This window comes from Streptomyces sp. TOM-9, assembly GCF_056858595.1.
In genome coordinates this window covers 619,608-846,624 of record NZ_JBXEQB010000001.1, presented here as the reverse complement: position 1 = coordinate 846,624, position 227,017 = coordinate 619,608, and the positions used below count along the sequence as shown (strand labels likewise).

The following is a 227,017-nucleotide window of genomic DNA, read 5'->3' as shown; positions in this document are numbered from 1 at the left end:
ACCCCGCGGCCCGTCAGGGCGCCGGCGTGCGCAACTCGACGTCGTCGGGCCCGAGCGGCCGGCCGTCGGCGTCGTGCATCCCCAGCGGGGCCACCGGGCGACCGGTCGCCCGGTCCACGAGGGTGGTCCGCTCCTCCGCAGGCTCGAAGAGGTTGGCCTCGCCCCACTGGCGCAGGGCGAGCAGCACGAGCCGCAGACCCTTGCCCTCCTCGGTGAGTTCGTACTCCCGGTACGGGCTCCCGTCCGAGGCGGGCACCGTGCGCAGCACCCCGTGCTCCACCAGCTTGGTGAGGCGGCTGCTCAGGATGTTCTTGGCGCAGCCCAGGCTGCGGTGGAAGTCGTTGAACCGGCGCACCCCGTTGAGCGCGTCCCTGACGATCAGCAGCGACCACCAGTCGCCGACGACGCCCAGGGTCCGCGCGACCGGACACGGTCCGTCACTGAAGTCCTTCTTCTGCATCGCCCTCTCCCGGTTTCGACTTTAAACCGAGAGGTCGGGCGGGGCAAACACCGCACCGGGGGCACCGCTACTCGGGCCGTGCCGGGACGTAGAAGACGGTCGTGGCGGTGACCGCGGCGGCCACGGTGTCCTCGGGCGCACCCGAGGCGGCGTACGCAGTGCCCCAGGCCCGGCTGCTGCGGGTCATGAAGTCCCGGGCCTCGTCGGAGAACTGCCATTCCTCCGCTTTCTCCGGCCCGATGCCGCCGCCGGCCAGGTACAGCGCGAGCCCCAGCAGCCCCAGGTCCCAGCCGACGCCGACCGCACCCGGCCCGAACTGGTCCCACATGCCCGGCGGCACCACGGCCGTGTGCTCCAGTTCCAGGACCGTACGCTCCGAGTCCTTCGCGATCAGCCGCACCTCCACCTCGCTGAACCCGGGCGCCCCGCCCATGACCCAGCCGACCCGGAGCAGCTCCGGCGGCTCGCAGCGCAGGATCTCCCCGCCGGCGTTGCCCTGCAGCTGGTACCGGCCGCCGAGCCGCAGATCGCCGGTGACCGGCAGGAACCAGCGCCCGATGCGCTCCGCGGTGGTGCAGGCGTCCCACACGTCCTCGACCGGGGACTCGTACGTACGGCGCAGCAGCACCGTGCGCGCCTCCTCGCCGGAGACCTCCCGGCTGCCGGTCGCGCGGTGGATGGCGTTGATCTCGTCGACGATGTTCATGCGGTGTCTTCCCGTTCCTTCCCGGGGTCCCGGGCCTGTCCCGTTCCCGGTCGCTGTTGTTCCGGTGCCAGGCGGCGTTCCCGGCGCCCCCGGGCGAGCTCGGTGCCGAGTGCGTCCAGCCGCTGCTCCCAGAAGCCGCGGAAGCGCTCCAGCCATGCGTCGACCTCGCGCAGCGGCGCGGCCTGGACGGCGTAGAGCCTCCGGGTCCCCTCGGCGCGCACGGTGGCGAAGCCGTTCTCCCGCAGGACCCTCAGGTGCTGGGACACGGCGGGCTGTGAGATGCCGAACTCCCCGCTGATGACCTCGGTGATCGCACCGGACGGCTGTTCCCCGGAGGCGAGGAGCTCCAGGATGCGGCGCCGCACCGGATCCCCGAGTACGTCGAATGCGTGCACGTCCGTCACTATGACAGCAGCTGCTTATATAAGCAAGGGCTTAGATTGATTGCCGGTATGGACGCTTGTGAGGGGAATCTCCGTTTCCTCCCTCTGGGCCCCTGAGCGGCCACGACGCACCCTGACGCGCGACTCACCCCACAGGAGGAGGGACATGCCGGGCATAGGGGTGGCTTCAGGGACGTTCCCTGACGCGGGCAGCAGTGCCCACGGCGTAGGACTGGAAGGGTCCGCCCACCACGGGCCGCGTTTCCGAAGGAGTGATGACCATGCGCCGCATCCGCGTCCAGCGACCGAAGAAGCCGGCGCCGTCGCGCCCTCCGATCGACCTGCGGACACCGTCCGGAAAGCCCCTCCCGTACTGACACCCACCCCCGACGCACACCGTGCACGTCCAGAAGGGTCGCCCGAGATGAGCGACACGTCCCACCGGCCGGGGAACACCGTCCCGGCGTTCCGCCCGGTCTTCGCCTACGTGGTGAGGCGGCTGCGCTACCTCGCCGAGGGCTTCCGCCGCGTGGCCCTGGCCGGGTGACGGCGCCGGCGGACACCGCCGCGCCCCTGGTGCCCGGGGGCGCGGTGGGCCGCTGCAGGGTCCCCCTGACGGCCCACGCGGAGCGCTGTTGCGCGTCGGCGCCGACCGGGTGACCCTTGACGTGATTCGGGTGCACCGGGACGCGAGGTGGCCATGGTCGAGCCAGCGGTGACGATCCGGCAGGACGGCGACGGTTACGTGGTCACCTGTCCGGGAACCGACGCGGTCGGGCGCGGGCCGACGGAGACCCAGGCGTGGACCGACTTCTGGGCCGCCCTGCACGCCGACTGGAAACCCCCGGAGGAACTCAGGGCGGGTCCCGGCGAGGACCACGTCAGGGGCCTGCGGGTCCTGCGGCTCTTCCGCTGACGCCCGTCAGGGTGCCCGGCCGGACCACACCGGCTCGACGCGTGCCCACTCCCGCTCCCACGCCCTCAGCCGCCCGCGCAGCACGAGGGCGCCCACGGCATGGTGCACGCCCCAGGCCACGGCCGACCACAGCAGGAAGCACGTGACGCCCAGCACCAGGCCCGCGCCCCGTGCTCCTGCCGTACTGCGGGGTTCCGGCGCCGGCGAGCCCCGGTCGTCCACCCAGATCCGTACCGGCTCGCCCGCCTCGACGGGCCGCCCCACCGGGACCCGTCCGGTGTGCGGACGGCCGTGCGGGTACTCCCAGCCGGCGCTCACCGGCGGTAACGACCGCATGCCGTGCTCATGGAAGACCGGCCCCGTCGAGGTCAGCGCGGTGCCCTCCACGAGGTGCCGGTGGCCCCGTTCGGCCAGGGCCTGCGCGCGCTCCGCCCGGTGCACGGCGAACCCCGCGCAGGCCGAGACGAGTACGGCGAGCACCATCAGCGCGGAGGCGGCCAGCCGCGGAAGGGTGTGCGCGCACGGGCGGCACCGGGACGGCAGCACGGCAGGACAGGCGCAGAGCAACATGGGACCCCCCTCGGACGAGGCGCGCGGCCCGGCCTCGACCGGACTGCCGACATGCTGCACCCACGGGGCCACCGCCCGCCGGGAATTCGTCCCCTGGCCGCCGACTAGTCGGCGACCGCGGGCGACGCCGCCCGCGGACCGGGGACCCGGTGCGGCGTACGGCCCGCCGCGGGTGCCGGCCGGGACAGGACCACCACGCCCCGCCCCGCCGCCACCGCTCCCGCCAGGGCCACCGCCAGGCCCACTGAGCCGCCCCGGAAACCCTCACCGAGCAGCAGGACACCGACGCACCCCGCGACCAGGGGGTTCGCCAGCGTGACCGCGGCCAGCGCGACGCCCAGCCCACCCCGGTACGCCTCCTGCGACCACAGCATCCCCGCGATCGCCAGGACACCGGTGCAGCCGGCCGCCACCAGGAGCATCGGGTCGGCGACGGCCGCTCCGAGCCCGCTTGCGGCCAGGTGCACCGCCAGGCCCTGGGTCAGGCACGAGGCGATCCCGAACGCCGCGCCCGCCGCCGTCGCGAAGCGCAGCGCGCGCACCACGGAGCCGTCGGCCCCCCACGGCACCCGGGTCAGCGCCAGCGCCGCCGCCGCCGTGATCGCGGCCAGCAGGACCAACTCGGCACCACCCAGTGCCCGTTCCGTACCGGGCGGCGCCGTGGACAGCAGAAGGGCCACCAGTCCCAGGACGGTCAGCCCGGCCCCGCCCCACTCGCGGGGCCGCACGCGGCGCCGGCCGGGGGCCGCGTGCAGCGGCAGCGCCAGTACGAGGGTCAGCGCGCCCAGTGCCTGGACCACGGTCAGCGACCCGTACCGCAGGGCGACCGCGTGCAGTCCCGCCCCGGCCGCCTGGAGCACCAGCGCCAGCGTCCACAGGCCGCCCGTCGGCTTCCGCCCGGCGGCGGCCGTACGCTCCTGGGCGACCGCCGCCGTGGCGTAGCAGACCGCCGACAGCAGGGCCGCCGCCAGGGACAGCACGCCGGGGTTCATGCGAGCGCCCTCCGAACGGGCATGGGGCTCCTCCTGGTGTGCGGGGGTGGTGGCGCGGGCCTCCAGCACATCGTGTGCGCCGCCCCCGGGGCATCAGGGTCCACCCCGAGCCGCCCCCGAACCTTGTCGGCGACGTCAGGCGCAGACCGTGCCGGCGGGCGGCAACTGGCCCCGGGTCAGGTAGCCGTCGACGGCGTCGTCGACGCAGCCGACCGACCTGAGGTAGGCGGTGTGCCCGTCGCCGTCGTAGGTGAGGAGCCGGCCCGAGGAGAGCAGGCGGGCCAGGGTCCGTGCTTCGGAGTAGGGGGTCGCCGGGTCGCGGGTGGTGCCGACGACCAGGATCGGCGCGGCGCCGGACGCGGTGAGGGCACCGGCCGGCTGGTCCGCGGGGACCGGCCAGTGGGCGCAGGTCGACAGCTGGTCCGCGAAGTACGTGCCGAAGCGGGGCGAGGCGCGGACGAACGCGGGGAACGCCGCGCGTGCCTGCGCGGGCGTGGCCCGTGGTCCCAGGGTGCCGCTGAGGCAGCTGATCGCGACGTACGCGTCACCGCTGAAACCGGAGTCGTCGAAGGCCCCGCCGAGTTCCTGCACGGTGGTGGTGCCCCCGGAGCGCACCTCGCCGAGCGCGGCGCGCAGCTTCTCCCACGCGGGCGCCATGAGCGCCGTGGTGACCGCGCTGATGAGGGCGTCGCCGTCGACCACGACGTCCTTGCCCTGCCGCAACGGGCGCCGGTCGAGGGCCTCGACCAGAGCGTCCAGGGTGCGGCCTGCCCCGTCGGCGGAGAGACCGACGGGGCAGGCCGGGCGGGCGGCGCAGTCGGCGGCGAAGGAGTCCCAGGCGATCTGGTAGCCCCGGGCCTGGCCCAGGAGGCTGTGGACGCCGTCGAGCGTGGGGTCGACGGCGCCGTCCAGCACCATGCGGCCCACGTGGGACGGGAAGAGGCCGGCGTAGCTCGCACCGAGGTAGGAGCCGTAGGAGAAGCCGAGGTAGTGCAGCCGCTCGTCGTCGAGCAGGGCGCGCAGGAGTTCCATGTCCCGGGCCGAGTCGAGCGTGCCGACGTGCGGCAGCAGACGCCCCGCGCCGCGCTCGCACGCGGCGGCGGTGTCGCGTGCCGCTTCGTCGGCCGCGGCGAAGTCCGGCGTGTCGGCGCCGGGCAGGCCCCGCACCCCCGCAGGGGTGCCGGCCGTGCCGGTACCGCAGTGCACCGGGGTGCTGTCGCCGACCCCGCGTGGGTCGACCGCGACCAGGTCGTAGGCGGCCCGTACGGCCGGTGAGAAGGCCCCGGCGTAGGACCAGAGCGAGGTGATCGCGGGTTCGCCGGGGCCGCCGGGGTTGAACAGCAGCGACCCGATGCGCTGGGCGGCGGTCCCGGTGGACTGCTTGCGGGTGGCGGACAGACGGATGTCGCCCGCCGACGGACGGGTGTAGTCCAGCGGGGCCCGCAGGGTGGCGCACTCGAACGACGGCTCGTCCGCGCAGGGTTTCCAGTCGAGCTTCTGCCGGTAGTAGCCGGCCAGTGCGGGAGGAACGGTTGCGGCGGCGGTGCCCGGCGGCCCCGCGGGGCCTTGGCCCGCGCTCCACCCCGGCGGACCGGCCGTGCAGGCGGTCAGCAGGAGTGCGCAGGCCCAGAGCGCGACGAGCGCCACGTGGTGGAGCCCGCGCCGGGGTCCGGGGGATATGGGGCCGGTGGTCCGGGCTGCCTTCATCGCCACGTCTCTCCTTCACCTTCCGGTGCGTGATCAGTGCACCACGCAGCGTGTCCGGCGGGAGCGTTCGCGTACGCCGGTGGAGTGAACCGCGGCGGGTGGGCCCGGGCCGTGACGGGGGCGGCAACGTACGGCGGCGGACAGCAGGCCGCCCCGGGCCCGTGTGCGGGCCCGGGGCGGAGTGCCGTGCTGTCGTGCGCGGGGGGTGTCGGGGCGGTCAGGCCTCGCCGCCCTGCGGGCGACGCCGGCGCAGGAGGAACACGCCGCCCGCCGCCGCGGCGGCGAGGAGGGAGGCGCCGGTGAGGCTCTCGGCGGTGTTCATGCCGGTCGAACCGCCGAAGCCGGTGTCGGGCGCACCGCCGTTGTTGTCGTTGTCGTTGTCGTTGTCATTGCCGTAGTCATTGTCGTTGTCACGGTCGTTGTCGCGGTCGTGGCCGTGGTGACGCTTCTTGTAGCACTTGCGGTCGTGGTCGCGGCCCCGGTCACCGTAGCCACCCCGGTCCCCGTAACCGCCGCGCCCGTTGTCGTCGTCACCGCGGTCGTCACCGCGGTCGTCACCCCGGCCGCCGTGGCCGCCCCGGCCGCCCCACGAGCACTTGTCGCGGTCGTGGCCACGGCCGTAGTTGCCGTAGTCGTCCTCGTAGTCGTCCCCGTACTCATCGTCGTCGTCGTAATTGGTGTTGTTGTTGTGGTTGGTGTTGTTGTTCGTGTTCGTGTTCGTGTTGGTGCCGTTGTTGTCCGTGGTGGTTCCGCCGTCGCGGTCACCCTCCGTGCTGGTCGTGGCCGGAACGGTGAGGGTGCCGACGCTGCCCTGGTCGGACTTCGGGCCGATCATGCAGCTGACGGTGATGGTGTACGTGTTGGCCGGCGCGTCCTCGGGGATCGTGAACGTGCCGGTCAGGGGGCCGCCCGGGGTCGCCGCGCTGAGGGACAGGGCGTTGCGCAGCAGGCCGGACGGGAAGGCGTTGGCGTTCACCATCGCGCCGGGCGCCTGGCAAACCTCCGAGTTGGCGGTGACGGTGACGGAGCGTCCGTTCTGGGCGACGTTGACGTCGACCACGGCGAAGGCCTGCGAGTTCGGAAGGATGACGGCCGCAGCGGTCATCGTCGCCATCGCCAGGATGCGAGCACCACGCATGGAGCTGAACCTCCTTGTGGACGGGGCAGGCGGGATGTGGCCCCCGGCACGACTGCCAGCGCGTCCTCGAGACCTATATGGCGATCATCCGCAGCCGCTCCGCACCCCGAGACCGGCGGAGGGGTAGGGCCGAATGGGGTGGGGCCGTGCCGCCGCCCGGGACGTTTCTGCAGGTCAGGGGTGGTGTGGTGGCCCGAATAAGAAAAATGTGAAGAGATGTCCAACTGGGTGACGGAGTATCAGCTAATCTTGCGTCAGCAGGGTGGCGGAGCTTCGGGTCGTCCGAGGCCGCTCAGGCTGACGGACCATCAATGTGCTTTGCCGTGCCCTGGCATGGCTGCGGGGCGAGCTCCGCTCAGGCCCGGACGGCCCGTCAGACTCCGTGTTCGGTAACGGGATTGGGCCGTCCGTGATCAGAACCGGATGCGGGCCGCGACGGGCAGGTGGTCACTTCCGGTCGCGGGCAGGGTCCGTACCTCCGAGACCGTCGCGGACCGCGCCAGGACCTGGTCGATCCGGGCCAGCGGGAACCGCCCCGGCCAGCTGAACGCCAGCCCCGATTCCGGGGCGTCCAGCCGCGAGGTGAGCGGGGCGAGCCCGCGGTCCTCGACCGTGCCGTTGAGGTCCCCGAGCAGGACCACCCGGTCCAGCCGCTCGGCCGCGATCTCGGCGCCGAGGAGGGCCGCGCTCTCGTCCCGCCTGCCGGAACCGAACCCGGACCGGCCGAGGCGGAGCGAGGGCAGGTGGGCCACGTACACCGCGACGTCCCCCTGCGGCATCCGGGCGGTCGCCCGCAGGCCCCGGTCCCAGTCCTCGCCGAGGTCCGCGGGCCGGATGTCGATCCTGCGCCCGTCCACCAGCGGATACCGGGACCACAGCCCGACCGTGCCGAAGCGCACGTGATGGGGGTACGCCGCGTCCAGGACGGCGCCGAAGTCCGGCAGCAGGGACGGTGTCAGCTCCTGGAGTGCGATCAAGTCCGGTTCCGCCGCGATCAGTTGCTCGGCGGTACCCGCCGGATCCGCGTTCTCGTCACTGACGTTGTGCTGCACCGCGACGAGGTCGTACCCGGCCCCGCCGCGCGGACCCAGCGGATCACCGAAGACCGCGAGCCAGGCCACCAGCGGTACCAGGAGCGCGCACAGGGCGACTCCGGAGCGCCGCAACAGGGCCGCGCACAGCAGCAACGGGACGCCCAGCCCCAGCCAGGGCAGGAACGTCTCCAGCAGGCTCCCCCACCGGCCGGGGCCGTTCGGCACCGAGGCGTGGCACACGAGGAGCAGCGCCAGCAGGAGTGGAAGCGCCACCAGGAGCGCGTCCCACCGCCGCGGGCCGCGCCATCCGCGGCCGTTCCCTGCCGCGTCCATCCGCCCGTGATCCGCCCGCTCGTGAACCGTCCGCCTCAGTGATCGCACGCAGCAACGACGCCGGCCCGCGTGATCCGGTTCCCGTGGCATCCGGTGAAGGGGCCGGCACACCCCCGCTACGCCGTCTCCCTCTCGTCCTCCACGACCCGGAACTCCGCCGGCCCCAGCGTGAGCACGCCGTCGCTCAGCGGCGTGCACCGCACCCCGCCCTTGCCGCGCAGCGCGCGCTGGGCCCCCGGACCGATGACGACGTCCATCCAGGCGCAGGGCCGGGCGGGGCGCCGCACCGCGAACAGGACGGGCCCCGCCCCGGTGTCCAGGGACACGGTCGTGCCCACGTACGCGTCGATGTCGACGCCGCGGAGCAGCACGTTGCGGCGGGTGTGCCGCAGGTCGGTCTCCGGAGCGATGTCCAGCGGCAGGCTCTCCGCCGCCATGAGGGTGACGGCGGCGTTCCGATGGGCCGGCCGCGCGTAGTAGCGGTCCCCCACGAGCCCGAGTCCGCTCCGCACCTCGGCGCTCCGCACGAGCTCCCCGTCCGGCGCCGGCGTCGGCCCCTCCGACGGCCGCCCCGTGTACCGGTGCGCGGGCGACACCAGCAATTGCACGACCTCGACCTGCTGAGACATGCGGCCAGCCTAATTCGCCGACCGCCGTGCCCGGCGCCGGCGCCTCAGGGCTTTCCGAGACGACGCCGGTCCCACTCCGCCCGGGACATCGCGATGGGGCGGGGGAGCGGCGCGCCGTCGACGTACAGGTCCACGTGCTCGTTGTAGAACGCGACCATCCCCGCGACGGGGGCGCACGCCACCGTGGGGAAGTCGTACGCCCAGGCGATGTCCTTGTGGGTGGCGACGTCACCGTCGAACGACCAGTAGCCGCTCGTCGTGCCCTTGTACGGGCAGCGCGTGACCGTGTCGGAGGGACGCAGCCGGGTCCAGTCGACGTGCACGCGCTCGACGTAGTAGCGGGTCGGCAGGCCGGTCTCGAACAGGGTCACCGCGTGCGGCGCGTCGGCGAGGACGGTGCCGTCGACCTCCACCCGCACGCTGCTGGAGGAGCGCAGGGCGTCCACGCGGGTGTAGGGGCTGCGCGGGTGGACGAAGACCTGCTCGTCCTCCTCGTACCAGGCGTCGAGGGCCTCCCAGCGGAAGCGCGCGGTCCCCAGCAGCCGGTCCGGGGAGCCCTCGTCCCAGACCCAGGCCGCGCCCTCGCGGACCTCGGAACCGACGTGCAGCGAGTGGCGGCGTGCCGGGCCGGGGCCCAGCCGTCCGGCCCGGCCGTCGTCGGTGAGCACCCCCTCGGTCAGGTCCTTGACCGGGATGCTGTACTGCGGATAGCCGGGCCACTCCCACACGTACACGGCACGCCGGGTGTCGAGGACGGTACGGCCCCCGACCAGCGCCCGGATGCGCCGTGGTACGGGTTCGACGTGGCCGACCGGGACGATCAGGCCCGGATGGTTCACGCTCTCGTCCGCCATCGGTGATCACCTCGGTCCGTTCACGGATTCCGTACGCCCAGCTTCTCCGGCGTCCGCGTGATCGGCCACCCCGGCGGTGCCCGGGGCACGCCGCCGTCTCAGCCGAACACCACCGACCACGGCCGCGGCGGCCCGTCCGGCGCCGCCGCCGGGCCTGCGCCGCGCTCGTCGGCCACCGCACCGTGCCGCGCCAGCACGCGCGCGGCGAGGGCCGCGAAGCGCGGGGCCGCGGGGTGGGCGGAGGGGCCCGCGGGCCAGGCACCGCCGATCCGGCGGGCGAGGGGGCGTCCGGACAGCGGCCGCCAGGCCACGCGTGGCTCCCTGCGGGCGGCCGCGCCCTGGTCGAAGGCGATGCCGCCACCCGCCGCGACGAGGGCGAGCAGGAACTCGGGGCTCGAGGCGTGCCGGACGCCACCGGGGACGAAGCCCGCCGCGCGGCAGCCCGCCAGCAGCCGGTCGTACCAGCCGGGAGCCTCGTCGCGCGGGAACACCACGAGGTCCTGGCCGGACAGATCGGCGAGGGACACCTGCGGACCGCGGGCCACCGGTGAGGCACGGGGGAGTACGACTCCCAGGTCGAAGGCGACCTCCTGACCGAGCCGCAGTCCGGCCGCCTCCACCGGGCGGTGGACGAGGCCGACGTCGAGGCCGCCCGCACCGAGGAGCCTGCACTGCTCCGCGGTGGTCGCCTCCCGCAGATCGACCGCCAGACCCGGGGCGTGCTCCGTGCACGCGGCGAGCAGCGCGGAGACCACCGCCGCCGTGGTGCCGGTGGGCACGGCCGCCCGCAGGGTGCCCAGGCCCCCGTCGGCGGCACGCCGCGCCAGGGCCCGCAGGCGGTCCTCACGGGCCAGGAGTTCCCTCGCCTCCTCCAGCAGCACCGTCCCCGCCGAGGTCAGCGCGGTACGGCGCCGCGACCGGTCGAACAGCTCCGCGCCGAGTTCCCGCTCCAGCGCGCGCACCGCCTGGCTGACCGGCGGCTGTGCCGTGCCCAGCCGCTCGGCGGCGCGGCCGAAGTGCAGTTCCTCCGCGACGGCGACGAAGATACGCAGGTGGCGCAAGAGATCCACGATCAAGAACCCTACGCGAGGAGGCTGTTGATGGTCGAGGAGGACATCCGGGAGGTGTTCGCGGCGGCGGGCGCCGAAGTGCTGCTGCACGCCGTACCGGTCGGTGCGGGAGCCGGCGGTACGGCCGAGGTCGCCGTCGGCGCGGACGAGCCCGTCGTCCTCGCGTCGGTCGTGAAGATCCTCCTGGTGCTGGAGTTCGCCCGCCAGGTGGCCGCCGGCCAGCTCGACCCGCGTGAGCGCGTGCGGGTCACCGCGGCCGACCGGCTCGGCGGCTGGGGCACGGCGGGATGCGCCGACGACGTCGAGCTCTCGCTCCGCGATCTCGCCCACTTCGCGATGTCGGTCAGCGACAACACCGCGGCGGACCTGCTGCTGGCCCGGATCGGACTGGACACCGTACGGCTCCTCACCGAGGAGCTCGGGCTCACCGGCATCCGGCTCGTGGGCGGCCCCCGGGACGTGCTGGAGTCGATGCTCGCCGACGTCGGGGCCGGCACCGAGGCGGAGTTCGCGGCCCGTTGGCCCGCCCTGCCGGAGGACCGGAAGCGACGGCTGGCGGTCCTGGACCCCACGCGGACCAACGCCGGCACGCCCCGGGAGGTCACCCGGCTGCTCGGGCTCATCTGGCGGGACGAGGCCGGCCCGCCGCAGGCCTGCGCCTGGGTCCGGGAGCTGATGGGCCGGCAGGTCTTCCGGCACCGGATGGTCTCCGGCTTCCCCGGCGAGGTGACGGTGGCCGCCAAGACCGGCACCCTGCCCGGCCTGCACCTGGAGGCGGGGGTCGTCGGCCACCCGGACGGCGGGCGCTACGCGGTCGCCGTCTTCGCCCGCACCCACGAACTGACCGCGGTGCGCCCCGCGGTGGACTCCGCGATCGGCGCCGCCGCCCGGATCGCGGTGGACTTCCTGCGGGCCGACCGCCGTTGACCTGCACTCATAACGGATCGCGTATCAGGCGTGCGGAATTCCGGTCTTGGACGCGGGCGACTCGGCCTTGATCTCCTGAGGCCATGAGCGACGACAGGGACGTACGAGACGTGAAGAGGTTCGGACGGCGCACGATGCTGCGGGGCGCCGCGCTGTCAGCGGCCACCCCGCTGCTGCCGGGCACGGTGCCCACGGCGGCAGCGGCAGCAGCGGCGGCACCCGCGGCCCGGCGCGGGGCCCCGGACGCCGGCGCGGTGACCTTCCGCTGGCTGGGCACCGCGGGCTGGCGCATCGACGTCTCCGGCCGGACCGTGCTCTTCGACCCTTACGTCACACGGTTCTCCACCGGGCTCTTCGCCGGTGCCTTCGACCCCGCCACCCGGCTGCGGACCGACGAGACCGCGGTCCGGGAGCGCGTCGGCCACCCCGAACTCGTCCTCGTCAGCCACTCGCACTGGGACCACCTCGCCGACGTGCCGTACATCGCCGCCTCCACCGGCGCCCGGGTCGTCGGCACGGAGACCACGTACCACCTGCTGGTCGCGCTCGGCGTCGACCCGGCGCGGATCTCGGTGGTGAAGGGCGGGGAAGTGTTGGACTTCGACGGCATCGTGGTGGAGGTCGTCGCGAGCCTGCACAGCCGCAACAAGGGGTACTCCTACTTCGCCCCCGGCAGGCACGTCGCACCGCCCCGGGCCCGCCCGGAGACCATCGCCGACCTTCCCGAGGGCGACACCCTCGCCTTCCAGGTCACGGCAGGTGTCGAGGGGCCCTCGGCGTTCCTGATGGGCGCCAGTGACTTCAGCGAGCGCGCGGCCCGGGGACTGCGCCCGGACCTGGCCATGGTCGCCGTACCGACCAGCGCCTCGACGCACCAGTACGTCCCCCGGTTGCTGCGGGCGCTCGGCGACCCCGGCGTCGTCGTGCCCGTGCACTGGGACGACTTCGAGCGGCCGCTTGACCTGGAGCCGAGGCCCGACCCGTCGGCGGACGTCGGGGCCTTCACCGCGCAGGTCCGCCGTGAGTCGCCTGCGACGCGCGTCGTCGTCCCCGACTACCGCACCCTCTACGGCGCGGACATGCGGCCGGTCCCCTGACGGCCGGTTCCCGGCCGCCGTGCGGGGCCGGTCAGGCCCCCACGGTGCCGTCGACACCCTCGCGGAGGAAGTCCGCGTGCCCGTTGTGACGGCCGTACTCCAGGAGCACATGCACCATGACCATCCGCAGGGAGACGTCCTCGCCCCAGCGCGGCTGGTGCCCGGTCAGGTCCAGGGACCCGGCCGCCTCCTCGATCCGGCGGGAGTTCTCCACCTCGGCCTCCCAGGCCGTGAAGGCCTCGGCGCGGGTGGACGCGCTCGCGTCGTAGGCCGCCTGGAAGTCGATCCTGTCGGACCAGACCATGGGCGCGTCGTTGTCCTCGAACACCCGGCGGAACCAGGCGCGTTCCACCTCCGCCATGTGCCGGACGAGCCCGAGCAGCGAGAGCGTGGACGGAGGCATCGACTGCTGCCGCAGCTCCTCGTCCGTGAGCCCCCGGCACTTCATGGCCAGCGTGGCCCGGTGGTAGTCGAGGAACGCCCGGAGCGTCTCGCGCTCCCCGCCGAGCAGTGGCGGGCCCACGCGGTCGTCGTCGGTCATTGGATGCTCACTTCCTGAGTCGCGGTACAATTGAAGAGTTCTTCAATTGGCGAATCTTTACAGAAGGTACGGGTGGTCCGGGTGCAGGTTCCGCTCTACCAGGCCAAGGCGGAGTTCTTCCGCATGCTCGGGCACCCCGTGCGCATCCGCGTCCTGGAACTCCTGCAGGACGGGCCCAAGCCGGTGCGGGACCTCCTCAACGCCATGGAGATCGAGCCCTCCAGCCTCTCCCAGCAGCTCGCCGTACTGCGCCGCTCCGGCATCGTGACCGCCACGCGCACCGGCTCCACCGTGGTGTACGAGCTGGCGGGCGGCGACGTGGCGGAACTGCTCCGGGCTGCCCGCAGGATCCTCACGGAGCTGCTGACCGGGCAGCAGGACCTGCTGGCCGAGCTGAAGCAGACCGAGGAAGGCTCCGCGGTCCGTACGCCCGGCCCGCCCGGGAAGACCGGTGACGCCGCGTGAGCGCCGGGACCGGCTCCGGTAGGGACACGGGCGGCGAGAAGTACAAGCAGCGGGCGGTGCTCCTGCGCGTCCTCGTCTACGTCTTCGTCACCCACTTCATCGCCGGTTTCATCACCCTGCTGTTCTACCTGGGCAAGCACGCTCCCAAGTGAGGGGCCCACGGGTTCACTCCGTGCGCAGCGGCAGGGTGACCCATATGCCCTTGCCGCCGGTGCCGGGATCGGGGAGCACCGTGGCCGTGCCCCCGCATTCGGCGGTGACCTCGGCGACCATGGCCAGTCCGCCGCCGGTCGCGGCGGCCCGGAGCAGGTCCGGCCGGTGGGGATGCAGGTCGTACACGGCGAGGGCGAGCACCCCGCCGCCCGTCGCGTAGACGACGTCCAGGCTGGGGGAGACCCCGGCGGCGTGCCGGACGCTGTTCGCGACGAGTTCGCCGAGGATCAGCAGGGCCCGGCCCAGCACGGTGTCGCCCGGGCCGACGCCCCAGGAGGTGTAGACGTACTCGCCCGTCCTGCGGGCCACGGTCACGGACAGGGGCGCCGTCGGGAGGGTCAGCACATGGCGGCGGTGCAGCATGGCGCGAGCGGTCACCGGGTGCCGGGCCGGCCGTCGTCACCGGTACGGGCACCGGCGCCCGCGGGGCCGCCGAGCCGGTGCCCCTGGAGCGTGAGGGGGCCGTTCATGCGGTACGCGGGGCTCAACCGGCGGCCTCCCCGCGCAGCACACCGGCCCGGTGCAACCGGGCGCGGGCCGCGCGGACGGCCTCCGGGGCAGTGGCGTGCACCAGGTCCGCGTCCCGCAGCGCGTCCAGCACGCCCAGCGCGTCCAGCGCGTGCCGCTGTCCTGGCCGGAGGCCGGACGCCAGCACCGTGATGCCTCGGCGGTTCAGCCGGTCGATGACGTCCTTGAGGACCAGGGCGCCGGTGGCGTCGATGTGGGTGACACGGGAGAGCCGCAGGATGACCACCGACACGTCGGCGACCTCGGTGAGTTCGAGCAGGGAACGGTGGGCGGCGGCGAAGAACAGGGGCCCGTCGATGCGGAAGGCCACGATGTGCTCGGCGAGCAGGGCGTGTTCCCCGGCGCCGTGCCCCTCCGGCGGGCCCTCGTGCAGCGGCACCCGATCCAGCCGGACCTGCCGCGCCACCGCGCGCAGCGCCAGGGCCCCCGCCACCACCAGCCCGATGACGACCGCGTACGTCAGGTCCAGGGCCAGCGTCGCGGCCGCGGTCAGCAACAGGACCGCGCCGTCGGCGCGGGTGGCCCGGGCCATCGCCCGCAGCGATCCGACCTCGACCATCCGGATCGCGGTGGCGAGCAGCACGCCTGCGAGCGCCGCGAGCGGGATGCTCCCCACCAGCTGAGCGGCGACGAAGACGATCAGCGCCAGGACGGCGGCGTGGGTCAGCGCGGCCAGCCGCGAGCCCGCTCCGGTACGGACGTTGACGGCCGTGCGGGCGATCGCCGCCGTGGCCGGCACCCCGCCGAACAGCGGGACGACCAGGTTCGCGAGGCCCTGGCCGAACAATTCCCGGTCCGGGTCGTGGCGCTGTCCGCGCGTCATCCCGTCCGCGACGGTCGCCGACAGCAGCGACTCCAGGGCGGCCAGGGCCGCGACCGCCAGGGCGGGCGCCAGCAGAGAGGGGAGCGCGGCCGGGTCGAGGAACCCCAGGGAGGGCGCGGGCAGTCCGGACGGCAGGTGGCCGATGCGCGCCACCGGAAGGTCCGCGGCCTCGGCGGCGATCGTGACCACGACGACGGCCGGCAACGAGAACGGCACGCGCGGGCGCCACCGGGCACCCGCCAAGATGCCGCCGGCCACCGCCACCGAGAGCGCGAGGGCCGCCCAGTGGGGGTGGGCCAGGAACTCGCGTACGGCCCGCAGGGCCACGGCCGCGGCCCTCTCGCCGTCCGGCGTGGGCACCCCGAGGGCCGCGGGCACCTGCTGCAGCCCGATCACACACGCGATCCCGAGGGTGAAGCCCTCCACCACGGGCGCCGGCACGTAGCGCATGTACCGGCCGGCGCGCAGCAGGGCCAGCCCGATGAGCAGCGCACCGGCCATCAGACCCACGGTCAGGACCCCGCCGGGCCCGTACCGGGCGACGATGGGGACCAGCACCACGGTCATCGCCCCGGTCGGGCCGGAGACCTGCACGTTCGATCCGCCGAACAGCGCGGCCACCGCCCCCGCCACCACGGCCGTGGCCAGTCCGGCCTCCGCACCGAGCCCTGAGGAGACGCCGAACGCCAGCGCGAGCGGCAGGGCCACCACCGCCACGGTCAATCCGGCGAGTAGGTCGCGACGGGGCTGCCGCCGCATCGCCGTCAGATCGCCCCGCGTGGGCAGCAACGCGCGTACGGGGTCCCACATCCGCCCTGCCAGCCCAGTCACCGTGCGAAGACACCGGCCCCGTCGTCCCTCGCCCCGGCCGGTTGCCGGGGACGGCCCGCAGCCGTGCCCCGTGTTTCCCGTGACGACACAGCGGGATCATCATGTAGCGAATTGAAGATTTTTGCAATTTGTGGATCCGGTAGGTCGCGGGACCCTCCGATGGCGGTGGCGGTCGGACGGGGGCGTAAATGGACCGTTAGGTCAAGAATCCGTATCATCGACGCCATGGCGCGTCCCAGGAGCTTCGACGAGCGGCAGGTGCTGCGGGCTGCCCGAGAGGTGTTCTGGGCCCGTGGCTACGCCGCGACGTCCCTGGAGGCCCTGACGAGTGCCACGGGGCTGGGAAAGGGCAGTCTGTACGGGGCGTTCGGCGACAAACGGCAGCTCTTCCTGCGGGTCCTGGACGACTACCGCGCCGAGCAGCTCGACGGGGTCCGGGAAGCGCTGGGCGGACCCGGCAGGGCGCTCGCACGGCTGACCCGTCTGCTCGAGGGCGCGGCGGCGGGCTACGGGGCCGACCTGCAACGGCGCGGTTGCTTCCTGGTCAACAGCACCTCCGAACTGCACGGCCGGGATCCGGACGTGGTCGAACGTTCCCGCACGACCTACCAGGAGGTCGAGGGCCTCCTCGCCGCGTGCGTGAAGGAGGCGCAGCGCGAGGGAGACCTGGATCCGGGGGCCGATCCGCAGGAGCTCGGCCGGCTGCTGCTGGCCGTCCTGCAGGGGATGGAGTTCCTCGCCAAGACCCGCATGGACGCGTCGGGGCTGCTGCAGATCGGCCGGGCGGCGCTGGCCCGCCTCCCGCGTCCCTGACCGGCGCGGTATCATAACGGTCGTTACAGATCGCGGGGCAGGAGGCCACCATGGCGGGAGGACGGCCGCGCGCCTTCGACGTCGACGAGGTGCTGGACCGGGCGCTCGAGGTGTTCTGGCGCCAAGGCTACGAAGGCACCGGGATCTCCGACCTGACCCGGGCCATGGGCATCAACCCGCCGAGCCTGTACGGCGCCTTCGGCAACAAGGAGGAGCTGTTCAAGCGGGTCCTCGACCACTACGCCGACGGCCCTGCCCGTTACATCCGCGAGGCGTTCGCCGAGCCCGACGCGCGCCGCGTCGTCGAGCGGCTGCTGCACGGCGCCGCGGACGCCACGACCCGGCCCGACTGTCCTCCGGGCTGCCTCACCGTGCAGGGAGGCCTCGCATCGTCGCCCGGGTCGGAGACCGTGCGCGCCGAACTCACCGCGCGCCGGGCGTCCGGCGAGGCGGCGCTCCGGCTGCGCCTGGAGAAGGCGCGGGCGGACGGGGAACTTCCCGCCGACGCCGATCCGGCCGATCTCGCCCGCTACTTCATCACGGTGTACCAGGGCGTCGCCGTGCAGGCCGCGGGCGGCGCGACCCGTGAGGAACTGCACCGGGTCGTCGATCTCGCGTTGGGCGCCTGGCCCGCGGAGCCGGCGGCCGGCTGACATTGCCGAAGGGGAGGTCCGCGGGCGTGAGCGCCGACAGCGGGCCGACCAACCCCGTGGTCATCCGGCGCTGTCGCGGCGACCTGCGCGGGGCCGGACCCGTCGAGTCCCGACGCGGCGCGGGGGCGGGCGGGAGCCTCGTGCGCGAACTCGCCCCCACCGCCATCGCCGACGTGCTCCGCCACACGCACTGGTTCAGCGGGCGAGGGCGGCGAGTTCCCGCCACTGCGGCAGCGGGACGGCGGAGTCCGCGGTGACGACGTGGAGGCAGACGTGATCGGCGCCGGCCTGGTGATGGGCGCGGACGCGGGCGCCGATGGCCTCGGTGTCGCCCCAGGCCACGACGGCGTCGATGAGCCGGTCGCTGCCGCCTCCGGCCAGGTCGTCCTCGGTGAAGCCCTGGCGGAGCAGGCTGCGGGCGTAGTGGTCCATGGCGAGGAACGCCCCGAGGAAGTCCCGGGCGGCGGCGCGGGCCCTGGCAGGGTCGCGCTCCGGCACGACCGCCTGATAGGGCGCCAGGAGGGGGCCGGGTCCGAGCAGTTCCCTGGCCGCCGCAGAGTGCTCGGGGGTGACCATGAACGGGTGCACACCCGCGGTGCGTCGTCCCGCGAGCCGGACCATCTTCGGCCCCAGCGCGGCCATGACGCGCTCCCCGGCCGGTACGGGGGCCGGGGCTCCGTCGAGCTCGTCCAGGTAGGCGTCCATGTCCGACAGGGGCCGGTAGGGGCGCCCCGCGCCGCGTGCGGCTGCCGCGTCGCTGACGCCGAGGCCGAGGAGGAGCCGGCGGTCGTACCGCTGCTGCAGCCGCGCGTGTCCCGCCGCCATCTCCGCCGCCCGGTGGCGCCAGATGCTGAGCACTCCGACCGCGACGCGCGCGGTGCGGGTGGCGCGGAGCAGCCGTTCGGAGTCGCCGAGGATGTCGCCGCCGCCGAGTCCCGGGATCCACAGGGCACCCCAGCCCATCGCGTCGAGTTCGGCTGCGGCGTCCTCGATCGCTCCCGGATCGGCCGTGCGCAGCTCGATGCTCCAGATCCCTGTCCGTCCCATGTCCATCGCGTGTGTCCCGTCTGTGCTGGTGGTACCGGTACGTACGGCTGTCACCGAGGCCTCCCCGCCGTGGACGGGGAGGCCTCGGCGGCGGTCAGACCTGGTTGGTGCCGCCGTCGACGAAGAGTTCGATGCCGGTGATGAAGCTGCTCTCGTCGGAGGCGAGGAAGACGGCCGCGGCGGCGACCTCCTCGGGCCGGCCCATCCGGCCGAGCGGGATCTGGCCTTCGAGGTAGCCCTTGAGCTGTGCCCTCTGCTCGGCGTCGGCTGCGAGGCCGTCGATGCCGGGTGTGTCGATCGTGCCGGGGCTGATGGAGTTGACCCGGATCGAGCGGCCCCTGAGCTCGTTGGCCCAGGTCCGGGCGAAGGAGCGCACCGCCGCCTTGGACGCCCCGTAGACGCCGAACGCCTCGTTGCCGACCGAGCCCGCGGTGGAGCCGGTCAGGATGACCGAGGCACCGTCGTTGAGCAGCGGCAGCGCCTTCTGCACGGTGAAGAGCAGGCCCTTGACGTTGGTCGCGAAGATCTCGTCGAAGTGCTGCTCGGTGACCTGCTCCAGGGTGGAGAAGCTGCCGCCGCCCGCATTGGCGAGGAGCACGTCGATGCGCCGCCCCTGCTGGGCGACGGCGGCGTAGAGCCGGTCGAGACCGGCCAGGTCGGAGACGTCGCTGTGGACACCGGTGGCGCGGGGTCCGATCTCCGCCACGGCGGCGTCGAGCGCGTCCTTGCGGCGGCCGGTGACGAACACGTGCGCGCCCTCGGCGGCGAACCGCCGAGCGGTGGCCAGGCCGATGCCGCTGGTGCCGCCCGTGACGATGGCGGTCCTGCCGTCAAGCTGTCCCATGGTGTTGCTCCGAATCGCAGTGAGTGATCGCCAAAGCCCCTGTCGTAACAAGATATGTTACGTATTGGCGCAGGGGATTCCCTCCGGTATTCGCCGTGCCCCGTTCGGGGTGCCGCGAGGAGGGGTGGCGGGCTGGTGAGTTATGTAGTGGTCGATATGAAACTAGGCCGACCTGCGGGGGGTGTCAAGCGCCCCTTCTGGCGATATGGACCGCACGGTACGGAATCATTGATGTGTACCACACGGTCCATAACCGGCGGGGCAGGGGAGGAGCGGGCTCACACCTGCTGCTGGCCGCCGTCGACGAAGAGCTCCACCCCGGTGACGAAGGTGCTCTCGTCGGAGGCCAGGAAGGCGACCACGTCGGCGACCTCCTCGGGCCGTCCCATGCGGCCGAGCGGCACCGTGCCGACCAGGGTGTCCAGCAGGCGGCGGTTCTGCTCGGGGTCGGGGGCCAGGCTGTTGACCCCCGGGGTCTCGACCGGTCCCGGGCTCAGGGTGTTCACCCGGATGGCGCGGCCCTTGAGCTCGTTGGCCCAGGTCCTGGCGAAGGAGCGCACGGCGGCCTTGGAGGCGCTGTAGACGGTGAACCCCTCCGGGCCGCCGCTGCCCGCCGTCGATCCGGTGAGGATGACCGAGGCGCCGTCGTTGAGGAGCGGCAGCGCCTTCTGGACGGTGAAGAGCACGCCCTTCACGTTCGCCCCGAAGGTGGCGTCGAAGTCCTGCTCCGTCACGTCCTCCAGGCGGGCCAGCCTGCCGCCGCCCGCGTTGGCGAAGAGGACGTCGATGCGCCGTCCCGCGGCCTCGACCTGGGCGAACAGCCGGTCCAGGTCGGCGGGGACGGCAACGTCACCGCGCACACCGGTGGCCCTTTCCGAGCCGATCGCGGCGACCGCGCCGCGCAGTTCCGGCTCCCGGCGGCCGGTGAGGAAGACGTACGCGCCCTCCGCGGCAAGGCGCTCGGCGGCGGCCAGCCCGATGCCGCTGGTCCCACCGGTGACCACCGCGGTCTTCCCGTCGAAACGCCCCATCGCCGGCCTCCAGCGTCGCCCGTGATCAGTATCCGGCGGCCCGGCCGCCGCCGCACGGCGGGTGCGGGCGCCCGGGTGCCGGCGCCCGGGTGAGTCCGCGGGGCGTACGCGACGAGCGTGTCAGGGCCGTACGAAGCGGCCGTTCCTCCGGAACCGGGACCACACCGGGCACTTCGGCGCCCTCTGCCCGCCCTCCGGCTTCGCATCTGTGCAACTGCGCGTACTCCCCCCGGTTTTCGTCTTGTCACCCGGGTGTGATCACCACGAGGGTGCAGGGCGAGCCGCGGGCGCGAAGGTGCGCCGTGCATCCGATGTCCCACTACCGAGCCCGGGTCACTCCGGGCTGCCGGAGGCATTCGTCCATGTCAACACGCATACGGCCCAGACCGGTTCACCGATCCGGCCGCACCGGCCTGTCCGTCCTGCTCGCCGCCGCCGTCGCCCTGGGCGTCACCGGCCTGACCGGCCCCGCCCACGCCGCCGACCCCACCACCGGCACCGGCACCGGCACCGGGGCGGTGCCCGCGCCGCAGCCGGCCACCGACACCCCCGCCCTCGTCGACGGCCTCACCGACACGGCCGACGCCTCCGTCCCCGCCGCCACCGCCGCCCGCACCCACCTGGCCGGCCACCGGGACCGCTACCGCATCCCCGCCCCCGACCGCGACCTGACCACCGACGCCGTCACCACCGACGCCGACGGCACCGAGACCGTCCGCCTGGGCCAGAAGTACCGCGGCATCCCCGTCCTGGGCGCCCAGTACGTCGTCCGCATGAACCACAAGGACGGCAAACGCACCGTCACCGGCACCTCCGGCTCCTACTTCACCGCCCTCGACCTCGACACCACGCAACCCACCCTCCCCGCCCCCACCGCCGTGCAGGGCGCGGTGCGTCAGGTGCGCGCGGAGCTGGCGAAGGGCGGATACCGTCCCGCGCACGCCAAGAGCGCCAAGGACGACCTGACCGGCACCGACCGCGGGCTGACCGTGCTCCCCACCGGCAAGGGCGTGCTCGCCCGCCACGTCACCGTGCGCGGCACCGACCCGGCCACCGGCGCCCCGGTGGTCCAGGAGGTCTACGTCGACGCCGCCACCGGCGTCGCGGTCTTCGAGTACGGCGGCCTGCCCACGTTCGCCCCGACCGGCTCCGCCGGCGGCGCCACGCACCGCAGCGGCACCTCGATGCGGGGCGGCGCACCCGCGGCGGCGACCGGGTCGACGGGCGTCACCGGCAGCGGCGTCCTGCTCAGCGGCACCACCGTGCCGCTGAACCTCACCAAGGACGCCGGCACCGGTCAGTACCTGCTGCGCGACACCGCGCACATGGCCGACAGCAAGAGCCACAACGTCATCCAGACCTGGGACGCCTCCAGCGTCTGGTACCAGGACGTGTCGGGCCAGTGGCCGGAGAGCGTCGTGCCCTTCGCGATGCCGACCACGAAGGCGCCGCAGGAGATGACCGACAGCGGCGCGGTGGACGCCCACTGGGCGGCCGGTAAGGTGTACGAGTTCTACCGCGGCACCTTCCGGCGCGACAGCCTCGACGGCAAGGGCATGGCCATCAACTCCCTGGTCGGCGTCACGGACTTCGGCTCGCCGTTCGTCAACGCGTTCTGGGACCACACCAAGATGGTGTACGGCACCGGTGACGACGAGTACCGCTCCCTCGCCTCCGACCTGGACGTCGTCGGCCACGAGATGACGCACGGCGTGGTCGAGCACACCGCCGACCTCGTCTACGCCGGTCAGTCCGGCGCCATGAACGAGGCCATCGCCGACTACTTCGGCAACGTCATCGACGTCACCGTCAACCGCACCTCCATGACCGACCCCGAGGCCGGCCTCATCGGCGGCGACCTCTGCCGGACCCGGGCGCCGAAGGACTGCGCCTTCCGCGACCTCAACGACGGCGCCACCACGAAGGGCTTCCTCGGGCTGCCCCTCGGCTCGTCCTACGACAACGGCGGAGTGCACGTCAACTCCACGATCTTCAGCGGCTCGCTGTGGGACATCCGCGAGAGCCTCGGCGGCGAACTCGCCGACAGAATCGTCTACAAGGCCCTCACCTCCTACATCACCCCCCTCGACGGCTTCGACGAGGGCCGTGACGCGGTCATCGCCGCCGCCAAGTCGCTGCACGTCAAGGGCGACCGCCTGGCCAAGGTGAAGAAGGCCTTCGACGCCCACGGCATCGTCCCCGGCTGGGAGCAGGACCTGGGCCTCGACAGCGACGTGCTGATGGGCCGGCTCGGCACCCTGATGCAGTACGTCGGCACCGGCAACAGCCCCAGCGCCCACGGCGACTGGTGGGCCGCCCCCAAGTCCAGCGCCGACGGCACCGAGCCGTACGCCGTGTGGACCGGCCGCACCGACGGCAAGGGCAAGCCCCGCCGGATCTCCCCGGTCGACGGACGCTCCCACCTCAGCCCGGTCACCGACGGCAAGCGCGTGGTGTGGGTGGCGGTCGGCGACGTCCCCGGCGACGACCCCTGGCTGCACACCTACGACGTCCTGTCCGCGCCCGTGGGCGGCGGCGCCGTCACGACGCTGTACAGCACCACCTCGGAGATCAGCGGCCTGAGCGTGGACGGCGACACGGTCGCCTGGTCCCGCCGTGACGAGGCGACCTCGCTGCAGCGGGTCCTGTACCTGAAGGGCGGCGACACCACGCCGCGTCAGGTGCCGCTCGGCCGGGACTACAACCAGGCGGTCGAGCCCGCCGTCAAGGACGGGCGCATCGCGTACATCCACGACGGCATGTTCGACGGCACCTACGGAGTCGTCGTGGAGGTCTTCGACACCCGGACCGGGAAGACCGCCACCCTTGGCGCGCCCTCGCAGCCGGAGTGGATCAGCACGCCGGTGATCACCGCTGCCGGGGTGTACTGGCTGATCGACACCGACTACACCGACGACGACTTCACCACCCTGCGCCGGGCGTCCGTCGACGGTTCCACCGTCACCGACGTCATCGCGGAGAAGGGCCCGCGCCCCGTCCGGGCGTTCGGCCTCACGGCGTCGGACACCGCGGTCACGCTGACCGTGTACGCCTCGTTCTCACAGGTCTTCGACGACTACAACGACTCGCTGGCCAAGCTCCACCAGTTCACCCCGCAGGGCACCCCGCTCGGCCGGGTCTCCTGCAGCAAGGGCCAGCAGTCGAACGCCGCCGCAGGCACCGGCAGCCGCGTCCTGTGGATGGACACCACCACCACGGACACCGACCTGGTGACCCGGGCCCGCCCCGCGGGCACCTGCCGCTGAGCGGCCGCGACACCGCACCACCCCGACGGGGGCCAGGACCGGCACACGCCGGACCGGGCCCCCGCCGGCCTTTCCGCGAGGCGTACGATCATCACGCGGGGCGCGGACGTACAGGGGTGGCAGGCTGCATGGATGTCTCATCGGGCGGTCCTTGGGCGGGGACGGGGCTGGGCCCCCTGGGCGGCCGGGTCCTGGAGTACTTGGTGAGCCATCCCTCGGCGGACGCCGCCGCGGTGGCCGAGGCGGTCGGCACGTCCGCCGACGAGGCCGAGCGGACGCTGCGGGGCCTCGAGGACGAACTCCTGGTCATCCGCATCCCCGGTGGGTCCCCGCGCTGGAAGGCCGGCCCGCCGCGCTCCTCACTGGGTTCCCTGCTCGCCCGCAGGCGGAGCGAACTGGCCCGTACCGAGCTGTTCATGGAGCAGCTCGACGAGCTCTACCGCTCCGTCGCGCACCCCGGCGCGCCGAACCTGGTGGAGGTCCTGGAGCACGGCGACGAGGTCGCGGCCCGTTACGCGTACCTGCTGAAGGGCAGCAGGAGCGAGGTGCTGCACCTGGCCAAGCCGCCCTACGTGACCGGCACCGAGGACGACTCGGGCCACCGGGACCCGGACCGTACCGCCGTCGCCCCGGGCGTACGGCTGCGGTCGGTGTACGAGGCCGACGGCTTCACCGACGAGGTGTCCCTGGAGACCGCGCTGCGCGGCACCGCGGTGGGCGGTGAGTTCCGCCTCGGTACCCGGCTCCCCGTCAAGCTGGCGCTCTTCGACCGGACCGCCGCCCTCCTCCCGCTCCAGGGCGACCGGCCCTCGGCGGGATCGCTGGTGGTGCACTCCCCGGCCCTGATCGAGGTGTGCGTCGCGCTCTTCGAGGGCATCTGGGAACGCGCGACACCGGTCTCACTGGAGAGCCGCCAGGACTGGCCCGTCGCGCGCCGCGAGCGGGAGACCGTGGAGACCGACGAACGGACCCGGGAGATCCTCCACCTCATGGCCACGGGGATGAAGGACGACGCCATCGCCAGGGTGCTGGGCGTGAGCCGGCGGACGGTGCAGAAGCACGTCAGTGAGGCGGGCACCGCCCTCGGCGCCCGGACGAGGTTCCAGATCGCGCTCCTCGCCCATGAACGCGGCTGGCTGGACGGCTGAGCCGGCCGCCCGCGGCCCCGCCCGGCCGTTTGGCCTGCGCTATACGCGGTGTTTGCCGATATAAAACGTTCAATCACTATATACGGCACATACGGGTGCAAACCTGGAGTGTATGCGTACTTCGGAGCTGTCGAATCCGTATGGCGCGACCGGCGCACGACCGACCGCGGGCGAGATCGTGGACCGGCCCTGGCACATGCTGATCGGCGGGGAGGCGACCGACGCGGCCTCGGGCCAGACCCTGGACGTGGTCAATCCCGCGGACGAGACGGTGGTGACCCGGATACCCCTCGGCGGCGTCACGGACGTCGACGACGCGGTGGAGGCGGCCCGTACGGCGGCGCCCGCGTGGGGGGCCACCTCCGTGACGGAACGGGCGCGGGTGCTGGTCGCCCTCGCGGAAGCGATCGAGGAGCACGGCGAGGAACTGGCCTGGATCGACACCATCGACAACGGCAGCCCGGTCGCGGTCATGCGGGGCGACTTCCGCGTCGCCGCCGCCCAGCTGCGCTACTTCGCCGGACTCGCCCTCCAACTGCGCGGCGAGACCGTCCCCATGGCCGACCACGACGCGCTCGACTACACGCTGCGTGACCCCTTCGGCGTCGTCGGGCGGATCATCCCGTGGAACCATCCCCTGATGTTCGCGGCCGCCCGCATCGCCGCACCACTCCTCGCAGGCAACACCGTCGTCCTGAAGCCCGCCGAGGCGACCTCGCTGTCCGCGCTGCGGCTGGGCGAACTGGCCGCCGGCCTCGTACCGCCCGGGGTCCTGAACATCGTGCCGGGCCTGGGCTCCATGGCGGGCGAACGGCTGGTGACCCACCCCGACGTCCCGCGCATCGCGTTCACCGGCTCGTCCACCACCGGACGCCGCGTCCAGGCACGTGCGGCGAGCGCCGCGGTCAAGACGGTCACCCTCGAACTGGGCGGCAAGAACCCGCTGGTCGTCTTCGCCGACGCCGATGTGCACGCGGCCGTGGACGGCGCGATGGCGGGCATGAACTTCACCTGGCAGGGCCAGAGCTGCGGCTCCACGTCACGCCTGCTGGTCCACCGCTCCCTGTACGAGCGCGTCGTCAAGGAAGTGGGCAGGCGCATGGACGCCATGCGCCTCGGCGACCCGGCCGACCCCACCACGGACATCGGCCCCCTGGTCTCCGAGGAGCACTACCGCAAGGTGACCTCCTACATCCGGGCGGGACTGTCCGACCCCGCCCTCCGCCTCGTCGCGGGCGGCAGCGCCCCGCACCGGCCCGGCTACTACGTACGGCCCACCCTCTTCGCGGCCCACGCCGGCCCCTCCGGGCCGCTGTTCCGGGAGGAGATCTTCGGGCCGGTGCTGGTGGCGGCGCCCTTCGACGCGTACGACCAGGCGATCGCCGAGGCCAACGCACTGCCGTACGGCCTGACCGCCAGCGTCTGGACCACCGACCTGCACACCGCCATGGCCGCGGCCCGCGACCTGCGCGCCGGCTACGTGTGGATCAACGCCAGCTCCGCGCACATCCCCGGGACCGCTTTCGGCGGGGTGAAGAACTCGGGCGTCGGCCGGGAGGAGGGCATCGAGGAGCTGGAGTCCTACACCCAGCCGAAGAACGTCTACGTGCGGTTCTGAGTCCGCTCCGCACCACCGGGCCGGACGGCCCTCCTCGCCCACCCTGACCCCCGCTGCGGCCGGCCACGCCCGCTCGGGGGTCGCCGCTGCTCCGAGCCCCGCCGACCGCGCCGACGTGCCACGTCACCCCCGTCACCCGTTCGGCCGGGCGGCGTCAAAGTGGCGTCAAGCCGCTCCGGGGCCGCGTCAGGAACCCGCTAACGAAGCTCGTCGGGGGCACTGCGGGGCGCTTCGCTACGTACACCGGTTTTTCACCGGCGCCGCGGGCCCGACCGGGTACGCGGCATCGTCCCCACACGACTTCCGGGGTGTCTCCGCATGCCAGATGTGGCCTTCATCGTCCTCACCGTCGCTGTCTTCGCCGTGCTCGGCCTCGTGGCCAAGGGGGCGGAGCGGCTGTGAGCATCGAAAACGTCGTCGGACTCGTCGTCGCCGTGGCCCTGGTCGGTTACCTGGTGCTGGCACTGATCTACCCGGAGAAGTTCTAGTGAACGACACCCTCGCGGGCTGGCTCCAGATCCTCGCGCTGGTCGGCGCGCTGGCCCTGACCTACCGGCCGCTGGGCGACTACATGGCCCACACCCTCACCTCCGCCAAGCACCTGCGCGTCGAGCGCTTCGCGTACCGGCTCGGCGGGGTCGACGGTGACGCGGACCAGAAGTGGTCCGTCTACCTGCGGAGCGTGCTGGCCTTCTCGGCCGTCTCCGTCCTCTTCCTCTACGGCTTCATGCGGCTGCAGAACCACCTGCTGCTGTCCATAGGCATGCCCGCCGTGACGCCCGGCGTGTCCTTCAACACGGCCGCCTCCTTCGTCACCAACACCAACTGGCAGTCCTACTCCGGTGAGTCCACGATGGGCCACCTGGTGCAGATGTCCGGTCTCGCGGTGCAGAACTTCGTGTCGGCCGCCGTCGGCGTCGCAGTCGTGGCCGCCCTGATCCGGGGCTTCACCCGCAAGAAGACCGACCGCATCGGCAACTTCTGGGTGGACCTCACCAGGATCGTCGTCCGTGTGCTGCTGCCGATCGCCTTCGTGATGGCGATCGTGCTGGTGGCCGGTGGCGCCATCCAGAACTTCCACGGCGTGGAGTCGATCTCCACCCTCGTCGGCGACCACCAGAGCCTCACCGGTGGCCCGGTCGCCTCCCAGGAGGCCATCAAGGAGCTGGGCACCAACGGCGGCGGCTTCTACAACGCCAACTCCGCCCACCCCTTCGAGAGCCCCAACCCCTTCACCAACTGGCTGGAGATCTACCTCCTGCTGGTGATCGCCACCTCCCTGCCGCGCACCTTCGGCCGCATGGTCGGCGACAACCGCCAGGGCTACGCGATCATCGCCGTGATGGGCGTGATCTGGGCCGCATCGGTCGCCGTCATCACGGTGAACGAGCTGCACAGCGTGAGCAGCCAGGCCGGCCACGTGGCGGGCGGCATGATGGAGGGCAAGGAGCAGCGGTTCGGTGTGTGGGGGTCGGCGCTGTTCGCGGCGTCGACGACGCTCACCTCCACGGGCGCCGTCAACTCCTTCCACGATTCGTACTCGCCCATCGGCGGCGGGATGACGATCTTCAACATGATGCTCGGTGAGATCGCCCCCGGTGGTACCGGCTCCGGCCTCTACGGCATCCTCATCCTGGCGATCATCGCGGTCTTCGTGGCCGGTCTGATGGTCGGCCGCACCCCGGAGTACCTGGGCAAGAAGCTCGGCGGCCGGGAGATGAAGTTCGCCTCCCTCTACATCCTCACCACCCCGGCGATCGTCCTGATCGGTGCCGGCCTCGCCATGGCGATGCCGGGTCAGCGCGCGGGCATGCTCAACTCCGGTGCGCACGGTTTCTCCGAGGTGCTGTACGCCTTCACCTCGGCCGCCAACAACAACGGCTCGGCCTTCGCGGGCCTGACCGTCAACACCGACTGGTACAACACCGCGCTCGGCCTGGCCATGCTGTTCGGCCGCTTCCTGCCGATCGTGTTCGTCCTGGCGCTGGCCGGCTCCCTGGCCCGGCAGCAGCCGGTGCCGGCCACGGCGGGCACGCTGCCCACGCACCGGCCGCAGTTCGTCGGCCTGCTGACGGCCGTGATCCTGATCGTCGTCGGCCTCACCTACTTCCCGGCCCTGGCGCTGGGTCCGCTCGCGGAAGGTCTGTCCTGATGTCCCTGACCACCCTCGAACCCCCCGCGTCGCCGGGGGGCACCCCGACCGGGCCGCAGCAGCCGCACCGGGTCTCCGGCGGCATGATGGACCCGAAGCAGCTCCTCACCTCGCTGCCGGACGCGGTCAAGAAGCTCGACCCCCGGGTCATGATCAAGAACCCCGTCATGTTCGTGGTCGAGGTCGGCGCGGTCCTGACCACCCTCTCGGCGATCAAGGACCCCAGCGTCTTCGCCTGGGTCATCACCGTGTGGCTCTGGCTGACCGTGATCTTCGCCAACCTCTCCGAGGCCGTCGCAGAGGGCCGCGGCAAGGCGCAGGCCGAGACCCTGCGGCGGACGAAGACCCACACCGTCGCCCGTCGGCTGATCGACTGGCGGCCTGGGGCCACCTCGCTCCGTGAGGAGGAGGCCCCGGCCTCCGGCCTGAAGCTGGGCGACCACGTCGTCGTCGAGGCCGGGCAGATCATCCCCGGTGACGGCGATGTCGTCGAAGGCGTCGCGTCGGTCGACGAGTCGGCGATCACCGGTGAGTCGGCCCCGGTCATCCGGGAGTCCGGTGGTGACCGCAGCGCGGTCACGGGCGGCACGAAGGTGCTGTCGGACCGGATCGTCGTCCGCATCACCTCCAAGCCCGGTGAGACCTTCATCGACCGGATGATCGCCCTGGTGGAGGGCGCGGCCCGGCAGAAGACGCCCAACGAGATCGCGCTGAACATCCTGCTGGCCTCGCTGACCATCGTCTTCCTGCTCGCGGTCGTCACCCTGCAGCCGTTCGCGATCTACGCGGGCGCCGAGCAGAGCATCGTCATCCTCGCGGCGCTCGTCGTCGCGCTCATCCCGACGACGATCGGCGGCCTTCTGTCGGCGATCGGCATCGCCGGCATGGACCGCCTGGTGCAGCGCAACGTGCTCGCCATGTCCGGCCGGGCCGTCGAGGCCGCCGGCGACGTGAACACCCTGTTGCTCGACAAGACCGGCACCATCACGCTCGGCAACCGCCAGGCGTCGGAGTTCCTGCCGGTCAAGGGCAACACGGCCGCCGAACTGGCCGACGCGGCGCAGCTGTCGTCGCTGGCCGACGAGACGCCCGAGGGCCGTTCCGTCGTCGTCCTGGCGAAGGAGAAGTACGGCCTGCGCGAGCGGCACGAGGGCGAACTCGGGCACGCCGAGTTCGTGCCCTTCACCGCGCAGACCCGGATGTCCGGCGTGAACGTCGACGGCCGCCAGGTCCGCAAGGGCGCCGCGTCCGCGGTGACCGCGTGGGTCGCCGAGAACGGCGGCCGGGCCGGCGAGGAGGTGCAGTCCCTGGTCGACCGCATATCGCAGTCGGGCGGTACGCCGCTCGTCGTGGCGGTCAAGGAGGACGGCGCGGCCCGTGTGCTGGGTGTCATCCACCTGAAGGACGTGGTCAAGGAGGGCATGCGGGAGCGGTTCGACGAGCTGCGGCGGATGGGCATCCGCACGGTGATGATCACCGGTGACAACCCGCTGACGGCCAAGGCGATCGCGGACGAGGCGGGGGTCGACGACTTCCTGGCCGAGGCGACGCCGGAGGACAAGATGGCGCTGATCAAGCGGGAGCAGGCGGGCGGCAAGCTCGTCGCGATGACCGGTGACGGCACCAACGACGCCCCGGCGCTGGCCCAGGCCGACGTGGGCGTGGCCATGAACACCGGCACCTCGGCCGCCAAGGAGGCCGGGAACATGGTGGACCTGGACTCCAACCCCACCAAGCTGATCGAGATCGTGGAGATCGGCAAGCAGCTGCTCATCACCCGCGGCGCGCTGACCACCTTCTCCATCGCCAACGACGTGGCGAAGTACTTCGCGATCATCCCCGCGATGTTCGCGATCGCGTACCCGGGCCTGGACAAGCTCAACATCATGCAGCTGCACAGCCCGCAGTCGGCGATCGCCTCGGCGATCATCTTCAACGCCCTGATCATCGTCGTGCTGATCCCGCTCGCCCTGCGCGGCGTGCGCTACCGGCCGTCGTCGGCCTCCGCGCTGCTGACCCGCAACATCTGGGTCTACGGCCTGGGCGGTCTCGTGCTGCCGTTCGTCGGCATCAAGGCGATCGACCTGATCATCCAGTTCATCCCCGGCCTCAGCTGACAGAAGAAGGCAACCCATCATGTTCGGCTCCCTGCCCACCGTGGTCCGCAACCACGTGGCCGCCCTGCGGATGCTGCTGGTGTTCACGGTGCTCCTGGGCATCGCGTACCCGCTGGCCGTCACCGGCGTCGCCCAGGCGGCGTTCTCCGACCAGGCCAACGGCTCCAGGATCACCCAGGACGGCAAGACCGTCGGTTCCAGCCTCATCGGCCAGAACTTCACCCTCCCGAAGAAGGACCCGAACGACGCCGACGAGGTCGCCCAGCCGGACCCGAAGTGGTTCCAGCCGCGACCCGGTGGCTACGATCCGCTGGTCACCGGCGCCTCCAACCTCGGCCCGAACGACGAGGACCTGGTGAAGACCATCAAGGAACGCCGGGCCGCGGTCGCCGAGTTCGACGGCGTCGCCCCCGAGGACGTGCCGGTCGACGCCGTCACGGCCTCCGGCTCCGGCCTCGACCCGCACATCTCGCCCGAGTACGCCCGCGAGCAGGTCGAGCGGGTCGCCCAGGCCCGCGGCCTGGACGCCGCCGCCGTGCGCAAGCTGGTGGAGGACCACGTCCAGGGCCGGACCCTCGGCTTCCTCGGCGCGGAGCGCGTCAACGTGGTGGAACTCAACCAGGCGCTCACCGAGCTGAAGTGACGTCCTGTCACCGTCGAACCGCCCGTACCACGCCGCCCGGCGGCGCAGGGATCACCTGCGCCGCCGGGCGGCGTGACACCCGCACAAGGAAGGACTCCCGGTGACGCAGCCAGTCGTCCCGGCCCCGGCCGGCACTCCCCACGGACGGCCCGGCAGACTCAAGGTCTTCCTCGGGGCGGCCCCCGGAGTCGGGAAGACCTACCGCATGCTGGACGAGGCGCGCCGCCGGGGCGCCCGGGGCACCGACGTCGTCGTGGGGTACGTCGAGTGCCACAAGCGGCCGCTCACGGAGGAGATGCTCGACGGTCTGGAGATCGTGCCCCGCGCGGAACGCGAGTACCGGGGCACCGTCTTCACCGAGATGGACCTCGACGCCGTCCTCGCCCGCGCACCGCAGGTGGCACTCGTCGACGAGATGGCCCACACCAACATCCCCGGCGGCCGCCACGCCAAGCGCTGGCAGGACATCGAGGTGCTCCTCAGGGCGGGCATCGACGTGATCACCGCCGTCAACATCCAGCACCTGGAGTCGCTCAACGACGTCGTCGAGAAGATCACCGGCGTGCCGCAGCGGGAGACCGTCCCGGACGAGGTCGTCCGCCGCGCCGACCAGATCGAGCTCGTCGACATGCCCGCCGAGGCACTGCGCCGCCGGATGGCCCACGGCAACGTCTACGCCCCGGAGAAGGTCGACGCGGCCCTGTCGAACTACTTCCGCGTCGGCAACCTGACCGCGCTGCGCGAACTCGCCCTGCTCTGGGTCGCCGGACGCGTGGACGAGGCGCTGCAGAAGTACCGCTCCGAGCACGGCATCGGACGCGTCTGGGAGATCCGGGAGCGCGTGGTGGTCGCCGTGACCGGCGGCCCGGAGGGCGGGACCCTCATCCGCCGCGCCGCCCGGATCGCCGCCCGGTCCGCCGGTGGCGACCTGCTCGCCGTACACATCGTGCGCAGCGACGGACTGGCCGACGCCTCGCCCGCCGCGCTGGCCAAACAGCGGGCCCTGGTGGAGAGCCTCGGCGGCACCTTCCATTCCGTCGTCGGCGACCACGTCCCCGATGCCCTGCTGGACTTCGCGCGGGCCGAGAGCGCCACCCAGCTGGTGATGGGCACCAGCCGGCGCGGGCGACTCTCGCAGTTCCTCACCGGGCGCGGGGTCGGCGAGACCATCGTGGAACGCTCCGGCGACATCGACGTCCACATGGTCACCCACGAGCGCGCGGGACGTGGCCGCCTCCTGCCCGCCACCGGCAGCTCGCTGCCCACGGCGCGGAAGGTGGCGGGCCCCGTCGCGGGATTCGTCCTGCCCGCCCTGCTCACCGCGGTGCTCGCCAACAGCCGGGGCCACCTGAACCTCACCAGCGAGGCGCTGCTCTTCCTGCTGACCGTGGTCGGCGTCGCCTGCATCGGCGGCGTCGTCTCCGCGCTGCTCGCGTCCCTGACCGCGTCCCTGCTGCTGAACTACTACTTCATACCGCCCATCGGCCGGTTCACCATCGGCGAGACCAACAACATGCTGGCGCTGGCCGTGTTCGCGCTCGTCGCCGTGACCGTCGCGACGATCGTGGACCGCTCGCTGCGGCTGTCCAGACGCGCGGCCAACGCCACCGCCGAGGCCGAGACGCTGTCCTCCCTCGCCGGGAGCATCCTGCGCGGCGACCAGGCCGTCGAGGCCTTGCTGCACCGTACGCGGGAGGCCTTCGGCATGGAGTCGGCCGAGCTCGTGCACGGCTCCGACGGCGGGGCGGCGCCGGTGGACGATCCCGCGGACGGCGTGGTGGCCGTGCCCGTCGGACCGGACGACGTCCTCGTCCTGCGCGGCCGCCGCCTGGCGGCCTCGGAGCGGCGTGTGCTCATCGCCTTCGCCGGGCACGTGGCCTCCGCGCTGGAACGGGCCCGGCTGGCCGAGGCCGCCGCGGAGGTGGAGCCCGTCAGGGCGGCCGACCGCATGCGGACGGCGCTGCTCGCGGCGGTCAGCCACGACCTGCGCACCCCGCTGGCCGGCGCCTGGGCGGCCGTCAGCTCGCTGCGCAGCCGGGAGGTCGAGTTCTCCGCCGAGGACCAGGAGGAACTGCTGGCCACCGCGGAGGTGTCCCTGGACCGGCTCAACCGGCTGGTGGACAACCTCCTCGACATGAGCCGGCTGCAGGCCGGCGCGCTCAGCCTCGCCCTCGAGCCCGCCTCCGTGGCCGAAGCGGCCTCGCTCGCCCTCGACAGCCTGGCCGAGAGCGCGGTCCCCGTCACCACCCGGGGTCTGGCGGACGTACCGTTCGCGCTGGCCGACCCGCCGCTCCTGGAACGTGTCATCGCCAACCTGGTGACCAACGCCCAGCGGTACGCCCCGGAAGGCACCGCGGTCCTGGTCAGCGCCAGCGCCCTCGGCCCGCGCATCGAGCTGCGCGTCGCGGACCGCGGACCCGGCCTCCGGCCCGCCGACCGGGAAAGAGTCTTCGAACCCTTCCAGCGGCTCGGCGACACCGACAACACCACCGGCCTCGGCCTCGGGCTCGCCCTCTCGCGCGGCCTGACCGAGGCCATGGGCGGCACCCTCACCCCCGAGGACACCCCTGGCGGAGGTCTCACCATGGTCCTGTCCCTGCCCACCGCCGGCGGTCCGGCCGACGTGCCCGCCGCCCCCGTCGGCGGGGAGGAGGCGTTGACATGAGGCGCGTCCTGATCGTCGACGACGAACCGCAGATCCTGAAGGCGCTGGACATCAACCTGACGGCACGTCACTACGCCGTCGCCACCGCCCCCGACGGCACCACGGCACTGCTGCTGGTGTCCCGGCAGCCACCCGACGCCCTCATCCTCGACCTCGGCCTGCCCGACATGTCCGGCACCGACATCATCCATGGCGTGCGCGCCTGGAGCCCGCTGCCCATCATCGTGCTGTCCGGGCGGACCGGGCCGGCCGACAAGGTCGAGGCGCTGGACGCGGGGGCCGACGACTTCGTCACCAAGCCGTTCTCCATGGACGAGCTGGCGGCCCGGCTGCGCGCCGTGCTGCGCCGCCCGCCCGTCCTGGAGGAGCCGGAGACGGTCACCATCGCGGACTACCGCGTCGACCTGGGCGCGTTCACCGTCGAGCGCCGCTCCGGCAAGGGCGTGGCCCCGCGGCTCACGCCCACCGAGTGGCGGCTGCTCGCCCCGCTGCTGCGCAATCCCGGGCGCCTGATCACCGGGCGCCAGCTGCTGCGCGACGTATGGGGCCCCGGCAACGAGAAGCGCACCAACTACCTGCGGGTCTACCTGGCCACCCTCCGGCACAAGCTGGAGCCGGACCCCGCCCACCCGCGCCACCTGATCACCGTGCCGGGCATGGGCTACCGCTTCGAGCCCTGAGCGGACGCACCGCACCCCGCCCGGTGGGGGCCCACCGGGCGGGGTGCGTTCGTCGTCCGCCCGCGACGCCCGCGTCGGAGCGGGCCGGGCCGGCGGTCAACGTGCCTCGACGGCGGGCGTGATCCCGCCCGGGCGACCCGCTCCCGCGGGCCGCCCGACGCCGTAGTGGACGTACTCACCGAACAGCCGGAAACCCGCCGTCCAGGCCAGCCGCCGGCTGGGCCGGTTACCGCGCGAGCACGTCCAGCTGGGTGTGTGACCGCGGGCCGCGACGTCGCCGCACAGGCCCGAGAGGCAAGCGAGCGCCAGCCCCTCGCGGCGGTGGCCGCGCAGCGTGACGACCGCGAGGTCCTCGTACACGCCGCCGAGGAAGTACGTACACGCCAGCGAGACCAGGCGGCCCGAGCGGAACGCCCCCCACGCGTGGCCCGACGCGGCGAGCCCGTGCGCACCGCCCCAACTGCGGGTGATCCAGCCGGCGTCGTCGCCCGCGCCGGCCACGGCCGCTCCGTCACCCGGCGCCAGCCTGCGCACCACCACGTCCCGCGGCGGCAGCCTCCGCGGCACCGGCCGCGACTGCACCCAGATCATCCGCTCCCAGGGCACGATCCGGTCGAACGCCGCCCCCAGGACCGGCAGGAAGCGCGTACGCGCCAGGACGTAGCCGTCGTGTCCCAGGGCGGCGAGCGCGTCCGGGTCGACGTACCGGGGATCGCCCTCCAGCAGCACGTGGTCCGCGCACGCCACCGCGACCGCGCGGGGGCCGACCGCGCGGTCCGCCCACCACTGCCCGTTGCCGGTCGCCCTCACGTGCTCCGCGAGAGCCACGGGCCCGGGCACCCCGGAGGGGAACCACCCGTCCAGGGAGGGGACTTCGATCACCGGTGACCACACCTTCCGCGTACGCCGTGGTACGTGCTGCGAAACGGACGGCGGTGCGGACCGGGGTCGTCGACCCTGCGGTCCGCACCGCCGTGAGGACATCAGCCCTGGCCGGGCTTGTTGCCGTGACCGGCGCCCTTCTTGCGCCTGGCCCTCTTCTTGCGGGCACGCTTCGACATGGTGGTCCTCCCTTCAGGCGGTGACGAGCAGGTCGGCGACCTTGCACAGACGGCGCACCGTGCGGTCCTCGACCGCGGTCCGGGCGGCCGGGGCGAGCGCGGCCCGGTCGTAATAGGCGCCCGGGACGAGTTCGGTCTCCGGGTCGCACAGCCGGGCCACCCGCGCGGCGCCCTCGGCGGCGGGCTCGCCCTCGTGCGCGTACAGCGGCAGCAGGCGCGTCTCGCACACCCCGGGGTGCACGCTGACGGCCGTGACGCCGGCGGGCGCGGCCGCCCGGGCGAAGACGGTGAGGGCCAGCTGCGACTGGGCGTACGCCGCGTGCCGCGAGTAGCGGCGGGAACGGGTCAGGTCGCTCCACGCCAGGGAGGCCGACCGGTGCGTCGCGGACGACACGTTGACCACCCGGGCGCCGGGGCGCGCCGTCAGCGGACCCGCCAGCTCACGGGTGAGCAGGTAGGCCGCCAGGAAGTTCACCTGGAAGGAGATCTCGTGGCCGTCGGCCGTGAGGGTGTGGCGCTCCGGCGCGACGACCGCGGCGTTGTTGACGAGGACGTCCAGCGCGGGATGCAGGCCCCGCACGGTGGCCGCCAGGTGGCGGACCTCGGAGAGCCGGGTGAAGTCGGCCACCGCCAGGCGCAGCCGGACGCGTTCGGTGCCGACCGCCACCAGCCGCTCCACCGCGTGGTGCGCCGACTCCGTGTCGCGACCGTGGACGATGACCGTGCAGCCCCGCTCGGCGAGCAGCCGGGCGGTCTCCCACCCGATGCCGGACGTCGCCCCGGTGACCAGGGCGGTGCGCGGGGGGACGACGGGGACGAAGGACGCAGACATGGACCACTCCGTGGATCGGTACGCCACATCGCGCCGGACACGGGGGTGACGGCGCTCGCGTACGGGGAACAGGGGCGGCCGCCCGGGGCGGCCACGGGACACCGGTGCCCTCAGGACACCGGCGGGAGGACAGCGCGCGGTACCGGAGGCACCCGATGGGGTGGCCGGTCGTCATGGCGCGGACCGCTGTTCACGCTCCCCATCCAATGCCGCGGCGGATCCGCGGACAAGGACCGGCGGCGATTCCTGACGACGCCCTGACGCCCGCCCCGCCCGCCCGCCGTGGCGGCGTCACCGGCGGGCGTACGGGCACGTCAACGCCGCGTCAGAATCGCCCTCCCGTACCGCAAAGGACCTGTCAGGAGCGTGCCGCGGTCCTCCCGGCGACGGTGTGCTGGTGACCGTCCACCGGTGAACAGACCAGCAGAAGGCACCCCCGAGCATGCAGCCCCTGGCTCCCTCGACCGACCGCACCCCGGCCCCGCCCACGCAGCCGCCCGTACGCCCCCGTGGCAGGCGCAAGGTGTCCGCCGGCCTGCTGGATCCCCGCCTGCTCCTGGAGGCCTTGCCCGAGGCGCTGCGCAAACTCGACCCCCGCCGCATGGTGCGCAACCCGGTCCTGTTCGTCGTCGAGACCGGCGCCGCGCTGACCACCGCCTCGGCGGTCGTGCACCCGAGCGTCTTCGCCTGGGTGATCAGCGCCTGGCTCTGGCTCACCGTCGTCTTCGCCAACCTGGCGGAGGCCGTGGCCGAGGGCCGCGGCAAGGCCCAGGCCGAGTCGCTGCGCCGCACCAGGACCGACACCGTCGCCCGACGGCTGACCGGCTGGCGCCCCTACGGCCGTGACCACACCGAGCAGACGATCCCCGCCGCCGAACTGAAGCCGTTCGACGTCGTCCTCGTCGAGGCCGGGGAGACCGTGCCGGGCGACGGTGAGGTCGTCGACGGGATCGCCGCCGTCGACGAGTCGGCCATCACGGGCGAGTCCGCCCCGGTGATCCGGGAGGCGGGCGGCGACCGTTCGGGGGTCACCGGCGGCCTAAGGTGCTCTCCGACCGCATCGTCGTGCGCGTCACCTCCCGCCCGGGCCGGACTTTCCTCGACCGCATGATCGCCCTGGTCGAGGGCGCCACCCGGCAGAAGACGCCCAACGAGATCGCCCTCAACATCCTGCTGGCCTCGCTCACGATCGTCTTCATCCTGGTCGTCGTCACCCTCCAGCCGATGGCCGCCTACGCGGACGCGGCGCAGAGCACCGTCGTCCTCGTGGCCCTGCTGGTCACCCTGATCCCGACGACCATCGGCGCGCTGCTCTCGGCGATCGGGATCGCCGGCATGGACCGCCTGGTGCAGCGCAACGTGCTGGCGATGTCCGGGCGCGCCGTCGAGGCGGCCGGCGACGTCTCCACCCTGCTGCTGGACAAGACCGGCACCATCACGTTCGGCAACCGCCGGGCCGCCGCGTTCATCCCGCTCACCGGTGTCGACGCCATGCAGCTCGCGCAGGCCGCGCAGGTCTCCAGCCTCGCCGACGAGACCCCCGAGGGCCGCTCCATCGTCGTCCTGGCCAAGGAACGGTACGGGCTGCGCGCCCCGTCGGAAGGCGAGCTCGGACAGACCCGCTTCGTGCCCTTCACCGCACGCACCCGCATGAGCGGGGTCGACCTGCGCTGGGAGGACGGCGCGGGCGCCTCCGTGCGCAAGGGCGCGGCCGGCACGGTGGCCGGCTGGGTCACCGGTCGCGGGGGCCAGGTCCCCGAGGAGGCCGGCCACCTGGTGGACGCCATCGGCGCCTCGGGCGGCACCCCCCTGCTGGTGGCCCTCGACGACTGGAACGGCGCGCGGGTGCTCGGCGTCGTCCACCTCAAGGACGTCGTCAAGGACGGCATCCGCGAACGCTTCGCGGAACTGCGGCGGATGGGCATCCGCACGGTGATGGTCACCGGGGACAACCCGCTCACCGCGCGCGCCATCGCCGACGAGGCCGGCGTCGACGACGTGCTGGCCGAGGCGACCCCGGAGGACAAGCTCGCCCTCATCAAGCGGGAGCAGGCCGGCGGCAACCTGGTCGCGATGACCGGTGACGGCACCAACGACGCCCCGGCGCTGGCCCAGGCCGGCGTGGGCGTGGCCATGAACACCGGCACCTCGGCCGCCAAGGAGGCCGGGAACATGGTGGACCTGGACTCCGACCCCACCAAGCTGATCGAGATCGTCGAGGTCGGCAAGCAACTCCTCATCACCCGGGGTGCCCTGACGACCTTCTCCATCGTCAACGACGTGGCGAAGTACTTCGCGATCATCCCCGCGATGTTCACGGCGACCTATCCCGGGCTGTCCGCCCTCAACATCATGCGGCTGCACAGCCCGGCGTCCGCGATCACCTCGGCGATCATCTTCAACGCCCTCATCATCGTGGCGCTGATCCCGCTGGCGCTGCGCGGCGTCCGCTACACGCCCTCCTCGGCGGGCGACCTGCTGCGGCGCAACCTGCTGGTGTACGGGCTCGGCGGACTGGTCCTGCCGTTCCTGGGCATCAAGCTCATCGACATGGCCGTGGTGCAGTTCGTGCCGGGCCTCGGCTGAGCGGCTGGGTCAGTGCCCGTGCGGCGCGGCGCGGTGCACCGGGCCGTGCGCCTCGCCGCAGTGGCCGTCCGCCCTGCCGGCCCCGGCGTCCGGGGCACCGCCCACGGTGAGGAGCTCGGCGGGCGCGTGGTCGACCTGCAAGGTGGTGTGGGTGAGCCCGTAGTCCGAGCCGAGCAGGTGCTCCAGGTCGCGCCGGACGGCATGGCAGTCACCGCCCGGCTCGACCAGGACGTGCGCCGACAGGGCGGCCTGGCCTGAGGTGATGGTCCAGATGTGCAGGTCGTGGACCTCGGTGACGGCGTCGTGGGCGGCGAGCCGGTCGCCCACCTCGTCCGGGTGCAGCCCTGCCGGGGCCGCCTCCAGGAAGATCCGCCCGGAGTCGCGCACCAGCCCGCACCCCGCCTTGAGCATCAGGCCGACCACCACGAGCGTCGCGATGGCGTCGGCGCGGACGAACCCGGTCAGCAGGACGACCAGGCCCGCCACGGCGGTGCCGATGAAGGCGTACAGGTCGTTCAGCACGTGCTGGAACGCGCCTTCGACGTTGAGGGACGTGCGGTTGGCCCGCGACAGGCACCATGCCGCGCCGATGTTGACGACCACTCCGGCCAGTGCGGTCACCAGCACCGGGCCGCCCGCCACGTCGGGCGGCGAGACGAGCCGCCGCACCGCCTCGTACGCCAGCCACGCGGCGAGCAGCAGCAGGGTGATGCCGTTCGCCTGCGCCGAGAGGATCTCGGCACGCTTGAGCCCGTAGGTGAAACCGCCCCGCGCCGGGCGCGCCGCCAGCCGCATCGCGACGAGCGCCAGCACGATCGAGGCGGCGTCGGTGAGCATGTGGGCGGCGTCGGAGAGCAGCGCGAGGGACCCCACCAGCACACCGACGACGACCTCGACGGCCATGAAGCCGGCGATCAGCCCCAGCGCGAGCCCCAGCCAGCGCCGGTCGGCGTTCTCGGCCACACCGTGCCCGTGCCCGTGCCCGTGCCCGTGCTCGTGATCGTGCGCGTTCATGGTGCGGCGACCTCCCCGTTCCAGGTACGACACCCGCAGGGAAACACATCGGCACACCGATCGGCAAAGACTGCACCGGTGACCGTTGTCAACTTCGATAAGACGGCGGTGACCTGCACCGACGTCCGGCCGATCACGACGCGCCCGGCTCCGCCCGCGGGACCGCCGGGACCCCCGGAGGCGGGCGGCCTCCGGGAGAACCCCCGGCGGGGTCAGGCGTTCGGACTCGCGCCGCGGGCCGCGAGCATGTCGGCCATCAGGCGTATCTCCGCCTCCTGGCCCTGGACCATGCCCGCCGCCAAGCGCCGTACCTGGTCGGTCCGGGCGAGGTCGGCGGCCGCGGCGGCCATCTCCACGCCGCCCTTGTGGTGGGCGGTGAGCAGTTGGAGGTAGAGGACCGCGGCGGCCTTGCCCCGGGCCGCGTCGAGCCGTCGCAGTTCGGTGTCCGTGGCCATGCCCGGCATCAGCGACCCGTCGTGGGGCGCGTAGGCCATGTCGTGGCCCATCCACGTCATGGGCGGCTTCGACGACGACTTGGGCAGCCCCCAGACGTCCAGCCAGCCGAGCAGCATGCCGCGCTGGTTGGCCTGCGTGTTGATCACGTCGTAGGCGAGCCTGCGGACGTCCTCGTCGTCCGTGCGGTCGCGGACGATCAGGGACATCTCCACCGCCTGCTGGTGGTGGATCGCCATGTCGCGCGCGAAGCCGGCGTCGGGTGAGTCCGTGGCCGGGGTGCCCCCGCTGCTGGGCCGTGCCGTGAGCAGGGTGAAGGCCAGGGCCGCGACGACGACCAGCGCCATGGCGCCGGCGAGCGCGAGCAGCGGCTTGCCCGCGCCCCGGACGGCGGTCACGAGGCCTTGCCTCCGGTGCAGGGCGCGCCGGGCTCGGGGGTCTGGTCGCCCTGCACATAGGTGTCGAAGAACTTCGCCACGCGCGGATCGTCGGCCTTGGTGACGCCCAACTGGTGGCCCCACGCGGTGAGGGTGATCGGTGAGGCCTGGTCCGCGTAGGGGCTCATCAGGGAGTACGGGGTCTTCGAGACGCGGGCGCCGAGCGTCTTGACGTCGGCGTCCGACGCCTTGTCGGTGTACGTGACCCACACCGCGCCGTGCTCCAGGGCGTGCACGGCGTTCTCATTGGCGACGGGCTTGTCGTAGACGTCGCCGTTGCAGTTCTGCCAGACGGGGTTGTGGTCGCCGCCTGCGGGCGGGCTCATGGGGTAGTCGACGGTCTTGTCGATGTGGTTCTGCGTGAGGCCGGACCACGTCTTCTCCCCGCTGATGGAGCCGGCGGCCGCGCTCTTCCCGCTGCTGCTGCCGCCGCTGTCGTCGCCGGCGGCGTTGACCAGGTAGACGCCGCCACCGACCAGCCCGACGAGGATGGCGGTGCAGGCGGTGACGGTGATGATCCGGTTGCGACGCTCGCGGGCCTGCTCCTGGCGGCGTATCTCCTCGACGCGCGCACGGCGGTCGGTGGCCCTGGCCTTGGAATGGGGGGAACCCATGGCATGTCCTGATTCCCCGCCGCGTCGGTGACACGGCGGTGCTGGTGAAGGGGCGGATGACGTACGGCGCGCACGGGCGGTCGCCGCCGGCGCGGTCGGCCCTTCTACGTCCGCTGGATCTGGAGCATGTACAGGTCGAGTGAGCGCACGGTGCCGGGGGACGGCGCACGCATCCCCGCGGCGGCGACCGCGGGCGGCCACACCGACGGCGGTTCCGCGCCGGCGAGGTGCGGCAGGGGCGCGGAGCCCAGGGTCACCGGCGTGTGCTCCGCGGGGGAGCAGCCGTTGTCGCGCCTGCCGGGGTCATGGCCGTCCGTGCACACCTCGTCGGCGACGTACGCGACGTGCGAGGAGACGAGGGTCCGCGCGGGGCCGTACGGGTCGTCCGGCGCCCCGGAGTGGCCGCAGACCGCGAGGGCGGCGAGCAGCCCGCACAGGACGAGGACAACACCGCTCAGGCGGGCGGGTATCGCACCGCCTCGGCCGGCTCCTCCGTCACTGCGCATCGCGGCAGATCGTACCCGCCGCCACGCGCCGTACCCGCGCCGGGTGCGCCCCGGGGGAAACCGGGGTGCAAGGCGCCGTGGGGCCCTGCCAGGCTGCTTCGCATGGACGTTCACCTGGAGCCCTGGTCGGAGGCGGCCCTTCCGCTCCTGCGGCGGATCAACATTCCCGAGATGCGGCGGCACGTCGGGGGCCCCGAGCCCGAGGAACTGCTGCTCGCCCGGCACGAGCGCTACCTGGCCCTGCCGGAAGCCGGGCCGGGCCGCATGTACGCCGTGCTCCTCGGCGACGAGCCGGTGGGCAGCATCGCGTACCACCGCCGGGACTGGCAGGGCGAACCGGTCTACGAGACCGGGTGGAACGTCCTGCCGCCGTACCAGGGCAGGGGCATCGCCACCGCGGCCGGTGCCGCGCTGATCGCCCTCGTGCACGAGGCCGCCCGCACCCCGGAGGCTCCCCACGCGCTCCACGCCTTCCCGTCCGTGCGGAACGCCCCGTCGAACGCCCTGTGCCGCCGCCTGGGGTTCACCCTGCGCGGCGCCTGCGACTTCGAGTACCCCAGGGGCAGCGGGACCTTGATGCGCAGCAACGACTGGCGCATCGAGTTCGGCGCCCCGCGTGAGGAGTTGTCCCGCCGGTCATGTGACGGCTGAACCGGGCACAGTCCGTCCGCTGTCCCGGTGTGACGATCGGGGGCAACGGGCGGCAGCGGGCGTCGGCAGTCAGGTCAGACAGCACGGCTGTCAGCCCCCCGATGCCCGACCCGCGAGCCGGACGGCGATCTGCTTCTGCACGTTGCGGTCGGCGGAGGAGGACTCCCAGTGCGCGAGCCGTTCCAGATACCGCAGTATGTTCTCCGAGCGGTCCCGGGCGAGCCACGGCGATCACATCGACACCGACCTCTCCCGTTGAGGCACCGATGAACTGGCTGCTGTCGAGAGCCATCATGGCCAAGCCCGGGCGGCCTGCGTGGATGCCGAGGAACGCCGATGATGAGCCCCGGCCCATGATGTCCCATCCGTCCAGGAGCCGGACCCGGGTCCAGGCCATCCGTACGTGGCGGCCCCAGCCCTGGTTCCGCAGGGCGGCCGGGTGCGTGTGAGTGCCGTGGGGAAGCTGGACGAGGAACTCGCGCCGGTGGTCGAAAAGACCCGATGAGACCGCGAGGCCGTACCAGTCCTCGTTGAGACGCTCGACGAGCCGTGGAGTGTCGTACGGGTGGGTGAAGCCGCCGGCGAAGTCCTCGGAACCGTACCCCGCGACGAACGGCATCACGCCCTCCGGCACGGCGTTCGGGATCACTTCGAGGCCGGCCCGCCGCAGCGGCCGGTACACCTTGCGTTCACGCTCCTGGGTGCCCACCGGTCACTGTTCTACCAGCAGCGCGCCACGAACCCCCCGGCCACGGCCCTTCAGCCGGCCGGGGTCGAGGCCGTCCTGGCGGAGCGCAGGAGGTCGCGCAGTGCCTCCAGGACCACTTCGGGTCGTTCCTCGTGGAGCCAGCCGTGTCCGGCGTCGCCGATGACGCGATGCCCGCCGCGGGGGACGGAGGCGGCGAGGCGTGCGTGGAGGTCGAGTTTGGCGGCGTTCATTTCGCGGACGGTGTCCTCCGACCACAGGTGGGCCTGGGTGGGGTCGACGCCCATCGCGGACAGCACGATCAGCGGTACGTCGGGGAGGGCGGGGGCGTCGCGCAGTTCGCCCGCGACGACGTCGTGGACGTTCCTGTCCTCGTCCCAGCCGGTCCGCCACCGGGTGAGGTGGTACTCGGCAAGCGGTTCGCGGACGCCGTCCGGCCAGCGCGCGAAGTGCCGCGCGAGGGCTGCCCGTGACTGCTCGATCTGCTCCGGCGTCGCCTCGGGGAGTTCGGCGCTCCGCATCCGTTCCACCTTGTCGCGGATCTCCTGCGACGCCCGTGCGTACATGTCCTCGTGGAAGGGGTCCAGCAGGAGGAGCCCCGCCACCTCGCCGGGGTACCGCTGCGCGAAGCGGCGGGCGTAGGCGGCGCCCAGTGAGTGGCCGACCAAGAGGTACGGACCGGGGACTTCGGCCGTGTGGAGCAGGACGTGCAGTTCACCGGTGACGTCGGCCGCCGTGCGGGGGAGCGGCACGGGGGTGCTCCAGCCGGTGCCGCCGCGGTCGTAGAGGACGGACGTGGTGAGGGCGGCGACACGGTCGTGGAGGTTCACGTAGTCCAGGCCGACCATGCCCGCGCCGGGCACGAGCACCACGGTGGGGCCGCCGGTGCCGGAGCGGTGCAGCAGCAACTGCTCGCCGTCGACGTCGTGAAGCCGTCCGAGTGGCGGCGCCCCGAGGACGGTGGTGCCGGGTCGGTCCTCGGTGTGCGGCTGGCGGGTCATCTGCGGTCTCCTCCCGTACGTTCTACGTTCTCAACTTTGAGAAAGGTATCCGACATGAGATCGTACGTCCATGGACACGGTCGACCTGCTGCTGCACCCCGTGCGGCTGCGCATCGTGCACGCCATGTCGGGGAACCGGACGCTCACCACGTCGCAGTTGTGCGACCTGCTGCCGGACGTCTCCAAGGCAACCGTCTACCGCCACGTCGGTCTCCTCGCGGACGGGGGAGTGCTCGAGGTCGAGGGCGAGCAGCGCGTACGCGGCGCCGTCGAGCGCCGCTACCGGCTCCGCCGCGAACGGGCCGTGGTCGACGCGGAGACGGCGGCGTCGGTGTCACGGGAGGACCACCGCAGGGTCTTCGCGGTCGCCATGGCGGCGTTGATGGCCGAGTTCAACGCCTACCTCGACCGGGACGGCGCCGACCCGGCCGCCGATCTCGTCGGCTACCGCCAGCACGCTCTCTGGCTGAGCGACGAGGAACGCGCCACGCTCATCGCCGACCTGCGGCGGGTCCTGCTGCCCCGGCTGGCCAACGGCCCGGCCCCCGGGCGGACGCGGCACCTCGTCAGCCCGATCCTGTTCCCCGCCGAGGAGCCCCAGGGCCCGGGCGGCCCGGCCTGACACCCGGCGTCAACGGCGGTGGCGGGCCCGCCGCTTGGAGGAGCGGCGGTCCGTCACCAGGAAGACGACCAACAGCGCCGCGACGACGCAGATCGCCACGGTCTCGGCCGCGAAGATCAGTTCGCCGAACCCGTCGTCCCCGCCTCGACGGGAGGGACGTAGACCTCCCGTGACGGACCGGTGGAGGGCGCGCCGTAGGGCATGCCGAAGCGCAGGGGCACCATGCGGAGGCTCATCGCCGGTCAGTATCGCGGGCTCCGGCCCGCCGCGGGACGGGACGCCCGGACCGGGGGCGCCCGCACCGTGGCCGCGCGCCGGGTCAGCTCGTGAGCGCCGGGAGCGCGGCGGGACGGCGGAAGAGCCACCGCAGGAACGTCCGCCGCGGCGGACGCGCCCGCACCTGCCCGAACTCCACCTCACCCACCAGCTCCACGCGCAGGGCCACCGGTGTCGCCGGGCCGGCGGCCGGCCGGATGTCCACCTTGCCGAAGCTGACGGCCAGCTCGTCGGCGTCCACCACGATCCCGGGCCGCGTCACCAGCACCAGGGAGCCACCGCGGACGTCCACGTCGATGCGGAGGGTGTCCTGCGTGATCACGGCGCCGGTGAAGTCGAGCAGCACCTCGCCCCACTCCGACTGGACCTCCATGCGCCGCGGCACGACCCACCGGTCGGCGCGGCGGAACGAGCCCCCTCGGTGGTCGACCCGGACCAGGTCCTTGACGTCCCCGACGGCCACGCCCGGCGCCCCCGCGGCCGCCGGAAGGTCGGCGGTGAGCGGTGCCAGTTCGTCGAGCGTACGGGCCGACAGGGCGGCCTCCAGGCGCTCGTCCAGCTCGTCGGCGGACAGCAGCCCGTCGCCCGCGGCCACGGTCAGGACGTCCACCACCCGGTCCCGGTCCGCGTGCGAGGCCCGCAGTGGGGGCGGCGCGAGCGGCGCGCCCGTAGCGGACGGCCCACCCGCGGGCGGGATCTCCTCCGGCATGTCCCCACCCCGTTCTGGTCGGCGGCTTCGGTGAGACGCGATACACAGGTCGCGAACTAACGCTATATCGCGTCCTGGTCGCGAGCCAAGCCCGCACCCCGGCCATCCGAGCCGTATCCCGGTCCGGCCTGCCAGGGCGCCGTCAGGATCGTGTAATTTCCCCAGTGGAGTGCCGGGAAGTCTGGTCGGCGGCAAGTGTTCACCGTCAGCCGTACGCGGCTCCTCCCGTGGGGACCCTCACATGACCGTCCTGACCGCCGTCCTTCTCCTCGTGGCACTGGCCACCATGGTGGCCACGGGCGCCAGGCACTGGCGGATCCCCGCCCCCTCGCTGCTGGTCGTCGCCGGGCTCGTCGCCGGACTGCTGCCGTGGGTCCCGGCGGTGCACGTGGCGCCGGAGGTGATCAGCGTCGTGGTCCTCCCGCCGCTGCTGTACGCCTCGGCCGAGGAGATCTCCTGGCGCGAACTCCGGCCGGTGTGGCGACCGGTGACCGTCCTCGCCTTCGGTCTCGTCGTGGCCTCGGCCGCCGCCGTCGCGGCCGTCGCGGCCCGGCTGACACCACTGGGCGCGCCGATGGCCCTGGTGCTCGGAGCCGTCCTGGCCAGTACGGACCCCGTTGCGGTGACGGCCCTGGGGCGCAGGCTTGCGCTGCCGCCCCGAGTGCGCACCCTGGTGCAGGCGGAGAGCCTCTTCAACGACGCGACGAGCCTGGTGCTGTTCAAGGTCGCCGTCGGGACCGCGGTCGCCACCGGGGCGTTCGCCCTGCCCGCTGCCGCAGGCCGTTTCGCCGGGCTCGGCGGCGGCGGTGCGCTCGTCGGCGCCGCGGTTGCCGGAGCCGTCGCGCTCATCCGCAGGAGAACGGAGGACCCGGTCCTCGAGACGGTCGTTTCCCTGGTCACCCCGTACGCCGCCTTTGTGCTCGCCGAGGACCTGCACACCTCCGGCGTCACGGCCGTGGTCGTGGCCGGAGTGGTGATGGGCAGTACCGGTCACCGGTTCACCAACGCGCCGATCAGGCTGCAGGTGCACGCCGTCCACCGGACCGTCGTGTTCCTCCTGGAGAGCGTCGTGTTCGCGCTCATCGGCCTGCAACTGCCCACCCTCGTACGCGAACTCGACCCCGTCGAGCGTGGATGGCCGCTGGCGGCCGGCGTGGTGGCGGTGGCGGCGACGCTCATCGTCGTACGGCTGCTGTGGGTCTTCCCGCTCTCCGCAGTGATGCAGTTCCGCCGCAAGGACGGTCCCGTCTCGTGGCGGGTGCCCCTGGTGACGTCCTGGGCGGGGACCCGTGGGGTCATGCCGCTGGCCGCGGCACTCTCCATCCCGTTGGCCACGCAGAGCGGCGCACCGCTCCCGCACCGCTCCCTGCTGCTGAGCCTCACCACGGGTGTGGTGGTGCTGACCCTGGTGGTGCAGGGATTCACCTTGGCCCCCGTGGTCCGCCGCTCCGGCATCGCGCTGGAACCGGAACACACCGCGCGCGAGGAGTCGCAGGCCCGGGATGCGCTTTCCCGTGCCGGTCTGAGCTACCTGGACCAGCTCGACGACCTCGAGGCCGTACCCGAGTCCGTGATCGTGCCGTTGCGTCGGCAGTTGGAGGCCGAACTCGAGCCCAGGGACGGCGTTGCCGGTTCGGACCGGTACGCCGATCCGTCCGGCCTCGCCGCAGCCCACCGGGAGCTGCGGCGAGCCCTGATAGGCGTGCAGAGCCGCGAACTGCGCAGACTTTACGAAGCCAACCTGGTGGGCGACGGTACATGGCGCAATGTCCAGCGGGCCCTGGACCTGGAGGAGGCCGGGCTCAGGGAGTGACGAAACCGTGCCGCCGCCACCTGGCGCCGAACCGCCGCCCGCTTCCGCCACCCCGGGCCGACGGCACTCCGGGCGCGGACGGCACGGCCAGGACCGGGCAGCGGGCGTACGTGAAGCAGTGGGCGGCGACGGACGGCGCGAAGAGCCGCTGCCACGGGCCGTGGGAACCGGCACCGACCACCAGCAACCCCGCGCCCTCGCCGGCCACCTCCACCAGCGCCGGTCCCGGGCGGCCCAGCGCGAGGACCGGACGCAGCGGGGGGTCCAGCGGCAGGTCGCCGTCGAAGGCGGCGTCCAGGGCCATGAGGAGCCGGCGCCGGGCCAGCCGTCGCCACCGGTCGGGGTCCGGCGGGGGTGGCGGCCACCGGCTCTGCGTCGCACCGGCACCGTCCCAGGCCGTCTCCCATGCGGTGACCACGGTCAGCACGCAATCCCGCCGCCGGGCCTCCTCGGCGGCCCGGCGCAGCGCCACCACGCTCACGGGGGAGCCGCTGACGCCGACGACGACGCACTCTTCGCGGACCTCACTCATGCCTCCCATGAAACGCCCGGAAACGCGCGGACCAGGGGTCCTTGTCGCGATCCTGACGCCGTCCGCGCCACCCGCGAGAGCCGCGCCGTTAACGTTCGCGCGCTCGCCGTAAACGTCGCGTCAGGGATCGCACCCACCCCCCGGACGGCGGGCATAGCGTCCCTGGTGCGTCCCGGAACGCCGGCCCCGGCCGGGGCGCCCCAGGAACCGCAGCAGGTGCCGCAGCAGGAGGAAGCCATGACAGAGCTCATGTACGGGGACGACCCCGAGCCTTCGGATCCGTCCCCGGCCGGACGACACCGGGAGACGTTGTACGTCCCCGTCCGGCCGGGACCCGTGGGATGCGTCGCGCGCATGTTCCGCACGCCCCTGGGCGGCCGCACGGCCGTCGGCTTCACCACCACCGAGCGCCTCACCGAGACGCTCGGCGCCGACCAGCAGTGGATCACCCTGTCGGAATCCGCGCTGCGGTCGCTCGCCCGGCCGCTGGGCGTCACGGCACTGACCGTGGACCCGCAGTTCGCCGCACCCGCCGTGTCGGACGTACCGGAGGAAACCGGTCGCCGGCTCGACCCCCAGACCCTCGGGGTCCTCAGGGTCACCGGCGCGGTCGCGCTGGTCGACGCCCTGGCCCTGTGGATCGGCTGAAAGGAGCGCCGTCATGACTCTCGTCACCGAGCACCTGGAGACCGCGTACCCGGACGCCGACCTGTCGGTGTGGCCCGCGTCCGCCTCCTCCGCCCCCCACGGTGAGGTCACCGTGGGCGGGGTCGCCCTCACGGAGATCGCCGAACGCTTCGGCACCCCTGCTTACGTCCTGGACGAGGGCGAGGTACGCGACCGCTGCCGCGCCTACCGCGCGGCCTTCCCCGACGGCGACGTGCTGTACGCCGCCAAGGCCTTCATGTGCCGTGCCATGGCCCACTGGGTGGACGAGGAAGGCCTCGGCCTCGACGTCTGCTCGGCCGGGGAGCTCGAGCTCGCGGTCGTCACCGGCTTCCCGCCGGAGCGCATCCTGCTCCATGGCAACGCCAAGAGCCCGGAGGACCTGGCCACGGCGCTGCGCCTCGGCGTGGGCCGGATCGTGATCGACAGCACCGGCGAGATCGCCCGGCTGGCGGCCCACGTCCCGCCGGGGGACCGGCAGAAGGTGCTGCTCCGCATCGTGCCGGGCATCGCCGCCGGTCACCACAACGCGGTGCGCACCGGCACCGACGACCAGAAGTTCGGGCTGTCCCTGACCGACGGATCGGCGCAGCACGCCATCGCGCGCGTGCTGGAGCAGCCACGGCTGGAACTGGTCGGCCTCCACTGCCACCTGGGCTCGCAGATCAGCAGCGTCAAGCCGTACCTCGCGGCCGTGCGCCGGCTGGTCGGGCTGCTGGCCGCCGTACGCAGGCAGCACGGCGTCACGCTGCCGGAGCTGGACCTGGGCGGCGGGCACGCGGTCGCCTACCGGCCGGGCGAGGCGGCGATGGACCTGACGACGCTGTCCGCGCGGATACGCGCCGAGCTCGCCGAGGGCTGCGCGGCCGCCGGGCTGCCGGTTCCGCGGCTGACGGTGGAGCCGGGCCGCGCGATCGTGGGTCCCGCCGGTGTCGCGCTGTACCACGTGCTGTCGGTCAAGCGCACCGGCGGACAGACCTTCGTGGCCGTCGACGGCGGCATGAGCGACAACCCGCGGCCCGCCCTGTACGGGGTGCGCTACAGCCCCCGGCTGATCGGCCGTCACTCCACGGAGGAGCCGGCCCTGATGACCGTGGTCGGCCGGCACTGCGAGGCCGGTGACATCCTCGCCTCGGCGGTGCCCCTGCCGGCCGACGTCCGGCCCGGGGACCTGCTGGCGGTGCCGGTCGCGGGCGCCTACCACCTGTCGATGGCGTCCACGTACAACCTCGTCGGCCGTCCGCCGGTCGTCGCGGTCCACGAGGGCCGGGCCCGGCTGCTGGTCCGCCGCGAGTCGCTCGCCGACTTCCGCAACCGCGACATCGGGCTCTGAGCCCCGGGGCCCCGGGGCCCCACGACCAGGCGTCCCCGACGCCGTCCGAACGCCCTCCGGGCAGGTGATGTCCCCGCGTCCCCCTGCCCGGAGGTGCGCCATGCCCATTTCCGTTCCAAGAGGCCCGGTCCACGGGTCCCGATCCACCAGAAGAGAGAGTCCGGTGAGTGTGGAGTACGCCGTCCGCCTGATCGTCGCGGAGGGAATCCGATGACCATCGCACCCGCACCCGTCAGACCGGACCGTGAAAGCCCCGTCCTTCCCCCCGAGGCCGGCGGGAAGCGCCGTGTCGGCGCAGGACTGCTCGACCCCGGACAGCTGTGGCTCGCCCTTCCCGACGCCCTGCGCAAGCTCAACCCGGTGACGCTGGTCCGCAACCCGATCATGTTCGTCACCGAGGTCGGCGCGGCCCTGACCACCGGGCTGGCCCTCGTCCATCCGACCCTGTTCGGCTGGCTGATCACGGTGTGGCTCTGGCTGACCGTCGTCTTCGGCAACCTCGCCGAGGCCGTCGCCGAGAGCCGCGGCAAGGCCCAGGCCGACTCCTTGCGCCGCATGCGCAAGCTGACCACCGCCCGCCGGCTGACGGAGGACGGCGAGAAGGTGGTGCACGCCATCGCGCTGCGCCGCGGTGACACCATCGTCGTCGAGGCCGGGGAGACGATCCCTGGTGACGGCGATGTCGTCGAAGGCGTCGCCAGCGTCGACGAGTCCGCCATCACCGGCGAGTCCGCACCCGTCATCCGCGAGGCGGGCGGCGACCGATCGGCCGTCACCGGCGGCACCAAGGTGCTGTCCGACCGTATCGTCGTGCGCATCACCCAGGAGTCCGGACGCAGCTTCCTGGACCGGATGATCGGCCTGGTCGAGGGCGCCAACCGGCAGAAGACGCCGAACGAGCTCGCCCTCAACCTGCTGCTCGTCATGCTGACCTTCGTCTTCCTGGTCGCCGTCGTCACCCTGCAGCCCATGGCGATCTTCTCCAAGGGCTTCATGGGAGCCGCTCCCGACAGCGCCGCCATGACCGCCGACGGCGTCACCGGCATCGTCCTGGTCTCGCTGCTCGTCTGCCTCATCCCGACGACGATCGGCGCCCTGCTGTCGGCCATCGGCATCGCCGGAATGGACCGCCTGGTGCAGCGCAACGTCCTGGCCTCCTCCGGCCGCGCCGTCGAGGCCGCCGGCGACGTGAACACGCTCCTGCTCGACAAGACCGGCACCATCACCTACGGCAACCGGCAGGCGAGCGCCTTCCTGCCGGTCGGGGCCGTCGAGCCCGAACAGTTCGCCCAGGCCGCGCTGCTGTCGAGCCTCGCCGACCGGACCCCGGAGGGGCGATCCATCGTCGCCCACGCCCGCGAGCACCACGCGCTGTCCCACCACAAGGCCGACGAGATCGACCTGCCCGACGCCCGGTGGGTGGCCTTCAGCGCCACCACCCGCATGTCCGGGGTGGACCTCCCCGAAGGAAGGAAGCTGCGCAAGGGCGCCGCCGCCGCGGTCGCCGCCTGGGTCCGCGACGAGGGCGGCACGGTCCCGGCGGGCATGGACGTGTACGTCGAGCAGGTGTCCGCCGCGGGCGGGACACCGCTCGCCGTCGCCGAACTCCCGGCCGGCAACGGCCCCGCGCGCGTCCTGGGCGTCATCCACCTCAAGGACGTCGTCAAGCCCGGCCTGCGCGAACGCTTCGAGGAGATGCGGCGGATGGGCATCCGCACCGTGATGATCACCGGCGACAACCCGGTGACCGCCCGCGCCATCGCCGAGGAGGCGGGCGTGGACGACTTCCTCGCCGAGGCGACCCCCGAGGACAAGCTCGCCCTGATCAAGCACGAGCAGGCCGGCGGCCACCTCGTCGCCATGACCGGCGACGGCACCAACGACGCACCGGCACTGGCGCAGGCGGACGTGGGTGTCGCCATGAACACCGGCACCTCGGCCGCCAAGGAGGCCGGCAACATGGTCGACCTCGACTCCGACCCCACGAAGATCGTGGAGATCGTCGAGATCGGCAAGCAACTCCTCATCACCCGCGGCGCGCTGACGACCTTCTCGATCGCGAACGACATCGCCAAGTACTTCGCGATCCTCCCCGCGATGTTCGGCGGGGTCTACCCGGCCCTCGACGCGGTGAACATCATGCGGCTGCACTCGCCCGCCTCGGCGATCCTGTCGGCCGTCGTCTTCAACGCCGTCGTCATCGTCGCGCTGATCCCGCTCGCCCTGCGGGGCGTCCGCTACCGGCCCAGCAGTGCCTCGGCGCTCCTCACCCGCAACCTGTGGGTGTACGGCCTCGGCGGGGTGGTCGTGCCGTTCCTCGCGATCAAGCTCATCGACGTCGCCCTCGTCCAGTTCATCCCGGGGATCTGACCATGGCTGACACCTCCACGCTGCCCCGCTGGGCCGCGCACCACCTCGCGGCCCTCCGCATGGTGCTCGCGCTCACCCTCCTCGTCGGACTGGCCTACCCCCTCGGTATGACGCTGCTCGCCCAGGTGCCGGGCCTGCGTGACGCCTCGTCAGCCGACACACTCATCGGCAAGGCCTACACCGACTCCCAGGGCAACGCGCTGCCCGGCTACTTCCAGTCGCGCCCCTCCAACGCGGGCGACGGCTACGACACCGCGGCCTCCGGCGCCGGCAACCAGGGCGCCGAGAGCGTCGTCGACACCCCCGACAAGCCCAGCCTGCTCACCCAGGTGTGCTCGCGCAGCAAGGCGGTCGGTGAGCTCGAGCACGTCGACGGCGCCCGCCCCTACTGCACCCCCGACGGCGTCGGCGCCGTGCTCGCCGTCTTCCGTCAGGGCGGCACCACGGGCCGCGTGACCCGCGTCGTCAGCCTCAACCAGCTCTGTCCCGCACGGCCGTTCCTCACGGCCTACGAGCACGTGGCCGTCCGCTGCGCGGAACCCGGCGCCGACTACACCCGCGCCGTCGTCACCCCCGTACGCGGCGACGCGCCGGCCCGCCCCGCGGTCCCCGCCGACGCGGTGACCGCCGGCGGCAGCGGCCTCGACCCCGACATCAGCCCCGCGTACGCGGGCCTCCAGGCACCTCGTGTCGCCCGCGAGCGGGCGGTCGGCGAGGACACCGTGCGCGCCCTGATCGCGAAGTACACCACCGGCCGCGCCCTCGGCGTGCTCGGCGAGCCCGCCGTCAACGTCGTCGAGCTCAACGCAGCCCTGGACCGCACCCACCCGACGCGCGGAGCGTGAGAGCAGACATGTACGGCTGGATCCAGGCCTCCCTCGTCATCGCCGTCGTGGTGGGCCTCCACGTCCCCCTCGGCGACTACATGGCACGCGCCCTCGAGGGCGGTCGCCACCTGAGACCCGAACGCACCCTCTACCGCCTGTGCGGCGTCGACCCGGACAAGGAACAGGACTGGCGGCACTACCTGTTCGCGCTGCTGGCCTTCTCGGCCGTGAGCATCGCCGCCCTGTTCGCCCTGTTCACCCTGCAGGACCGGCTGCCGTGGTCGCTCGGCCGCGACGGCATGCCGTGGCGGCTCGCCCTGCACACCGCCGTCAGCTTCACCACCAACACCAGCTGGCAGAACTACGCGGGTGAGTCCACCACCGGCCACCTCGCCGTCATGGCCGGCCTGGGCACCCAGGCGTTCGCCTCCGGCGCGGTCGGCATCTGCGTCGCGCTGGCCCTCGTCCGCGGGCTGGTCCGGCGTGACACCGACCGGCTCGGCAACTTCTGGGTCGACCTCGTCCGCAGCGTCTTCCGCGTCTTCCTGCCCCTCGCGGTCGTCTCCGGACTCCTGCTGATCGCGCTCGGAGTGCCGCAGCACCTGTCGGGGAGCGACCAGCTCGCCGCCCCCGTCGGCTCCTGGGAGTCCATCAAGCTGATGTCCGGCGACGGCGGCGGTGTCTTCAACGCCAACAGCGCCCACCCCCTGGAGAACCCCTCGGCCTGGAGCAACACGCTCGAGATCGTGCTCATGCTCCTCATCCCGACCGCCCTGATCCGCACCTACGGCCGGCTCGTCGGCAGCCTGAAGCAGAGCTGGACCCTCCTCGCGGTGGTCGGCATCCTCTTCGGGCTGCTGCTGGCCGCCGCCAACCTCGCCCAGAGCGCCCACACCGGCACCGTCAGCGCCGCGGTGGGCGGCCAGACCGAGGGCACCGAGACCCGGTTCGGCGTCCCGGCGAGCACCCTGTTCGGCGTGTCGGCCACCGCCTCGGCGGACGGCGCCGCCAACTCCTCTTACGACAGCTTCTCCAGCCTCGGCGGCGGCGTCCTGCTGGCGGGCATGATGCTCGGCGAGATCGCGCCCGGCGGCACCGGGAGCGGCCTGTACGGACTGCTCGTGGCCGTCCTCATCGCGGTCTTCGTCGGCGGCCTGATGGTCGGCCGCACCCCCGAGTACCTGCGCAAGCGGATCGGCACCGGGGAGATGCGGTACGTCGTGCTCTACGCGCTCGTCGCGCCCACGGCGATCCTGGTGTGCTCGGCCATCGCCGTCGCCCTGCCCGGCGGGCGCTCCTCGATGGGCAACCCCGGCCCGCACGGCCTGACCGAACTCGTCTACGCGTACACCAGCAACACGGCCAGCAACGGCAGCGCGATGGCCGGCTTCAACGGCGCCACCGACCTGCACAACCTGCTGATGGTCGTCGCCATGCTGATCGGCCGCTACGTCCCCGTGGTGTTCGTCCTCGCGCTGGCGGGACGCCTCGCGCGCCAGCGGGCCGGTGTGGTCACGGTCGGCACGCTGCGCCCGCACGGGGTCAACTTCGTCGTCCTGGCCACCGGCGCCGCCCTGATCCTCGCCCTGCTGAACTTCCTGCCCGTCCTGTCCCTCGGCCCGGTGGCGGAGGGACTGCTGTAGTGCCGACGGTCGGTCACCCCCCGATGCGAAGCTGAGGGGGTGACGAGGACCCAGTACTTCACCGCGACCAGCCTCGACGGCTTCATCGCCGAACCGGACGGCTCCCTCGACTGGCTCTTCGAGGTCGAGGGGGAGGCTTCGAGCGCTTCAGGGCCTTCTTCGCCGGCGTCGGGGCCTTCGCGATGGGCGCGACCACGTACGAGTGGATCCTGGACCACGACCGGCTCCTGGAGCGGCCCGGGAAGTGGACCGAGTACTACGGCACCACCCCGGTCTGGGTCTTCACCCACCGGGACCTGCCCGCCGTCCCCGGGGCGGACGTCACCTTCGTGCGCGACGACGTCCGCCCCGTCCACGAGGCCATGACCGCCGCCGCCGGGGGCCGGAACATCTGGCTGGTGGGCGGCGGTGAACTGGTCGGCTCCTTCGCCGATCACGGGCTTCTGGACGACCTGATCCTGGGCGTCGCCCCGGTCACCCTCGGTGTCGGTGCACCGCTGCTGCCGAGGCGGCTGACCTCGGCCCGGCTGCGGCTGACGGACGTCGAGCGGGTCGGCCAGTTCGCCTACCTGACGTACACGACACGCTGAGGCCGGTACGGGTACCAGCACCGGTGCCTGCGATGCGCGGCGCGGTCCGGTTCCGTGCGAGCATCTGCGGATGCTCATACTCGCCGACGAACTCGGACGTCTCGCCTGCACGGTGACGGGGGAAGGCCCGCCCGTCGTCCTCGTGCACGCGGGCGTCGCCGACCACCGGATGTGGGACGGGGTCGTGCCCGGCCTCGCGCAGCACCACACCGTCATCCGCTACGACATGCGCGGCTTCGGCCAGTCCCCGCCACCGGCCGGCCCGTTCAGCGAACACGACGACCTGCGCCGCGTCCTGGACCACTTCGGCCTCGACCGCGCCCGCGTGGTCGGCGCGTCCTTCGGCGGCCGCGTGGCGCTCGACTTCACGCTCGCCCACCCCGGGCGCGTCCACTCCCTGGCCGTCTTCTCCCCGCCGTGGCCGGGGTACGACTGGTCGCCGCAGATGATCGCCTACGACGAGGCCGAGACCGAGGCGCTCGCGGCGGGCGACCACGAGGCCGCGGTCCGCGTCAACCTGGACATGTGGCTCCGCGGCCCGGCCCGCGGATGGGACGAGGTCCCCGCCGGGGCGGCCGACCGGCTGCGCGGGCCGCTGCGGACGGCGCTGACCCACCAGGGCACGGTCGACGCGCACTCGCAGGGCCGCGCGGACGGCGACGTCGCTGCCCTCTCCGTGCCCACCCTGATCGGCATCGGCCTCCTCGACGTGCCGGACTTCCAGGACATCGCCCGCCGCTACGCCGCCACGATCCCCGGCGCCACCCTGGCCGAGTTCCCTGCCGCGGCCCACCTCGTCGCCCTCGAAGCCCCCGCCGACGTCACGGCCGCCCTGCTTCCCTTCCTCGCCCGTTAGGCCGTGTCGTCAAAGGAGCGCCGGCCGCCCGGAGGGCGGGCCCAGCGGCGTCTGGTGCGGTGCATCGTAAGGCGGAGAGTCGTCCTCGTAGTGGGCTACTCGGACGATTCGACAACGCAGCGAGGTGCCGTGCCAGGCGCCGCTGGGCAGGCGGGACTTTGACGACACGGCCTAGCGCTGCCGCACCGCCAACGCGGTGGCCGTCCGGTCCGCGCCGTCCGCGCGTGGGGGCGCGCGGGTACGGATCATCCCCGCGGGACCGTGGACGTCCGGCGCGCCCCCGCACGCCGGACGGGGCAAGGGAAAGGAGCAACCCCTGTGGACATGAAACTCGAGGTCGTGGTGGTGCCCGTCGCCGACGTCGACCGGGCCAAGGACTTCTACGTGGGCCTCGGCTGGCGGCTGGACGCGGACCTCACCACCGGCGAGGACTTCCGCGTGGTCCAGGTGACCCCGCCCGGCTCGCCCTGCTCGGTCATCTTCGGCACCGGGGTCAGCTCGGCGGGGCCCGGCTCGGTCCAGGGCCTCCACCTGATCGTGGAGGACGTGGTCGCCGCCCGCGAGGAACTCGTGGGGCGCGGAGTCGAGGTGGCCGGACCGTTCCACGACGCCGGAGGGATCTTCCACCGTGCCGGGACGGAAGGACGTGTGTCCGGCCCCGACGCGGAGCGGCGCAGTTACTGCTCCTTCGCGTCGTTCAGCGACCCCGACGGCAACGAATGGGTGCTCCAGGAGATCACGGAGCGGCTGCCGGGCCGCTGACCTCCGCCCCTGGTGCCGTACGGTTGCGCACCGCGGGCGCGCGCCGCGCCCGCGGTGCGCAACCTTCACACGGTGGCGACGGCCTTCTGAGGCCCGGTCACGCCCAGGATGGCGAGGCAGTTCGTCCACAGCGGGCTGAGGCGCCCGGTGTCGTTGTACAGCTTGGCGAAGAGCACCTGTCCCTCGAGCTGGGCGACGATCGACGCCGCGGCCGCGTGGGTGTCGGCGACGGTGACATCACCGCACTCGCGGGCCTCGGTGACGACCTCGTCGATCATGTCGACCTGTGTCTCGAAGATCTCCTGCAGCCGTCCGCGGATGGACTCCGTCTGGTTGCTCATCTCCAGCGTCAGGTTGCCGAACATGCATCCGGAGACCGTGCCGCAGGACTGCTGGCCCGCGTGCTGGCTCTCCTCGGTCGCCTCGAACAGCCGGCGCAGCCGCTCCAGGGGTGCCTCGTCGGCGCCCAGGATGCGGGTCCACTCGCGCCTCTGCGCCGCCCAGTGCTCGTCGATGACGGTCAGGGCGAGGGCTTCCTTGGACTCGAAGAAGTAGTAGAAGCTGCCCTTGGGCACCCCGGCCGCCTTGCAGATCTCGGCCACCCCCAGGGCGGAGTAGCCGCGCTGCTCGATGAGCGTCTGCGCGGCAGTGATGATCTTCTCCCTGGCATCACTCGTGCGTCCCATGACAGCAGTATACGACCGATCGACTATTGTGTCGTCGACCGGTCGGTCCCGCTGCTTCCCCGGCCGGGAATCCCGACCGGCCCCCATCGTGGGCGCGCCGGCGGCGCGCGCGCCAGGACCGGTTTCCTCCCTGCTGCGAGGCTGCGACTCCCACACGCCCCCCGTGGCGGAGATCCGGCAGGCCAGGCCCTAGCATGGCGGCGTGGAGCTGCGTCAACTTCGGTATTTCGTCGCGGTCGCCGAGGAGCTGAACTTCGGGAGGGCGGCCGAACGGCTCCTGATCGCCGGGCCCTCACTGTCCCAGCAGATCAAGGCGCTCGAACGCGACCTGGGGGTCAGGCTCTTCGACCGCGACCGCCGTTCGGTGTCGATCACCCCCGCGGGCTCGGCGCTGCTCCCGCACGTCCGGGCGCTGCTGGAGCGCGCGGACGACGTGGGGCGCCGCGCCAAGCAGCTGGCCGGCTCGGAGGCGGTGCGGCTCGGCTACACCAACTGGCTCCCCGCCGACCTGGCGGCCCGTGCGTCCGCGGTGGCCCGGCTGCACGTGGACGCGTGGATCGGGCCCTCCCACACCCAGGCCGCCCGGGTGGCCGAGGGCGGCCTGGACCTCGCGGTCTGCTGGGTGCAGACGGCGGACCTGGAACGGTGCGGCCTGCGGTCCCGGCTCCTGGGTGCGGACCTGCTCTACGCGGTCTCCACCGGCGACGACACCAGTGCCGTCCGGGCCGAGGACACCGTCGTCCTCCTCGACGACGACACCACCACCTGGCAGTCGTGGAACGTCTACGCGGAGCGCTTCGCCGCCGACACGGGAGCCCGCACGATCCGTATCTCCGACGGCGGTATCACCGGCAGCGGGTTCTTCGACCACGTCCGCCGCTGCCGCGGACCGGTCGTCAACTCGCCCAAGGGCCAGACCACCCCACTCCCTCCGGACCTGGTCAAGCGGCCGGTGATCGCGCCCGAGGTCTACTGGACCTGGTCGCTGGTGTGGCGCGCCGACGAGGTCCGCGACTCGGTGCTGGCCGTGGTGGACGCCTTGGCCGAGGGTGTGGGCGACCTCGGCATCCACGGTCCCGACGTCTGGCTCCCCGACGGAGATCCCTACAAGCGATAGATTTTCGGCGATATGCCGGAATTGTCGCTCGGTTCTCGCGGTTATAGGTGACCGGTCGGCTATCTCGCCGGCGCGGTCCGCCCATCCATCGGGAGCAGGTCATGAGCGTTGAGGGTCAGAAGGTCGCGGTCGTCACCGGTGCGTCGCAGGGCATCGGTGCCGGTCTGGTCGAGGCGTACCGCAAGCTGGGGTACGCGGTGGTGGCCACGTCGCGGAACATCGGCGAGTCGGCGGACCCGGGGGTGGTGGCGGTGCGCGGGGACATCGCGGACCGGGGCACGGCGGAGCGGGTGATCGCGACGGCGGTGGAGCGGTTCGGCCGGGTGGACACGCTGGTCAACAACGCGGGGATCTTCGTGGCGAAGCCGTTCACGGAGTACACCGAAGAGGACTACCGGGCCGTGATGGCGGTGAACCTGGACGGCTTCTTCCGCGTCACGCAGCTGGCGGTGGAGCGGATGCTGCAGCAGGGCGGGGGACACGTCGTCCAGATCTCCAGCAGCCTCGGGGACCAGCCGGACGCGAAGGTGACGTCGGTGCTGGCGTCCCTGACCAAGGGCGGCCTGCAGTCGGCCACGAAGGCACTGGCGACCGAGTACGCGGCGCAGGGCATCCGGGCGAACGCGGTGGCGCTGGGCACGATCAAGACCCCGATGCACCCGGTGGAGACCCACGAGATGCTGGCGGGCCTGCACCCGGTGGGGCGCATGGGCGAGATCGACGACATCGTCGAGGCCGTCCTGTACCTGGAGAGGGCGCCCTTCGTGACGGGTGTGGTGCTGCCGGTCGACGGCGGCCAGAGCGCGGGCCGCTGACGTGCGGCGGCCTCCGCCGTGGTGGGAGGCAGGGCCTTCCGCCGCGGAGGACGCCGGTCGTGGCGTGCCGACCGGCCGTCGGGCCGGGTACGGCCTGGAACGACTCCTGGACGTCCTGCCCGTGGCGTCCTGCCCGTGGCGGCTGCGCCACGGGCGGGTGCACGACGCCGTCCTGTGCCTCCCCGTCCGGCACGACCAGCGCGAGCCCGGCACTCTTCGGCGTCAGGTGCGCAGCTCCCTTGACCTGCCGGAGGTGCCGGAGGAGGCCGCGGACGACGCCCTCGTGGTCGTCTCCGAGCTGGTCACCAACGCCGTCACGCACGGCACCTCGCCCGCAGAGCTGCCGATCGTCGCCGCCCTCGCGTCGGACCACGGCCTGACGGTCCGCCCCGGCGCCGGTGCCTGCTGGGCCGCCCTGCCCCTGGACCGCCCCCGGCGGGACGGCGAAGGCGGCGACCAGGCGGCATGCGTCGCGCTGACGACGGCTTTCGCCGCGCTCCTGCTCGCCGCGCTCCTGCTCGCCGCGGTCTTCACGGCGGGCTGCCTGCTGCAGTTCGTCTGAGACGGGGCGGGGGAGGAGCCCGCGCCCCGTCCCGGCGTCCTACAGGTCGAGCTGGTACTCGATCGCCTGGTGCGTGGGTCGGTAGCCCAGCGCGTCGTTGATGTTCCGCATGGGCCGGTTGCCGTCGGCGGTATCGGTCAGCAGACCGTCGAGTCCGGGGTGGCGCTGGCGCGCCTGCCGGATCGACTCGGCCTTCATCCACCGTCCCAGGCCGTGTCCCCGGTGCCCGGGCAGGACTGCGGTGCCGTAGTGCTGGCCGTCGCCCTTGCCGTGGCCCGGGACGACCAGCTCGGTGAACCCGGCGATGGAGCCGTCCGCATCGTCGACGGCCACGACGGTGTGCAGCAACTCCCCTCGCGCCTCGACGGCTTGGGCGGCAGCACGGACCCGGTCCACGTCCCAGGTCACCGTGCCGTAGGCGACGTCGTCCATCGGCATGTCGTCCATGGCCCGGCGTGACGCGGCGAACGTCGTGGCGAGGTCATCGGGCACGGTCCCGTGCCACGACGCCAGCCGGTATCCGGGGTGTGGACGCTCGACGATGTCACCGAGGGCACTGATGTCTACGTCGGCCATCGGGAGCCTGGCGAACGTCAGCGTGAGGGCCTTGCGGAAACCCCGTCCCGGGAGGAAACGGTCGCCGGGCGAACCGGCCTCGGCCTGGGCGATGACGCAACGCCGGCCGTCCGCCCGGGCAGCCGCCACGGCCGCGGCGAGCAGCCGCGAGCCGACGGCGCGGCGCCGCTCCACCGGATGGACGTGGAGCTTCAGTTCGGTGAGGTGTTCCTGCCCGGGACCGCTGAACAGGCGCAGGAACGCCGATCCGAGAGGAATCGCGTCCGCGTCGCTCGCCAGCCACGCCAGCCGGGAGCCGGACGGGCCGTGAGCGGGGTCGGTCAGTGGGGTGATGCGCATCGACAAGGTGTCTCCGTCGTCAGGAGGTGGGAAAGGGAACGCGGGATCGGCTGCCGGGCACTCCTGCACATGTGCCGCACACCTCCTCGTCGACGAAGCCGGCCGGTGACACCCGGTCGGCCGGGGGACGCTAACGGTTCCGCAGGTCGACGGCAACCCGTTTCGGATCCGGCAGCCCGGGAGCTCGCGGTCTCCCTCGACGGCTTCGTCACGGCGCCGCCTCGCCGCCGCGCGTGAGCGGGCGGAGGCGACGGCCTCGCTCCGCGGTGACGACCTCGCTCCCGTCCTGCCGGGCGCCGGGACGCCGCTGTTCACCGGCAGAGCGTGACCCCGACCTCGGCCGTGACGCACATGACCCACGACGTCGCCTGACGGCCCCGCAGGGTTCAGGACGAGGCGGAGGGGCTGCCCACGCCCTGTTCCCCGCCGGGGGCCGGGGCCGTCGACCCAGGCCGCGGGAGGGCCGCCCGTACGGCGGGAAGCGTCAGGACCAGGGCCACGGCCGCGAGTTGCCAGACCACGCCGAAGCCCAGCACCCCCGCGACGCCGAACAGGACGGACACCGGACCGGCCGCCGCGAGGCCCACCGGCCCGAGCGCGAAGGCGCCGAAGGTGCCGTAGGCGCTGACCCGGGCGAGCGCACCGGGGGGCACCTGGGACTGCGTGGCCGTGGCGTAGAGGGTGCCGCACACGGCCGAGCCGACTCCGGCCGCCAGCGCGGCGGCGCAGATCCACGGCAGCGGCAGCCCGGTGGCGAGGGCGGCCGACGGCATGGCCCAGCCCAGGGTGGCGGCCGTGCCCACGAACAGCGGGCGGCGGGGCCGGCGCCCCAGCATCGCCACGCCGCCCGCCACCGCTCCCGCCCCGTAAAGGGCCATGACCAGGCCCCAGGAGCTCGGCCCGCCGAGGTCCCGCTGGGCGACCAGCGGCCCGAGGACGAGGAACGGCGCCCACACGAAGAGGTTGAACAGGCAGACGTGGACCGAGGTGACCCACAGCCAGGTCCGGGAGCGGAACTCCGTCCAGCCCTCGCGCAGCTCCGCGACGAAGGACGAGGCCGGCCCCGCGGCCCGGACGGTCCGCGGCAGCAGGAGCAGGGCGACGACGCTCACCCCGTAGCTCACCGCGTCCACGGCGAGGACCGCGGAGGCGCCCGCGGCCGCCGTCAGGACGCCCGCGATCGCCGGGCCCGCGATCGAGGCCGCCGATCGGGCCACGCCGAGCAGCGCGTTGCCGTCGGAGAGCGCGTCACCCGGCACGATGCGGGGGACGAGCGCGTCGAGGGCCGGGGTGAACAGGGCCTCGGCCGCGCCCCAGACGACGACCAGCGCGATCAGCGTGGCCATGTGCGGATCACCGCCGAGGAGGGCCAGGGCGAGGCCGGCCTGGGTGAGGCAGCGGGTGACGTCCGCGGCGAGCATCACCTGCCGGCTGCCCCACCGGTCCGTGAGGACGCCGCCGGCGAGCAGGACCAGCACCAGCGGCAGGATCCGCGCCGCGAGGACCAGGCCGAGCTCGGTGCCCCCGCCGCCGGTCTCCAGGACCGCGAAGGCCAGCGCGACCGACGCCATCGACGATCCGAACAGCGAGGTGGTGTAGCCGATGAAGAAGCGCCGGAAGTCGCGTTCGCGCAGGACCGCGGGGCGGAGATCGAATGCCATGGGCGCAGCGTGCAGGGGGCGCGCGGCGACACGCCAGGCCCGCGAAAAAAATTATTGAGTCGGGTCGAATCAACTTAGAATGGCTCCGGTTCGCACCGCAGAGTGATTTACTGCGGTCGATCTCGGGATCGACAGGGGAGAGGCGTCGCATGACCCAGCCGGTGGAGTACGCCGTCGCTGTCGACCGCTTCCTCGCCGCTTCCGGGCTGGGCGCAGGCTCGCGGCGGGTCTACCGGATCGCGCTGGCCACCTGGGCCTGGGGGCTCGTCGACCGCCCCCTGCCCGTCGGCGGAGGACGCCGCAACGCCGAGCCCCCGGCGGTCCCGCTGGCCCTGCTCGACGCACCGGGCACCGCGGGGCGGCTACGCGAGGCCTTCGCAGCACGGTCCGCGGCCGTCGGTGCCCGCACCGCCAACCGTGAACTGTCGGTCCTCTGCAGCGCCGTGACGTGGTGGAGTGCGCAGGGCTGGCTGTCGGGCGACCCCACGGAGGACCTGCGGGCGCTACCCGTGCCGAAGGCACGCCGAGCCGGGGCCGGACTCGGCGCCGACCAGGTGCGCGAGGTGCTCCGGCTGTCCGCACCGCTGCGGGAGCAGGCGTTCTGGCATCTGCTCCACGAGACCGGGGCCACCATCGAACGGCTGCTCGCGCTGGACGTCGACGACCTCGACATGCCGGGCCGCCGCACCCGCGAGCGCACCGGGATGCCGCTGCGCTGGGGGGACGGATCGGCCCGGCTGCTGCCGCTGCTCGCCCTCGGGCGGGTCGACGGGCCGCTGTTCCGCACCGGCCGCGGGCGGCTCTCCTACCGGCGCGCCGCGGAGTTGTTCACCGCCGCCACGCGCCCGCTGGACGTGCGGGGGCGCGGCTGGACGCTCCGGCAACTCCAGGCGGCGGGCCGGCGCTGACCCGTCCGCCGTCCGGCGTCCGGCGTCCGGCGTCAGCCGAGGACCCGCAGGGCGCTCTCGACGGCCGCGGCCATCTGCGTGCGCGCGGAGGAGAGGTAGCGGCGCGGGTCGACGGTGGCGGAGTCGGCCGAAAGGAAGCCGCGCACCGCGCCGGTGAAGGCGATGTTGAGTGCCGTACCGATGTTGATCTTGACCATGCCCGCGGCGACGGCACGGCGCAGTTCGTCGTCGGGGACGCCGGTGGAGCCGTGCAGGACCAGCGGGACGGGCACCGCACCCCGGAGACGGGAGATCAGGTCGTGGTCGAGCCGTGCCGTGCGGGTCGTCATGGCGTGCGAGCTGCCGACGGCGACCGCGAGGGCGTCGATCCCGGTGGCGGCCACGAAGGCGGCGGCCTCGTCGGGGTCGGTGCGGGCCCCCGGGGCGTGCACGCCGTCCTTGCCGCCTATCTCGCCGAGTTCGGCCTCCAGCCACAGACCGTGGTCGTGCGCCCAGTCCGCCGCGGCGCGCGTGGCGGCGACGTTGCGGTCGTGGGGGAGGGCGGACGCGTCGTACATCACGGAGCCGAAGCCGCAGTCCGCGGCACGGCGCAGCAGGGCCTCGTCGGTGACGTGGTCGAGGTGGAGGCCCACGGGGACCGCGGCCGACTCGGCCACCGAGGCGGTCGCGCGGGCGATCGGGGCGAGGGAACCACCGTGGAAACGGACCGCGTTCTCGCTGATCTGGCACACCGCGGGGCGTCCGGCGGCCTCCGCGCCGGCGACGACCGCCTCGGCGTGCTCCAGGGTGATGACGTTGAAGGCGCCGATCCCGCGTCGGTCGGCGTGCGCCGCGCGGACGAGTTCGGCGGTGGGGACCAGCGGCATGACGCGGCGACCTCTCGATGGAATGATGTTGAGTGAACATGATGGTTCGGTCCGGAAAAAGCGCAGAAATGTGCGCTGCCGCGCGTGGGCGCGGCACCGGGCCGGCACACCCACCGACAGGGGGCGAGGAGATGGCGGGACCACAGGCCCGATGGAGCGCGCTGCTGGAGATGCTGACCCGCGACGGGAGCGTCGAGGTCGAGGCCGCAGCGGCCGAACTGGCGGTGTCCGCCGCGACGATCCGGCGCGACCTGGACGAACTGGCCCGGCAGAACATGGTCACCCGCACCCACGGCGGCGCGGTGATCAACGCGATCGCCTATGACCTGCCGCTGCGTTACAAGGCCGCCCGCAACGCCCCGGAGAAGGAGCACATCGCCCGGGCGGCGGCGGCCCTGGTGAAGCCGGGCACGGTGGTCGGGCTCAACGGCGGCACCACGACCACCGAGGTCGCCCGCGCCCTCGCCGCGCGCGCCGACCTCGCCGACAGCGGCACCGAGACCGCTCTGACCGTCGTCACCAACGCGCTGAACATCGCCGGTGAACTGGCCGTCCGGCGGCACGTGAAGCTGGTGGTGACCGGCGGTGTCGCCCGGCCGGCCTCGTACGAGCTGATCGGGCCGCTGGCCGCGGAACTCCTCGCGCAGCTCACCCTCGACCTGGTCTTCCTCGGCGTGGACGCCATCGACGTCACGCATGGCGCGGCGGCCCGGCACGAGGGCGAGGCGAGCATCAACCGTGCGCTCGCCCGGCGCGCCGAGCGGGTCGTGGTCGTCGCCGACGCCTCCAAGCTGGGCAAGCGTGCCTTCGCGCGGATCTGCCCGGTGGAGGAGGTCGACGTCCTGGTGACGGACGGGACCGCTCCGCCCGCGCTCACCGAGCCCTTCGCGGCGGCCGGCGTGGAGGTCGTCCGCGCCTGACCTGGCCTGCCGTCGCACCGGCCGTCTCCCCCTTCCGCCGTCCTGCCACCGCATGAAGCAGCATGCAATTTTCTGCAGGAAAATTGCTAGAGTCGAGCAACTTCACACATGATGCTCGACCGGGCGTGCTCGGTGTCAAGGGCCGCCGGACAGGGACGGAGTCCATCGATGAGCGAGAGCAGGACCGAGACCGAGATACGGACCCAGCCGGAGTGCTGGCGCCGCGCCGTCGCGCTCGCGGACGACGCGGAGACGGCGGCGTGGCGCGCTGCGATGCCCCGGGCCGGTGAACGGGTGGCGGTGGTGGGCTGCGGCACCTCGTGGTTCGTGGCGCACGCCTATGCCGTGCTCCGCGAGACCGCGGGGCAGGGTGAGACGGACGCTTTCGCCGCTTCGGAGATGCCGGCCGGCCGGGCGTACGACCGGGTCGTCGCCCTCACCCGGTCCGGCACGACGACCGAGGTGCTGGAGGTGCTGACCCGGCTGCGCGGCACCACCCCCACGGTGGCGGTCACCGCCGATCCCGCCACCCCGGTCATGGAACTGGCCGACGCGGCGGTGGTGCTGGACTTCGCCGACGAGACCTCGGTCGTCCAGACGCGCTTCGCCACCACCGAACTCGTCCTGCTGCGCGCCCTGCTGGGGGAGGACCTGACCGGACTGCCCGCCCAGGCGGAGGCGGCGCTCGCCGCGCCGCTGCCCGACGGGCTGCTGGAGACCGAGCAGTTCACCTTCCTCGGCCGCGGCTGGGCCTACGGCGTCGCGCAGGAGGCGGCGCTCAAGATGCGGGAGGCGGCCGGCGCCTGGACGGAGGCGTACCCGGTCATGGAGTACCGGCACGGCCCGATCAGCGTCACCGGGCCCGGCCGGGTGGCCTGGTGGTTCGGCGACCCCGCGGACCTCCCGGCGGGGCTGGCGGGGGAGGTCGCCCGCACCGGCGGACGCCTGGTGGCCCTGGGGCGCGACCCGCTGGCCGATCTGGTCGTCGTCCAGCGGCTGGCCGCCGCGCTCGGTGCCGCACGCGGCCTCGACCCGGACGCGCCCCGCCACCTGACGCGCTCGGTGGTGCTGGCGGACGGCCGGGGCTGACGGCCGGGCCGACCGACGACCCCCGCCGCCGTCCGGCGTGACACGAATGCCGTCCCCGCCCCGAGGAGGGGCGGGGACGGCATTCGTGTGTGGTTTTTCATGTGCGGTTTGTCAGGACTTGTACCACTTCTGGTTCTTCGTCCCGTAGCACGTCCACAGTTGGAGCGGGGTGCCGGCGGCCGTGCCCTTGTCGACCACGTCGACGCACTTGTTCTTGTTCGTCAGGTCGTTCGACGTGTTGAGCCTGAACTGCTGGGCCCAGCCGCCGTTGCAGCGGGCCAGTTGGATGACCGCACCGTCCGTGAACGAGGCGGCGGCCAGGTCCATGCACATGCCGAAGGCGCGTATGGTCCCGTCGGAGCGGAAGTCCCACTTCTGCCAGGCGCCGCCGTCGCAGTCCTGGATCTGCAGCCGGGCGCCGTCGCGGCCGGTGCTGTTCTTCGCGCCGCTGACCGCGATGCAGCGGCCGCTCTGCGAACTGCGGATCCGCACGCCGGGCACGGTGGCGGGCTGCTGCGCCTTGCTGGGCGTGGGCTGGCCGGCCGACGAACCCGATGTGGAGCCCGACGAGCCGCCGGAACCGCTGGAGGCCGAACCGCCGCCGGTGGCCGAACCGCCGCCGCTTCCGGTGCTTCCGCCGCCTCCGGTGCTGCCGGGTTCACCGCCCACTGCCGGAAGGCCGCCGCCGGTGCTGCCGGTCCCGCCCGCCGCGCCGCCGCCGTTCGTGCCTCCCTGGGACCCGGAGGCCGGCGGGACGTTGCCGCCCCCGGCGGGGGAGCCCTTGGTTCCGTTCGTGCCGGGCGACGCCGGCAGGATGCCGCTCTGCGAAGCGCTGGGCTCGACGGCCGCCACCGGGTCGCCCTTGCCGCCCCCGTCGGGCAGCACGTCAATTCGCGCCATCAAGGGCACGACCAGTACCGCGCAGCCGATGACGGCCGACGTGGTCGCCAGTACGCTCCACGCCCGCCTGTCCGGCAGCAGCCGCCGGTGCGGCAGCGAGGGGCGTCGGGCGAAGGTGTCCGCGAAACGGGGCGTGGCCCCGTCGAGAACCTCGGGGTCCCGTGGATCGGGATGGGGAGGCACGTGGTCTCCTGTCGGCTCGGGAATCTGCGCGGAAGCGTAGGGCGCGCGTCCGCCCTTCGATTTCGGCAAGGTGAACAATAGTTTAAGATTTCACCAAGTGTGACAGTGAATGATCGAATATGCGCCAACACTGTGGTCAGAGCATCTCGTTCAGCAGCTTAATCTTTACGCCATGTGTGTGAACGAGTCCGACTGTCGTGAGGGCGAGGCGGACATCCTCGCGGACCACGACACCGGCGGCGCCGACGAACACAGTGCTGTCGCCAGCCTGATCATCGCCGAGCGGGACAGTCTCCGGAGGTTCGTCACCGGCCTTATGGGCCGCGACGTGCATGCCGCGGAGGACGTGCTGCAGGAGACCCTGCTGCGTGCCCTGCAGCGCGCCGGGCGGTTGGACGTGCACGAGCGTCCGGTCCGCATGTGGCTCTTCCGGGTCGCCCGCAACCTCGTCGTCGACCACCGCCGTCGCGACCGCTCCGTGCCCGTCGGCATCACCGCCGCGGACTTCGCGGGCACCGCGCTCGACCACGCCGGCGACCACGCCGGTCTCGTCGAGGACCGTTCCGTGCTCCTCGCCGCGCTGAGCGCCCTGCCGCCCGCGCACCGCGAGGCCGTGGTCCGGGTGCACGTGATGGACCAGACCGGGGCCGACGCCGCCGCCGAGATGGGCGTACCGCGGGGTACGGTCAAGTCCCGGACCCACCATGGCGTGCGGGCCCTGAGGGCCGAACTCGCCCGCCGCGGCGTGGACGGAGTGGCCGCGTGAACGTCCCCGCCGGCTGGACCCGGCTCATCGCGCTCATCGGTCTGCTGATCCTCGTCGTCGTGGTGGCGCACTGGCTCGTCCGCCGCAAGGGGGGCTGGGGCGCACTGCGCCGCCGCGTCGTGCGCGAACTGACGACGGCCGCACGCGCCTTCGCCACGCCCGTCCGCACGCAGCTGCGGCACCGCAGCGGCCTGCGTGTGCTCGCGCGTCTGCTGCGTGACGACGCCGGGTGGACGGACGCCGCGACCGCGCTGCGCCGCGCCGCCGCCGAACGGCCCGGCGCCCGGCCGTACGCGACGCTGCTGGGCACCGACGTCGTCGGCGTGTACGTCGCCCACGGCCACGGCGAGGGCGCGCTGCCCGAACCCTGGGCCCGTGACGCGGCCGAGCCGCGCCTGTGGTGGATCGGCCGCGCCGACCTCGGCACCGCGCCGGAGACCGGGCACGGCGGCGAGGCCCCCGTGCTCGTCTGCCTCGGCAGGGCCGGTACGGACGCGGTGCTCCTCGACCTGACGGCCGTTCCCCCGGCGGTCTCCGTCACCGGCGAGCGGCGCACCGCCCGCGCGGTCCTGCAGGCCCTCGCGGCCCAGCTCGACGCCCGCCTCCCGGCCGGTCGCGTCGTGGTCGGCGCCGGGGTGCACCCCCGGCACGACGGCCCCACCGACGTCTTCGAGCGGCTCGACGCCGGCTACGCCGTGAGCGCCGAGGCACCGGAGCGCAACCGGCCGGCCCGCGTGCGTCTGCTCACCCTGGGCGTGGCCCACCACAGCACCCTGATCCTGGAAGCGGACCGGGACGGCCACCTGCGCCTGCACGGCGGCCCGCCCGCCCTCACCGTCGACGCGCTGCCCCTGGCCCGCGCCGTCGCCCGGCTGGTACGCACCCTGCCGCCCGTCCCCGGGGACGACGGTGGCTCCGGTCCGAACCCGCCGAAGGTGCTCGGCACCGTGTCAGCCGACGACGACCTCGTCGAGACCGGACTCCCGCCCACCGCCATGGCCGTCTCCGCGACCGCCCCCCGCCCCGAGCCCGCCCCGGCCGCCCCCCGCCCCGAGACCGCCCCCGCCGCCACCGAACACGGCGACGAGGACGGCGACCTCGCCGAACCGACCGCATTCGGACCGGCGGGCGTCTCCGCCGCCACCGCACGCTCCTCGTCCTCGTGACGCCCGAACTGGGAAGACCGTGAACCTCACCATCACCACCGTCGACGGCGCGGACGGTGCGCGCCGCGACCACCTCGTAGGGCTGCCACCGCGCACCACCGTCGCGGACCTCTCGGAGGCCGTGGACGGGGCGCGAAGCCGCGACCTCTACCTCGACGGCCGCCGGCTCGACCCCGACGCGCCCGTCGATGCGGCGGGACTGCGCGAAGGCGGCGTCCTGGGCCTGGGTGCCCCCGGCAAGGACCCCGACCGGGTACGCGTCGGCGCCGGGACCGACGCCGGACCGGTGCTCGCCGAGGTCCACGTGGTCTCCGGACCGCAGGCCGGGCGCACCTGGCGGCTCGGGTTCGGCAGCCACGAGGTCGGCTCCGGACCGCTCTGCGCGATCCGTCTCGGGGGCGACGGCGTCCCCGAGGGCGGCCTGTGGGTGACGGTCGGCGCCGAGGGCTCCGCCCACTGGCACCGCACCAGCACCGCGCCCGGTGACGAGGTGCGCGGCCGGGTTGCCGCGCCCCCGCCGGACGACGCGGTCACCGCCCTGCGCCGCACCCGTCCGCACAAGGTCACCACCGAGCGCACCGCCGCCCAGGGGCAGCCGGTGCCGTGGCCGCCCGGCGAGGACCTGACCGTCGGCTCCGTCCTGCTGAGGATGAGCGCGCCGGTCGAGGCGGACGCCGCCGTCACCGAGTCCGCGGACGGCTTCGGCATCGACTACAACCGCCCGCCGCGCATCGCCCCGCACCTGGACGGTGAGCGGGTGCGGCTGCCCTCGCCGCCCTCGGCCCCCGCCAAGCGGCCCTTCCCCGCGGCCATGATGATCGCCCCGGTGATCATGGGCTTCTTCATGGTCGCCATCTTCAAGTCGTATTACTTCCTCGCCTTCATCCTGCTCGGCCCGATGATGATGGTCTCCAACTGGGTCACCGGCCGGCGCACCGCCCGCAAGGAGTACGAGGAGGCGGACCGGCAGTACAACCGGCGCCGGATCGTGGTCGAGGACGGCGTCCGCGAGGCCGTCGCCCGCGAGCGCCGGGTACGCCATGTCACCGGCCCCGACCCCGCCGCCGTCGCCCTGATGGCCACCGGGCCGGGCAGTCGGCTCTGGGAGCGGCGCCGCCACGACCCCGACCACCTCGTGCTGCGGCTGGGCACCGCCGACCAGCCCTCGCTGCGCGAACTCGAGGACCCCGCCCGGGACGAGAACCACCGCACCATCCGCTGGAACATCCCCGACGCCCCTATCGGCATGGACCTCAGTGGCCACGGCGTGGTGGGCGTGGCCGGCCCCGCCGCCGAGGTGCAGCCGCTCGCCCGCTGGATGGCCGTGCAGGCGGCGGTGCTGCACACTCCCCGCGACCTGCGGATCGTGCTGCTCACCGATTCCAGCCGCGCCGGCGACTGGGCCTGGGTGCGCTGGCTCCCGCACGTGCGGCCCGCCGCGCCAGGCGGCCCGCTCGTCCTGATCGGCAACGACCCCGAGTCGACCGCGGCCCGCGTGTCGGAACTGGTCGCGCAGATCCAGGTGCGCAAGCGGGCCACGCGCTCCGACCGCAACGCCGCCCCCGTCGGCCCCGACGTCCTGGTGATCGCCGACGGTGCCCGGCGGCTGCGCGACGTGCCCGGCATGGTCCAGGTCCTCACCGAGGGCCCGGCCGTACGCGTCTTCAGCCTGTGCCTCGACGACCAGGAGCGGCTGCTGCCCGAGGAGAGCACCGGTGTGGTGCTCGCCGAGGCCGGCCGGCTCACCGTCAAGCGCCCCGGCACGCCCGACGTCCCGGGGGTCCGCGCCGACCACGTCACGCCCGAGTGGTGCGAGCAGGTCGCCCGCGCCGTGGCGCCGGTCCGCGACGTCAGCCCCGAGCACGACGCGGGGCTCCCACAGCGGGTGAAGCTGCTGGACCTGCTGAACCAGGAACCGCCCAGCGCCGAGAAGATCCTGGCGGGCTGGCGCTCCCGGCCCTCCGCCACCTCCTTCGTGCTCGGCAGCGGCTTCGAGGGCCCGTTCTCCCTCGACCTCGTGCAGGACGGCCCGCACGGACTGGTCGCCGGCACCACCGGCTCCGGAAAGTCCGAGCTGCTGCAGACCTTCGTCGCCTCCCTCGCCGCCGCCAACCGGCCCGACGAGCTGACCTTCGTCCTCGTCGACTACAAGGGCGGCAGCGCCTTCAAGGAGTGCGCGCAGTTGCCGCACACCCTCGGCATGGTCACCGACCTCGACGCGCACCTCGTCGAACGCGCCCTGGAGTCGCTGGGCGCCGAGCTGATGCGGCGAGAGCACGTCCTCGCTGCCGCCAACGCCAAGGACCTCCCCGAGTACCAGGCCAAGCGCGCCGCCGACCCCACGCTCGCGCCGCTTCCGCGGCTCCTGCTGGTGATCGACGAGTTCGCCACCCTGGTGCGCGAGGTGCCCGACTTCGTGCCCGGACTCATCAGCATCGCCCAGCGCGGACGGTCGCTCGGCATCCACCTGGTCCTGGCCACCCAGCGTCCCGCCGGTGTGGTGACCGCGGACATCCGCGCCAACACCAACCTCCGGATCGCGCTGCGCGTCACCGACCAGTCCGAGAGCCAGGACGTCATCGACGTCAACGACGCCGTCGACATCTCCGCCACCACCCCCGGCCGTGCCCTGGTGCGGCGCGGGCCGAAGTCCGCCGAGCCGTTCCAGACGGCCTGGGTTGGCGCCGAGCGGCCGCGGCCAAAGAGCGAGGCGGAGACCGAGGCCGAGAGCGGCGCGCGCAAGCCCGTCGTGGCGTCGGAGCTGTCCTGGGACGCACTCGGGCGGGCCGCGGCCCCGCCGGCGTCCGAGGTCGTCCTCACCCAGAGCGCCCAGGCGCCCGCCCCCACCGACCTCCAGGTCCTGGTGGAGGAGATCCGCACGGCCGTGGACCAGCTGGAGGACTACACCCCGCAGCCCAGCCCCTGGCTGCCCGCGCTGGAGCGCCGGGTCCTGCTCGACGACCTCGACGCGATGAATCCCGTCCGCGAGGGACGCCTGCTGATCCCCTACGCCCTGGAGGACGTGCCGCAGCTGCAGCGGCGCCACGTGGCCGCCGCCGACCTCAGCAGCTTCGGCCACCTGTACGTCATCGGTGCGCCCCGCTCCGGCCGCACCCAGGTGCTGCGCACCCTGGCCGGTTCCGCCGCCCGCCACCAGAGCACCGCCGACGTGCACTTCTACGGCATCGACGCGGCCGGCGGCGGCCTGGCCGCACTCACCACGCTCCCGCACTGCGGCGCCGTCGTCCCCCGCCACGACACCGAGCGGCTGGAACGGCTGCTGCGCCGCCTCAACCAGGAACTCGTCAGCCGCCAGGAGCTGGCGCAGCGGCACAGCGCCACGGGTATCGACGAGCTCCGGAAGGTGCTTCCGAAGGCCGAACGCCCGGCGCACATCCTGCTGCTGGTCGACGGCTGGGACGCCCTGTCGGCCATGCTCGACGAGCACGAGTACAGCCACATGTACCAGGACATGGTCCGCCTGGTCCGCGAGGGCGCAGGTGCGGGCATCCACTTCATCGGCACCTCCGAACGCTCCCTGCTCAGCGGCCGCATGGCGGCGCACAACGACCACCGGTTGCTCCTGCGGCCCGGCGACCGCTCCGACGTTCAGGCCGTCGGCATGAAGCCCGGCAAACTGCCGGCGGAGATCCCGCCGGGCCGCGGCTGGCACGTCCTGACCGGTACCGAGACCCAGGTCGCGCTGCTCGCCCCTGGCGGCGGCACCGAGCAGGTCGAGGCGCTGCGCAAGATCGGGGCCGCAGCGCTCAAGCGCGACGCGCGGTTGCCGCAGGAGCGGCGCCCCTTCACGGTGGCCTCGCTGCCGCGGTCGGCGGAGTTCGCCGACGTCTACGACAAGGTGCCCGCGGGGCAGCGGCGGCCTCTGTGGGGCCTGCTTGGCATCGGCGGCGACGGGGGAGAGCCGGTCGGCGTCGACCTCGCGGGCGCGTCCGCGGTGTTCGGCGTCATCGGCCCCACGGGGTCCGGGCGCAGCAACACGCTGGCCTCGTTGGCGGTCTCGCTGCTCGCCGGCGGTACCTCACTGGTCGTCCTCACCCCGCGCGAGTCCCCGCTGCGCGGACTCAGCCGGCACACCACGGTCCGCGTCATCACCGACACCGAACCGACCGAGGAGGCGGTGCGCTCCGCGCTCGCCGCGCTGCCCGGCCCGCGGGTGGTGATGGTCGACGACGCCGACCTGCTGGCGATGTCCGGCGCGGACAAACTCCTCAAGGAGATCACGGTGTCCGGCCGCGACCAGGGCCTCGGCCTCGTCTACGCCGCGACCGCCGACGGTGTCCAGGGCGGCATGAGCGGCTGGATGTCCAGCGCCCGCAAGGCCCGCCGCGGCCTGCTGCTGGGGCCGAAGAGCACCACCGAGGGAGACCTGATCGGCGTACGGCTGCCGCACGCCGTCACCCGGGTGGCACCCCATGCGGGCCGCGGCTGGACCGCGGGACCGGGCAACGAGGTGATGGCGCTCCAGGTGCCGCTGACCTCGCTCCGCACGGAGTGACCCCCGTGCCGTGGCCCGCACCGGAGTGCGGGTCACGGCACGGGCCCCGGAGACCGCGAAGGGCCGGGCGGGAGACGACTCCCGCCCGGCCCTTCGCGCGCGTCCCCTACTTCTTGTTGAAGTTGTTCGCGACCTGGGTGTCGAAGTCCTCGGCGCCCTTGGCGATCGAGGTGAACGCCTCACCGAAGTTCTCCAGGCCGTGGATGGCCTGGGTGAGACTGCCGGTGAACTGCTCGTAGGCGTCACGGATGGCGGGGCTGGCCTGGGGCAGCACCAGCTCGTCGTTGAGCATGCTCTCGACCTGGCCCTTCAGGCTCCCGAGCCGGGTCATCCACTCCTGGCAAGTGGCCGCGTGAGTCGCCGCCCGCTGCCGGACGTCCTCGGGAACGATGTGAATCGCGGGCATTGCATCGCCTTTCTCTTCTGATGACTGCCTGGGGGTGGTGTCCCCGATCAGGCGATCTTCGGGTTGGTGCCGCCGTGGGTACCCGGGTTCTGCGGATGAGTGTCCGGGTTGTTGGGGTTCTTCGGGTCGTGCGGGTCCTCGCCCGGCTTGTTGCCGCCGGACCACGTCCACTCCGGCGTCTTGCCGTCGGAGCCCTTCGGGCCGCGGGTGTACTCGGTGTGGCTGCCGTCGCTGCCGGTGACGGTCATGGAGCCGCTGCCGTCGCCGTTGATGTTGGCGACCGTGTGCGCGGTGCTGCCGTCGGGATAGGTGGTCTCCGTCGTGTAGCTCGGGCCGTTGTAGGTGGTGGTGGATGTGTACGTGTTGCCGTCGTACTTGACGGTGGTCACTTCCTTGGTGACGTTGCCGTCCTTGTCGACCTCCACGTGCGAGTCGATCGAACCACCGTTGGGTGTGTCGACGTGGAAGTCGGGGGGCGTGTCACCGGGGTTCGTGGCGGAGCAGAAGTCCGGCAGTTCGCCGGGCCCCTCGCACTCCTTGAGGTGGTTCTGCTTGTAGTCCCACAGGTCCTTCTTCTGCCGCCAGTTCTGAACGTGCAGATTGGCGCTCATCACACCGATCTCGGCGCCCAGCTCGGAGTCGAACTCGCGGAACGCCTCGCCCACGCCGCCGAACGCGGAGGCCAGCTCCTTCAGGCCCTTGTCCGCGCGTTTCATGGTGCTGCTGGCGTTGGTGTGGAAGAGCGACATCGCACTGGCGACGCCCTCGTGCCCGAGGATCGCCTCCGCCTCACCGCTGCCCGAGCCGAGGCGGCCGAAGACGCCCTTGTTGATGAGCGGGTCGATCTCGCCCGCCAGGGCTTCCAGGTCGCGCTTCGCCGCGTTGAGGACGTCGTAGTCGATTTTGATCTCGGGCACAGGGGACCTCCGGACGGTCCTTGGAGAATCCGGTCACCACGACCACGCACCACACCCCCCGCCGGTTCACCGCCGCGCACGGGTTTGACCCACGTCACATGAACCACGCGCGTGCCCCGCGCGTGGTCCACGTGGAGAGCTCCGCCGTGCTCCTCTGCGCCGAACCGGGAGGAATCCCTGACATGCCTCGCCCGAGCGACTGGAACGTTCTCGGCCTCCACGGGGACCCGACCCCCGGAGACCCGGTCCAGATCCGTCTGCTGGTCGACGACCTGGTCAAGATCGGTACGCAGGCGAGGTCCATCGCGCAGGCCATCGACCAGGTGATGAACACGGCGGACAGCAGTGTCTTCGCTGGGAAGACCGCCGACGCGCTGCGGGGCAAGGTCGACGACAGGCTGCGCAACCACATCAACGACGTGGCCGACTCCTTCTGGGAGGTCTCCCAGAACCTCGGCGCCTGGGCGAACCACATCGAGGACGCCCAGCGGAGGGCGGACGGCGCCCTGTCGGCCGCACGCGGCCTGCCGGAGGACGACCCGCAACTGGAGGCCCTTCGGCAGACCGCCCAGAGCGCGGGCACGGAGCTCGACGAGGTGGGCAACACCATCGCGAACGCGGTCAACAACGCCTCCGACATCCGGCTGCCGATCTCGGACTGCCAGGTCTTCTGGGAGATGTTCCAGATCCTGGCGATCATCCTCATCGTCCCGGCGCTGATCTTCGGCGGGCCGGTCGCCCTGCTCGCGCTCGGCGTCAACATGACGTTGTTCGTGAAGGCGGCCATCGACTTCGCCCGCGGCGACATCGGTTTCCTCGACCTGTTCCTCGCCGGGCTCGGCATCATCGCCCCCACCACGAAGGCGCTGCCGATCTTCGCCATCGGCGGTCTCCTCAAGTCCGGCTTCAAGGCCGCCCTCCAGTGGGGACGCAACGGCTTCATGTCCATAAAGGACATGGTCAGCGGGTTCCGGTTCGCCACCGTCTTCACCGGTCTGAGGGACGTCGCGCGGATCAGCCTGACCTGGGTGCGCCAGGGCGGACTGTGGGTCATGCAGAACTTCCACAACGTGCCCGCGCTCGGCGGCTCGGTGTTCGTCAAGGGCGGACTCGTCGTCGTGCAGGGCGTCCGCTCCATCCCCGTGGTGGTGCGCGGCTGGGGGTCGGCCATACGGGCCGGCGCCCCCGGGGCGTGGCAGAACTTCCGGCTCTTCGCACAGGAGACCTGGAGCAGCCAGATGGGCGGCGCCAAGTGGACGCGCCTGATCCTCCCGGTGACGCACACCGACATCGCGGAGTACGGGCTGAAGGGCGCCCTGCGCATGGGCTTCTGGGACCGCGGCGTCATGGGCCGCGGCGTGTGGGACCTGCCAGTCGGCGGCACGGTCGCGCACACCGTGAGTGCCGTGCCGATGGGTCCGCACGGTGCGACCCCGCACCTGGACCTGGGGCACGCCAACATCAACATGGCCCGCATGGACCTGGCGGACGTGCGCTTCGGCAACTTCGCCGACACCCACACCTCCGTCCGCCCGTCCTCCTTCTCCGTGGCGCCCGTCGGCACCGTCGACCTGACAGGGCTGCGGGTCGGCACGGTCAACCCCGTTTCAGTGCACGGGGCGAACGCCGTGTTCGACAACTCGACCGCGGGATTCCGGGCAGTGCGGCACATGGACGACGTGGTCGACATCGCCGGTACGCAGATGAGCCGGATGAGGATCGACGCCCTCGACGGGGCGCCCGGCCAGATGAGCGGGGGACTCGGGGTGAGCTCGATGGCCCCGGGTGGCCATGTGACGCACTCCTCCGGTCTGTATGTGCCCGGCTCCGCCGGCGCCCCGGCCGTGCACGAAGGCGTGGACGTCGCCGCCCTCGTCGCCAAGGGCAACGGAGGGAACCTGCTCGCGCAGGGTCCGGCCGGCGTCCTGACCGCACCGCCCGGCGGGACCGGCGCGGTGCACACCGCTTTCACCGGTGTGCCCGCGCCCGCTCCGGGCGGCACGGCCCTGCACGACCTGCTCGCCGCCCCCGGCGCCCCGGGTGCGGGAACCGGTGCCGCGCACACCGCGCTGACCGGCGTCCAGGCGCCGCCGAGCGGTGCCGGGGTCCACGACCTCCTGGGGGCTCCGGGTGGAACGCCCGGGGCCCACGGCCCGCTCACCGGGGTCCCCGGGCACCAGAGCGGCACCGGTGCCGCCGGAGGCTCGGCGTTCGACCTGCTGTCGGGCGGCGCCAAGGGGACGCCGAACAACCCGGTGCCCACCCACATCGGGTCCGACCTCGGGGACAACGTCGCCGGTGCCGCCCGCGCCAACCAGGCCCATCTGAGCCTGGACGAGATCGTGCGGCCCGCCGGCAGCGGACGCCCCGGCTCCGTGGTCACCGACACCACGCCCGGTTCCGCCGCCCACGGCGCACCCGCCTCCGGCGTGCCCAAGGGCGGCGTGCACGGCACACCGCCCAAGGACGCGGCCCGCTCCGCGCTCGACCTCCTCGACGACGGCCGGGGCGTCCGTCCCGTCGACGGCCCGGCCTTCGCCGGCGCGCCCGGGACCGGGGCCGGGAAGACCGTGGACGTCGACGCGGGCCACGCGTTCGCCGGCGCACCCGCGCGGAACACCGACGACGCGGTCGTCACCCCGGCCCCGCACGACAAGGTGGCCGTCACCGGCGACGGGCACGTGGCGGTGCCGCTGCGTCAGGACCCCGCCCCGGTGCCGCCCGCGACGTCGGGCGGCGGGCGCGTGCACTCGCACCAGGCGGAACTGTTCCACGAGGTCAACCTGAAGCTGGGCAAGATGGGCGCGGACGCGGTGACGGTGGAGACCGTGACCGCCGCCCGCCAGGTGCTGGAGGACCTGCGCGGCGCCGCCTTCACCAAGGTCGACGTCCGGGCGCAGGCGGACCAGTTGGCCGTGCACCTCGCGGGCCCGGAACGCGGGAAACTCCCCGGCGGCGTCAGGGACACGGACTTCGCCGACGACGCGCCCGTCACCCCGGGGCCGGGCGGGCACCACGCACCCCCCGTCCCGCCGAGGCCGGAGAGCGGCCTGCTCGACGGGCTCGACGACCTGGTCCTGGACGACACCGGCGCACCGATGCGCTCGCACTTCGACATGGACGACGACTCGCTGCCCGGTTCCCCGGTCGGCGAGCACGGCACCGAGGACCTGGACGGCTTCTCGGAGTTCGTGGACCTGATCCGCCCGCTGCGGCAGCACGTGGAACGGGCCTTCGACAACCCCGCGGCGGACATCGAGGTGGCCCTCGTGGCGAGCCCCGGAGGCCGGACCTGGCGCGAGTTCTCCGACGACGTGGGCCACGCCATGGTGGCCGTGATGCTGCCGGGCGAGCGCAAGCCGCTCACGATCGGCTTCTACCCCGAGGACGGAAACCTCTTCGGCAACCCGGGTGCCATCGTCAACGACGCCGAATACCTCGTCTCCGGGCACGTCCGTGTACTGGGCACCTACCGGATCACGGCGGCGCAGCTGTTCGACGGGTACCGGTACGCGATGGCCAACTCCGGCGCCGTGTACGACCTTTTCCGCTACAACTGCGTGAGGTTCGCCGAGGGCTTCGTCTCCGCCGCGCTCGGGAAGTCCGTGGCGGACCTGTGGGTGGCGGCCCCGTACCGGCTCGTCGACACGATGCTGCGCCGCGACGGCGCCTGGCACTGGGCGGACGGCACGTCGCCCGTGGCCAAGCTGACCGCCGACGACACGATCCGGTACCAGGACGCCTTCGGCGAGGTGGAGGACTGGCGGCTCCACGACCAGGGCCGGTTCCAGGCCGCCACCGACCAGGCGAAGACCTTCGTGCTCTTCGACCACCAGCGCCCCCTGATCGACGGCAATCTCGCGACGGCTCCGCAGAAGGAACGTCTCCTGATCCTCGACCAGTTCGAGAAGATGATCACCCACACCATCCTCACCTCGGGTGACGACGCCGGACGCCAGCTGTCGCGTCAGCTCGGCGAGACCTACGGCACGCTCCGTCCGGGGCTGTCCGATCTGCCGGGACCGTCGGTGACGGCGCCCGCCGCCGGCGACTCGCTCTCGGGGATCGGGAGGGGCTCCGTGGACAGCGTCCCGGAACCGGCCCCGAGTCCCGGCACGTCGGCCGCGGGGGACTCCACCGGACACCTGCCGCCGTCCTCCGTGCAGTACCCGTCCGACGTGCAGCACATGTTCGACGAGATCGACGACATGCTCGACGACATGGGCGTGTTCCGCCACTCGGTGGACGACCTGCCGGCCGGTTCGCCGCCGGTCGTCCACGGGGCCGGCGGGGACGACGTCGTACGGTTCATGGACGACACGCGGCCGGTGCGGCAGCACCTGGAGCACGCGATCGCCGACCCCGCCGCCGACATCCGGCTGGTCCTGGGGACCGACGGCTCGACGGGTGCCCGTTCGCTGACGGTCTGGCTGCCGGGGCGGGACGCGCCGGTGCCCCTGGGCCCGGGTGCGCCGGGCGAGTTCGGTGCCGTCCGCGGCACCGTCGACGGGGCCCCGGGGGGTGGGACGCACGTCCTGGAGGAACACCGGATCACGGCGGCGCAGCTGGAGAACGCCTACCTGTACGCGGCGCGGAACCTGCCGCTGTGGCACACCGACGCGGGCCGGTTCACCGACGGTTTCATGGACGCCGTGCTCGACGCGCGGCCCGCGGCGCCCGAGGGTTCGGTGGGCGCGGCGGTCCACGACGTCCCGGACACGCCCCCCGCGGTGGGGGACAAGGGGAAGGGCAAGTCGCCCACCGGCACCGGCACCCTGGACTCCACCGGCACCGGGTCGCACCACGACGGCCTGCGCGGGGACCTCGGGGACGACCTGTCGGACATCGACGCGTCGGCGGCCATCACCGACGCCCGCCGGGAGCTGATCAACGCCCGGATGATCCGCGACGACCTGCAGACACGCTACGTCGAAGGCTTCGGCACCTCGGCCGAGGCCGACGGCTTCCGCTACCTCGAGTCGTGGCAGCAAGTCAGGCAGGCCGACGCCGCGCTGGCCCAGGCGGAGGCCCACTGGTCCGACGTGACCGGCGGCGCGCCGTTCCCCGAGGTGCAGGCGTACCGCGGGTACGGGCTCGGCGGCGCGGCTCCACACCTGCCCGAGGGGCTGCGGTCGCTGTTCCGCGGCAGGGGCCGGGCCGATGTCGTTCCGCCCGCCCCCGAAGGCGTCGTGCAGTCCGTGGACCACGTCCCTTCCGCGACGCACGTCGTCACCCCGCTGGAAGGCGGGAAGACCAGCCACGCACTGGTGCCCAGCGGCCAGGACCTGACGGTGGCCCGCTGGATCAGCGAGCCGGAGTCCGCCAAGGGATGGACCGGGGGCAACGGCAGGGAGGCGTACGAGGGCGACCTCACGGCGCACCAGGACATCCTGGCCAAGGGGCTGGCGGGCGCGGAGCACGACGACGCGCTGAAGTCGGTGCTGGTGCAGCAGCAGAAGTCGTTCGAGGAGAACGTGCAGCTGTTCCACGCCCTCGAAGGCCGCCCGGAGCTGGCGAACCTGCGGATGCCGCAGCTCTCCGCGATCGTCATGGCCGAGCGGCGGGCTCTGCGCACGCTGACGGCGGACACGGACCTGCTGACGCAGAAGTTGAACAGCGGCGACTGGAAGTGGGCGGAGGGCTACCCGCTCGACGGGGCGCAGGCCCACGAGCTCATCGCCAAGGTCCACCGGCACCTCCAGGAGGACCTCTCGCTCACGGTCAACCTCAAGCTCGGCGACATCACGCCGACCGGAGGGACGCTCCTGGACGCACTGACCTCGGACACCCAGCTGCTCCGCAACGCGTGGGAGGCCAACAACGCCAACGCGGGGTACTACGTCACCCGCGGCAAGACGGAGGAGGCTCTCGGCCTGCCGGCGTCCGTGAAGCGGACGACCGAGGCGTCCGGGATCTACCCGGGCGCGCAGGGACGGCCGTTCGCCCCGACCGCCGACGACCTCGTGGACCTGCCCAACTACGCGGCCCTCACGTCCAAGTACCGGCCGGGCGGCGTGAAGATGTACGGGCGGGCGGTCTTCCACCTGAATCCCGACGTGATGCAGCGCGCCACGTTCACACCGGCGGACAGCTTCATCGAGGGACTGGAGGGCGCCCGGAGCGTCACCGGCCGCGGCAACATGCTGCCGCTGCTCAACCACGGTCCCGAACCCCTGGTCCGGCTGGCCTTCGCCGAGGCGACCGGCTTCCAGTACGACAGCGCGTTCCGCGGATTCCGGGACGCCGGAACGCTGGAGCGCAACCTCGGCAGGTACTTCGAGGCCCAGATCCACGGCGGCGTGAAGTGGGACGACCTCAACCGCGTCGTGCTCGTGGACGACGGGTTCGACCCGGCGCTGCAGGCACAGAAGCTGCAACTCGAGCAGTTCGCCCAGGACAAGGGGCTCTCTTTCACTGTCGAGATCCACAACGCGCGACCGGGCGCGGGCCGCGCCCCCGGCGTGCACCCGGCGCCGCCCGGGACCGGCGGAGCCCACTCGGGTGGCCCCGGCCCGTCGTCCTCCGGTGCCGGCGGGGGTCACCTCCCGGGTCCGGGCCCGTCGCCGTCACACGCACCGGCACCGGCTTCCGCACCCGGCGAGGGCGCGGCCGGAGGGGCCGTCGACGGCGTGCACGCGAGCTACGACGACCTCGTCTTCACCGCCTCGCTCCTCGACCGCGACGGTGTGCCCCGGGACGGCCTCTTCACGGGTACGGCCGCGCGCGTCGAGGGCTCCGGCGACGCCTCGTTCGTCTCCCCGGCGGCACCGTCCGCCTCGGGGGGCACCACGAAGCTGACCGAGGACGGGATTCTGGACGTCGTCATCGGCACGGGTGGGCGCAACGGCGGCGAGGAACGCCGCACGCTCGGCGGTTTCGAGTTCGGCGCGGGCACCCGCAACAACAACGGCAAGAATCTCGTTTCACGGCCGATCGTGGTCACGGTCAAGGACGGAGAAACGGAAGCGCAGGTGGCCGTCCACCTGAACGTGATGCTCAGCTCGGGCAACGAGGCCGACGTGACGCTGGCGGGGAAGAAGGTCGCGAACACGACGGAAGTCACGATCACGGGGAGCAAGTTCCACCTCACCGCGCGGCCGCACACCGACCAGGGCGTGATCGACCTGCACGGAGCCTCCAGCGACACCGCGTCGAAGTCCATCCACGTGGGGCCGAGCAACGCCCTCTCGTCCGGCTGGAACAGCAGGCCGGGCAACACCAGGAACCTCGCGCAGGCTCTCGGCGTCTCGGAACAGAAGCTCATCGAGGCACTCGACAACCGGTTCCCGCCGAGCGGACTCGTCGAGACGGTCCACCGGTTCCAGGACGACGTGGAGCGCGCCGTCGTCCACGGCTCCGGCGCGGAGGACGTGCGGGTTCACTTCCAGGGCGACAAGTCGTTCCCCGTCCGGGGTGACTCCGGGGGTGTGTCGGCGCCTGCCGTTACCGGCCTGTCGGGCGGGGCGGGTGACGTCCTGCACGGTGCGGGTTCTGGCGCCGGCCGGGTGGATCTGAGGCTGGTCGCGGGCTGGGATGCGGCGCGTGGTGCGGCGGCGCCGAATACGGTGAAGCACTCGTGGGTCGATCCGGTGTCGACGCCGCGGGGTGGTGGTGCGCATGCTCCTCGGTATGAGGTGCGTGCGGGCTATGACGTGCGCAGGTTCGAGCTCGGCGGGCGTCCGGTCACGGATCTGACGGTGAAGGTGCGTCTGGCCGGTGACGGGCTTTCACCGAACCAGGTGGACGCGCTGTGGGACCGTGCGGTGTCGGGTGTGGAGCGGGTGTTCAACCGTCCCGGTGAGGTGTTGCGCGACCGCAGCGTTCTGCACGTCACGTTGGAGCGGGTCACGGGCAACGCCTCTGACGCCCACCTGAACGTGAACGTGGGTGGCGCGCGGGGTGCGATGAACCAGCATCAGTGGCGGATCGACGCCACGGAGCAGGATCTCGCGCACGAGCTGGGCCACCAGTTGGGTCTGCGGGACGAGTACCGGGACACCACGGCCGGGCACCGCCCGGAGGTCGACGGCAGCCTGATGGGCAACTACCACAACGCCGCCCCGGAGGGTCTGTCCCAGGGGGGGCTGCGCCCCCGGTACCTCGACCTCATCCATGCCCAGGTCGCCGGCCACGACCACGTGCACGTGCCGCACGTGGCTGTCGACGCGGTCGACGGCATCGCCCCCCACGCACCGAAGAAGGCCAAGCCGAATCCCTCGCAGCCGGCGGCCGTCCCGCCCACCTTCACGCGGCAGACGGACGCCACGCGATTCACCGAGGGCTACCAGAAGATCGCCGGTCACTACGAGTTGAAGCCCCTCGCCCAGTACGACGGCATGGCCAAGGGCTCGCTCCAGGCCGGTGACGGCACCCGCTTCGTCGCCACGGTCATCGCGACCGCGGACACCGATCTGCTGCAGCTGGCGAAGACGTACGGCAAGGCGTTCGGCAAGGAGTCCCTCGGCGAGCGGCTGGGCCTGGTCATCGGTGTCAACGGCCGCGCCGGCACGGAGACCGCGATCGCCGACTCGGTGCGCAAGTTCGCCCAGGCATGGGAGAAGGAGGGCGACTTCGCGGTTTCCGTCACCGGTTACACCTGGCACCAGCCCGATCCCAAGCTCGTCGCGGCCGGCGCCCAGAAGGAGATCCCCTATGGCGCGTTGCGTGAGGCGGTGATCCGGGACGACCTCACCCGTGGCATGCTCGACAAGGTCAGGCTCAACGCCGGGGGAGAGGTGTACCTGCACGTCGGTGACGCCGACGTGAAGAGCCTGGTCGTCGGAGGGAAGCCGCTCTTCGAGCGTGCCGCCGCGAAGATCGAATCCCTGAGTGCCGAGAACGGGCTCGCTCCGGAGATGGTGAGCGGCGGTTACACCCTCCCCGAGGGTGCCGCGAAGAACGCCGCGGACCTCGACCTGGCCGTGCGCGACGCGATGGCGAAGACCGATGCGCGGACGATCTACTTCCCCGAGCCCAACACCTTCATCCGTGTCGACCCGGACAACTCCCTCGGCCTCGAGAAGGACATCAGGTTCGGCGAGATCTCCGGGGACACCATCAGTTACGAGGCCAGGGAGGGGGAACGTCTCCTCGACAGCCTCGTCAAGAACCGCCGCCACCTGTGGCAGGGGCGGGAGAACCAGGCCGTCGTGTTCGACTCGGGTCTCGCCCTCGTCACGGACGGGGACCGGATCGCCAAGGAAGTGGGGAACGACCCGCGGTCGATCCTCAACGGGCTGACCCAGAGCCACGCGAACTCCAAGACCTGGACCGAGCAGATCGAGCACTACCTCAAGCTGCACCACCCGGACGTGCTCGTGAAGGACGCGAACGCCGGGAAGAGCCTGGCGGCCATCGCCTTCCACGAGATCCAGGCGGACGGCACCACCACCCTCGCGAAGCTGGAGGTCAAGGAACTCGGTACTGCCCGGAAGGCGGAGTGGAAGGCGCTGATCAAGGCCACCGGGGACGACAAGGTCACGTTCAAGCAGCTGATCGACATGGCCGTCGACACCCGTAACGCACTGGTCGACGGCATCAACAAGAACCTGCCGCAGTCCGTCTCGGCGGCGGCGCCGGCTGCCTCCGGCTCCGCGCGGCTGACGGGGGACGGCGTCCTGGACGCCATCGTCGGCAGGGGCGGCGGGAGGCTGGGGGACGAGCGTCGCATGCTCGGTGGCTTCGAGTTCGGCGTGAAGACCCGTAACAACGGGGGCAACAACCTCATCTCGCGGCCGATCGTCATCACCGTTCACGATGGTGGGACGCGGGCGGAGGTGGCCGTCCACCTGAACGTGGTTCTGACTTCGAGTCATGAGACGCGGGTGGCGGGCGGGTCGTCGATCACGATCAATGGGAGCGACTTCCATCTGACCGCGCGTTCGAAGGCTGCCCAGGATCTGATCGACGAGCATGGGCCGTCGATTCTGACGGCGGACAACTCCATTCATGTGGGGCCGAGCAACGCCACGCGGGGCTGGAAGAACAATTCCGGTCACACGCAGAACCTGGCGGACGAGCTTGGCGTCTCGAAGGAAAGCTTGCTCGATGCGCTCGACAGGCGTTTCCCGCCGGATGGTCTGCTGGACACGCTGGAGCGGCTCCAGCGGGACGTGCGGCACACCGTCGTCCACGGCTCGGCCACGGAGACCGTGACGGTGCGCTGGGAGAGCGGGGACAGGTCGTTCCCGGTGCTGGACGAACCCGCTGGGGTGTCGGCGCGGGCGGTTTCCGCGCCGGCGGGTGCGGTGGATGACATCCTCCACGGTGCGGGTCCTGGTGCGGGGCGGGTGGATCTGAGGCTGGACGCGGGCTGGGATGCGGCGCGTGGTGCGGCGGCGCCGGACACGGTGAAGCATTCGTGGGTGGACCCGGTGTCGACGCCGCGGGGTGGTGGCGCCCATGCGCCGCGGTACGAGGTCCGCGCGGGCTACGACGTGCGCAGGTTCGAGCTCGGTGGGCGTCCTGTCACGGATCTGACGGTGAGGGTGCGTCTGGCCGGCGAGGGTCTGTCCCCGGCCCAGGTGGACGCGTTGTGGGACCGTGCGCTGTCGGGTGTGGAGCGGGTCTTCAACCGTCCGGGGCAGGTGATGCGCGATGGCAGTGTCCTGCATGTGACGCTGGAGCGGGTCGCGGGGAATGCCTCCGACGCCCATCTGAACGTGAACGTGGGTGGCTCGCGTGGTGCGATGAACCAGCACCAGTGGCGTGTCGACGCCACCGAGCAGGACCTCGCGCACGAGTTGGGTCACCAGTTGGGTCTGCGGGACGAGTACCGGGACACCACCGCCGGGCATCGCCCGGAGGTCGACGGCAGCCTGATGGGCAACTACCACAACGCCGCACCCGAGGGTCTGTCCCAGGGCGGGCTGCGGCCGCGTTACCTGGACCTCATCCACGCCCAGGTCGTCAGTCACGACCACGTCCATGTGCCGCACGTCGACGTCGACGCGGTCGACGGGATCGCCCCCCATGCACCTAAGGGCAACACCAGCGCAGGTAGCTCGCAGTTGGGTCCTGTGCCGCCCACGTTCACGGAGCGGACGGACGCCGTGCGCTTCAGCGAGGGATACGGCGACATCGCAAGCCATTACCGGTTGACGCCGGTGGCCCAGTACGACGGTGCGGCCAAGGGCGCGCTTCAGGGCGGTGAAGGTACCCGCTTCGTCGCCACGGTCATCGCGACCCCGGACACCGATCTGCTGAAGCTGGCGAAGACGTACGGGACGGAGTTCACCGACAAGTCGGTGGTTGGTGAGCGGCTCGGCCTTGTCATCGGTGTGAACGGGCGTGCCGGCACGGAAACCCAGATCGCCGACACCGTGCGCAAGTTCTCCCGGCAGTGGGAGAGGGAAGGCAACTTCGAGGTCTCCGTCACCGGCTTCACCTGGCGTCAGCCCGATCCCAAGCTCGTCGCGGCCGGTGCCCAGAAGGAGATCCCCTACGGCGCCCTCCGTGAGGCGGTGATCCGGGACGACCTCACCCATGCCATGATCAACAAGGTCAAGCTGAACGCCGGGGGAGAGGTGTACCTGCACGTCGGCGACGCTGACGTCAAGAACATGGTTGTCGGCGGGAAGCCGCTCTTCGAACGTGCCGCCTCGAAGATCGAATCGCTGGCCGACCAGAACGGATCTGCTCCCGAGATGGTCAGCGGCGGCTACACCCTCCCCGAGGGTGGCGCGAAGAACGCCGCCGACCTCGACCTGGCCGTGCGCGACGCGATGGCGAAGACCGATGCACGGGCGATCTACTTCCCCGAGCCCAACACCTTCATCCGTGTCGACCCGGCCAACTCCCTGGGCCTTGCGAAGGACATCCGGTTCGGCGAGATCTCCGGAAGGGCCATCAGTTACGAGGCCAGGGAAGGGGAACGACTCCTCGACAGCCTCGTCAAGAACCGCCGCCACAATTGGTCGGGGCGGGAGAACCAGGCCGTGGTCTTCGACTCGGGTCTCGCCCTCGTCACCGACGGCGACCGCATCGCCGTGGGAGTGGGAGGCGACCCGGAGTCGCTCCTCACCGGTCTCACGCAGAGCCACGCGAACTCCAAGACCTGGACCGAGCAGATGGAGCACTACCTCAGGCTGCATCACCCGGGTGTCCTCGCCAAGGACCAGCACGTCGCGAAGAGCCTGGCCGCGATTGCCTTCCACGACATCCGAGTGGATGGTACGCAACTCCAGGTGATGAAGGGGGCGGAACTAGGCCGGGTTCTGAACGACCAATGGACGGCGGTTCGCTCAGCGGCCGGTGGCGTCAACGACACCTTCAGGCAGCTCGTCCAGATGTCCATCGACACCCGCAACGCTCTGGTCACCGGCATCAACAAGCACCTGCCGCAGTCCGTCTCCGCCGCCGCGCCGGCTGCCGCGGGCTCCACGCGGCTGACCGGGGACGAGGTCTTGGACGCCGTCATCGGCAAGGGCGGCGGGAGGCCCGAGGACGCGCGTCGGACGCTCGGTGGCTTCGACTTCGGCGTGAAGACCCGTAACCACGGGGGCAACAACCTCATCTCGCGCCCGATCGTCATCACGGTCCATGACGGTGGGACGCAGGCGGAAGTGGCCGTCCACCTCAACGTGATGCTCAGCTCGGGCAACGAGGTCGATGTGAAGGTGGGCGGGAAGAAGCTCACCAGTACGACGGAAGTGACGATCACCGGGAGCAAGTTCCACCTGACCGCCCGTTCGAGGGCGGCCCAGGATCTGATCGACGCCCATGGGCCGTCCATTCTGACGGCGGACCACTCCATTCACGTGGGGCCGGGCAACGCCAGGTCGGGCTGGAACAACGAGGATGAGAACTTCACGAATCTGGCGCATGAACTGGGCGTCTCTGAGTCCAGCCTGCTTGAGGCGCTGAACAGGCGTTTCCCGCCGGATGGTCTTCTGGACACGCTTGAGCGGATCCAGCAGGACGTGCGGCACGCCGTCGTCCACGGCTCCGGTGCGGAGACGGTGACGGTGCGCCTGGCGAGCGGGGACAAGTCGTTCCCGGTTCTGGACGACCCCGCTGGGGTGTCGGCGCGGGCGGTTTCCGCGCCGTCGGGCGCGGTCGATGACGTCCTGCGCAGCTCGGGTGTGAGTGTCGGGCGGGTGGATCTGACGCTGGACGCGGGTTGGGATGCGGCGCGTGGTGCGGCGGCGCCGGACACGGTGAAGCATTCGTGGGTGGACCCGGTGTCGACGCCGCGGGGTGGTGGCGCCCATGCGCCGCGGTACGAGGTCCGCGCGGGTTATGACGTGCGCAGGTTCGAGCTCGGAGACCGTTCGGTCACGGATCTGACGGTGAAGGTGCGTCTGGCCGACGAAGGCCTGTCGCAGCCGGAAGTGGATGCCCTGTGGGACCGTGCGGTGTCCGGTGTGGAGAGGGTCTTCAATCGTCCCGGTGAGGTGCTGGGCGACGGCAGTGTCCTGCACGTGACGCTGGAGCGGGTCACCGGAAAGGCCTCCGATGCGCACCTGAACGTGCACGTCGGGCGTCCGCAGAGTGCGATGAACCAGCACCAGTGGCGTGTCGACGCCACCGAGCAGGACCTGGCCCACGAGCTGGGTCACCAGCTGGGTCTGCGGGACGAGTACCGGGACACCACCGCCGGGCATCGCCCGGAGGTCGACGGCAGCCTGATGGGCAACTACCACAACGCCGCACCCGAGGGTCTGTCCCAGGGCGGACTACGGCCGCGTTACCTGGACCTCATCCACGCCCAGGTCGTCAGTCACGACCACGTCCATGTGCCGCACGTGGACCTCGACGCGGTCGACGGGATCGCCCCCCACGCGCCCAGCAAGAGCGGCGGCAGGGCAGGCACCTCCCAGACGGCGGCCGTCCCGCCCGCGTTCACGCGGCAGACGGACGCCATGCGGTTCACCGACGGCTACCAGAACATCGCCGGTCACTACCGGTTGACGCCGGTGGCCCAGTACGACGGCATGGCCAAGGGCTCGCTCCAGGCCGGCAAGGACGTCCGCTTCGTCGCGACCGTCATCGCCACCGCGGACACCGATCTGCTGAAGCTGGCGCAGACGTACGGCAAGGCGTTCGGCAAGGAGTCCCTCGGCGAGCGGCTGGGCCTCGTCATCGGTGTCAACGGCGCGGGCAAGGAAGCTGAGATCACCAGTGCGGTGAGGAAGTTCGCTCAGCAATGGGACAAGGAAGGCGACTTCTCGGTCAGGGTCACCGGCTTCAGCTGGGAGCAACCCAGCGCCCAGTTGCTGAGGGACGGCGGCCAGAAGATGATCCCCTACGGCGCCCTCCGAGAGGCCGTCGTCCGCGACGAATTCACGCGCGGCATGCTCACCCAGGTAAGGCGGAGTGACGGCGGCGAGGTGTACCTGCACGTCGGTGATGCCGACGTGGAGAGCATGGTCGTCGGCGGGAAGCCGCTCTTCGACCGCGCCGCCGCGAAGATCCAGACGCTGACCGACGAGAACGGATCTGCTCCCGAGATGGTGAGCGGTGGATACACACTTCCTGAAGGCGTCACGCCCAAGGGAATCGCCGAGAAGAAGGCGGCGGACATCGATCTGGCCGTCCGCGACGCAATGGCGAAAAGCGACGCACGGGCGATCTATTTCCCTGAGCCCAATACGTTCATCCGTGTCAAACCCAATATTCTGCAAGGCCTTGAGGGCGACATCCGTTTCGGCAAGGCCGGAAGGATCGTCTACGAAGCCGAAGAGGGGAAGCACCTTCTCGACAGCCTCATCAAGAACCGCCACTTCGACTGGTCGGACAAGTCCAAGATGGTCGCGTTCGACTCGACTCTTGCCGTGGTCACGGATGGCGAGCGCATCGCCAAGAAGGTGTTGTCGGACAAGCCGGAGACGCTCCTCACCGGACTGACCCAGAGTCACGCGGACCCCGACACATGGACGAAGCAGATCCAGCACTACCTTGTCCAGCACCATCCGGGGATCACGGAGGTGAAGCGCACCTCGGATGCCCTGGCGAAGATCGCCTTCCATGGGATCACCACGGACGGTACCCGCATGGTGAAGGGCAGGGTCTCCGATGTGCTCGACGAGACGGCCCGTGCCCAACTGGTCACCGATGCGGGCAGCAAAGAGACGGCCCTCCAGTTGGTGGGTCTCGCGGCCAACACCCGGAACGCCCTGGTCGACGCCATCAACAAGCACGTGCCGCAGTCAGTCTCCGCGGCCGCTCCGGTCGCCACTGGCACCGCGAAGCTGACCGCGGACAAGATCCTGGACGTGATCACCGGTACGGGGGGTGCAAAGCCGAGCGAGGTGCGCCGTACGCTCGGTGGCTTTGACTTCGGTGTGAAGACCCGTAACAACGGGGGCAACAACCTCATCTCGCGCCCGATCGTCATCACCGTTCACGATGGTGGGACGCGGGCGGAGGTGGCCGTCCACCTGAACGTGGTCCTCACTTCGAGTCATGAGACGCGAGTGGCGGGCGGGTCGTCGGTCACGATCAGTGGGAGCGACTTCCACCTGACCGCGCGTTCGAAGGCTGCCCAGGATCTGATCGACGAGCATGGGCCGTCGATTCTGACGGCGGACAACTCCATCCATGTGGGCCCGAACAACGCCACGCGGGGCTGGAAGAACAATTCCGGTCACACGCAGAACCTGGCGGACGAGCTTGGCGTCTCGAAGGACAGCTTGCTCGATGCGCTGAACAAGCGTTTCCCGCCGGATGGTCTGCTGGACACGCTGGAGCGGCTCCAGCGGGACGTGCGGCACACCGTCGTCCACGGCTCGGCCACGGAGACCGTGACGGTGCGCTGGGAGAGCGGGGACAGGTCGTTCCCGGTGCTGGACGAACCCGCTGGGGTGTCGGCGCGGGCGGTGTCCGCGCCGACGGGTGCGGCGGACGACTTCCTCCACGGTGCTGGTGACGGCCATGTTGACCTGACGCTGGACCCGGGCTGGAACGCGGCGCGTGGTGCGGCGGCGCCGGACACGGTGAAGCACTCGTGGGTGGACCCGGTGTCGACGCCGCGGGGCGGTGGCGCTCACGCGCCGCGGTACGAGGTGCGTGCCGGCTTCGACGTGCGTACGTTCCCGTTGGGCGAGCGTTCCGTCACGGATCTGACCGTGCGGGTCCGGCTGGCCGCCGACGGTCTGTCGCCGGCCCAGGTGGACGCACTGTGGGAGCGAGCGCTGGGCGGTGTGGAGAGGGTCTTCAACCGTCCCGGTGAGGTGCTGGGCGACGGCAGTGTCCTGCACGTCACGCTGGAGCGCGTCTCGGGCAACGCCGCGGACGCCCACCTGAACGTGAGGGTGGGCGGCCCGGACGGTGCGATGAACCAGCACCAGTGGCGCATCGACGCCACCGAGCAGGACCTCGCGCACGAACTCGGTCACCAGCTGGGTCTGCGGGACGAGTACCGGGACTCGACGGCGGGCCACCGGCCCGAGGTCGACGGCAGCCTCATGGGCAACTACCACAACGCCGCGCCGGAGGGCCTGACCCAGGGCGGACTGCGCTCCCGCCACCTCGACCTCATCCATGCCCAGGTCCGCAACCACGGCCACGACCACGTTCACGTGCCGCACACCCGTGCCGTCACGGACGACGCGGTCGCACCCCCCGCGCCCGGCAAGGGCAAGGGGCGTGCCGACGAGGACGCCGGGTCGCTGGACGAGGGGCCGGACCTGACCCCGCGAGCCGACGACCCGCTGACGACGGCGGACGCGGAGGCGGCCGTGCAGGACGCCCGGCGCGACCTGAACCGGGCGCACGCGGAGTTCCGGCGGCTTGAGGCCCTCGACCTGGTCGGAAAGGGGTCCTCGAACAGGACCGGGCTGGACGCGGCGCGCGAGCAGGTCGTGACCGCGGAGGTCCGGCTCGCCGATGCGGAGGCCGCCGAGCTGAGGGTGGCGGCGGCCGAACACGCGTCGCCCGCGCCCGTGCCGTCCGTACCGCCGGTGCCACCCGTGCCGCACGCGCATGACGGGACCTCCGGTACGGGCCCGGCCCCCTCGCTGCGGGACACGGACTCACTGTCCGGCACGGAGACGTTCCCCACGGCACACGGATACTTCTCGGAGCTCACCGAGCCCCATCCGCGCCAGATCGACGAGGTCGACGGGACCTTCACCCGGTACGACGAGCACGGCGCTCCCGTCGCCACCGGCCGGCCGCTCCCGGCGCTGCCGGGCGTGCCGGACGGCCTGAACCTGGTCACCCCGGCGCAGGGTGCCGCCTGGCTGGAGGACGCGACCGGCACGCGCATCGCCCACTTCCGCGGGCAGGAGGTCACCGCCACGGCCGACGGTCTGCGGGTGACCCACGTGCACACCGGCGGGCCGCGGGACGGGGAGTTCATCCAGATCGGTACCGACGGCACCCTGGTCAAGCAGGGCTTCAACGTCCTCGACAAGGGCAGGCCCACTCCTTATCAGTACGTCCTGGACCACCCGAACGGCGTGTGGGAGCGCACGGGCCCCGCCGGAACCGGCACGGGGGTGTTCCACCACGGCAAGGCGGATCTGACGGGCGCCGCGAACGGCAGGGTGGTGCTGCTCAGCGCGACCGGCGCACCGGTACCGGTCTTCGAGCGCCGGCCGCTGCCCGGCGGCGGGCTCCTCGACTCCTTCCGCCGCACCGACACCATCGACTTCGGCCGTATGAACCCCCGTACGAGCTGGGCGCGCTGGGGCGACGAGGCCACCCTGTCCGGCGCGGGCATCCGCGAGTACGACACCGCGGGCACCGGCTGGCGCGACCTCGACGGGCGCGGCAACGTCGTCCACGAGTACCAGGCCGGTCTGCAGAAGCACGGCAACGGCACCGGCCACACGCTGGCGCTGAGGAACGAGAACGGCGAACTGCGCTGGCACCGCTACGACGGGGCCTCGAGGGAACTGACCGCGGGCCCGCGGACCCCGGACCGGTACGACTCCGGCTGGACCGACCTCGCCGACGACGGACGGACCCTCGTCCAGCGCAAGTGGGGCATGGGCCACCTGCCCGAACACGCCGGGCAGTACGAGGAGCACACGCTCGTGCAGGACGCCGCCGCGCCCGGCGGGTGGAAGACCGACGGGACCTGGCAGCGCCAGTCGCCGCACGGCAAGGAGGTCGGCAAGGCCGAGGTCGTCGACGGCCACCTGCTGGTCACCGAGCGGTGGCGTGAGCAGCGCCCGCCCGTCTGGGTCCGCAAGGGCCTGCTGCCGGGTGCGGGGCACGCGGAGGGCGCGTACGCCCATGTGCTCGGCGACAACGCGTACCAGCTGTTCACCTGGGAGACGCGGCCCGTCGGGGGCGGCGCCGGTGCCGGTGGCTCGGGCGTGCGGTACGTCGGTCTCGACGGCGGCACCCTGGATCTGGCGGCGAACGGCGACTTCGCGCGCCTGACGACCAAGCTGCACGACGGCACGACGCTGAAGGTCGGCGACCACGCCGGCGGCCCCGGCTACGCCCCGGCCGACGCCTCGTACGTGCCCTGGGAGGACTCCGGCGGCCGGCACGGCTACCGCGTCCCGCAACAAGGCGCTCCCGACGGCCCGCTGTGGCAGGACCGCTTCCAGGGGCCGGACGGGCGCCTGAGGGTCGCGCGCGAGGGCCTGCCGGACGGAGTCGTGCGCGAGTACGTCGATGCGCCGGTCGTCGGACATCCCTCCGGCCGCGGCAGCTGGGTCACCCGTGACGCCCACGGCAACCTGACCGGGATGCGGCACCCGAACCCCAACGGCGCCGCGAACAGCTTCATCGAGGGCACGGGGCGGGCGGACTCCGCGAAGTGGACGTGGCGGGAGACGGACGCCCAGGGCAGCCACCTCGGCCGCTCCGGCTCCAGGGAGTTCTTCCGCGGCTCCAACGACCCGAAGCTGTCCTGGGACGACTCCTTCCGCGACCTCGACGCGAACCGCAACCTGGTCCGCGAGCGCCGCATGCTCGACAAGGGCCGCTTCGTGGACGCCTGGCGCGACCCGGCCCGCAACGAGCGCTGGCTGACCGCCGAGTTCAAGCGCGACGGCTCACCGGCGACGGCACCCGGCCAGGGCGGCCAGGTCCGCATGTGGTGGAACCGGGCCACCGGCGCCTGGGACGACCAGTGGCGGCCCGGCGCCCGCCACTTCCGCGACGAACTGCGGTCCGCCGACGGCACCACGGTCGTCCTGCGCGACACGCCGCTGCATCTGGACGGCCCGGCCCGCGTCCGCGAGTACGGCCGCACGGCCGGCGAGCCCGGCGCGGTCTGGAAGGAGTTCGACCACGGCTCCGTCGTCCGCGAACGCACGGCCGAGACGGGCCCCGGCGGCACCGTCACCGGATACCTGGAGACCGACGCCTGGCGCGGGCAGTGGAACCGTTACGACGCCGACGGCGGTCTCGTCGCCCAGCGCACGGACAGCGGCCTGGTCTGGGAGCGCCGCGGTCCGCTCGGCCAGATGAAGCTGGTCGGCAACGAGTACGACTACCGCGGGCCGCTGACCGAGATACGCGGCTGGGGGCGCCGGATCCGCGAGTCCCAGCGCATGCCCTGGTCCGGGACGATGCTCCCCGACGACGCGGGTGCGGCGCTGCGCGAGGCGCGGTACGAACCGTACTGGCGGACGGTGGCGTACAAGGCCGCCGTGGAGTTCGGCCAGGAGTTCGTCCTGGAGTTCGGTGCCAACCTGGCCGTGAACGGCATCGTGGCCGCGGCCCAGGACAAGCCGTTCACCGGCAAGGACGTGCTGAAGGCGTTCGCCAACGCCGCCGTCTCCGCGGGCGTCAAGACCGGGGTCGGCATCGCCGTGCACGAGAACCGGGCCGCCGGGTTCCGCGAGCTCGGCAACCTCAAGACGACCCTGGCCAACATCGACGGCGGCAAGCTCCCGCAGCGCAGGCCGTTCAACCACGACAAGACCTGGTCCAACGAATGGGCCGGGAACGAGACCCCCACCCGCTGGCGCGGAGGCATCTACGACTTCACCTTCAGCGCGGGCACCAGCGTGATCTCGGGATGGGTCAACGGCGCCATGAACGCCGCGGTGTGGGGCGTCAGCGACGCCAACGGGAACACGGTCAAGCTCAGCGGCGCGGACGCCTTCCTGGACGGCGGCATCAACGCCGCGGCGGCCCTCACCACGTCGGCCTCCACCGCCCTGGTCAAGAACGCGCTCGTGCTGGGCGGCGGCAGCCGGCTCTTCCACCGGCAGGGCTTCGCGGACTTCTGGATCCAGCTACCCTTCAAGATCTTCGAGAAGTCGATCCAGTCGGTTTACCTGACGGGTGCGTACCGTGCGAGCATCAACCCGTCCTGGTACCAGGTACCGCCGCCCGGCACGCAGCAGCAGTAGAGGATCCGGAACATGACCCGTCACACCGTGGCCCCCAAAGGACAAGGCGGCCGCGGCGCCTTCCACCGGATCGCCGACGCGGTGCGGGCCGCCGCCGCCGGCGACGTGGTGGTGATCGCCCCGGGCACCTGGACCGAGGCCGTGGTGCTGGACCGCGCCGTCGTGCTCACGGCCGAGCACGGCCGCGGCAGCGTCGTGCTGGCCGCGCCTCCCGGGGACCGGCCCGCGCTGACCGTCGACGGCCCGGACTGCGCCGTGCACGGCGTCACCGTGTGGGGCGCCGACGACGGCGCCCCCGCGATCGCCGTCTCGCCGGGCGCCGGACTGGTCCTGGAGGACTGCGCCGTCGAGGGCGGCCGTATCCAGGCCCGCGGCCCGGAGGACGAGGAGAGCGGGACGACCGCCCTGATCCTGCGGCGCTGCCGCCTCGAACGCGCCCGGCTGGCCGGCCTGCACCTGGCCGGGGCGGTCCGCGCCCGGGTCGAGGACACCAGCGTCACGGGCGTGGACGGCACGGGCGTCGTGCTGTCGGGCACGGCCCGGCTGGACGCGACCCGGCTGCGCCTGGACCGTACGACGGGATCGGGCGTCCGGCTGCGCGGCAGCGCACGCCTGCGGCTCGCCGACTCCACGCTGACCGGCACCGGCCGGGCCGGGCTGCTGCTGGAAGAGGCGGCCGAGGCCACGGCCGGAGAACTGCGGATCGAGTCGCCCGGCGCGGCCGGTGTGCACGTGACCGGCACGGCGCGCGCCGAGCTCACCGACTGCCGGATCCGCGGCGCCTCCGCCAGCGGGGTGGTCGTCCAGGACAACGGCGTGCTCAACGCGCAGGGCTGCGCCGTCGCCGACGCCGGCGCCAACGGGCTGCTGGTCACGGGCGCCGCGCAGGCCCGCCTCGCGGACTGCCGGATCGACCGCAGCGCCTTCAGCGCCGTCCACCTGTCCGGCACGGCCACCGGGCAGCTGACCGACTGCCTCGTCCGCGACTGCGCCGAGCACGGCGTCCACGCGGCGGGCGAGGCCCGCCTCGAACTCGCGGACTGCGGGATCAGGAACGTGGCCATGACCGGCGTCGCCGTGGACGAGCAGGCCGTGGCGACGGTCACCGGCTGCCGCATCGACGACGTCGCGACGGGCATCGGCGTCGGCTCGGCGTCCGAGAGCAGGGTCGAGCACACCACGGTCACCGGCACCAAGGACATCGGGGTGCGGGTCGCGACCGGCGGTACCGCGGTCCTCACCGGCATACGGGTCACCGGGGCGGGCGCGGCGGGCGTCGTCGTCGACAAGGGAGCCGAAGCCACCGTCAACGGCGGCTCGGTGGAGGACTGCGCCGGCTCCGGCGTCGTCGTGTGGACCGGGGCCCGGCCCACGGTCGTGGACCTGCGCATCGAGAGGCCCGCCAAGAACGGCGTCTTCCTCGCCGAGGGCGCGGGCGGCACCTTCACCTCGCTCGACGTGTCCGGCTCCGGCTTCCCCGCGCTCCACGTGGGCGCGGGGGCGGACCCCGTACTGCGGCACTGCCGGATCCGCGACTGCGCGGACGCGCTCGGCACGGACGAGGGCGCGGCCCCGCAGCTCGAAGACTGCACCGTGGACGGCGTCCCGCTGACGTTCGGGGAACCCGCGGCCGCCCCGGCGGTGCCCGCCGCCCCGGGCGTACCAGGCGCCCCGCAGGCAGGGACGCGCCCGCAGGCCACCGCCGACGAGGAGGAAGCGCCCGAGGAGACCCTGGAGGACCTGCTGGGCGAGCTGAACGCCCTCGTCGGCCTCGACCGCGTCAAGCGCGACGTCGGCTCGCTGGTGAAGCTGATGCAGACGGTCCGGCGCCGCGAGGAGGCCGGGCTGCCCGCCCCGCCGCTCAGCCGGCACCTGATCTTCGCGGGCAACCCCGGCACCGGCAAAACCACCGTGGCGCGCCTGTACGGCAGGCTCCTGAAGGCGCTCGGACTGCTGCGCGAGGGCCACCTCGTGGAGGTCGACCGTACGGCCCTGGTCGGCGAGTACGTCGGCCACACCGGCCCCAAGACCACCGCCGCCTTCAACCGCGCGCTGGGCGGCGTGCTCTTCATCGACGAGGCCTACAGCCTCGCCCCGGTGGGCGCCGGGAACGACTTCGGCACGGAGGCCGTCGCCACCCTGGTCAAGCTCATGGAGGACCACCGCGACGACGTCGTCGTCATCGCCGCCGGCTACCCCGGCGACATGGACCGCTTCATCAGCTCCAACCCGGGCCTGTCCTCCCGGTTCGGCCGCACGCTCCTCTTCGAGGACTACGCCGCGGACGAACTGGTCTCGATCGTCGAGTACCAGGCCGCGGAGCACCAGTACGAACTCACCCCCGTCGCCCGCGAGGAGCTCACCCGCCTCTTCGAGCTCCTCCCGCGCGGCGAGGGCTTCGGCAACGGCCGATCCGCGCGCCAGATGTTCCAGGAGATGACCGAACGGCAGGCGCAGCGCGTCGCCGAGCTGGACGACCCGACCCCGGACCAGCTCATGGCCCTGCAGGACCAGGACCTCCCCCAGCCCGCGAACCGCGGCTGACCGCCCGGGGCCGCGTGGTGGTCCGCGTGTGCGTCCGGGCCGCGGGCCGCTCGTGGTTGTGGCGGCCCGACGACCTCGCGCAGCTCGTGGCGGCGTCAGTCGCCGGAAGCGGGAGCGGTGGGGGTCAGGCGGGTCTCCATCCGGGCCACCACCTGCTCCTGGGCGCGGCGGCGCGCGGCGGAGAGCCTGCGGTCGAGGACGAAGACCGGCAGGAGCCACGCCCAGCCCCACACGACCAGCCCGTGGGCGAGGTCCAGCGAGCGCAGCAGCGCGTTCGTGCCGTAGGCGAGGACGGCGGCGGCCGCCCAGGCAGGTGCCCGGTGACGGGCGAGCAGTCTAAGGGGCGCCTTCGCAGGGCCGGACAGTTCGGCGAGCGTGGCCGCCAGCACGGCGGCCCGGTGGTCCTCCGGCCGGCCCCGCGACCATGCCTCGGCGCGGTGCCGGGCCTCCTCCGCCGTGCTGTCGCGCAGGGCGTACGCGAGGTCGTCGCTCTGCGCCTGGGCGCTGCCCTGCTCCAGCTGGGCGGCCGCCGCCTGCATGCGGACGTCCTCCCACCACGAGCGCTGCGACCACCGCAGCGCCGCCTGGGCGCGCTCGGTCTCCGGGGCGTCGGGTGCGAGGCGCTCGAGCCGTTCCAGCAGGGTCCGCGCGCGGGCGGCCCGCCCGGGGTGCTCGAATGCGTCGGCGGCGAGGCAGAACTCGGCGTACCCGGCGAGCAGTCCGGGGTGGTCCGGCGCGAGTTCCAGTCCCGCCCGGAAGGCCTTCTCCGCCTCGTCGTCGTGGTCGTCCTCGTCCTCGCCGACGTGCCCGAGGGCCAGCCAGCAGTGGAGGTCGGCGGACGTGGGGTCCTGCTGCAGCCCTGCCCTGGCGGTCCTGCGGACCGCCGCGTGGCCGCCCGCGGCGTGGAGGTCGGCGCAAAGGCCCAGGTACTCGTCCGTCGTCGTCATGTGTCCCGCCCCTGAAATCGTGCGCCCCGGTCGGGGCCGCACCACTGTGTGGCATGCGAACGCGCACGTCAACGCGGATTCGGGGCTGCGGGACAGGGCGTCCTACAGGTCGAGCACCACGTCCGTGCGCGGCTGCGAGCAGCAGATGAGGGCGTTGCCCTCGGCGGGTTCGTCGACGGGCTCCGGCGCGTATGCGACACCGCCCGTCAGGACCTGGGTCTCGCAGGTGTGGCAGACCCCGGTGCGGCACGACCAGCGGGTCGGCACGTCGCACGCCTCCGCGAGTTCGAGGAGCGTGCCGTACGCCGGGTGCCACGGCACGCTCAGGCCGCTGCGGGCGAAGGACACCGACGGTCCCGTGGGCTCGCCGGGAGGGGCAGCGGGCGGGTGCGGGGCGCGGGCCGTCGCGTCGACCACGCCGGGGTTGATCGAGGACAGCGCGCCGAACGTCTCCCGGTGGATGCGGTCCGCGGCCAGTCCCCCCGCAGCCAGCGCCTCCGCCATGTCGTCCATGAAGCCCTGCGGTCCGCAGATGTAGGCGTCCGCGTCCGGCGGCAGGTCCAGCGCGGCGATCCGTGCCGTGTCGAGCCGGCCCGCCCCGGTGTAGTCGGCGCCCGCACGGTCGCTCTCGCGCGGCCTGCTGTAGGCGACGTAGGCGTGCGCGCCCGCCATCTTTCCCACCAGGGCCCGGGACTCCGCGGCGAACGGATGGCTCTCGCCGTCGCGCGCCACGTGCAGCCACCACACCTCGCGCCGGCCGCACGCGTCGGCCAGCGCGTACAGCATCGCCATCACCGGTGTGGCGCCCACCCCCGCGGAGAGCAGCACCACCGGCGTGTCACCCTCCCCGAGGACGAACGTGCCGCGCGGCGCGGCGACGTCCAGCAGGTCGCCTTCCCGCACGTGCCGCCGCAGGAAGCCGCTGCCCGCGCCGTGCGGCTCCTGCTTGACGCTGATCCGGTACTCCGCCGCGCCGGGCCGCCCCGACAGGGAGTACGTGCGGATCAGCGGCGGCCCGTCGGGTTCCGGCCGCATACGGACGGTGAGGAACTGGCCGGGCATCCCGGCCGGCAGCGGACTGCCGTCCTGCGCGGCCAGCGTCAGCGAGAAGATGCTGCTGCTCTCGTCCCGGACCCGGGCCACCCGTAGCGGGCGGAAGCCCGGCCACGCCGGGGGAGGGGCCGCCGTGCCGGTCAGTCCGGGGTTGCCCGCCGCGCCGCCCCCGTCCCCCGCCGGGGCGTCGAGCAGCGCCCGCATCGACGCCTGCCACCCCGGGCTCAGCGCCGGGATCCGCAGGGCACGCTCGACCTGGTCCCGGGGATGCCCGGGCAGGTACAGCAGCGCGTCGATGTCCGCGACGGTCATCGCCTCCGGCCCGGTCCCGAGCTTGACGATGTCGTCGCCCGCGGCGACCTCGCCCTCCTCCAGCACCCGCAGGTAGAAGCCGGGGCGCCGGTGGGCCACCAGCAGCGCGGCCATCCTGGGCTCGGCCATGCGCATCCCGACCCGGTAGCAGGTCACGCGCGGCTGCGTGACCTCGAAGACCGCGCCGCCGATGCGGTACCGGTCCCCGATGCACACCTCGTCGTCGGGCAGGCCATCCACGGTGAAGTTCTCGCCGAAGTTGCCGAAGGTCAGGTCGTCCCGCCCGAGCTCCTTCTGCCAGTGGCGGTACGAGTCCAGCTGGTACACCAGCACCGCCCGCTGCTCCCCGCCGTGCCCGCCGAGGTCGCCCTGCCCGTCGCCGTCGATGTTGAGCCGCCGGACCATGCGCGGTCCGGAGACCGGCTCCTTCCAGACGCCCGTGTACGTCGTCCGGCCCTGCCACGGCACGTTCTTGGGCATACCGACGCTCACGGCGACCAGTGTGGCCATGCGCCATCTCCCTCGTAGCGCGAGCCCCCGCCTCCCGGCCACCGTATTACGCCCATCGTGCCGCGCAACCCGGCCGAGGGGACGGTCCCCGGCGCCCCGGGGCGGGCCGTGCCCCGCGATCACCACGGCCTAGGGTGGGGATCCCGGCCCCGGCCGGGATTGCGGGCGGGCACGACGGTGTTGACCCACCCGACAGCCGCCGGCCCCTCGATGGACGGAGACCAGCACCACCCATGTCCACCACCGTTGATCACGCCCACCCCGCGGAGTCCGACGGCGAGCCCGCCCGGGCCGACGCCGCACCTGCCCTGGACAACCCGGTGTGGGCCGCCCTCACCGGCCCGCACGCCGGCTTCGCCGAGGTCCGCGGCCGAGCCGCCCGCTACCGGTCCGACGTGTCCGTCTTCGCGGGCCTCGCCGACCCGGCCGACCCCGCCGCCTGGGACGACCTGGCCCAGTTGCTCGGCCCGAGCGGTACCGCCCTGGTCACCGGCTCACCGGTGATCCCGGAGGGCTGGGAGGTCGTGGAGGGCGGCGAGGGCATGCAGATGGTCGACACCGCGCTCCACGCCGAGCACGCCCCGGAGGCCGTGCGCCTCGGCGCCGCCGACGTCGACGACGTCATGGACCTGATCGCCCGCACGCGGCCTGGCCCCTTCCTGCCGAAGACCCTCGAACTCGGCACGTACCTGGGCATCCGGGAGAACGGCCGGCTGATCGCCATGGCCGGGGAGCGCATCCAGCCGCCCGGCTGGACGGAGATCAGCGCCGTCTGCACCGACCCGGACCACCGCGGTCGCGGCCTGGCGACCCGGCTGATGAGCGCCGTCGCGGCGGGCATCAAGGAGCGCGGGGACACCCCGCTGCTGCACGCCGCCGCGAGCAACACCAACGCGGTACGGCTCTACGAGTCGATCGGCTTCAGCCACCGCCGTCGCACCCTGTTCCTGCTGGTCCGCGCACCGGGAGGCCGGGCCTAACCCCGGCCGGTCCGTTCCCGGTCCTCGCCCGCCCGGGCGGGGGCCGCGGGGCGGACGGTCCCGTCGGCGGTGCCGGCGGCCAGGGACCCGAGCAGGGCCAGCGAGCGCGCCGCCCCCGTTCCCGGCTCGGCGTGGTAGATCACCAGGACCTGGCCCTCGGCGCCGTTGACGCTCAGCTTCTCCCGGTACAGGTCCATGTCGCCGACCTGTGGGTGCCGCATCCGGGCGAGCGCGCCCTCGCGCCGGTGCACGTCGTGGCGCGCCCACAGCTTCCGGAAACGGTCGCTCTTCAGCGAAAGCTCGCCCACGAGCGCGGCCAGCCGGGGGTCGTCGGGATCGGGCCCGGCCACCGCGCGCAGACTCGCCACCGCGTTCACCGTGGCGGTCTGCCAGTCCCGGTGCAGCTCCCGCTCCTCCGGGTCCAGGAACGCCGCGCGGAGCCGGTTCACCCCCGGCACGTTGTTCGGCGACAGCGCCCGCGCCAGGGCGTTCGCGGCCAGGACGTCGAGGTACTTCCCCTGCACGAGTGCCGGCATCGGCAACTGCGCGAGCAACTGGAGGACGTGGCCCGGCACCTTCTCCTGCGCGGGGCGCCTGGTCCTGCGCGGCTTGGGTCCCACCAGCCCGATCAGGTACGCCGTCGCGTCGGCGTCGAGCCGCAGCACCCCCGCGAGCGCCTCCACGACCTGCACGGACGGATTGCGGTCCCGCCCCTGCTCCAGCCGGAGGTAGTAGTCCGAGCTGATGCCCGCGAGCATGGCGACCTCCTCGCGCCGCAGCCCCGGCACACGCCGCAGCCCACCGCTGTTGAGGCCGACGTCCTCGGGCCGCACGAGTTCCCGCCGGGCCCGCAGGAAGTCACCGATCACATTCGAGGCGTCCATGCGCCCCACGCTAGTTCGCCCCCCGCCCCCGTGCCTGGCCCTGCCGCCCCCAGGAACGGCCCGGCCGTGACCGTCTGGGACCATGGCGCATGGCTGACGAGAACCCGGGTCCCGCCCTCGGGGACGTGCTCGACGACGGGCAGGCACGGGCGCTGATCGGCGCCACCTCCGGCGCCGAGGACCTTCCGGTCGGCGGCGCGACGATGACCATCGGCTCCGCCGGGACGCTGATCATCGTGGACGCGGGGGAGGTACCGGGGCGCAGCGGTGTGTGGAACGCCTGGGAGGTCCGGCTGCTCGGCCCCGCGCCGGCTCGGGTGCTGGAGCGGCTCTGGGACCCGCCCGGTTTCCATCTGATGGTCCGCGTGGACGAGGGCCTGCTCCGCCTCGGCACGGGCCACGCGGAAGTGATCGGTTCGCACCTCCCGCCCGGCGGCACCGTGTACGAACTCGACGACTGCACAGTACGGCTGCAGACGTCCCTCAGCAGGGCGCTGCTCGACCGGGTCCGCCCGCCGCGCCCCGTCGCGGCCCGCCCCGGCCCGGAGTGGCTGGACGACGTGAACGGCGACCGTGCCCTCGCGCTGGAGCGGTTCGTCACGGGCTGGTACCCGGCCACCGACGGCGCCGCGAAGCCGCCGTTCGTGCCGGGCGGCTCCACCGACCTGCCCACCGCGCTCGCGCAGCTCTACCGGCTGGCCGTACGGCGCCCCGGAGTCCTGGGCGTCCAGAACCGCATCGTCGAGGACCCCCGTCGTGAGACCGACCGCTGCGGCGACATGTGTGTCTTCGGCGTCGAGAACCAAGGAGGGTTCCGCTGGTCCACGCTGTGGACGCCCGGTGAGCCCGAGGACGACCCGACCGTCTGGCACCGGGTGCACGACGAACCGCCGGTCGCCGAACTCGAACCGCTCAGCGGATTCCTCCTCCAGTTCGCCCTCTACGAGGCCGCGATGGGCGCCGACCACGTGGCGGTGGCGCACGGCATCACCGGAGCGGAGGTCGAGCCGCTCACCCGGGAACTGCGCCCGGTTCCCCTCCGGCCCTTCGAGCCCCGGGCTGCCAGGCGTTTCCACGTGGCACCCGGGCTCGTCCTGAGCGTCTCGAGAGGGCGGAGGGAGAACGAGTACGACGTTTGGGCCGGGGCCACCGACCGCGGTGCCCTGGGCCCCCTGCCCCACGACGGCGTCGGCTGGCTCGCCTTCGACGGGTGACCCCGCGCCGCGCGGGCTTCAGGCGCCGGCCTCCAGGCACACCACCGGTACGCGCTGGACGAGGTTGTTGGCGAAGCCGCCGCGGTTCCAGGGCTGTTCCAGCGGTTGGGTGTGGCCCTCCGCGTCGGTGGCGCGGACGCTGAGCACGTGGTGGCCGGGCGTCGCCTCCCAGGTGGTGTGCCAGTGCCGCCAGGCCCAGGGGTGGCCCTCGTCGCCGAGTGCGGCCGCCTGCCAGGTGTGGCCGCCGTCCGTGCTCGTCTCGACGCCGACGACCGGCGCGCGGCCGGACCACGCCCGGCCCTCCAGGCGCTGCGGGCCCGGCCGGACGACGCGGGTGCGCGTCATGAAGTCGGGGAAGCCGGGCGGCACCATGAGGGCGCGCGGCGCGATCCGGGTCACCGGCTCGCCCGGCTCATCGGGCTCCTGCCGGATGCGGTACGCGACGGACTGCTGGAAGCCGGTGAACGGGGTGTCGGTGAGGGTGATGTCGTGCAGCCACTTCACGTGCGCCATGCCGTACCAGCCGGGGACGACCAGGCGGACGGGGTGGCCGTGCTGCGGCGGCAGGGGCGCGCCGTTCATGGCGTACGCCACGAGGACCTCGGGGTCCTCGGCGGTCGCGGCCGCGACCGTCAGCGAGCGCTGGTAGTCCTGCTCGACCCCGCGCTCCACGCCGTGGTCGGCGCCCGTGAAGACCGCCTCGACGGCGCCGGGTTCCACGCCCGCCTCCCGCAGCAGCGTGCGCAGCGGCACGCCCGTCCAGTCGGCCGTGCCGACCGCCTCGTTCAGCCAGGGCTGGCTGACCGGGCGCGGGGTCAGTCCGGCACGGCCGTTGCCGGCGCACTCCATGGTGACCCGGTGCGTGACGGCCGGATACCGGCGCAGGTCGTCCATGGACAGCTCCAGCGGCGTACGGACCCTGCCGCCGATGGTGAGCCGCCAGGTCCGTGCGTCGGCCGGCGGGATGTCGAAGTGGACCAGCACGTAGTGAAGGCCGGGTGGTGTGACGTCGTAGCGCAAGGCCTCCAGGGGCAGCGCGTGGTTGCGGGCCGCCAGGCCCAGTTCGTCCATGCCGATGCCCTCGGCCGGGTCGGCCAGCCGGGACGCGGCGCTCACGTGCGCGATGTTCGGATCATCCACCCCACCAGTGTGCCCCGGCAGGTCACTGCCGGGCACGGTCGAGCAGCGCGCGCAGCACCGGACGCCGCGGCGACTCGCGGGGCAGGGCCCGCAGCGCCGCCTGCAGCAGGTCGACGTCGTCGTGGTTGCCCGGCCGGTCCAGCCAGTCGAGCAGCAGCCTGGCGTCGCCCCGGTCGCGCAGGGAGCGGCGCAGCCCGCAGTGGAGTTCCTCGCGCGCGTCGACGATGGCCGGGGCGTCCGAAGCGGGCAGCAGCGCCCCGGGGTAGCGGGCCAGGGCCCGGCGGTGGGCGCCGCGCGCGAGGAGGGCCCGGACCTCGTCCGCGTCCGTGGTGGCCGGCAGCAGCAGCCGGTACGGGCGCGAGCCCAGTACCTGCGGGCCGAGCAGCCGGCGCAGCCGCGACATCTCGGCCCGCATGGTGACCCGGGCCGATTCGTGCTCGTGCAGCCGGACCGCCAGAGCGTCGGCGCCCAGCCCCCGCGGATGCCGGGCCAGCAGGAAGACGATCTCCGAATGGCGCGGGCTCAGTTCGACCGTGCCGTACGGGGAGGTCAGCTGTGCCCGGTCGCGGGCCAGCACCTCCAGCCGGGCCGTCGCGGTCCCCGCAGCCGGTGCGGATCCGGGGGCGGCCGGCAGCACGCCGCGCAGCCGCAGCAGCCGCAGTTCGGCCTCCGCCGCAGCCACGGTGGCCCGCACCAGGGCCAGGGCGTGCGGCGCCGCGATGTGGTCGCCGCCGGTCAGGTCGATGACGCCGATGACCGCGCCGGTGTCCGGGTCGCGGACCGGGGCCGCCGAGCAGCTCCACGGGTGCACCGGACGGATGAAGTGCTCGCCCGCGTAGATCTGCAGGGGCCGCCCGAGCGCGACCGCGGTGCCGGGTGCGTTGGTGCCGGCCGCGTCCTCGGCCCACTCCGCGCCCTCGACGAAGCCGATCCGCTCGGCCCGCGCCGCCAGCCCCGGGGTCCCCTCGACCCACAGCAACCGGGCGTGCTCGTCGCCGACCCCCACCAACTGGGCGCTGTCCTGCGCCGGTTCCACGAGCAGGCTGCGCACGACGGGCAGCACCGCCGCCATCGGGTGCTGCCGCCGGTAGTCCCGCAGCTCCGCGGCGCCGAGCCCGGGGGAGCGGGGGCCGTCGGCCTCCGGGTCCACGCCGCGGCTGAGCGAGCGCTGCCAGGAGTCGCGGACGACGTCGCGCACCGGCCGCGGGGGGCGACCCGTCGTCAGGAACTCCTCGTGGGCGCGCGCCACGTCCCGTCGCAGGAGGTCCGGATCGGTTCCCGGCGGCCAGGCCGCGTAGGACGCCGCGTACGAGACAGTCATGGCCGTCCCCGGAAGTAGGCACGGACCGGTGCCCGGCGGCACCGGGTGGGGTGCTGCCGAGTGTAGTTCCGTGACTGCGCTCCGCCGCAACCCTGTTGCAACCTTGCGTGTCCTACGGTCGCGCCAAACGCCGTCCGCAACGGAGCGGGTGGCTCGCAATGGGAGGCCGCCCCATGACCCGGTACGCCAACCCCGGCTCCGACGACGCGATCATGAAGTACCAGCCCCGCTACGACCACTGGATCGGCGGCGAGTACGTGCCGCCCGCCCGCGGCGAGTACTTCGAGAACCCGACCCCGGTCACCGGCGAGACCTTCACCGAGGTCGCCCGCGGCACCGCCGAGGACGTGGACCGGGCCCTCGACGCCGCCCACGCGGCCGCGCCGGCGTGGGGCCGTACGTCGGTGACCGAGCGGGCCAACATCCTGAACAAGATCGCGGACCGCATGGAGGCGCACCTGGAGGAACTGGCCGTCGCCGAGAGCTGGGAGAACGGCAAGCCGGTCCGGGAGACCCTCGCCGCGGACATCCCGCTGGCCATCGACCACTTCCGCTACTTCGCGGGCGCCATCCGCGCCCAGGAGGGCAGCCTCGCCGAGATCGACGACGACACCGTCGCGTACCACTTCCACGAGCCCCTGGGCGTCGTCGCGCAGATCATCCCCTGGAACTTCCCGATCCTGATGGCGACGTGGAAGCTCGCCCCGGCCCTCGCCGCGGGCAACGCCGTCGTCATCAAGCCGGCCGAACAGACCCCGGCCTCCATCCACTTCTGGATGAGCCTGATCGCCGACCTGCTGCCGCCCGGCGTGGTCAACATAGTCAACGGCTTCGGCGTCGAGGCCGGCAAGCCGCTCGCCTCCAGCCCGCGCGTCGCCAAGGTCGCCTTCACCGGCGAGACCACCACGGGCCGGCTCATCATGCAGTACGCCTCGCAGAACCTGAGGCCCGTCACCCTGGAGCTGGGCGGCAAGAGCCCCAACATCTTCTTCGACGACGTCTCCAGCGCCGACGACGACTTCTACGACAAGGCGCTCGAGGGCTTCACGATGTTCGCCCTCAACCAGGGCGAGGTCTGCACCTGCCCGTCCCGCGCGCTGATCCAGGGCGGCCACTACAACGCCTTCCTCGAGGCGGCCGTCACCCGTACCGAGAAGATCGTCCAGGGCCACCCGCTGGACATCTCCACCATGATCGGCGCCCAGGCCTCCAACGACCAGCTGGAGAAGATCCTCTCCTACTTCGACATCGGCCAGCAGGAAGGCGCCAAGGTCCTCACCGGCGGCGAACGCGCCGACCTGGGCGGCGAACTGGCCGGCGGCTACTACGTCCGGCCGACCATCCTCGAGGGCGACAACCGGATGCGCGTCTTCCAGGAGGAGATCTTCGGCCCCGTCGTCGCCGTCACCTCCTTCGGCGACTTCGACGACGCCATCGCCACCGCCAACGACACCCTCTACGGCCTCGGCGCCGGCGTGTGGACCCGCGACGGCAGCACCGCCTACCGCGCCGGCCGCGCGATCCAGGCGGGCCGGGTGTGGACCAACTGCTACCACGCCTACCCGGCGCACGCCGCCTTCGGCGGCTACAAGCAGTCGGGCATCGGCCGCGAGACGCACAAGATGATGCTCGACCACTACCAGCAGACCAAGAACCTGCTGGTCAGCTACTCCCCGAAGAAGCTCGGCTTCTTCTAGGACGCCGCGTGAGGGGTGCCTGGCCCGGCCGGGCCAGGCACCCCCGTCAGGTGTGGGTGAGGCGGACGCAGGCCGCGGCGACTTCGCGGAGGTCGCCCGTGCGGCGCAGCAGGTCGCGTTGGACGCGGGCGCCGTTGCCGGTCTTGAGGAGTCCGGCGAGGGCGTCCTGCGCGGGGATCAGGTCGCCGTTGTCCTCCAAGGCGTCGCGTACGAGGTCGAACAGCGCGCGGACCACGGCCTCGGCCGGGGCGGGCTCCATGGTCACCGGGTGGACCAGGCGGCCGTCGATGCCCTCGCGGGCCGCCCGCCAGGTCGCCAGCCGCAGCAGGGCCACGGCGTGCGCTGACGGCGGCTCACCGGCCCGCCACGCGCGGGCCGCGGTCTCCACCAGCGCCCGCACCAACGTCGCCAGCAACGCGGTACCCGACGCGTCCAGGCACACGTCCGCGACGCGGACCTCGACGGTCGGGTAAGCGTGCGACAGCCGGGCGTCGAAGTACACCATGCCCTCATCACGGAGGGCCCCGGTGGCGATCATGGCCCGCACCTGCTCGTGGTAGGCGGCGGCGGAACCGAACGGTTCCACCGGCCCTGCCGACGGCCACCTGCCCCACACCCGGCTGCGGTAGCTCGCGTAGCCGCTGTCCCGGCCCTGCCAGAACGGCGAGTTCCCGCTGAGCGCCAGCAGCACCGGCAGCCAGCAGCGGATCCGGTCCAGGACCGCGACGCCCTCCTCGTCGGACTCCACCGACACATGGACGTGACAGCCACAGGTCAGCGTCTCCTGCGCGGTCAGCCCGTACCGCTCCCGCAGCCACCCGTACCGCTCCCCGGTGCTCAACTGCGGGCTCACCGGCAACGGCGACGTCGCCAGCGCCGCGACCGCGCCACCGGACTCCTCGGCGTGCCGTGCCGCCGCCGCCCGCCACCGCACGATCTCCGCCGCCAGGTCCTCCATCCGCGACTGCGGCCGGGTGGCGAACTCCACCTGCTGACGCTGCAGTTCCGCCTCGAACACCTGGCCGCCCGCCGTGCCGTCACGACGGGCCGACGCCAGCACCGCCGTCGACAACGCCCGCGGCTCCCCGGATTCCGCGTCCAGCAGCAGGAGCTCCTCCTCCACACCGACCGTGCGCAACGCTTCTCCTTCCCGGCAGCCGCGGGGGACGCGGACGCCTCAGGCAAGCACCGAATCGTCCTCCGGGCGGGCCCCCGGCAGCCGCAGCCGCGCCGCGATCAGCGCCGTGTCGACGTCCCGCGTGCCGGTCGCCACGCACAGCGTGTACGAGACGTCCGCCATCCGGCGGCGCACCTCGGGGTCCCCGGGGTCGAGCATCCTCAGCGTCTCGTAACGGTCGACCAGGTCGTTCAGCACGGCGGGGTGGGCCAGCAGCACATCGTCCTCCTGCGGGGCGGTTCATGGGATCAAGCCGCGTACCTGGCTGCCGCCTACCCCGGCTTCGTCCGGGCACGCAGGAGGAGCGCGGTGCGGGATCAGCGGCGGGTCCGCTCCGGCAGGGCGGTGACGATGATCTCGCGGGTCGCCGTGCTGTCCTCGACCGTGCGGAACCCGGCGAGGGCCAGCGCGTCCAGCACCGCCCTGTGGAGCGGGCGGCGGTGCGCCCCGGCCGGATGCCGCGCCGTCACATCGGTGCCGAGGAGGGTGCCCCAGCGCACGACCACGCCCCGCGGCCCCGCCTCCACGACGGGACGGTCCTCGCCGCCCGCGTGCCGTGCGAGCGGCAGGCCCGCGTCCAGCAGGGCCAGGCACACCGCCGTGTACAGGCGCCGGACGTCCGCCCCGAGGCGGTGGGCCGACGGGCGGGACGGGGTGAGCGCGGCGCGGTTGCCGGTGAGGTCGAGCAGCCGCAGGACGGTGTCGCTCGCGGCGGTCACGGTCAGCGTCCGGTGCGCGGCCATGGCGCGGTTGCGCAGCTCCAGCAGGGCGTTCAGCCCGGCGATGTCGCAGCCGGTGACGTCGCGCAGGTCCAGGTCGAGGCCGTCCCCCGCCTCCAGCGCGGCGAACAGGGCGCGGCGTACTTCCGGCGCGGTCGCGGCGTCGAGCTCGCCGATCAGGACGGCCTCGGTGCGCGCGGCGCCGTGGGGACTGAGCAGGATGGTCAGGCGCGTATGGGACTCGTGCTGCCCGGCGAGTTCGGGTCCCGCGGGGACGGAGTGCACCCGCAGATCGGGAAACCGGTCCGACATGCCGTACCTCCTGCACTTTCGCTGCTCGCCGGTGCGTGCGCGCACCATCTCGGCGTGGAGTGATCGGAAAACGTGAACGACACCCGGAGGCCCGCATGAACATTTCCGGGCAAAGGGGTGACATCGGCATGATATGTGCTGGAGGACGGGTTGGCGCCCGGTGTGCCGGGCGCGTCCGTCCTCGCGTCGCGGCGCGGCGGGGCCGCCCGCCCATCCGTCCGTCACCGCCGCCGCGGTGCTCGGCCGCGATCACGGGCCCTTACCTGCCTCCGTCCGTTCCACGTTCCGTCTTCCGCTCGCCCCCTCACCGCCCGCATCCCGGTCCGCACCGGCTCATGCGCGATCACCGACCCGTCCTGACGTGACCTCAAGCCCTGCCAGACCGGGCCGCGTTCGGCAGGATGGGTGGCATGAAGAAATCCTCCACGCCGCAGCCGGGCTCGTCCTGCCAGGGCTCCGCCCTGTCCCTGTGGTCCAAGGACTCGGTGCTCTCCATCGGCTCGGTGGGCTCCGTGCTCTCCATCGGTTCCGTCGGCTCGGTGCTGTCCGTCGGCTCGGTCGGCAGCGCCCTGTCCGCGGGGTCCATCGGTTCCGCCCTGTCGCTGCTGTCGACCGGCTCGTGGCTGAGCGTGGGCTCACTGCTGTCCGCCGGGTCGCGCTGGTCGGTCCTGTCCTGGCGCTCCTCGCACGGTTTCCGCTCCGCGGGCACGGCAGCCACCGTGGCCGGAGCGGCCGCGCTCGTGCTGCTGGCCCGTTCGGCGGGGGGCCCGCCAGCGGAGTGATCACGGGCCCGCCCGGCGTGCCGCGCCGTGGCCCGGGCGGGGTCCGGGGGTTTGGATGGGGGCGGCCGCCGACCGGTGGTCGTCGCATCCGACCTGGAGGCCGTCGTGCGTGTCCGCCCTGTCGCTGTGTCCGTCCTGTCCGCGGCGATGCTGGTGGCCGCGGCGCCCTCCGTGCAGGCCGCCGACGGCTGGACGCCGCACCGCGACGGCGGCCGGAGCGTACGGCTCGCCGTGTACGACTCCGGGCGCGTCGGCCACGCCGTGATCACCATCCACCGGGTCGGGCGCGGCTGGGAGGTCGACGCCCTCGTCACCAAGGAGGTCGACGACCCGGGCTGCATCTACCTCGCCACCGACGACGGTGAGGACGGCGGCCAGGGCCGGGAGATCGGTGCCCAGTGCGGCTCCGCCGACACCACCACCCGCATGATCAGCCACACGGAGTTCCGCCGGCTGGTCCTCGGCTGGGTCGACGGCGACGGCGTCCCCGTCAGCCGGCGCAGCGTCAGGCTCTGACGGCGTGCGCGGTGCCCACCGGTGTCCGCGACCTCGCCGGCACCGCTGGTCCGCGACCGTAGCGATGGGGTACGACTGCACGATGGACTGCGAGCGTTGCCTGGAACCCGTGATCGAGGGCCCCGAGGGCGGCTACGTGTGCGGCCTGTGCCTGTTCACGGTGGAACCCCCCGGGTACAACAAGCGTCGCGAGGAGGGGCTGCGGGCCGTCGCGGCCGAACGCCGCCGCCGTACTCTGGAACGCCGCGCCCGCAAGGGGCTGCCGGTCTGACACGGTGCCCGTCCGGCACGCTGCGGACCGGCCGCCCGACCCGGAGGCCATGGCATGGCCGGCGCGCCACGCCCTCCCGCTGAACGGCCTCGACGCGGGCGCGTCCTCGGCATCGGGCGCTGCCCTGCGCGCGGCCCGGGCCGGGCGTACGGCGCCGGCTCGCCGACCGCCCACTGCATGCGCCCCGCCGGAGTCGCGGTCCTGCCCCGGTCACCGCCGTACCGGCCGGGGACGACGACGCCCTCGCCCGCGTGACCCGGATCACAGGTCTCACCTGCATAGCGGGCCGCCCTCCGGCGTCTTTCCCATGACGTAAGGGCGTGGCGAGACCAGGGGGCGGTGCTGATGGGGGATTCCCGAACCGATGGGGGGTTCGACGAGTTCATGGCAGCCCGGTGGTCCGCCCTGTTCCACCTCGCCCGGCTGCTCACCGGGGGTGACCGGCACCGCGCCGAGGACCTGCTGCAGGAAGCCCTGGTCAAGCTGTGGTTCGCCTGGCCGCGCGTCGCGGACCAGGCGCCCGAGGCCTACGTGCGCAAGGTGATGGCCCGGGCCGCGGCCCGCTCGGCCCGGCGGCGTTGGTGGGGTGAGCGCCCCGTCGAGCACCTGCCGGAACCGCCCGCCGTCGGCGATCTCTCCGCCGCCGTTGCGGAGCGGTCCCGGCTGGAGGCCGCGCTGAGCCAGCTGCCGGCCGGGCAGCGCGCCGCGGTGGTGCTCCGCTACTACCAGGACCTACCGGAGGCGCAGGTCGCGGAGGCCCTGGGGTGCCCGCTCGGCACCGCCAGGTCCCACGCGGCACGCGGCGTGGCACGACTGCGCCGGATCCTGTCGGACGCCATCGAGCCGGTGGGCTGAAGGAGAAGCGATGGACGACTTCGAGCGCGAGCTGTCGCGCATGCTGCGCGACTCCGAGCAGTACACCCCCCTCGAGCCCCGGCACCGGGAACGGCTGCGTGACGGCCTACGGGCCCGCCGCCGCGCCCGCGCCGCCTGGCGGGCCGGCGGGTCGGCCGTCGCGGTGGCCGGCCTCGCCGTCGGACTGGCCCTGCTGCCGGGGGCCTTCGCCATGAACGAGCCCGCCGTCCCGGCCCCGCAGCCGGCCGGCACCCCGCGGGTGACCGGCACGCTCTCCCCGAGCCCCGACGGTCCGGCGAGCACGAGCACGAGCCCGGCTTCCCCGGCCATGGGCGAGGGCGGCGCCTACTCCTCCGCGACCGGTTCGGACGCGCCCTCGCCACCGTCCAGCGGCACCGGAGAGGTTCCCGCCAGCCGGTCCACCGGCGCCGATCCGTACAGCGGCCCCCCGACCGGGACGGCCACGAGCACCGCCACGAGCCCGCCGACCGGGAGCGCTCCGCCCAGCGGAACCCCGACTCCCTGATCCCGGGCCGCCTCCCGCCCGTCCCGCCTGCCTTCGGCATGCCCTGCACCAGTGAACAGAAGCGGACAGAACATGAGGAAAGACCGACCGGTCGCCGTGATGGAGCGCGCACCTCTCCCGGCCCGTCACCCCGACCCCGTCCTCGACGTCGTGGTTCCCGTGCACAACGAGGAGAAGGACCTGGAGCCGTCCGTCCGGCGCCTCCACGCGCACCTGCGCGACACCTTCCCGTACGCCTTCCGCATCACCGTCGCCGACAACGCCAGCACGGACCGCACCCCGCGGATCGCCGCACGCCTCGCGTCGGAGCTGCCCGAGGTGGCGTGGACGCGGCTGGCGGACAAGGGGCGCGGACGGGCGCTGCGCGCCGCCTGGTCGCAGTCGTCCGCACCGGTGCTGGCCTACCTGGACGTGGACCTCTCCACCGACCTCGCGGCGCTGCTTCCCCTGGTCGCGCCCCTGATATCCGGGCACTCCGACATCGCCATCGGCACCCGCCTGGCGCGCGGCTCCCGGGTCGTGCGCGGCCCGAAGCGGGAGATCGTCTCGCGCTGCTACAACGTCCTGCTGCGCTCGACGCTCGCCGTGCGCTTCTCCGACGCCCAGTGCGGCTTCAAGGCCGTGCGCAGCGACGTCGCCGAGCGGCTGCTGCCCCTGGTCCAGGACTCCGGCTGGTTCTTCGATACCGAACTCCTCGTCATCGCCGAACGCGCAGGGCTGCGCATCCACGAGGTCCCCGTCGACTGGGTCGACGATCCCGACAGCCGGGTGCGCATCGTCCCGACCGCCCTGGCCGACCTCCGGGGCATCGCACGCATCGGCCGCGCGCTCGCCACCGGCCGCCTCCCGCTCGCCGAACTGCGCCACGGCCGGGCGGGCACCGAGGCCCAGGCCGGGCTCCTCGCCCAGCTACTGCGCTTCTCGGCCGTCGGAGCCGTCAGCACCCTCGGCTACCTGCTGCTCTACGCGGCGCTGCGGCCACCCGCGGGCCCCCAGGCCGCCAACGCCCTGGCGCTGCTGGCCTGCGCCCTCGCCAACACCGCAGCCAACCGCCGCCTCACCTTCGGCGTACGCGGCCGCTCCGGCGCCGTACGCCACCATGCGCGCGGACTGCTGGCGTTCCTCGTCGGCCTCGCGCTCACCAGCGGCGCGCTGACCGCCCTGCACCATGCGGCGCCGGCCGCCGGCCACCGGGCCGAACTCACCGTGCTCGTCGCCGCCAACCTGGCCACCACACTGCTGCGCTTCCTCCTCTTCCGGTCCTGGGTCTTCCGCGGCCGGCGCGACCGCCGGACGGAATCCACCCCCTCATGACCAGCACGCTCGCCGTCGCCCCGGCCACGACCACCGCCGGCCCGTGTGAGGAGCCGTCCCGCACCGCCCGCTGGGGGCGCGCCGTCGCCGTCTACGGCACGCTCAAGCTCGCCGGTTTCGCCGTCTTCCTGTACCTGCTGGACCACACCGGCGACTTCCGCGCCAAGAACCCGCGCTTCGGCGGCGGCGCCCACCCCTGGGACGTCCTCGCCAGCTGGGACGGCTGGTGGTACCAGCAGATAGCCACCCACGGATACGATCCGGCGCTGGTCCCCGTACCGGGGGCGACCGGCCCGATCACCCTGGAGGGCAACTCGGCCGCCTTCTTCCCGCTCTACCCGGCCGCGATGCGTCTGGCCTCCGAGGTGACCGGCCTCGGCCCCTACGGGGCCGGGATGCTGGTCTCCGTCTTCGCCTCCTTCGTCGCCGCCCTCGGCGTGTACGCCGTCACCGCCCGCCTCGGCGGCCACCGCGCCGGGCTCTGCGCGGCCGGTCTGTGGGCGGTGTGGCCCGGCTCGGGCACCGAGTGGTCCGGCTACTCGGAGTCCCTGTACGTCGCCCTGGCGGTATGGGCCTGCCACGCGGTCATGAGCCGCCGCTGGCTCACGGCGGGCCTGCTCACCCTCACCGCGGGCCTGGCCCGGCCCACCGCCACCGCGCTGATCGGCGCCCTCGTCCTGGCCGGACTGCTCGCCCTGCGGCGGCCGCGCGCGGACGGCGTGGCGCGCCCGCTGACCGCGATCGTGGTCGCCCCGCTCGGCTTGTTCGGCTACCTCGGCTGGGTGGGCCACCGGATGGGCGATCCCGCGGGCTACTTCAGGCTGCAGGAAGGTGCCTGGGCCCACACCTTCGACTGGGGCAGGCACACCTTCGAGGTCTTCACCTCGGTACCGGTGGGCCGCTTCGACTACCTGTCCGCGTGCCCGGTCGAGGACATCGTGGGGGTCTGCGTCGTCGTGCTCGCCCTCGCCCTGATCCCGGCCCTCGTGCGGCTGCGGCCGCCGCTCGTCCTGGTCGTGTACACGGTCCTCACCGTCGTCACCGTCCTGGGAACGCAGCAGATCTTCGGCAACGTCTCGCGCTACCTGCTGCCCGCCTTCCCGCTGTTCGTGCCGCCCGCGCTGGCCCTCGCCCGCACCCGGCCCGTCGCGCGGGCCGCGCTGCTGGGCTTCGCCGCGCTGGCCTCCGGCTCGTACGCCGGATACGTGCTCTTCGAGCTGGGCGTTCCGTAGCCCACGGCGATGGTGGTGATCCAGCGCTCCCCCGAGCCCGGCGGCGACCACCACGTACGCGAGCACGACCGCGTCGACGGGCCCCCGGGCAGCCGGCCGGCCGGGCATCCGTGACCCGGATTCTCGGCGGGACGTTAGATCTGGGCGCCGGACCTCGTCCGGGCGAGGCGCGGAACCACGTGTTCTGGGCACCTCGCCCCGCCCCCCATCAGGGCCTTTCCCTCTGGAGCCGCCGATGTCGCCGACTTCCGCCATGCCCGCGTCCCCGTCCGCCGAGCAGCGCGGCAAGCGCCGCCTCGCCCTCGTGGGAGGCTCGCTGGGCAATCTCGTCGAGTGGTACGACTGGTTCGTCTACGCCAGCTTCGCCCTCTACTTCGCCGACTCCTTCGTCCCCGGTGACAACCCGACCACCCAGCTGATGAACACCGCCGGCATCTTCGCGGTCGGCTTCCTCATGCGTCCCGTCGGGGGCTGGGTACTGGGCCGCGCCGCCGACCGGCACGGCCGCAAGAGCGCGCTGACCCTCACCGTCACCATGATGTCCGTCGCCGCCCTGCTGATCGCGATCGCCCCGACGTACGGTCAGGCCGGTTACGCCGGCGCGCTCGTCCTGCTGCTCGCGCGACTGCTGCAGGGCATGAGCATCGGCGGCGAGTACGCGGCCAGCGCGACCTACCTCACCGAGGCGTCGGCCCGCAACCGGCGCGGTCTCGGCTCGTCCTTCCAGTACGTCTCGATGACGGCGGGACAGCTCCTGGGCCTGGCGATCCTGATCACCCTGCAGCACGTGCTGACCACGGACCAGTTGCACGACTGGGGCTGGCGCGTCCCCTTCCTGCTGGGCGCGGTCTTCGCCCTCGTCGTCTTCTGGATCCGGCGCAGGCTTGAGGAGACCGACGCCTTCGCCGAGGAGGCCGGCACCCAGGACGACGCCCGCGGCTCGCTCCGGCTGCTGTGGCAGCACCGGCGTCAGGCGCTGCTGGTCATGGCGCTGACCCTGGGCGGCACCGTCGCCTACTACACGTACACCACCTACCTCACCAAGTACCTCATCGGCAGCGCCGGCATGGCCAAGAACACCGCGACGCTGGTCAGTTTCACCGCGCTGTTCGTCTTCGCGCTGCTCCAGCCGCTGGCCGGTGCGCTGTCGGACCGGATCGGCCGCCGGCCACTGTTGATCACCTTCGCCGTGGGATGCACCTTCGGCACCTACCCGATCATGACGGCGCTCGGCTCGGCCTCCTCGTACTGGCCCGCGCTCGGCCTCTCGCTGCTCGCGCTCGTGATCGTCACCGGCTACACCTCGATCAACGCCGCGGTGAAGGCCGAACTGTTCCCGACCCGGGTACGGGCGCTGGGCGTGGCGCTGCCGTATGCGATCGCCAACGCCCTGTTCGGCGGCACCGCGGAGTACGTGGCGCTGTGGTTCAAGGACGCCGGTCACGAGACGGCCTTCTTCTGGTACGTCTCGGCGTGCGCGCTGGTCTCCCTCGTCACCTACGTCCTCATGCCCGACACCAGGAACGCCGCGCTCAGCCGCGCCGAGGAGGCGGCCGGGGACCCGGCGCCGCGGCCCGCACGGTCGCCGGCCGAGGGCGTGGTGCCGCAGGCGTAGTAGCGCCCCCACCGAAGTGTGCGGCCCCCGATCCCGGACGCGGCGCCGGGATCGGGAGCTCGGCGGTCGGTCAGCGGCGGACGACCTGCGGGGCTATGTCCTCGGTGAACGCCTCGCCCTCGGAGGACTTGGCGGTGAGGGCCTTGGCGGGGGTGGTGCCGCAGAAGGCGGCTTCCAGCGTGCCGCCGAGGATGGTGTTGACGGTTCCGTTGTTGGAGGTGTTGGCCATGGAGGTCATGCTGCGCTTCCCGTCGGCGGTGGTGAACGCGTAGGTGTAGAAGCCCTGGACGGTGCCGGTGTGGCCGTACACGGTGACGCCGCAGGACAGCTTCCTGGCGCGCAGCCCGAGCCCGTAGGACTGGGTGCCGTCGGCGTTGACCGGGACCATGGTCATCATCTGCTGGAGTTGGGCGGCGGGCACGAGCGTGCCGGAGACCAGCGCGGAGAAGAACCGGTTGAGGTCGTGGGCGTTGGAGATGACCGCGCCGGCGGACTGCGCCCAGGAGACGGTCTGTTCGGTGGAGTCCACCAGCGGCAGCGTGGTGTCGTCGGGCCGCAGGTAACCGTGGGCGTAGGAGCCGGAGATGGTGGTCTGCGGGTGGACGTAGGTGGTGTTCTTCAGGTTCAGGGGCTCGAAGATGCGCTGCTGGTACTGGGTGGCCATCGGCACGCCGGTGACGTGCTCGATGAGTTGCCCCAGGACGACGAAGTTGGTGTTGGAGTAGCTGTAGGCCGCGCCGGGCTCGTTGGTCGGCTCGTGGGCCGTCGACAGGTCGATCAGTTCCTGGTAGGTGAACACCTTGTTCCGTACCGATTCGAAGCCCGGGACGGTGAAGTAGAACATGTCGTTGGTGTAGTCCCACAGGCCGCTGCGGTGGCTGAGCAGATGCCGCACGGTGATCCGGTCGTCCGGCAGCGGCTGGGCCAGGTAGGTGTTCGCCGGTGCGTCGAGGTCGACACGCCCCTCGGCGACCAGTTGCATCAGCACCACCGTGGTGAAGGACTTGCTGACGCTGCCCACCCGGAACCGGCGGTCGGCGTCCATCGCGGTGCGGGCGACGGTGTCCGCCTGCCCGGACGAGATGCGGTAGCTCGTGCTGCCGGAGTCGATACGGGTCAGGGCACCCGGGGCGCCGTTGGCCATCGCCTGCTTCTGCACGGCCAGGACGGCGCTGACGGAAGGGGCGGGCAGGGATGAGGTGGCCGCGCCGGCGGGGGAGGCGGCCAGGACGGCCGTCGCGGTGCAGCCTGCGAGCACGATGCCCGCGTTCTTGATGCGCATGGTGGACTTTCTGGTCGGGAAACAGGTGACCGGTGGGGGGCGTCGCCTGACGCGGCGACTGCGGGCCCGGGAACGCGGGGACCCGGATCGTGCCGGGTCCTCCCGCCGGTGGCGAGGCGTCAGCCGATGGCCAGGGTGGCGAGGGGGCGGTGGCCCGCGTCGAAGACGGTGACGCTGTGTATGAAGGGGCTCCCCGGCAGCGGGAGAGAGGAAGGAAGCGGGCTGGTGGCGTACCAGGCGCCCCAGCCGGGGTGCCCGGGGAGCCGGACGACGGTGCCGGTGACCGCGCCGAGGCCGGTGACGACCCTGACCGTGGCCGCGTCGGCGGCGTCGTCCGGGGTGACGTACACCCCGGACAGGAAGTACCGGTCGCCCACCGTCTCGGCTTGCAGGCTCACGCTGGGCCGCGTGGGATCGATGTTGCCGTCGACCACGCTGCGGAACTGGTCCGGCTGGTCGGGAGTGGACCAGTGCTTGCCCTCCTCGGTGAGCCACAGGACCACCCCGGGAGCCGCGTTGACGCGCTCACCGGGCGACACGACCCGCGCCCACCCGCCCTTCGTGGCGGGGGCGCCGGCGGCCGCGGTGGCCTGTGACGTACCCGTGGACGCCGTGGACGGCGCCACCGCGTAGGCCACTGTCGGCACCCCTGCCAGAAGGGCCGCCGTCATCGTGGCCGTCGCTAACTTCTTCATCCGGGTCATGGACGAGACTCCTTGCAGACTGTCAAACGAACGCACCGGGGGCTCACATGCCCCCTCAACCTCTCAGACCACGGTTCGGCGAAGATCGGTTGACAGAACGCGCAGACTTTCCGGGTCGGCGGTGGTGCGCCACCCGCCGCGTCGGAACCGCCACGGCCTGGACAGGGGGCGTCCACGGATGCACGCGCCACCGGTCGAGGACGCCGACCGCACGGCCCACGCCCAGCGCGGCCACACCGCTGGGCGTGGGCCGGGCCTTGGACGCCCTGCGGTTCGTGCACGAGGCGGGGTTCGTCCTGCTCGACCTCGAACTGCCGTACCTGGACAGGCTGGAGCTGCTGCGGCGGCTGCGTACCGTCTGAGGTGGCCTGCGTGCTTCGTCGACACCCCGTCCAGGTCGACGAATGGCCCCCGGTCATCGACCTGGTCAGCGGGGCGCGGGGAACCCGTTTCCACGGGAGGGCCGGGACTTCCCGTCGAGCTCACGCTCCGCGGTCGCAGTCCGACTGCGGAGCTGCGTCGATCAGGTCCGCGGCAGCCCCCGTACCCCGGACGGTCGTTGAGGCGTCCCGCGGCGGTCAGCGGCAGAGTGCCCGCAGCACCATGTCCGCGTAGCGGTGCCAGACCGATGGTTCGCGTTCCTCGAGCCGCACCAGCTGCAGGGCCGCGCCGCACAGGAGCACCCGCAGATCCAGTGGCGTGGTGTCCTCGCGCAGCGTCCCCGCCGCACGCGCGGTCTCCATGGCCTCGGTCAGCGACTCCAGGACCGACACGGCGGCCGGGGACGCCCCGTCCGCCAGGCGCTCGGCGAGCAGGCGGTCGTGGGCCAGGACGTCGAAGAGCGCACACACATGGCGGCGGAAGACCTCGTCGGGGCCGGTCTCGTCCCGGGCCTCCGCGGTGCGCCGCTCGAGCTCCTCCAGGCTCAGCCGGGTGATCGTCTCCAGCAGGTCCTCCTTGGTGGGGAAGCTCCGGTAGACGGTCGCCTTGCCGACCTGGGCCCGCGCCGCGATCTGGGGGACGGTGGCCAGGGTGCCGCGTTCGCGGAAGACGTCGACCGCGGCGGCGACCACGCGCTCGTGGTTGCGGCGGGCGTCCGCCCTTCGCGGTGACGTGGACGTCTGCCGGTCCGGGTCGGGCGGGTTCACAGGGCTCATGGGACGGGTGGCCTGTCTGGGTTCGATGAGGGGCTCGGCCCCCGGGTCCGGTGGCCCATGGTATCGGACCCGCGAGTCCGTTTCATGGCGGTGGGTGTGTGCGTACGAAGTACCGGGGGCCTCTGGGGCGGCGATCGGGCCCTCGGGGGGAGGGGGTCAGGCCTTGCTGAGGACGAAGAACAGGAAGCACAGGAACTTGCCGGACCGCTTCTGCGCGAAGAGTTCGGGGAACCGTTCGCGGGCGCCGGGTGCCGGGGCCGGTTCGCTGATGAGGTCGATCCGGAAGCCGGCCGCGGTGAACGCGTCGGTGATCGCGTGCAATGGCCGGTCCCAGAAGGTCATCAGGTGCTTGGCGCCGCCGAGTTCCCACATCTCGGAGCTGGAGCGGGTCGCGAAGTAGTCGGTTCCGGGCGGTGCCGCCATCTGGCTGACGAAGGGGTGGTTGACGGACACGATGAGCCGGCCGCCGGGCTTCAGTACGCGCCGCAGTTCGGCCAGGGCCGTCGTCCAGTCCTCCAGGTAGTGCAGGACCAGGGAGGCGACGACGTCGTCGAATCCGGAGTCGGCGAGCGGCAGCGGGCCCCCCAGTTCGGCGCGTTCCAGCACCACGCCGTCGCCGAGCCGTCGCCGGGCCAGCGCCAGCATCCCGGCACTGGAGTCGAAGCCGGCCACGACGGCGCCCCGCTCGCGCAGCGCCTCGGCCACCGGGCCGGCACCGCAGCCGGCGTCAAGGATCCGGCGGCCCGCCACGTCACCGGCCAGGTCCACGATCGCGGGGCGCGCGTAGTAGGCGTTGATCAGGCTGGTCTCGTTCTCGGCCGCGTACGCCTCGGCGAAGCGGTCGTAGTCGTTCGCCGTCTCTCCCGGCCCCGGGGGAGCCTCTACGGGACTGATCCAGGACACCGGCCCTGGGCGCCCGGGCGCCCGGGCGTCCGCCTGTCCGGCGGGACCCTCGGGAGCGGCGGGTCCGCCGGTCATTCCGGGATGGTTCGGCATGGTCGACCCCGTTCGCTCGGACTGCGGTGGACGTGAGGGGAGTTGCGCGGATCGGCCGGAGGGCCCTCAGGGGGCCGTGAAAGCCACAGCGGTACCCTGGATGAGTGATTTGGTTTTGTCAATCACTTGCGCTCCGACCCTTCAACGGGCTGCCGGCACTTCAGTAGGCTGCCGGTCATGACCGAACGCCGGCCGGCGACCGACGCGGAGGCGAAGGCACTCGCCTCCGCCCTCCGCCTGCGCATCCTGCGTATCTGCGCGCGGGAGCCGCGCACGAACAAGGAGATCGCGGCGATCCTCGGCCGTGATCCGGCCAGCGTGCTGCACCACACCAGGACGCTGGTCCGCACCGGGTTCCTGGAGGCGCAGGAGGAACGGCGCGGGGCGCGCGGCGCACGGGAGATTCCCTATCTGTCGACGCGCAAGACCTGGCACATCGAGGCGCCGGCGCAGGACCGGTCGATGCTCGACGCGTTCCTGGAGGAACTCGCCCTCGTCCCCGCGGCCGAGGCCGAGGGCACCAGGATGGGGCTGCGCCTGCCACCGCCGCAGATGGATGAGTTCCGCGCCCGGCTCCATGATCTGCTGGAGGAGTTCGCCACCCGCCCGGACGACCCGGCCGCGCCCGCCTGGTCGCTCTTCCTGGTGGTGCACCCCGACCCGAACCGGCCCTGACGACGGTGTCCGGCGCATCACCCCGCCCATGTCCAGCGCAACGCGCCGACCATCAGAAGGTCACAAGATCCGCCGGGCAAGCGCCCAACTGATCGTTTCACAATGGGGACAACCCAGCGCTCTGACCGCCCGCGCCGTGATCGTCGGCGGTCCAGCCGAGCGGTCTCACCCCGGGAACGAGCCCCGTCAGGGCGTTTCGGGCTTGCGGGCCAGGAGGCAGGCGTGCGGTCTGTTCACGCGTCCGCCGGGCTCCTGTTCCAGCTTCGCGGTGACGACGAGTCCGGCCTGCTCCAGCAGGTCGACCATGCGGTCCAGGGGCAGGAGGTACGACTCGTAGGACACCGGACGGCCATAGCGGTGCGTCGGCTGCAGCCGCTCATCGCCGACGTAGTCTCCCCAGAGCAGGTAGCCGCCGGGCGCGAGCGTGCGGTGGAACTCGGCGAACACATCCGGCAGCCACCGTGGGGGCGTGTGATGGGTGGAGTACCAGGCCAGGATGCCGCCGAGCTCGTCGTCCCTCATCTCCAGCGCGGTCATCGAGCCCTCGGTGAACCGCAGGTTCGGATAGGCCTGCCGCGCCAGCCCGATCATCTTCGGCGACAGATCGACGCCGAAAGCGGACACCCCCAGCCCGGCCAGGTGCGCCGTCACGCGGCCGGGGCCGCACCCCAGGTCCGCGACCGGCCCGAGACCGGCCGTCCGCACCAGTTCGGCGAATCCCGCCAGCATCGCGCGTGACGGCGGGTCCATCGCGGCTGGAGGCGGGACGCGTTCGACGTAATCGGCGGCGACCGTGTCGTACGACTCGCGGACGGCGGTCAGGAAGGAGGGCTCGGCCATGCGGGCGACCCTAGACCAGACAACTGACAGACCATGGCGCGACCTTCAGCTGACCTGCGCGACATCCACCGCGGCCGACACCCAGCCGTCACACCACACCGGTGATCGTTTGCGGTCACGGCACGATTGCCGGTGCGCCCACGGTGGCACCGCCATCCCGGGGCTCCCGGTGCCGGACCGGGTCGCACCGGCGCGCATCGATACGCCCCAGGCGATCACCGAAGGTGAGTCCCTACCGTGAACTCCTGCGGCCCCGACCGTCCCGGCAGCCCACCCGCTACCTTCCTCACATGGAACGCGGGTGTTTGACAACGTTGTCTCATCGAAGCGTCATGCGTGCGTACGCAATTAAATGGACGGTGGGCGGCCGACAGGTCCAACCCTGTCGGCCGGGGGTGTGGGGGGATTGGATTCAGACCAGGGGGCGGACCCTGCCGCGGCGGGACGCCGCTGTGGCGACCGCCGTCATGCAGGGGGTGCAGTACTCGTCGCGGTAGTCGTCGTCGGGTGCCGGAACGGGCCTGCCGGCGAGCGCACGGCCGCACAGGGTGCTTCCGTCAAGCCGGAGTACGTGCCACAACTGGGCGGATCCGGATTCCGTCGCTATGGGTTCGGCGCGCATGTCGTACATCGGCGACCTCCCACTCGAACGCGTATGCGGTCACGCTCATGAGACGCCGCCCGCCCCGAAGCCGCGACCGAGAGGCCGCCGAACGGGTGAATCGCGCAGGGTGACGGGACGCGCCTGGCATCAGCCGCGCCGGACCAGTGCCAGCAGATCCGTGACGAGTTCGAGCGAGGCGTCGACGTGGGGGAGGGACATGGACTCCACCATGAAGTGCTCGATGCCCGTCCGGTCGGCGAGCGACTTGATGGCGTCCGCGACCCGGGTCAGCGGGGTCCCCTCCACGACGTTGACCCGCATGACCGTGTCCAGCAGCGAGGGGTCGCGTCCCGCCGCACCGGCGGACTCGTCGATCAGGGCGCGCTGCGCCAGCACGGTGTCGGCGTCCACGAAGACGGGCACGACGCACGCCGGCAGCCAGCCGTCCGCACGCTCACCGATGCGCTTGAGCGCGGCGGGGGCCCCGCTCGGCGCGCCGAGGTAGAAGGGAGGGCGGGGCTTCTGTACGGGCTTCAACGGCGCGTACTGCAGCGGAAGCTCCAGGTGGCGGCCGTGGTACTCCACCGGGTCCTGGGTCCAGAGCAGTTCGAGGGCGTCCAGCGTCTCGTCGGTCCGGGCGCCGCGCTTGGTGAAGTCCACGTTCGCCGCCGTGAATTCCTCGGGTGACCAGCCGACGCCGAAGCCGGGGATGAGCCGCCCACCGCTGATCCGGTCGATCGTGGTCAGACTGCGGGCGAGCGGTGCGGGCGCGTAGACCGGCGCGATGAGGACGTTGGTGCCCAACTGCACCTGCTCGGTCGCGGCCGCCGCGACACCGAGCAGAACGAAGGGGTCGGCCGCGGTCCGGTACTCCACCGGGATCGTGGTGCCGGGGCCGGTGGCCCCGATCGTGGGGTTCACGGCGGCGAAGTGCCGGTCGCCCGCCCACAGGCTCGCCGCACCGGCCTTCTCCGCCTCCCGGGCGAACTCGGCCGCCCGGTCGACCTGATGGGCCACGTCGTGCAGGTACGGAAGCGCAAACCCGATCTTCATGGAAACCCTTCGTTCGCCTCGGGGGCATGCCGGACACGGCCGTTGCCACGTCAGGAGCCCGCGACGAAGCCGTAGGCCGTGCCCAGCCTGCTGTCCCGCCGTCCGGGGGTGAAGGCACTGGCGTTCCTGGGAGTGCCGGGACCACCCGGCACCGTCATGACGAGGCGACTGGTCCCCCCGCTGCCAGGACCGCCGGGGCACTGCCACCGGGGGCGGGGGGCGTGCACAGTGGGGTTCACCCAGGGAACAGCCGCCCTCCGGAGGCCGCGCGCCTCCACGCGGCCTCCCGGGAACGTGATGCGGAAGGACTCTCCCCCATGCAGTCGCAGGGACGACTCGTGCTCGCCGGCGCCGAGAGGGGCGCCGGCCCTCGGGACCGCGCCGGGAAGGCGCACCTCCCGGGGCCCGCTACCGCCCTGGACGAGGTCTTCGCGACCTACGAGGCGCGGGGGCACGCCCGACCGGGCACGGCGTGGGCCGACTTCGTGCGCGGTTTCCACTGGGCCGTGCCGCTCCCGCAGGCCGAACCCGCCGAGGGCGACCCGCGGACGGTGCCCAGGGCCCGGGCGACCGAAGGAGGCCATGTGCTCTCGGGGGCGTGGCGCCTCGCGCCGTCCGCCCGGGAAGCGCGCTGGGTTGCGCTGCCGGCCCTGGTGGAGCGGGGCCGGCAGGTGTTCGTCGTACGCCGCGGACAAGGCGCAGAGAACGGCGGCGGCTACCGGCTGCACGAGCTGTTCGTCCCCGCCGGGTTGACGAGTGCGGCCACGGGCACCCCGCTGCGCAGCGCGGACGCGCCCTACGCGTGGATCGCGGCGACGGGGACGGCCTTCGGCTCCGCCCGGCGGCTGCTCGCGGAGGGGACGACGGCGCACCTCGCGGCGCTGCTGGAACGGGAACGCGGCGCGTTGCACGCCCACTTGCGGAACGCGCCGCTGGTCGCGGGTGGGGACGGGAACCTGGCGGAGCGGGTCGACAGGGCCGCCCACCTCGTGCGCGAGGTCTACGCGGCCTGCTGCGAGGAGGGTCCGGACGGGCTCCCGCACCGGCCGGCGACCCTGCTCACCGCGGGCGCGCCGCTGCTGCAGTTCCTGCGCTTCGCCACCGAGCTGCTGCCGCCGTCGGGTGCCGGCGGCGGCTGACCGGCGCACCGCGGGGCGCTGCGGCCCCGGTGTTCAGGCGGCCGGTACGGGCTCCAGGGTCTGCTCGGCCCAGATGGTCTTGCCGACCAGCGCGTACCGGGTGCCCCAGCGATGGGAGCACTGCGCCACCAGGAAGAGCCCGCGTCCGCCCTCGTCGGTGGTGGCCGCCCGGCGGATGTGGGGCGACGTGCTCGCCGCGTCGCTGACCTCGCAGATGAGTGTCCGGTCGAGGATCAGGCGCAGCCGGATCGGGTCGTGGCCGTGCCGGATGGCGTTGGTGATGAGCTCGCTGACGATGAGTTCGGTGGCGAAGGCCAGGTGTTCCAGCCCCCACAGGTCGAGCTGCCGCAGCACCAGCGAGCGCATGTCGCCGACGGCCGCCGGGACGGGGGGCACGGTCCACGTGGCCAGCTTCCCCGGGTCGAGGGGGCGGGTCCTGGCCAGCAGCAGGGCCAGGCCGTCCTCCATCGTGAGCTGGGCGGCGACCAGGTCGGAGATGGCGCGGCACGTCTCCTCGATCGGGCGGGCCCGGTCGGCGACGACGGTGCTGAGGCGGGCGGCGAGCGTCTCGGACGTGTCCGTGGCGCGCTGGAGGCTGTGGCTGGAGAACACCAGGGTGCTGCCTTCGGCGAGTTCCAGGTCCAGCGGCTCGAACACCGGGTCCCCCTGGCCGAGGGGGTTGTTGACCGGCACATCGGGGATCACCACGTCCCCGCTCCGGCCGACGACGGCCGGCGGGGGATGTCCGGCACTGGCCATCACGCACCGCCGCGAGACGGGGTCGTAGATGGCGTACAGGCAGGTCGAGCCCTTGAGGCCCTCCACCACGGGCGCGGACCCGGTGGCGTGTTCGCGCTCCAGGAGCCGCGGCACCATGTCGTCGATCTGCCCGAGCAACTCGTCAGGCGTGAGGTCCACTTGGGCCAGCGTGCGGATCGCGGAGCAGATGTGCCCCATGCACGCGGCCGCCTGGAACCCCGTGCCCGGCACCGCGCCCACGACCAGGGCGACCCGGGTACCGGACAGCGGGATCACGTCGAACCAGTCGCCGCTCACCCCCGCGTGCACCCGCGACGGCCGGTAGTGCTGCGCCACCTCGACCGCGCTCTGCTCCGGGACGCTGCGCGGCAGCATGCTCGCGTGGAGGGTGAGGGCGGCCGTGTGCTCGTTGGTGTAGCGGCGGGCGTTGTCCAGGCAGACGGCGGCGCGCGCGACGATGTCCTGGGCGAGGACGAGGTCGTCGGGCTCGAAGGGTTCCGTGCCGCGACCCCGGTACAGGTGCACCAGGCCCAGGGTCGCGTCCCGCGCGCGCAGCGGTACGAGGATCAAGGAGTCGATCCCGTACCTGAGCATCGTCCTGACGCGCTGGTCGTCGGTGTCCCGCAGCCAGGGGGCACCGGGGTCGACCACGGGGATCAGCCGCGGCCGGCCGTCGGCGAGGCTCTGCACGTGCGGTGAGTCGGGGGGATAGTCCTGCCGTTCGCCGGGTTTCCTGAGCCCGCTGATGACGTCGGGGTCGACGGCCGTGCGGGCGAGGGAACGCAGCGCGACGGGCCCGGAGCCCATTGGCTCCGGTTCCGCGCCTTCCATGACGTCGTCGAGGAGGTCGATCGTCGCCACGTCCGCGAGCCGCGGAACGAGCACCTCCACGAGTTCCTCCGCCGTGCACCGCATGTCCAGCGTGGTGCCGATGCGCATCGCGGCCTCGTCGAGGAGCGCCAGGCGCTCCTTGGTCCGGTGGCGGTCCGTGATGTCGATGATCAGATCGGTGACCCCGAGGACCTCGCCGCCCGGCGCGGTCAGGACGACGGAGGAGACGTGCCAGACGTGGTCCCGGTGCGGATCGGCCGACGTGCGTCCTTGGTGGACGGCGTTGACGACCGGCCGGCCGCTCTCCAGGACCCCTTTGAGCCTGCGCTCGATCGCCATGGCGTCGAGTCCGGGCAGGACCTCGCCGACGGGCCGGCCGAGGGCCTTCGCCGCGGGGAACCCGTGGATGCGTTCCAGCGCGGCGTTGACCCGTACGAAGCGCAGGTTCCGGTCGTACACGGCGATGCCGATGGGCGCCTGGGTGAAGAGGGCCTCCAGGATCGCCTCGCCCTCCGCGAGGGCCGAAGGGGTTGCCGGGACCGCGACGACCGCGGTGCCCCCGCCGTCGCGCCCTCCCGGTTCGAGCAACGGCGACATGTGGAGGACGACGTCGGGGGGGCCGCCGTCACGGCGGCGCGTGAGCACGGCACGACGGCCCGAGGAGGACGCCCGCCCGGGTGCTCCGTCGGCATGCCCCGGGGATCCGGCGAACGCCTCCGGCCACAACTCGGCTGCCGGGCGTCCGACGACGTCCGCGGCGCGGCAGCCGAAGAGCCGTTCGGCGGCGGCACTCCATGCGGAGACGACGCCGTCGTCATCGAGGACGAATCCGGCGACGTCCTCGTCGCCGGACGATCCTGAGGGACGGCGTCCGTAAGGAGCCTCGGAGGGATTGCCCATTCTCATGTCCTGTCACGCAAGGTGACGATCCCGGCCGTCCCGGGACGCCCCGGGCGCCCGCGAGACGCCTGCCGGCTCACGGCCGCACCACAACTCAGGCTACCGAGACCCGCCGACACGCGCCCGACCTGCTGCGAGCGCCATCCTGCTACGGACGGTGACGGCACCGCCGCCCCGGGGTGAACACCTCGTGCGGGGCCCTCCGGCCCGTCGTACCTGGTACCAAGGGGGCCAGGCACGTGCGCGCCGGGCGGGGTTACGGTCCTCGGTATGGACGCTTCGAATGCGCTGGGTGAGTTCCTGCGGGCTCGCAGGCGCCTGGTCCGGCCGGAGGACGTCGGCATCGGCACCCGAGGGACGCGTCGGGTCGAGGGTCTGCGACGGGAAGAGGTCGCGATGCTCGCCGGGATCAGCACGGACTACTACCTCCGGCTGGAACAGGGACGCGACCGCAATCCGTCACCACAAGTGCTCGACGCGATCGCCCGGGCGCTGACCCTGGACCAGGACGCGGCCGACCACCTGATCGGCCTGACGCAGGCTCAGGGAAACCGCGCGGCCGCGCGGAGGCGGTCCCGCGGCCGGGCACCGCGACCGGAACAGGTGCCACAGAGCGTCCGCGAACTGATCGACGGATGGAGCGGCAACCCCGCCTGGGTGCAGAACAGGTTCTTCGACGTCCTCGCCGTGAACGACCTCGCGGCGGCCCTGTCGCCCAGCTACGCCCCCGGCGTGAACCTGCTGGCGGCCGCGTTCCTCGATCCGTCGGAACGTGAACGGCGCAGGGACTGGGAGTCGATGACACGCGAGGGCGTGGCCACCCTGCGGGCCCTGGCGGGGCCGGACATCGACGACCCCCGGCTGACCGAGCTGGTCGGTGACCTGTCGCTGCGGAGCGACCGTTTCCGTGACCTGTGGGCCCGCCACGACGTGGCACCGCACACGGGCCGGGTCTCCCGCCTGAGGCACCCGCGGGCCGGCGACCTGGAACTGCGGTCGAACAAGCTGACCATCGCCGGGAGCGACGGGCTCATCCTCGGCGTGTTCCACCCCGAGCCGGGCAGCCGCAGCGCGGAACTCCTGCAGATGCTCGGCGATCTCAGCGCCTCCCCCCGCCCCTCGGCGGGGGAGGACCGGGACCGGCTGACCGCGCCGGAACGGTGGGCGAAGGACGCCGGTCCCCGGTCCCACGACGCCCGGCAAACCGGGGTGCTCCGGCACACGGCACCCTGACGGTGAAAGCAACGAGGATGACGGACAGACGAATTCCGGCGGAGACGCCCGTGCCCGGGGACGGTGTGGACCTCACCCGGGTGACCGCCAACTTCCGCCAGTACCTGCTCGGATGGGGCGAGGCGGAGCGCGGCGAGGGGGACCTCGACTACTACCGCAGCGGACTCGCGACCCCCCAGTTCAACGGCGTGGTCCGGAGCCTTTCCCCGGACGAGGCCGGGCGGGCGGCCGCCACGGTCCGGACCCGGCTCGCCGACGTCCCCTGGTGGTGGTGGGTGGGCCCCGACAGCCCCGACCCCGAGGGAACGGCGGCCGAGCTCGCCCGTCACGGACTCGTCGAAATCGGCTCCGTCCCGGTGATGGTCCGGTCGCTCGACCGGCTCGTCGAGGCCGGGGAACGACCGGACGGCCTGCGGGTCGAGACGGTCGAGGAGCCCACCCGCCTCGCGGAGTTCGTCCGCACCTACAGCGCATCCATGGGCGTCCCGCCGGGCCTCGAGGCCGACATGGTGCGCATCGAGGCGCAGCGTCCCGACAACGCGGACGTCGTACGGCTCGCCGCGGTGCTCGACGGTCGTGTCGTCGGCACGACCGTGGTGATCACGGCCCACGGCCACGCGGGGATCTTCCTCGTCCACGTCGCCGGGACCCACCGCCGTCGTGGAATCGGCGGCACCCTCACGGCCGCGGCCCTCCGCGTGGGCCGCGACCGCGGGATGCATTCCGCCGCCCTCATGGCCAGCCCGGCCGGCGAGCCTCTCTACCGGCGCCTCGGCTTCACGACGGTGTCCGCGTACCGGCTCTTCACCCTGCCCGCGTGAGGACGGCCCGTGCCCCGGCCCTGGTGAGGGCCGGGGCACGGGCCGGTCGGATCACTCCCCGGAGTGGACGGCGGGCCGGCGCAACTGCACCTCGGCGCCGGTCTGCTTGAAGGACTCCGCGGACACCGGGACGAGCACCGCGTCGCGGTGGAAGTCCCGCAGGTTCGTCGACCCGCAGCTGATCATCGTCGAGGTGAGCTTGGCCCGGGTCCGTTCCACGTTGTCGTACAGGCTGCCGGCGTAGGGCACGTAGCCGTCGACGCCCTCTTCGAAGACCATCTGGCCGCGCTGGCCGTAGCGGGCCGCGTTCTGCGCGCGCCGCGAGCCCTCACCCCAGTACTCCTTGTACCACTGGCCGCCGATCTGCAGCTTCGGCGACGGGCTCTCGTCGAGCCGGGCGAAGTAGCGGCCGAGCATGATGAAGTCCGCCCCCATCGCCAGCGCCATCGCCATGTGCGAGTCGTTGAGCAGGCCCCCGTCGCAGCACAGCGGCACGTACACCCCGGTCTCCTGGGCGTAGGCGTCGCGCGCCTCGACCACGTCGAGCAGTGCGGAGGCCTGCCCGCGGCCGATGCCCTTCTGCGCGCGGGTGGTGCAGATGGCCCCGCCGCCGATCCCGACCTTCACGAATGCCGCGCCCGCATCGGCCAGGTAACGGAAGGCCCGGCCGTCGACGACGTTCCCCGCGCCGACGAAAACGTCGTCACCGTACGTCTCCCGTGCGAATTCGAGGGTCCTCGCCTGGTACACGGAATAGCCGTCGGAGGAGTCCAGGCACAGCACATCCGCGCCGGCTTCCAGCAGAGCGGGAATACGGTCCTTGAAGTCACGGGAATTGATGCCGGCGCCCACCCGCAGACGCTTCTCGCCGTCCACGCTCGCGCGGTGGTACGTCTTGTGGGCCTGGTAGTCCCTCTTGAGCACCAAGGAGACGACCCGGCCGTCCTCGAGCAGCGGCAGAACGTCCAGGTGGTGATGCCAGATCAGCTCGTTCGCCTCGGACAGCGAAACCGAGGCCGGCGCGGTGACCAGGTCGTCACGGCCCCGCATCCGGTTGCCGGCGGCCTCGGAGGTTCCGTGACGTTCCAGATGGAAGTCGTCGAGGCTGATGATCCCCAGGAACTCGCCGTCCGGTTCCCCGTTCTCCGTCACCACGGCCACGCCCTGCTCGGTGTCGGCCAACTGCCGTGCCACCTCGCCGAGAGGCGTCTGCGACGCCACGGTGACGTCGCTGGTCCGGAAGCCGGCCTTGTGCCGCTTCACCGTCCGCACGTCCGCGGCCTGGTCCTCGACCTGCTGGTTCTGGTGGATGAACGACAACCCGCCGACCTGCGCCAGCGCCACCGCCAGCGTCGGTGACGACACCGCCTGCATGATGGCGCTCACCATGGGGGTGGCGACCCGGATCCCCGGCTCCTCGCCGACCCGGTGACGCACCAGGGGCGCTCCGAGGTCCACGTTGTCCGGCGTGCAGTCTTCCGTGGTCAGGCCCGGAATGAGGAGGTACTCACTCAGCGTGCGGGAAATCTCGGGGAGGATTTTCACGTCGTCTCCAAAAAGGGCCTGCGCACCGGTCGACGACCGATGGGCGAGGCTCGCGCCGGCAGTGCGGATCGACGCCGGCCGGTAGCGCACGGTCGGAAGAATGCGCTCTGGAGATCCTGGGAGCGGGCACACCCGGCGGGTCGGTGCACACACGCGCGGCCGAATTGACAGCGAAGGCACGACAGACCGGAATCCGCACGGTGTTGCACAGGCGCTGACTTCCATGACGCCATGCGTGATCGTACCGCACCCGGCCTTTTCCAAGGTCGGCTTGGGCGTGTCCCGGCGGTGGGCCGCACCGGCCTCCGCACGCCGCCCACCGCCGGATCGGCCCGCCACCGACCGGGACCTACACGACCCGGCGATCGATGTCAGCAGCACGCCGTCAGTATCCCCGGGCGTGCTCGGGGAATCGACGTCTCAGGCGCGGTCGGCGTCCGTCGGGGCGTCCAGGACCTCGTCGCCGTAGACCTTGGTCACCTCGACGTCCAGAACGGTGGCTATCCGGCCGAACGACCAGTAGTAGCCCGCCACTTGAAGGACCTCGACGAACTCGCGCTCACTGAGGAATGACCGCGCCAGGTCGAACACCTCGTCGCTGACGCGGGGCTGCCGCACCACTTCGGCGGTGAGGCGGAGCAGGGCGCGGTCGGGGAGGGGGATGGCGGGGTTGTCCAGGTCCCGGGCCCGGATGAGCCGGCGGGTCGGCTCGTCGACACCTGCGGCCTGCGCCATGGGTTCGTGCTGGGCCGCGACGAAGGCGCAGTCGGTGTACTCGGCGACCGTGAGGATCACGAGTTCGCGTGAACGGGCCGAGAGGCGCAGGGAGGTGAACTGGGCCCGGGCGAGCTCCACGAACGGTTTCACGGTGCCGGCCGAGTGGGACATCATCTTGACCATGGGGTCCGGCGGCAGCGCCGTCAGGTACTGACGGACGTCGTCGGGGAAGGACGCCGGGTCCGGGTCGGTCAGGCGGGGCATGGTGTGCTCCTGGGTGGGTGGTCGGGGCGTCAGCGGGCTTCGGCGGGGAGGTCGAAGCCGGTCTCACTCAGGTGCGAGAAGCGGCCGTCCTCGGCGTGGGCGCCGAAGATCGCGATCTCGCGGTGCTGGGTGGAGCCGTCGGCCAGGGTGAGGTGGAAGACGTGCCGTTCGGCGTACGTCGTGCCGTCGCCGACCTCGTCGATGACGGTCACCGTGCCGCCGGTGATCCGGGGGCGGATGCCGGCGACCATGGCCGCGAACTCCTCGCGGGTCAGGACGTCGCCGTCGCTGCGGTGGGTGTAGTCGGGGGCGTAGTACCGGTCGAGGACCTCGTCCAGTGCGACGCCGGGCTCGGGCTCGAAGACCAGTGCCCGGAGGGCTTCGCTGATGCGGGCGCGTGTCATCCCAGGTGCTCCTTCGGTGGAGGGGTTATGTGGACCCTTGGGTCCGGATGCATCGAACCGTACCGGACTCCAGGGTCCGGTACGGCGTCCGGTGGCCTGTGGACCTCGTCACAGCCCGCGGACCGCGGCGCAAGCGGCGAGCACGCTGGTACCGCGAGTCCCAGGAAAACGGGACGACTCCCTGCCCGCCCCGCCCCGCCGCAATCTGGAGGCGTCGGAGAACGAACACCGAGACGGGAGCGACACCATGACGACGACACTGATCACCGGAGCCAACAAGGGGCTGGGGTACGAGACGGCGCGGCGCCTGATCGCGGAGGGCCACACCGTGTGGATCGGCGCCCGCGACGCCGAGCGGGGCCGACTGGCCGCCGAGCGGCTGGGGGCGTCCTTCGTCCGGCTCGACGTGACGGACGACGGGTCGGTCGCCGCCGCCGCGCGGACGATCGAGGCCGGCGGCGGCCTGGACGTGCTGATCAACAACGCCGGCATCGAGGTGCGCCGGCCGGACAACAGCGTCGTGCCCACCGTGGAGACCACCGCGGACGCGATGAGGACGACCTTCGACACCAACGTCTTCGGCGTCGTGCGGGTCCTCCACGCGTTCGTGCCGCTGCTCCGGAAGTCCGCAGCCCCGGTCGTGGTCAACGTCAGCAGCGGCCTGGCCTCGCTGCACCACGTCACGGACCCCGACCAGCCCGCCCACATGTTCCCGGGCCTGGACTACCCGGCGTCGAAGCTGGCCGTGAACATGATCACCGTCCAGTACGCGAAGGCGCTGCCGGACTTCCGGATCAACTCGGTGGAGCCGGGGTTCACCAAGACCGACCTCAACGGCAACACCGGGTTCCAGACGGTCGAGGAGGGCGCCGAGGTCATCGTCCGCATGGCGCTCGTCGGCTCCGACGGCCCGACCGGCGGCTACTTCGACCGCAACGGCGCGCTGCCCTGGTGACGGGAGGCTGTAGGCGGTATACCGGCGGGTTAAGCTGGCGCCATGACGGCGGATGCTCCCCTGGACGCAGAAGAAGAGCGCTTCTGGCGTGCCCTGCAGCGCGTGATGACCGCGTTGCCGAAGGCTCTGGATGACGACCTTCTGAAGTCGACCGGGCTGACGCTGTCCGAGTACTCGGTGCTGATGTTCCTGTCCGAGGCCAAGGACCGCGAACTGCGGATGATCGACCTGGCCGAGCTCACCCGCCTGTCGGCCAGCCGTATCTCACGGGTGGTCGACTCCCTCAAGGCCCGCGGCTGGGTGGCCAAGCGACGGCACGAGGTGGACGCGCGGGGGAGCGTGGCGACCTTGACGGCCGGCGGGCTGGAACGGCTTGAAGCCGCCTATCCGTCGCTCCTGGCCAGTGCGCGCAGGCGCGTCATGGACCACGTCGACTCCGCCGACCTCTCGGGCATGGCCGTCCAGTTCGAAAGCGTCGCCGAGCACCTCGGCTGACGGTCGGCGTCCGGCGTCCGGCGGCACAAACCCGGTGGCGGAACCGGGCCGTCACGGACCACCATGCGGGGCATGAGCGACCAAGCGCCACGATGGACCCGGGCAACCGTCTACCCCGACATGTGGGTCGACCCGGACGACGACCCCCGCGACAGCGAAGGCCCCGGTCCGGAGGGTGAGCTCGCCACCCTTCAGGACTACCTGACGAGCTACCGGATGACCTTGCGGATGAAGTGCCAGGACCTGGACGCGGAGCAACTGGCCCGTCGTTCGGTCCCGCCGTCGACGATGTCGCTGCTCGGCCTCGTCCGGCACCTCGCCGAGGTGGAACGGGACTGGCGCAACTGGATCAGCGACGGCGAACCGCTGCCGAAGCTGTACGGCAGGCGGGACGCGGACTTCGACGACGCCGTCGCGGACCAGGCCGTGGTCGATGCCGCGTACCGCGATCTGGAACGCGAGCAGGCCGCGACCGACGCGGCGCTCGCGGCGCATCCGGACCTGGGCGAGCGCGTGGGGAAGGACAGGATCGCCATCAGGGGGCTGCTGGTGCACCGGATCGAGGAGTACGCCCGGCACTGCGGGCACGCCGACCTGTTGCGCGAGTGCGTCGACGGCAGGGTGGGCCAGTGACGGGGGCCTGAGCCCTTCCTCCCCGGCCCGGGGCCACCGCGCGGTCTGCGGGAGTCCGCGTACCCGCGGGTGATCACGCGGTGGCCGCCGTCCTCTTGGTCCGGGACTACCGGTCCGGTCCTACCGGCCCCGGACGGCCCCCCGGCTCGGTACGACCATCCTGGAGGTGTCGACCAGGGCGAGCCCGGCAAGTCCCAGCAGGGGCAGGACGGTGAGTTGCCACAGTCCGGCGCCGCCCCAGCCGAGCGCGTCGACGAGCCGGGCGAAGAGCAGCCCGGAGAAGGCCGCCGGCACGTAGTAGGTCAGCATGAACAGTCCCGAGCCCCGGCCGACGAGTTCGGGGCGCACCGCGCGCTGCATGGCGGTCGTGCAGTTGGTGAAGAGGATGCCGCTGGCGAAGGTGCCCATGAGGAAGGCGAGGACGTACTGGGCCGGGGCTGACGTGGCGTACTGGTAGGCCAGCGCCGCGGTGCCGGAGGTGGTCACGAAGCCGACGGCCAGCAGGAGACGCTGGTTGACGTGGTCGCCGAGCCAGCCGGCCGGCAGTGCCATCATGGCGCCGAAGCCGAAGAAGGAGACGGCCAGCGCCGCCTGCCCGGCGTCGAGTCCGAGGTGCTCGCGCAGGAACGTCGGGTAGAGCCCGAGGAAGCCGTAGTTCACCAGTCCGGTCACGGCGCAGGCGACACCCATGCCGAGCGTGTTGCGGTTGTACGGAGTGGCCGGCACGTGGTCGAAGCCGCCGGCCGACGTACCGGTCCCGGTGCCGGTGACCGCCTCGGTCATGGTGCGGCTCACGGTGGCGACGATGAGCACGGCGATCCCGAGGCCGAGGGCCCCGAACAGGTGGAACGGGCCGCGCCAGCCGCCCCAGGCACCGGCGAGGCCGTTGCCGATGAGGGGGCCGAGGAAGACGCCCGCGCCGAAGGCGACGCCGACGACGCCGGCGGCGACCGCCCGGCGGTGGAAGAAGTAGGCACCGATGACGGCGTACAGGGCGGTGGCCTGCATGCCCTCGCCCACGCCGGAGACCAGCCGGTAGGCGCCCATGTCGGCGAAACCGGCGGCGAGCGGGATCGCCAGGGTGCCCAGCGAGTAGACGACGACGCTCATCACGATGACGCTTTTGCGGCCGAGCCGGTCCATCAGGTAGCTCGTGGGAAGCCCGACCAGGGCCATGCCGAGGGTGAAACCGGTCGCGAGCAGCCCTCCTTGGCCGAGGGAGAACCCGAACTCCGCGCGGATCTCGGGCAGCAGGGGATAGAAGACCTGCCGGTCCATCGCGTTGACCATGTACGAGACGCACAGCATCGCGAAGCCGAGGGCGACACCGGCGCGTGTGAGGGGCCTGGGGGAAGTCGGGGCGGGAGCAGCCTTCGCAAGGGGTCCGTCGATCACGTGAGGGTTCCTTGGGGGACGACGACAGGGAGTCGTATGCAGCACCGGACGCTTGTCCGTATGCCGTACACGTGAAGCGCTGGGCGCAACGATGAGCGACACGTGAGGGGCTGTCAATACATCGTGCGCGGCCTCTGCGGAGGATCCGTTGCTGCCCCCAACGGGCAGCCTTGAAGACGATTCCTACGTCCCGGGCACTAGGTCCCAGGATCTACGGACGGATGTCCGGATGTATGTGCTTGCGCATGAATCTATGTTACGGTCGCGCTCACTCCCCTGGGGGGCAGCGCAGCACGCGCTGCCGTGCGCCCCACCGCCCGTGGGCGCACCCTGTCCCGTCGCCTCAGGGAGTGGTCGGTCTGCCGACGGGACGACGACTGGAGAAACCCATGAGCTCATCCTCATCCCGCCCCGCCCGCCCCAGCCGCAGGACGCTGCTCGCCGGAAGCGTCGCGGCCGCCGCGGCCACGGGCATCGCCGCCGCCCCGGCCGTGGCCGCACCGCGCCCGCACGGCCACGCCCCGCTCCGGGTGATGGGCCACGACGTGGACGTCAGCCTGGCCACGCCCGAGCTGTCCCGCTTCTTCGCCTCCTACTTCGAGGCCAAGTCGGGGACCGACGTCGACGCCCTGATGGCGCACTTCGCCCGGGAGTCGGTCACCTACGCCGACGCCACGGTCGGATGGATCTTCCGTGACTGGCAGTCCCTGTACGACCAGTTCGCCTCACTGCTGGGCAGCTGGCCGGAGTCCGCCTACGCCTATCCCACCCGGATCATCGGCGACCTCGACAGCGCCGTCGTGTTCTTCACCGACTCGCCGGAGCTCTTCGGGCACGAGATCCGGGCCGTCGGCACCGTGGACTTCCGCCACGGCAAGGTCACCCGCTGGGTGGACCACTGGGACGGACGCTCCCTCACCGTCGACGGCGTCGCCGCCCTGCGCACCCCGCTCGACCGGTTCCCCACGGACTTCGGGGAGCACAGGACCGGGGGGAACGCGTCCCCGGCCCTCCGGAGTGCCGTCCGCGACCTCACCACCGCGCTGGCGGCGGGCGACGCGACACGGGCGGCCCGCCTCCTCGACCCCGACGTGGTCGTGGCGGACATCGCCCTGCACACCCTGGTGACCGGCCGGGAGCGGGCGGCGGCCTTCTTCGCCCGCACGCTGCCGACCCTGCCCTACGGGCGCGGCGTCACGGTGCGCCATGTCGTGGGAAGCGCCCGCGGCGGCGCCTTCGAGTGGATCAGCCGCAGCCGGCTGCCGCTGGGCGCCACCGTCCTCGAACTGGGCCGCGACCGCCTGATCACCCGCATGACGTCGGTCTGGGACAGCGCGCTGTGGCCGGACGCGGCCGTCGGATCGGCCCAGGCCGCCACGATCCTGGGCTGAGGGCCACCAGTGCCGGCTTGAGGACCGGCACCAGCACCGACTCCCGACGGGAGCCCCGCCGCGCGGCGTCGCGCGGCGGGGCCGTCCCGTCGTCCGCAAGGGGGCGTTCAGCGCCCGTCGACGAACGGAGACAACGATGGAAAGCCGGCACAGCAGCGAGGTCCGGGACGGCATGCGCATCGACTGGGACGTCCCGATCCCGATGGACGACGGAGTGGTGCTGCGGGCGGACGTCTTCCGTCCCGTGACGGAGGGACGCCATCCCGTGATCATGACCCATGGGCCCTACGCCAAGGGACTGGCCTTCCAGGAGGGCTACCCGGGCATGTGGGGGCCGCTGTCCGCCAAGTACCCGGACGTGACCGCCGGTTCGTCCAACCGGTACCAGAACTGGGAGACCGTCGACCCCGAGAAGTGGGTGCCGGACGGGTACGTGTGCGTCCGCGTGGACTCGCGCGGCGCCGGGCGTTCCCCGGGCGTCCTCGACATCTTCTCCCCGCGGGAGACCGAGGACTACCGCGCCTGCATCGAGTGGGCGGGCACCCGGCCGTGGAGCAACGGCAAGGTGGGCCTGCTCGGCATCTCCTACTACGCGGTGAACCAGTGGCAGGTGGCGGCGCTCCGGCCACCGCACCTGGCGGCGATCTGCCCCTGGGAGGGGGCCAGCGACCTCTACCGGGAGTTCGCCCGCCACGGCGGGATCCTCAACACCTTCACCTCCGTGTGGTACCCCGTCCAGGTCGCCTCGGTGCAGCACGGCGTCGGCGAGCGCGGCGCACGCAACCCCCACACCGGCGAGTTCGTGGCGGGCCCGGGCACGCGCCCGGCGCCGGAGCTGGCCGGGCTCCGCACCGACGCCCCCGCCGAACTGCTCTCCCGCCCCCTGGACGACGCCTACTACCGGGAGCGCTCACCGGAACTCGGGAAGATCACCGTGCCCGTGCTCTCCGCCACCAACTGGGCGCACCACCTGCACACCCGGGGTGGCTTCGAGGGGTTCGCCCGCGCGGGTTCGGCGCAGAAGTGGCTGGAGGTGCACGGCCTGGAGCACTTCGCCGAGTTCTACACCGACTACGGCGTGGCCCTGCAGAAGCGCTTCTTCGGCCACTTCCTGAAGGACGAGGACACCGGCTGGGACCGGCAGCCGCCCGTCCAGCTGAACGTCCGTCACGTGGACGGGACGTTCGAGCGGCGTCAGGAGCAGGAATGGCCCCTGGCGCGGACCCGGTGGACCGAACTCCACCTGCAACCGGGCACGATGGCGTTGAGCGCGGAGGCTGCCCTGCAGGAGCGGAGCGCCGACTTCGACGCGGCCGGGGACGGACTGACCTTCACCACCGAGCCGTTCCCCGAGGACGCCGAGATCACCGGGCCCGCGGCCGCCCGCCTCCACATCGCCTCCACGACCGCCGACGCGGACCTGTTCCTCACCCTGCGGGTGCTCGACCCGGACGGCAAGGACGTCACCTTCGTCAGCGGACTCGACCCCGCGGGCGTGATCGGAGCGGGCTGGCTGAGGGCCTCCCACCGTGCCACCGACCCCGGGCGCAGCCTGCCGTACCGGCCCTGGCACACCCACGACCGTCCCCAGCCGCTCACGCCGGGCGAGGTCGTCGCAGTGGACGTCGAGATCTGGCCCACCTCCGTCGTGGTGCCCGCCGGCTATCGCTTCGCCCTCACCGTCACGGGACGCGACTTCGAACTGCCCGGTGACGGCCCCTGGCCCAGCACCTACGGCGTACCGATGAAGGGACACGGCATCTTCCTGCACAACGACCCCGACGACCGCCCGGACGAGGTCTTCACCGGCACGACCACCCTCGTCTCGGGCCCCGCCCACCCCTCCTGCCTGCTGCTCCCCTTCGTACCCCGGAGCGCGCGGCAGGAGCTGTGACGGCGGGCGTGGGCCCCGCGGCGCGGAGGAACCGCGGGGCCGGCGCCACCCCGCCGGGCGTCGTCAACGCCAGCCACAGGGCGGATCCCCCGGGAAGCGGCGTTGACGGGACCCGTACGCGGTACGGATCCCTGCGGCGACAGAAGATCCGCACAGCGCAGGGGAGACCCATGACCGTCTCACTGATCACCGGAGGCACCAGGGGCCTCGGCCGGGAGACCGCCCGCCGGCTGATCGAGCTGGGGCACACCGTGCACGTCGGCGGCCGCGACGCGCGCCACGGGCGTGCGGCCGCCGACGACCTCGGCGCCCACTTCGTCCCCCTCGACGTGACCGACGACGCCTCCGTCACGGCGGCCGCGGCCGACCTCACCCGCCGGGAGGGCCGGCTCGACGTCCTGGTCAACGGCGCCGGGGCGTTCGAGGGCATGCGCGGGGCCGAGGAGGTCACCGCGGCCGTCATGCGCCACGTCTTCGAGACCAACGTCTTCGGCGCGGTGCGGATGACACACGCCTTCCTGCCCCTGCTGGCGGTATCCGAGGCACCCGTCATCGTCAACGTGAGCTCGGCGTTCGGCTCGTTCGGCCTGGTCACCGACCCGGGCCGCCCTGAGGCCCGCATCCTCCTGCCGGTGTTCGCGTCGTCGAAGGCGGCGCTGAACATGCTCACGGTGCAGTACGCCAAGGCCCTGCCCGGCCTGCGTGTCAACGCCGCCGAGCCCGGGCTGACCGGGGCGGACCCGTTCGGAACGGGCAGCGGGACGGTGGGGGAGGGCGCCGAGGCGATCGTCCGGCTGGCGACCCTCGGCCCGGACGGTCCCACCGGCACCTTCTCCGGCCCGGACGGCGCCCTGCCCTGGTGATCCCCGCGGTCGGCGCCGCCGGTCAGCCCACGTTCCGGTCCCGCCCCGCGAGCAGGCCCGCGACCAGCTGGGCCACCATCAGGACGGCCATGAGGACCAGCGGGACCCGCCAGCCGCCGGTGTGCTCGTAGAGCGCGCCGACCAGGAACGGGACGGGGATCGACAGCAGGTAGCCGGCGCTCTGCGCGAAGGCGGAGAGCCGTACCACCGTCGCGCTGTTCCGGCCGCGCAACCCGATCATCGTCAGGGCCAGCGGGAACGAGCAGTTGGCGACGCCCAGCAGCACGGCCCACACCCACGGCGCGGCAGCCGGTGCCGCCCACAGCCCCGCGTACCCGGCCAGCCCGAACACCCCGAGCACGACCGCGATGCCGCTCTGCCGCCGCAGCCGCCCCGCGAGGGCCGAGAGCGCGAAGGACAGCGGCACGCCCAGCAGTGAAGTGACGGCGAACAGCAGGCCCGCGGTCCCGGCCGACAGCCCCGCGTCCCGGAACACCTGGGGCAGCCAGCCGATGACGACGTAGGCGGCACCCGCCTGCAGGCCGAAGTACGCGGCCAGCGCCCATGCCGTGGGGGAGCGGGTCATCCGCACCCCGGGTCCGGACCCGGCGCCGGGTGGCCCGGGTGCGGGCTGCGGCGCCCGGTCCGCGGTACGGACGCGCGCCAGCACGAGCCACGGGGGCACGGCGACGGCGGCGACCACGCCCCAGGCGCCCAGCCCCCACCGCCAGTCACCGCCGAAAGCCCCGGACAGCGGCACCGTGGCGGCCGCCGCGACCGAGGCACCCAGGTTGAGGGCCATGGAGTACAGGCCGGTCATACGGCCGACCTGGTCGGGGAAGCGCTGCTTGACCACCACCGGCAGCAGCACGTTGGCCACGGCGATCCCGGCGAGCGCGAAGGCGCTGAGCGCCAGGAACAGCACGGTGCCCCCGGCGAGGGGCCGCAGCACCAGCCCCACGGCGACCACGGCCGTGCCCGCCGCGACGACCGCCGAGGGCCCGTACCGGCGGGCGAGCCCGGGAGCGGCGAAGCCGACCAGGGCGAAGCAGAGCGCCGGCACGGAGGTGAGCAGCCCCGCGACGGCACCGCTCATCCCGAGGGCGGCGCGCGCTTCGGCCAGGACGGGCCCGAGGCTCGTGACGGCGGGGCGGAGGTTGAACGCCACCAGCAGCAGCGCCACCACCGCCAGGCCGCCGGTGCGGGCACCGGGCCGTGCCGGGTTCCGCCGTTCCGCGGACCGGCTCGGGACCCTCCGGCGTATAATCATGGGATGAGTCTACGTCCCGTGCCGCGTCCTTCCGGGCTCTTCGAGCAGGTCGTGTCCGGACTGCGCCGCCAGATCACCTCCGGGGCCTGGCCGGTGGGCTCGCGCATCCCGACCGAGCCGGAACTCGTCCGGCAACTGGGTGTGGCCCGCAACACCGTCCGCGAGGCCGTCCGTGCGCTCGCCCACAACGGGCTGCTGGACATACGCCACGGCTCGGGCACGTACGTCGCGGCGACCAGTGAGCTCGCCGGGGTGATGCAGCGCCGCTTCGAGGACGCCGGGCAGCGGGACGTGACGGAGGTGCGCGGCGCCTTGGAGTCGGCCGCGGCCGGCCTGGCCGCGACGCGCCGCACGGAGGACGACCTTGCCCGCCTCGGCACGCTGCTGGACCGGCGGGAACGCGCCTGGGCCTCGGGCGACCGGGACGCCTTCGTGGACGCGGACAGCGCCTTCCATCTCGCGGTGGTGGCCGCCTCGCACAACGAGGTGCTGGCCGAGCTCTACGCGGACCTGGGCCAGGTCGTCAGGGACTCGCTGAAGGAGCACTTCGGCGCCCCCGCGCTGCGCCCGGAGGACTACATGGACCACGCGCGTCTGCTGGACGCCGTCCGCGCCGGCGACGCGGCCGCGGCGGCCGGTGAGGCCGCCTCCCACACCTCGGGCTGCCGCCGGTTCGGCGGCTGAGCCCGCCGGGTCTGCGGCCCGTCAGGCCGGCAACGCGCCCGTCCGGGTGGCTTCCTCCCTGAGCCGCGCGGCGGTCCGGGTGACGTCGTAGCCGGGTCCGACGCCGTCGACGAGGATGACCTCGCCGTCGAGATGGCGGGTGCGGAGCGGAAGGATCTCCTGGTAGGCCTTCGACCCGTACCAGGCCCGCGCCCGGTCCATGTCCGGGAACTCGATCAGGACGATCGTCCCGGGCCACCGCCCCTCGACGACCTCCACGGTCGCGCCGTGGACGATGAAGCGGCCGCCGAAGGGGTCCAGGGTGTCCTGGATGCGCTCCATGTAGGTGAAGACCTCCTCGTGGGGCTGCCCGGGACGAAGGTGGCCGACGGCGTAGGCGGTCATGGCTGCTCCCTTGGGTCGTGGCGCGTGGTGTCCGGTGTCCGTCCTGCCGGACGTCCTTGATCCTGCCGGGCCCGTGCGGGCCGGTCGATGACGCCGGAGGTAATGAGGGGCGTGCGAGCTTCATCACATTCGGGTCATATCGGCACGGTTCGGGCGCGGCTGCGAAGTCCGATGCGGGAACGCCCCCAGGAGGCTGTCCGCGACCGGAGTGGCGGTCGGCCCCCCGGGTGGCGGCAACGCCTTGCAGCGGTCGCCTCCGCCTGGCCGACCGGCTGACAACGACGCGTCACGCCACGAGAGTTGAGGCATCGGGCGCGCCAAGACGGTGGCGCGGAACGGCGTCACGCCACGGCCGCGCGACAGCCCCCGGGGGCTTCCCCGTGAACCGTCCGGCCACCCGGGGGTGTGGCCGCGAAGGGCCCGCCGCGGCCCTCGTCGCCCCGGCCGGACGTAGCCGACGTCACATCCCGTCCTGCCCAACCGTCCGCCCACACTGGGCAGTCAGCCCGGCCGGCAGCAACCCGATGGACGGAGTGACATGGGTCATACCCGAATACCCCGGCGCGCCATGGCCGCCGCGGTCCTCGCAGGCGTGGCGGTCCCCGTGGCGGCAGGAGCCGCGACGGCGGAGGCCGCCGCAGCGACGCCCCAGGTGAGCTGCAGCTCGGCGGCGCCCGGACTGGCCGCGAAACTGCAGCGGGACATCACGTCGGCGCTGGAGGGCGGCACCGCCCGCACGGCCGTGTCCGTGCACGACCGCGCGACCGGCACGTCGTGCACGCTCCGCGCGGACCAGCACTTCGACTCCGCCAGCACGGTCAAGGTCACCGTCCTGGCGACCCTGCTGCGGGACGTGCGGCAGCACCACCGCCACCTCACCTCCCGTGAGGCCGGGCTCGCCACCGCCATGATCACGAAGTCGGACAACGACGCCACGACCGCGCTGTGGAAGCAGCTCGGCGTCGCCAAGGTCAGCGACTTCCTGTCCGCCGCCGGGATGACCCACACCGTGCCGGACGGCGCCGGGGCCTGGGGTCTCACCCAGATCACCGCCGGGGACGAGCAGAAGCTGATGGACCTGCTCACGGCGCCGAACGCCGTGCTAGGCGACAACGCGCGCGCCTACGCCCTCAAGCTGATGAACGAGGTCGTCCCCTCCCAGCGCTGGGGCACCCCCGCGGGCGCCCCGGACTCCGCGGTCGTCCACGTCAAGAACGGCTGGCTCTCCCGTGCCACCCACGGTTGGCGGGTGCACAGCCTGGGCGCCTTCACCGGCGGCGGGCACGACTACAGCATCACCGTCCTCACCGACGACGACGCGACGATGGCCTCCGGCATCGCCACCGTCGAGGGCGTCTCCCGCGCGATCCACCAGGACCTCGACGCGGCCTAGGTGTATTGACCCGCCGCGTGCCCCCCTCCACGGCGGCGCTGGACTGATTGTCCAGTCTGGACGTACAGTCCAGCCATGGAGAAGGCGCGACTCGACGAGAACGACCCCCGGGTGCGGCAGTGGGCCCCGGTCTGCCAGGCCGTGGCCCTGCTGCTGAGCCCGTACGCCGAGGTGGTCCTGCACGACGTGGCCGACGACCGCGTGCTGGGCATCTGGAACCCCATGTCGCGGCGTACCCCCGGCGACCCCTCGCTGCTGGGCGAGCTGGAGCGGCTGGACCCGTCGGCGCACGACGTGTACGGCCCGTACGAGAAGCTGCTCGCCGACGGGCGCCGGCTCTCGTCCGTCAGCGCGGTCCTGCGGGACGGCGACGGCCGGCCCTCCGCGGTCCTGTGCGTCAACCTCGACCGGACCCCGCTGGAGCAGGCGGCCTCGGTGCTCTCCGCCTTCGCCGCGCCCACCGTGCCGCACCCCGAGCCGCTCTTCGAGCAGGACTGGACCGAGCACGTGCAGCGGACCGTCGGCACCTACACCCGGGACCGGGGCTGCCCGGTGGACCGCCTCGGCCGCGAGGACCGCCTCGCGATCCTCGAGGAGCTCGACCGGGCCGGGGTGTTCACGATGCGCCGCGCCGTGCCCGTCGTGGCCGGCGCCCTGCAGGCGTCCCGCTCCACCGTCTACGCCCTGCTCGCCGACCTCAAAGCACAGAGGAAGCACCCGTGAGCCGACTTCCCGACTTCCGGCTGGAAACGTACTTCTCCCGCTGGGAGTTCACGGTCCGTCATCATCTGACCGCCTCGGACGCGCAGACCATGACCCTCCCCGAACTGCTGGAACTCGCCGAAGCCGAGGACCGGCACGCCTGGGAGACGCTCTCCCTCGGCTACACCCGGACCTTCGGCGACCCCGGGCTGCGCGAGGCGATCGCCGGAACGTACGAACGGGCGGGCGCCGACGACGTGATCTGCTTCGCAGGCGCGGAGGAGGCGCTCTACCTCGCGATGGAGGTGCTCCTCGGCCCCGGCGACCACGCCGTCGTCGTCACCCCCAACTACCAGGCCGCGGAGACCGTGCCGCTCTCCCTGTGCGAGGTGACGGGCGTGCCGCTCGACCCCGGGCGGGACTGGGCCCTGGACGTGGACCGGGTGGCCGCGGCGCTCCGCCCCACCACCCGCGTCGTGTCCGTGAACTTCCCCAACAACCCGACCGGCAAGGTCATCGACACCGCCGACTTCACGCGCCTGGCCGAACTCTGCGACGAACGCGGCATCCACCTGTTCAGCGACGAGGTCTACCGCGGCCTCGAACGCGACCCGGCCCGCACCCTGCCCCAGGCCGCCGACCTGTCGGAACGGGCGCTGTCGCTGAACGTCACGTCCAAGTCGCTCGGCCTGCCCGGGCTGCGGATCGGCTGGATCGCCTGCCGGGACCGGGAGTTGCGCTCGCGCCTGGAGCGGGCCAAGCACTACACCACGATCTGCAACGCGGCGCCCAGCGAGGTGCTCGCCCGGATCGCCCTCAAGGCCCGCGACCGGATCCTGGACCGCAACCGCGCGCTGATCGCCGCCAACCTCCCGCTCTTCGACGCCTTCTTCGCCGAGTTCGACGACCTGTTCAGCTGGCGAGCCCCGGACGGCGGTTGCGTAGCCTACCCCCGCTACCTCGGCGCCGACGGCGTGGAACGCTTCTGCACCGATCTCGTCGAGCAGGCGGGGGTCCTGCTGCTGCCCGCGAGCATCTACCGCTCCGAGCTCACCGAGACGCCCGCCGACCGCTTCCGCGTCGGCGTCGGGCGCCGCGACCCGGCCCCCGGACTCGACGCCCTCGCCGGCTGGCTGCGAGCACGCCGATGACCGTCCCCGTCCTGGGCCCCGAGGAGATCGAGGCCGCCGCGCGGCCCGCGCTGGTGCTGGACGCGGTCCGTGCCGCGCTGATCGCCCACGCGGCCGGCCGCACCACCGTGCCGCCGCCCACCCATCTGACGTTCCCCGCCGCGGACGGCGACTGCCACGTGAAGACGGGCTGGATCGACGGGTCCGACGACTTCACCGTGAAGATCGCCTCCGGCTTCTACCGCAACCCGGAGCGCGGCGAACCCGTCAACCACGGCCTGGTCTGCGTCATCAGCGCCCACACCGGCCGGGTCCGCGCCGTCCTCGACGACGGCGGACGCCTCACGGCCTGGCGCACGGCAGCCGCCGGCGCCCTCGCCGGCCACGCCCTGGCCCGCCCCGAAGCCCGCAGCGTGGGGGTGTTCGGCACCGGCGAGCAGGCCCGGCTGCAGGTACGGTGGCTGGCGATGCTGCGCCCCGTCGGCCGGGTCCTCGTCCACGGCCGCGACGCGCGCCGGGCGGCCGCCCTCTGCGAGCACCTGGCCGCCCACGGGCTGAGCGCCGGCCCCGCCTCCGCCGCGGAGGCCGCGGGCGCCGACATCGTCGTCACCGCCACGCCCGCCACCTCCCCGGTGCTGGACGCCGACGCGGTCCGCCCCGGCGCGCACGTCACGGCCGTCGGCGCGGACATGCCGCACAAGAACGAGCTGCCGCCCGCGCTCTTCGCCCGTGCCGGCGTCATCGCCACGGACGACCACGAGCAGTGCCTCCACCACGGCGACCTCGCGCACGCCGTCCGCGCGGGCGCGGTCCCGCACGACGCCGACGTCCCCCTCGGGGCCCTGCTCCGCACCCCTCAAGGCCGCGGGGACCGCACGGACGCCACCGTGACGATCGCCGACCTCACGGGCGTCGGGGCCCTCGACGCCGCCGTCGCCGCGGCGGTGGTCCGGGAGCTCCTCGGCTGACGCCCTGTCGGAGGACCGCTTCCCCGGGGCGGGGGTCAGGCCGAGGCGCCGCGACGCGGGGCGACGAACAGGCTCTGCACGCTGCGGCCGATGGGGCCCTGTTCGTCGTGGAGGGCGGCCTCGGCCATGCCGACGCCGTACGGGTCGACGGTGGTGCGGGCATCGAGGCAGACCCACTCGCCGGCGGGGTGGCGGTGGAGGTGGACGGTGAGGTCGGGGTTGACGAAGAGGTGCTCGGAGAAGTCCAGCACATTGCTCACGCCGTTGCCGGAGTCCGCCGCGACCAGGACACGGTCCAGGGGAGCGGTCTTCTCGCCCGCGACGAGCGGGACGCGCATCCGCAGCCAGCAGGTGGCGGGGCCGCGGTCGAGGAAGGAACCCGCGGCGAAGCGGGTCTCCATGGCCGTGTGGTAGCCGGTGTCCCAGGGCACGGGGAAGAACGGCTCGGGGCGGGCCTGCGCCGGTCCGGGAACGGCGGGTTCCGGGGCGGCGGCGCCGGGATCCGTGGCGGGGCCCGCGGCGGGGACGGTGCCGGGCGCGGTGCGGATGCGCAGGGCCCGCGCCCGCATGATCTGAGCGCCCCCGTCGGGCGACAGGGAGGCCTCGACCAGTTCCACACTGCGCCCCTCGCGCAGCACGCGGGTGGTCACGGTGAGCGGGGCGAGCGGCACCGGGCTGTGGATCTCGAAGGTGATCCGGACCAGGCGCATGTCCTCGCGGGCGCCCGGGCGCGTCTGCACCGCGCGGCCGAGCAGGGCCGCAGGCGGTCCGGCGTGCTGGCTCGCGGCGTCCCAGGGGCCGCGTGTGTACCCGGTCGGGACGAAGCGCTCGTCCGCCACCCGCTCGAAGAAGGCCTCGACATCACTGTGGTCCGGCATGCTCACCGCTGCTCTCCCGCCCGCTGACGACGGAATAGAGGCTACTGGTGGGTAAGTCCGGTGTCACGGCACGGTTGGGAGGGGAGGCTTCGCGGGTGTGCTTTCAGGCGGCGGCCGGCGACAGTTCGAACCACGTCGTCTTGCCGGTTGCCGTCCGGTCGGTGCCCCAGGCGTCGCTGAGCAGGTCCAGGATCTCCATGCCGCGCCCGCCCTCCGCATCGGTGTCGGTGACGCGCCGGACCGCGGCCCGGGAGCTGATGTCCTCGACCTCGCACCGCAGGTACCCCTCCGTGACGCGCAGGTTCATCCGCACCGGACCGCGTGCGTGCCGCAGGGCGTTGGTGACCAGTTCGCTGACCAGGAGTTCCGCCGTATCCGCGAGGTCGCCAAGGCCCCATGTATGCACCTGCGCCGTGGCCAGCCTGCGGGCGCGGCCCACCGAGGCCAGCTCGTGGTCCAGCGGCCAGGAGGCGTCCCGGGCGGAGGCGCGTCCGGCCGGAGCGTGCAGGGGGCGCACGGGCTCCAGGGTGCGTGACCACAGCCTGAGCTGCCGGGCGAGCCAGGACGCGGAGGTGCGGGTCCCGTCTGTGCCGATGGCCTGGGCGGCGGCCATGGTGATCATTCCCTTCCGCTGTCGGGAGTGAGGCGCGAGAGTTTTTCCTGTAGCACCCGCTACATCTATCAAATATACATGTAGCGGGTGCTACGGTAAATAGGCTGGCAAAAGCGATCAATACGGACTTCGGGAGAGTGTCATGCCGCGACGGGCCGATGCCGACAAGCGGCGGGAACTCCTCGACCGTGTGCGGGAGTACGTGGTCGCGCACGGCCTGGCGGATCTGTCCCTGCGGCCGATGGCCAAGGCGCTGGGCACCAGCGACCGGATGCTCCTCTACTACTTCGGCAGCAAGGAACGCCTGGTCGCCGAGGCACTCGCCCTGGACGCGAGCCGGCCGATCCTGCGCTTCCGCGAGGTCCTCGCGGTGGCCGGCACGCCCCGGGACGCGGAGGGGATGCGACGCCTGGCGGAGGCGCTGTGGCGGGAGGTCCGCAGCCCCGAGCGCCTTGCGCTGTTGCCCCTGTACTTCGAGATGATGGCCGCCGCCATGCTGAGACCCGAGCGCCATGGCCCCCACATGTACGGACTGGTCACCGAGTGGACCGAGCTCATCGCCCCTGTCTTCGAGGGCCTGGGCATGGCAGGGGAGCGTGCGCGCATCGAGGCATCCCTCCTGGTGGACGCCGTCTTCGGGCTCCTGCTCGCATTCCTCGCGGACGGTGAGGAGGAGCGTGTGGACCCCACGTTCCGCACGCTCCTCGACCGCCTCGAAGCCGGTTGGCGTACCCCTGACCGTGCCCCGGGGGCCGCCGTCGTCCCGTGACCCCGGGCCGGGCCGGGGTCACGCCCCGGCCAGTACCTCCTCCGCCGCCTTCAGCGCCGTCTCACGGTCGGCCGGGACGAGGCCCACGCGGGTGCGCCGGTCGAGGAGGTCGCCGGTGTCGAGCGCCCCCTCGTGGCGTACGGCCCACACCAGCTCCGCGCGCGTGACCGGGTGACCGGGCGCGACCGGCTCCCGCAGCGCGGGATCGGCGGCCCCGAGGGCGTGCACGGCGGGGGCCTCGGTGCCGTAGCGCTGCACCAGGCGGCGCGGGGCCCGCAGGCCGGTGAGCACGTGCGGCGCCGCGGCGCCCACGAGCGGCAGCGACGTGGTGCGGCAGGGAGCGGCGCCGAGCCCGCGGGCCGTGACGGCCGCGTCGACCGCGTCCTGGGCCATCCGGCGGTAGGTCGTGAGCTTGCCGCCGACGACGGTCACCACGCCCTCGGCGGAGGTGAGCACCGCGTGCTTGCGCGAGATGTCGGCGGTACGGCCCGAGCCGTCGGCGGAGGTGTCGAGCAGCGGGCGCAGCCCGGCGAACGCCCCCACCACGTCGTCGCGGTGGACGGGGACGTCGAGCGCCGTGCCGAGCACGTCGAGCAGGAAGCCGATGTCCGTCTCGGGCACCTCCGGCACGTCGGGGACGGTGCCGTCGACCGGCTCGTCGGTGAGCCCCACGTACACCCGGCCGTCGCCCTGCGGCAGGACGAGTACGAACCGGTTGGACTCCCCGGGGATCGGTATGTGCAGGCCCGCGGGCAGGCCGCCGAGGCCGCCGAGGCCGCCGAGGCCGTCGGAGCGCAGGACCAGGTGCGTGCCCCGGGACGGACGCAGCCGTACGCCGTCGACCAGGCCGCCCGCCCACACGCCGGAGGCGTTGACCACCGCGCGGGCCCGGATCGTCTGCTCCTCGCCGGTCAGCTCGTCGCGTACGACGGCGCCCGAGCCGCTGAGCGAGACCGCGCGCACCCGTGTCAGGATCCGCGCCCCGTGCGCCGCGGCGGTCCGGGCGATCGCGGTCACCAGGCGGGCGTCGTCGGCAAGTTGGCCGTCCCAGGACAGCAGGCCGCCGCGCAGCCCCGCGGTGCGCAGGGCGGGGGCGAGGTGCCGGGTCTCCACCGCGGAGAGCCTGCGCGGCGCCGGGAGCGTGGCCCGCGCCGTCCGCGCCGACAGGCGCAGCGCGTCGCCGGCCCGGAAACCGGACCAGGCCAGTGCGGCCTGCCCGCGCGAGACCAGCGGGGTCAGCGGCAGCACGAAGGGCTGGGCGCGGACGAGGTGGGGGGCGGTGCGCTCCATCAGCACGCCGCGCTCCACCGCGCTCTCGTATGCGACGTCCAACTGGCCGGAAGCCAGGTAGCGCAGGCCGCCGTGGATCAGCTTGGAGCTCCACCGGGAGGTGCCGAAGGCCAGGTCGTGGGCGTCGATTGCGGCGACCGACAGCCCGCGGGACGCCGCGTCGAGGGCCGCGCCCGCGCCGGTGGCGCCGAGGCCGACGACCAGGACGTCCACCTGCTCGCCGGCGGCCAGTTCCGCCAGCTCGCGGGCGCGCCGCGCGGCGCTGAGCGAGGACGCGGGGGAGGGGGCCGGGCTGCTCACGGGACTCATGGGGCTCATGGGGCGAGGGTCCTCTCCAGGATGTCCCGCAGCTCCCCGAGGAAGGCCGCGGAGGTCAGGTCGGGGTCGTCCTCGTCGGTCATGGTGCGCAACGAGAGCGTGAACGACTGGACGACCAGCAGCACGGAACGGGCCTGCCGGGTGACGTGGCCGGCGCGGACCGAGCCGTCGGCGTGGCCCTCCTCCAGGGCGGCGGCGATCCGTTCCAGCAGTGCGTCCTGGCTGGCGCCGCGGCGGTCCAGCACATAGGGGAGGAGCAGTTCGGGGTCGACGTCGAGGATCTTGACGAACAGCGGGTGACGGCGGAAGGCACGCACTCCCGCCACCAGCCCCTCGACCATGTACGTCCGGATGCTGGTGCCCTCGTGCCGCTCGGGCATCGCGTCCACCGCGACCGAGACCCACTCACGGGTCATCAGGTCGCCGACGAGCGTGCGCACGTCGGGCCACCGCCGGTAGAGCGTCATGCGGGACACGCCGGCCCGGCGGGCCACGTCGGTCAGGGTCGTGCGGCGGACGCCGACGGCCAGGACGCAGTCGCGGACCGCGTCGAGCACCGGATCGCTGTCCGAGGTGTTGTGACGAATAGGCGCCATGTGTCACAGTGTAACGCCCTGTGGGGGACGCAGGAGACGGCACCCCCAGAAACGACCGGTGAGGACGAGCCCGTGGACATGTTGTGGAGCGGCTGGGGCGACCCGGCCAAAGCGGCCCCGCTGCCCGACACCGTGATCGGCCTGCTGCGCGATCTGCTGGGCGTCAAACCCCGCGGCGCGGAACCCGCCGCCCTGCAGGACATCGCCGTACCCGGGTCCCCCCTCACCGACGAGGCCCGGCAGGACCTCGCCGACTGCGTGGGCGACCCGGTCCACGTGCGCACGGACGCCGAGACCCGGATCCGCCACACGCGCGGCAAGTCCACCCCCGACCTGCTGCGCATCCGCGGCGGCGACGTCGACGACACCCCGGCGGCCGTCGTGCTGCCCGCCGGCCACGACGAGGTCCTGGCCGTCCTCGCCGTCTGCGCCGAACACGGCCTCGCCGTCGTCCCCTTCGGCGGCGGCACCTCCGTCGTCGGAGGCCTCGCCCCGCAGGGGCGGCGCCCCTTCGTCGCCCTGGACCTGCGCCGCATGAACCGTCTGCTGTCGCTGGACCCCGTCTCGCGGACCGCGATCCTGCAGCCGGGGCTGCGCGCCCCCGAGGCCGAGGCGCTCCTGGCCGAACAGGGCTTCACCCTGGGCCACTTCCCCCAGTCCTACGAGTGGGCCACCATCGGCGGATTCGCCGCCGCCCGCTCCAGCGGCCAGGCCTCCGCGGGCTACGGCCGCTTCGACGAGATGGTGCTGGGTCTGACCGTCGCCACCCCGCAGGGCACCCTCGACGCCGGCCGGGCCCCCCGCTCCGCGGCCGGCCCCGACCTGCGCCAGCTGATCCTCGGCTCCGAGGGCGCGCTGGGCGTCATCACCTCCGTGACGGTGCGGATCCGCCCGCTTCCCCAGGTCAAGGTCTACGAGGGCTGGCGCTTCGCCTCCTTCGCCGAGGGCGCCGCGGCCCTGCGCCGGCTCGCCCAGGACGGCCCCCGCCCCACGGTGCTGCGCCTGTCCGACGAGACCGAGACGATGGTCGGCCTCGCCCAGCCCGACGCGATCGGCTCGGACGGGGCCGCGTCCGCGGGCTGCACGGCGATCGCCGGTTACGAGGGCACAGCGGAGGACACCGCCCTGCGCCGGGAGCAGGCCGCGGCCGTACTGCGCGAGTGCGGCGGCGCGTACCTGGGCGAGGAGCCCGGCGAGCGCTGGGCCCACGGCCGGTACTCCGCCCCCTACCTGCGGGACTCGCTGCTCGACGCGGGCGCCTTCGCCGAGACCCTGGAGACCGCCACCTTCTGGTCCCGGATCCCCGAGCTGTACGAATCCGTGCGCGAGGCGCTCACCGCGACGCTGGCCGCGGCCGGCACCCCGCCGCTGGTGATGTGCCACATCTCCCACGTCTACGAGAACGGCGCCTCGCTCTACTTCACCGTCGTCTCGGCGCAGGGTGAGGACCCCGTGGCGCACTGGGCCCCCGCCAAGGAGGCCGCCAACGAGGCCGTCCTCGCCGCGGGCGGCACCATCACCCACCACCACGGCGTGGGCACCGACCACCGCGACTGGTACGTCCGCGAAGCGGGTCCGCTCGGCATCGAGGCCCTGCGCGCCGTCAAGGACGCGCTCGACCCCGACGGGCTCCTCAACCCCGGCATCCTGCTCCCCACCCGCTGACCCCGCCCCGCTGTCCCGCTGTCCCGCCGTCCCGCCGATCCGCCGTCCCCGGAGGCACACCCATGCGACAGTTCACGGCCGTCGTCAACCCCACCGCCGGGGGCTCCACCGGGGCGGCAGCCCTCCTCCCACTGGCGAAGCTGCTGCGGGAGGCGGGCGCGGAGCTGGAGACCGTATACAGCGACAGCCTCCGGCACGCCCAGGACCTGGCGCGCCGGGCCGGCGAGTGCGGCCGCGTCGTCCTCGCCGTCGGCGGCGACGGCATCGTGGGCGGCATCGGCGGCGCCCTCAGCGGGACCGGCACCGTCCTCGGCCTCGTCCCCGCAGGCCGGGGCAACGACTTCGCACGCGCCCTCGGCCTGCCCTCCGGGCCCGCCGAACTCGCCCGGATCCTGCTCCGCGACGAGCCGCGCGCCGTCGACACCATCGAGGTCGAGTCGGCGGTCCACGACCGGACCGTCGTCCTCGGCAGCGTCTACGCAGGCGTCGACGCGGTCGCCAACCACCACGCCAACACCGCCCGGCTGCTGCGCGGCCCGGCCTCCTACTACGCCGGCGGGCTGCGCGCGGTCGCCGGCTGGCGCGCCGCCGCCTACCACGTCACCGTCGACGGCGTCGTCCACGAACGCCGCGGCTACACCGTCGTGGCCGCCAACTCCGGCTACTACGGCTCCGGCCGGGCCATCGCGCCCGGTGCCCGGGTCGACGACGGGCTGCTCGACGTCGTCATGATCCACGACGCACCGCGCCGGCTCTTCTTCACGCTGATGAACGAGCTCAAGACCGGTGCGCACGTGGAGCGCCCCGAGGTCGAGATCGTGCGCGGCAAGGAGATCCGCATCGAGGCCGACCGCGCGGTCCCGTACGGCGCGGACGGCGAGGTGGAGGCCGCCCTCCCGGTCACCGCGCGGATCCGCCCGGGAGCACTCCGGGTGCTGTGCTGATCCCCGCCGTGGGTAGGCTCGCCCGGTGCCCGAAGACGCCTACCTCGCCGCGGTCCGGGAGTCGTACGACACCGTCGCCGCCGACTACGCCGCACGGGTCAGCACCCCGGACGGACTCGACCCGCTCTCCCGCGCCATGCTGGCCGCCTTCGCCGAGACCGTCCGCACGGCCGGCCGGGGCCCGCTGGCGGACCTGGGGTGTGGCCCCGGTTACGTGACGGCGCACCTCGCCGGGCTGGGGGTGCCCGCGTACGGGGTCGACCTGTCGCCGCGCATGGTCGAGCTGGCCCGGCGGGCCCACCCGCACCTGCGCTTCACCGTGGGGTCCATGACCGCGCTCGACATCGGCGACGGCGAACTGGGCGGCGTCCTCGCCTACTACTCCACCCACCACACGCCGCCCGAACTGCTGCCCGTCGTCTTCGCCGAGTTCCGCCGCGTCCTGGCACCCGGTGGCCACCTGATGCTCGCCGGCTGGGTGGGCGAGGACGAGCACCTGCGCCCGGAGCACGCGTACGGCGGCCACCCGGTCTCGTACGGGCTCCACATGCTGCCCGCCCCGCGGATCGCCGCTCTGATCGAGGAGGCCGGTCTCACCGTCACGGCGCGCCTGGTGCAGGAGCCCGGCGCGGGCGCGAAGCGCGCCGTCGCCACGTTCCTCGCGGAGAAACCCGAACGCCCCTGACGGCCGGGCCCGTTCCTGATCGAACCAGTCGACCGGAGTGGTTGACCTCGAACTGCTCGCCGGCGACGTCGAACACCGCCTCATCCTGCCAGAGCCCGCGCGGCGGGCTTGAACCGGCCGTAACGGGAGGTCATAGCGTTGTCGGCGTGATCGGGAACGACGACGACCGGCGTCTGTGGAGCATCGGCGAGGTGGCCCGCGCCACCGGCACGACCATCCGCACGCTGCGCCACTACGACGAGATCGGCCTGCTCGGGGCGAGTGCACGCACCGCCGCCGGACACCGCCGCTACACCGAGCGGGACGTGCGCCGGCTCTACCGGGTGCGGGCACTGCGCGCGCTCGGGCTGCCGCTGGACGAGATCCAGCGCGTCCTCGCGGACAGCGGGGAGGACCTGGGGTCGATGCGCGACCTGCTGACCGCCCAGCTGTCCGCGCTGGAGGCGCACGCCGGGCGGATCCGGCAGCTCACCGCGCAGCTCCGCGGGCTCCTCGGGCGGATCGAGGAGACGTCGATGCCCGATCCCGAACGGTTCATGACGACCTTGGAGTTGATGTCCGTGTTCGAGACCCACTTCACCGCCGGGCAGCGGGAGCAACTGGCCGCGCGACGGGCCGAGATCGGCCCGGAGGGCGTCGAGACCGCGAGGACCGAGTGGACCGGGCTCGTGGAGGCGCTGCTGTCGCACGTCGAGGCGGGCACCCCCGCCGACGACCCGGAGGTCAGGGCCCTGGTCGGCCGCTGGGACGCCGTGGGGAGCGGCTTCCACGCCGCGGGGGAGGACGGCGAGGCGACCAGGGCCGCCGCGCGGAAGCTGTGGGACGAGCGCGGGGAGGAACTCGCGCGGAACCTGCCGTGGCCCCCGGACCGGATGCGGGCCCTGCTGCGGTACGTGGAGGAGGTCCGCGAGGCCGACTAGGCTGGAACGTCGGCCGGTTGGGGGAGGGAGACCGATGGACGGGATGACGCGAGGGCCGGGCGGACCGCTCTCACGCGGTCCGGGCGGGGCGGCCGGAGCGCCGCGGGGACGGCTGCACCGGCCCGGTGATCTCAGCGTCTCCCCGGGTCCCGACCGGCACCACTACTGGGCCCTGCTGCCCGAATACGTCCGCGCGCGCATGACGCACGGCACGGGCACCGTCCTTGAGTGGTGGGCGCACGCGGCGGCCGGCGGCGGGGTCCAGGCCGTGGTGCTCGGCACCGACGGCCTCGGCGTGGCAGAACCCGCCGACGGCCCGGGTTCCTCGGTGCGCACCCTCCGGCTCGACCCGGACTCCTTCGTCACCCGGCCCTTCCGGAGCGGCCCGGCGACTCCCACGGCACGCGCCGCAGGTCTGGGGGCCGCCGCCTCGCTGCTCTCAGGACGGGCGGCGCCCACGCACTCCCCCGCGGCAGCCGACGCCGAGGGCGCCCAGGGCGCCGAACCCGAGCTCACCCGGGAGGCCCGGGACTTCCTCGGCAACCTGCCCCCGGGCGCCCAGCGCTTCCTCCAGCAGCCCTTCCTCGGCGCCGACCGGCACGTCACCACCCGGTGGTACTTCTACGAGCAGCCCGTGGCCGGGGGCCTGTCGGAGATGTCCGTCTGGTGCCACCTGGAGGGCCGGCGCACGGTGACCTTCCTCTCCGGGACCCGCCGGCTGCCGCAGGGCGCCGCTCCTGCACAGGCCACGTGGTCCGTCGTGTGCCGCCGTGCGGCCGTGCTGCACCCGGCGGGCCCCTGAGGCCTCCCGTGCGTCGGCGTTTCCGGGTGGCCGCGGTGACGCCGTAGCATCCGCTGGAGAGGGACGAACGCCGGAAGGGACGCGATGGGCCTGGACGAATCCGTGGCAGCCCGTGCCGAGGACGTGGCGCTCACCCGGGCCGCGCAGGCGGGTGACGTCACGGCGCTCGGTCTGCTCCTGGAGCGTCACCGGGCCGGCATGCGCGCCGTCGCCCTGAGCGTCCTGGGCCCGGGGCCCGACGTGGACGACGTGCTGCAGGACGCCTCGCTGACGGCGCTGCGCCGCGTGGGCGACGTCCGCGATCCCGCCGCGGTGGGGCCGTGGCTGCGGATGATCGTCCGCAACAACGCCCGCTCCCTGCTGCGCGGCACGGTCCCCACCAGCCCGGTCGACGACCTCGTCCTGCGCGCGGCGGACTCCGGCCCCGAGCGGTGGCTGGAGTCCGCCGCGCTGCGGGACTGGATCTGGGAGGCCATCGAGCAGCTCTCCCCGACGCTGCGGCTGCCGCTCGTACTGCGCCACTTCACCACTGGCGTCAGCTCGTACGAGCAGATCGCCTCGGCCTGCGGGCTTCCCGTCGGCACCGTCCGCAGCCGGCTCAGCCAGGCCCGGGCCAAGCTCGCCCAGGCACTCGCCGACACCGCGGACGGCGCCCACGACGACAGCGTCCGGCGCACCAGGGCCAGCAGGACCGAGGCCCACGAGACCCTGGCCGCGGCCGAACGCGGCCACTTCGCCGGCTTCCTGCGGGAACGCTGGTCACCCGAGGTCGGCCTGTTCAGCGGGAGGGAGCGGGTGGGGGGCAGGGGCCTGCTGATCCGCGGCATGGACTCCGACCTGACCGCCGGGGTCCGCCAGCGCCTCGTGCACGCCGTCGCCGGGCGCTCGCTGACCGTCTGGGAGATGGACATCGTCAACCCGCCGGACAACCCCGGGCACTGCCCGCCCGCCGTCGCCTGGCTGATGACCCACGACGCCGCGGGCCGGGTCGACGGCCTGCGGCTCCACCACCCCCGCCCCGTGCCCATACCGGGCGCCGCGGCCGCGTGAGCCGGGGCGGGGTGGCCGCGCCTCAGCTGTGGAAGCGGATGTAGCCGTCGCCGTCCGCGTCGGAGCCGCGCTTGGTGTACGCGTGGACGTCGGAGCGGCTGCCGGAGGGCTTGTAGAGGTAGATCGTGTCGCCGTCGTTGTTCCACATGAAGTTGCAATTGGCGCGGTAGGCCACGTTGTTCTTGTCGGAGTCCGTGCCGTGGCCGCCGCGGAGCTTCACGTAGTCGCCGGGCTGGAGGTAGTGGTTCGCGGTGAAGGCGAAGCGGTTGCCCGTGGCGTCCTTGACGACGTAGCCCTTGAGGTTGACCGTCGCCGAGGCCGAGTAGTTCCTGATCGTCAGGTACTCCGCGCGGGTGTTGCCGGAGGAGCAGTTGTTGGAGTCCCGTCCGGGCGCGTCGTACTGCGCCCCGCGGATCTTGAGGGCGGAGCTGTACTCGGCGGCGTGTGCCTGGACCGGTATGAGGACGGCGGTCGCACAGGCCGCGGCGAACGCGGCCACGCCGATACGGACGTGCTTGGTCATGGGAATCCCCCCTGTTGGGACGGGGCCGCGCGCGGGTCACGTGCGCGGAGCGTCGGAACTGCGCCCTTCGTGGAAGGTGAGTTCCGGGACCCTCCGCCCCACCGGGAGCGCGGACCATGCGCGCCGAGCCGCCCGCCTGTGCCGGGTTTCCGGCCCCCCGTCGGCGTCTTGCGAGGTATCAAAGCATTCCAGGCGAACCGGAGCCGGGCTTTCCGCGACTTGGCGTCCGAAGCGAAGCAACCGGTCGACAACGGGCGTATTCCTTCGGATAGTCGCGGGTGCCGGGGTCGTGCATCGCCGCGGCGCGGGGCTGCCAGGATGTGCGCATGAACGAGAACGATCACGGGCGGGACGAACTGCTGGCGGCCGCGGTGGGGCTGCGCGAGCGCGGGGAGGCGGAGGCGGCGAGGGAGCGGCTGGTCGCCCTCGCGGAGCGGTTCCCGGGGGACGCGGAGGTGGCCTACCAGGCGGCGTGGGCGCACGACGTACTGGGCCTGGAGGCGGAGGCGGTGCCTTTCTACGAGCAGGCCCTGCGCGGCACGGGGCTGTCGGAGGACGACCGGCGCGGCGCGCTGCTGGGCCTGGGCAGCACCTACCGGATCCTCGGGCGGTACGACGAGGCCGTCCGCCTGCTGCGCGTGGCCCTCATCGACTTCCCTCACGACGGCGCGCTGCGGACCTTCCTGGCGATGGCCCTGTACAACACCGGCGGACACCGCGAGGCCATGCGGCTCCTGCTGACGCTGCTGGCGGACAGCAGCTCCGACCCGGACATCGCACGCTACCGGCAGGCCGTCGCCTACTACGCCGAGGATCTCGACGCCACCTTGTGAACCCTGGGCGGGCGGGGCTCCCGCGCGCCACACGCCGGAACGGACGCCCGCCACCGGCACGCCGTTGAAGGCCTCCGTCGACGTGGGGTGGTGACGCCGTGCCGCAGGCCAACTCGGCGCCCGGCAGCGGAATCAGCGCAGTAGGCGGCGATGATGCCGGTCATAGCATCCGCCGATGGGCGCTACGGAATCGCCGGTGTCCTCCCCGTGCTCTTCCAGGCGGTCACGACGTGCCTCGATGCGCGACGTGATCATCCGGAATTCGGCACGGCGCACAGAGCGCTCGGAAGAGAACAGGGTTGGAACATGACTTCAGCACACCTGGGCGGCGACGTCGCCCTCGTGACCGGGGCGACCAGCGGGATCGGCGCCGCGACCGCGGTGACGCTCGCCGGGCGGGGCGCGCACGTACTGGTCTCCGGCCGCGACGGCGGACGAGGTGAGGCAGTGGTCGCCGCGATCAGGGGGCGCGGCGGGAAGGCCGACTTCGTCGCGGGCGACCTGGGGGACGCCCGGTCGGCCCGGGCGCTCGCCCGCGAGGCGGTGGCGCTCGGCGGGGGCAGGGTCGACATCCTGGTGAACAACGCGGGCGTCTACCCGTTCGGGCCGACCGAGCGGACACCGGAGAGCGACGTCGACACCGTCTACGCCCTCAACGTCAAGGCGCCGTTCTACCTGGTCGCCGAGCTCGCGCCCGCGATGGCCGGGCGCGGCCGCGGCGCGATCGTCAACGTCAGCACCATGGTCGCCGACTACGGCGCCGCGGGCATGGCGCTGTACGGGTCCAGCAAGGCGGCCCTGAACCTGCTCACCAAGTCGTGGGCGGCCGAGTACGGACCGCGCGGGGTCCGGGTGAACGCGGTGGAGCCGGGGCCGACCCGGACCGAGGGCACCTCCGGGATGGGGGAGGACCTCGCGGCGCTCGCCTCCCAGGCGCCGGCCGGGCGGCCCGCCGCACCGGAGGAGATCGCCGAGGCCATCGCCTATCTGGCCAGTGACGCGGCGAGCTTCGTGCACGGCGTGGTGCTGCCCGTGGACGGCGGGCGCACGGCGGTCTGACCTCCGTCGGCGGCGTCGCCGCACCCCTGAGGGCCGTGCCCCCGCGCGCGGCCCTCAGGCCCCCGCGGGCTGCTCGAACGCGGCGATCAGCCGTCCCAGGTCGCGCCGCCGGGAGGTGGCCGGCCACACCGCCCACGTCCGCCGGATCAGCGGATGGCCCACCAGGGGCGACCAGGCGACGTTCTCCGGGATCGGCTGCGCCCAGTCCGGCGGCGCCAGCGCGAAGGCGTGGCCCGCGCTGACGGCGGCGAGCTTCACCTCGGCGATCAGCTTCTGCCCCTCGGGGGCGTCGGGGCCCAGGTCGAGACCGTGACTGCGCAGGATCGCCGTCAGCTCGTCGTACCAGGCGGGGCTGCCGGAACGCGGGAAGCCCACCCACGGCAGGCCCGCGAGGGCCTCCAGCGCGATGCCGTCCGGGCCGGCCAGCTCCGTGACCTGTTCGGCGGCGAGCAGGACGCCCAGCCGCTCGCGGACGACGAGCTGGGCGTCGAACCCGGGCCCGGCGGGCCGCTCCCGCAGCAGCGCCACGTCCAGCTCCCCGGCCTGCAGCGCGGCGAGCTGCTCCGCCGTGGACAGGTGCCGGGCCTGGACCAGGGTCTCCGGGAACTCCTCGGCCAGTTCCGCGAGCGGGGCGACGAGCAGTCCCGTCGGCAGTTCGAGCGGGATGCCGATCCGGAGCACCCCGCCGCCCACGCCCGTGTGCCGGGCCATCGCCCGCACCGCCTGGTCGTGCCGGGCGATCACGGCCCGCGCCTCCCCCAGGAGGGTCGCCCCCGCGTCCGTCGGCCGTACCCCGGTGCTGCTGCGCACGAGCAGCTTCACCCCGAGGTGCCGTTCCAGTCCGCCGATGGTCTGGGACAGGGCCGGCTGGCTCAGGTGCAGCCGGCGTGCCGCCGCCGACAGCGCCCCCTCCTCGACCACCGCGACGTACGCGCGCAGCTCCCGCATGTCCATGAGCCCATCGCACCATGCCGTCCGCGCCCCTGCCACGAACCGGCAGAAGCGCTGCTTATGGCGTCCTTCGGGGGCGCGCATGGGCACCCGCTTGGGATCGGGGGACGCGCGAGGTTGCCTGGGGAGAAGGGGGCGCAGGACCTCCCGGCCCTACGGAGCGAGCTCGTGAGGAGGAAGTCCATGGACACCGGCGACGTCCGACTGGCGGCGATGCACACGGTCTCGCGGCGCCTGGGCGCCATGGTCGGCGGCCTCACCGGCGAGGAACTGCTCCGGCCCTCGTTCGCCGAAGGCTGGAGCATCGCGCAGGTGCTGGTCCACCTGGGCACGGGGGCCGAGTTGTGCACCGCGGCCGTGCACCGCGCTCTCACCGGGGACCCCACCAGGCCCTCCCGGGAGGACATCACCGACGTGTACGAGCGGTGGATCCCCTTGAGGCCGGTCGCGCAGCGCGACGCGTGGCAGGAGGCGGAATCCGACTTGCTGCGGCTGCTGGACTCCCTCGACGCCGGGGTGCGCGCGTCGGTGACGGTGCCGTACTTCACCGGCCCGGTCGGCTTCACGGACTTCACCGGCTACTGGCTGTCCGAGCAGTCCGTGCACACCTGGGACGTGGAGGTGGGTCTGGACGAGGCCGCCGCCATCCCGGCCCCCGAGGTGGCGCTGCTGTGGGACCGGGTCGACATGGTCGCCTCGCGCAGCCGTGACGGGGACACCCTCACCCGGCTCGGCCCGCGCCAGATCGCGGTGGAACTCACCGACCCCGTGCGCACCCTGTGCCTGGCCCTCGGCTCCGAGCTGCACATCCTCCCCTGTGAGGGGGCCGAACCCGCGGGCGCGGTGTCCGGACCGTCCGAGGCCGTGCTCCGCCTCGTCTACGGCCGCAACCGCCCCCGGGACGCCGTGACCGCGCGCGACGGCGTCACCCTGGACGACCTGCGCGCGCTCTTCCCCGGCTACTGACCGCTCCGCGGCGTGCCCGGGGCCGGATCACCTCAGAGGGCGACCAGGCCTGCCGCTGTGGGCCTGAACCCGCAGGCGTCGAGGTAGAACGACCGCAGGTCGTCCTCGAAGTCGACGTGCAGCCATGCGCACGCGGCCGCACGGGCCTGCCGGCCCGCCTCGGCCACCAGTCCGGCGCCGATCCCCGAGCGGCGGGAGTGTGCCGCGACCACCGTGTCCAGGATGAACGCGTGGAGGCCGCCGTCCCAGGCGACGTTCACGAAGCCGACGAGGTCGCCGTCGTGCCGTGCGCAGACCCATCCGAGGCTGTGGCGGCGGACGCGGGACAGCCAGTCGACATCCGGGCTCCGATCGCCTGAACCCTCCGAATGGAGGGCGTTGAGGGCCGCGTTGTCGAAGTCGCCCCGCCACTCGTAGGAGATCGCCACGGCGCGAGCCTAGGCCCTGCCGTACCGCCCTGCGCGGAGACCTCAGTCACGGATGTCCTGCAGCAGCCAGGCGGTGGGTATCTCGTGGCCGAGCCCGCGTTCGCGGGCGCGTTCGTAGACGACGGACGCGACGGCGTGGAACTGCGCGCCCTGGATGTTGCCGCGCTCGGAGAACGTCACCTGCGCGTCGTCGTCCCGGGCGTGGGCCCGGCCCGTGAGGACGTCGTCGAGGAGCACCACGCGGGGACCGCGCGGCGGCCGGCGGGAGCCCTTCCCGTGGGAGTGGAGTTCCCAGACCGGGGCGCCGGGGCGGGCCCGGTAGGCCACGTACTCCTCCTCGGTGGCCCAGGCGGGGAGGTCGTCGGGGACGGTGGCGGTGCCGAGCCGCAGCCAGACGTCGAAGCGTTCGCGGGCCCGTGCGTCGAGGCGGCCGCCGATGCAGGTGACGTGGGTGCCGGGGCGCAGTGCGCGGCCGTGGACGACCTCCCCGACCGCGTCGGTGCAGCCGGCGACGATGTCCGCGCCCTCGTACACCGCCCCGGGGCCGTCGACGGCGACGACGTCCAGGCCGTACCGCTCGCGCATCTCGGCGGCGAAGCGCTCGCGGTGGGCCCGGGTCGGGCTGTACACCTGGACGCGCTCCAGGGGGCGCACGGTGAGGAAGGCCTCGACGTGGCTGCGCGCCATGCCGCCCGAGCCGAACAGGCCCAGGACGCGGGCGTCCGCGCGGGCGGCGAAACGGGCGCCGACGGCCGAGTCGGCGCCCACCCGGAGGTGCTGCAGGAGGCCGTCGTTGAGCAGGGCGAGCGGCTCGCCGGTGCGCGCGTCGAGGAGCAGCACCAGACCGCAGAAGCGCCCCGGGCGCACGCAGTACTTCTCCTGGGTGCGGCGGTCGCCGGTGCCGGTCTCCAGCAGCACGTCGGACTTCATGCGGATGGCGACGTAGCCGGTGCGGGCGGAACCGCCCTCCATCGTGCCCCACTGGTAGACCCGGCGGTCGTCCACCGGCAGGCGGAGGTCGATCCGGGGCCGGCACACGCCGTCGCCGGTGGCCAGGTCCCGGTAGGAGTCCTCCAGCGCGCGGACGACGTCGGGCATGGTCAGCACGGCGGCGGTCACCTGGTTGTCGAGGACGAGCATGATCCTCCGGTCGTCAGGGCCGCAGGGGCACCGGGGGTCCTTCGTGGGCGGCGCGTGCCGCCAGATGGCGCCACATGGCCGAGACGTTGAACGACGGCCCGAGGTCGGGCAGTTCGGCCAGGTCCTCGTCGGGGATCGCCCGCAGCGGGGCGCCGGTGGCGGCGACGGCCAGGCTCGTCCTCGCCAGCGCGTCCACGGCCAGGGCCTGCGTGACGGCGGCCGCGACGGCATGGGCGGGATCGCCGGTACCGACGGAGACCAGTCCGTGCCCCCGCAGGACCACGACCGGACGGTCCCCGAGGGCGCCGGTCATCTGCTCGGCGAGGTCACGGCGGCGCACCAGCGCCGAGCGGGGCCAGACGGGGATGCCGTCGTGGGCGAGCCGTGCGGCGGGGATGTCGTAGGAGCCGACGACCGGGAGCCAGGGGAGCCCGGCGACGGACGCGGCGACGACCGCGGGCGGATGGGCGTGGACGACGGCGGTGACCTCGGGGCGGGCCCGCATCACCTCGCTGTGGATGGGCAGTTCGCTGGGCGCCGTCCAGCCGTCGGGGACCTTGCCGGTGCCGTCGAGGCCGACCTCATGGACGTCCTCGACGACGGTGAACGCGAGTCCGCGCTCCTGCGGGCCGCGTCCGCGCACGAGGAAGGTCTCCGGCCCGGTGCGGGCGCTCACGTGGCCGAGGATGTGCTCCACCAGGCCGGTCACGGCCAGGACGCGGCACGCCTCGGCCACCCGTTCGCGCAGCGCGTCGAAGGAGGACGCCGGCCGCTCACTCATCGTCCGTCCAGGTCATGGGCGTCCCCTCGGTTGATTGGTATTTTGGTATGACGTTAATCCGTTAGTCGGGAAGCCGTCAACAAGGCCGTTCACCGTGGGAGAATGCGCTCATGCCATCGCGACCCAGCCAGTCTCCGGACGCCGTGACCGCCGAGGGGACGTCCGCCAGGCCGATCCCCGTGCCCGACGACCTGTTCAAGACCGTCTCCTCCAGCCGCGTCTCCCAGGTGATCGTCGAGCAGATCCGCCTCCTGCTGAAGGAGGAACGGCTCAAGCCCGGCGACCGGCTGCCCAGCGAACGCGAACTGTGCGTGCACTTCGGTGTCAGCCGCGTGACCGTGCGCGAGGCACTGCGCATCCTGGAGGCGAGCGGGCTCGTCGAGATCCGCGTCGGCGCCCGCGGCGGCACCTTCGTGACCGCGCCGACCTCGCGCCGGGTGAGCGAGGGCCTCGCCGATCTGCTGAGCCTCTCGCCGCTGACCGCCGCCCAGGTCACCGAGGCGCGGCTGGTCTTCGAACTGGGGATCGTCCCGCTGATCGTCGAGCGCGCCACGGACGAGGACATCGCCGAACTGCGCGCGATGTGCGACCAGCACGCCGAGGCCCTCAAGCGGGGCGAGTACTCCATGGAGCTCTCCGCGGCCTTCCACATCCGGGTCGCGGCGGCTACGCACAACCCGGCGATCGAGATGCTCGTGCAGTCCTTCCACGGGCCGTTGCTGATGAGCCTGCGCGAGGCGCAGTCCGTCGAGCCGGCCATGGGCAGGCGGGGCTCCAAGGAGCACCGCGAGTTCGTCGAGGCGGTCGCCGCGCGCGACCTGGAGGCGGCGGGCCGGATCATGCGCACCCACCTGGAGCGGACGGCGTCCCGCGTGAAGGAGGACGGCGACGGCTGACCGCCGCGCGGCCCGGACGGGCCGCACCGGCGGGGAAGCGCCCTGGACCTGAGGGAGGGTCCGGGGCGCTTTCGTGTGTCCGGGGTCCTGGGCCGGATCAGCCGGGGCACTGGTCTGGCTTGGCTCACAGGTATTATGGTTAGGCCATTGGAGCGCTGTCATCACAGGAGGATCCATGGGCAAGAAGGGACGAGTCTTCGTCCGCGGTCTGACCTCGCAGACGTACGGACTCGGCGAGTTCCGCCGGCAACAGCTCGCCGTCAAGCGGGTCCGCGACGACTCCGTCGTCGTCGACGACGCGAAGGTGGGCCACTCCGGCGACAGCGACCAGTCCCGCACCTGGTGGCGGGTCGGTCCCGGCGACGAGGAGTTCCTGACCCAGACGATCCAGGTGCACTTCGTCGAACTCCCCCCGCGGTCCAGCAACCACGGGCACGGCCACCAGAACGAGGCCGCCTTCTACATCCTCCAGGGCCGCGGCTACGAGATCCACGACGACCAGCGGTACGACTGGACCAAGGACGACCTGGTCTTCGTCCACACCGACTCCGTCCACCGCCACTTCAACCCCTACGACGAGACCGCCACCGCCCTCGTCGTGAAGGCCAAGAGCACCTGGATGTTCATGGGCCTGCTGCAGCAGGGCCGCAGCGGTCCGGTCGAGCGCGAGGCCGAGTTCGGCCCCCGCGAGGACTGGTCCCGGATCTGGACCCCGGGCGTCGCGGACCGCAAGAAGGTCATCGGCCTCGCGGACACCGTCTGGGAGGACACCCCGCTCGGAAGGGTCCGGGTGATGTCCTCGCCCGAGCGCACCGACGCCCGCATCTTCTCCGTCGACGCCTTCGAGCTCGACATCCCCGAGGGCGGCCGCTCCGGCAGGTACTGGAAGATGGCCGACGAGGTCCTCTACGTCCTCGACGGCGGCGGCTATGCCCTCCAGTGGGAGGTCGAGGCCGAGATCGCCGAGAAGTACTACGCCCGCGTCGCCCTCGAACCCACCCGGCACGAGATCACCAAGGGCGACACCCTGTACGTGCCGCAGAACCACGTCTGCCAGCTCTTCGCGCACGACGGCACGCCGCTGCGGCTGCTGTCGGCGCAGAACCGGGTGTTCAAGCACCTCGGCTACGACACGGTCCACTTCCTCGAGGACGCACCCGGGTACACCCCCGGCCACACCGCGCTGCAGCGGGACTGACGGCCGCTCACCACGCACGTCGGCCCCGCACCGCGCACCAGGCGGTGCGGGGCCGGTGCGGTACGTCAGTCCTTCAGGCGCAGGATGATGGGGTTGGTCAGCGCGGCCATGGCACCCCACTGCAGGTCGGGGGCCATCGTGTTGCCCTTGCCGGGCGTGCCGTCGGCCTTTGGGTGACGCACCTCGGCCCGCACGTACGCGGCGAGCGAGGCGGTGGTGCGCCAGACGACCGTGCCCGACCCGCTCGCGTCCAGCGACTCCTGGTGCATCTGGCCCTCGTCGGTGACGAACCGGACGGTGCCGTTCGGGACGCCGGAGACCTCCAGGCGCACGTCGACCGGCGCGTCCGCGCGGAGCCGCAGCGTCTGCGCGATGCCGGCCTGCCGGCCGCCGCCGGTGGCGGTGAAGGCGAGGGTCACCGAGGAGGACTCGGCGACGTACGTCCGGCCCTCGCGGATGCCGGTCAGCACGGCCCTGCGGTTGAGGTCCTCGGCGTACACCACGGTCTGGGGCAGGCCGATGACCTGCGGGACGCTGTGGGCGTCGCTGTTGCCGACGGCCGGCAGCCAGTCGTTCCCGGTGCGCATCGCGGTGCCGAGCATGGCGTCCCAGGTGTCGACCGCCGACTCGTCGTCGTAGGTCCAGGGGCCGTTCCACACCTCGACCGCGTCGGCGTCCTCGTAGCCGAACTTCCACTGGCAGGCCGCGTACGGGCAGTACGGGTGGGCCGGGACGACGAGTCCGCCCTGGCGGTGGACCTGACGGGCGAAGCGGGGGAACGCGTCGTCGCGGGCCCGGTAGCGCCAGTCGATCCACGTGCCCGGCTCCAGGCCCAGCGCCAGCCAGTGGCCGTTGCGGGTGGTGACCTCCTCGCCGGTGACGATCAGCAGGTCGGGTCCGGCGTACTCGCCCCACACGCCGTGCGCCGAGGAGGTGTTGTGGTCGGTGGAGACGATGAAGTCCAGGCCCGCCTGCCGTGCCCCGGCCGCCACCTCCGACGGCAGCCGCTTCCCGTCGGAGTGCACGGTGTGCAGGTGCGCGTCGCCCCGGTACCAGGCACGGCCGCGGCCCTTGGCACGCTCGGCGGGACAGCACGGCACGAAGGGCGGCCCCGGTGCGCCGTACCGCACGGTCACGCTCACCGAGTACGCCATGCCCTGCGGCGCGACCTGGTACGGGCCCAGCACGATGTGCCACGTGCCGTGGTTCACCGGACCCGGCAGGTAACCGGGCGTGGTGCTGTCGCTGTTGACGACGAACGACGTGCGCGCCCCGCCCGACCAGCCGCGGAAGCCCCGGCCGCCCAGCGCGGCGCCGCGCTCGTCGAAGACGCCGATGTCGCAGGAGTTGCCCGGCGTGCCGGCCGGCACCGACGGCTTGTCGTAGGTGTACGAGACCGAGATCTGGTCGACGCCGCGCGGGACCTCGACCGGCAGGTACACGAAGTCGGCCACTCCGGTGCCGAGGTGACCGGTGATCACCTTGGTGACCTCGCCGCCCTCGGGCGTACCGGCCTCGGCCGCCTCGGCGAAGGTCACGGGCGCGAGCGTCAGGGCGCCCGCCGCGCCCACGATCCCGCTCGCCATCAGCAGGGCCCGGCGGCCCAGGCCGGACGCCCCGGCGCCCGTCCCGTCCGGGGTCGGGGTCGGAGACGCTTCGTGAAGGTGTTCACAGGACCCAGGCTGGCACACGGCGGCGCTCCCGAACGGGTGGTGCATGCACGGACTCCGGCACGCTCCTCCGCCTGGGTGAACGCCGGGCAGAGCCCGGGCAACCCCCGGTGACGCCTGCTGAACCCCGGACCGCCCGGGGCCCCGGCTCAGGGGCGCCGCGCCGGTCCCGCCTCCGCCGCCGCCCCGGCGGCCGCCTCCTCCGCGGCGGCGAGCAGGTCCTCGACGCGCAGCGAGGCGGGGTCACGCGCCGTCTCCAGGCGCAGCGCGAGCGCGCCGTGCACGGTCTTGCGGATCCGCCGCCCGTCCAGGCCCGTCAGCAGCTTGCCCACCCGCGCGTGCACCGCCGGGTCCTCGGCCAGCGGCCGCAACTCGGGCCACTGCGCGGCCAGTGCGCGCAGCGAGTCGGCCACGATGAGCGGCACCACCGACGCATCCGGCAGCGCGGTGCGCACGACGAGGTCGGCCCGCGACAGGAAGGCGTCGTCCACCGCCTCGGCGAAGTTGGTCGTCACCACCAGCAGCGTCCCGGGACGCCGGGCCCGCAGCGCGTCCAGGCCGCTGAGGACGGCGTCGGTGGCGCGGTGCACGTCCACCGGATTGGTGTCGAAGGACGCGGCGTGCCGGCGCACCGCGAGGGCCTCGACCTCGTCGACGAGCACCACGGTGTGCGGCCGGCGGGCCGCCAGTTCGGGCAGGGTGTCCTGGAAGAGCCGGGACACCGCCCGCTGGCTCTCGCCGAGCAGTTCGCTGGGGAAGGCGTGCGGATCGACCTCCACCAGGGTGGTCGATCCGTGCGGCGCGAGCGTCCTGGCCGCGGCCTGGGCGACGCCCTGCGCGAGCGTCGTCTTGCCCGTGCCCGGAGGCCCGGCGACCACCACGAGCCCGTGCGGGGCCACGGGGGAGCCCGCGAGCCGCCGCCCGTGCCGGAGCACGAGGACGGCGGTCGCGAGCAGCCGCTCCTTGACCCGCGGGTCGGTGATCACGGAGTCCCACGGCCCGTCGTGGTGGTCGGCGGGCAGGGCGTGGATCCCGGCTACGCCGTGCGGCAGTGCGGTGGTCACCGCGAGCGCTCCCCTCTCACGGCCAGGTGGGGCGTTCGAGGGCCGACCATTCGACCGTCGAGGGGTCGCCGGCCTGCGCGTCGCGGATGTGGTCCGGCGGCTCCTCGAAGAGGACCAGCGGATCGCACAGCGCGCGCATCGTCTCCAGCAGGCTGTCGAACATGTGGATCCGTACGACCTTCGCCGTCCGCTCCGGATCGGTGTTGACGTGCTGGTGCCACAGGAAGTGGTCGACCACGATGATGTCGCCCTTCTTCCACGGGTGCCGCTCCCCGCCCTCGGGTTCGGTGCCCAGGTAGCTCTCGCCGCTGCCCTCCACGACGTACAGCCACGCCTCGCCCGGGTGGCGGTGCATCGACTGGGCGCGGCCCGGGCCGATCTCGAACATCGCCATCGTGATGCCGGACGCCTGGTAGCCGATGGCCCGGTCCAGGAGGAAGGTGGTGCGGGTGCCGCGCGGGGTGTTGCGCAGCTCCAGCTCGTCCCAGGCGGTGTGCAGCCGCCCGGAGCGGCGGGCCTGCTGGTCGCGGGCGAGCCGGCGCAGGCGGGCGGCGTACGGGTCGGCGCCGTCGTTGCCGGGGGAGTAGGGCGGGCGCGGCGGCAGTTCGGCGACGGGGGTGTGCCCCGCGTCCTCGATGACGGCCATGCCCATCGTCTCCAGCAGCGGTTCGCTGGAGAAGGTCAGGTAACGCGCCGTCGTGCCGCCGTCGTTGCCGCTGCGGTGCCAGGACCAGGCGGGCAGGTGGAGGGAGTCGCCGGGGCCCCAGTCGACGCGCTCGCCGTCGATCTCGGTCCAGCCGTGCCCGGCCACGACGAACACCATGGCGTCCCAGGAGTGCCGGTGCACGGTGGTCGTCGTCCCCGGCTCGAACTCGTGGGCGAGGGCGTCCATGGTGCGGGTCGGGCGGTCGCCGTCGGCGCCGGTGTAGACACCGACCCGGCTGCCCCGTGCGGTGGGGTGCATCGTGACGTCCTCGAGGGCGACGACGGTGCGGTGGTTGTCCCGCCATCGCTCGATGAACTCGGCCCGACGGCGTTTCTGGACGTGGTAGTGGGTGACCCCGGTGGTGGTACGGGTACTCAACGTGCCTCCCGACTGGAGTGGGCGGACGAAGCGCCGACGTGCGCGTGCGCGTGTACGTGGGCGCAGGGAAGGGAACGGGGGAGCGGGTCAGCCGGTGGCCCCGGCCACGCTGTACTCGCGGACGGTACGGCTGCGTGCCGCGCTGAGCCCGGAGGCGAGGGCGGGCAGGAGTCCGCCCACGGTGAGCGCGGCCACCGGCCCGACGGCGCCGGCGAAGGCGCCCATCGCCGTGTCGCCGAGCGCGGGTCCGCCCCGGGAGCACATCTGGTAGATCGCCGAGACCCGGCCGCGCAGCTCGTCCGGGGTCTCCAACTGCACCGCGGCGTGGCGGACCGTGGTCGCCACCGCGTCCGCTGCGCCGAGCGCGACCGCCGCCAGCAGCGCCACGGGGAACACCCGTGCCTGGGCGAGGCCCACGACGGCCAGCCCGTACGCGGCCGTGCCCCACAGCACGATGCGCCCCGAGCGGGCCGTGCGCACCAGCCGGAACACCCAGGCCGACCCGATCAGGGCGCCCGCCGAGGGGGCGGCCGACAGCAGCCCGTACCCGGCGGCGCCGACGTGCAGGACGTCCGCGGCGAAGGCGGGCAGCAGCACCCGGTACGCGCCGAAGGCGGTGGCCGCCAGGTCCAGCCCCATCAACTGCCAGACCACCGGTCGCCCCGAGACGTGGCCCACGCCCTCCCACAGGCTCTCCAGCAGGGGCAGCCGCTTGCCGTCGACCGCGAGCGGCGGCACCCGCAGCAGGGCGAGGACGACGACGAGCACGGCGTACGTCACGGCGTCGAAGACGTACACCGCCCCCGGTCCGCCCAGCGCGATCAGCACGCCGGCGAAGGCCGGCCCGACCAGGATCGCCAGTTCACGCGAGGGGTTGAGCAGGGCGAAGGCGTCGACCAGGCGGTCGCGTGGCACCATCGCGGGGATGAGCGCCTGCCGCGCCGGCTGGTCGAAGGTCGCCGCGGCCGTGGCGAGCAGCGACGACACGACGACCGTCCCCACGGTCGCGGCGCCGGTCAGGGTGAGCGCCGCCAGGCCCGCCGAGACCAGCAGCGCCAGCGCCTGCGTCGCCTGGAGCAGCCGGCGCCGGTCCAGGCGGTCGGCGTAGATCCCGCCGACGGGGGAGAGCACCAGCAGCGCCACGGCCTGTGCGAGACCCACCAGGCCCACCTGCGCGGTGGACCCGGTGAGCTCGTACACCTGGTAGAGGTTGGCGGCGACGGCGCCCCTCGTCCCGATCTGGGAGAGGACGACGCCGCCCCAGTAGAGGTCGAAGTCGCGGTTGCGCAGTACCTCGGGTATCGCCATCGGTCAGTCGACCGGGACCAGGGTGACCTTGTCCGGGGCGACGGAGAAGTGGACCTCGGTGCCCGGCGGGATCGACAGGTTGGGGTTGGAGCGGTTGCGGATCTCCAGGTCCCCCACCCCCACGATGTGGTCGACGACGTCCCCCATGAACGCGCGGGTCAGCACCCGTCCTGACAGCTCGTTGGGGACGTCGCCGCGCCGGTCGGGGGACAGGTCGACGCACTCCGGGCGGATCGAGATCAGCACCGTGTCGCCCACCGAGGGGACCCGCTCCACCTTCCGGGCGACCAGCCGGCCCGGCGCGGTGTCGACCACGACCTCGTCGCCGTCCACGCCCACCACCTTCGCCTCGATGAAGTTGGACGTGCCGATGAACTCGGCGACGAAGCGGGTGGCCGGCTTGGTGTAGATCTCGCGGGGCTTGCCGATCTGTTCGATGCGGCCCTCGTTCATCACCGCGATCCGGTTCGACATCACCAGCGCCTCGGACTGGTCGTGGGTCACGTAGATCGCGGTGAGGTTCAGCTCGCGCTGCAGCCGCTTCAGCTCGAAGCGCATGGACTCGCGGAGCTTGGCGTCCAGGTTGGACAGCGGTTCGTCCAGCAGCATCAGCTCGGGCCGGGTCACCAGGGCGCGGGCCAGGGCCAGGCGCTGCTGCTGGCCGCCGGAGAGCTTGGTGGCCGGCCGCCCGGCGAACGCACCCAGTTCGATGACCTCGAGGACCTGCTGCACCCGCTCCTCGATCTCCTGCCGTCCCGGGCGCTTCGCGCGCGGCATGACCTCCAGCGGGAACGAGACGTTCTTGAAGACCGTCATGTGCGGCCAGATGGCGTACGACTGGAAGACCATGCCGAAGCCGCGGCGGTTGGCGCGCAGGTTGACGCCCTGCCGCGCGTCGAACAGCACCCGGCCGCCGAGGGTGACCCGGCCCTCGGTCGGCCGCTCCAGGCCCGCGACCGAGCGCAGCGTCGTCGTCTTGCCGCACCCGGAGGGGCCGAGCAGCGTGAACAGCTCGCCGTCGTGGACCTCGAAGTCGACCCCGCCGACCGCGTAGACCCGCGTGCCCTCGGCGGCCTTGCGGCGGGAGGCGCGTCCCCCGGTTTCCTCGTAGCTCTTCTTGAGGGATTCGACCGTCAGCATCCCTGTGATTCCTATCGCTAGTTCGCGGAGTCGCCCTGCAGCCCGAAGCGGGCGCCGAGACGGTAGGCAATGGAGACGAGCAGGACGAGGAGCACCACCATGCAGACGCCGAGCGCGGCGAGCGTGGTGAACTGGCCGTTCTCGAACTGCTCCCAGATCAGCACCGACAGCACTTCCTTGCCCGGGCTGTACAGCAGGATCGTGCTGGACAGCTCCCGGAAGGAGACCACCAGGATGTAGACCCAGCCGGCGAGGATGCCGCTGCTCATGAGCGGCAGCAGCACCCGCCGGAAGGTCTGGAACCACGAGGCCCCGGACACCGCCGCGGACTCCTCCAGTTCCGGCGACATCTGGGCCATCGCCGACGACGCGTAGCGCATGCCGTAGGGCAGGTAACGCGTGCAGTACGACACCAGCAGGATGAGCAGCGTGCCGTAGACCGGCAGGGGCATCCGCAGGTAGACGAAGGACAGCGCGAGGCCCAGGACCAGGCCGGGGATGACGATGGGCGTGAAGGCGAGCAGGTCCAGCAGCCGCCGGCCCGGCGCCTTGGTGCGCAGCACGACCCAGGAGACGATCGCGGTGAGCACCATGACCACGGTCGCCGCGCCCACGCCGACGATGAGCGAGTTCTTCAGCGCCGTGAACGCCAGCGGCATGTCGGCGACCTCGCGATAGTTGTCCAGCGTCATCGAGCCGAACGTCTTCCGGGAGGGGGCGGTGTAGTACTTGAGCAGGCTCGCGTAGACCAGGACGGCGACCGGCAGGACGACCGTGAGCAGGAAGTAGCCGATCACGGCGGCGCCCACGAACGGCCGGGCGCGCCCCAGTTCCACCGGGCGGGGCCGGAACGCCTTGCCGGTGACCGTCTGGAAGCTGCGCGAGGAGCGCTGCAGCCAGCCGGAGACCAGCACCCCCGCCGCGGCGATGACCAGCAGTCCGATCGCGTAGGCCCCGGCGGCACCGTAGTCGGCGGGGTAGGAGCGCAGCACGAAGTAGATCCGGCTGGTGAAGACGTAGATGCCGTTCTGCAGTCCGAGCAGGCCGGGCACTTCGAAGCTCTCCAGCGACTGCACGAACATCAGCAGCGCCGCCGAGATCATCGCCGGCCGCAGCAGGGGGACGGTGACGCGCCGCAGCACGGTGAGCCGGCCGGCCCCCGACATGGCGGCCGACTCCTCCAGCGAGGGGTCCATGGCCCGGAAGGCGGCCACCATCAGCAGGAACGCGACGGGGGCGAGGTGCAGCCCCTGCACCCAGATCATGCCCCACACGCTGAAGATGTTGATCGGCGTGGTGCCGAACAGGGGCTTGAACACCAGGGAGTTGAGCACACCGCTGGACGGGTCGCCGAGGAAGATCCAGGAGGTGGCGTAGAGGATGCCGGGCACGATGAGCGGCACCAGCGAGGCGGCGAAGAACAGCCCCTTGAACGGGGTGTCGGTGCGCACCTGGACGTAGGCGAGCACGGTGCCGAGCACGAGGGCGAGCGCGGCCGAACCGAAAGCGAACCACAGCGAGTTCAGCATCATCGAGCCGGCCTGCGAGTTGCCCCCGTAGGCACGGGAGAAGGCCGAGACGGACACCCCGGCGCCGTCGGCGCTCAGGAAGGTGTCGTGGACCAGGTAGCCGAGCGGGACGACGGCGAGGTAGCCGACGATCACGACGGCCGCGCCGACCAGCAGGCCCTGCAGGGACAGCGGACGCCTCAGCAGCCGGGCGAGGCGGCCCGGTCCGGCGGTGCCGGCCGGCTCGGGGACGGTGTCCGTCCCGGAGGCCCGGTCGTCGTCCCGGGGCGCGGCGGGTGCGGGTACGAGGGTCATCGGCGGTCAGTTCCCCACCGTGGCGGCGCCGCGCAGCAGCGCGTCGTACCTCTTGTCCCAGCTGCCGTCGTCCTTGCTCAGTCCCTCGACGTCGAACGGGACGAGGGTGAGGCCGTCGAGGCTCTTGTCGCCGGGCACCTTGGTGGAGGGGGTCAGCCCCAGTTTGACCAGCTCCCTCTGCCCGTCGGTGAGCAGCCAGTGGTAGAACAGCCAGGCGGCGGCGGGGTGCTGGGCGCCCTTGATCATGCCGACGCCGTTGGGCCGGGCGAACGCGGGGATCTTCGAGACCCCGCCCTGCGGGAGGTAGGTGACGGGGGCGCCCTCCTGGGTGGCCCGGTAGGTGATGTAGGTGTAGTTCATCGCCTCCATCGGGGTCTGGCCGGCGGTGAGGAACTGCATCATCGTGGTGTGGCCCTTGGCGACCTTGGAGTTGGCCGCGATCTGCTTCCAGAGCGTGTCGACCTCGGCTTGGGTCTTGCCGTGCGCCAGCCAGTACTTGGTGACGTTCTCGAACCAGTCGCTGTCGCTGAGCTCCAGGGTGATCTTGCCCTTGTACTTGGGCAGGGCCAGGTCCTCCCAGCTCTGCGGTTCGTCGGCGGGCTTGATCAGCTCGGTGTTCCACGCGGGCTGGAAGACGTTGAGCCGGCTGGCCGTCCACAGGTCGAACGCTCCGGCCTTCTCGACCTTGTCGAGGGCGGAGCCGTTGAACTTGACGAGGTAGCCGTTGTCGGCGAGCGCGCTCATCTCGAGGAAGTTGGTCTCGACGGCGTCGGCGCCCGGCCGGTCGGCCTTTTCCTCCTGGAGCGTGCGCTGCAGCACCGTCTCGGAGTTGCCGCGGAAGACGCTGACGTGGATGCCGTACTTCTTCTCGAAGGCCTTGCCTATGGGGGTGGCGATGTCGGCCGTCATCGAGGTGTAGAGGGAGAGCACTCTCCCTTCCTTCCCCGCGAGTTCCCTGGCCTTGGCGACCTGCTGCTCCTTGGGCAGCCCGGCGATCTGGGAGTAGACGGACTCGGCCTGGCTGTTGGAAGCGCCCGGGACGGCGCCGCCGCACCCTGTGGTGACGGCCGCGACCAGCAGTCCGGCCACGGCGAGAGTCGAGTTGCGGGTCCTCATGTGGAGCTCTCCTGTATCGAGGGTGCGAGAGGGGGTGTGGGTGTGCGGGCAGCCGGTCAGCCGGTCAGCCGGTCGCGGGGACGCCGCGCAGCAGCGCGTCGTAGGCGTCGTTCCACTTCTTGCTGTCGGTCTCGGCGGTCTTGGAGAGGCTGTACGTGGTGGTGCCGGGCGGGATCGGGTCCTTGAAGCCCTCGACGGTCTTCGCGGCCGGGATGCGCAGGGACCCGGCGATGACCTTCTGGCCCTCGCTGAGCACCCAGTCGGTCCACAGCAGCGCCGCGGCGGGGTGGCGCGGGTGGGCCATCAGCCCCACGCCGTTGGGTCGCAGGATCACCGGTTCGACGACCGGCTCGTACGTGACGGGCGCGCCCTTCGCCGCGGCCTTGTCGACCGTGTGGGAGTAGACGGACAGGGCCACGGAGAACTGGCCCGCGCTGAGCAGTTCACCCTGCACGGTGTGGCCCTTGGTGACCTTGACGTTGGCGGCGATGCGCCGGAAGAGGTCGTCCACGGCGGAGGGGCTCATGCCCTTCTCGTCGGTGAGGTAGGTGTGCATCGACGCGTACCAGTCCCAGTCGCCGATCTCGACGGAGAGCCTGCCCTTCCACCGGGGGTCGGCGAGGTCGGCGAAGTCCTTCGGCTCCTGGCCGGCCGGGACCTGGTCGGTGTTCCAGCCGACGACGAAGGCGTTGAAGCGCTCGGCGGTCCAGCCGCCGAACTCCTTGGCGGCGTCCCTCAGGCCCTCGTCGGCCGGGCCGTCGTAGGGGGTGAGCAGGTGCTGGGAGTCCAGGGCGCGCAGCTCCAGGTCGTTGGTGTCCACGACGTCGTTCTGCGGCTTGCCCGCCTGGTTCTCCTGGAGCGCCCGCTGCAGGACGGTCTCGGAGTTGGCGCGGAACGCCCGGACCTTGATGGCGGGGTAGGCCTTCTCGAAGCCGTCGACGAGGTCCTGGATGTCGGTGTTGGAGGTGTAGAGGTCCAGCACCCCGCCTTCGGAGCGGGCGTCGGCGAGCAGCTTCCCGGTGCGCCGGCTGCCGGTCAGCGCGGCGTAGTCGGCGTAGGGGTCGGCCCCCTCGGGTGCGGGGCCGCCCGCCCCCGTCGTGGTGGGCGCGGAGCCGCAGCCGGCGAGGACGAGGCCGGCGGCCAGGAGGCCGGCGGTGAGGGCACCATGACGCATCGCACACTCCTTGGACGAAAGCCGGACGGGGTCGTCAAGAGCAGTCGGATGAGCGCAAAGCCGTGGGGGGAGGGGACCGGGGCGGGCCCGCGGTCAGCGGGGCGGGTCCTTCACGACCGGTGGCGGCCGGTCGGGGATGACGCCCGGTGGCGGCCGGGCCCTTCGGTCCGCCGGCCCGGCCGGCCGCTGTCACACATCGGTGTCACCTTCCGGTAGCCGGGCCTGTCCCTGCATGAAACAGGAGGTTAGGTCTTATGGTCTAACCATCGGACTTCGATGTTACGTTATTGTTACCGGTCGGGGTTGACGCACCGTCAAGCGTCGGCCAGGCCGCCCTGGTGGGGGTCCTCGCCGAACACCAGGGACTTGATCGTCACCGGCACGGTGCCGGACGGGTGGCGCATCCGCCCGATGTCGATCCAGTCGAAGTCCCGCAGGTTCAGCCCGTCGACGACCAGTACGTCCACGGCCACGTCGAGTTCGTCACGCAGCAGCCGGCCGAGCGTCATGGCGACGTCCCCGTCGAGCATCACGTACACCGGCAGTCCGCGGGCGATACGTTCCGCCAGGCCGTCGCGGACGCCGCGGGCGAAGGGCAGCAGCCGGTCGTGGCCCGGCGGCCCGCTCCACGACATCGCGAGGGCCACGTCGGCGCCGTCGCGCCCCGCGTCCAGCGCGACCAGCCGGCGGCGGACCGCGGCGGCGACCGCCTGCGGGTCGACGGTCTCCCCGAGCTCGTACACCGGCCTGACCACCTGCAGGTTGCGGCGCGGCAGCAGCGCACCGGGATCGGTGACGCACCCGGTGTTGCCGCTGAGCTGGACGCTGTACTCCGAGGCCCCGAGCGCCGTGGCGCGGATGCACTCGCCGGGCGGCAGCAGCGGGAAGGGCAGCGAGCCGTCCTCGACCCGGCGGCGCAGCGCACGGCCGAGCGGGCGGCCGAGGTCGCCGAACCCCCGCTGCTCCCGGTCGTACACGTACTCCGCGACGCCGCCGGAGAACATCACCCCGTCGAAGGGACCGGCGTCCGGCAGGGGGTCGGTCAGGTACAGCCGGCCGGCGTCCGGGGGAGGCGGATCGCCGGGAGCGGTCAGCAGGCAGACCAGGGCGTCGGCCATCGTCTCCGCCACCCGCTCGGACTCGGCGTCCCACACGGTGTCGCCGAGTTCCCAGCCGTACCCCGCGCGGGCCGCGTGCCGGCGGCCCGCCGGATCGAGCCGTACGAGACGGCCCCGTTCGTCGGTCACCTGCAGCCGCCCGCCGACGTGCACGGCGGCGGTGGCCACCACCTGCCCGCGGTCGACCACGGCGAGCTTGGTCGTCCCGCCGCCGATGTCGACGTTGAGGATGCGCTGTCCGCGGTCGTAGGAGGCCTGCGCCGCGCCGGATCCGTACGCGGCGAGCATGGCCTCCATGTGGTGGCCCGCCGTCGCGGTCACCAATTCGCCGCCGCGCTCGGCCAGCACGCCCGCGATGGCCTCCGCGTTGCGCCGGCGCAGCGCCTCGCCGGTGAGGATCACCACCCCGGTGTCGACGTCCGCGGGGTCCACGGCCGCGTCGTGGTAGGCCTTGTCGATGATCGAGCCGAGCGCACCGGCGTCGATGTGCTCGTCGCTCGCGTACGGGGTCAGTTCGACGGGGGACCGGTACACGGTGTCCCTGCGGACCACCAGGTACCGGCTCGTCAGGTCCTCCCCGATCCGGCGCAGGTGCAGCCGGGAGAAGACCACCTGGGTGCCCGACGACCCGATGTCCATCCCGACGCTGTGCAGCGTGACGTTGTCCTGCCGCCAGATCGGGTTGTCCTCCAGGGCGCCGGCCACGTCGTCGTCGTGCACGTGGTCGTGGGCGGGGGTGTACGCCGAGTGGACCGTGCGCCCCCCGTCGTCGTCGCTGTGGTCACCGGAGTGCCGCACGGTTCCCGCTCCTTGGCTGTGTCGGTCGTCAGGCGGAGACGGATTCCCCGGTCGGCGCGGGCGGCAGCGTGGCGGTCTCCGCCTCGTACACGGCGTCCATCCGCGGCTCCATGCCGTGCTTGGACAGTGCCTCGCGGAAGGTCTCGCGCACGAAGGGCGACTCGTCGGCGTAGTCGATCTGGTCGCCGCCGATGCGCCGGCTGATCCAGGCCTTGGGCACGCCCTGGGCGTTCCGCACCGAGACCACCTCGTGCTTGAAGGCCAGGTAGCGGGCCGGTTCCGGACCGGTGTTGAAGTGCTGGTGGAACCACATGTTGGGGGGCACGATCAGCGAGCCGGGGCCCCACTCGTAGCGCCGCGGCTCCTCGCCCTCGGGCCACATCAGGCTGTAGCCCTCGCCGGACAGGATGATCACGTGGGCGCCCGGGCCGTGCCGGTGGCCCTTCTTGTAGGTGGCGGTCGGGAACTGCGATATGTGGCTGTTCATCGAGCCCTTGGCCATCGCGAAGCGGATGTGACCGCCGCCCGCACCGCGCTCCTTCGCCTCGACCAGCGGCAGGTTGACCGCGTCCGCGACGAAGTTGGTGTCCAGCAGCAGTCCCTTCTGCTCGCCCTTGGGGGAGAAGTAGTCCGGCTCGCCCGCGAAGCGGTCGGTGAAGTCCCTGGGGGTGTGGAAGACGAAGTCGGCGTCCCCGTAGAGGTTGATCACCGGCGGCAGGTTCGTGGAGGAGACGAAGCGCGCGGTCTTCCGGCCGGAGCCGTTGAAGTGCTGGTGGTGGGCGTTGAGCGGGATGGCGAAGATCGACCCGGCCTGCCACTCGAAGGTGACCTCGGCGCCGGCGTCGTTCCAGACCCGTGTCGAGCCCTGTCCGTCGAGGACGAGGATCATCTCCTCGAACAGCTGCCGCTGGGGCGCCAGCCTCCCGCCCGCCGGGATCTCGCACACGTAGCAGTCGTTCGAGGTCCGGGTGGCCTCGTGGTTGATGAACACGCCGCGCCCGCCGCGCCGTTCCCACGGCTTCAGCTCGACCGTGCGCAGGTCGGGCACGTAGTGGGCGGCGATGATGTCCAGCCCTTCGGCGGCGACCCAGCGGGTGTAGGGGGATTCCTTCTCCGTGGCGAACTTGGCCGCCAGTTTCTCGTTGACGATCGCGTCCTTGGCCATGCGTCGGCCCTTCGTGGTTCGGCTCTCACATCACTGAGTGGGCTGAGTGGGTGGCAGATTGGTAGAACCATAAGTCCACGGTGAGGGCCCGTCAACGCTGTGTCGCACTGGGTTCGCGCCCCTGCCCGGCCACCTCCGCGGCGGCCGCGGCGGCGCCCGGAGCGAGGTAGCGACCCCCGCGCACGACGGGTCGGAGGGCCTCGTCCAGGCCGTAGACCAGCGGGTTCCCGGTCGGGATGTTCAGTTCCTTCACCTCCTCGCGGCCGAGTCGGTCCAGGTGTGCGACCAGCGCCCGCAGGGAGTTGCTGTGGGCGACGATCAAGACCGTACGCCCGGCGCGGAGATCGGGCACGACCACGTCGTGCCAATGCGGCAGCAGGCGTTCCGTGACGTCCGCCAGCGACTCGGTGCGCGGCAGCAGGCCGGGTGGCAGGTGCGCGTAGCGGGGATCGTCGCAGGTGTCCCACGGGTCGCCCGGCGCGATCGGCGGCGGGGTGCCGTCGTACGAGCGGCGCCAGTGCCGGAAGCGCTCCTCGCCGTAGCGGCGCAGCGTCTCGTGCTTGGCGCGTCCCTGGAGCGCGCCGTAGTGACGTTCGTTCAGCCGCCAGTGGTGCGTCGCCGGTACACCGGGGCGGTCGGCCGCCGCCGTGGTGAGCGCGCCGGTGCGCACCGCGCGGGTCAGCACCGAGGTGTGCAGCGAGTCCGGGAGCAGTCCCGCCTCGCGGAGCAACCGGCCGCCGTGCCGGGCCTGTTCCTCCCCGCGCGCCGTCAGGCCGACGTCGACCCAGCCGGTGAACCGGTTCTCCGCGTTCCATTCGCTCTCGCCGTGGCGGAGCAGGACCAGTGTTCGCATGGCGCCGATTGTGGCCCGCGCGACGGTCCCTTGTTTCGTTCTCGCGGCATCTGGTCTAATGGACAGACCATGAACCGATGGCCATGGCCTTTCGGCCTGTCCATCGCTTCGGCAATGTCCCACCACGAGAGAAAGAGGGACCGTGCCCAAGGTGATCTTCGTCGGCAGTGACGGTCCCGAACACACCGTCGACGCGGCGGTCGGTGACTCGGTCATGTCGGCCGCGGTCAGGAACGGTGTCCCCGGGATCGTCGCGGAATGCGGCGGCAACCAGTCCTGCGCGACCTGCCACGTGTGGGTCCGCGAGGAGTTCGCGGCCCTGGTCGGCCCGCCCGGCGAGATGGAGGACGACCTCCTCGACCTCGCCGTCGAGGAGCGGCGCGACACCAGCCGCCTGGCCTGCCAGATCCGCGTCACGCAGGAACTCGGCGGACTGACCGTCGACATCCCCCCGCAGCAGCCCTGACCGCCCGGCGGGCGCTGCCGGCGCCGCCGCACCGCACGCTCACCCACCGATCCGCCGCCGCCCGGCGGTCAGTTCCGAAAGGGAAACGGCCGTGCTCAGAAAAGACATCAACGAGCTCCTCACGCAGACCGGCCCCGGCACGCCCATGGGCGAGCTGTTCCGGCAGTACTGGATCCCCGCACTGCTCGCCGAGGAGCTCCCCGGGGACGACTGCCCGCCGGTGCGCGTGAAACTGCTGTCGGAACGCATGGTCGCCTTCCGCGACAGCGAGGGACGCTACGGCCTGATCGACGAGTTCTGCGCGCACCGCGGCGCCTCCCTCTGGTTCGGCCGGAACGAGGGCTCCGGGCTGCGCTGCCCGTACCACGGCTGGAAGTACGACGTCACCGGCCAGTGCGTGGAGGTCCCCTCCGAGGCCGACAACAGCAGCTTCTGCCAGAACGTCCAGCTCACCGCGTACCCGCTGGTCAGGATCGGCGACGTGCTGTGGACGTACATGGGCGACAAGGCCACCCAGCCGCCGCTGCCCGCATTCGAGTGGTGCCACGTGCCGGCCGAGCAGACCTACACCTCCAAGCGCTGGCAGCAGTGCAACTGGCTGCAGGCCTTCGAGGGCGGCATCGACTCCAGCCACGTGACGTTCCTGCACTCCGGCGGGCTGAAGACCGACCCGCTGTTCAGGGGCGCCAAGGGCAACGAGTACAACATGAAGGACACCAAGCCCTTCTTCGAGGTCGCCGACAGCGAAGGGGGACTCTTCGTCGGTGCCCGCCGCAACGCCGAGGAGGGCACCTACTACTGGCGCATCACGCCCTGGGTGATGCCGGCCTTCACGATGGTGCCGCCCCGCGGCGACCACCCCGTGCACGGCCACTTCTGGGTGCCGATCGACGACGAGAACTGCTGGACCTACTCCTTCGACTACCACCCCGTCCGCGCGCTCACCGACACCGAGCGGCAGGCGATGGCCGACGGCCACGGGGTCCACAGCAAGAATATCCCCGGCACCTACCGGCCCGTCGCCAACATGGACAACGACTACCTGATCGACCGTGAGGCCCAGCGCCGCGGCGACACCTACTCCGGCGTGGCCGGCATCGCCATGCAGGACGCCTCGCTCCAGGAGAGCATGGGCCCGGTCGTCGACCGCACCCGCGAGCGGCTCGTCCCCGCCGACAGCGGGATCATCAAGGCCCGGCAGAAGCTCCGCAAGGCCGCGCTCGCCCTGCGGGACCAGGGGGTGACACCGCCCGGCGTGGACCCCGAGCACCAGCGGGTCCGCTCGGCGGCGGTGGTCCTGCCGCAGGCCGAGTCCTTCCTCGACTCCTGCCGCGACGCGGTCAAGGTCACCCCCGGCGTCCCCCAGGCATCGGTCTGACGTGGCGGCGCCCACCGTGTACCCGAGCGAGAGCGCGCGGGCGGCCTCCGCCGGCGAGTCCCGGTTCAGGATCCGCGTGCCCATCGCGCCGGCCCGCGCCGCCCGCGTCATCGGGCTGGACGGCCGGGCGACCGCCGTCGCCCGGAGGCTGGCCGAACACCCCTGGGCCCACGCCCGGTTCTACACCGGCGGCGGCCCCCGCCCCGCCGGGACCGACGACCCCCTGCTGCACGCCCTCGACGGCACGCCCGCGACGCTGCCCGCGGTCCTGGACGGCAGCGACGTCGTCGTCGTCCTCGCCACCGAGGACGGCGGCCGGGCCACGGCCGCCACCATCGGCCGGTTCTGCTGGCAGCACGGCATCACCACCGCGGGCGTCGTCCTCGGCGACGGCTTCGAGGCCGACGACGCCGTCGCGGCGCTGCGCCCCTACGCGCGGGTGCTGCTGCTCTCCGCCGACGAGGGCGACGTCTTCGAACTGCTCACCGCACTCAGGGTCTAGGAGGACGTGGCATGCCCGGCAAGACCAGCCTGCGCGATCTGCGGCGTATGAAGGAGGAGGGCCGCAAGATCGTCGGCGTCGTCGCCTGGGACCACCAGATGGCGCGCATCGTGGACCGGGCCGGGGTCGACCTGGTCTCCGTCGGCGACACGGTCGGGGTCAACCTGTGGGGGCACGCCAACCCCCTCGAGATCACGATGGACGAGATGCTCGTCGTCACCAAGGCCGTCCGGCGCGGCGTCAGCAGGGCCCTGCTCAGCGCCGACTTCCCCTTCGGCCCGCTCCAGGAGGGCACCGGCAGCGCCGTACGGGCGGCGATCCGCTTCGTGAAGGAGGCGGGCGTCGACATGGTCAAACTCGACGGCGCCCCGGACTTCCTGGAGGCGGTGGCGGCCGTCACCCGCGCCGGCATCCCGGTGTTCGCCCAGTTCGGCATCACGCCCCAGACCGCGCTGCGCTACGGGGTCGCGTACCGGGCGGTCCCCTCGGCCGCCGACCAGGTGCCGGAGGAGATGACCGACGCCCTCGTCGCCGAGGCCAGACGGCTGGAGGACGCCGGCGCCGCGCTGCTCAACTTCACCAACTCCGGCCCCGTCGTCGGCGCGGCCGTCGCCGCCGCCGTCTCGGTCCCGGTCGTCGGCGGATTCGGCGGCGGCCCCTGGCTCGACGGCCGGATGCGGATGGCCCACGCGGCCATCGGTTACTCCGCGGACGCCATCGACGACCCGCCCGAGTCGTACGCCAACGTCGCCGCCGTCACGCTCGACGCGATCACCGCGTACGCGGCGGACGTCCGCGCGGCCCGGCAGATCCCCGGTGGAGTGCGCGTGCCGCCCGCCGTCCCGCCCGCCGGCTGAGCCGCACCACCGAGAGGACCACCGCGCATGCCCACCGCCGTCATCGACGGGATCCCCACGCGCTACGAGACGGCCGGCTCGGGGCCGCCGCTGCTGATGTTCTCGCCAGGCGGCTTCGACTCCAGCCTGGAGGGCTGGCGGACGGTCGGGGTGTACCGGAGGCTGCGGCTGCTCGACCGGCTCACCGAGCGGTACACCTGCATCACCTTCGACCGGCGCGAGTCCGGGCGCTCCGGCGGCCGGGTCGAGCGCCTGTCCTGGGCGGCCTACGCCGCCCAGGGCCGCGGTCTCCTCGACCACCTCGGCATCGCACGGGCCCACCTGATGGGCGGCTGCGTCGGCTGCTCGACCGCGGCCGCGCTCGCGGTGGCCCACCCGGAACGGGTGCTGGGCATGGTGCTGTACTCCCCGGCGGGCGGGGTGAGGTACCGCATGAAGCAGCACGCCCGCTTCGAGCGGCACCTCGCGTACGCCGCGGAGCACGGGCTCGGCGGGGTCGTCGACCTCGCCAGGACCACCGGTGCCGGTTTCACCGCCGACCCCCGCGTCGGGCCGTGGGCCCATGTCATCCGCGGCGACGCGGAGTTCGCCGACGCCTACGCCCGCACCGACCCCGAGCGGTACCGGGTGACCGTCGCCGGGTCGGCCCGGCTGCTCTTCGACCGCGACACGGTCCCCGGCCCCGAACCCGAGGACCTGCTCCTGCTCGACGTCCCGGCCCTGGTCGTCCCCGGCCAGGACGACTCCCACGCGCCCTCGGCGGCCCGCTACCTCCAGGAGTGCCTGACGCGCTCGGAGTTCTGGGAGGTCCCGGTCGCGGAGCAGACGGCGGTGACCGCGGCGGACCGGGTGCTGGGGTTCCTGGGCGGCGCGGACGGCGGCTGACGGCCGTCGCGGCGTCATCGGCGTGCTGCCGGGCACCGGCCGGGCGGGCTCCCGTATCTCCGTGGGCCCGCCCGGCCGCCCGGCCGTTCTCAGCGGCGCAGGAGGCGGCGGCTGACGATCGCGCAGATCGCGATCAGCGCGGCGGCGAAACCGAGGAGCGCCAGCCGCTGCGAGACGTACAGCGTGCCCACGCCGAGCCCGAGGACGGGCACCGCCAGGCCGATGTACGCGGCCAGGAACAGGCCCGCGAGGGCCTCGCCGCGGCGCCGCGGCTCCGCCAGGGAGACGACCGTGGACACGGTGCCCTTGAAGAGCACACCGGCACCGGCACCGGCGGCCATGCCGCCGGCCAGGAACAGGCCGAAGCTCGGCAGCCACACGGCCGCGGTCACCGCGGCCAGTCCGGCCACCATCGAGGTGAGGCCGGTCGCCAGCTGACGCCGGGCGCTGACCCGCAGCAGCAGCGCCTGCGCGCCGGCCGCGCAACCGAAGTCCAGGAACGGCACCAGACCGGCCAGCGCGCGCGAAGGGTGGTGCAGCGTACCGGCGACGAACGAGGGCCCCACCGAGGTGAACAGGCCCAGCACCGCGAAGGCCGCCAGGGTCGCCCCGCAGGCGGCGAAGAACGCCGGGCGCGCCGCCGGGGGGACCGTGACGCGCTGCGGCCGGTAGGCGGGGCGCTCCTCGGCCCGTTCCACGGTCTCCGGTACGAGCGCCACACCCGCGGAGGCGAGCAGCAGCAGCCCGAGGAAGACCAGGTACGGGGTGCGCAGCGGCGCCCCCGCGTACTGGGCGAGCAGTCCGGACACCAGCGGGCCCACCGCGAAGCCGCCCATGTTGGCGGTGGTGGAGATCAGGTCGGAGCGGCCCCGTCCCGCATGCGGCCGCGCGGTGGTGTGCAGCTCCGCCAGGTGCGCGGTGGCCGTGGCGGTGATCATCCCGACGCCCAGCCCGGAGACGACGCGGGCGGCGATCACGACCCCGAGCGACGTGGACGTCAGGAACATCACCGCCGAGAGGGCCTCGACGATCACGGCGGGCAGCAGGACGCGGCGCCGGCCGAACCAGTCGGAGACGTGCCCGGCGAGGAAGAGGCTCACGACGACCCCGACCGCGTAGGCGGCGAAGGCGACCGTGACCATGAAGGTGGAGAAGCCCTCACGGGCCTGGTAGAGCGCCCACAGCGGGGCCGGGACGGCGGTGAAGGCCATCGCCACGAGGAAGGCGAAGGCGATGACCCAGAAGCCGGAGCCGTGCCCGAGCGGGCGCCGGCGGTCGGAACGGACGGGAGGGCGGGCGGTGACGCCGACGCGGGAGGCGGGCCTGCCGACGCGCCGTGCGGTGGCCGTCTGGGGGGACACATCTTCTCCTGAGCTGACGAAATGATTGAACGCTCAAAGAGTGCGTCGGGAGGTACCATCGCGTCCAACGATGATCCGTGCTCGCATCGAGCAATCTGATGGATGGTCAGCCATGGAGCTCCGTCACCTCGAGTACTTCCTCACCGTTGCCGAGGAGCTGAACTTCACGCGCGCCGCCCGCCGGCTGCACGTGGTGCAGTCCGGGGTGTCGGCGGCCGTCCGGGCGCTGGAGCGCGAGCTGGGGGCGCCGCTGTTCGAGCGCACCTCCAAGCAGGTCGCCCTCACCGCCGCCGGGGAGGCCTTGCTCCCTGAGGCACGGGCGACGCTGGCCGCCGCGCAGGCGGCCCGGGACGCCGTCGGCCAGGTCGCCGGTGGGCTGCGCGGCACCGTACGGGTCGGCACGATGACCTCCATCGCCCTCGTCGACCTGCCGGGGCTCTTCGGCCGCTTCCACGCCGACCATCCCCGGGTCGGCATCCGTCTCAGCGCGTCGATCGGTGGTACCGCGGGCCTCGTCCAGGGCCTCGTCGACGGTGAGCTGGACGTCGCGTTCGTCTCGCTGCCCGGCAGGCCGCCGGCCGGGCTGACCGTCCGGTCGCTGGCCACGGTGCCGCTCACGGCGGTCCTGCCCGCCGGCCATCCGGCCGGAGCCGGATCCGCGGTGGACCTCGCCGACCTGGTGGGGGAGCCCTTCATCGACTCGCCCGTGGGCTTCGGGAACCGCCTGGTCGTCGACCGGGCGTTCGCCGCCGCAGGCCTGGAGCGCTTCGTGGTCATCGAGGTCACCGACATCACCATGACCGCCGACTACGTCCGGCAGGGCCTCGGCGTGGCCATCATGCCGTCCTTCGCGGTCGCCGCGGACGACCCGGGCGTGTGCGTGCGCCCCGTCGCGGGCGGGCCCCTCGAGTGGTCGCTGGGGGTCGCCTACTCCTCGGTGCGCCGGCCCGGCGCCGCGCTCACGGCGCTGCTGGCGCTCATCGGCCGGTTCGTACGCGTCCCGCCCGGAGCCCCGTGAGGACGGCCGTGGTGACCAGGGCGTACGCCACGTGCGGCACGAGGTCGGAGATCCAGTCCGACCGCGACCAGGTGCGCGGATCCGTCACGCGCAGCACGGTCATCGGGCCGTTGGTGCCGATCAGCGCTCCCACGGTCGCCGTCGCCGTCAGCACGGCCGTGGCCGGGCGCCAGCCGCAGCCCACGGCCAGCCCGAGCGTCGCGCCCATGCCCGCCCCGGCCGCGATGCCCGTGAGGGCGCCCAGCGAGGAGATGCGGTTGCGGCGGGCGGCGTCGTCGCCGGGGATCGGTACGTGCGTGGTCTCGGAGAGCCGTTCGACGGTGGTCGCCGGGGCGGAGCTGGCGCCACGGCCGCGCAGCAGCATGTCCAGGTAGCCCACGGTGTTGAGCGCCGTCGTGCCCGCCGCGCCCGCGGCCGCCCCGCACAGCACCCCGTGCACGGGTCCGAAACCGTTGCGGCCCGTCACGGGATCACCGCGCCTCGGTCGGGCGCGCCGTCGCGCCGGGGGGAGGGAGTGCCGGTCGTCGCGTGCATACCTTCCAGTAACGCGCCGGACCTCGCACCGCGCCACCTGAGCCGTGGCACGTCCGCCGCGCGGCTCAGGCCCCCGGGGACCCCGGCGCGGTGGGGGAGGGGCGCCGTTCCAGGGCGGCGATCTGCTCGACGCGGCGCTGGTGCACGCCGCCCTTGAACGGGGTCTCCAGCCAGGCCGCCACGATCTCCTCGGCCAGGTCGGCGGTGAGCACCATCGCCGCCAGCACCAGCACGTTGGAGTCGTTGTTCCCCCGTGAGATGCGGGTGCTCCACACGTCGTGGCACAGGCCCGCCCGGATGCCGGGCATCTTGTTGCAGGCGACGGTCTCGCCCAGGCCGCTGCCGCCCAGGACGATGCCGCGGTCGGCGGCGCCGGCGACGACCCGGTCGCAGACGTCCGCGCACAGCGGCGGGTAGTCGACGGTGTCGGCGCTGTGGCTGCCGCGGTCGTCGACGGTGTGGCCGCGGGCGGTGAGCCAGGCGGTCAGCCGGGCCTTGAGGGCGACCCCGTTGTGGTCCCCGGCGATGGCGATGCGCACCATGTCTCCTCCTTCGGGGGACGTCAGGCGGTCAGGTCGCGGGTGGTCTCGGCGAACAGGCCGTCGAGCGGCACCGCGCGGTCGAGGATGCGCTGGTCCACCGCGTGCCGCAGCAGTTCCTCCAGCACCGCCCTGTTGGGCTCGATGCCGTACGGCAGCGGGTCGGCGCCGGTGGTCTCCATGACCCGGCGGTACATGCCGTCCGTCGCCGTGCCCGAACCGCGGGTGCCGTCCCGCAGCCCCTCGACGTAGCGAGACTTGGCGCGCGCGAAGGCGTCGAAGACCTCGGCACCCAGTTCGGGCCGGGCGGCGAGGAGTTCGTCCTTGACGACGACGAGGTGGTTGACCGGGTAGAGGCCGCGTTCGCGCAGGGCCGTGAAGCCCGCCTCCCGCGCGTCGGGGATCAGCGGCGCCAGGGCGGGCGACTTGGGGGGCGGCCCGATGACGGCGGCGAGTTCGCCGGCGAGCAGCATCTGCTCCAGGGAGCGTCCCGGTTCCATCGGGACGACGTTGGCCGGCGGCCGGTAGTCGGCGACGTGCTCGTCACCGGAGAGCACCCAGGTCACCCGGCTGAGGTCGACCCCGTACTCGTCCCGCAGGACGGCCCGCGCCCACACGCCCGTGGTGACCGTGTAGCCGCGGCTCACGCCGACCCGGCGGCCCTCCAGGTCCTTGGGTCCGTGGACGTCCGAAGCGGGGTCGTGGTGGATCGCGCCGTGGTGGAAACCGCGGACGAGGAAGGCGGGGACGGCCGTGAACCGGGCGCCGTGCGCCTTCGCCACGAGGTAGGTGGTGAGCGCCATCTCGCTGACGTCGAACTCCAGCCCGCGGACCATGCGCCGGAAGGCGTCGACGAGGACGGGCACCTCCTCGAAGTCGAAGCGGAAGCCGTGCGGGGTGACGGCGCCGGTCTTGAGCGCCTCGTTGTTGCCCTGCGTGCGCGTGACCGTCCTGAGCCGCGCCGTGCCGTCCATGCCGTCCGCCCTTCTGACGCTTCCTGACACAGGGAAAGGTACCATGGTCAGACCATAAGGCCATAGACTAAGGTGCCTCGCGAACAGCCCCTACACGAGGAGAGGCCATGGCCGAAAAGGTGCTGGCGGCGGTCAGGACGGGCCCGGGCACGACCGAGCTGCGAGAGTTCGCGATGCCCGACGTCCCTGACGACGGAGCCCTGTTGAAGGTCGAGGTCGCGGGCATCTGCGGCACCGACGTGAAGATGTACCGCAAGCCGCCCTTCGCCGATCCCGTGATCATGGGTCACGAGAACGTCGGCGTCATCGCGCGGGCCGGCCGCACCTTCACCGAGCGCAAGGGCCTGCGCGAGGGCGACCGCGTCTTCGCCGAGCACTACGTCGGCTGCTTCCGCTGCGAATGGTGCCACCGCGGCGAGTACCGGCACTGCGAGGCCACCGACTGGCGCACCAACCCCGACGCCCGCCGCTACGGCTACACCTCGGCCGACCACCCCTACCACCTGTGGGGCGGCTTCGCCCAGTACCTCTACCTGCCCTGGAACGCCGTGACGCACCGCGTCCCCGACGGGGTCTCCGCCGAACTCGCCGGACTGGTCACGCCGTTGTCCAACGGCATCGAATGGGCCCTGGTCACCGCGGGCGTCGGCTACGCCTCCACCGTCCTCATCCAGGGGCCCGGGCAGCAGGGCCTGTCCCAGGTCGTCGCCTGCAAGCAGGCCGGCGCCGCCACCGTCGTCGTCACCGGCACCACCCGCGACGCCGCGCGGCTCTCCCTCGCCCGCGAACTCGGCGCCGACCACGTCGTCGACGTCCAGCGGGAGGACGCCCTCACCCGCGTACTGGAGATCACCGGCGGCCGCGGCGTCGACGTCGTCCTGGACTGCACCGCGGGCGCCGGCACCGCACCCGTCCTCCTCGGCATCGACGCGCTCAAGCGCCGCGAGGGCGTCATGGTCGTCCAGGGTGAACTCGCCGCCTTCCCCGACTTCCCCATGAAGAAGCTCACCGAGAAGTCCATCAGCCTCAAGAGCGCCCGCGGCCACAGCTACCGCTCCTGCGAACTCGCCCTCGAACAACTCGCGTCCGGACGCTTCCCCCTGGAGAAGCTGAGCACCCACAGCTTCCCGCTCGCCGAGGCCGACCGCGCCATCAGGACCGTCGGCGGGGAGACGGGCGAGGACGCCGTGCACGTCTCCCTGCTGCCGTGGGCGGCGGCATGAGCGTCGTCGTCCGCAACCCCCGCCGCGCCGACCGCGCCACCGTCGACGCCCTCGCCGCGTACGGCGTCGCCACCGTCCACGAGGCCCAGGGCCGCACCGGGCTGCTCTCCCCGGCGCTGCGCCCCGTCTGGCCGGGCGCGCACATCGCCGGCACCGCCGTCACCGTCGCCGTCCCGCCGGGCGACAACTGGATGATCCACGTCGCGGTCGAGCAGTGCCGCGACGGCGACGTCCTCGTCGTCGCCCCCACCTCCCCCTCGGAAGCGGGGTACTTCGGGGACCTGCTCGCCACCTCCGTCGCCGCCCGCGGGGTGCGCGGCGTCGTCATCGACGCCGGCTGCCGCGACGTCGCCGACCTGCAGCGGATGGGCTTCCCCGTCTGGGCACGGCACATCAGCGCCTTCGGCACCGTCAAGGAGACCCTCGGCGACGTCAACCTCCCCGTGGTGTGCGCCGGGCAGCACGTCGCCCCGGGCGACGTGATCGTCGCCGACGACGACGGCGTGGTCGTCGTCCCCCGGCTGCGCGCCGCCGACGTGCTGGCGGCCTCCCGCGCGCGCGAGGAGAAGGAGGCGGGCACCCGGGAGCGCTACGCGAACGGCGAACTCGGGCTCGACGTCAACGCCATGCGCGACCGCCTCGCCCGTAAGGGCCTGACCTATGCCGACGCCGACGCCGACCAGGAGGCCACCGGTGATCATTGACGTCCACGGCCACTACACCACCGCCCCGCCACAGCATCAGGCCTACCGCGACGCCCAGCTCGCCAGGCTCCGTGATCCCGCCCTCCCCGCCCCGGCGCCCACCGCCATCAGCGACGACGCCGTCCGGGAGAGCATCGAGGACCACCAGCTCAAGCTGCTCCGCGAACGCGGCGCCGACCTCATGCTCCTGTCCCCGAAGGCCTCGGGGATGGAGCACCACGTCCCCGACCGCGCGACCGCCCGCGACTGGGCCCGCGCGAACAACGACCTCGTCCACCGCGTCACCACCCTCTTCCCCCGGCACTTCGCCGGGGTGTGCCAGCTGCCCCAGACCCCCGGCGGCCCGCTCGACGACGCCGTCGCCGAACTGCGGCGCTGCGTCACCGGCCTCGGGTTCGTCGGCTGCAACCTCAACCCCGACCCCTCGGGCGGCCACTGGACCGCACCGCCGCTCACCGACCCGTACTGGTACCCCCTCTACGAGGTTATGACCGAACTGGACGTCCCCGCGATGATCCACGTGTCGGCCTCCTGCAACCCCGCCTTCCACGCCCTCGGCGCGCACTACCTCAACGCCGACACCTCCGCCTTCATGCAGTTCGTGGAGGGCGAACTCTTCGCCCGCTTCCCCGCGCTGCGCTTCGTCGTCCCGCACGGCGGCGGCGCCGTCCCCTACCACTGGGGCCGCTACCGGGGCCTGGCCGTCCGGCTCGGCCGCCCCGACCCCGCCGAACACGTCATGAAGAACGTCTGGTTCGACACCTGCGTCTACCACCAGCCCGGCATCGACCTGCTCCACCGGGTCGTCGACACCGGCAACATCCTGTTCGCCTCGGAGATGCTCGGCGCCGTCCGCGGCGTCGACCCCGCCACCGGCATCGCCTGGGACGACACCAAGCAGTACGTCGACCGGGCCGGCCTCACCGAGGGGCAACTGCGCAAGGTCTACGAGGACAACGCCCGGCGCGTCTACCCGCGCCTGGACGCCCGGCTCACAGCGGAAGGCAGGTAGCCCGCACCATGACCCGACTGCACCTCACCTTCGCCTGCGGCGACTACGACCGCACCCGCGCCCTGGAGGAGGGCACGATCCGCCCCGACGGCATCGACCTGACCTACCTGCGGCTGCCCGTGGAGGAGACCTTCTTCCGGATGATGCGGCACCGTGAGTTCGAGGTCGCCGAGATGTCGCTCTCCTCGTACGTCCTGTCCCTCGGCGACGGCACCGAGCCCTCGCCCTTCGTGGCCCTGCCGGTCTTCACCTCCCGCATGTTCCGGCACGGCGCGCTGTACTGCCACGCCGACTCCGGCATCACCGGCCCCGAGGACCTGCGCGGCAAGCGTGTCGGCACCCCCGAGTTCCAGCTCACCGCCTGCGTGTGGATGCGCGGCATCCTCGCCGACCGGCACGGCGTCCCCTTCGACTCGGTCACCTACGTCACGGGCGGCCAGGAGACCCCCGGCCGCGTCGAGAAGGCCTCGGTCGACCTCCCCGGCACGGTGCGGGTCGAGCGCGTCCCCGAGGGCCGTACCCTCTCCGAGCTCCTCTCCTCCGGAGAGATCGACGCCCTGTGCACCCCCCGCGTCCCCGGTCCCTTCACCGCCGGCGACCCCCGGGTGCGCCGGGTGTTCCCCGACGTCGTCGCCGCCGAGAAGGAGTACCACGCGGCCACGGGGATCTTCCCGATCATGCACGTGGTCGTCGTCCGCCGCGACGTGTACGACCGTCAGCCCTGGGTCGCCCAGTCCCTGTACAAGGCGCTGCTCGCCGCCAAGGACGCCGCGTACGCCACCCTCTACGACACCTCGGCGCTGCGCTTCATGCTGCCCTGGCTCACCCCGCAGCTGGAGGAGGCCAGAGACCTGCTGGGCCGCGACTACTGGTCGTACGGGCTCGGCGCCAACCGCGACACCCTCGCCACCTTCCTGCGCTACCACCACGAGCAGGGCCTCTCCGGCCGCCGCTGGACCCCGGAGGAGCTCTTCGCCCCGGAGTCGCTGGAGGCTGCGGTCATCTGAGGGTGGGGTCCAGGTCCGTGAGCAGGCGCGCCACGTCCAGGCCCGTGGTGAGGTACTCCACGAAGGTCCCGTTGTTGAGCGCACAGGGCGAGCGCCGCTCCCGGACCAGCGCGACGGCGCCGGTCACCTCGTGGCCCCCGTCCACGAACGCCTGCGCCACGACCAGCCCGGAACGGTTGTAACCGGAGTGGCAGCGCACCAGTGTGCGGCGTCCGCCCCGCACGGCCCAGGCGACCGTGCGGGCGAGCCGCTGCACCGCCTCGATCTGCCCCGAGGTGAGCGGCCCGTCCGGGATCTCGGCCACGAGGTGCTCCACGCCGGGTGCCGGGCCGTGCCCGGAGCGCGTGAAGAGGCTGACGACGAGGTCGAACTCGCAGCCCGCCACGGCCGGTTGCAGCTCGCCCCTGGCGTCGGTCCAGTAGTGGCCGCCCATCCACAGCCCCGGCACGACCTCGTTCCACGCCGCGCCCGGCCCCGGAACGTCGCGATCCTTTTGACGTGTCCTCATGTCGCAGCCCTCCGGTTCCTCCAACGCCGCCCGCCCGGGCAGGGGTTCCCTCTTCCGGAACCGGCTGCATGAACCGGCCTCACCCGGGAAGCCGAGCAGTACGGCCGCGCCGCGACCACCCACCCCCCCGGTCGCCGGCGCGGCCCATCACGTCTGGCGGATCAGCCGGCCGCCTGGAAGGCCCGGCCCGCGGGGGTCGTGTGGGTGCCGTCGGTGAACAGGCCGCTGCTGGGTTTGGCCGGGTCCGCGCCGAGGCCGAACCAGGCGTAGCGCTGTATGTACGGGAGCGCCTCCAGGGCCTTGGTGGAGGCGGTGACGAAGGCGGCCTGCTGGTCCGGGGTGGGGAAACGGGTTCCGTGGGAGAAGTCGATCAGGGCGTACTCGGTCAGCCAGATCGGCTTGTGATAGCGCTGGTGGACCGCCTCCAGATAGGACGTCAGCTGCGACACGGCCTCCGCGGTGCGGAAGTCGCCGCCGTACCAGTGCAGGGTGACGAAGTCGACGCGGTAGCCCTTGGCCGCGGCGCCCGACATGAAGCGGTCGAGCCAGCCGCCGGGGGTGGCGCCGTTCGTGGCGACGGCCGGGCTGCCGAGGATCCGGCCGGCGTCCATCAGCCGCGGCCACTGGGTCAGGGCCTGCTCCACCGACATGTTCGACTGCTGGGCCATGTCGGGCTCGTTGAAGCCGAGCAGGTACGGGCCCTGCGCCTTCGCCTGGGCCAGGGAGTCCGCGGTGACGGAGGCGGGCCCCCAGATCATGGGAACGAAGCGGCCCGACGGCGGCGAGGCGACGTCCTGGTGGCCCGTGGACCAGGTGTAGTACCAGCTCGCACCGGACGAGGCGAGGGCCTTGCCCACGCCGGGGAAGGTCCACACACCGACGCCCTTCTTGCCGGACGAGGCGACCCGCACCACGGGTGCCTGCCGGGTCGTCTTGGGTGACGGGGCCTTCTTCGTGGGCTTCTTGGAGGGGCTCGGCGAGGGCGACGGGCTGGGGGAGCGGGGCGAGGCCGTCGCCGTGGCGGCCGTGGGGGAGGCCGCCGGGAGCGCGTCCGCCTGCGGCGCCGGCGACGGACCGGTCAGGAGCCGGGTGGCGACCAGCGCCGCGGCCACCACCGCCGCGACCGCCGCCCCGCCGAGGACGGGGGTCCGCAGCCCGCGCGACGCGGCCCGGCCGGTGGCCCGGTGGGCGCCGCGCGCGGCCGGACGGGGCACGGGTGCCGGCCCGGTCCCGGCCTGCCCGGTCACCGCGGCGACCACCCGCCCCGGGTCCAGCGCCGACGGCACCGCGAGCAGCGGCAGCCCACTGAGCAGCCGGTCCATGGGGAGCAGCCCCTCCTCCATCCCGCCGCAGCCACCGCACCCGCGGATGTGCCGGGCGAACCGCTTGCGCCACAGCGGGCTCGGCACGCCGTCCCAGGTGGCGGCCGTCGCCCGCAACTCGCCGCAGCCGGGCGCCGCGGACAGCGCCCGGACGACCACGCGGGAGGCCTCCATCTGCTTCTTCATGCGCTGCACCCGTACCGCCGCGTGCCGGTCCGACAGGCCCAGCGCGGCGGCGAGGTCGGCCCGGTCCAGCTCCCCGGTCTCCTCCAGCCACCACAGCGACAGCAGTTCCCGATCGTCCTCGTCCAGCCACCGGGTGGCCTCGGCGACCTCACGGCGCTGCTCGGTGAGCCCGAGGCGCAGGATCGTCAGCCCCGCGAAGTCCAGCGCCGGGTCCGGTATGCGCTCGGCGTCCTCCAGGCCGGCGCTGCGGTGCCGGGCCGCGGCACGGTCCCGCTCACGGTCGCGGACCTGCCGGATCGTGATCGCCACCAGCCAGGACCGGAACGCCGCCGGGTCCCGCAGCTCCGACAGCCCCCGCACCATGCGCAACAGCGTCTCCTGTACGACGTCGTCGACGTCGGCATGGCCGTCCAGCGCCCGTCCGACGATGTTGTAGACCAGCGGCAGGCACTCCGCCACCAGCCGGTCGAGGGCCTGCCGGTCGCCCGAGCGTGCCGCCACCACCACCCCGGCGCCGGGTCCGCTCCGGTGCGTCTTGCGCATGTGGCCCCACTCTTCCCTACTTGCTCTCGCTGTCCACGACCGCGCGGCCGCCCGGCGACCGCGATGCCTCCACCTACAGGAGACGGGCCGCGCGCTCCCGGACAACACAAATCCCGCAGGGTCCGTCAGCGGATTTGTGTTGTCCGCCAGTGGCCCCGGCGGTCCCCGATACGTGCGTACGCACCAGGCGAGGACGAGGAAGGCACAAGAATGGCACGACACAGCCGGCACGGAACCGGATCCAGGACGGGGCGCGGACGGTGGGCGGCCGTCGCGGTGCTCGCGGCGGCCGCCGGGATCACGGTCACGGCGCTGATCGCCGGGGGCACGCTGTCACCGTTCCGGCCCGGCGGGGCGACGGCCGAAGGCGGGCGCGCAGCGACGACGGCCCACGGCACGTCCGCCGCCCCCTCCCGCGGGACGCATCCGCCCGTGTCGCCCTCGCCTTCGGCCACGCTCCCCTCACCGAGCGCCCGTCCTTCGGGTACGCCCGGTCCTACGGCCGCCACCGCCACGAAGACCCCCGGGACGCGACGGACGTCCGCCGCCGGCGCCCCGCCCGGCGCGCGGCTGATCACCGTGGTCAACCACACGCAGGAAACCGTCTGGGCGGTCGTCACCGACTCGCCGGCCTATCCGCGGGGACGCCGGCTCGCCCCCGGGCAGGGCACCTCGCTCTCGGTGCCGGACGGCTGGGGCGGCCGCATCTGGGGCCGGACGGGATGCGACTCCACGGCCGCGGGGCCCTGCCGTACCGGGGACTGCACATCGGTGTGCACCGGGCCCAACCCGCCCACCACGCTGGGGGAGTTCAGCTTCGACGCCTACGCGGGGATGGACTTCTACGACGTCAGCATGGTCGACGGCGCCAACCTGCCCATGTACATCAACATCTCCCACACCACCACCCGCGACCCGGTCAGCCCCGACGGCTGCTACCGCGGGGCGTGCACCGAGCCGGTCGACTGCCCTGCCGCCATGTGGGCGAAGGCCGGCGGGCAGGTGATCGGCTGCAAGCCGCCCTGTGCGGCCTTCGGCGGCGACGCCTACTGCTGCCGCGGTGCCTGGGCGGGCCGCGAGCACTGCGTGCCGTCGAAATGGCCCGTCGACTACACCCGGGTCTTCAAGGACGCCGCGCCGTACGCCTACTCGTACGCCTTCGACGACGCGGCGACCATGGCGTGCAAGGGCCGGTGCGACTACCGGGTGACCTTCGGCACCACGGGGTAGCCCGCGGCGCGCCAGGCGGCGTCGAGGGCACGGCGCAGCGCGGCGACGGCGTTCCCGGCGGCCGGGGTGGCGGCCGGGCGACGCGTCAGGCGGACTTCAGCACCTCGGGAGGCGCCGTGATCAGCGACTTGAGCGGTGTCCCGGTGTCGTCGGCCCGGGACGGGGGGATGGTCGCGTCCCGCGCGAGCGCCTTGCGCACCGCCATGTAGTCGGCCGGGCTGTTGACCGCGTCGGCCGCCAGCAGCCGGCCGCGCCGGTAGTAGAGGACCGAGAAGCGCTCGCTTCCGGGCTCGCCCCGCACCACGTACGTGTCGTAGCCGGTGGAGAGCCCGGCGATCTGCAGTTTGAGGTCGCTTTGGTGGGACCAGAACCACGGGACGCTCCTGGTCTCCCGGGGCCTGCCGAGCAGCGTGGCGGCGGCCACGGTCGCCTGCGCGACCGCGTTCTGCACGGACTCCAGGCGGACCCTGCCCTCGCCGGTCGTCGGGTGGGGCTGGACGGTGCAGTCCCCGGCGGCGGCCACCAGTGGTTCGCTGGTGCGGGCGTGGGCGTCGACCAGGATGCCGTTGTCGCACTCCAGGCCCAGCTGCTCGGCGAGTTCGGTACGGGGGACGACGCCGACGCCGACGAGGACGAGGTCGGCCGGCACGCGGGTGCCGTCGGCCAGGAGCACCGCCGCGACCTTGCCGTCGGCCCCCTCGAACGCGGACACCGCGTGGGAGAGCAGGACGTGCGTGCCGCGGCGCAGATGGGCCTGCCGGTAGAACTCCGAGACGACCGGGGCAACGGCGCGGGGGATGAGCCGCGGGGCCGCCTCGACGACGGTGACGTCCCTGCCGAGCGCCCGGGCCACCGCCGCGGCCTCCAGGCCGATGAAGCCCCCGCCGACGATGACGACCCGCGACGCCGCGCCGAGCCGTGACCGCAGGGCCGTCGCGTCGTCACGGTCGCGCAGGTGGCAGATCCCGCCGAGCCCGGAACCCGGCACCGTCAGCCGGCGCGGGCTCGACCCCACGGTGAGGGCCAGCCGGGCGAAGCGCAGCGTGCGCCCGTTCGCGGTGACCGCGGTGCCCGATCCCGGACGGTCCCCGGTGGCCAGCGACACCTCCGTGACGCGCTCGCCGCTCACGAGGTCGATGCCCGCGTCGGCGTAGAAGGAGGGCGCGCGGAAGGCGAGCGACTCCGGCCCCACCTCCCCGGCGAGGAACTCCTTCGACAACGGGGGTCGCTGGTAGGGGGCGTGCTCCTCCTCGCCCACCAGGGTGATGGCTGAGGTGTCGCCCAACTGCCGCAGCGAGACGGCCAATTGGAGACCGGCCTGACTCGCGCCCACGATCAGCGTTCCGCTGCCCACTGTGGCCCCTCCCGGTTCCGGGTAACACGTTAATGTCAGACCATTATACCAATGGACTGCCTGCCGTGGGGTTGTCGAGGGCGGAGGGGTGGCGGCGTCCCGAGTAGCTGCTAAAATCGAAGTCATAACTTCTGTTCTAGCAGTCACCCGGAGTGCAGTGTGAGCGTCGCCCTGAACGAATCCCTCGCCGGCCGCCGTGCCCTGGTCACCGGAGGCACCAAAGGCGTCGGCGCGGCCATCGCCCGCCGGCTGGCCCAGGCCGGTGCGACCGTCCTGGTGACGGCCCGCCACGAGCCGGTGGACGCCGACCCGAAGACCTTCGTCGCGGCGGACCTGACCGCCGCCGAGGGGGCCGCCGCCGTCGTTCGCGAAGTGATCGACCGGGTGGGCGGGGTGGACGTCCTCGTCAACAACCTCGGCCACTCCGAGGCGCCCGCCGGGGGCTTCGCGGCGCTGGACGAGGACGACTGGGCGAAGGAGCTGAACACCAACCTCCTCGCGGCCGTCCGCCTCGACCGCGGCCTGCTCCCCGGCATGATCGAGTCCGGTGGGGGCGCCGTCGTCCATGTCACCTCGATCCAGAGCCGCATGCCGTTGTGGAACGGCACCCTCGCCTACGCCGCGGCCAAGGCCGCCCTGGCGACCTACAGCAAGGGCCTGGCGAACGAGGTCGCCCCGCACGGCGTCCGCGTCAACACCGTCTCGCCGGGCTTCGTCCGGACGGCGGCCGCCGACGCCCTCGTCGACCGCATCGCCCGCGAGGCGGGCATCTCGGCCGAGGCCGCCCTCGGACGCCTGATGGACTCCCTCGGCGGCATCCCCCTCGGCCGGCCCAACGAACCCGCGGAGGTCGCCGAGCTGGTGGCCTTCCTCGTCTCCGACCGCGCGTCGGCCATCGTCGGTGCCGAACACGTCATCGACGGCGGCACCGTCCCCACCCTCTGACCGGCCCTCACTCCCTGACCCGACCCCCTGGAGGACACGATGAACACCACCGGCCCGCAGTCCATCCCCACCACCGGCCTCCCCGAGGTGATCACCCGTTACCTGGCCGCCCACCGTGTCCGCGACACCGCCACCGCCCTCTCGGCCTTCACCGGCGACGCGGTCGTGACGGACGAGGGCGCGGCACGGCACGGCACGGCGGCGATCCGGGAATGGCTGGAGACCGCGGCGAGCGAGTACACCTACACCACGGAACTGACCGGCGCCGAGCGCGCCGACGCCCACCACTACGTCGCCGTCCAGCACCTCGAGGGGAACTTCCCCGGCGGCACCGTCGACCTGCGCTACCGGTTCGCCCTGCGCGACGGCCTCGTCGAACGCCTGGAGATCGGCGCCTGACCCCCGGAACGTTGCCCGACGGGTGGTGCCAGGGTTGCTGCTAACATGAAAGCCACGGCGTACGCCGACCCTGGCACCAACCGCACGGAGGTGGTCGACATGGTGAGCCGCATCCGGCTGGAGGACCGTGAGTGCCCGCTGTCGACGACCGTCGGGCACGTCGGCGAGTGGTGGACGCTGCTCATCCTGCACGACGCCTTCGACGGGTACACCCGCTTCGACCAGTTCCAGGAGAACCTCGGCATCTCGTCGAGCATGCTCACCACCCGCCTGAAGACCCTCGTCGAGGACGGGCTGCTGGAACGGCGGCCGTACCAGACCCACCCGACCCGCTACGAATACCTCCTCACCGACCTGGGCCGCTCACTGCGCCCGGTCGTCGTGGCCCTCGCCGCATGGGGCAACTCCCGCCTGACGCCGGAGCAGCGCAGCATGATCCTGGTCGACGCGGAGACCGGCGAGGAGGTCGAGCCGGTCGTGGTCGACGCCGCCACGGGCCGGCGGCTCGACGACAGCGAGGCCTTCGTCTACGCCGCGGGGCCCGCCGCGAGCGAGCTCATGCGCGCCCGCTACGCGGGCCGCGACCGTAGCTGACCCACCGGAGGAAGAGGTCCCGTGCCCACCGCGGACGAACTGCTCGGCCCCGCCGCCGTCGCCGGGCTCGCCGACTGCCTGGCGTCGGCCGGCCAGGCACCGATGGCCGCCGCGGTGCGCGAGGCCCTTCCGGCGCTCGACGGCCTGGCACTGCGTGAACGCAGCGACCTCGTCCGGGACGCGATGCTCGCCTCCGGCCCGACCGATCCCGCGGCCCTGGAGGCCGTCGTACGGGCCGCGCTGCCCGACCCGCGCTTCACCGGCTGGATGATCTGGCCGGTCACCGAGGCGGTCGCCGCCCTCGTCTCCGGCACCCCCGAGGGCACGGCCTTCGAGGACGGACTCCACCTGCTGGCGGACCTGACCCCGCGCCTGACCGCCGAGTTCGCCATCCGCCGCCTGCTCAACGCCGACCTCGACCGGGCGCTCGCCGTCGTCACCCGGTGGACCGAACACCCCGACGAGCACGTACGCCGCCTGGCCAGCGAGGGAACCCGCCCCCGCCTGCCGTGGGCGGTGCGCGTACCGGCGATCCTCGCCCGGCCCGAGGCGACCCTGCCGATCCTGGGCGCTCTCTACAAGGACCCCTCGGAGTACGTCCGCAGGTCCGTCGCCAACCACGTCAACGACATCAGCCACGCCCGGGTGGACCTGGCCGTGGAGACGGCCCGGCGGTGGTCGGTGGCCCCCGACACCCACACGCCCCGGCTCGTCCGCCACGCGCTGCGCACCGCCGTCAAGCGCGGCGACCAAGGAGCCCTGGCACTGCTGGGGTTCGAGCCCGCCACGGGCCTGACCGTCGAAGGGCCCTCCGTGGCCCGGCCCGTCGTCGAGGTGGGCGGGGAACTGCGCTTCGCCTTCACCCTGGAGAACCACGGCGAAACGCCGCTCCGCCTCGTCGTCGACTACGTCGTGCACTACCGCAAGGCCAACGGCACCACGGCGCCCAAGGTCTACAAGCTGACGACCCGCACCCTCCAGCCGGGGGAGCGGAGCGAACACACCGGCACCCGCTCGTTCAAGCCGATCAGCACCCGGGTCTTCCACCCCGGGGAGCACTCCCTCGAACTGCAGGTCAACGGCGAGCCGCGCGGCAAGGTGCCCTTCGACGTCGTCACCGTCTGACACACCGCTCGATACGCTGTCGCGTGTGAAGAGGAAGCAGGCGGCCGCCGAGCAGCCGACGCTGGACGCCGTCGCGGAGACGGCGCTCGCCGTCATCGACGAGGACGGGCCCGCCGGGCTCAGTTTCCGCGCCGTGGCCACGCGCCTCGGCGTCTCGCACGCCACGGTCTTCCGGCGCTGCGGCGACTTCGACGGGCTGCTGAGCGCCTGCGCCGACCACGTCGCCGCGTCACTGGCCCTGGTGCCCCTGGAGGGCGACTGGGCCGTCGCGACGGAAACCCGCTTCACCGGCCTGTACCGCCTGCTCACCCGGCACCCGGGACTGGTGGCGCTGCGCGCCGGCCGTTCCTGGCTGGGCCCGCAGATGCTGGGCCGGCTCGTCGAGCCGCAGATGGCCCACAGCGTCGCCGCCGGCATGGACGCCGGGACGGCCATCCGCGTCTACCGCCGGCTCTACCTGCTCACGCTCGGCGCCGTCGCCTTCGGCGACCAGCGCGACGAGAAGAAGGTCGTCGCCTCAGCCCGCACGGCCCTGGCCGCGCTCGACCCCGAGGACTTCCCCACGCTGACCGGTGCGATGAACGTCGTCCTCCCCGCCCTGGTCGACCACGAGGTCTACTACGAGGCGCTGCGGGCCCTCATCCACGCCGCCGGCGCCGAGCACCTACCGGCCGGGCACCGCTGACGGCACGCGGCCGTGGGCCGAGGTGCCGGGTCACGATCGTGCGCAGCCCTTCCACCTCCGGTCCGCCGCCCACGCCCCACTTCGGCAGCAGGCTCAAGCTGCCGAAGAGCCGCGGCGTCTCGACGTAGTGGGTGAGCGACGTCCAGGGCACCTTGAACTCGGTGAGGGCGGAGGCGGTGCGGATGCCGTCGTCGTCCACGGTGATGGTGCATTCGCCCTGGGACCGGGCGTACGCGGTCGCCTTCCGCAGTTGGAGCCGCAGGTCGAACACTCCGGCCACGAGCCAGGTCAGCGTTCCCAGGCCGCCGGCGGCGGTCAGACCGGCGATGTCGGCCGCATCGGAGGGAACACCCGCAGTCCGGCGATCACCGCGACCATGGCCGCGGCGAAGAAGAGCGGGCCACGCCAGAGCTCGAGGCGGCACCTCTGCGCGCCGAGCAGCTCGGCGATGTCGTCCTTGCCCGGCAGCCAGGTGAACTCGACGGCTCGTACGCCGTCGTCGGCTTGCCCGGCCTCGCCGGAGTCCGTCGTGTGCATGTCGTTCGTCACCGCGGCATTCCACCGCCCGGGGGGCGGAGGGCGCCAGTGCCGTGACCCCCTGTCGGACAGGACGTCAGGCGGCGCGCGTCAGGTCCGACGGATCGGTGTTGGCCCCGCAGACGATGACGGCGACGCGCTCGCCGGGGGCGGGCCGGTGGGCGCCGCACGTGAGGGCGGCGAGGGCGGTCGCGGCGCCGTGCTCGACGGCGAGGCGGCGGTGGTCCCACAGCGTACGGCGGGCCGCGACGATCGCCTCGTCGGGGACGAGGACGGAGCGCACGCCGTCCTTCAGCGCCCACTCCAGGGCCGTGCGGGAGGCCCGGCGCGCGCCCAGGGAGTCCGCCGCGACGGAGTGGACGGGTACGTCCACCACCTCGCCGGCCGCGACGGCCGCGTGCAGCGCGCACGACCCCTCGGGCTCCACCGCCACCACCCGCACCCCGTGCTCCAGCGCGGAGGCCGCGACCCCGGCGAACAGTCCGCCGCCCCCGACCGCGACGACCACCGTGTCCAGGCCGGGGAGCGCCGCGACGATCTCCTCCATCAAGGTCGCCGCCCCGGCCGCAATGAGCGGATGGTCGTAGGCGTGGGACTCCAGCGCGCCGCTCTCGGCGGCGTACTTCTGCGAGGCCTCCAGGGCCTCGGCGTACTCGCTGCCGACTTGGCGCACCTCCGCGCCAAGGTCGCGCAGCTTCCCGACCTTGACCGCGGGCGCCGTCTCGGGGACGAAGACCGTGGCGGGGACGCCGTGCCGGGCCGCGGCCCAGGCACACGCCAGGCCTGCGTTGCCCCCGGAGGCGATGACCACGCCGGCCTCGGGCATGGCGTCCCGCTCGACGTGGCTGCGGACGAAGTTGAACGCACCGCGCGCCTTGAACGACCCCGTGTGCTGCATGAACTCCAGTGCCAGCACGCCCTGTACGGCGGCGCCGAACGCCCCCTGGTCCACCGGGGCGAGCGTGACGGGGCGGATGTGCCCGGAGATGCGGGCGGCTGCGGCCCGTACGTCGGCGTGGGTGATGGTCACGGTTCTCTCCGGGCGGGTGATGGAGTCGTCGTCCGGAGAAACAGTGTAACAACCACTGTTCCGGAAGATCGGGCCGCCGGCCGGACGATCAGCGGAGGACGAGCGGGTGCTCACCGGCCGGCACCAGCTCCCCGATGACCGGGGCACCGGGCACCTCCCCGGCCACCAGCAGGCCGCCGGAGGTCTGGGCGTCCGCCAGCAGCAACCGGGTCACCTCGTCGGCGCCGCCGAAGTCGGTGTGCGGGGCGACCCAGTCCAGGTTGCGGCGCGTGCCGCCGCTGACGTAGCCGTCCGTCGCGGCTTCCCGGGCGCCGTCGAGGTACGGGACCGCCGAGGCGTGGATCACGGCGCTCACCCCGGAGGCGCGGGCGAGCTTGTACAGGTGGCCCAGGAGCCCGAAGCCGGTCACGTCGGTCGCGCACACCGCGCCCGCCGCCAGTGCCTGCTCGGCGGCGTCGCGGTTGAGCGTGGTCATGGTCCGCACGGCCTGCGGGAAGACCTCGCCGGTCGTCTTGTGGCGGTTGTTGAGGACGCCCAGTCCCAGGGGCTTGGTCAGCGACAGCGGCACACCGGGCCGGCCGGCGTCGTTGCGCAGCAGGTGGTCCGGGTCGGCGGTGCCGGTGACGGCCATGCCGTACTTCGGTTCCGGGTCGTCGACGCTGTGGCCGCCGCCCACGGCGCAGCCCGCCTCGGCCGCGACGTCCAGCCCCCCGCGCAGCACCTCCCGGGCCAGCTCCAGCGGCAGGACGTCCCGCGGCCAGCACAGGAGGTTGACGGCCACCAGCGGGGTGCCGCCCATGGCGTAGACGTCGGAAAGGGCGTTGGCGGCGGCGATCCGCCCCCAGTCGTACGGATCGTCGACCACCGGGGTGAAGAAGTCGGCGGTGGTCACCACCGCCCGCCCGCCGGATCCGCCGGGCAACCGGACGACGGCGGCGTCGTCGCCGGTGTCCAAGCCGACGAGCAGGTCGTCCCCGAGGGCGCCCGCCATGCCCCCGGGGGTCAGCCCCGCCACCATCTGCTCCAGTTCCCCCGGGGGGATCTTGCAGGCGCAGCCGCCGCCGTGGGCGTACTGCGTCAGCCGCACGCTGTCCTGCCGGACGCCGGTTTCCGTCATGGCTGTGGTGGTCCTTCCGCCGTGTGGCGCGTTGACTTGGGTGGGGGCCGGAGGTTCGATGGGCGTCCGGCCCGGCAGGGAGACGTCAGGGTGCCTGGTGGCCCTCCCGGTCTTCAAAACCGAGGTGTCCGAGCAACTCGGGCAGGCGGGTTCGATTCCCGTCCGTCTCCGCCGGCCGGTCCGCCGTCTCCGTGTCTCACCGCGCATCGCTCCCCTCCTCCGCGTCGGGGGACCCCGCGCAGCGCCGCAGCGCACCGTCCAGCCGGATGGTGCAGCCCTGCCGGTCCAGGTGCTCCAGCAGGGGGATGACGACGCGGCGGGTGGTGTCCAGGGCCCGGCGCGCCTCGCTCGCGGTGAACGGCTGCTCCAGCCCGGCCAGTACGGCCGCCGCCCGCGCGTCCGCGCCCGGCAGCAGCACGATGCCCTCGCCGATCCTCAGCAGCGCGCCCGCCGATTCGGCCGCCGCCAGGAGTTTCGGGGTCAGCCCGAGCCGCTCCAGCCGTTCGGCCTCCGGCGCGCGGAACGGCGTACGTGCCAGATCGGCGCGCACCGCCTCGACGGCGGCCTGGGCCGCGGGTGGCAGCGTCGGGCGCGCGTGGCTCCCGTACAGCCTGCCGTCGCCGTGCCGCAGGCCCGCTACGGCCGAGGCGAGTGCCTCCACCAGGGAACGGTCCGGCAGGCCGAGCGCCTGGCGGGCTGCCTCCAAGGGCATGCCCGGCTCCAACGGGTGACCTACGGCATGCTCCTCGACCGTCTCCCGCAGCCGCTCATGCAGCGCCGCCCAGTGCTCCGGGTCCGCCAGCCAGTCGCCCGCCACCGGGTCGCCCGGTGCCGGGACCCCCATGGCGAGCAGTTCCGCGCGCCGGACCAGGCCACGGCGGCGCAGTTCCGCCGGCCCGTCCGCGACCCCGGCGAAGGACCGGAGTTCGGCGGCCCGCGCCGCCGCCGCGCCGCGGCGGGTCAGGCGGGGCGGACGGACGTCGAGGACGGTGAGCCCCGCGGGGATGCGGTGCCGCCCCGGGTCACGCAACAGTGCCGTGTCGGCGACCCGTAGGGGCAGCGCCGTCGCCAGCCGCAGGCGCGCACTGTCCTTACCGAGCGGACGGACCGTCACCGGCACGGCGGCCGAGCCGGCGTGCAGCATGAGCTCGCGGGGCAGGTCGCCGGAGGGGTCACCGCGCAGCCGCACGTCGACGAGGTCGGTGGTCAGCCAGCGGTCCGGGGTGAGGAGCGCGTCCCCGCGCCGCAGGTCGCCCGCCGCGGGCCCGGTGACGTTCACCGCCACCCGGGCGACGGCGCCCACCTCCTGCCGCGGCTCCTTCAGGGACTCCAGGCCCCGCACGCGCAACGGCCTTCCGTCACGGGCGAGATGGAGGTGGTCGCCGACCCGGACGGTGCCCGCCGCGAGCGTGCCGGTGACGACCGTGCCGCGGCCCCGCACGGTGAACGCGCGGTCGACCCACAGCCGTACGTCCGCCGCCGGATCGGGGGCGGGCAGCCCGCGCGCCAGCCGGACCAGGGTCGCCCGCAGTGCGTCGAGGCCCGCGCCGGTGACGGGGCTGACGGCCACGCACTCCACGTCGCCGAGCGAGGACTCCGCGATGCGGGCCACGGCCTCCTTGCGTGCCGCGTCGGGATCGGCGAGGTCGCAGCGGGAGACGGCCAGGACACCGTGCCGCACGCCGAGGGCGTCCAGGACGGCGAGGTGCTCCTCGGACTGCGGCTGCCAGCCCTGGTCGGCGGCGACCACGAAGAGCACCGCGGGAACCGGGCCGACACCGGCCAGCATGTTGCCCACCAGGCGCTCGTGGCCGGGCACGTCCACGAAGGCCACGTCCCCCGCGCCGGGGATCCGCGTCCACACGAACCCGAGGTCCAGCGTCATGCCGCGCCGGCGCTCCTCCGCCCAGCGGTCGGGCTCCATCCCGGTCAGGGCCCGCAGCAGCGCGGACTTGCCGTGGTCGACGTGGCCCGCGGTGGCGACGACGTGCACGTCAGCCCCCCGTCCCCGGCAGGATGCCGGCCCGGCGCACGGCCACCGCCAGCTCCTCGTCCGCCTCCTCCGGCACCGCCCGCAGATCGAGCAGGCACCGGCCCTCCTCCACGCGGGCCACCACGGCGGGATCGGCCCGTCGCAGCAGGACCGCGTACGCGGCGGGCAGCGACACGGCGGCGCTGGGCAGGGTGACGCCGGGCGCACCGCCACCGCCGACGACCGCCTGCGTCTCGCACGCGTGGCTGTCGAACCCGTCGGCGCGCAGCCCGGCGGCGAGGCGTCCGGCGCGGTCCCGCAGCCGCGCGGGGTCGGCGTGCAGCGCCGTCCGGGTCGGGGTGGCGGGGCCGCGGACGGTCGCCTCCAGGGCCGCCAGGGTCAGCTTGTCCACGCGCAGCGCACGGGCCAGCGGGTGACGGGCGAGCCTGCGCACCAGGTCGGCGCGGCCCAGCACGAGGCCGCACTGCGGTCCGCCCAGCAACTTGTCGCCGCTGGCGGTGACCAGACAGGCCCCCGCGCGCAGCCAGCTCGTCGCGTCGGGTTCGTCCGGCAGCACCGGATCGGGCACCAGCAGCCCGGAACCGATGTCGGCCACCACGGGCACGCCGAGCCGCGCCAGTTCCGCGACGGGCACGTCCCGGGTGAAGCCGGTGATGCGGAAGTTGGAGGGGTGCACCTTCAGGACGAACCCGGTGTCCGGTCCCACGGCCGCGGCGTAGTCCTCCGGCGCGGACCGATTGGTCGTCCCCACCTCGCGCAGCCGGGCGCCCGTGGAGACCAGCAGGTCGGGCAGCCGGAAGCCGTCCCCGATCTCCACCAGCTCACCGCGGCTGACGACGATCTCCCGGCCCTGTGCGAGCGCCGTGGCCGCCAGCACCAGCGCCGCGGCGCCGTTGTTGACCACATGGGCCGCCTCGGCGGCGGGTACCTGCCGCAGCAGCGCCTCCAGTGCCGAACGCCCCCTGCGGGAGCGCGCGCCGGTGGCGAGGTCCAGCTCCACGTCCGTCGTCCCGGAGGCGGCCAGCACCGCGTCGCGGGCCGCCTCCGACAGCGGGGCACGACCGAGGTTCGTGTGCAGCAGCACGCCGGTGGCGTTGAGCACCGGACGCAGCCCGGCGGCGGTCGCCGGGAGCGCCGCGACGGCCCGCTCGGCGAGTTCGTCGACGGGGACCTCCCCTGACCGCGCCCGCTCCTGCACCCCGGCCACCACCTCCTTGACCACGGTCCGCCCGAGCCGCTCCGCGGCCGCGGCGAGCCGGGGGTCGGCGAGCAGCGTGTCCGTGCGTGGCACCCGGCGGCGCGCGTCGGCGGGCGGGGAGGGAGCGGTGGAGGTCCGGTCGCGGTCCATCAGCAGCACCTTCGCTCTGGCCTGGCTGCGGCCAAGGGTACGGCGGCGGTGGCCGCCGAGCGCTCCCGCCACACCGGCGCGCAGCCCGGTGCCGCGGGATGCTGTGGTCCGGGGCTTGCGGTTGCCGCAGCGGCAACTTCTACCGTCCTGACGAGGGCCGGAGGGACCGGCCCGAGGAAGCGGTCGTGAGGGAGCGGTGATGGAGTGGCCGATCGCGGAGGTCGCCCGGATGTCCGGCGTGACCGCCCGGACCCTGCGGCACTACGACGAGACGGGTCTGCTGCCGCCGGCCAGGACCGGCGCCGGCGGTCACCGCTACTACGGGCAGGCGCAGCTCCTGCGGCTGCAGCAGATCCTCGTCCTGCGGACGCTGGGGCTCGGCCTGCCCGAGATCGGCCGGGTCCTCGCCCGTCAGGTCGACGAGGTGGACGCGTTGCGCGGACACCACCGGCGGCTGCTCGCCGAACGGGACCGGCTCGACGCACTCGCCCGCACCGTCTCCCGCACGATCGCCGGACTGGAGAAGTCCAGGAAGGACGGCACACCCATGGACGCCATCAACCGCCCCGACAACCTCTTCGAAGGCGTGCGGCCGGACCAGTACGGCGAGAGCCTGCGCGACTTCCCCGAGCACGCCGAAGCGGTCGCCCGCAGGACCGCCGGCATGAGCGAGGCCGAGATCGACGCCGGGCACCGCGAGCGCACCGCGCAGATGATCCGGCTGGCCGAACTGATGGCCGCGGGCGTCCCGGCCGACGGGGCACCCGCCCAGGCCGAGGCCGACGCCCAGTACCGCGCGCTCACCGCAATGCGCCCCGTCACCGCCGACGAGTACCGGGCGATCGGGCGCGCCTGCGTCGACAACGAGCAGTGGCGCACCGCGTACGAGGCGATCGCGCCTGGCCTCGCGGCCTACCAGCGCGACGTCAACCTGGCCTACGCCGACTCCCGGCTGGGCTGAGCACCCGGGCCCCGGTAGGGGAGGCGTGCCACGCCCGGCGGCCGGGCTGAACCGCGCCGGCTCGCAGGCCGGGCGCGGGAACGGCCCGAGGAGGCGTCGTCCGTTCATGGCGCTGCACCACCGGGCACAGCGCCGTCCGCACACGCACCGGTGCCGGGGCCGCGGTGGTGGCGGCACCGGGGCACGGGCCAGTGCGGTGAGCGCGCCGCCCAGTGTGACGCACGCGGATGCCGTCCGCAGTCCGTCTCCGTCACGGGCCCGCTCGCGGGTCGATGGCCGGGAGGCAGCGATCTCGGCCGCCGTACCGACCACGTCGAGCCGCAGTGCGGCTGCGCCGGGCGAGGTCGGCACGGTCATCGCACCGCCAGGGTGAGGGCGGCCCGCCTCACGTCCCGGCGGGACCGTCGTCGCCCTCGGCGCGTGCCTGGAGGCGTTCGCGCTGGGGCTTCACCACGTAGGCGGGGTCCTTCGTCGAGGTGACGCCCGCCTCGAAGGTGCCGAAGCGCTGCAGCACGCTGCCCGCCATCAGGGCCAGTCCGCCCACGGCGGCGCAGACGCGGCTGCGCCGGGCGAGGGTCAGTGCGGTGAGCGCACCGCCCAGGGTGAGGTACTCGGACGCCTTGCGCAGGCGGTGCGGCCGGCCCGTGGTGTAGGCCTCCGTCACCAGGCCCGGGCGCCGGTCGATCAGGCGGGAGGCGACGACCTCGGCCGCCGCGCCGACCACGCCGAGCCGCCGCGCGGGGCCCGCCTCGGCCACGGGGGCCAGGAGCATGCCCAGGCCCGCGCCGCTCGCCGCCGCCGAGCCGGTGAAGACGAACGGCAGCTCGCGACGGGCGTCGTGCCACGCCGGTACGGCCGTCTGCGACAGGAGCACGGCCGTGTACGAGGCGACGCCCGGCGCGAGCAGGGCCGCCGACAGTCCGGCCGGGCGGGCGGCCGCGCGGAGCAGCTTCCCGGGCAGCGTGGCGCGCACGCCCGCGGGCAGCACCTCGGCCGCGGCCGCCAGGGCGCTGCCCGGCCCGTACGCGACGAGGATCCAGGTGCCCACCGACATGGGCGAACTCGGCTTGGCGACCCGCAGCATGTGGTGGAAGCGCTCCGGCCGCCCGAGGTCCGCGACGAGCAGGTACATGCTCGCGAGCAGGGCACCGAAGCCGCCGACCCGGCCCGCCCGGGCCAGCCCGGGACGCCGCGTCAGGTCCGCGCCCGCCGCGAGCAGCGCGGCGCCGGCCGACAGCCCGCCGGTGAACAGGTACGCGGGGATCTTCCACTCCCACACCGGCGGCTTGAGCACCGGACGCCCGTAGTACGAGCGGAACGTGGCCCGCGGAACCACGGGGCGTTCGCGGCTCCCGTCGTCGTCGCGGCCGCCCCGGCCGCGCCGCACGGCCCGGTCGCCGCTCACCGCCGCCGCCCGCCGAGGAACACCGCGGCCGAGGCCGCGAGCAGCGCCGACGCCGCCACGCCCGCGTGCTTCCACATCGAGGCCAGGTCGCGGGTCGGCACGACCGGGTCCGGCGGGAACCCGTACACCTCCGGGTCGTCGAGCAGCAGGAAGAACGCGCCGTCCCCGCCGACCCCGTCGCCGGGGTCGCGTCCGTACAGCTGGGCCTCGGGCACCCCCGCTTCGTGCAGCGTCTCCAGGCGCCGGTCGGCGCGTTCGCGCAGCTCGTCAAGGGGGCCGTACTGGATGGAGTCGGTGGGGCAGGCCTTGGCGCACGCCGGTTCCATGCCGTCGCGGAGCCGGTCGTAGCACATGGTGCACTTCCAGGCCCGGCCGTCGTCGGGCCGCCGGTCGATGACGCCGTACGGGCAGCCGGACACGCAGTAGCCGCAGCCGTTGCAGATGTCGGGCTGGACGACGACCGTGCCGAACTCGGTGCGGAACAGCGCACCGGTGGGGCACACGTCCAGGCAGCCGGCGTGCGTGCAGTGCTTGCACACGTCCGAGGACATCAGCCAGCGGAACTCGGTACGGGCCTCCGCGCCCGTCCCGGCGCCCGGCAGGTCGAAGGAGGGGAAGCCCAGGTCCACCGGGGCCGTGCCCAGGTCGCCGCCACCGCGCTTCGCGACTTCCAGGGCGTCGGCCACCACCTCCTCCGTCGCCTCCGTTGAGGACGGGCCCACGGGCAGCCCCGCCAGCCCCGCGTCCTGGCGGCCGAGCGGGCGCTGCTGCTCGATGAAGGCGACGTGCCGCCACGAACTCGCGCCGAGCATGCCGGTGTTGTCGAACGACATGCCCAGCAGGTCGATGCCGTCCTCGGGGATGGCGTTCCACTCCTTGCAGGCCACCTCGCACGCCTTGCAGCCGATGCACACGGAGGTGTCGGTGAAGAAACCCATGCGCGGCGGGTGGTCGCGGTGGCCGGCGTCCTCGGCGGGGTCCGCGAGCGGCCCGTGGAAGCTGTTGTCGTGTGTCATGACGGCTCCTCCGGCGGGTCCGGTTCGAGGTGCGCCCGCTCGGCGCGGCCGCCGGCCGTCGCTATGCGGGTGCCGGTCTCCGGCGTGATCCCGGCGCGGCGGCGGTAGTCCTCGACGTACGCGAGCAGTTCGGGCCCCCGCGGGCGCCGCCCGGGCCGGACGTCGCAGGTCAGCACCTTGCTCTCCTGGATGAACACGTTCGGGTCGGCCACCACGCCGATCAGGTCGTTGACCACGTCGCCCTTGGTGAGCCCGGTCTGGCCCCAGTGGTAGGGCATCCAGACCTGGTGGACGACCCGTCCGTCGACGCGCAGCGGCGCCATCCGGTCGGTCACCATCACGCGCGCGTCGACCGCGGTCCTGCTGGTGACCACATGGGCCCAGTCCAGGTGGCGCAGCCCGCGCTCGGCCGCCAGCTCCGGCGAGACCTCCACGAACAACTCCGGCTGGAGCTCCGCCAGGTAGGGCAGCTGCCGGCTCATCGCGCCCGCCGTGTGGTGCTCGGTCAGCCGTGCCGCGGTGAACACGTACGGGAACACCTCGGAGTGCGCCTCGGGCGGAGCCGGGTTGGACGGGTTGTCGGGGCGACCGTAGACCTTGCGCACCGGGTTGCCCTGCTGGCCGTAGAGCAGGTTGCGCATCGGCGACTCGTGCGGCTCGTAGTGCGTGGGCAGCGGGCCGTCCGCGAGCCCGGCCGGGGCGAACAACCAGCCCTTCCCGTCGCGCATCATGATGAACGGGTCGTCGCCGTCGAGCGCCTCGACACCCGACGCGCCCTCCGGTGCCCGGTAGTCCGGCGGCTTGTTCCGCTCGAAGTCCGGGGTGTCGTGGCCGGTCCACTCACCCGCCTCCGCGTCCCACCAGACCAGCTTCTTCCGCTCGCTCCAGGGCCGGCCCTGCGGGTCGGCGGAGGCGCGGTTGTACAGCACCCTGCGGTTGAGCGGCCAGGTCCAGCCCCATTCGGCGTCGTACGGGCCCGTCTCGAAGCGGGAGGTCCGGCGCCGGGACTGGTTGGTCTCGTTCGCGTAGACGCCGCTGTAGATCCAGCAGCCGCAGGCGGTGGTGCCGTCGGCCTTCAGGTCGAGGTAGCCGTCGACCGTGCGGCCGGTGCGCAGGTCGATGCCGTTGATGTGGCGCAGCACGTCCGCCGGGGACGGCTCGTCGCCCTCCGTCTCGTAGTCCCAGGCCAGGTCCAGCAGGGGGCGGTCGCGCTCGTCGGTCGAGCCGGCCAGCTTCTCCTTCAGCAGCACGCCCAGTCGGTGGAAGAACCACAGCTCCGAGCGCTGGTCCCCGGAGGGTTCGACGGCCTGGTCGCGCCACTGGAGCATCCGCTGCGTCTGCGTGAAGGTGCCGGCCTTCTCCACGTGCGAGGCGGCGGGGAAGAAGAACACCTCGGTGCGGCACCGCTCGGTGGCGATCTCCCCGGTCTCGATCTCGGGCGCGTCCTTCCAGAACGTGGCGCTCTCGATCATGGTGAGGTCGCGGACGACCAGCCAGTCGAGGTTCGCCATGCCCAGGCGCTGCAGCCGGCCGTGGGCCGAGCCGACCGCGGGGTTCTGCCCGAGCAGGAAGTAGCCGAAGACCTTCCCGCCGTCGACCATGTCCATCACGGTGCGGTAGGTGCCGTGGTCACCGTTGATCCGGGGCAGGTAGTCGAAGCAGTAGTCGTTCTCCGCGGTCGCGGCGTCGCCCCAGTACTCCTTGAGCAGCGAGACCGTGTAGGCGTCGGCGTTGCCCCAGAAGCCCTTCTGCCCACGGCCTCGGATGCCGTCGAGGTACGTGGCCAGGCCCTCGTGGGCGACGTTCGGCATCGGCAGGTAGCCCGGCAGCAGGTTGAACAGCGTGGGCACGTCGGTGGAGCCCTGGATGCTGGCGTGTCCGCGCAGCGCGAAGATCCCGCCGCCCGGGCGGCCGATGTTGCCCAGCAGCAGCTGGACGATCGACCCGGCCCGGATGTACTGGGCGCCCACCGAGTGCTGGGTCCACCCGACGCTGTACACCAGCGCGGTGGTGCGGTCCCGGCCGGAGTTCTCCGTCCAGGCCCGGCACACCTGGAGGAACAGCTCCTGGGGCACGCCGCAGATCCGCTCCACCATCTCGGGGGTGTAGCGGGAGAAGTGCCGCTTGAGCACCTGGAACACGCAGCGCGGGTGCTCCAGCGTGGGGTCGGATGCGATCCGGCCGGTGGCGTGCTCGACGAACGGGCCCTTGGCGCCGTGCTGGTAGGGCTCGCAGGTCTCCTTCGCATGGTGACCCGGCCTGGCCTCCGCCGGGACGCTCGCGTACGTCCAGCTCGACGCGTCGTACGCGGCGGTGTGCGGGTCGTACCCGCTGAACAGCCCGTCCAGGTCCTCGGTGTCCTGGTAGCGCTCGCCCAGCAGGAAGGGCGCGTTGGTGTACGCCTCCACGTACTCCCGGAAGTCGAGGTCGTGCGTGAGGACGTGGTTGATCACGCCGCCGAGGAACGCGATGTCGGTGCCGGCCCGGATGGTGACGTGCTGGTCCGCGTGCGCGCTCGTCCGCGTGAACCGCGGGTCGATGTGGATGACCCTGGCGCCGCGCGCCTTGGCCTCGACGACCCACTGGAACCCGACCGGATGGGCCTCGGCCATGTTGGATCCCATGATGACGATGCAGTCGGAGTTGACCAGGTCCTGCTGGTAGTCGGTGGCGCCGCCACGTCCGAACGAGGCTCCCAGACCGGGAACCGTGGCGGAGTGTCAAATGCGGGCCTGATTCTCGATCTGCAGGGCGCCCAGGGCGGTGAACAACTTCTTGATGAGGTAGTTCTCCTCGTTGTCCAGCGTCGCCCCGCCGAGACTGGCCAGGCCCGTGGTGCGGCGCAGCGTCCTGCCGTCCGCGTCCGTGTCCTGCCAGCCCTTGCGCCGTGCGTCGAGCACCCGGTCGGCCACCATGTCCATGGCCGTGTCCAGGTCCAGCTCCTGCCAGGCGGTGCCGTACGGCGGGCGGTAGAGCACCCGCTGCTCCCGCTGGGGCCCGGTGACCAGCTGCTTGCTGGCCGAGCCCTTCGGGCACAGCCGGCCGCGGGAGATCGGGCTGTCGGGGTCGCCCTCGATCTGGACGACCTTCTCGTCCTTGACGTACACCCGCTGCGCGCAGCCCACGGCGCAGTAGGGACACACCGAGCCGGCCACCCGGTCGGCGCTCTCCGTGCGGGCCCCGAGCGTGGCCGAGCGGGCCGACTGCGCGGCCTTCCCCCGGCCCAGCGGGTCCGTCCCGGTGAGCTGCCGGTACACCGGCCATGCCTCGATCCACCGTTTCACGCCCATCCGCGTGCTCCTTCGTGCGGGGGCCGTGCCCTTCATCCGCCTTTTCGACGCTACCGCTCGGGGGGCCGCCCGCAAGTCCGTGGCGGCTCGCGGATCAGGCGAGGGCGCCGGCGGCCGCGGCGAGCAGCCCGGAAGCACGGTCGACGTCGTCCGCGGTGGTCCAGCGCCCCACCGACAGGCGTACGGCGGCCTGGGCGCGGGCCTCGTCCAGGCCCATCGCGCGCAGCACCGGGGACGCCGTACGACTGCCGCTGTGGCAGGCCGAGCCGGTGGAGGCCGCGAGCCGGGGCACCGAGGCGAGCAGTTCGTGGGCCGGGACGCCGTCGATGCTGATGTTCAGCGTGGTGGGCAGGCGGTGGCGGACGGACCCGTTGAGGTGGACCCGGCCGGGCAGCGCCCGCGTCAGGCCCTGGTGCAGGCGGTCGCGCAACGCCTCGGCACGCGCGGCCCCGCCGTCGGCGAGTTCGGCGGCCGCCAGGTCGGCGGCGGCCCCCAGCGCCACCGCGAGGGCGACGTTCTCGGTGCCGGCCCGCAGCCCGCCCTCCTGCCCGCCCCCGTACACCAGGGGCTCCAGGCGGATCCCCGGGCGCACGTACAGGGCGGCGACCCCCTTCGGCGCGTACATCTTGTGCCCCACCACCGTCAGCAAGTCCACCCCCATCCCGCGCACGTCCAGCGGGACCTTCCCGGCGGCCTGGGCGGCGTCGCAGTGGAACAGCGCGCCCCGGGCGCGGGCGAGCCGGGCGAGTTCCGCGACGGGCTGCAGGGTGCCGGTCTCGTTGTTGGCGGCCATGACGGAGACCAGCACGGTGCGCCCGGTGAGGGCCGCGGCCAGCGCGGCCGGGTCGACCCGGCCCTCCCCGTCCACCGGCAGGTACGTCACCCGCACCCCGTGCAGCCGCCGCAGTGCGCGGCAGGTCTCCAGCACCGCCGGGTGCTCGGTGACCTGGGTGATCACATGCGGACGGTCGGTACCCGCGGCGAGCACCGCGCCGCGCAGGGCGAGGTTGTCCGCCTCGGACCCCGAACCGGTGAACACGATCCCCTCCGCGGTCGCTCCGATGAGCGCCGCGACCTGGCGGCGCGCCCGCGCCAGCGCCGCGGCCGGCTCCGCGGCCCAGGCGTGCCCGCTGGAGGGGTTGCCGAACCCGGTGGTGAGGCAGGGCCCCATGGCCTCCACCACCCTCGGGTCGACGGGCGTGGTGGCGTTGTGGTCCAGGTAGACGCGGTCCCCGCCGAGGCCGGGATGCGGCGGCACCTTCATGGGCGAGGGTCCTTCCGGAGGGGGTGCGGTCAGCCGATCGCCGGCTGACCGCCGTACGCGTCCAGGACGGCGCCGGTGACGTATCCCGCGCGGTCCGAGGCGAGGAAGACGATCGCCTCGACGATCTCGTCGACCTCGGCGACCCGGCCCAGGACGGTGTTCCGCGCGACGGCCGCCAGCGCGTCCTCGCCCATCCCGACGGTTCCGGGGGTGCGGACAGGACCGGAGGCCACGGCGTTCACCCGTACTCCGCGGGCGCCGAACTCGTCGGCCCACACGCGGGTCATGAGCTCCAGCGCCGCCTTGGAGGCCCCGTAGGCGGCGGCCCCACGGGCGGGGACGCTCGCCGCCAGGGTGCTCAGGTTGACGACGGCACCCCGGCCCCGCGCGGCCATGCCGGGCGCGAGGGCCCCGACCAGCAGCAGGGGCGCGCGGGTGTTGACGGCCATGTGGAGGTCGAACATCCCGGCCGTGGTGTCGGCGGCGCCCGCGAACCGGTAGATGCCCGCGTTGTTGACCAGCACGTCCACCGCGCCCGCCGCCTCGGCGAGGCGCAGCACGTCGCCGGGGTCGGACAGGTCGGCGGCGACGAACCGGGCGCGCCCGCCCGCGTCCGCCACCTCCGCGACGACCTCCGCACCGCGCTCCGCGTCCCGCCCGTGAACGACGACCTCGGCTCCCAGTGCCGCCAGCCGCAGCGCGACCCCCCGCCCGATCCCCGCGGTGGCGCCCGTGACGAGGGCGGTGGATCCGGAGAACTCCTGGGTCACGGCTGGCTCCTCGGGGCGGTGAAATGAGTGGCGGACACATACGCTCCGTGTCCGCGCTGGTTGTCTACCTCACGTACCGTCACCCCCGAGGTCGGCTCGCCGCCCGGGCGGCCGTTCGGGGCGGCCGCCGCCGCGGCCCGGTGGTCACCGCGCCGTCGTTCAGCCCTCTCCCTCCAGGACGCCCGCGAAGTGCCGGAACCCGGTCCGTTCCCGGTGGATCGCCCACAGGGTGCGCGCCAGAGCGGCCGGATCGTTCCTCGGGTGCCCGGGCGCGATGACCCCGGGGATGATCATCTGCGCGACGTGGATGGCCTCGGCGGCCAGCGTGTCGTGCAGCATCCGCGCGTAGGCGGTCTCGGCCGCGTACGCCACGGAGGTCCCCGCGCGGGCCGGCAGCGGCCGTACCGCACTGCCGCCGTTGACGAAGAGGATCGTGCCCCGGCCCAGGAAACGCATGTCGGGCAGCACCGCGTGGACGGCGGTGACCACGCCGTACAGGGAGAACTCCAGCGGTCCTGCGAAGTCGGCGGGCGTGCTGTCGAGGAGGGGCTTCATGAAGTTCCGGTGCGGCGCCGGACTGTACTGCAGCACCTCGATCGGCCCGAGCGCTGCCGCGGCGGCGTCCAGCGCGGCCCCGAGGGCGACCGGGTCGCGGACGTCGGCGGCGAACCCCCGCGCGGTCACTCCGTCCTTGTCCAGGTCGGCCGCCAGGCAGTCCACGCGGTCCTGGTCGCGGGAGACGAGCGCGACGTCGAAGCCGTCGCAGCCGAACTGGCGTGCCGCGGCGGCGCCCAGACCCTGCCCCGCCCCGACGATGACCATGGTCGTCATGTCAGCGCGGCACGAGCTTGAGCGTCGCGGCGCGCGCGGTCCCGGCCACCATGGGCTCCACGTACTCCGCGCTGTAGTGGCCGTACTTGCCGCGGTAGGCGGCGTCGAGGCGTTCGTTGACGTCCGGGTCGTCGACCTCGACGAAGGTGACGTCCCGCTCGACGCCGCCGGCGGTGATCCGGCCCTCGTGCCGCGCCTGCGCGGCGCGGAACCAGGTGCCGCCGCGCCCACGGTAGGCCCGTACGTACAGGTCGGCGCCGTCGCGGACCACCCAGATGGTGGTCGGCGGGTCCAGCGTGCCGGGGTCACGCCGCGGCGCGATGGCGAGCTCGTCGGCGTGCTCGATGCGGTCCAGTTCGTCCTTCGTCCACGTCGTCATCGGCGCGACTCCTCGGCGGTGGCGGGAACCAGGTCCGTGCGTCCTGCTGCAATGATCGACAATTTCGGCCCCCGCCTGTAGCCGCGTGGGGCCAGACGGGTACCCGACCGGGCGGTTCACTCCACGGGAGGGTCTGCGGTGGCTGCCGGGGCGATTGCCGGGGAGCGTGTAGGGATCGCCAGCGGGAGATGCCGGGAGGGTGTGTGGGGAGGGCCGACGACGAGATCTTCGGTGGCCCGGCCGAGGTGGGCTGGTACGTCCGGCTGCTCCCGGTCGTGGTACTCGTCGGCGGTCTCGTCATGGACTTCCTCACCCCGAGGCAGTACACGAGCGCGTCGTTCTACTCCGTCGCCCCGGTGCTCGCAGCTCCGCTGCTGTCGATGCAGGGCACCATGGTGGTCGGTCTGGCGGCGATCGTCGCGGACGCGGCGATCCTGGCCCACTTCGGCCGGCTGCGGGGGCTGAGCGGGATGAGCGAGCTGCTGACCGTCTCGCTGGTCGCCGTGGTCGCGGTGTTCATCAACCGGCTGCTGGAGGCGCGTGAGGACCGGTTGCGCTCCGCCCGCTCGATCACCGCGGCCGTCCAGCGGGCGGTGCTCCCCGAACCGCCCGCGCGGGTCCGGGACCTGCGGATCGCGGCCCGCTACGAGGCGGCGGAGGCCGAGGCGGAGATCGGCGGGGACCTGTACGCCGTCCAGGACACGCCGTACGGGCTGCGCTGCATCGTCGGGGACGTACGGGGCAAAGGCCTGGACGCCGTGGAGGCGGCGACGCTGGTCCTCGGCAGCTTCCGGATGGCGGCCGACGAGCAGGCGACCCTGGCGGACGTGGCGGGGCACATGATGCGGGCCCTGTGGCGGGAGTTGGGCCGGCGCGAGGAGGGCGAGCAACTGGAGTGGTTCGCCACCGCGGTCCTGGTCGAGTTCCCGCAGCGCGGCGACCACGTCCGGTTGGTGAACCTCGGTCACCCGGCACCGCTGCTGCTGCGGCGCGGAAAGGTGCGCGCCGCCGAGCCCGCGCAGTACGGGCTGCTGCTGGTGGAGGGCCTGGGGGAAGGGGAGGCCGTGGTGGACACGGTGCCGTTCCCGCCGGGTTCGACCTTGCTGCTGTGCACGGACGGCGTCACCGAGGCCCGCGACGCCAAGGGGCGCTTCTACGACCCGCTGGCGCGGCTGGCCGGGGTGGAGCGCGGCGGGCCGGCCGAGTTGCTGGAGGCGCTGCTCGACGACGTGCACCGGCACGCGGGCGGTCCGACCGACGACGACATGGCGCTCCTCGCGGTGGCGCGCGACAGCTGAGGCGGCGCCCGCCCGGCCCTCGCGCGGTCCGTCGCCCACCGGGCGAGTCGCCGACCGCCTCGGCCCCGCCCGTGTGGGGGCCGTGTGGTTCGCCATGGCCGCTGTCGGCATCTGCCTGCTGGGCGTCCACATGCGTCGGCGGTCACCTTCGTCGTGGCCGGCGGCTCCACGACGGAGAACCGCGCCGCAGCTCTCGGCCGGCCCGCCGGACAGGCCGCTTCGCCACGGTCATGATCGGCCTCACCGGCCTCACCGGCCTCACCGGCCTCACCGGCCTCACCGGCCTCACCGGCCTCACCGGCCTCACCGGCCTCACCGGCGTCACCGGCCTGCGCGGCCCGCGTCCCACCTCCCGGAACCCCACCGACCAGCCGCTGTCCGCCACCGGCTGACCGCGCGGGCACGGCGCCGCGGGACGCCTCCCTTGTGCGGTCCCGCGGCGCCGCGGCCAGGCCCGTGAAATGCGGTGGAGCCGGACGGAGCCCGCTGCTTAAGGTCGGCGGATGAGCACACGCACCTTCCGCGTCACCGTCCGCGGCGCCTTCGGCGGACTCACCGCCGAGCAGCGCGCCGAACTCCTCGCCCGCGCACCGGAACACGACGTCCTGCACGCCGCCTTCACCCCCGGGGGCCACCTCAGCTACGACATCGCGGCACGCCCCGCCTTCACCTTCCGCTTCGTCGACTCCGGCGAGGCGGAGGAGGACATCCTCGACGCGACCGAACGCGCGGAGGAGGCGGCCAGGGCCTGGCTGGACGAGCGCGGCTACGGCTACAAGAACCTCAGGTCCCAGGCCGAGGACCTCTCCCAGGCGCCGCTGGGCAAGCGGCAGCGCCGCGCCGCGGCGCAAGGGCGCGCCTGACGTCCCGACTCCGCCCCGCCCCGCGCCCACGGCGCTGTCAACCAGCGTTGACAGCGCCGTGTCTGTCAACGTAAATTGACAGACATGACCGAGGCAACCGATCTCGCCGAGCGGGCGGGCGACCGCGACCCGAGGGTCGGGCTGCGGGCCGTCGCCGCGCTGCGGCGGCTGCTGGAGCAGCTGGAGACCGTACAAGTCAGGAGCGCGCGGGCGCAGGGGTGGTCGTGGCAGGAGATCGCCCACGAACTCGGCGTCAGCAGGCAGGCCGTGCACAAGAAGTACGGGAGGCATTGAGGATGTTCGAGAGGTTCACCAAGAGCGCGCGCGAGGTCGTCGAGGGCGCGGTCGGGCACGCCGAACGGGCGGGCGACCCGACGATCGGCGAGGAGCACCTGCTGCTGTCGCTGCTCGACCTGGAGGGCACCCGGGCCTCCGCCGCCCTGGCCGCGCTCGGCGTCGACCGGCGCCGCGAGGCGCTGGAGGAGGCGCTGGGGGAGACCCGGCGGCGCGGCGGGGTCTCACGGGCCGACGCCGAGGCGCTCGCCGGGCTCGGCATCGACGTCGCCGCGATCGTCGCCCGCGTGGAGGACGCCCACGGCACCGGTGCGCTCGCCGCCCGCCGCGGGCCCCGGCGGTGGCGGCCCGCGGGACGACGCCCCTTCACCCGCGGGGCCAAGGGCGTCCTGGAGCGCTCCCTGCGCTCCGCCGTGGCCCGGGGCGACCGTCACATCGGCGACGAGCACGTCCTGCTCGCCCTCACCATCGGCCCCGGTGTGGTCGCGGACGTCCTCGCCGAGCACGGGGCGTCGTGGGCCGACGTCGAGCGTGTGCTCGCGACGGACGGCCAGGGCCGGGCCGAGGCGAGCTGAACGCCCGCTCCCGGCGGGCAAATCGGTTGAGCGGCTGACGGCGACCGTGCTAACCCTTTCGGGTTCCACGACGTCGATCATGCCGACCCGAAGGAGGGCCGCCCCCATGGTGCCCGGACGACTGGTGAAGTTGCGCCCGATGGAGCCCGCGGACGCCGAGGCGCTGTGGCGCTGGAACCACGACCCCGAGGTCATGCGCTGGATGGACGACGACTACGCCCAGCCCCTCGCACAGGTGAGGAAGCGCATGGAGGAGCGGCCCCGCAACGCCTACGGCGACGTGCTCTACGGGATCGAGGTGCCGCAGGACGGCCGGCTGATCGGCCTGGTGCGGCTGCGCGACGCCGAACCCGAGACCGGATGCGCCGAACTCGACATCTACCTCGGTGAGAAGGAGTACTGGGGCCGCGGCTACGCCACCGACGCCATGCGCACGATGTGCCGCTACGGCTTCGAGAAGATGCGCCTGCACAAGATCTCGCTCACCGTCGTGCCCGAGAACGAGGCGGCGCACCACGTCTACCGGAAGGTCGGCTTCGTCGAGGAGGGCCGGCTGCGGCAGGTCTTCCGGCGCGACGGCCGGTGGTACGACATGTTCACCATGGGCCTCCTCGAGGGCGAACTCCTCGACTGAGCCGCGGGGCCGCCACGGTGGGACGCCCCGGCACGCTGATCGCGCACGGCGTGCGCTTGACGTAGCCTGGGGCGTCCATCAGCAGTGATCCGCAGACGGCACAGGGGGCCGGCGTGACGACAGCAGCATGTCCCGATCTCGAGCAGGCCCCGGCCGACGTCGCGGCCGCGCCGCCGGTCGACGGCTGCGCCGACTGCCTGGCCGCCGGACACCACGACTGGGTCCACCTGCGGCTGTGCCTCACCTGCGGCCACATCGGATGCTGTGACAGCTCGCCGGGCCGGCACGCCACCGGGCACCACGAGGCCACCGGCCACCCCGTGATCCGCTCCTACCAGCCCGGCGAGAACTGGCGCTGGTGCTACGTCCACGAGTCGATGGGCTGAGGCCCTTGCCCACCGCTACTCGCGCTGCAGCGCCGCCTCCTCCAGGTCCAGTTCGCGCATGACGCGGCGCAGCACCTCGTCGTCGATGAGCCGTTCGTCGCGGAAGCGCACGAACTCCTGCCGTTCGGCGTCCAGCATCGCGCGGCGCAACCGCCGGTAGGCCACGCTCGGCGGCTCGGCGCCCCCGCCGGTCGGGCCGCCCAGCCGTTCCCAGGCGGCGTTGCGGCGGGCCTCCGCGGTCTGCCGCAGGGTCTCCAGCACGGCCTGGTGGGAGCGCTTGTCCCCGCCCAGCTCCTCCAGGCGCGCCAGTGCCGCCCGGGCGGCACTGTGCTGCGCGCTCGCCTCGGCCAGGGCGTCCTCGTACGCCTCCTTGTTGCAGATGCCGAGCCGCCGGATGAGCGGGGGCAGCGTCATCCCGTGCAGCAGCAGCGTGGCGACCGTGACGAAGAAGGTCAGGAACAGGATCTCGTCGCGCCCGGGGAACGGCGCACCGCTGTCGGTGGTCTCCGGCACCGCGAAGGCCGCGGCCAGCGAGACCACGCCGCGCATGCCCGCCCAGGAGAGCACCACCGGGTACTGCCACGGGGGGTACGGGTCGCGTGCCCGGATCCGCGGGAACACCAGCCGTGGCAGGTAGGTCGCGGGGTAGACCCACACGACGCGCGCCAGGACGGTCACCGCCGTCAGCGCGGCACCGGCCGCGACCAGCCGCCCCACGCCCGTGTCGACCGTGTCGACGATGCCCCGCACCTGGAGGCCGATCAGGGCGAAGACGAGGGCCTCCAGCACCGTGTCCAGGGCGCTCCACACCGCGTACACCTGCAGCCGGGAGGTCGCCTCCGTGTCGGGGGACCGGTGTCCCAGGTAGAGGCCGGCCACGACCACGGCCAGCACTCCCGAGGTGTGCGCCTCCTCGCCGACGAGGTAGGCGAGGAACGGCACGAGCAGCCCGAGCGCGCTGGCCAGGTCCCCGGGCAGGAACCGGTGCCCGATGCGGGCCAGCCAGCCGATCGCCAGACCGATCAGCGAGCCCCCGACGGCCGCCATCAGGAAGACCCCGACGCCCTGCAGCAGGGTGTAGCCGGCGCCGGCCACGGACGCGATGGCCACGCGGTAGGCCGTCAGCGCGGTGGCGTCGTTCACCAGGCTCTCGCCGCCGAGCACGGTCAGCAGCCGGCGCGGCAGCCCCAGCCGGCGTCCGATGGAGGTCGCCGCGACCGCGTCGGGCGGCGACAGCACCGCGCCGAGCACCAGCGCCGAGCCCAGCGGCAGTCCCGGCACCAGCCAGAACGCGGCGTAGCCGATCGCGACCGTGGTGAACAGCACCAGCCCCACGGCCAGCAGCCCGATGGGGCGCAGGTTCTCCCGGAAGCGCAGGTAGGAACTCTCCCGTGCCGAGGAGTACAGCAGCGGGGGCAGGACCAGCACCATCACCAGCTCGGGCTCGATGGCGTACGCGGGGATGCCCGGCACGAAGGACGCGCACAGGCCGACGGCGACCAGCAGCAGCGGGGGAGACACCCCCAGACGCCGGGCGACGGCGGTGACCAGCACCGCACCGACCATGAGCGCGACGAGCGCCAGCCCCTCCACGGACGTCTCCTCCACCCCTGTGGCGGCACGCGCCGCACGTGTGGCTCGACTGTACTGGTGCGCACCGGTGACGCGGCCGGGTCTCAGCCCTCGGTGGTGGCGGCTCCCGGCACGGCGCCGGGGAGGCCGATGAACATCGTCCGGTGCAGTGCCTGGACGTGTTCCTGGGCGACCGCGGCGGCCGCCGCGCGGTCGCCCTGCCGCAGGGCGCGGACCAGGGCCCGGTGCTCGGCGTTGGAGGCGCGCAGCGCGTCGAGCGGGTAGGGCAGGTAGTACCGGTAGAGCTCGCGGACGACGGCGGCGTACGGGACGACGACCGACGGTGTCCCGGTGGCGGAGGCGACGGCGAGGTGGAACTCCTCGTCATGGCGGTGGAACTCGGCCCAGCTGGTCACCGCGTCCATGAGGTCGACCAGCCGCTCCAGTTCGCGCAGCGCGGAGTCGTCGGCGTGGCCGGCGGCGAGATGGGCGATGCCGCACTCCAGGACCAGCCGGTGGTCGATCAGCCGGCGCACCGCGTCGGTGTCGGAGCGGTAGCTGCCGACGGCGCTGACCGAACCCTTCGCCGGTTGCCGGGCGACCAGTGTGCCGCCGTTGCGGCCGCGGCGGCGCTCCAGCAGCCCGTCGTCGCACAGGGCCACCAGGGCCCGGCGCACCGTGATCTCCCCGACGTCCAGCGCCGCGGCGATCTCGCCGGCGGCGGGCAACCGCTCCCCGGGGGCGAGCAGGCCCAGGTCGATGGCCATGGCTATCCGGGCGCGGACGGTGTCCAGCGCGGACAGACGGCGGATGCCGCCGAGGGCCGGGGTGCTCAGGGGCGGGCCGGCGGCTGCCGTGACCTGGCCGGTCCGGTTCTCCGTGTCGGGCATGGGACCGACTGTAGTACCGGAAAACATCTCACCTTGAGCACTCTTGTTTATCTGATCAGAATGCTCTAATTTCCTCAGCACTCGAACGAAGCAGGTGCACCATGTCCCGACCCCTTCCCGTGACCCTCGCCCAGGCCGGGCCCCGCCCCGCCGGGGAACCCGTGTCCGGCTTCGCGGAAGAGGCGGGGACCCTGCTCGCGCGCTTCCCGCAGACCCGGCTGCTGGCCTTCCCCGAACTGCACCTGTTCGGCGTGGACGGCGGGCCGCAGGACACGGAGCGGCTCCTGCGCGATGCCGCGCAGCCGCTGGACGGACGCCTCGTACGGGAGCTCGGCGAGATCGCCGGGGACCTGGGCGTGTGGCTGCTGCCCGGCAGCATCTGCGAACGCGGCCCGGAGGGCGAGCTGTTCAACACCGCGCTCGCCTTCTCGCCCGAGGGGCGGCTCGTCGCGCACTACCGCAAGGTCTTCCCCTGGCGGCCCCGCGAGCCCTACACCCCGGGCGACCGGTTCGTGGTCTTCGACATCCCCGAGGCCGGCCGCGTCGGATTCTCCATCTGCTACGACGCGTGGTTCCCCGAGGTCGCCCGGCACCTGGCCTGGATGGGCGCCGAGGTCATCGTCAACCCGGTCATGACCACGACCGGCGACCGCGCCCAGGAACTCGTCCTGGCCCGTGCCAACGCCATCACCAACCAGGTCTACGTGGTCAGCGTCAACACCGCCGGCCCGCTCGGCACCGGCCGCAGCCTCGTCGTCGACCCCGAGGGACGCGTCCGCACCGAGGCGCCCGACAGCGCCGCCGCCGTCCTCACCGACGTCCTGGACCTGGACGACGTGACCCGCGTCCGCACCTACGGCACGGCCGGCCTCAACTGCATGTGGTCCCAGTTCACCGACACCGACCGCCCCCTCGAACTCCCGCTGTACGACGGGCGCATAGACCCTCGCAGCTGGCGCCCCGCCCGCCGCGGCTGACCCTCCCCGGAGCCCCACGATGACCGACCACGCCGCGCGCGCCGCGACCACGGCCCCCGCGCTGTCCCGCACCCTCGGACTCAGAGCCGTCGTCTCCTTCGGCCTGGCCTACATGACCCCGCTGATCGTTCTCGGCACCTTCGGCGTCGTCGCGGAGAAGACCGGCGGCGCGGTCCCCACCGCGTACGCCCTGGCACTCGTCGCC

Annotated in this window: 200 protein-coding genes, 1 tRNA gene and 1 pseudogene (1 of these 202 running past the window's edge); 105 read left to right on the top strand and 97 right to left on the bottom strand. The window is 73.1% G+C overall.

Going from position 1 to position 227,017, the window contains the following annotated elements; genetic code table 11:
* Positions 1-13: 13 nt before the first annotated feature.
* The 3 genes from AC1VWI_RS03825 to AC1VWI_RS03815 all read right to left on the bottom strand — a co-directional run bounded on the left by AC1VWI_RS03825 (position 14) and on the right by AC1VWI_RS03815 (position 1,570).
* Positions 14-460 (bottom strand): winged helix-turn-helix transcriptional regulator, encoded by a 447-nt coding sequence (locus AC1VWI_RS03825; RefSeq protein WP_499509477.1) that lies wholly within the window; start codon positions 458-460, stop codon positions 14-16.
* A 67-nt stretch (positions 461-527) separates the two neighbouring features.
* The gene (locus tag AC1VWI_RS03820) at positions 528-1,166 is read right to left on the bottom strand and encodes an SRPBCC family protein (protein ID WP_499509476.1); all 639 of its coding nucleotides are present in this window, start codon (positions 1,164-1,166) and stop codon (positions 528-530) included.
* Positions 1,163-1,570: an ArsR/SmtB family transcription factor gene (locus AC1VWI_RS03815; RefSeq protein WP_499509475.1), complete on the bottom strand. Its 408-nt coding sequence runs from the start codon at positions 1,568-1,570 to the stop codon at positions 1,163-1,165. Before AC1VWI_RS03815 ends, AC1VWI_RS03820 begins: the two co-directional genes overlap by 4 nt.
* 403 nt (positions 1,571-1,973) lie before the next feature.
* Between AC1VWI_RS03815 and AC1VWI_RS03810 the strand changes: the two genes are divergently transcribed.
* The gene (locus tag AC1VWI_RS03810; protein ID WP_499509474.1) at positions 1,974-2,096 is read left to right on the top strand and encodes a hypothetical protein; all 123 of its coding nucleotides are present in this window, start codon (positions 1,974-1,976) and stop codon (positions 2,094-2,096) included.
* 153 nt (positions 2,097-2,249) lie between these two features.
* Complete coding sequence (locus tag AC1VWI_RS03805) at positions 2,250-2,465, top strand: hypothetical protein (RefSeq protein ID WP_499509473.1); 216 nt, start codon at positions 2,250-2,252, stop codon at positions 2,463-2,465.
* A 6-nt stretch (positions 2,466-2,471) separates the two neighbouring features.
* On the opposite strand, the gene AC1VWI_RS03800 is transcribed toward AC1VWI_RS03805, so the two are convergent.
* From AC1VWI_RS03800 to AC1VWI_RS03765, 8 genes are all read right to left on the bottom strand, one after another.
* The gene (locus AC1VWI_RS03800) at positions 2,472-3,035 is read right to left on the bottom strand and encodes an Rv1733c family protein (RefSeq protein WP_499509472.1); all 564 of its coding nucleotides are present in this window, start codon (positions 3,033-3,035) and stop codon (positions 2,472-2,474) included.
* Between the two features lie 104 nt (positions 3,036-3,139).
* A complete protein-coding gene (locus AC1VWI_RS03795) occupies positions 3,140-4,027 on the bottom strand; it encodes a DMT family transporter (RefSeq protein ID WP_499509471.1) in 888 nt (295 codons plus the stop codon).
* A 135-nt stretch (positions 4,028-4,162) separates the two neighbouring features.
* Positions 4,163-5,734, bottom strand: a complete 1,572-nt coding sequence (locus AC1VWI_RS03790; RefSeq protein WP_499509470.1) for an alpha/beta hydrolase — start codon at positions 5,732-5,734, stop codon at positions 4,163-4,165.
* 217 nt (positions 5,735-5,951) lie between these two features.
* Positions 5,952-6,872, bottom strand: coding sequence for a hypothetical protein (locus AC1VWI_RS03785; protein WP_499509469.1), 921 nt, complete (start codon positions 6,870-6,872; stop codon positions 5,952-5,954).
* Between the two features lie 413 nt (positions 6,873-7,285).
* Positions 7,286-8,239: an endonuclease/exonuclease/phosphatase family protein gene (locus tag AC1VWI_RS03780; protein ID WP_499509468.1), complete on the bottom strand. Its 954-nt coding sequence runs from the start codon at positions 8,237-8,239 to the stop codon at positions 7,286-7,288.
* A 116-nt stretch (positions 8,240-8,355) separates the two neighbouring features.
* A complete protein-coding gene (locus AC1VWI_RS03775) occupies positions 8,356-8,868 on the bottom strand; it encodes a molybdenum cofactor biosysynthesis protein (RefSeq protein WP_499509467.1) in 513 nt (170 codons plus the stop codon).
* 44 nt (positions 8,869-8,912) lie between these two features.
* Complete coding sequence (locus AC1VWI_RS03770) at positions 8,913-9,722, bottom strand: DUF427 domain-containing protein (RefSeq protein ID WP_499509466.1); 810 nt, start codon at positions 9,720-9,722, stop codon at positions 8,913-8,915.
* A 98-nt stretch (positions 9,723-9,820) separates the two neighbouring features.
* The gene (locus AC1VWI_RS03765) at positions 9,821-10,792 is read right to left on the bottom strand and encodes a LysR substrate-binding domain-containing protein (RefSeq protein ID WP_499509465.1); all 972 of its coding nucleotides are present in this window, start codon (positions 10,790-10,792) and stop codon (positions 9,821-9,823) included.
* A gap of 30 nt (positions 10,793-10,822) precedes the next feature.
* Here AC1VWI_RS03765 and AC1VWI_RS03760 point away from each other — a divergent pair, with 30 nt between their 5' ends.
* On the top strand, positions 10,823-11,719 hold the full coding sequence (locus AC1VWI_RS03760) for a serine hydrolase (protein WP_499509464.1): 897 nt from the start codon (positions 10,823-10,825) through the stop codon (positions 11,717-11,719).
* Positions 11,720-11,802: 83 nt separating this feature from the next.
* Complete coding sequence (locus AC1VWI_RS03755; protein WP_499509463.1) at positions 11,803-12,816, top strand: MBL fold metallo-hydrolase; 1,014 nt, start codon at positions 11,803-11,805, stop codon at positions 12,814-12,816.
* Between the two features lie 31 nt (positions 12,817-12,847).
* On the opposite strand, the gene AC1VWI_RS03750 is transcribed toward AC1VWI_RS03755, so the two are convergent.
* Complete coding sequence (locus tag AC1VWI_RS03750) at positions 12,848-13,357, bottom strand: DinB family protein (RefSeq protein ID WP_499509462.1); 510 nt, start codon at positions 13,355-13,357, stop codon at positions 12,848-12,850.
* A gap of 81 nt (positions 13,358-13,438) precedes the next feature.
* Here AC1VWI_RS03750 and AC1VWI_RS03745 point away from each other — a divergent pair, with 81 nt between their 5' ends.
* Together AC1VWI_RS03745 and AC1VWI_RS03740 are read left to right on the top strand one after the other, a co-directional pair.
* Positions 13,439-13,822: an ArsR/SmtB family transcription factor gene (locus AC1VWI_RS03745; protein WP_499509461.1), complete on the top strand. Its 384-nt coding sequence runs from the start codon at positions 13,439-13,441 to the stop codon at positions 13,820-13,822.
* A complete protein-coding gene (locus AC1VWI_RS03740; RefSeq protein ID WP_499509460.1) occupies positions 13,819-13,974 on the top strand; it encodes a DUF6126 family protein in 156 nt (51 codons plus the stop codon). The genes AC1VWI_RS03745 and AC1VWI_RS03740 overlap by 4 nt, the downstream gene beginning before the upstream one ends.
* Before the next feature lie 13 nt (positions 13,975-13,987).
* Here AC1VWI_RS03740 and AC1VWI_RS03735 read toward each other — a convergent pair whose 3' ends face one another.
* The gene (locus AC1VWI_RS03735) at positions 13,988-14,398 is read right to left on the bottom strand and encodes an ATP-binding protein (RefSeq protein ID WP_499509459.1); all 411 of its coding nucleotides are present in this window, start codon (positions 14,396-14,398) and stop codon (positions 13,988-13,990) included.
* A gap of 121 nt (positions 14,399-14,519) precedes the next feature.
* Positions 14,520-16,196 carry a SulP family inorganic anion transporter gene (locus AC1VWI_RS03730; RefSeq protein ID WP_499516710.1) on the bottom strand — a complete coding sequence of 559 codons (1,677 nt, stop codon included), beginning with the start codon at positions 16,194-16,196 and terminating at the stop codon, positions 14,520-14,522.
* Positions 16,197-16,442: 246 nt separating this feature from the next.
* On the opposite strand from AC1VWI_RS03730, the gene AC1VWI_RS03725 reads away from it, so the two are divergent.
* Entirely contained in the window at positions 16,443-17,030 is a 588-nt protein-coding gene (locus tag AC1VWI_RS03725) for a TetR/AcrR family transcriptional regulator (protein ID WP_499509458.1), read from the top strand.
* 50 nt (positions 17,031-17,080) lie between these two features.
* Positions 17,081-17,683, top strand: coding sequence for a TetR/AcrR family transcriptional regulator (locus AC1VWI_RS03720; RefSeq protein ID WP_499509457.1), 603 nt, complete (start codon positions 17,081-17,083; stop codon positions 17,681-17,683).
* Positions 17,684-17,878: 195 nt separating this feature from the next.
* Here the strand turns inward: AC1VWI_RS03720 and AC1VWI_RS03715 are convergent, their stop codons facing one another.
* From AC1VWI_RS03715 to AC1VWI_RS03705, 3 genes are all read right to left on the bottom strand, one after another.
* Positions 17,879-18,736: a TIGR03620 family F420-dependent LLM class oxidoreductase gene (locus AC1VWI_RS03715; protein ID WP_499509456.1), complete on the bottom strand. Its 858-nt coding sequence runs from the start codon at positions 18,734-18,736 to the stop codon at positions 17,879-17,881.
* Positions 18,737-18,824: 88 nt separating this feature from the next.
* A complete protein-coding gene (locus AC1VWI_RS03710) occupies positions 18,825-19,574 on the bottom strand; it encodes a glucose 1-dehydrogenase (protein WP_499509455.1) in 750 nt (249 codons plus the stop codon).
* A 278-nt stretch (positions 19,575-19,852) separates the two neighbouring features.
* A complete protein-coding gene (locus AC1VWI_RS03705; protein WP_499509454.1) occupies positions 19,853-20,605 on the bottom strand; it encodes an SDR family NAD(P)-dependent oxidoreductase in 753 nt (250 codons plus the stop codon).
* Between the two features lie 362 nt (positions 20,606-20,967).
* On the opposite strand from AC1VWI_RS03705, the gene AC1VWI_RS03700 reads away from it, so the two are divergent.
* From AC1VWI_RS03700 to AC1VWI_RS03660, 9 genes are all read left to right on the top strand, one after another.
* Positions 20,968-23,871, top strand: coding sequence for a M4 family metallopeptidase (locus AC1VWI_RS03700; RefSeq protein WP_499509453.1), 2,904 nt, complete (start codon positions 20,968-20,970; stop codon positions 23,869-23,871).
* A 128-nt stretch (positions 23,872-23,999) separates the two neighbouring features.
* A complete protein-coding gene (locus tag AC1VWI_RS03695; protein WP_499509452.1) occupies positions 24,000-25,019 on the top strand; it encodes a helix-turn-helix transcriptional regulator in 1,020 nt (339 codons plus the stop codon).
* Between the two features lie 112 nt (positions 25,020-25,131).
* A complete protein-coding gene (locus AC1VWI_RS03690; protein ID WP_499509451.1) occupies positions 25,132-26,637 on the top strand; it encodes an aldehyde dehydrogenase family protein in 1,506 nt (501 codons plus the stop codon).
* A 398-nt stretch (positions 26,638-27,035) separates the two neighbouring features.
* A complete protein-coding gene (kdpF, locus tag AC1VWI_RS03685; protein ID WP_326579416.1) occupies positions 27,036-27,125 on the top strand; it encodes a K(+)-transporting ATPase subunit F in 90 nt (29 codons plus the stop codon).
* Positions 27,125-28,789 carry a potassium-transporting ATPase subunit KdpA gene (gene kdpA, locus AC1VWI_RS03680; protein ID WP_499509450.1) on the top strand — a complete coding sequence of 555 codons (1,665 nt, stop codon included), beginning with the start codon at positions 27,125-27,127 and terminating at the stop codon, positions 28,787-28,789. The genes kdpF and kdpA (AC1VWI_RS03680) overlap by 1 nt, the downstream gene beginning before the upstream one ends.
* An 83-nt stretch (positions 28,790-28,872) precedes the next feature.
* Positions 28,873-30,906 (top strand): potassium-transporting ATPase subunit KdpB, encoded by a 2,034-nt coding sequence (gene kdpB, locus AC1VWI_RS03675; protein WP_499516709.1) that lies wholly within the window; start codon positions 28,873-28,875, stop codon positions 30,904-30,906.
* A 19-nt stretch (positions 30,907-30,925) separates the two neighbouring features.
* Entirely contained in the window at positions 30,926-31,549 is a 624-nt protein-coding gene (gene kdpC / locus AC1VWI_RS03670) for a potassium-transporting ATPase subunit KdpC (RefSeq protein ID WP_499509449.1), read from the top strand.
* A 100-nt stretch (positions 31,550-31,649) separates the two neighbouring features.
* Positions 31,650-34,214, top strand: coding sequence for a sensor histidine kinase (locus AC1VWI_RS03665; protein ID WP_499509448.1), 2,565 nt, complete (start codon positions 31,650-31,652; stop codon positions 34,212-34,214).
* On the top strand, positions 34,211-34,894 hold the full coding sequence (locus AC1VWI_RS03660) for a response regulator (protein WP_499509447.1): 684 nt from the start codon (positions 34,211-34,213) through the stop codon (positions 34,892-34,894). Before AC1VWI_RS03665 ends, AC1VWI_RS03660 begins: the two co-directional genes overlap by 4 nt.
* Before the next feature lie 96 nt (positions 34,895-34,990).
* On the opposite strand, the gene AC1VWI_RS03655 is transcribed toward AC1VWI_RS03660, so the two are convergent.
* On the bottom strand, positions 34,991-35,776 hold the full coding sequence (locus AC1VWI_RS03655) for a GNAT family N-acetyltransferase (RefSeq protein ID WP_499509446.1): 786 nt from the start codon (positions 35,774-35,776) through the stop codon (positions 34,991-34,993).
* A 192-nt stretch (positions 35,777-35,968) separates the two neighbouring features.
* Positions 35,969-36,787, bottom strand: coding sequence for an SDR family NAD(P)-dependent oxidoreductase (locus tag AC1VWI_RS03650; protein ID WP_499509445.1), 819 nt, complete (start codon positions 36,785-36,787; stop codon positions 35,969-35,971).
* A 442-nt stretch (positions 36,788-37,229) separates the two neighbouring features.
* On the opposite strand from AC1VWI_RS03650, the pseudogene kdpB (AC1VWI_RS03645) reads away from it, so the two are divergent.
* A pseudogene (gene kdpB, locus AC1VWI_RS03645) lies at positions 37,230-39,373 on the top strand (potassium-transporting ATPase subunit KdpB).
* A gap of 9 nt (positions 39,374-39,382) precedes the next feature.
* On the opposite strand, the gene AC1VWI_RS03640 reads toward kdpB (AC1VWI_RS03645), so the two are convergent.
* From AC1VWI_RS03640 to AC1VWI_RS03625, 4 genes are all read right to left on the bottom strand, one after another.
* Entirely contained in the window at positions 39,383-40,387 is a 1,005-nt protein-coding gene (locus AC1VWI_RS03640; RefSeq protein WP_499509444.1) for a cation diffusion facilitator family transporter, read from the bottom strand.
* Between the two features lie 212 nt (positions 40,388-40,599).
* Positions 40,600-41,187, bottom strand: coding sequence for a DUF305 domain-containing protein (locus AC1VWI_RS03635; protein WP_499516708.1), 588 nt, complete (start codon positions 41,185-41,187; stop codon positions 40,600-40,602).
* Positions 41,188-41,234: 47 nt separating this feature from the next.
* On the bottom strand, positions 41,235-41,891 hold the full coding sequence (locus AC1VWI_RS03630) for a thioredoxin-like domain-containing protein (RefSeq protein ID WP_499509443.1): 657 nt from the start codon (positions 41,889-41,891) through the stop codon (positions 41,235-41,237).
* Positions 41,892-41,995: 104 nt separating this feature from the next.
* Complete coding sequence (locus AC1VWI_RS03625) at positions 41,996-42,397, bottom strand: hypothetical protein (RefSeq protein WP_499509442.1); 402 nt, start codon at positions 42,395-42,397, stop codon at positions 41,996-41,998.
* 102 nt (positions 42,398-42,499) lie between these two features.
* Here AC1VWI_RS03625 and AC1VWI_RS03620 point away from each other — a divergent pair, with 102 nt between their 5' ends.
* Positions 42,500-43,048: a GNAT family N-acetyltransferase gene (locus AC1VWI_RS03620; protein ID WP_499509441.1), complete on the top strand. Its 549-nt coding sequence runs from the start codon at positions 42,500-42,502 to the stop codon at positions 43,046-43,048.
* A 759-nt stretch (positions 43,049-43,807) separates the two neighbouring features.
* Here AC1VWI_RS03620 and AC1VWI_RS03615 read toward each other — a convergent pair.
* A complete protein-coding gene (locus tag AC1VWI_RS03615; protein WP_499509440.1) occupies positions 43,808-44,755 on the bottom strand; it encodes an alpha/beta fold hydrolase in 948 nt (315 codons plus the stop codon).
* A 70-nt stretch (positions 44,756-44,825) separates the two neighbouring features.
* On the opposite strand from AC1VWI_RS03615, the gene AC1VWI_RS03610 reads away from it, so the two are divergent.
* Positions 44,826-45,377: a helix-turn-helix domain-containing protein gene (locus tag AC1VWI_RS03610; RefSeq protein WP_499509439.1), complete on the top strand. Its 552-nt coding sequence runs from the start codon at positions 44,826-44,828 to the stop codon at positions 45,375-45,377.
* Between the two features lie 319 nt (positions 45,378-45,696).
* Here AC1VWI_RS03610 and AC1VWI_RS03605 read toward each other — a convergent pair whose 3' ends face one another.
* Positions 45,697-46,362: a DUF1707 SHOCT-like domain-containing protein gene (locus tag AC1VWI_RS03605; RefSeq protein WP_499509438.1), complete on the bottom strand. Its 666-nt coding sequence runs from the start codon at positions 46,360-46,362 to the stop codon at positions 45,697-45,699.
* 241 nt (positions 46,363-46,603) lie between these two features.
* On the opposite strand from AC1VWI_RS03605, the gene AC1VWI_RS03600 reads away from it, so the two are divergent.
* On the top strand, positions 46,604-48,175 hold the full coding sequence (locus AC1VWI_RS03600) for a Na+/H+ antiporter (protein WP_499509437.1): 1,572 nt from the start codon (positions 46,604-46,606) through the stop codon (positions 48,173-48,175).
* Here the strand turns inward: AC1VWI_RS03600 and AC1VWI_RS03595 are convergent.
* Positions 48,165-48,707, bottom strand: a complete 543-nt coding sequence (locus AC1VWI_RS03595) for a universal stress protein (protein ID WP_499509436.1) — start codon at positions 48,705-48,707, stop codon at positions 48,165-48,167. The two genes, AC1VWI_RS03600 and AC1VWI_RS03595, sit on opposite strands and share 11 nt — an antisense overlap.
* A 237-nt stretch (positions 48,708-48,944) precedes the next feature.
* Here AC1VWI_RS03595 and AC1VWI_RS03590 point away from each other — a divergent pair, with 237 nt between their 5' ends.
* The 8 genes from AC1VWI_RS03590 to AC1VWI_RS03555 all read left to right on the top strand — a co-directional run bounded on the left by AC1VWI_RS03590 (position 48,945) and on the right by AC1VWI_RS03555 (position 57,754).
* Positions 48,945-49,355 (top strand): SAV_915 family protein, encoded by a 411-nt coding sequence (locus tag AC1VWI_RS03590; protein WP_499509435.1) that lies wholly within the window; start codon positions 48,945-48,947, stop codon positions 49,353-49,355.
* Between the two features lie 13 nt (positions 49,356-49,368).
* The gene (gene lysA, locus AC1VWI_RS03585; protein ID WP_499509434.1) at positions 49,369-50,706 is read left to right on the top strand and encodes a diaminopimelate decarboxylase; all 1,338 of its coding nucleotides are present in this window, start codon (positions 49,369-49,371) and stop codon (positions 50,704-50,706) included.
* Positions 50,707-50,916: 210 nt separating this feature from the next.
* Positions 50,917-53,076, top strand: a complete 2,160-nt coding sequence (gene kdpB / locus AC1VWI_RS03580) for a potassium-transporting ATPase subunit KdpB (protein WP_499509433.1) — start codon at positions 50,917-50,919, stop codon at positions 53,074-53,076.
* 2 nt (positions 53,077-53,078) lie between these two features.
* Positions 53,079-53,921, top strand: a complete 843-nt coding sequence (locus AC1VWI_RS03575) for a potassium-transporting ATPase subunit C (RefSeq protein ID WP_499509432.1) — start codon at positions 53,079-53,081, stop codon at positions 53,919-53,921.
* Positions 53,918-55,546, top strand: a complete 1,629-nt coding sequence (gene kdpA / locus AC1VWI_RS03570) for a potassium-transporting ATPase subunit KdpA (RefSeq protein WP_499509431.1) — start codon at positions 53,918-53,920, stop codon at positions 55,544-55,546. Before AC1VWI_RS03575 ends, kdpA (AC1VWI_RS03570) begins: the two co-directional genes overlap by 4 nt.
* A gap of 182 nt (positions 55,547-55,728) precedes the next feature.
* Positions 55,729-56,136 carry a dihydrofolate reductase family protein gene (locus AC1VWI_RS03565; protein WP_499509430.1) on the top strand — a complete coding sequence of 136 codons (408 nt, stop codon included), beginning with the start codon at positions 55,729-55,731 and terminating at the stop codon, positions 56,134-56,136.
* A gap of 70 nt (positions 56,137-56,206) precedes the next feature.
* Complete coding sequence (locus tag AC1VWI_RS03560; protein ID WP_499509429.1) at positions 56,207-56,992, top strand: alpha/beta fold hydrolase; 786 nt, start codon at positions 56,207-56,209, stop codon at positions 56,990-56,992.
* A 318-nt stretch (positions 56,993-57,310) separates the two neighbouring features.
* Positions 57,311-57,754 carry a VOC family protein gene (locus AC1VWI_RS03555; RefSeq protein ID WP_499509428.1) on the top strand — a complete coding sequence of 148 codons (444 nt, stop codon included), beginning with the start codon at positions 57,311-57,313 and terminating at the stop codon, positions 57,752-57,754.
* A gap of 65 nt (positions 57,755-57,819) precedes the next feature.
* Here the strand turns inward: AC1VWI_RS03555 and AC1VWI_RS03550 are convergent, their stop codons facing one another.
* Entirely contained in the window at positions 57,820-58,440 is a 621-nt protein-coding gene (locus AC1VWI_RS03550; protein WP_499509427.1) for a TetR/AcrR family transcriptional regulator, read from the bottom strand.
* 202 nt (positions 58,441-58,642) lie between these two features.
* On the opposite strand from AC1VWI_RS03550, the gene AC1VWI_RS03545 reads away from it, so the two are divergent.
* From AC1VWI_RS03545 to AC1VWI_RS03535, 3 genes are all read left to right on the top strand, one after another.
* Positions 58,643-59,557 carry a LysR family transcriptional regulator gene (locus AC1VWI_RS03545; protein ID WP_499509426.1) on the top strand — a complete coding sequence of 305 codons (915 nt, stop codon included), beginning with the start codon at positions 58,643-58,645 and terminating at the stop codon, positions 59,555-59,557.
* A 101-nt stretch (positions 59,558-59,658) separates the two neighbouring features.
* Complete coding sequence (locus AC1VWI_RS03540; protein WP_499509425.1) at positions 59,659-60,372, top strand: SDR family NAD(P)-dependent oxidoreductase; 714 nt, start codon at positions 59,659-59,661, stop codon at positions 60,370-60,372.
* Positions 60,373-60,436: 64 nt separating this feature from the next.
* The gene (locus tag AC1VWI_RS03535) at positions 60,437-60,934 is read left to right on the top strand and encodes a hypothetical protein (protein ID WP_499509424.1); all 498 of its coding nucleotides are present in this window, start codon (positions 60,437-60,439) and stop codon (positions 60,932-60,934) included.
* Positions 60,935-60,973: 39 nt separating this feature from the next.
* Here AC1VWI_RS03535 and AC1VWI_RS03530 read toward each other — a convergent pair whose 3' ends face one another.
* A complete protein-coding gene (locus tag AC1VWI_RS03530) occupies positions 60,974-61,855 on the bottom strand; it encodes a GNAT family N-acetyltransferase (RefSeq protein ID WP_499509423.1) in 882 nt (293 codons plus the stop codon).
* Positions 61,856-62,235: 380 nt separating this feature from the next.
* On the bottom strand, positions 62,236-63,510 hold the full coding sequence (locus tag AC1VWI_RS03525; RefSeq protein ID WP_499509422.1) for an MFS transporter: 1,275 nt from the start codon (positions 63,508-63,510) through the stop codon (positions 62,236-62,238).
* 149 nt (positions 63,511-63,659) lie between these two features.
* On the opposite strand from AC1VWI_RS03525, the gene AC1VWI_RS03520 reads away from it, so the two are divergent.
* Positions 63,660-64,418 (top strand): hypothetical protein, encoded by a 759-nt coding sequence (locus tag AC1VWI_RS03520; RefSeq protein ID WP_499509421.1) that lies wholly within the window; start codon positions 63,660-63,662, stop codon positions 64,416-64,418.
* 32 nt (positions 64,419-64,450) lie between these two features.
* On the opposite strand, the gene AC1VWI_RS03515 is transcribed toward AC1VWI_RS03520, so the two are convergent.
* Positions 64,451-65,284 (bottom strand): class II fructose-bisphosphate aldolase, encoded by an 834-nt coding sequence (locus AC1VWI_RS03515; RefSeq protein ID WP_499509420.1) that lies wholly within the window; start codon positions 65,282-65,284, stop codon positions 64,451-64,453.
* Positions 65,285-65,415: 131 nt separating this feature from the next.
* On the opposite strand from AC1VWI_RS03515, the gene AC1VWI_RS03510 reads away from it, so the two are divergent.
* Both AC1VWI_RS03510 and AC1VWI_RS03505 read left to right on the top strand, forming a co-directional pair.
* Positions 65,416-66,204, top strand: a complete 789-nt coding sequence (locus AC1VWI_RS03510) for a DeoR family transcriptional regulator (protein ID WP_499509419.1) — start codon at positions 65,416-65,418, stop codon at positions 66,202-66,204.
* 168 nt (positions 66,205-66,372) lie between these two features.
* Positions 66,373-67,293 carry an SIS domain-containing protein gene (locus tag AC1VWI_RS03505; protein WP_499509418.1) on the top strand — a complete coding sequence of 307 codons (921 nt, stop codon included), beginning with the start codon at positions 66,373-66,375 and terminating at the stop codon, positions 67,291-67,293.
* A 111-nt stretch (positions 67,294-67,404) separates the two neighbouring features.
* Here the strand turns inward: AC1VWI_RS03505 and AC1VWI_RS03500 are convergent, their stop codons facing one another.
* Positions 67,405-68,376 (bottom strand): ricin-type beta-trefoil lectin domain protein, encoded by a 972-nt coding sequence (locus AC1VWI_RS03500; protein WP_499509417.1) that lies wholly within the window; start codon positions 68,374-68,376, stop codon positions 67,405-67,407.
* Between the two features lie 172 nt (positions 68,377-68,548).
* Here AC1VWI_RS03500 and AC1VWI_RS03495 point away from each other — a divergent pair, with 172 nt between their 5' ends.
* Genes AC1VWI_RS03495 through AC1VWI_RS03485 form a run of 3 tightly spaced genes read left to right on the top strand, consistent with a single transcriptional unit; the run spans position 68,549 to position 74,824 of the window.
* A complete protein-coding gene (locus AC1VWI_RS03495; protein WP_499509416.1) occupies positions 68,549-69,142 on the top strand; it encodes a sigma-70 family RNA polymerase sigma factor in 594 nt (197 codons plus the stop codon).
* Entirely contained in the window at positions 69,139-70,308 is a 1,170-nt protein-coding gene (locus AC1VWI_RS03490; protein ID WP_499509415.1) for a hypothetical protein, read from the top strand. Before AC1VWI_RS03495 ends, AC1VWI_RS03490 begins: the two co-directional genes overlap by 4 nt.
* A 19-nt stretch (positions 70,309-70,327) precedes the next feature.
* Positions 70,328-74,824 (top strand): FtsK/SpoIIIE domain-containing protein, encoded by a 4,497-nt coding sequence (locus AC1VWI_RS03485; RefSeq protein ID WP_499509414.1) that lies wholly within the window; start codon positions 70,328-70,330, stop codon positions 74,822-74,824.
* 106 nt (positions 74,825-74,930) lie between these two features.
* Here the strand turns inward: AC1VWI_RS03485 and AC1VWI_RS03480 are convergent, their stop codons facing one another.
* Both AC1VWI_RS03480 and AC1VWI_RS03475 read right to left on the bottom strand, forming a co-directional pair.
* Positions 74,931-75,155, bottom strand: a complete 225-nt coding sequence (locus AC1VWI_RS03480; RefSeq protein ID WP_018562799.1) for a hypothetical protein — start codon at positions 75,153-75,155, stop codon at positions 74,931-74,933.
* Between the two features lie 122 nt (positions 75,156-75,277).
* Complete coding sequence (locus AC1VWI_RS03475) at positions 75,278-76,147, bottom strand: hypothetical protein (protein ID WP_499509413.1); 870 nt, start codon at positions 76,145-76,147, stop codon at positions 75,278-75,280.
* 182 nt (positions 76,148-76,329) lie between these two features.
* On the opposite strand from AC1VWI_RS03475, the gene AC1VWI_RS03470 reads away from it, so the two are divergent.
* The gene (locus AC1VWI_RS03470; protein ID WP_499509412.1) at positions 76,330-96,411 is read left to right on the top strand and encodes a hypothetical protein; all 20,082 of its coding nucleotides are present in this window, start codon (positions 76,330-76,332) and stop codon (positions 96,409-96,411) included.
* Positions 96,412-96,423: 12 nt separating this feature from the next.
* Positions 96,424-98,955 (top strand): right-handed parallel beta-helix repeat-containing protein, encoded by a 2,532-nt coding sequence (locus AC1VWI_RS03465; protein ID WP_499509411.1) that lies wholly within the window; start codon positions 96,424-96,426, stop codon positions 98,953-98,955.
* A gap of 95 nt (positions 98,956-99,050) precedes the next feature.
* Here the strand turns inward: AC1VWI_RS03465 and AC1VWI_RS03460 are convergent, their stop codons facing one another.
* Positions 99,051-99,902, bottom strand: coding sequence for a hypothetical protein (locus tag AC1VWI_RS03460; RefSeq protein WP_499509410.1), 852 nt, complete (start codon positions 99,900-99,902; stop codon positions 99,051-99,053).
* Positions 99,903-100,004: 102 nt separating this feature from the next.
* Entirely contained in the window at positions 100,005-101,777 is a 1,773-nt protein-coding gene (locus AC1VWI_RS03455; RefSeq protein WP_499509409.1) for an MOSC domain-containing protein, read from the bottom strand.
* Between the two features lie 233 nt (positions 101,778-102,010).
* Between AC1VWI_RS03455 and AC1VWI_RS03450 the strand changes: the two genes are divergently transcribed.
* Entirely contained in the window at positions 102,011-102,757 is a 747-nt protein-coding gene (locus tag AC1VWI_RS03450) for a GNAT family N-acetyltransferase (RefSeq protein WP_499509408.1), read from the top strand.
* Here AC1VWI_RS03450 and AC1VWI_RS03445 read toward each other — a convergent pair.
* Positions 102,754-103,641, bottom strand: coding sequence for a helix-turn-helix domain-containing protein (locus AC1VWI_RS03445; RefSeq protein WP_499509407.1), 888 nt, complete (start codon positions 103,639-103,641; stop codon positions 102,754-102,756). The two genes, AC1VWI_RS03450 and AC1VWI_RS03445, sit on opposite strands and share 4 nt — an antisense overlap.
* 89 nt (positions 103,642-103,730) lie before the next feature.
* Here AC1VWI_RS03445 and AC1VWI_RS03440 point away from each other — a divergent pair, with 89 nt between their 5' ends.
* A complete protein-coding gene (locus AC1VWI_RS03440) occupies positions 103,731-104,855 on the top strand; it encodes a hypothetical protein (protein WP_499509406.1) in 1,125 nt (374 codons plus the stop codon).
* A gap of 18 nt (positions 104,856-104,873) precedes the next feature.
* Here AC1VWI_RS03440 and AC1VWI_RS03435 read toward each other — a convergent pair whose 3' ends face one another.
* Both AC1VWI_RS03435 and AC1VWI_RS03430 read right to left on the bottom strand, forming a co-directional pair.
* Complete coding sequence (locus AC1VWI_RS03435; protein WP_499516707.1) at positions 104,874-105,926, bottom strand: sulfite oxidase; 1,053 nt, start codon at positions 105,924-105,926, stop codon at positions 104,874-104,876.
* Between the two features lie 91 nt (positions 105,927-106,017).
* Positions 106,018-107,316, bottom strand: coding sequence for a GAF domain-containing protein (locus tag AC1VWI_RS03430; protein WP_499509405.1), 1,299 nt, complete (start codon positions 107,314-107,316; stop codon positions 106,018-106,020).
* A 173-nt stretch (positions 107,317-107,489) separates the two neighbouring features.
* Here AC1VWI_RS03430 and exaC point away from each other — a divergent pair, with 173 nt between their 5' ends.
* Positions 107,490-109,013, top strand: coding sequence for an acetaldehyde dehydrogenase ExaC (gene exaC / locus AC1VWI_RS03425; RefSeq protein WP_499509404.1), 1,524 nt, complete (start codon positions 107,490-107,492; stop codon positions 109,011-109,013).
* A 46-nt stretch (positions 109,014-109,059) separates the two neighbouring features.
* On the opposite strand, the gene AC1VWI_RS03420 is transcribed toward exaC, so the two are convergent.
* The 3 genes from AC1VWI_RS03420 to AC1VWI_RS03410 form a co-directional block, all read right to left on the bottom strand.
* On the bottom strand, positions 109,060-110,151 hold the full coding sequence (locus AC1VWI_RS03420) for a glutamate--cysteine ligase (RefSeq protein ID WP_499509403.1): 1,092 nt from the start codon (positions 110,149-110,151) through the stop codon (positions 109,060-109,062).
* Positions 110,152-110,190: 39 nt separating this feature from the next.
* On the bottom strand, positions 110,191-110,409 hold the full coding sequence (locus tag AC1VWI_RS03415; protein ID WP_499509402.1) for a DUF5133 domain-containing protein: 219 nt from the start codon (positions 110,407-110,409) through the stop codon (positions 110,191-110,193).
* Between the two features lie 98 nt (positions 110,410-110,507).
* Complete coding sequence (locus AC1VWI_RS03410) at positions 110,508-111,221, bottom strand: STAS domain-containing protein (RefSeq protein WP_499509401.1); 714 nt, start codon at positions 111,219-111,221, stop codon at positions 110,508-110,510.
* Between the two features lie 410 nt (positions 111,222-111,631).
* Here AC1VWI_RS03410 and AC1VWI_RS03405 point away from each other — a divergent pair, with 410 nt between their 5' ends.
* The 8 genes from AC1VWI_RS03405 (at position 111,632) to AC1VWI_RS03370 (ending at position 118,332) form a co-directional block, all read left to right on the top strand.
* Positions 111,632-112,003 carry a hypothetical protein gene (locus AC1VWI_RS03405; RefSeq protein WP_499509400.1) on the top strand — a complete coding sequence of 124 codons (372 nt, stop codon included), beginning with the start codon at positions 111,632-111,634 and terminating at the stop codon, positions 112,001-112,003.
* 105 nt (positions 112,004-112,108) lie between these two features.
* Complete coding sequence (locus tag AC1VWI_RS03400; protein ID WP_499509399.1) at positions 112,109-112,519, top strand: hypothetical protein; 411 nt, start codon at positions 112,109-112,111, stop codon at positions 112,517-112,519.
* Between the two features lie 82 nt (positions 112,520-112,601).
* A complete protein-coding gene (locus AC1VWI_RS03395) occupies positions 112,602-112,790 on the top strand; it encodes a hypothetical protein (protein ID WP_143681789.1) in 189 nt (62 codons plus the stop codon).
* 345 nt (positions 112,791-113,135) lie between these two features.
* Positions 113,136-113,645: a SigE family RNA polymerase sigma factor gene (locus tag AC1VWI_RS03390; protein ID WP_499509398.1), complete on the top strand. Its 510-nt coding sequence runs from the start codon at positions 113,136-113,138 to the stop codon at positions 113,643-113,645.
* Positions 113,646-113,655: 10 nt separating this feature from the next.
* On the top strand, positions 113,656-114,171 hold the full coding sequence (locus tag AC1VWI_RS03385; protein WP_499509397.1) for a cellulase: 516 nt from the start codon (positions 113,656-113,658) through the stop codon (positions 114,169-114,171).
* A 72-nt stretch (positions 114,172-114,243) separates the two neighbouring features.
* A complete protein-coding gene (locus AC1VWI_RS03380) occupies positions 114,244-115,485 on the top strand; it encodes a bifunctional glycosyltransferase family 2/GtrA family protein (protein ID WP_499509396.1) in 1,242 nt (413 codons plus the stop codon).
* Entirely contained in the window at positions 115,482-116,717 is a 1,236-nt protein-coding gene (locus AC1VWI_RS03375; protein ID WP_499509395.1) for a putative hexosyltransferase, read from the top strand. Before AC1VWI_RS03380 ends, AC1VWI_RS03375 begins: the two co-directional genes overlap by 4 nt.
* A gap of 253 nt (positions 116,718-116,970) precedes the next feature.
* The gene (locus tag AC1VWI_RS03370; RefSeq protein WP_499516706.1) at positions 116,971-118,332 is read left to right on the top strand and encodes an MFS transporter; all 1,362 of its coding nucleotides are present in this window, start codon (positions 116,971-116,973) and stop codon (positions 118,330-118,332) included.
* 70 nt (positions 118,333-118,402) lie between these two features.
* Here the strand turns inward: AC1VWI_RS03370 and AC1VWI_RS03365 are convergent, their stop codons facing one another.
* The 4 genes from AC1VWI_RS03365 to AC1VWI_RS03350 form a co-directional block, all read right to left on the bottom strand.
* A complete protein-coding gene (locus AC1VWI_RS03365) occupies positions 118,403-119,614 on the bottom strand; it encodes a serine hydrolase domain-containing protein (protein WP_499509394.1) in 1,212 nt (403 codons plus the stop codon).
* Positions 119,615-119,733: 119 nt separating this feature from the next.
* A complete protein-coding gene (locus AC1VWI_RS03360) occupies positions 119,734-120,318 on the bottom strand; it encodes a hypothetical protein (RefSeq protein ID WP_499509393.1) in 585 nt (194 codons plus the stop codon).
* Positions 120,319-120,896: 578 nt separating this feature from the next.
* A complete protein-coding gene (locus tag AC1VWI_RS03355) occupies positions 120,897-121,475 on the bottom strand; it encodes a TetR/AcrR family transcriptional regulator (RefSeq protein ID WP_499509392.1) in 579 nt (192 codons plus the stop codon).
* Positions 121,476-121,631: 156 nt separating this feature from the next.
* Positions 121,632-122,453 (bottom strand): class I SAM-dependent methyltransferase, encoded by an 822-nt coding sequence (locus AC1VWI_RS03350; protein WP_499509391.1) that lies wholly within the window; start codon positions 122,451-122,453, stop codon positions 121,632-121,634.
* A 195-nt stretch (positions 122,454-122,648) separates the two neighbouring features.
* Here AC1VWI_RS03350 and AC1VWI_RS03345 point away from each other — a divergent pair, with 195 nt between their 5' ends.
* The gene (locus AC1VWI_RS03345) at positions 122,649-123,146 is read left to right on the top strand and encodes an ArsR/SmtB family transcription factor (protein ID WP_499509390.1); all 498 of its coding nucleotides are present in this window, start codon (positions 122,649-122,651) and stop codon (positions 123,144-123,146) included.
* Between the two features lie 186 nt (positions 123,147-123,332).
* Here the strand turns inward: AC1VWI_RS03345 and AC1VWI_RS03340 are convergent, their stop codons facing one another.
* The 3 genes from AC1VWI_RS03340 to AC1VWI_RS03330 all read right to left on the bottom strand — a co-directional run bounded on the left by AC1VWI_RS03340 (position 123,333) and on the right by AC1VWI_RS03330 (position 125,643).
* Positions 123,333-123,986: a class I SAM-dependent methyltransferase gene (locus tag AC1VWI_RS03340; protein WP_499509389.1), complete on the bottom strand. Its 654-nt coding sequence runs from the start codon at positions 123,984-123,986 to the stop codon at positions 123,333-123,335.
* Positions 123,987-124,398: 412 nt separating this feature from the next.
* The gene (locus AC1VWI_RS03335; RefSeq protein ID WP_499509388.1) at positions 124,399-124,617 is read right to left on the bottom strand and encodes a hypothetical protein; all 219 of its coding nucleotides are present in this window, start codon (positions 124,615-124,617) and stop codon (positions 124,399-124,401) included.
* A 120-nt stretch (positions 124,618-124,737) separates the two neighbouring features.
* Positions 124,738-125,643, bottom strand: coding sequence for a TIGR03619 family F420-dependent LLM class oxidoreductase (locus AC1VWI_RS03330; RefSeq protein WP_499509387.1), 906 nt, complete (start codon positions 125,641-125,643; stop codon positions 124,738-124,740).
* Between the two features lie 317 nt (positions 125,644-125,960).
* Here AC1VWI_RS03330 and AC1VWI_RS03325 point away from each other — a divergent pair, with 317 nt between their 5' ends.
* Complete coding sequence (locus tag AC1VWI_RS03325) at positions 125,961-126,782, top strand: hypothetical protein (protein WP_499509386.1); 822 nt, start codon at positions 125,961-125,963, stop codon at positions 126,780-126,782.
* A 33-nt stretch (positions 126,783-126,815) separates the two neighbouring features.
* On the opposite strand, the gene AC1VWI_RS03320 is transcribed toward AC1VWI_RS03325, so the two are convergent.
* A complete protein-coding gene (locus tag AC1VWI_RS03320; protein WP_499509385.1) occupies positions 126,816-129,272 on the bottom strand; it encodes a SpoIIE family protein phosphatase in 2,457 nt (818 codons plus the stop codon).
* A gap of 270 nt (positions 129,273-129,542) precedes the next feature.
* Between AC1VWI_RS03320 and AC1VWI_RS03315 the strand changes: the two genes are divergently transcribed.
* Together AC1VWI_RS03315 and AC1VWI_RS03310 are read left to right on the top strand one after the other, a co-directional pair.
* Positions 129,543-130,505, top strand: coding sequence for a helix-turn-helix transcriptional regulator (locus AC1VWI_RS03315; RefSeq protein WP_499509384.1), 963 nt, complete (start codon positions 129,543-129,545; stop codon positions 130,503-130,505).
* Positions 130,506-130,522: 17 nt separating this feature from the next.
* A complete protein-coding gene (locus AC1VWI_RS03310) occupies positions 130,523-131,326 on the top strand; it encodes a GNAT family N-acetyltransferase (RefSeq protein WP_499509383.1) in 804 nt (267 codons plus the stop codon).
* Between the two features lie 51 nt (positions 131,327-131,377).
* Here the strand turns inward: AC1VWI_RS03310 and AC1VWI_RS03305 are convergent, their stop codons facing one another.
* The 3 genes from AC1VWI_RS03305 to AC1VWI_RS03295 form a co-directional block, all read right to left on the bottom strand.
* Positions 131,378-132,871 (bottom strand): IMP dehydrogenase, encoded by a 1,494-nt coding sequence (locus tag AC1VWI_RS03305; RefSeq protein ID WP_499509382.1) that lies wholly within the window; start codon positions 132,869-132,871, stop codon positions 131,378-131,380.
* 420 nt (positions 132,872-133,291) lie between these two features.
* Positions 133,292-133,852 (bottom strand): carboxymuconolactone decarboxylase family protein, encoded by a 561-nt coding sequence (locus AC1VWI_RS03300; protein ID WP_499509381.1) that lies wholly within the window; start codon positions 133,850-133,852, stop codon positions 133,292-133,294.
* 29 nt (positions 133,853-133,881) lie between these two features.
* On the bottom strand, positions 133,882-134,256 hold the full coding sequence (locus AC1VWI_RS03295) for a nuclear transport factor 2 family protein (protein WP_499509380.1): 375 nt from the start codon (positions 134,254-134,256) through the stop codon (positions 133,882-133,884).
* Positions 134,257-134,503: 247 nt separating this feature from the next.
* On the opposite strand from AC1VWI_RS03295, the gene AC1VWI_RS03290 reads away from it, so the two are divergent.
* The 3 genes from AC1VWI_RS03290 to AC1VWI_RS03280 all read left to right on the top strand — a co-directional run bounded on the left by AC1VWI_RS03290 (position 134,504) and on the right by AC1VWI_RS03280 (position 136,339).
* On the top strand, positions 134,504-135,211 hold the full coding sequence (locus AC1VWI_RS03290) for an SDR family NAD(P)-dependent oxidoreductase (RefSeq protein ID WP_499509379.1): 708 nt from the start codon (positions 134,504-134,506) through the stop codon (positions 135,209-135,211).
* A gap of 42 nt (positions 135,212-135,253) precedes the next feature.
* Positions 135,254-135,706, top strand: coding sequence for a MarR family winged helix-turn-helix transcriptional regulator (locus tag AC1VWI_RS03285; protein ID WP_499509378.1), 453 nt, complete (start codon positions 135,254-135,256; stop codon positions 135,704-135,706).
* A 72-nt stretch (positions 135,707-135,778) separates the two neighbouring features.
* Positions 135,779-136,339, top strand: coding sequence for a mycothiol transferase (locus AC1VWI_RS03280; RefSeq protein WP_499509377.1), 561 nt, complete (start codon positions 135,779-135,781; stop codon positions 136,337-136,339).
* 120 nt (positions 136,340-136,459) lie between these two features.
* Here the strand turns inward: AC1VWI_RS03280 and AC1VWI_RS03275 are convergent, their stop codons facing one another.
* A complete protein-coding gene (locus AC1VWI_RS03275) occupies positions 136,460-137,734 on the bottom strand; it encodes an MFS transporter (protein WP_499509376.1) in 1,275 nt (424 codons plus the stop codon).
* A gap of 389 nt (positions 137,735-138,123) precedes the next feature.
* Between AC1VWI_RS03275 and AC1VWI_RS03270 the strand changes: the two genes are divergently transcribed.
* From AC1VWI_RS03270 to AC1VWI_RS03260, 3 genes are all read left to right on the top strand, one after another.
* Entirely contained in the window at positions 138,124-139,125 is a 1,002-nt protein-coding gene (locus AC1VWI_RS03270; RefSeq protein WP_499509375.1) for a nuclear transport factor 2 family protein, read from the top strand.
* A 136-nt stretch (positions 139,126-139,261) separates the two neighbouring features.
* A complete protein-coding gene (locus tag AC1VWI_RS03265; RefSeq protein ID WP_499509374.1) occupies positions 139,262-141,019 on the top strand; it encodes a CocE/NonD family hydrolase in 1,758 nt (585 codons plus the stop codon).
* 170 nt (positions 141,020-141,189) lie between these two features.
* Entirely contained in the window at positions 141,190-141,882 is a 693-nt protein-coding gene (locus AC1VWI_RS03260; protein WP_499509373.1) for an SDR family NAD(P)-dependent oxidoreductase, read from the top strand.
* 22 nt (positions 141,883-141,904) lie between these two features.
* Here the strand turns inward: AC1VWI_RS03260 and AC1VWI_RS03255 are convergent, their stop codons facing one another.
* Positions 141,905-143,152, bottom strand: coding sequence for an MFS transporter (locus tag AC1VWI_RS03255; protein WP_499509372.1), 1,248 nt, complete (start codon positions 143,150-143,152; stop codon positions 141,905-141,907).
* 3 nt (positions 143,153-143,155) lie between these two features.
* Here AC1VWI_RS03255 and AC1VWI_RS03250 point away from each other — a divergent pair, with 3 nt between their 5' ends.
* Positions 143,156-143,836 (top strand): FadR/GntR family transcriptional regulator, encoded by a 681-nt coding sequence (locus AC1VWI_RS03250; protein WP_499509371.1) that lies wholly within the window; start codon positions 143,156-143,158, stop codon positions 143,834-143,836.
* Positions 143,837-143,857: 21 nt separating this feature from the next.
* On the opposite strand, the gene AC1VWI_RS03245 is transcribed toward AC1VWI_RS03250, so the two are convergent.
* A complete protein-coding gene (locus tag AC1VWI_RS03245; RefSeq protein ID WP_499509370.1) occupies positions 143,858-144,220 on the bottom strand; it encodes a DUF1330 domain-containing protein in 363 nt (120 codons plus the stop codon).
* A gap of 538 nt (positions 144,221-144,758) precedes the next feature.
* Here AC1VWI_RS03245 and AC1VWI_RS03240 point away from each other — a divergent pair.
* The 4 genes from AC1VWI_RS03240 (at position 144,759) to AC1VWI_RS03225 (ending at position 148,413) form a co-directional block, all read left to right on the top strand.
* The gene (locus AC1VWI_RS03240) at positions 144,759-145,613 is read left to right on the top strand and encodes a serine hydrolase (RefSeq protein ID WP_499509369.1); all 855 of its coding nucleotides are present in this window, start codon (positions 144,759-144,761) and stop codon (positions 145,611-145,613) included.
* A 75-nt stretch (positions 145,614-145,688) separates the two neighbouring features.
* Positions 145,689-146,336 carry a helix-turn-helix transcriptional regulator gene (locus AC1VWI_RS03235; RefSeq protein ID WP_499509368.1) on the top strand — a complete coding sequence of 216 codons (648 nt, stop codon included), beginning with the start codon at positions 145,689-145,691 and terminating at the stop codon, positions 146,334-146,336.
* Complete coding sequence (locus AC1VWI_RS03230) at positions 146,333-147,466, top strand: aminotransferase class I/II-fold pyridoxal phosphate-dependent enzyme (protein ID WP_499509367.1); 1,134 nt, start codon at positions 146,333-146,335, stop codon at positions 147,464-147,466. Before AC1VWI_RS03235 ends, AC1VWI_RS03230 begins: the two co-directional genes overlap by 4 nt.
* Entirely contained in the window at positions 147,463-148,413 is a 951-nt protein-coding gene (locus AC1VWI_RS03225) for an ornithine cyclodeaminase family protein (RefSeq protein ID WP_499509366.1), read from the top strand. Before AC1VWI_RS03230 ends, AC1VWI_RS03225 begins: the two co-directional genes overlap by 4 nt.
* Before the next feature lie 35 nt (positions 148,414-148,448).
* On the opposite strand, the gene AC1VWI_RS03220 is transcribed toward AC1VWI_RS03225, so the two are convergent.
* Positions 148,449-149,291 carry a thioesterase family protein gene (locus AC1VWI_RS03220; protein ID WP_499516705.1) on the bottom strand — a complete coding sequence of 281 codons (843 nt, stop codon included), beginning with the start codon at positions 149,289-149,291 and terminating at the stop codon, positions 148,449-148,451.
* A 103-nt stretch (positions 149,292-149,394) separates the two neighbouring features.
* Positions 149,395-149,913, bottom strand: a complete 519-nt coding sequence (locus AC1VWI_RS03215; protein ID WP_499509365.1) for an ATP-binding protein — start codon at positions 149,911-149,913, stop codon at positions 149,395-149,397.
* Positions 149,914-150,046: 133 nt separating this feature from the next.
* On the opposite strand from AC1VWI_RS03215, the gene AC1VWI_RS03210 reads away from it, so the two are divergent.
* Positions 150,047-150,673 carry a TetR family transcriptional regulator gene (locus AC1VWI_RS03210; protein WP_499509364.1) on the top strand — a complete coding sequence of 209 codons (627 nt, stop codon included), beginning with the start codon at positions 150,047-150,049 and terminating at the stop codon, positions 150,671-150,673.
* Between the two features lie 18 nt (positions 150,674-150,691).
* On the opposite strand, the gene AC1VWI_RS03205 is transcribed toward AC1VWI_RS03210, so the two are convergent.
* Both AC1VWI_RS03205 and AC1VWI_RS03200 read right to left on the bottom strand, forming a co-directional pair.
* Entirely contained in the window at positions 150,692-152,272 is a 1,581-nt protein-coding gene (locus AC1VWI_RS03205; protein WP_499516704.1) for a glycerol-3-phosphate dehydrogenase/oxidase, read from the bottom strand.
* A 5-nt stretch (positions 152,273-152,277) separates the two neighbouring features.
* On the bottom strand, positions 152,278-152,877 hold the full coding sequence (locus AC1VWI_RS03200; RefSeq protein ID WP_499509363.1) for a TetR/AcrR family transcriptional regulator: 600 nt from the start codon (positions 152,875-152,877) through the stop codon (positions 152,278-152,280).
* Positions 152,878-152,949: 72 nt separating this feature from the next.
* Between AC1VWI_RS03200 and AC1VWI_RS03195 the strand changes: the two genes are divergently transcribed.
* From AC1VWI_RS03195 to AC1VWI_RS03170, 6 genes are all read left to right on the top strand, one after another.
* A complete protein-coding gene (locus tag AC1VWI_RS03195; RefSeq protein WP_499509362.1) occupies positions 152,950-154,542 on the top strand; it encodes an FAD-binding oxidoreductase in 1,593 nt (530 codons plus the stop codon).
* A 62-nt stretch (positions 154,543-154,604) separates the two neighbouring features.
* Positions 154,605-155,486, top strand: a complete 882-nt coding sequence (locus AC1VWI_RS03190; RefSeq protein WP_499509361.1) for a diacylglycerol kinase family protein — start codon at positions 154,605-154,607, stop codon at positions 155,484-155,486.
* A gap of 25 nt (positions 155,487-155,511) precedes the next feature.
* Positions 155,512-156,171, top strand: a complete 660-nt coding sequence (locus AC1VWI_RS03185; RefSeq protein WP_499509360.1) for a class I SAM-dependent methyltransferase — start codon at positions 155,512-155,514, stop codon at positions 156,169-156,171.
* Positions 156,172-156,317: 146 nt separating this feature from the next.
* Positions 156,318-157,091: a MerR family transcriptional regulator gene (locus AC1VWI_RS03180; RefSeq protein WP_499509359.1), complete on the top strand. Its 774-nt coding sequence runs from the start codon at positions 156,318-156,320 to the stop codon at positions 157,089-157,091.
* Positions 157,092-157,125: 34 nt separating this feature from the next.
* On the top strand, positions 157,126-157,893 hold the full coding sequence (locus AC1VWI_RS03175) for a hypothetical protein (protein WP_499509358.1): 768 nt from the start codon (positions 157,126-157,128) through the stop codon (positions 157,891-157,893).
* Between the two features lie 84 nt (positions 157,894-157,977).
* A complete protein-coding gene (locus AC1VWI_RS03170; protein WP_499509357.1) occupies positions 157,978-158,943 on the top strand; it encodes an RNA polymerase sigma factor in 966 nt (321 codons plus the stop codon).
* A 22-nt stretch (positions 158,944-158,965) separates the two neighbouring features.
* On the opposite strand, the gene AC1VWI_RS03165 is transcribed toward AC1VWI_RS03170, so the two are convergent.
* Entirely contained in the window at positions 158,966-159,466 is a 501-nt protein-coding gene (locus AC1VWI_RS03165; RefSeq protein WP_499509356.1) for a lamin tail domain-containing protein, read from the bottom strand.
* Between the two features lie 326 nt (positions 159,467-159,792).
* Between AC1VWI_RS03165 and AC1VWI_RS03160 the strand changes: the two genes are divergently transcribed.
* Together AC1VWI_RS03160 and AC1VWI_RS03155 are read left to right on the top strand one after the other, a co-directional pair.
* Positions 159,793-160,299 carry a tetratricopeptide repeat protein gene (locus tag AC1VWI_RS03160; protein WP_499509355.1) on the top strand — a complete coding sequence of 169 codons (507 nt, stop codon included), beginning with the start codon at positions 159,793-159,795 and terminating at the stop codon, positions 160,297-160,299.
* A gap of 306 nt (positions 160,300-160,605) precedes the next feature.
* Positions 160,606-161,358, top strand: a complete 753-nt coding sequence (locus AC1VWI_RS03155) for an SDR family NAD(P)-dependent oxidoreductase (protein WP_499509354.1) — start codon at positions 160,606-160,608, stop codon at positions 161,356-161,358.
* Positions 161,359-161,412: 54 nt separating this feature from the next.
* Here the strand turns inward: AC1VWI_RS03155 and AC1VWI_RS03150 are convergent, their stop codons facing one another.
* A complete protein-coding gene (locus AC1VWI_RS03150; protein WP_499509353.1) occupies positions 161,413-162,312 on the bottom strand; it encodes a LysR family transcriptional regulator in 900 nt (299 codons plus the stop codon).
* 180 nt (positions 162,313-162,492) lie between these two features.
* On the opposite strand from AC1VWI_RS03150, the gene AC1VWI_RS03145 reads away from it, so the two are divergent.
* Positions 162,493-163,275, top strand: a complete 783-nt coding sequence (locus tag AC1VWI_RS03145; protein ID WP_499509352.1) for a maleylpyruvate isomerase N-terminal domain-containing protein — start codon at positions 162,493-162,495, stop codon at positions 163,273-163,275.
* A gap of 32 nt (positions 163,276-163,307) precedes the next feature.
* Here the strand turns inward: AC1VWI_RS03145 and AC1VWI_RS03140 are convergent, their stop codons facing one another.
* From AC1VWI_RS03140 to phtC, 3 genes are read right to left on the bottom strand one after another with little or no spacing between them, the layout of a single operon-like run.
* Positions 163,308-163,703, bottom strand: a complete 396-nt coding sequence (locus AC1VWI_RS03140) for a GNAT family N-acetyltransferase (RefSeq protein ID WP_499509351.1) — start codon at positions 163,701-163,703, stop codon at positions 163,308-163,310.
* A 42-nt stretch (positions 163,704-163,745) separates the two neighbouring features.
* Positions 163,746-164,843, bottom strand: coding sequence for a hypothetical protein (locus AC1VWI_RS03135; protein ID WP_499509350.1), 1,098 nt, complete (start codon positions 164,841-164,843; stop codon positions 163,746-163,748).
* A gap of 13 nt (positions 164,844-164,856) precedes the next feature.
* Complete coding sequence (phtC, locus tag AC1VWI_RS03130) at positions 164,857-165,624, bottom strand: 3,4-dihydroxyphthalate decarboxylase (protein ID WP_499509349.1); 768 nt, start codon at positions 165,622-165,624, stop codon at positions 164,857-164,859.
* 110 nt (positions 165,625-165,734) lie between these two features.
* On the opposite strand from phtC, the gene AC1VWI_RS03125 reads away from it, so the two are divergent.
* Together AC1VWI_RS03125 and AC1VWI_RS03120 are read left to right on the top strand one after the other, a co-directional pair.
* Positions 165,735-166,520 carry a FadR/GntR family transcriptional regulator gene (locus AC1VWI_RS03125; protein ID WP_499509348.1) on the top strand — a complete coding sequence of 262 codons (786 nt, stop codon included), beginning with the start codon at positions 165,735-165,737 and terminating at the stop codon, positions 166,518-166,520.
* A 175-nt stretch (positions 166,521-166,695) separates the two neighbouring features.
* Positions 166,696-167,718, top strand: coding sequence for a cupin domain-containing protein (locus tag AC1VWI_RS03120; protein WP_499509347.1), 1,023 nt, complete (start codon positions 166,696-166,698; stop codon positions 167,716-167,718).
* A gap of 65 nt (positions 167,719-167,783) precedes the next feature.
* On the opposite strand, the gene AC1VWI_RS03115 is transcribed toward AC1VWI_RS03120, so the two are convergent.
* The 11 genes from AC1VWI_RS03115 to AC1VWI_RS03065 all read right to left on the bottom strand — a co-directional run bounded on the left by AC1VWI_RS03115 (position 167,784) and on the right by AC1VWI_RS03065 (position 182,031).
* The gene (locus AC1VWI_RS03115; protein ID WP_499509346.1) at positions 167,784-169,304 is read right to left on the bottom strand and encodes a CehA/McbA family metallohydrolase; all 1,521 of its coding nucleotides are present in this window, start codon (positions 169,302-169,304) and stop codon (positions 167,784-167,786) included.
* Between the two features lie 233 nt (positions 169,305-169,537).
* Positions 169,538-170,452, bottom strand: coding sequence for an AAA family ATPase (locus tag AC1VWI_RS03110; protein ID WP_499509345.1), 915 nt, complete (start codon positions 170,450-170,452; stop codon positions 169,538-169,540).
* Between the two features lie 16 nt (positions 170,453-170,468).
* Positions 170,469-171,536, bottom strand: coding sequence for a cupin domain-containing protein (locus AC1VWI_RS03105; protein WP_499509344.1), 1,068 nt, complete (start codon positions 171,534-171,536; stop codon positions 170,469-170,471).
* A gap of 87 nt (positions 171,537-171,623) precedes the next feature.
* Positions 171,624-172,844 carry an MFS transporter gene (locus AC1VWI_RS03100; protein WP_499509343.1) on the bottom strand — a complete coding sequence of 407 codons (1,221 nt, stop codon included), beginning with the start codon at positions 172,842-172,844 and terminating at the stop codon, positions 171,624-171,626.
* 3 nt (positions 172,845-172,847) lie between these two features.
* Positions 172,848-173,984, bottom strand: a complete 1,137-nt coding sequence (locus tag AC1VWI_RS03095; RefSeq protein ID WP_499509342.1) for an ABC transporter ATP-binding protein — start codon at positions 173,982-173,984, stop codon at positions 172,848-172,850.
* A gap of 17 nt (positions 173,985-174,001) precedes the next feature.
* Entirely contained in the window at positions 174,002-175,807 is a 1,806-nt protein-coding gene (locus tag AC1VWI_RS03090) for an ABC transporter permease (protein ID WP_499509341.1), read from the bottom strand.
* A gap of 6 nt (positions 175,808-175,813) precedes the next feature.
* The gene (locus AC1VWI_RS03085) at positions 175,814-176,923 is read right to left on the bottom strand and encodes an ABC transporter substrate-binding protein (RefSeq protein ID WP_499509340.1); all 1,110 of its coding nucleotides are present in this window, start codon (positions 176,921-176,923) and stop codon (positions 175,814-175,816) included.
* 64 nt (positions 176,924-176,987) lie between these two features.
* Positions 176,988-178,097 (bottom strand): ABC transporter substrate-binding protein, encoded by a 1,110-nt coding sequence (locus AC1VWI_RS03080; protein ID WP_499509339.1) that lies wholly within the window; start codon positions 178,095-178,097, stop codon positions 176,988-176,990.
* 314 nt (positions 178,098-178,411) lie between these two features.
* Positions 178,412-180,013 (bottom strand): ethanolamine ammonia-lyase reactivating factor EutA, encoded by a 1,602-nt coding sequence (locus AC1VWI_RS03075; RefSeq protein WP_499509338.1) that lies wholly within the window; start codon positions 180,011-180,013, stop codon positions 178,412-178,414.
* A 28-nt stretch (positions 180,014-180,041) separates the two neighbouring features.
* On the bottom strand, positions 180,042-181,178 hold the full coding sequence (locus AC1VWI_RS03070) for a cupin domain-containing protein (RefSeq protein ID WP_499509337.1): 1,137 nt from the start codon (positions 181,176-181,178) through the stop codon (positions 180,042-180,044).
* Between the two features lie 91 nt (positions 181,179-181,269).
* Positions 181,270-182,031 (bottom strand): 2,3-bisphosphoglycerate-dependent phosphoglycerate mutase, encoded by a 762-nt coding sequence (locus AC1VWI_RS03065; RefSeq protein ID WP_499509336.1) that lies wholly within the window; start codon positions 182,029-182,031, stop codon positions 181,270-181,272.
* A gap of 142 nt (positions 182,032-182,173) precedes the next feature.
* Between AC1VWI_RS03065 and AC1VWI_RS03060 the strand changes: the two genes are divergently transcribed.
* From AC1VWI_RS03060 to AC1VWI_RS03040, 5 genes are all read left to right on the top strand, one after another.
* Positions 182,174-182,497 (top strand): 2Fe-2S iron-sulfur cluster-binding protein, encoded by a 324-nt coding sequence (locus AC1VWI_RS03060; RefSeq protein WP_499509335.1) that lies wholly within the window; start codon positions 182,174-182,176, stop codon positions 182,495-182,497.
* Positions 182,498-182,588: 91 nt separating this feature from the next.
* Positions 182,589-183,875, top strand: coding sequence for an aromatic ring-hydroxylating dioxygenase subunit alpha (locus tag AC1VWI_RS03055; RefSeq protein WP_499509334.1), 1,287 nt, complete (start codon positions 182,589-182,591; stop codon positions 183,873-183,875).
* Positions 183,876-183,951: 76 nt separating this feature from the next.
* Positions 183,952-184,377 (top strand): 3-methyl-2-oxobutanoate hydroxymethyltransferase, encoded by a 426-nt coding sequence (locus AC1VWI_RS03050; RefSeq protein ID WP_499509333.1) that lies wholly within the window; start codon positions 183,952-183,954, stop codon positions 184,375-184,377.
* Positions 184,378-184,388: 11 nt separating this feature from the next.
* On the top strand, positions 184,389-185,234 hold the full coding sequence (locus AC1VWI_RS03045; RefSeq protein WP_499509332.1) for a 3-methyl-2-oxobutanoate hydroxymethyltransferase: 846 nt from the start codon (positions 184,389-184,391) through the stop codon (positions 185,232-185,234).
* A 27-nt stretch (positions 185,235-185,261) separates the two neighbouring features.
* Positions 185,262-186,119, top strand: coding sequence for an alpha/beta fold hydrolase (locus AC1VWI_RS03040; RefSeq protein ID WP_499509331.1), 858 nt, complete (start codon positions 185,262-185,264; stop codon positions 186,117-186,119).
* Positions 186,120-186,208: 89 nt separating this feature from the next.
* On the opposite strand, the gene AC1VWI_RS03035 is transcribed toward AC1VWI_RS03040, so the two are convergent.
* The gene (locus tag AC1VWI_RS03035) at positions 186,209-187,480 is read right to left on the bottom strand and encodes an MFS transporter (RefSeq protein WP_499509330.1); all 1,272 of its coding nucleotides are present in this window, start codon (positions 187,478-187,480) and stop codon (positions 186,209-186,211) included.
* 112 nt (positions 187,481-187,592) lie between these two features.
* Here AC1VWI_RS03035 and AC1VWI_RS03030 point away from each other — a divergent pair, with 112 nt between their 5' ends.
* The gene (locus AC1VWI_RS03030) at positions 187,593-188,498 is read left to right on the top strand and encodes a LysR family transcriptional regulator (RefSeq protein ID WP_499509329.1); all 906 of its coding nucleotides are present in this window, start codon (positions 187,593-187,595) and stop codon (positions 188,496-188,498) included.
* On the opposite strand, the gene AC1VWI_RS03025 is transcribed toward AC1VWI_RS03030, so the two are convergent.
* The 3 genes from AC1VWI_RS03025 to AC1VWI_RS03015 all read right to left on the bottom strand — a co-directional run bounded on the left by AC1VWI_RS03025 (position 188,458) and on the right by AC1VWI_RS03015 (position 190,545).
* Positions 188,458-188,964, bottom strand: coding sequence for a hypothetical protein (locus AC1VWI_RS03025; protein ID WP_499509328.1), 507 nt, complete (start codon positions 188,962-188,964; stop codon positions 188,458-188,460). The two genes, AC1VWI_RS03030 and AC1VWI_RS03025, sit on opposite strands and share 41 nt — an antisense overlap.
* Before the next feature lie 133 nt (positions 188,965-189,097).
* Entirely contained in the window at positions 189,098-189,574 is a 477-nt protein-coding gene (locus AC1VWI_RS03020) for an RpiB/LacA/LacB family sugar-phosphate isomerase (protein WP_499509327.1), read from the bottom strand.
* Positions 189,575-189,594: 20 nt separating this feature from the next.
* Entirely contained in the window at positions 189,595-190,545 is a 951-nt protein-coding gene (locus AC1VWI_RS03015) for a substrate-binding domain-containing protein (protein ID WP_499509326.1), read from the bottom strand.
* A 107-nt stretch (positions 190,546-190,652) separates the two neighbouring features.
* Here AC1VWI_RS03015 and AC1VWI_RS03010 point away from each other — a divergent pair, with 107 nt between their 5' ends.
* Genes AC1VWI_RS03010 through AC1VWI_RS02995 form a run of 4 tightly spaced genes read left to right on the top strand, consistent with a single transcriptional unit; the run spans position 190,653 to position 194,491 of the window.
* Entirely contained in the window at positions 190,653-191,768 is a 1,116-nt protein-coding gene (locus AC1VWI_RS03010) for a zinc-dependent alcohol dehydrogenase (RefSeq protein ID WP_499509325.1), read from the top strand.
* Positions 191,765-192,472 (top strand): 4-carboxy-4-hydroxy-2-oxoadipate aldolase/oxaloacetate decarboxylase, encoded by a 708-nt coding sequence (locus tag AC1VWI_RS03005; RefSeq protein WP_499509324.1) that lies wholly within the window; start codon positions 191,765-191,767, stop codon positions 192,470-192,472. Before AC1VWI_RS03010 ends, AC1VWI_RS03005 begins: the two co-directional genes overlap by 4 nt.
* Positions 192,462-193,484, top strand: coding sequence for an amidohydrolase family protein (locus AC1VWI_RS03000; protein ID WP_499509323.1), 1,023 nt, complete (start codon positions 192,462-192,464; stop codon positions 193,482-193,484). Before AC1VWI_RS03005 ends, AC1VWI_RS03000 begins: the two co-directional genes overlap by 11 nt.
* A gap of 8 nt (positions 193,485-193,492) precedes the next feature.
* Complete coding sequence (locus AC1VWI_RS02995; protein ID WP_499509322.1) at positions 193,493-194,491, top strand: substrate-binding domain-containing protein; 999 nt, start codon at positions 193,493-193,495, stop codon at positions 194,489-194,491.
* Here AC1VWI_RS02995 and AC1VWI_RS02990 read toward each other — a convergent pair.
* Complete coding sequence (locus AC1VWI_RS02990) at positions 194,484-194,999, bottom strand: protein-tyrosine phosphatase family protein (protein ID WP_499509321.1); 516 nt, start codon at positions 194,997-194,999, stop codon at positions 194,484-194,486. The two genes, AC1VWI_RS02995 and AC1VWI_RS02990, sit on opposite strands and share 8 nt — an antisense overlap.
* Positions 195,000-195,160: 161 nt before the next feature.
* Positions 195,161-197,050: a sigma-70 family RNA polymerase sigma factor gene (locus AC1VWI_RS02985; RefSeq protein WP_499509320.1), complete on the bottom strand. Its 1,890-nt coding sequence runs from the start codon at positions 197,048-197,050 to the stop codon at positions 195,161-195,163.
* 210 nt (positions 197,051-197,260) lie between these two features.
* Between AC1VWI_RS02985 and AC1VWI_RS02980 the strand changes: the two genes are divergently transcribed.
* Positions 197,261-198,280 (top strand): thaumatin family protein, encoded by a 1,020-nt coding sequence (locus AC1VWI_RS02980; RefSeq protein WP_499509319.1) that lies wholly within the window; start codon positions 197,261-197,263, stop codon positions 198,278-198,280.
* Between the two features lie 85 nt (positions 198,281-198,365).
* Here the strand turns inward: AC1VWI_RS02980 and AC1VWI_RS02975 are convergent, their stop codons facing one another.
* Positions 198,366-199,634 (bottom strand): NAD(P)/FAD-dependent oxidoreductase, encoded by a 1,269-nt coding sequence (locus AC1VWI_RS02975; protein ID WP_499509318.1) that lies wholly within the window; start codon positions 199,632-199,634, stop codon positions 198,366-198,368.
* A 159-nt stretch (positions 199,635-199,793) separates the two neighbouring features.
* Between AC1VWI_RS02975 and AC1VWI_RS02970 the strand changes: the two genes are divergently transcribed.
* The 5 genes from AC1VWI_RS02970 (at position 199,794) to AC1VWI_RS02950 (ending at position 203,382) form a co-directional block, all read left to right on the top strand.
* On the top strand, positions 199,794-200,579 hold the full coding sequence (locus tag AC1VWI_RS02970) for an SDR family oxidoreductase (RefSeq protein ID WP_499509317.1): 786 nt from the start codon (positions 199,794-199,796) through the stop codon (positions 200,577-200,579).
* A gap of 39 nt (positions 200,580-200,618) precedes the next feature.
* Positions 200,619-200,978, top strand: coding sequence for a nuclear transport factor 2-like protein (locus tag AC1VWI_RS02965; RefSeq protein ID WP_499509316.1), 360 nt, complete (start codon positions 200,619-200,621; stop codon positions 200,976-200,978).
* A gap of 99 nt (positions 200,979-201,077) precedes the next feature.
* Positions 201,078-201,572 (top strand): winged helix-turn-helix transcriptional regulator, encoded by a 495-nt coding sequence (locus AC1VWI_RS02960; protein WP_499516703.1) that lies wholly within the window; start codon positions 201,078-201,080, stop codon positions 201,570-201,572.
* A 21-nt stretch (positions 201,573-201,593) separates the two neighbouring features.
* Positions 201,594-202,697: a DNA alkylation repair protein gene (locus AC1VWI_RS02955; protein WP_499509315.1), complete on the top strand. Its 1,104-nt coding sequence runs from the start codon at positions 201,594-201,596 to the stop codon at positions 202,695-202,697.
* Positions 202,698-202,722: 25 nt separating this feature from the next.
* Entirely contained in the window at positions 202,723-203,382 is a 660-nt protein-coding gene (locus AC1VWI_RS02950; RefSeq protein WP_499509314.1) for a TetR/AcrR family transcriptional regulator, read from the top strand.
* On the opposite strand, the gene AC1VWI_RS02945 is transcribed toward AC1VWI_RS02950, so the two are convergent.
* The 4 genes from AC1VWI_RS02945 to selD all read right to left on the bottom strand — a co-directional run bounded on the left by AC1VWI_RS02945 (position 203,336) and on the right by selD (position 206,066).
* The gene (locus AC1VWI_RS02945; RefSeq protein ID WP_499509313.1) at positions 203,336-203,662 is read right to left on the bottom strand and encodes a YcxB family protein; all 327 of its coding nucleotides are present in this window, start codon (positions 203,660-203,662) and stop codon (positions 203,336-203,338) included. The two genes, AC1VWI_RS02950 and AC1VWI_RS02945, sit on opposite strands and share 47 nt — an antisense overlap.
* A 35-nt stretch (positions 203,663-203,697) precedes the next feature.
* The gene (locus AC1VWI_RS02940) at positions 203,698-203,931 is read right to left on the bottom strand and encodes a hypothetical protein (RefSeq protein WP_499509312.1); all 234 of its coding nucleotides are present in this window, start codon (positions 203,929-203,931) and stop codon (positions 203,698-203,700) included.
* 64 nt (positions 203,932-203,995) lie between these two features.
* Positions 203,996-204,949 (bottom strand): threonine/serine dehydratase, encoded by a 954-nt coding sequence (locus AC1VWI_RS02935; protein ID WP_499509311.1) that lies wholly within the window; start codon positions 204,947-204,949, stop codon positions 203,996-203,998.
* Between the two features lie 88 nt (positions 204,950-205,037).
* Complete coding sequence (gene selD / locus AC1VWI_RS02930; protein ID WP_499509310.1) at positions 205,038-206,066, bottom strand: selenide, water dikinase SelD; 1,029 nt, start codon at positions 206,064-206,066, stop codon at positions 205,038-205,040.
* A 78-nt stretch (positions 206,067-206,144) separates the two neighbouring features.
* Here selD and AC1VWI_RS02925 point away from each other — a divergent pair.
* Positions 206,145-206,237 (top strand) — tRNA-Sec (locus AC1VWI_RS02925).
* 25 nt (positions 206,238-206,262) lie between these two features.
* Here AC1VWI_RS02925 and selB read toward each other — a convergent pair.
* Together selB and selA are read right to left on the bottom strand one after the other, a co-directional pair.
* Positions 206,263-208,059, bottom strand: a complete 1,797-nt coding sequence (gene selB / locus AC1VWI_RS02920; protein ID WP_499509309.1) for a selenocysteine-specific translation elongation factor — start codon at positions 208,057-208,059, stop codon at positions 206,263-206,265.
* A gap of 1 nt (position 208,060) precedes the next feature.
* Positions 208,061-209,407: an L-seryl-tRNA(Sec) selenium transferase gene (gene selA / locus AC1VWI_RS02915; RefSeq protein WP_499509308.1), complete on the bottom strand. Its 1,347-nt coding sequence runs from the start codon at positions 209,405-209,407 to the stop codon at positions 208,061-208,063.
* Positions 209,408-209,606: 199 nt separating this feature from the next.
* Here selA and AC1VWI_RS02910 point away from each other — a divergent pair, with 199 nt between their 5' ends.
* A complete protein-coding gene (locus AC1VWI_RS02910) occupies positions 209,607-210,368 on the top strand; it encodes a MerR family transcriptional regulator (RefSeq protein ID WP_499509307.1) in 762 nt (253 codons plus the stop codon).
* 385 nt (positions 210,369-210,753) lie between these two features.
* Here AC1VWI_RS02910 and nrfD read toward each other — a convergent pair whose 3' ends face one another.
* The 7 genes from nrfD to AC1VWI_RS02875 all read right to left on the bottom strand — a co-directional run bounded on the left by nrfD (position 210,754) and on the right by AC1VWI_RS02875 (position 219,323).
* Positions 210,754-211,773, bottom strand: coding sequence for an NrfD/PsrC family molybdoenzyme membrane anchor subunit (nrfD, locus tag AC1VWI_RS02905; protein ID WP_499509306.1), 1,020 nt, complete (start codon positions 211,771-211,773; stop codon positions 210,754-210,756).
* A complete protein-coding gene (locus tag AC1VWI_RS02900; protein WP_499509305.1) occupies positions 211,770-212,789 on the bottom strand; it encodes a 4Fe-4S dicluster domain-containing protein in 1,020 nt (339 codons plus the stop codon). Before AC1VWI_RS02900 ends, nrfD begins: the two co-directional genes overlap by 4 nt.
* Positions 212,786-216,079 (bottom strand): formate dehydrogenase, encoded by a 3,294-nt coding sequence (gene fdh / locus AC1VWI_RS02895; protein WP_499509304.1) that lies wholly within the window; start codon positions 216,077-216,079, stop codon positions 212,786-212,788. Before fdh ends, AC1VWI_RS02900 begins: the two co-directional genes overlap by 4 nt.
* Positions 216,080-216,173: 94 nt before the next feature.
* On the bottom strand, positions 216,174-217,343 hold the full coding sequence (locus tag AC1VWI_RS02890) for a cysteine desulfurase family protein (protein ID WP_499509303.1): 1,170 nt from the start codon (positions 217,341-217,343) through the stop codon (positions 216,174-216,176).
* Positions 217,344-217,372: 29 nt separating this feature from the next.
* Positions 217,373-218,113: an SDR family NAD(P)-dependent oxidoreductase gene (locus AC1VWI_RS02885; protein ID WP_499509302.1), complete on the bottom strand. Its 741-nt coding sequence runs from the start codon at positions 218,111-218,113 to the stop codon at positions 217,373-217,375.
* A 159-nt stretch (positions 218,114-218,272) separates the two neighbouring features.
* Entirely contained in the window at positions 218,273-218,944 is a 672-nt protein-coding gene (locus AC1VWI_RS02880) for an SDR family NAD(P)-dependent oxidoreductase (protein WP_499509301.1), read from the bottom strand.
* 1 nt (position 218,945) lies between these two features.
* Positions 218,946-219,323 (bottom strand): DUF2255 family protein, encoded by a 378-nt coding sequence (locus AC1VWI_RS02875; protein ID WP_499509300.1) that lies wholly within the window; start codon positions 219,321-219,323, stop codon positions 218,946-218,948.
* A 203-nt stretch (positions 219,324-219,526) separates the two neighbouring features.
* Here AC1VWI_RS02875 and AC1VWI_RS02870 point away from each other — a divergent pair, with 203 nt between their 5' ends.
* From AC1VWI_RS02870 to AC1VWI_RS02840, 7 genes are all read left to right on the top strand, one after another.
* Positions 219,527-220,621 (top strand): PP2C family protein-serine/threonine phosphatase, encoded by a 1,095-nt coding sequence (locus tag AC1VWI_RS02870; protein ID WP_499509299.1) that lies wholly within the window; start codon positions 219,527-219,529, stop codon positions 220,619-220,621.
* A 230-nt stretch (positions 220,622-220,851) separates the two neighbouring features.
* Positions 220,852-221,013, top strand: a complete 162-nt coding sequence (locus AC1VWI_RS02865) for a hypothetical protein (protein WP_499509298.1) — start codon at positions 220,852-220,854, stop codon at positions 221,011-221,013.
* A gap of 111 nt (positions 221,014-221,124) precedes the next feature.
* Entirely contained in the window at positions 221,125-221,484 is a 360-nt protein-coding gene (locus tag AC1VWI_RS02860) for a DUF6204 family protein (RefSeq protein ID WP_499509297.1), read from the top strand.
* An 84-nt stretch (positions 221,485-221,568) separates the two neighbouring features.
* Complete coding sequence (locus AC1VWI_RS02855; protein WP_018557908.1) at positions 221,569-221,778, top strand: HTH domain-containing protein; 210 nt, start codon at positions 221,569-221,571, stop codon at positions 221,776-221,778.
* A gap of 2 nt (positions 221,779-221,780) precedes the next feature.
* The gene (locus AC1VWI_RS02850; protein WP_499509296.1) at positions 221,781-222,353 is read left to right on the top strand and encodes a Clp protease N-terminal domain-containing protein; all 573 of its coding nucleotides are present in this window, start codon (positions 221,781-221,783) and stop codon (positions 222,351-222,353) included.
* Positions 222,354-222,459: 106 nt separating this feature from the next.
* On the top strand, positions 222,460-222,987 hold the full coding sequence (locus AC1VWI_RS02845) for a GNAT family N-acetyltransferase (protein WP_499509295.1): 528 nt from the start codon (positions 222,460-222,462) through the stop codon (positions 222,985-222,987).
* Positions 222,988-223,100: 113 nt separating this feature from the next.
* Positions 223,101-223,373 (top strand): UBP-type zinc finger domain-containing protein, encoded by a 273-nt coding sequence (locus AC1VWI_RS02840; protein WP_499509294.1) that lies wholly within the window; start codon positions 223,101-223,103, stop codon positions 223,371-223,373.
* A gap of 15 nt (positions 223,374-223,388) precedes the next feature.
* Here AC1VWI_RS02840 and AC1VWI_RS02835 read toward each other — a convergent pair whose 3' ends face one another.
* Both AC1VWI_RS02835 and AC1VWI_RS02830 read right to left on the bottom strand, forming a co-directional pair.
* A complete protein-coding gene (locus AC1VWI_RS02835) occupies positions 223,389-224,966 on the bottom strand; it encodes a Na+/H+ antiporter (RefSeq protein WP_499509293.1) in 1,578 nt (525 codons plus the stop codon).
* An 83-nt stretch (positions 224,967-225,049) separates the two neighbouring features.
* Positions 225,050-225,835, bottom strand: coding sequence for a FadR/GntR family transcriptional regulator (locus AC1VWI_RS02830; RefSeq protein WP_499509292.1), 786 nt, complete (start codon positions 225,833-225,835; stop codon positions 225,050-225,052).
* A gap of 101 nt (positions 225,836-225,936) precedes the next feature.
* Here AC1VWI_RS02830 and AC1VWI_RS02825 point away from each other — a divergent pair, with 101 nt between their 5' ends.
* Both AC1VWI_RS02825 and AC1VWI_RS02820 read left to right on the top strand, forming a co-directional pair.
* Positions 225,937-226,812 carry a carbon-nitrogen hydrolase family protein gene (locus tag AC1VWI_RS02825; RefSeq protein WP_499509291.1) on the top strand — a complete coding sequence of 292 codons (876 nt, stop codon included), beginning with the start codon at positions 225,937-225,939 and terminating at the stop codon, positions 226,810-226,812.
* 19 nt (positions 226,813-226,831) lie between these two features.
* On the top strand, positions 226,832-227,017 hold the 5' portion of the coding sequence (locus AC1VWI_RS02820) for an APC family permease (protein ID WP_499509290.1). 1,194 nt of this gene lie beyond the right edge of the window; 186 of the gene's 1,380 nt are visible here — the first part of the coding sequence; its start codon is at positions 226,832-226,834; the stop codon falls past the right edge of the window.

Bases quoted from the DNA above. Each gene is read 5' to 3' on its own strand.
- AC1VWI_RS03825 (WP_499509477.1), bottom strand. From the start codon at position 460: ATGCAGAAGAAGGACTTCAGTGACGGACCGTGTCCGGTCGCGCGGACC.
- AC1VWI_RS03820 (WP_499509476.1), bottom strand. From the start codon at position 1,166: ATGAACATCGTCGACGAGATCAACGCCATCCACCGCGCGACCGGCAGC.
- AC1VWI_RS03810 (WP_499509474.1), top strand. From the start codon at position 1,974: ATGAGCGACACGTCCCACCGGCCGGGGAACACCGTCCCGGCGTTCCGC.
- AC1VWI_RS03805 (WP_499509473.1), top strand. From the start codon at position 2,250: ATGGTCGAGCCAGCGGTGACGATCCGGCAGGACGGCGACGGTTACGTG.
- AC1VWI_RS03800 (WP_499509472.1), bottom strand. From the start codon at position 3,035: ATGTTGCTCTGCGCCTGTCCTGCCGTGCTGCCGTCCCGGTGCCGCCCG.
- AC1VWI_RS03795 (WP_499509471.1), bottom strand. From the start codon at position 4,027: ATGAACCCCGGCGTGCTGTCCCTGGCGGCGGCCCTGCTGTCGGCGGTC.
- AC1VWI_RS03790 (WP_499509470.1), bottom strand. From the start codon at position 5,734: ATGAAGGCAGCCCGGACCACCGGCCCCATATCCCCCGGACCCCGGCGC.
- AC1VWI_RS03785 (WP_499509469.1), bottom strand. From the start codon at position 6,872: ATGCGTGGTGCTCGCATCCTGGCGATGGCGACGATGACCGCTGCGGCC.
- AC1VWI_RS03780 (WP_499509468.1), bottom strand. From the start codon at position 8,239: ATGGACGCGGCAGGGAACGGCCGCGGATGGCGCGGCCCGCGGCGGTGG.
- AC1VWI_RS03775 (WP_499509467.1), bottom strand. From the start codon at position 8,868: ATGTCTCAGCAGGTCGAGGTCGTGCAATTGCTGGTGTCGCCCGCGCAC.
- AC1VWI_RS03770 (WP_499509466.1), bottom strand. From the start codon at position 9,722: ATGGCGGACGAGAGCGTGAACCATCCGGGCCTGATCGTCCCGGTCGGC.
- AC1VWI_RS03760 (WP_499509464.1), top strand. From the start codon at position 10,823: ATGGTCGAGGAGGACATCCGGGAGGTGTTCGCGGCGGCGGGCGCCGAA.
- AC1VWI_RS03755 (WP_499509463.1), top strand. From the start codon at position 11,803: ATGAGCGACGACAGGGACGTACGAGACGTGAAGAGGTTCGGACGGCGC.
- AC1VWI_RS03750 (WP_499509462.1), bottom strand. From the start codon at position 13,357: ATGACCGACGACGACCGCGTGGGCCCGCCACTGCTCGGCGGGGAGCGC.
- AC1VWI_RS03735 (WP_499509459.1), bottom strand. From the start codon at position 14,398: ATGCTGCACCGCCGCCATGTGCTGACCCTCCCGACGGCGCCCCTGTCC.
- AC1VWI_RS03730 (WP_499516710.1), bottom strand. From the start codon at position 16,196: ATGTGGGACCCCGTACGCGCGTTGCTGCCCACGCGGGGCGATCTGACG.
- AC1VWI_RS03725 (WP_499509458.1), top strand. From the start codon at position 16,443: ATGGCGCGTCCCAGGAGCTTCGACGAGCGGCAGGTGCTGCGGGCTGCC.
- AC1VWI_RS03720 (WP_499509457.1), top strand. From the start codon at position 17,081: ATGGCGGGAGGACGGCCGCGCGCCTTCGACGTCGACGAGGTGCTGGAC.
- AC1VWI_RS03715 (WP_499509456.1), bottom strand. From the start codon at position 18,736: ATGGACATGGGACGGACAGGGATCTGGAGCATCGAGCTGCGCACGGCC.
- AC1VWI_RS03710 (WP_499509455.1), bottom strand. From the start codon at position 19,574: ATGGGACAGCTTGACGGCAGGACCGCCATCGTCACGGGCGGCACCAGC.
- AC1VWI_RS03705 (WP_499509454.1), bottom strand. From the start codon at position 20,605: ATGGGGCGTTTCGACGGGAAGACCGCGGTGGTCACCGGTGGGACCAGC.
- AC1VWI_RS03700 (WP_499509453.1), top strand. From the start codon at position 20,968: ATGTCAACACGCATACGGCCCAGACCGGTTCACCGATCCGGCCGCACC.
- AC1VWI_RS03695 (WP_499509452.1), top strand. From the start codon at position 24,000: ATGGATGTCTCATCGGGCGGTCCTTGGGCGGGGACGGGGCTGGGCCCC.
- AC1VWI_RS03690 (WP_499509451.1), top strand. From the start codon at position 25,132: ATGCGTACTTCGGAGCTGTCGAATCCGTATGGCGCGACCGGCGCACGA.
- kdpB (WP_499516709.1), top strand. From the start codon at position 28,873: ATGATGGACCCGAAGCAGCTCCTCACCTCGCTGCCGGACGCGGTCAAG.
- kdpC (WP_499509449.1), top strand. From the start codon at position 30,926: ATGTTCGGCTCCCTGCCCACCGTGGTCCGCAACCACGTGGCCGCCCTG.
- AC1VWI_RS03660 (WP_499509447.1), top strand. From the start codon at position 34,211: ATGAGGCGCGTCCTGATCGTCGACGACGAACCGCAGATCCTGAAGGCG.
- AC1VWI_RS03650 (WP_499509445.1), bottom strand. From the start codon at position 36,787: ATGTCTGCGTCCTTCGTCCCCGTCGTCCCCCCGCGCACCGCCCTGGTC.
- AC1VWI_RS03640 (WP_499509444.1), bottom strand. From the start codon at position 40,387: ATGAACGCGCACGATCACGAGCACGGGCACGGGCACGGGCACGGGCAC.
- AC1VWI_RS03635 (WP_499516708.1), bottom strand. From the start codon at position 41,187: ATGGCGCTGGTCGTCGTCGCGGCCCTGGCCTTCACCCTGCTCACGGCA.
- AC1VWI_RS03630 (WP_499509443.1), bottom strand. From the start codon at position 41,891: ATGGGTTCCCCCCATTCCAAGGCCAGGGCCACCGACCGCCGTGCGCGC.
- AC1VWI_RS03625 (WP_499509442.1), bottom strand. From the start codon at position 42,397: ATGCGCAGTGACGGAGGAGCCGGCCGAGGCGGTGCGATACCCGCCCGC.
- AC1VWI_RS03620 (WP_499509441.1), top strand. From the start codon at position 42,500: ATGGACGTTCACCTGGAGCCCTGGTCGGAGGCGGCCCTTCCGCTCCTG.
- AC1VWI_RS03615 (WP_499509440.1), bottom strand. From the start codon at position 44,755: ATGACCCGCCAGCCGCACACCGAGGACCGACCCGGCACCACCGTCCTC.
- AC1VWI_RS03610 (WP_499509439.1), top strand. From the start codon at position 44,826: ATGGACACGGTCGACCTGCTGCTGCACCCCGTGCGGCTGCGCATCGTG.
- AC1VWI_RS03605 (WP_499509438.1), bottom strand. From the start codon at position 46,362: ATGCCGGAGGAGATCCCGCCCGCGGGTGGGCCGTCCGCTACGGGCGCG.
- AC1VWI_RS03600 (WP_499509437.1), top strand. From the start codon at position 46,604: ATGACCGTCCTGACCGCCGTCCTTCTCCTCGTGGCACTGGCCACCATG.
- AC1VWI_RS03595 (WP_499509436.1), bottom strand. From the start codon at position 48,707: ATGAGTGAGGTCCGCGAAGAGTGCGTCGTCGTCGGCGTCAGCGGCTCC.
- AC1VWI_RS03590 (WP_499509435.1), top strand. From the start codon at position 48,945: ATGACAGAGCTCATGTACGGGGACGACCCCGAGCCTTCGGATCCGTCC.
- lysA (WP_499509434.1), top strand. From the start codon at position 49,369: ATGACTCTCGTCACCGAGCACCTGGAGACCGCGTACCCGGACGCCGAC.
- kdpB (WP_499509433.1), top strand. From the start codon at position 50,917: ATGACCATCGCACCCGCACCCGTCAGACCGGACCGTGAAAGCCCCGTC.
- AC1VWI_RS03575 (WP_499509432.1), top strand. From the start codon at position 53,079: ATGGCTGACACCTCCACGCTGCCCCGCTGGGCCGCGCACCACCTCGCG.
- AC1VWI_RS03565 (WP_499509430.1), top strand. From the start codon at position 55,729: ATGGGCGCGACCACGTACGAGTGGATCCTGGACCACGACCGGCTCCTG.
- AC1VWI_RS03560 (WP_499509429.1), top strand. From the start codon at position 56,207: ATGCTCATACTCGCCGACGAACTCGGACGTCTCGCCTGCACGGTGACG.
- AC1VWI_RS03550 (WP_499509427.1), bottom strand. From the start codon at position 58,440: ATGGGACGCACGAGTGATGCCAGGGAGAAGATCATCACTGCCGCGCAG.
- AC1VWI_RS03540 (WP_499509425.1), top strand. From the start codon at position 59,659: ATGAGCGTTGAGGGTCAGAAGGTCGCGGTCGTCACCGGTGCGTCGCAG.
- AC1VWI_RS03525 (WP_499509422.1), bottom strand. From the start codon at position 63,510: ATGGCATTCGATCTCCGCCCCGCGGTCCTGCGCGAACGCGACTTCCGG.
- AC1VWI_RS03520 (WP_499509421.1), top strand. From the start codon at position 63,660: ATGACCCAGCCGGTGGAGTACGCCGTCGCTGTCGACCGCTTCCTCGCC.
- AC1VWI_RS03515 (WP_499509420.1), bottom strand. From the start codon at position 65,284: ATGCCGCTGGTCCCCACCGCCGAACTCGTCCGCGCGGCGCACGCCGAC.
- AC1VWI_RS03510 (WP_499509419.1), top strand. From the start codon at position 65,416: ATGGCGGGACCACAGGCCCGATGGAGCGCGCTGCTGGAGATGCTGACC.
- AC1VWI_RS03505 (WP_499509418.1), top strand. From the start codon at position 66,373: ATGAGCGAGAGCAGGACCGAGACCGAGATACGGACCCAGCCGGAGTGC.
- AC1VWI_RS03495 (WP_499509416.1), top strand. From the start codon at position 68,549: ATGTGTGTGAACGAGTCCGACTGTCGTGAGGGCGAGGCGGACATCCTC.
- AC1VWI_RS03480 (WP_018562799.1), bottom strand. From the start codon at position 75,155: ATGACCCGGCTCGGGAGCCTGAAGGGCCAGGTCGAGAGCATGCTCAAC.
- AC1VWI_RS03470 (WP_499509412.1), top strand. From the start codon at position 76,330: ATGCCTCGCCCGAGCGACTGGAACGTTCTCGGCCTCCACGGGGACCCG.
- AC1VWI_RS03465 (WP_499509411.1), top strand. From the start codon at position 96,424: ATGACCCGTCACACCGTGGCCCCCAAAGGACAAGGCGGCCGCGGCGCC.
- AC1VWI_RS03460 (WP_499509410.1), bottom strand. From the start codon at position 99,902: ATGACGACGACGGACGAGTACCTGGGCCTTTGCGCCGACCTCCACGCC.
- AC1VWI_RS03455 (WP_499509409.1), bottom strand. From the start codon at position 101,777: ATGGCCACACTGGTCGCCGTGAGCGTCGGTATGCCCAAGAACGTGCCG.
- AC1VWI_RS03450 (WP_499509408.1), top strand. From the start codon at position 102,011: ATGTCCACCACCGTTGATCACGCCCACCCCGCGGAGTCCGACGGCGAG.
- AC1VWI_RS03445 (WP_499509407.1), bottom strand. From the start codon at position 103,641: ATGGACGCCTCGAATGTGATCGGTGACTTCCTGCGGGCCCGGCGGGAA.
- AC1VWI_RS03440 (WP_499509406.1), top strand. From the start codon at position 103,731: ATGGCTGACGAGAACCCGGGTCCCGCCCTCGGGGACGTGCTCGACGAC.
- AC1VWI_RS03435 (WP_499516707.1), bottom strand. From the start codon at position 105,926: ATGGACGAACTGGGCCTGGCGGCCCGCAACCACGCGCTGCCCCTGGAG.
- AC1VWI_RS03430 (WP_499509405.1), bottom strand. From the start codon at position 107,316: ATGACTGTCTCGTACGCGGCGTCCTACGCGGCCTGGCCGCCGGGAACC.
- exaC (WP_499509404.1), top strand. From the start codon at position 107,490: ATGACCCGGTACGCCAACCCCGGCTCCGACGACGCGATCATGAAGTAC.
- AC1VWI_RS03410 (WP_499509401.1), bottom strand. From the start codon at position 111,221: ATGTCGGACCGGTTTCCCGATCTGCGGGTGCACTCCGTCCCCGCGGGA.
- AC1VWI_RS03405 (WP_499509400.1), top strand. From the start codon at position 111,632: ATGAAGAAATCCTCCACGCCGCAGCCGGGCTCGTCCTGCCAGGGCTCC.
- AC1VWI_RS03395 (WP_143681789.1), top strand. From the start codon at position 112,602: ATGGACTGCGAGCGTTGCCTGGAACCCGTGATCGAGGGCCCCGAGGGC.
- AC1VWI_RS03390 (WP_499509398.1), top strand. From the start codon at position 113,136: ATGGGGGATTCCCGAACCGATGGGGGGTTCGACGAGTTCATGGCAGCC.
- AC1VWI_RS03385 (WP_499509397.1), top strand. From the start codon at position 113,656: ATGGACGACTTCGAGCGCGAGCTGTCGCGCATGCTGCGCGACTCCGAG.
- AC1VWI_RS03380 (WP_499509396.1), top strand. From the start codon at position 114,244: ATGAGGAAAGACCGACCGGTCGCCGTGATGGAGCGCGCACCTCTCCCG.
- AC1VWI_RS03375 (WP_499509395.1), top strand. From the start codon at position 115,482: ATGACCAGCACGCTCGCCGTCGCCCCGGCCACGACCACCGCCGGCCCG.
- AC1VWI_RS03370 (WP_499516706.1), top strand. From the start codon at position 116,971: ATGCCCGCGTCCCCGTCCGCCGAGCAGCGCGGCAAGCGCCGCCTCGCC.
- AC1VWI_RS03365 (WP_499509394.1), bottom strand. From the start codon at position 119,614: ATGCGCATCAAGAACGCGGGCATCGTGCTCGCAGGCTGCACCGCGACG.
- AC1VWI_RS03360 (WP_499509393.1), bottom strand. From the start codon at position 120,318: ATGACCCGGATGAAGAAGTTAGCGACGGCCACGATGACGGCGGCCCTT.
- AC1VWI_RS03355 (WP_499509392.1), bottom strand. From the start codon at position 121,475: ATGAGCCCTGTGAACCCGCCCGACCCGGACCGGCAGACGTCCACGTCA.
- AC1VWI_RS03350 (WP_499509391.1), bottom strand. From the start codon at position 122,453: ATGACCGGCGGACCCGCCGCTCCCGAGGGTCCCGCCGGACAGGCGGAC.
- AC1VWI_RS03345 (WP_499509390.1), top strand. From the start codon at position 122,649: ATGACCGAACGCCGGCCGGCGACCGACGCGGAGGCGAAGGCACTCGCC.
- AC1VWI_RS03340 (WP_499509389.1), bottom strand. From the start codon at position 123,986: ATGGCCGAGCCCTCCTTCCTGACCGCCGTCCGCGAGTCGTACGACACG.
- AC1VWI_RS03335 (WP_499509388.1), bottom strand. From the start codon at position 124,617: ATGTACGACATGCGCGCCGAACCCATAGCGACGGAATCCGGATCCGCC.
- AC1VWI_RS03330 (WP_499509387.1), bottom strand. From the start codon at position 125,643: ATGAAGATCGGGTTTGCGCTTCCGTACCTGCACGACGTGGCCCATCAG.
- AC1VWI_RS03325 (WP_499509386.1), top strand. From the start codon at position 125,961: ATGCAGTCGCAGGGACGACTCGTGCTCGCCGGCGCCGAGAGGGGCGCC.
- AC1VWI_RS03320 (WP_499509385.1), bottom strand. From the start codon at position 129,272: ATGGGCAATCCCTCCGAGGCTCCTTACGGACGCCGTCCCTCAGGATCG.
- AC1VWI_RS03315 (WP_499509384.1), top strand. From the start codon at position 129,543: ATGGACGCTTCGAATGCGCTGGGTGAGTTCCTGCGGGCTCGCAGGCGC.
- AC1VWI_RS03310 (WP_499509383.1), top strand. From the start codon at position 130,523: ATGACGGACAGACGAATTCCGGCGGAGACGCCCGTGCCCGGGGACGGT.
- AC1VWI_RS03300 (WP_499509381.1), bottom strand. From the start codon at position 133,852: ATGCCCCGCCTGACCGACCCGGACCCGGCGTCCTTCCCCGACGACGTC.
- AC1VWI_RS03295 (WP_499509380.1), bottom strand. From the start codon at position 134,256: ATGACACGCGCCCGCATCAGCGAAGCCCTCCGGGCACTGGTCTTCGAG.
- AC1VWI_RS03290 (WP_499509379.1), top strand. From the start codon at position 134,504: ATGACGACGACACTGATCACCGGAGCCAACAAGGGGCTGGGGTACGAG.
- AC1VWI_RS03285 (WP_499509378.1), top strand. From the start codon at position 135,254: ATGACGGCGGATGCTCCCCTGGACGCAGAAGAAGAGCGCTTCTGGCGT.
- AC1VWI_RS03280 (WP_499509377.1), top strand. From the start codon at position 135,779: ATGAGCGACCAAGCGCCACGATGGACCCGGGCAACCGTCTACCCCGAC.
- AC1VWI_RS03270 (WP_499509375.1), top strand. From the start codon at position 138,124: ATGAGCTCATCCTCATCCCGCCCCGCCCGCCCCAGCCGCAGGACGCTG.
- AC1VWI_RS03265 (WP_499509374.1), top strand. From the start codon at position 139,262: ATGGAAAGCCGGCACAGCAGCGAGGTCCGGGACGGCATGCGCATCGAC.
- AC1VWI_RS03260 (WP_499509373.1), top strand. From the start codon at position 141,190: ATGACCGTCTCACTGATCACCGGAGGCACCAGGGGCCTCGGCCGGGAG.
- AC1VWI_RS03255 (WP_499509372.1), bottom strand. From the start codon at position 143,152: ATGATTATACGCCGGAGGGTCCCGAGCCGGTCCGCGGAACGGCGGAAC.
- AC1VWI_RS03250 (WP_499509371.1), top strand. From the start codon at position 143,156: ATGAGTCTACGTCCCGTGCCGCGTCCTTCCGGGCTCTTCGAGCAGGTC.
- AC1VWI_RS03245 (WP_499509370.1), bottom strand. From the start codon at position 144,220: ATGACCGCCTACGCCGTCGGCCACCTTCGTCCCGGGCAGCCCCACGAG.
- AC1VWI_RS03240 (WP_499509369.1), top strand. From the start codon at position 144,759: ATGGGTCATACCCGAATACCCCGGCGCGCCATGGCCGCCGCGGTCCTC.
- AC1VWI_RS03235 (WP_499509368.1), top strand. From the start codon at position 145,689: ATGGAGAAGGCGCGACTCGACGAGAACGACCCCCGGGTGCGGCAGTGG.
- AC1VWI_RS03225 (WP_499509366.1), top strand. From the start codon at position 147,463: ATGACCGTCCCCGTCCTGGGCCCCGAGGAGATCGAGGCCGCCGCGCGG.
- AC1VWI_RS03220 (WP_499516705.1), bottom strand. From the start codon at position 149,291: ATGCCGGACCACAGTGATGTCGAGGCCTTCTTCGAGCGGGTGGCGGAC.
- AC1VWI_RS03215 (WP_499509365.1), bottom strand. From the start codon at position 149,913: ATGATCACCATGGCCGCCGCCCAGGCCATCGGCACAGACGGGACCCGC.
- AC1VWI_RS03210 (WP_499509364.1), top strand. From the start codon at position 150,047: ATGCCGCGACGGGCCGATGCCGACAAGCGGCGGGAACTCCTCGACCGT.
- AC1VWI_RS03205 (WP_499516704.1), bottom strand. From the start codon at position 152,272: ATGAGTCCCGTGAGCAGCCCGGCCCCCTCCCCCGCGTCCTCGCTCAGC.
- AC1VWI_RS03200 (WP_499509363.1), bottom strand. From the start codon at position 152,877: ATGGCGCCTATTCGTCACAACACCTCGGACAGCGATCCGGTGCTCGAC.
- AC1VWI_RS03190 (WP_499509361.1), top strand. From the start codon at position 154,605: ATGCGACAGTTCACGGCCGTCGTCAACCCCACCGCCGGGGGCTCCACC.
- AC1VWI_RS03175 (WP_499509358.1), top strand. From the start codon at position 157,126: ATGGACGGGATGACGCGAGGGCCGGGCGGACCGCTCTCACGCGGTCCG.
- AC1VWI_RS03170 (WP_499509357.1), top strand. From the start codon at position 157,978: ATGGGCCTGGACGAATCCGTGGCAGCCCGTGCCGAGGACGTGGCGCTC.
- AC1VWI_RS03165 (WP_499509356.1), bottom strand. From the start codon at position 159,466: ATGACCAAGCACGTCCGTATCGGCGTGGCCGCGTTCGCCGCGGCCTGT.
- AC1VWI_RS03160 (WP_499509355.1), top strand. From the start codon at position 159,793: ATGAACGAGAACGATCACGGGCGGGACGAACTGCTGGCGGCCGCGGTG.
- AC1VWI_RS03155 (WP_499509354.1), top strand. From the start codon at position 160,606: ATGACTTCAGCACACCTGGGCGGCGACGTCGCCCTCGTGACCGGGGCG.
- AC1VWI_RS03150 (WP_499509353.1), bottom strand. From the start codon at position 162,312: ATGGACATGCGGGAGCTGCGCGCGTACGTCGCGGTGGTCGAGGAGGGG.
- AC1VWI_RS03145 (WP_499509352.1), top strand. From the start codon at position 162,493: ATGGACACCGGCGACGTCCGACTGGCGGCGATGCACACGGTCTCGCGG.
- AC1VWI_RS03135 (WP_499509350.1), bottom strand. From the start codon at position 164,843: ATGCTCGTCCTCGACAACCAGGTGACCGCCGCCGTGCTGACCATGCCC.
- phtC (WP_499509349.1), bottom strand. From the start codon at position 165,624: ATGAGTGAGCGGCCGGCGTCCTCCTTCGACGCGCTGCGCGAACGGGTG.
- AC1VWI_RS03125 (WP_499509348.1), top strand. From the start codon at position 165,735: ATGCCATCGCGACCCAGCCAGTCTCCGGACGCCGTGACCGCCGAGGGG.
- AC1VWI_RS03120 (WP_499509347.1), top strand. From the start codon at position 166,696: ATGGGCAAGAAGGGACGAGTCTTCGTCCGCGGTCTGACCTCGCAGACG.
- AC1VWI_RS03115 (WP_499509346.1), bottom strand. From the start codon at position 169,304: ATGGCGAGCGGGATCGTGGGCGCGGCGGGCGCCCTGACGCTCGCGCCC.
- AC1VWI_RS03100 (WP_499509343.1), bottom strand. From the start codon at position 172,844: ATGGCGATACCCGAGGTACTGCGCAACCGCGACTTCGACCTCTACTGG.
- AC1VWI_RS03095 (WP_499509342.1), bottom strand. From the start codon at position 173,984: ATGCTGACGGTCGAATCCCTCAAGAAGAGCTACGAGGAAACCGGGGGA.
- AC1VWI_RS03090 (WP_499509341.1), bottom strand. From the start codon at position 175,807: ATGACCCTCGTACCCGCACCCGCCGCGCCCCGGGACGACGACCGGGCC.
- AC1VWI_RS03085 (WP_499509340.1), bottom strand. From the start codon at position 176,923: ATGAGGACCCGCAACTCGACTCTCGCCGTGGCCGGACTGCTGGTCGCG.
- AC1VWI_RS03080 (WP_499509339.1), bottom strand. From the start codon at position 178,097: ATGCGTCATGGTGCCCTCACCGCCGGCCTCCTGGCCGCCGGCCTCGTC.
- AC1VWI_RS03070 (WP_499509337.1), bottom strand. From the start codon at position 181,178: ATGGCCAAGGACGCGATCGTCAACGAGAAACTGGCGGCCAAGTTCGCC.
- AC1VWI_RS03065 (WP_499509336.1), bottom strand. From the start codon at position 182,031: ATGCGAACACTGGTCCTGCTCCGCCACGGCGAGAGCGAATGGAACGCG.
- AC1VWI_RS03045 (WP_499509332.1), top strand. From the start codon at position 184,389: ATGCCCGGCAAGACCAGCCTGCGCGATCTGCGGCGTATGAAGGAGGAG.
- AC1VWI_RS03040 (WP_499509331.1), top strand. From the start codon at position 185,262: ATGCCCACCGCCGTCATCGACGGGATCCCCACGCGCTACGAGACGGCC.
- AC1VWI_RS03030 (WP_499509329.1), top strand. From the start codon at position 187,593: ATGGAGCTCCGTCACCTCGAGTACTTCCTCACCGTTGCCGAGGAGCTG.
- AC1VWI_RS03020 (WP_499509327.1), bottom strand. From the start codon at position 189,574: ATGGTGCGCATCGCCATCGCCGGGGACCACAACGGGGTCGCCCTCAAG.
- AC1VWI_RS03015 (WP_499509326.1), bottom strand. From the start codon at position 190,545: ATGGACGGCACGGCGCGGCTCAGGACGGTCACGCGCACGCAGGGCAAC.
- AC1VWI_RS03010 (WP_499509325.1), top strand. From the start codon at position 190,653: ATGGCCGAAAAGGTGCTGGCGGCGGTCAGGACGGGCCCGGGCACGACC.
- AC1VWI_RS03005 (WP_499509324.1), top strand. From the start codon at position 191,765: ATGAGCGTCGTCGTCCGCAACCCCCGCCGCGCCGACCGCGCCACCGTC.
- AC1VWI_RS02995 (WP_499509322.1), top strand. From the start codon at position 193,493: ATGACCCGACTGCACCTCACCTTCGCCTGCGGCGACTACGACCGCACC.
- AC1VWI_RS02990 (WP_499509321.1), bottom strand. From the start codon at position 194,999: ATGAGGACACGTCAAAAGGATCGCGACGTTCCGGGGCCGGGCGCGGCG.
- AC1VWI_RS02985 (WP_499509320.1), bottom strand. From the start codon at position 197,050: ATGCGCAAGACGCACCGGAGCGGACCCGGCGCCGGGGTGGTGGTGGCG.
- AC1VWI_RS02980 (WP_499509319.1), top strand. From the start codon at position 197,261: ATGGCACGACACAGCCGGCACGGAACCGGATCCAGGACGGGGCGCGGA.
- AC1VWI_RS02965 (WP_499509316.1), top strand. From the start codon at position 200,619: ATGAACACCACCGGCCCGCAGTCCATCCCCACCACCGGCCTCCCCGAG.
- AC1VWI_RS02960 (WP_499516703.1), top strand. From the start codon at position 201,078: ATGGTGAGCCGCATCCGGCTGGAGGACCGTGAGTGCCCGCTGTCGACG.
- selD (WP_499509310.1), bottom strand. From the start codon at position 206,066: ATGACGGAAACCGGCGTCCGGCAGGACAGCGTGCGGCTGACGCAGTAC.
- selA (WP_499509308.1), bottom strand. From the start codon at position 209,407: ATGGACCGCGACCGGACCTCCACCGCTCCCTCCCCGCCCGCCGACGCG.
- AC1VWI_RS02910 (WP_499509307.1), top strand. From the start codon at position 209,607: ATGGAGTGGCCGATCGCGGAGGTCGCCCGGATGTCCGGCGTGACCGCC.
- AC1VWI_RS02900 (WP_499509305.1), bottom strand. From the start codon at position 212,789: ATGACACACGACAACAGCTTCCACGGGCCGCTCGCGGACCCCGCCGAG.
- AC1VWI_RS02890 (WP_499509303.1), bottom strand. From the start codon at position 217,343: ATGAAGGTGCCGCCGCATCCCGGCCTCGGCGGGGACCGCGTCTACCTG.
- AC1VWI_RS02880 (WP_499509301.1), bottom strand. From the start codon at position 218,944: ATGACGACCATGGTCATCGTCGGGGCGGGGCAGGGTCTGGGCGCCGCC.
- AC1VWI_RS02875 (WP_499509300.1), bottom strand. From the start codon at position 219,323: ATGACGACGTGGACGAAGGACGAACTGGACCGCATCGAGCACGCCGAC.
- AC1VWI_RS02865 (WP_499509298.1), top strand. From the start codon at position 220,852: ATGATCGGCCTCACCGGCCTCACCGGCCTCACCGGCCTCACCGGCCTC.
- AC1VWI_RS02860 (WP_499509297.1), top strand. From the start codon at position 221,125: ATGAGCACACGCACCTTCCGCGTCACCGTCCGCGGCGCCTTCGGCGGA.
- AC1VWI_RS02855 (WP_018557908.1), top strand. From the start codon at position 221,569: ATGACCGAGGCAACCGATCTCGCCGAGCGGGCGGGCGACCGCGACCCG.
- AC1VWI_RS02850 (WP_499509296.1), top strand. From the start codon at position 221,781: ATGTTCGAGAGGTTCACCAAGAGCGCGCGCGAGGTCGTCGAGGGCGCG.
- AC1VWI_RS02845 (WP_499509295.1), top strand. From the start codon at position 222,460: ATGGTGCCCGGACGACTGGTGAAGTTGCGCCCGATGGAGCCCGCGGAC.
- AC1VWI_RS02830 (WP_499509292.1), bottom strand. From the start codon at position 225,835: ATGCCCGACACGGAGAACCGGACCGGCCAGGTCACGGCAGCCGCCGGC.
- AC1VWI_RS02825 (WP_499509291.1), top strand. From the start codon at position 225,937: ATGTCCCGACCCCTTCCCGTGACCCTCGCCCAGGCCGGGCCCCGCCCC.